This window comes from Enterococcus sp. LJL51, assembly GCF_049894025.1.
In the GTDB taxonomy this organism is placed as follows: Bacteria; Bacillota; Bacilli; order Lactobacillales; family Enterococcaceae; genus Enterococcus_L.
In genome coordinates this window covers 172,301-362,756 of the sequence record NZ_JBNEQE010000002.1, presented here as the reverse complement: position 1 = coordinate 362,756, position 190,456 = coordinate 172,301, and the positions used below count along the sequence as shown (strand labels likewise).

Below are 190,456 nucleotides of genomic sequence, written 5' to 3'. Positions count from 1 at the left end.
AATGTATATTATGTAAACTAGTAAATTAATGAAATACTGACACTATAGGCTTTATGTGTCACCTACGGTGTCAGCAATCAAAGTTAACCGAAGCTTTCTAGATAATCACGTTCATTAAATGCTTCACGTATCCTGTTTTTTTGATCTAGCTTGTCATTTTCAATAAAATCAAGTTTTCCCTGTTCATTTACTCTAAAGCTCTTTATCATTTGTTTGTGCTGTTTAGTCATTCTTTTTCGCCCGTCCTCAGCAATATTAGTTACGAACTGACTACCAAAACAATCCTCTAAAATTGCCATTGATACCGAGACTTGACTTTCAACCCAGCTTCTAGTGCGATAGACTGATTTTTCCAGCGGTTGCATTGTCAAACGTACGCCTTTAACTTCGCCTAAGAAGTTAGACCAAAAATCACACACTTTCCAGCGACTTTTATTTGAATCACTTTTATTTGGAATTAAGAACGCTAAGTATTCCGCCATAATCGATTTAGCTAGCTCACCTATTTCTAAGTTACCAGCAGCAACCATATTCATGACCACTTGCGCCCGTTCTTGTCTTAACTGGATTTCATAACGATTCCAGAAATCAATACTTTTGTCTAAATCAACACCCTGAGAATTTACGAGTTGTGCGAGTTTATCATAAAAACGAAATTCAACGTCACCTTTACCGATATACAAAGTTTGTCCTGAAATTTCAGATTTATGTTGCATATCTCCGTTTTCAATGTATCTCCATGAACGAGTGCCAGCACTGCTTCTGAAATGTTTTTGTCGCATTTTACGATGTAATGTGTTAATATTTAAACAATTCACATAATCGTCAATGGCTACGTCTAAACGTGTTATGTGATGAATTGTGAAAGCTGATTTGATTAGATTAAAGAAATCAATCCAAGTTAGACCTTTCCAATTATTCTCTAAAAACCGACAGCCCTGTCCTTTCACGTCCAAGTGTGTCAGGGCTTTTTTTGTGCCTTGCGGATTGTCATTTCTAATCATAACCGTTATAAAGTTCTCGAATTTATACATATATTCATATTCGTTAGAATCAGCAAGTTTTTTACATTCGAAATCGTCAACAGACAGGTGAAGCATATCGCATAAACCATTCGAAAAAATATTTCCCTTAAAAGTCACAGAAAACCAGTCAACGCAAGCCTCAAGAGGGTTCCTAGATGTAGAGTGTAGGGGGGTGTTACTAGACCCCCCACTTGCGAAAATTTCCTCGTAATTTTTCATTTTGTCCGCCCTTCCTATCTCCGTTTTAGTCGTCAAGCGCAACCGCTTTGACGAGGCAACAGCCCGACAAATTCGGAAGTCCCTTCCCAATTCGCCTGACCGTTGATTATTCATATAAATCGACAGCAATTATTTTCGTTTCTGCTCGTTTGTTTTTTCCTCGGTGAAAAAGGTCAACAGTCAAAACTAACTTTGCATTTTTCTTCAGTTCGGGCAGTTCGATTTTATGATTAAGAATGAAGCTCAATTTCATACTTGTTTTAGGTAGCCTAACGTGCAATATGCGGCCTTGTCTACCTTCCGAGTATCCACGTTCATTTCTCAACGCCTCATAGCTGTAAAGCCGTTCAAAATACACGAAATCATAAGGCGTAATCATGAATCTATCAACAACAAAACTTCATTATCGTCAATGAGTTTGCGTACTTTCACAGCTTCCTCAAAACGTTCCTCAATCGGCTGTTCCTGATGCCGAGATAAGTTGTCAATCACCGCATAGGAATCATACAACTCTCTCATATCGTCCGTTTGAATATAGTTATATTTTGACTTGACAGGTAGCTTCGAATCTTTATTCGCATTCGCTATATAATACTCATATTCGACAGGGTCATACCATTTCTGAAAGACCCAGCGCCCCAGCAATGTACGACATTGAACGACCTCAAAAGTCTGTTCCCTGATAGGCTTAGCAACTCTAGTGAATACCTGACTTGTCGCCAATATTTTAATTGCCTGTTTTCTCTGCTGGGTAATTGTTCGCAGTATCGTTACTGGAAATGTACGCACTGTATTGTCAAAATCATTTTGAATCTCGTCCCAGCCAATCACAAGACCGTTATACCCCTGTTCCCTGACCAGCTTCGGCAAGTCAACTAAATCGTCCAGCGTGCTTAAACTCATATCTTCGTATCGATAACCGAAGTTCGTCGCTATGAATATGTCTTTATATTGCGCTCTATAACGTTCGAGCTGCTCGACCATACTAGACGTTTTCCCGCTACCTTGACAGCCTGAGTACAAACGTAAGCCGTATTCCTGAAACGGTTTAATGCCTGCACGCATTAACTTGATTCGTTTAGCAGAATCGACAGCTTTATATTTTATGAATTGAAATATTTTCAAGGTCAATTTCTCCTTTCCTAAATTTTCTTATTCGTTAAAAATTCATTGTGAGTAAAGGATTCGCGAGCGAATCTCTTTACTTCACAAATGGAATTTTTCGAACGACAGCAAAGAAAATATTTTTGATTAACGTGAAGTTGTCTCTTAGAATATATAAGCCCAATATCGATAAAATTAATGAAACACTGACCGCATTATCTAAGAAAGCGAACAGGTCACGAAGCGGGTTCAACATGCCCATATCTATGCCAAAATCAAACGTAGGAATTAAAGAGATAACAATATCAACTAAACCAAAAATCAGCTTAAAAACTAATTCTAAAAGCATTATTCAACCACCGCGTTTCTTTCATGTATCCAGCGATACATGTCAATTAAAAACCATAATAATATCCCACCGTTGGCGAATGGCTTCACAACTGCAAGGAATTTATTCAAGTGGCTCATTGGCAATTTAACTGTCCCTATCGCAATCGTGTTACCAGCAAGCTGACTAGAGCCGAAATCGACGTCTAAGTCTTCAAATGACTTTTGAGAGCCTGAGAAAAGATTTTTAATACTTGAAACTGAATCAAAAATGAAACTGAATTTCAGTTGAATCTTATCAGAAACACCCGTCCACTCATGGTCAAGGAAATCAAGATTTTCGGGAACTATTAGAGCTATGATTTTATCTAATAAATTGTTTAGAAAATCAAGAATATCCTTAAGCGAAGAGCCTAATGTCCCTATCAATTCTTTAAGAAAATCCCAAATGTTTGAACCAGCTTCGTTTACGATATTTCCAAAGCTCAATTTTGATAACAATGCTTCTAGTCTGTCAAAATCAAATGTTTTATTCATGAGCTTTACGAGATACTGAAGAATTAGATCCAGACGACCTTTTAGCAAATCGACCAGCTTAGTTAGTGTTTCAGCGTAATCGATTAAAACATTTATTCCCCGCATAGTTGAAATTAACGCTTGAAAAATATCCAACAACATATCTAAACTTTCGCCGAATCCTTCAACAATTGAGTACCTAATGCCGTACAACAACGTATCAAGAAATTCTGAAAAAATTCCAGTTCCCTTTCCGTCCTCAGCAGAAAAGTAATCATTTATAATAGCTCTTATGTCATTGACTGTGTAAATCCTCAGCGACTTCAACAAATCTTTTAAGCCTTCAAACTGTCCTTTAAGGAGTTTCATAAATACCCCGTCCTCCTCAAAATACATTTTGAACTTGTCAATAGAATCCTTAACAGCGAGCAAAGCAGCAATAATACCAACGTCAGACCAACTTGTTCCACCGTTTGTCTTAATCGCGTCTATTTGACTTTGAAGGTCGCTATCTTTAGCGGATGAGATAACACCCAACGCATTAATATTGTTCTGCAAATTCGTTACAGAGCTGTGAATAAAAGAATCAATATTATCCATTCGTTGACTATTCGCACTAATGTTCTTTTGTAAATTCGTTACGGAGCTATGCATATAACTATCCATATTTTCGATTCTTTCACTGTTTGCGCTAATATTTTTCTGCAAGTTCGTTACAGAGCTATGCATGAAACTGTCCATATTATCCATTCGCTCGGAGGTCTTCGTATTTAAGGCATTAATATTATTCTGCAAACTCGTTACAGAGCTATGCATAAATTTATCCATATTATCCATACGTTCCGAGGTCTTCGTATTCAATGCATTAATGTTATTCTGTAAACTAGTTACAGAGCTATGCATGAATGTATCCATGTTTCCAATCCGTGTACTATTTGCGTTAATATTGTTCTGCAAGTTCTTAACCGCTGTTTGCCAGCCAGCGTCTATATTATCCATTCGACTAGTTACTTTCGTATTCAACGCATTAATATTATTCTGTAAACTCGTTACGGAGCTGTGTAAATAACTATCAATATTATTCATTCGGCTAGTCGCTTTTGAATTCACGTTATTAATATTTGTCTGTAAATTTTTTACTGCATTATTCCAGCCAGCGTCTATATTATTCATTCGACTAGTCGTCGAGTTTTTCACGTCGTCTATTCTCGCATTTGTCGCAAAGATACTATTTTTTGTCGCCCTCAACAGCAAATCAAAATTAATACTTTCAGCGTTTGGCATGTGCCAAGCATAGATGTTCCAACCGTCAAACGCGCCGTTGATATACGCAACGTTCGCAGGTCCTCCACGTGTCGTCGAAAAGAACGCATTCGTCCACGTTGCTCGTGCCAAGGCTACTCTAGAACGAATTGAAGGGGATTCCAAAGACGAGCCGTCCTCACTCGTTGCGAGCTCGTCAGCACCTTGAAAAAGCGCAGAATCGGCTAACCAAGGCGGACTTATCGGGACGACTTCGGGAGCATATTCTTGATTTTCTTCATATTCGGCAACGGGTTCTTGCCCTTGAATACCCAAATCAGGAGTATCCAGCATATTTTCAGGGAGACCGCTATCAGCGTTATATAAATCACTACCCACATCATTTCCAGACCGTAAATCGTCAGCAGAGACAGTAACGGCAGAAATGAAAACGCAATGACAGACAGTAACAAGAATAAAAAAACTATACCTATCCACTTACCTATTTTTTTTAGATCAATCATGTTTTTTTCTCCTTTCATAAAATAGAAAAGGGCTAGGCTTTCGCCTAGCCTCAAATGAGTACATTAACCTTTAATCGCAGATTTACCGAAGCGCTTAGCGATTTTAGGAGCCGCAAAAAGGGCTGCAATAACCAAACCAGCAGTAATGATAACAATTGCATTATCCGTAAAGATTGAAGAAGCAAAGTCAACAACCCATTGTACAGGCTCAGACAAATCAACTTTCGGAGCAGTTGGCATAGTAATAGCACCAATTAAACCAAACATACGCTTAACCTCCTTTTAATATAAAATTATTGAAATTACTTTACTGGCAATATAAGAACCGAGCTTATAAAGGGCATAACCTGAAACAGCAACTAGCCCAATTACCAGTAAAGAAGATAGCAACCAATCTTGATTGACATTTGTTTGTGCTTGTTCTTCCTGATACGCTATTAAGGTCTCGAGATTTTCATTGAGTTTATTCAATGATTCGTCAGAAGCTGAACTGTCCGCACTTTCTATTTTGCTTAGAGCTTCTAACACAGAAGCACGAAACGACTGTTCTTGTTCTTTCTCCGTTACCTTCTCCGTATTAGATATTTCAGACTGTTTAGAATCCTCAGTAGCTTGTGTAGTACGTTCAGAACTTTCACGTTGAAGCTCCTTTTCGTATAATTCTTTGAGTGCCTTCAAATCGTTTTCGAGTGCCTGGAGGTCTTCTTTTTTCAGTTCGCTCATAACTAAGCACTCATAGCACTAAGGCAAGTAAACGACATATTATAACCACGTTTTTCGCACTTAAGTTCGACCGTGCAAGGGTCTTCTACTTTCACAGTAGCAACAAATGAGTCGTCACAGAAAAATTCTAAAATCTGATAAGAAACTGGGTCAGCAAATCTTGCGATTTTATACGGATTCCCTGTTTTACTTGTTTTTTCCTCGACGCCTCGATAAATTAATTTTGATGTATTTTTAAACATAAGCATTCCCCTTTCTTAATTGATATATATATTAAACACTTAAAAGTGTGTAATAGACTGTCAAAAAACTCCCAGAAAACTTTTATGAGAAAGGAACAATATAAAAGCCGATACAATGCTCTTTATTCTGATGAAGCGATACAAGTTTTTTTCTAAATTCAATACATTTTTCAAATGAAAGCCCCTCAATACCAGTCCAGCAATTATCACGCATGCAGAAAACAACATTATACTTTTTCATTTTGTCATATCCTTTCTTGTTAAAAAGTAACGAGTTTGCGTTAACAAGTAAATTATAACACTATTGCGTTATATGTCAACGCTATAAAGCTAACTTTTTTAATCAATATTTGATATAGTTTAATAAGTTAATGAACACGAAAGGAGCGGTTTCCGTGTCAAATACAGAAAAAACAAATGAACATGAATTAATCAAAGATAGAATATATTACTATTTAGAAAAGAAAGACATAACGATAAATCGCTTAGCACAGCTTTCAAATATCAGACAATCTACTTTAAGCTCTATTATAAATAGACAAGGTGTGCCAAGGGTTGACACAATACACCAAATTTGCCGAGGACTAAATATAACAGTTAAAGAGTTTTTTGACTTTCCGCCTTACAATAAAATAGATTTAGATACGAATAGCGAAGAAGAACTAATGAACTATCTAGAAACCGTCAGTGAGGAATTGCGCACTATACAAGAACGTATCAAACAAAAAAAATAAGAGTAGGGTCTTCCCTGCTCTTATTTCAAATGTGCAATGTATATTATGTAAACTAGTAAATTAATGAAATACTGACACTATAGGCTTTATGTGTCACCTACGGTGTCAGCAATCAAAGTTAACCGAAGCTTTCTAGATAATCACGTTCATTAAATGCTTCACGTATCCTGTTTTTTTGATCTAGCTTGTCATTTTCAATAAAATCAAGTTTTCCCTGTTCATTTACTCTAAAGCTCTTTATCATTTGTTTGTGCTGTTTAGTCATTCTTTTTCGCCCGTCCTCAGCAATATTAGTTACGAACTGACTACCAAAACAATCCTCTAAAATTGCCATTGATACCGAGACTTGACTTTCAACCCAGCTTCTAGTGCGATAGACTGATTTTTCCAGCGGTTGCATTGTCAAACGTACGCCTTTAACTTCGCCTAAGAAGTTAGACCAAAAATCACACACTTTCCAGCGACTTTTATTTGAATCACTTTTATTTGGAATTAAGAACGCTAAGTATTCCGCCATAATCGATTTAGCTAGCTCACCTATTTCTAAGTTACCAGCAGCAACCATATTCATGACCACTTGCGCCCGTTCTTGTCTTAACTGGATTTCATAACGATTCCAGAAATCAATACTTTTGTCTAAATCAACACCCTGAGAATTTACGAGTTGTGCGAGTTTATCATAAAAACGAAATTCAACGTCACCTTTACCGATATACAAAGTTTGTCCTGAAATTTCAGATTTATGTTGCATATCTCCGTTTTCAATGTATCTCCATGAACGAGTGCCAGCACTGCTTCTGAAATGTTTTTGTCGCATTTTACGATGTAATGTGTTAATATTTAAACAATTCACATAATCGTCAATGGCTACGTCTAAACGTGTTATGTGATGAATTGTGAAAGCTGATTTGATTAGATTAAAGAAATCAATCCAAGTTAGACCTTTCCAATTATTCTCTAAAAACCGACAGCCCTGTCCTTTCACGTCCAAGTGTGTCAGGGCTTTTTTTGTGCCTTGCGGATTGTCATTTCTAATCATAACCGTTATAAAGTTCTCGAATTTATACATATATTCATATTCGTTAGAATCAGCAAGTTTTTTACATTCGAAATCGTCAACAGACAGGTGAAGCATATCGCATAAACCATTCGAAAAAATATTTCCCTTAAAAGTCACAGAAAACCAGTCAACGCAAGCCTCAAGAGGGTTCCTAGATGTAGAGTGTAGGGGGGTGTTACTAGACCCCCCACTTGCGAAAATTTCCTCGTAATTTTTCATTTTGTCCGCCCTTCCTATCTCCGTTTTAGTCGTCAAGCGCAACCGCTTTGACGAGGCAACAGCCCGACAAATTCGGAAGTCCCTTCCCAATTCGCCTGACCGTTGATTATTCATATAAATCGACAGCAATTATTTTCGTTTCTGCTCGTTTGTTTTTTCCTCGGTGAAAAAGGTCAACAGTCAAAACTAACTTTGCATTTTTCTTCAGTTCGGGCAGTTCGATTTTATGATTAAGAATGAAGCTCAATTTCATACTTGTTTTAGGTAGCCTAACGTGCAATATGCGGCCTTGTCTACCTTCCGAGTATCCACGTTCATTTCTCAACGCCTCATAGCTGTAAAGCCGTTCAAAATACACGAAATCATAAGGCGTAATCATGAATCTATCAACAACAAAACTTCATTATCGTCAATGAGTTTGCGTACTTTCACAGCTTCCTCAAAACGTTCCTCAATCGGCTGTTCCTGATGCCGAGATAAGTTGTCAATCACCGCATAGGAATCATACAACTCTCTCATATCGTCCGTTTGAATATAGTTATATTTTGACTTGACAGGTAGCTTCGAATCTTTATTCGCATTCGCTATATAATACTCATATTCGACAGGGTCATACCATTTCTGAAAGACCCAGCGCCCCAGCAATGTACGACATTGAACGACCTCAAAAGTCTGTTCCCTGATAGGCTTAGCAACTCTAGTGAATACCTGACTTGTCGCCAATATTTTAATTGCCTGTTTTCTCTGCTGGGTAATTGTTCGCAGTATCGTTACTGGAAATGTACGCACTGTATTGTCAAAATCATTTTGAATCTCGTCCCAGCCAATCACAAGACCGTTATACCCCTGTTCCCTGACCAGCTTCGGCAAGTCAACTAAATCGTCCAGCGTGCTTAAACTCATATCTTCGTATCGATAACCGAAGTTCGTCGCTATGAATATGTCTTTATATTGCGCTCTATAACGTTCGAGCTGCTCGACCATACTAGACGTTTTCCCGCTACCTTGACAGCCTGAGTACAAACGTAAGCCGTATTCCTGAAACGGTTTAATGCCTGCACGCATTAACTTGATTCGTTTAGCAGAATCGACAGCTTTATATTTTATGAATTGAAATATTTTCAAGGTCAATTTCTCCTTTCCTAAATTTTCTTATTCGTTAAAAATTCATTGTGAGTAAAGGATTCGCGAGCGAATCTCTTTACTTCACAAATGGAATTTTTCGAACGACAGCAAAGAAAATATTTTTGATTAACGTGAAGTTGTCTCTTAGAATATATAAGCCCAATATCGATAAAATTAATGAAACACTGACCGCATTATCTAAGAAAGCGAACAGGTCACGAAGCGGGTTCAACATGCCCATATCTATGCCAAAATCAAACGTAGGAATTAAAGAGATAACAATATCAACTAAACCAAAAATCAGCTTAAAAACTAATTCTAAAAGCATTATTCAACCACCGCGTTTCTTTCATGTATCCAGCGATACATGTCAATTAAAAACCATAATAATATCCCACCGTTGGCGAATGGCTTCACAACTGCAAGGAATTTATTCAAGTGGCTCATTGGCAATTTAACTGTCCCTATCGCAATCGTGTTACCAGCAAGCTGACTAGAGCCGAAATCGACGTCTAAGTCTTCAAATGACTTTTGAGAGCCTGAGAAAAGATTTTTAATACTTGAAACTGAATCAAAAATGAAACTGAATTTCAGTTGAATCTTATCAGAAACACCCGTCCACTCATGGTCAAGGAAATCAAGATTTTCGGGAACTATTAGAGCTATGATTTTATCTAATAAATTGTTTAGAAAATCAAGAATATCCTTAAGCGAAGAGCCTAATGTCCCTATCAATTCTTTAAGAAAATCCCAAATGTTTGAACCAGCTTCGTTTACGATATTTCCAAAGCTCAATTTTGATAACAATGCTTCTAGTCTGTCAAAATCAAATGTTTTATTCATGAGCTTTACGAGATACTGAAGAATTAGATCCAGACGACCTTTTAGCAAATCGACCAGCTTAGTTAGTGTTTCAGCGTAATCGATTAAAACATTTATTCCCCGCATAGTTGAAATTAACGCTTGAAAAATATCCAACAACATATCTAAACTTTCGCCGAATCCTTCAACAATTGAGTACCTAATGCCGTACAACAACGTATCAAGAAATTCTGAAAAAATTCCAGTTCCCTTTCCGTCCTCAGCAGAAAAGTAATCATTTATAATAGCTCTTATGTCATTGACTGTGTAAATCCTCAGCGACTTCAACAAATCTTTTAAGCCTTCAAACTGTCCTTTAAGGAGTTTCATAAATACCCCGTCCTCCTCAAAATACATTTTGAACTTGTCAATAGAATCCTTAACAGCGAGCAAAGCAGCAATAATACCAACGTCAGACCAACTTGTTCCACCGTTTGTCTTAATCGCGTCTATTTGACTTTGAAGGTCGCTATCTTTAGCGGATGAGATAACACCCAACGCATTAATATTGTTCTGCAAATTCGTTACAGAGCTGTGAATAAAAGAATCAATATTATCCATTCGTTGACTATTCGCACTAATGTTCTTTTGTAAATTCGTTACGGAGCTATGCATATAACTATCCATATTTTCGATTCTTTCACTGTTTGCGCTAATATTTTTCTGCAAGTTCGTTACAGAGCTATGCATGAAACTGTCCATATTATCCATTCGCTCGGAGGTCTTCGTATTTAAGGCATTAATATTATTCTGCAAACTCGTTACAGAGCTATGCATAAATTTATCCATATTATCCATACGTTCCGAGGTCTTCGTATTCAATGCATTAATGTTATTCTGTAAACTAGTTACAGAGCTATGCATGAATGTATCCATGTTTCCAATCCGTGTACTATTTGCGTTAATATTGTTCTGCAAGTTCTTAACCGCTGTTTGCCAGCCAGCGTCTATATTATCCATTCGACTAGTTACTTTCGTATTCAACGCATTAATATTATTCTGTAAACTCGTTACGGAGCTGTGTAAATAACTATCAATATTATTCATTCGGCTAGTCGCTTTTGAATTCACGTTATTAATATTTGTCTGTAAATTTTTTACTGCATTATTCCAGCCAGCGTCTATATTATTCATTCGACTAGTCGTCGAGTTTTTCACGTCGTCTATTCTCGCATTTGTCGCAAAGATACTATTTTTTGTCGCCCTCAACAGCAAATCAAAATTAATACTTTCAGCGTTTGGCATGTGCCAAGCATAGATGTTCCAACCGTCAAACGCGCCGTTGATATACGCAACGTTCGCAGGTCCTCCACGTGTCGTCGAAAAGAACGCATTCGTCCACGTTGCTCGTGCCAAGGCTACTCTAGAACGAATTGAAGGGGATTCCAAAGACGAGCCGTCCTCACTCGTTGCGAGCTCGTCAGCACCTTGAAAAAGCGCAGAATCGGCTAACCAAGGCGGACTTATCGGGACGACTTCGGGAGCATATTCTTGATTTTCTTCATATTCGGCAACGGGTTCTTGCCCTTGAATACCCAAATCAGGAGTATCCAGCATATTTTCAGGGAGACCGCTATCAGCGTTATATAAATCACTACCCACATCATTTCCAGACCGTAAATCGTCAGCAGAGACAGTAACGGCAGAAATGAAAACGCAATGACAGACAGTAACAAGAATAAAAAAACTATACCTATCCACTTACCTATTTTTTTTAGATCAATCATGTTTTTTTCTCCTTTCATAAAATAGAAAAGGGCTAGGCTTTCGCCTAGCCTCAAATGAGTACATTAACCTTTAATCGCAGATTTACCGAAGCGCTTAGCGATTTTAGGAGCCGCAAAAAGGGCTGCAATAACCAAACCAGCAGTAATGATAACAATTGCATTATCCGTAAAGATTGAAGAAGCAAAGTCAACAACCCATTGTACAGGCTCAGACAAATCAACTTTCGGAGCAGTTGGCATAGTAATAGCACCAATTAAACCAAACATACGCTTAACCTCCTTTTAATATAAAATTATTGAAATTACTTTACTGGCAATATAAGAACCGAGCTTATAAAGGGCATAACCTGAAACAGCAACTAGCCCAATTACCAGTAAAGAAGATAGCAACCAATCTTGATTGACATTTGTTTGTGCTTGTTCTTCCTGATACGCTATTAAGGTCTCGAGATTTTCATTGAGTTTATTCAATGATTCGTCAGAAGCTGAACTGTCCGCACTTTCTATTTTGCTTAGAGCTTCTAACACAGAAGCACGAAACGACTGTTCTTGTTCTTTCTCCGTTACCTTCTCCGTATTAGATATTTCAGACTGTTTAGAATCCTCAGTAGCTTGTGTAGTACGTTCAGAACTTTCACGTTGAAGCTCCTTTTCGTATAATTCTTTGAGTGCCTTCAAATCGTTTTCGAGTGCCTGGAGGTCTTCTTTTTTCAGTTCGCTCATAACTAAGCACTCATAGCACTAAGGCAAGTAAACGACATATTATAACCACGTTTTTCGCACTTAAGTTCGACCGTGCAAGGGTCTTCTACTTTCACAGTAGCAACAAATGAGTCGTCACAGAAAAATTCTAAAATCTGATAAGAAACTGGGTCAGCAAATCTTGCGATTTTATACGGATTCCCTGTTTTACTTGTTTTTTCCTCGACGCCTCGATAAATTAATTTTGATGTATTTTTAAACATAAGCATTCCCCTTTCTTAATTGATATATATATTAAACACTTAAAAGTGTGTAATAGACTGTCAAAAAACTCCCAGAAAACTTTTATGAGAAAGGAACAATATAAAAGCCGATACAATGCTCTTTATTCTGATGAAGCGATACAAGTTTTTTTCTAAATTCAATACATTTTTCAAATGAAAGCCCCTCAATACCAGTCCAGCAATTATCACGCATGCAGAAAACAACATTATACTTTTTCATTTTGTCATATCCTTTCTTGTTAAAAAGTAACGAGTTTGCGTTAACAAGTAAATTATAACACTATTGCGTTATATGTCAACGCTATAAAGCTAACTTTTTTAATCAATATTTGATATAGTTTAATAAGTTAATGAACACGAAAGGAGCGGTTTCCGTGTCAAATACAGAAAAAACAAATGAACATGAATTAATCAAAGATAGAATATATTACTATTTAGAAAAGAAAGACATAACGATAAATCGCTTAGCACAGCTTTCAAATATCAGACAATCTACTTTAAGCTCTATTATAAATAGACAAGGTGTGCCAAGGGTTGACACAATACACCAAATTTGCCGAGGACTAAATATAACAGTTAAAGAGTTTTTTGACTTTCCGCCTTACAATAAAATAGATTTAGATACGAATAGCGAAGAAGAACTAATGAACTATCTAGAAACCGTCAGTGAGGAATTGCGCACTATACAAGAACGTATCAAACAAAAAAAATAAGAGTAGGGTCTTCCCTGCTCTTATTTCAAATGTGCAATGTATATTATGTAAACTAGATAAAATATAATTAACGAATAATTCAAAACACAACCTCTCACTCTCTCCAAATTTTTAATTCAATCAAAATAAGCAGCACATATAAAGAAAGCTTCTTGTATGTGCTGCTCTACTTATGAATAAAAAACGATATTTTGTTTAAAGGTTGCTAATCAAGAAAAGAAAAATTTAAATCAATAATCATTCTTTCTAATAGCGTCTCTATTTCCACATGAATTTTATTTGTATATGTCTCTAACTCATCAAATGGATTATAGTTAAACCTATGGTTTTCTAAATAGAGCCATATTTCATCTTAATTCTTTTTGAGAACTAACTTTTTTGACAGTTTAATGTTGAACGGGTTTATTCAATGTTTGACATAAGCATCAAAAGATAACTTCTTTTTGTAAATTTTTGATATATCAGATATCTTTAACTCTCTTAGGTTATTTATACTAATTTTCTCATTTATATCTCCCAAAATATTATATGGTTTTACTTTTTCTATGTCATCATTTTTTGCTAGTAATTCAAAAAGCTTATCTCCAAAATCATTTTGAATGTTAACCACTTCTAAATTAGTACGAGCACCGTTCCGCACTTTATCATGTAAACTATTCAATTCTTCTTCCAACCCTTGATTCTTAAACGTTAATAAGTCAACCAATTTATTATTAATCTGAGGTTGAAAGCTAGATTCTTTGGCAATCAAGGTATTCCTAACAATACGTTTATTATGTTGCTCTTTGCCTAATTTATAGTGAAAATAATTCAAACAAGGATCATCTAATACTTGTGGAAGATTGTTTTTATCGAATTCTTGTCTTTCATCTACTATAAATACTAAATCACAGTAAAAATAATTTCCAACATAGGTTCCTTTTATGTTCTTGGGTCTTGGTTCAGGAATCACATAAAAAATAATGTCATTTGTATTTGCTTTCATCAAATGACTTTCTTTACAATTTGTAGCCCTGAATCGTTTGCTCCAAATATAAGGACACCAATTGCTTTTTTCATCTAGTTTATCTGAAACAATTGTTTTTTCATCAAAAACGTAAGCCTCTCTTTGACTTGCTTTATGAAAAAAAATCCAATAATTCATCATATTTCCTCCATATATTTATCAATATTATCCTTTTGAGAAATTCCAAATTTAAATTTTTTAGACCAAACCTTTACTTTTATAATAGTTGTACTTCATAACTCCTTGTTCCACTGTTATGATTGGCGATAAATCGACTGTAATCGTATCAAAATTAATCAATTTTGCTAAAAATGCTTTATGACTCCCTCCTGAAGTTATGTAATATTTATCTGAGTTTATATCATAACTAGCAATAGGAGTTTCTGTAGCTGGGTTTTTAAGTAGTTTAACGAAACTTTCGGAATCGTTTATATATAGATTAACTAACTTATCGAGTTTCTCTTCCACTTTCAGTGTCGGAGTAGTCTTTCCATCAAGGAAATCCAGAAAAATATCCCCCCAATTATTGTAGCCTTTAAACCTATTGATCCCCACTATTCTCTTTACAGGTATTTCCTTTCTCTCTACATCAAAAACATCAGTTGTATATTTTCTGACCTCCATAACTTCAACAGGTATTGTCATTAATTCATCCACTGAAAGCGAATTGAAATCCCCAAGCATTTGTTTCAAACGAATAACACGCTGTTCATTTTCTATAATTAGAGCTTCCCATGCTTTAAAAGAGGTTTGTTTCTGTTTTCCGTCTAAAAAAGGAGCTCTCTTTAGTTTAATATCATTTTCCAGATTTCTTTTAAACCTTTTTTTATTCAGTAGCCTAACAATATAATTGCGATATTCATAACTAATAATATCGTCGATTACCTTACTTTTATCCCCCAAAAATAGTCATCCTGGTATTTCCAAGCTTTCAATTTTCCCCCTCATTTCTTATAATGTTAATCTTCTTACCTAATACTTTGATTTCTGAACATGCAATCAATTTCTTTGAAACTCATTCCTCCACAGGTTCATTGTGCATTTCTAATCTAATTCATCAGCAGCTTCTTCCAACACTATCTGAGTTTCACTTAAACGGTTCCAGCTACTAATCGTTTTTGAGAACTAAATACCGGCTTTCTATAAATTATCAGCCAAGTCAGTTTTATTATATAAAACATCTTCTCGAAGAATGCGACACATTTTTTCTGGTTCTTCAAAACAGGGGCTATGTGCCGAATTTTCAAAAGTATAAAATCCAACAACTGGAGCTTTAATGTTCTTTACAAACTGCTTCGACAGACTGTAAGAAACTTGATAATCAAACTGACCATGTAGCACATAAATTGGAACTTCTAATCTAGGTACTTCCTTTTCAAGATTCTTTTGTAGTATTATATCCCACAGGCAGTTCAATGCGAAAGAATTTCCCTTCATGAAACGAACTTTGTCCATTAATTTATAGCCTTTAAAACGAATAAGTATCCCTCCGATAGACATCACAGATCTACATTGTCGCATCAGTCCTATACCTAGTTTCATCATTGCAGCATTTCTAACAGATAAATAAGCAATCTCCACTTTAGCCCCTTGATTGATTGGTACTTTCTCAAGCTTCTTTATCATTTTTTTATCACCTCTAGTACGGAATTCATTTAACATATACTTATAGGCCAACCTTTCTGACTCTATTTGTTGATTCATTTGGCCTATCCCAATGTATGCCTGAAAAAGTTCAGGACTTTTTTGAACAGTTAATATTCCAAGTAAGGTTCCCCAAGAATGTCCCATAATGAAGATTTTCTCTTTAGAAAATCTTTCACGCAAGTAGCTGACCACAAAAAGTGTATCAGCTATCATTTGATTAATCGTCATTGTCTCTCTACTAACATTCTTTCGGTACGAAATACCACTACCTCGCTGTTCCCACCAACAGACCGTAAACAAATCTTCTAAGCCGGTAGGATATTCTTGAGTAAACATTATTTCAGGGGAACCAGGGCCACCATGTAAAAACAGTAATACTGGATTTCCAATATTTTTACTCTGTATAAACATCCCTTGTTTATTCCCATTTACTTCTATGAATATTTTTTCATTCAATTGTTTCACTCTTTTTGTCCTCATTTCTAACTTTTTTTTGACTCTCTTACCTGAATCATCAATTTCTATCGTTTTTGAGAATCCCAATTATTTTCTAAAGCCACTTTTATTGCTTCATTTTCTTACCTAAAATTTTAGATATATTGTTTGAGTGTTTCATAATCAACAGGCTCATTTGTAAAGTCAACATCCAAATGTTCTACATGTTCTTTTCCAGCCAGCGAGAGTAGCGGAACAAATCCATAGTCAGTTGAATTTGAAGACAGCTTTACTTCAACATCGCCAAGTTGAGAAACAAAAGGTGTATATTCTTCTTCTAATATCTATATCCCGCCGTTACGCTTTTACTTTAGCGTTGTTTTGGGCGGGGGGTTCTGGTACAATGTTAATAATTTATTGGTTCGACTATTGCCGATAAGGTGAAGCGATTACATAGGATTATTTCGGAGGATAAAACATGAATTCAACAGTTACTTTCTATATTACTCGACATGGGGAAACATTACTTAACTATTTACATAAAGCACAAGGTTGGGCAGATTCCCCATTAACTGAAAGAGGAATCCAAACAGCCTCACAACTAGGACTGCAACTGAAAAATGTCCAATTTTCGGCTGCATTTTCCAGTGATACATCCAGAGCTTTACAGACTGGAAAAAACATATTAACTGCACAGGGGCAAAATGAACTGCAAGTTATTACTGATGAAAGGCTCCGTGAGTGGTGTTTGGGCTGCTGGGAAGCAGAAAATAATGATAAATTTATTTCCAGTATGATGAATGAATTACAGATACAAAATGATTTTGCAGAACTTAATTTCCGTCTGCCGGAAGTTCATGAGATTATTTATAAATCCGACACAACAGGTATGGTTGAACCGTTTCATATGATTACGGATAGATTGGAAAGTTTTCTCAAAGATACAGCTGATAATTTTATTCACTTGAATAATCCAAACGTCCTGATTGTTACTCACGCTTTTACTATTAAAACATTGTTGTATTTGTTTTCAAAAGAAATGTTGCGAAAAAGACCTAAAATCAAAAATGTCGATATTATTACTATTAAGTGGGATGGCAAAAATTTTTCTATCCTTACATAATAAGCATGATACACCTACTGCTAAGGAACACTATATACAAAAAATCTTTTCTAAATACTCATCTGGATATTTATTTATATACTCGCAGTGTCCATAACCATTAAAAAACTGGATATCTACATTTCCAGTTTTTTAATGGTACGGTTACTAAATCATGCGTTTTTTTACTTCCAAATAGAAAAGGTAATTTCCTACTTCCCTCTAACAATCGTTTTGTGAAAGACGGACTTTGCTTAAATTCGAAAAATCCAAATGATACCATCACAAGTCTTTAGCTTTCATCAAGTCAATTCTCTTTTGATTTTCTTTTTTAGAATTCAGATATCCTTTATACCACACACCAATAAATGCTATCGGAGCAACTAATACTGCTAACGAAAAATTAGTTGAATCAGCAAGATACATCCAACCAGATACTACTAGGAAAAGAATAGGTAAAAAAGAACCCACTATCTTTTTCTGATGTAAACCTAGTTGATATTGAACGGCAATCAATAAAAAAATAATAACAAAAACAACTAAAGTTCTCACACATTTTCCTCCTTGCTTTGCTTCTCATATTTTTCAATAATTATTTTTGCGATATTAAGGTCAATCTTTTCATCTACAGCTAATTCCTTAATAAAAGATCTGAATGGTTGCTCATCTCTCTTATCATTGATTTGAATTTTTTGGATCAGCCTATCTAACCTTAAACGAACGGTAGGGTATGATACATCATAGAATTTTGCTACCTCTTTGATATTGCCCGATTTTAAAATAAAGTTTTTCACAAATTCTGCATCTTCACTTTCTAAAGACGAGAACCAATTAGGTACATCTTCAATATTTATAATAATCACCTCAACAATGTATTTAATAATATTAATTATATCTTTAATATTATTAAAGTCAACAATAAAAAAGCCTTCTTAATTAGAGACAACCTTCCTACTTTTATTTAAAAAATAGACAACACCTCCGATTATTGTCATTTACCGTAGAAGCTATACTAAAATCAGATTCTTCATCAATACCAATGATAATGTATGCATCTCTGTCCTCTAGATTATTTGCCATGCACATAATATCATGTAGTAATGCCCCTTTATCATCATGCCATTTTTTTGAAATCCCAGTATGGCCCCTCTACTTTGGAATCTATTAAGTTCAAGATCTCGTGTTCAAACTTTTTAATAGTTTCCCCCTCCTCTTTTTAGTAACAACGATTTAGCTGGTTTACCTACTTTCTATTTTCAAAATCATGGCACTAAATCAGCTAATTACTGTCTATAATTCAAATAACTTCATTTTGATTGGTTCCAACTACTGATCCTTTTTGAGAACTAATTTTTCTAAAATTCTAGGTGTAAAGTTTTCATCTTGAACAATTGTATTTGCTGCCAAGCCAGAAACTAATGCTGAAACCAGGATTACCATTGCTGCCTTCATCATAATCAAAAACTTCACTATAATGTCAGTCTTTTTCTGATTGTAAGCTACCTGATAACTTATTTATTCTAAGAATATATTCTTTCTCACTAACTAGCATAGCAAAGAAATCTTCTAACCTTCCTGCTTTCTCAATCTCAGTAAAAAAAGATTCATGGTCAGTACTATATACAACAGGGTTTTTCATATCTTTATCAGCACAACATACAAAATAAAAATTTGGAAAGCTGTCTGTCTCACCAATTATTATAAATTCAAGAAATTCTTCATTAATAACCTTTCTTATCACGTTCTTGTCAAGATCACCAAATTCTCTATGGTCCTCTGTTCCATGTTTAAATGGCGTAAATAATTTTGTCTGATATTGTATACGAGGATATGGAATATCTGAATATGAAATATTTTTTCCTTCCTTTAATTTCTTATAAATGTCATCCTGTAAATAATATTCAAAATCACCAAAAAGATAAGATTCAGAAAAAACAATGTTCTCCAAATTGCTTATCATAGACTTATTATCAAAGTGACATTTTCCGCCTAATTCAATAACTCTTGCTTCAATATTCTCTTGTACATTTTTTATCAATTTTACTCTTCCTCTCAAATTTTCGTAAATACTAATATATGATATGAAGTTGTTTGTTGCTGTTCTGCTGTTTTTGGGTTTTAAACTTAACAGATATTTTGATCACAAAAGCCTCTCTTCCGTTTGAACTATTTGAATAGATCCTTTTTGAGAACTACCATCTCGTACTCAACGTAGCGTATATAGCCCATGCAATCACTACTACTAACCCAATGATAACCGGGCTGAAAATTAACATAACCATACCTATAATCATTTTACCAATTGGCAAATCTTCTTTCTTCTTATTATCTTTCACTCTTTACCTCTTTCAATCCTTTATACATTGATCCATTAGTATTTGACCTTAAGCAGCTACATAAACCTTTATCAGTTTGCATCCGTATATCTGCATTCCTAACTCCGACCAATTTTCCTTTATTAATCTCAGTTTTGAATACTCTTCTTGCTTAATATCCTTTTCACCACTAGTTCTTTCCACTCTATTATAACAATTGATAACAGAATTGAAACTAACAAAATGATTATCAATCCTAGTGTTAATATTATTAGACTATAGGCAAGTACTACACCGATTGTTACTTCCCATATGTTTAATCCCATAATCATACCTCCCTTCTGCTTTTTTATTTGTTAACTCAATTGCTTCAGAATCATTCATTTGGAAATCTTCTTTCTAATCCTTTTTGATAGTTCATTCAAATTCACGTTCACTGATTTCTGTACATCTACCTGCTCTTACGGCTGCCTTCCCGCCGACTGATTCCGTTATCCAACAAATCTATGGCAACAACAAATCTTTCCACATCCAAGCATCATATTCATCTACAAATGGTTCATATAGATATCCCTCTGGAATGTCATCTTTATACCTTCTAAAAAATTCTGTGTAAACATCAAAAACTCCTTTTCCATTTTTTTCATATTTCACCATAATCTCTTCTAGAGTTACCGCTGTTCGCATCTTTTCTGGAAGGAATGCTTCATACATAATAGAGATTCGCTTATATTTCTCTCTTTCAAGATCCAATTTCACATATTCTATTGAAAATTTAGCTATCATGGAGACTAATATTAAAAATATCATAAGTCCAATCCACTTTTTTTGTGTTTAATAAAAGCATTTTTCATGTTTAATCTACTCACTAATTTCATCTTCTTTCCTTTTTCCTCTTCACATTCATTCGTTATCTTTTTTGAGAACTGCACCAATAAGCTCCATTTTATTTTGTTCCGATATTTTTTCTAGCCCAGCGAGAAAGCCCCAATCAGCAACTGGTCGCTTACTTCCCCTCATGTTAAATAGAACCCGAGATCCAACCTTAAGTTCCGGATAGTAATAACTATCATTTGATAATACACCTCGATACATACCCTCTAAGACATCACTATCATGTTTCTCTTTAGTATCTTTTGTTACCAATACCCAGCAACCTTCTCCATTCCCATTAAAATAGTCTTCTTTGGAAAACGGAAAATTTACTTTTATATATTCTGTGTACTCTGTATTATCCACTAAAGTTCCTTCTTTCTGATCCTTTTTGAGAGGATACTTTACAGACATCAGTTGTTTACTTTCACTTTCAGAAATACTAAGTGTTCTTGTTATAGCATTACCATACTCATTTCCAATCCATCCGTACCAACCACTCTCCCCATCTTCTTTTTCCACTGGAATACAAAACATGCTCGACGAATATCCTATATCTAAAACTAAATAAAGAGCTGTCATTGTTTCAAATAGATAGTACAAATTCCCAAAAATAGGAATAGAATCAATAAAATCATGTCTTAAATTTTGATATGCGTTGTTCCAACCATAATTCATTTTTAAATTTCCATTCACAGCCACGTTAATATTACATTTTTCTTCATTTTTTCTAAATGGTATAAAAATCCTGTTGTCAAACTGATACAAATTCCAGTGAATATATATTGCTTTATCTTTTAGTTTCAATTTGGAAATCACTTTGGGATTATCGTAGTGTGTTGGTTTTTCCCCAGTTTTTTTCTCATAAAAATACTTTAAAGCAGATTCTAGCAAACCAGCAGCCCTTACAACTAAATCAGCAATTCTAGGAGAATAGACTTTCTTCTGTTTCTCACTTAGTGTAATTGAATAGGCTAATTCCCTTATTTCATTTTCTAAAGATATGTAAATTTGCTTGTACTCTTCCATGCGGTCCTCCTACTAATCATTTTTGAAATTACTATAAAAAGACTTCTAGTTCTGACTGTAAAAGTTTGTTCTCTTCCTCTAGTTCCTCAATTTCACTTTTAAAAAGAAGTTGATTGACTTTGTTCAGCCTTTTTTATTCTGTTCTTGTTACGTCTTATTCTTAAATAAATGTTATCATTTTTCGCTAAAAATAATTGTCTAATCTGTCTGCCTTCTATCCACTTTTTTATCATTTAAGGTCTCTCCACTTTCTATCCTTTTTGAGACACCTCATCCACTGATCTATCTACATGCTTTAAACCTCTGTTGTTAATTCAATATGGTTTCCTTCGCTGTCAACAAACTCCACTACCCAGTTATTTCCTATTTTAGTTAAAGGAAAACACAAGTCTAAATCTTTAATTTTGTTTTCTAATGTTTGAAGGTTCTCCACTTCAATACTTGGTAAACAATTACTGCCAAAGATATGCTTCTCATTCATTTTCTTATATGCAAATAAGCCTAATCGAAATCCATCTATCTCAAATACACTATAAATATCAGCACAAACAAGTACCTTTTTCTCGAAAAATTTTTCATAAAAATCACAAGAATCCATTCAGTTCTGCTATATGTTTTTCTCTATTAATATCAGCTCAAAAATGAGCTGTTACAAGTGTATTATAATCTACCTGCGTAATTGTATGCAGCGGCTCATTGAGCTGTCAGCTCTGGAGTAATTCCCTCCATAATGCTTACAGATAAACGCAGATACTAGCCCACAATGATTGGAAGCATCTATCGTCCGCATTGGTTCCTTCAGCGACTTATCTCTCACTTCTCCATCTTTTCTTTCAGAATGATACTGAATCAAGTAGGGTGCTACAATTGAAAAATGATTACTTTGAAAAGTGATTGTATGATTTTAGAAATAATCATTGGTCAATTACCTAAAAAAACTTCAGGATCACATTGATTCCTGAAGCTTTACTATTATTCATATTTTTAGTCTGTTTACCTGGTTGATCTCCGTCTGCAAAAGCCGACCAGTTTCCCCTAAAAACAAATTGATTATTCAACAGCTATAATATCGTCTGAATCCAAGTTGGTGTGAGAAAATGTCGGACTCCACTCAGTATAACTGAAGTCAAGGTAATGTTCTTTTGGATCAAACCATAAGCCACCATCCATACTTCCATTGCCACCACTTAAATCAAAATACTGTTCTTGTTTGTACAAACTATAGTTCCCTGTATAGTTATCCACGTAATGATTAACCGTTAGTGTTGTAGGTTCATATTTATTATGTTCATCTACAAAATTACTGAATGCTACATCTGCCTTGTAATAATAATTTATTACTTTTATTTCTGGATTATCCTGTAAATATATTATATCCTCTGAATCCAAATTAGTGTGAGAAAATGTCGGACTCCACTCAGTATAACCGAAGTCAAGGTAATGTTCTTTTGGATCAAACCATAAGCCACCATCCATACTTCCATTGCCACCACTTAAATCAAAATATTGTTCTTGTTTGTACAAATTATATTTCCCTGTATAGTTATCCACGTAATGATTAACCGTTAGTGTTGTAGGTTCATCTACAAAATTATTGAATGCTACATCTGCCTTGTAATAATAATTTACATTTTCACTTTTGATAGAGTTTTTTTTGTCTGCAGCTTGCACATTGCTACGTAAGCCAATTCCTCCAATCACGATCATTGCACTAAACAATACTCCAACAAACAATCTTTTTTTCATAATACTTCCCTCCAATTATTTATAACAATTTAATTTTAACAAAATATATGATAACTGACAAGTTAGTTTTTCGCTACCTTCCTATTGCTTAACTAAGCACCAACTCATTGATACAGTCCTTTAATTCTTGTTATCTCACTTTGTTTACTGTATCCGAATTATCAGCAACAAAATCATTTTTTAAAAGATACATTTATTTAGACTTCCTTCAACTATCATTTTTGGGAAAATCATTCCTTCTCGGATACACTATCACATTCCCAATCTAATTCAGCTACTTCAGCAGCTTCATCTAATGCTATTTCCATTGCCTCGTCTTCATCTTCAGCTTTAACTACAATCGTCTTCCTACAATTTAAAACTACTGAATACTCTTTTGGCATTACTCCACCACTTTCTGATCCTTTTTGAGAAGCTATTTTCAATTCCACTGATACTATGCTTCGCCTCAGATCTTCTTATCGCATAGAATAAATAACAAATAATATGTCTTACTTATTCAGATTTTTGGAGCGAATTTTAGTATTCAATATATTAAACATAGAATCAATCCATGAGTTTTGTTTTTCTAAATAATTTTCAAGTCCGGAAAGAGTGACCACATCGACAAGATATTGTTTCGATTGATAGTTTGGAGAAGCGTAATTGAAGCTATAAACGATATGCTCAGTTTCATCAATGGTTATCTCACCATCATCTTCTAAATGAGACTCGAATAGACGTGAATCTACAACGATCAAAGGAGAATAAAATATGATATCAAAAGAATTTTCGCTGGCCGCTTCTTTGTGGTCTGAATCACTTCTATGAACCTCTATACATGACTTTACAGATGATAAAAGAGAATCAAAAATTTGTGGACTCCCTTTCGTGAAAGGAATAAATTCACTGCGTCCTAGACGTTTAAAAGAACTCGACGGGTGTTCCTTCATTATATCCTCATAGGAAAGAAGCTCTCTATTAATATTATGCTTATGATTTAATAACCCATATCCACCAGTATCAAAACGTTTTTTATTTGATGTGAAAATGACCCAAGGCTTCTCACTCTTTTTTATTTCTACGGATAACTTTGACCAAACAGTTATTTTATCTGAATTTTTACTACTCTTACTCTTATGGGCTTCTAGATCAATTTCTCTTCCTTTATTTTCGTCTTGGTCAATATAATAAGAATTTTCTGTTGTTTGCCAATATTTTGATTGAAATTTTTTGTTTGTTCTTAGTTCAGTTGGATATCCAGATTTTTCAATTTCTTCTTTGATTTTTTTTAATAATTCATTCTTCACGAATACACCTCAATTTTAATCATATTTTTTAGTAAGAAATCATTATTCTGAGTTTCTAATAACAGTTGATCATCTTTCAGCATTACATTTTGAGTTATGCTTTTTCCGTAGAACCTTTCAAAAACTTCTAGTATATAAACAGATCATGTTGCCGGTCCTGACTACTGATCCTTTTTGAAAATTTATTTCACTACTCAAAATCGTAAACAAATTATAAAACGATTGTTATTGTTTGCTATAATTGAAAAGGGAGGTGATTACATGACAAAGATTAGCCTAACAAAATTGGTTGAAGCTAGCAATGCAAAAGAGTATCAAGAGCGGCTTAAAATCGCTATTGACGAATTACAGTCTTCCGATCTTAAAGTTGAAATTCAGCACTCTATGAGTCGTGCTCAAAAAGGTGTTGGATATATGTATTCGGCAATTGTGATAGGAAGATTGGCTTAAAATTTTATTTTGAAACACTAAAGTAGTAGAGTATGACACCTAATAATTTTTGTTAGGTGCTGTCTCTACTATCCTTTTTGAGACTCCTAGTTATTTTTCGACAAAGGTTACCATTCATTTTTCTGTTATCCTTAAAGAACCCTGCCAACTCTTCATTTTTACGTTCAATAACTTGTGTCTTTTCAGTTTCCATCTTAAGTAAACTTCTTAAATAATCAGCTTCTTCTTTTGTCATATCAATAGTAATCATCGGTACTTCCCCCCTACTGATCTTTTTGATTCTAAATTTAAAAATTAGTGATTTATTTTCTCAAATCTTCCTACTCTCAATTCATAAAGTGACCCACAATCCGGACATTTCATCTTTTTATCTTCAAGCTCCTTTACTGCTCGACCACCACAATCACACTCACAAGAATGAGGGGTTCCTAAATATCCACGATAATAATCTCGCTTGATCGGAACTCCCCAATGATCATACACTTGACGTTCCATTACTGTACCTCCTTATATAAGCTTCTCTCTTGATAACAAAGCTGAAACTTGCTTAGAATCGTCCTCTACTCACTTAATTTTCTCTTTTCGAGGTATCTGTATAGTGTTGCTGAACCAATACCTGTCATTTCTCTTATTTCTCTAAGTGAGTGTTGCTTCATATCATATAGCTTTATTGCTTGTTCTAATTTTTTTCCATCTACCGGCGGACGCCCCCCGACTCTTCCACGTGCCCTCGCACTCTTGAGCCCCTCTTTGGTTCGTTCGACAATCAAGTCTCTTTCAAATTGAGCAAATGCCTGGAACACAGTCAACATTAATCGCCCCTGTGGAGTCGTGGTATCAAAATTTTCTTTGTCGCTGATCAGTTTTACATTTTTAGAAGAAAAGTAATCAACCAGATCGATAAGATCCTTCGTACTTCTCCCCAGCCGGCTCCAACTCTCCACAACAACTGTGTCACCTTCTCGAACTACTTCTTTAAGTTTATTTAGTTCCGGACGGCTTGATTTTGTTCCTGATATTTTTTCGGTCAATATTTCATTGCAGTTATATTTTTCTAAAATGTCCAGCTGTCGATTTAATTCTTGTGACTGTGTACTGACACGTGCATAGCCATATGTGTAATTCATGCCCTCACCTCACAATAATTATACCATAAACGGAAGTTTTTGATACATAGTTTTTAATGTAAGTTTTGAGAAAGGAAAGATAAAAATTTGAAGAATAATTTGTCCTTATCCCTCCTCTCTCAAAAACACTCGTTTTTGGTAAACAAAGAGACTGGGACTATTGAAACTAGCTATTTTAATATCCGAAACTAAGCATATCTAAGGTTAAGATTTCCAATTATTATCATTTTATCAGCATATAAATTACTAATCTGTCTTTACAGTGTAACCGTATCATTCCAACAACTTCCTTTGTTTTGAATACTCAGCATACTTATAAACCTTATTGATTTTTTTGCTCTTTATTTCCATAACTTCTACTTCAGTAAGAGACTTTAAGATATTTTTGTGCTGCAGCTCTTCAATCATTGCAGTTAATTGGTAATACTCAGTTAAAATTTGGTCTTCATTTGTCTCGTCAGGTGTACTAGGCCGATAATCATCAAATCCAAACCGTAGAGCCTTTGATAGTGCCTGCTGTATCTCAGCACATTCCTCCATAGCGACCAAAACTAAATGTTCATTGATATTCACAAGTGCTCTCCCCTTTTTGCTTATCATATAGTCTGTTAAGTATACACTTCTCTTCTTTGCTGTTCAATTTTCTTTAAAAGAAAACAAAAACCTCACTGTTTATGAAGTGGAGCTTTGGCAATTCTTATTCAGCTATTTCAAGTAAATATCACTTACTTTTTTTATGCTTTTTTAACATGAAGGATCAGTAAACATCTGTAATCATAGGGTTTTCTTCTTCTAAAAAAATATTTTTCATCACAAATACTTTGACAATCAAAGTATTTTATTTAATAATAGATATACAGTCTTCAAATGATTGAAGAGACTTAGTTTAACTTTAGCAATTACATGATTGCTGATTAAGGAGCGTACAATTGAATGGGATTTTTAAATGGTAAAAAAATTGTAGTTATGGGTGTTGCGAATAAGCGCAGCATCGCTATGGGCTGTGCCTCAGCAATGATTGATCAAGGAGCAGAAATCATCTATACCTATCAAAATGAGCGGATGAAAAAATCACTAGAGCGCTTAGTTGACGGCTCCGCTCTACTAGTGGAATGCGATGTTTCAAATGACGATAGTCTAGCTGCTGCATTTCAGCTTATTGAAAAAGAAGCTGGAAAAATTGATGGCATTGTCCACTCAGTAGCTTACGCAAATAAAGAAGAGTTATCTGGAAACGTAACAGATATTAGCCGAGACGGTTATGCATTGGCACAGGACATAAGCAGTTACTCGCTGCTTGCAGTTGCTAAGTATGCCTTGCCTGTACTGAATGAAGGCAGCAGCATTGTCAGCTTGTCCTATCTAGGTGCGGTTCGCGCTATTCCTAATTACAATATGATGGGGATCGCTAAAGCAGCCCTGGAATCAGCTATCCGCTATTTAGCTGCTGAACTAGCAACTAAAGGCGTTCGTGTGAACGGGATTTCTGCTGGTGCTATTAAAACTTTGGCAGTGACTGGTGTCAAAGATTACCAAAAACTGATCCAGCTTTCTGATGATCGAACACCTGATAAGGTTGGCGTGACAATTGAAGAGGTGGGAAATACCTGTGCATTTTTAATTAGTCCTCTCTCCAGTGGTATTATTGGAGATATTGTTTATGTCGATAAAGGGGTTCATTTGACTTAAAACAAATTTTTAAATCCCTCTCAGTTGGCAGAAGTTCACTACTCTGCCAACTGAGAGGGATAATTTTTTCTAGTCAATCTTATTCGTTAGACTGGCCGATAGGATTCCAACAACCGGAAAGACTCGTCTTCTGTTTCATACTCATATTTCAAAATCAGGCAGTTTGGAACCCCCTTGTTCATTTCTTCAGTAATATCCTGCCAGACATCGAGAAAATAAACACAAGCGCCCGCATGAGAAACTGCAAGTACCGTTTGATGATCTTCATTTCTCATGATTTCTCGGCAAGTTCTAACCAGACGCTCCTGAACCATTGCCTTGGATTCCCCACCAAATTGAACAAAGAAATTCGCCTTCTCCTTATCCTCTGGGTTAAGCTCCTCACTTTCTCCTTCAAAAACGCCGAAATTCATTTCTTTTAGACCTTTTAATCGTTTATAAGGCATTTGATTTTTTGTAACAATTTCCAGAGTATCACTTGCTCTCTCAGCTGTTGAACTATATGCATGATCAAGTTCAATCGTTTCAAAGAATTTTCCTGCAATTTCAGCTTGTTGAATGCCGAGCTCAGTCAGCGGTGAATCACAAACCCCTTGTATTTTTCTTTTTAAATTAAATAGTGTCTGACCATGACGCATCATGTAAAAGGTCTTTTTCACTATATCCCCTCCCCTATTATTGTTCTTCTCCTATTAATTTTATACTGTCAAGTAAGGTACAGGTCAATGCTTTTTGAGAGATAATCAATATTTATCTGCAGAAAAAAGAGCTGCTTAACAGCTTAATAGAGGAAAAGCAATATTTATCTTTTCCATAGTCTATTAAACCGCTGCAGTCTCTTAATAATTTTATATCATTTACCTAATTCATTTTCATTTCGGCGCTCTTTCATTTCTTTATTTAGTTTTTTATGCGCCTTTTTCGATCCTCTAACTAAATCTCGTTTATATTTTCGTTCTGCAAAGGCTTCAAACAAACTATCCAGATCATAATCCTGAGGATAAAGCTCTGCTGCCGTACTAATTAATGTCAGACGCTTAAGCAGGACATCTTCCATTTCCTTTTCTACATAAACCTTTCCGTAATAGTCATCCACTGGTTCATAGAACAAGCCGATTTTTCCAGTATCGTTATTTCGTACCCGGTCTCCTTTGGAAAAGTTTTGAATTGGAGCAGCTGTTGTCTGTTCCACTGGTTTAGCAGCAAGTTCAAATGTTGTTCTGCCAAAATCATAAGAACGATGGTTTAGATAAGCCTCAGCATTTTTCAATACCAGAGGACTAATATGCATTTTCTCAGCAATCCAGAAGGCGTGGCTTTCTCCCGTTTCCCCTAACAATAATTTATATTTCGGTGTTAATGTTTCAGCATCAAAGGCCATACCCGCAGTCATAAAGTCTTCATGCTGTAAGGCAAATTCTTTTATCTCTCCAAAGTGCGTTGTAGCAATCAGCAAACTGCCTTTTTTATACATCTCTTCCATAAGAGCAATCGCTAATGCCGCACCCTCATTTGGCTCTGTGCCGCTTCCAATCTCATCCAGCAGCACTAAGGTATGCCGATTTGCTTTTCTTAGAATCTCGGATAAATTCTGCATGTGTCCAGAGAACGTACTAAGGGAATTTTCAAGGCTTTGTTGGTCTCCGATATCAATAAAAACGTTGTCAAAGACGGCAATGTCTGTACCAGGACCATTTGAGATTAAAAGACCAAACATCGTCATTAGCGACATCAATGCAACTGTTTTTAGCACAATCGTTTTACCGCCAGCGTTTGCTCCTGTAATTACAAGTGCCCGGTTATCAATTCCTAAATCCAGTGATAACGGAACAGGATCTTTCAGGAGTGGATGCTGAACCTTATTTAAAACAATCCGTTCTTCTTTATTAACTGAAGGCTTAGTACCGTTAATGGACCGGCTATATTTTCCTCTAGCAAAGATAACTTCGAGTTCAGTGATGACATCAATACAATATGTGAGTTCAGTCATTTTTTCCCCAATTAGCCCAGTCAGATAGGCTAGAATTTGATAAACCTCTCCTGTTTCTGCTGCTTTTTCCATAATTAGTAAATCATTGTACTTTCTCACTGTATCCGGCTCAATGAAAACAGTCGTTCCTTTAGAAGACTGATCAATAATCGTTCCTGCAACCTTTTGCTTGAACTCAGTCTTAATAGGAACTGTGTAACGTTCATCTTTTATAAGGACGAGACGATCCTGAAGCTTTTGCTGATTTTGACTGTTTGACATAAATTTGCGTAAACGCTGATCGATTTCTTTTTCCAGCTTACTGATTTGATTTCTGATTCGTTTTAGTTCCTTAGAGCTTTCACTTTTTACCCTGCCCCCTTGAACAGAGTCATAAATTGCTTCTGAGATCTCGGAGAAGTCTGCCAAATCATTAGTATAAGAATAAAGAATCGGTGTTTGGTACTGATTTTTCTCAAATAGCTTAGCGATTAATCGAAAGCTTCTCAAGAAGTCCGCGTATTCAATCAATTCACCAGGTTCTAAAACAAGACCTTTAGTAATTTGATTGGTTAGCTGTTCAATTCGAGTCAGCCCCATAAATGGAACGTGCTGACCACTGGCAAGAATAATCGTGGCTTCTTCTGTTTCATCCAGCCATCTTTGAACAGTAGCCAATGAAGAAGAAGGTTCTCGTTTTTCTATATTTTGCTTAGCAAAGCTGCTAAAGGCATATTTTTTAATTTCATCTTTAATTAAGTTAAATTGTAATGCGTTATATATTTTTTTATCCATGATATCCATCCCTTTCAGAAAAGATACCTGACGAATGACGAATAAAATTGCTCAAAAAAAGACGGCAAAAATCCCACCGTCTGAATAATCTACGTATATATTTCGACAGGCATCTCATAAGCATAACAAATAAGCGTACTTACTTGTTTATTAAATTGCTAGATTAGATACCTAAAACACTCATCAATAGTCCTCATTTCATTTTTGAACAATTTCATTTACAGACACTATTATACCGAACTGATTCAAAAAAGCAATACATTTATTTTACATACGCCACCATCTTAGCGATATCCTCTGCTGTCATTGCTGCTTTGGATTTTTCAATCAAGATTTTTTTCCGGTCATAATATAGGCAGGAAACAGTCTAATCTTATCGTAGTAAAGCTCACTGTTTCGTAAGCGATATGTGGATGTTGCAGGAACTGCATTCTTCCCTGTTTGCTGCTTTGTAATCATGTTAAATGCTTTTTAGCTATATCCCCTTGAAGGTTTGGAAACAAAGCAATTTCCTTCTCTAATAATGGGACAATTTCTTTAATCCGTGCTGTGCTAATCGTTGTTTCTTTTTTCGGAAGCTTTACAGCATTTGTGATATATATTCCTAAATCAAGAATATCATCGATGGTCTCCACCTCAATTCCCGCTTTTTTAAATAAAGGAATAGTCGTTGTCATGTAAAATGGCGTATCACTGCTTTTGCTGTAAAAATCATTCTCCGGAATATCTGCAGTCACCTCATTAATCATCAGAACCTTAATCTTATCTGCCTGAATAGACGAATCAGGATAATAAGATAGAATTTGTGCCTGTTCTTTTGGAAAAATTTCAGCTGCTGCTGCTTGTAATTCCTGTCTTATCTGTATTTATTACCTCCATTTTGCTATCATTATGCCTGAAATGCCATATATAAAAAACTAATCGCTGTTATGAAAGCTAACGGCGTCATTACCTGTCTTTCTTTGGAACTCTTTGAAGCCAGATTCATCAATACATTAAGTCCAAAATAAAAGCCGAACCCATAAGCCAAATATTTGGCTGCAATTTGGGGAAATCCAACAGAAAAAATCCCTCCTAATTGAAGCAAAACAAAAATACCAAGTAGCTGTATCAAAACAGAGACAGCACTGGTGATTCTCATTTTCTTTGGCATAATCTTATGGGCACCCCCCATTGCAAATTCTCCTAAAGGAGCACCTAATGCCAATAAAACATATAGAACGGCAACTCCTCCAAGCAAAATACTTCCAACAATTGCTAACATCTCATTCCCTCTTTCATCAATAACAGTATTTTATTATTTAAAGTAGTGTCCTCGATCGCTAAGTTTACACGAAATTGCTCAAATAGTAACTTTTGTAAAAACGAGCACATATGTTCCTTTTCTTATTATACCTTTTCTATTTTTTAACAACAAGAACAGATTGAAAAACTTTTCCCATTTTTCTTTAAATACGCCCATCTTTGTACTATAATGGCTAGATATGATGAATTGATTTGAAAGAAGGATAGCTATGATTGACTTAAAAATGTTGTTAATGATTTTTGTAATCAACTTTGCCTATATCACGCTGAATACGATTCGGTTCATGCTAACAATGAAGGGCTATCGTCTACTTGCTCCAATTGTCAGTATGGCTGAAATTACAATTTATGTTTTAGGACTGAGCATGGTGCTGAATCGACTTGATGATCCTTTAAATCTGCTTGTCTATGCTCTTGGCTATGCAGTTGGGATTAGTGTCGGCATAAAAATTGAGGATTATTTAGCTTTAGGCTATATCATGGTGACTGTAATCCTGCCTTCCACAACTAAACAGTTGAATCTTCCCGAACGGTTAAGAGAAAACGGTTATGGTGTTACGGAAAGTGTAGCAATGGGTAGAGATGGCGAACGAATCGTTTTGGAAATTCTTTCACCCAGAAAAAATGAACGCAAACTTTATCATTTGATTAATGAAATTGAACCAAGAGCTTTTATTATTTCCTATGAGCCAAAATACATTTCCGGCGGCTTTTGGACTAAAAAAATTAGAAAAAGAAATTAGAAGAAGAGTGGGACATTAATCAGAAAAAATCTGATCAATGCCCTACTTTTTTGTTTTAAGCAATCGAAATAGATAAATGCAAGTAAATAATAATTGGCGCTAAACTTAAGAAAATTGGTAAACTATATGTAGAGAAAGGTGTGCGGCATAGAAAAAATTAGACTAGTTTTCTGTTTAAGAATCCAGCATCTTTTCAAATCATCAATTATCTGTTAAACTAAATATGTAACGAGTTGGTGACAAGGATGGTGATTTTTATGTTTATATATGTAGGATGTGCAGGCGGAATGACCTCTAGTATGTTTTGCCAGCGAATTGTTCGAGCGATTGAGACTCTAAAATCCCCTTTGACAGCTGTTTTTGAGGATGTAGGGACAATCATTCGTAGAAAAAAAGAGTTTGAGGGGAATTATGACTTAGTCTTTGCTTATGGGGGAATCGACTTCATAAGTCCAGTGAATGCGTATGATTTTGGGACAACCTTTGACGTAGTCTTTGTTTCTCCTCAAGTAAGACATATGACTAAATACAAACGGGAAATTCTGGAGGATTATCCAACCATCGTTGAAGATATTGGAATGAAAACCTTTGGCACAATGAATGGTGAGGTTGCCTATGAAAATCTGTTGGAAGAGCTGATTGCTTTGGACTACCAGCGTTCTTCTACCTCAGGCAAACATCCTGAAACAAAAAATGGTGACAAAAATATCGAGCTGCTGGTTTTAGGTGCAGATAGAAATGATGCTTTTTTTAAGTCTTTCTTTTCAGTTTGGGAAGCTGCTGGTCTGCGTGTTTTAACAGGAAGTTATTCTTTAGAAGCACTCTTTGACTTTAAACCAGAAAAAGATTTTGATATTCGCGTTCTTTTTGGTAATACCAGTCAGCTTTCCAGCGATGAGTTTCCTAAGCTTTCTCGAAGAATTGATGGCGTCTTAGCCGTTCCTTTCGCTAACTCTTCTTTTGAGAAAATAAGACATTGGTTTGAAGACTATGCTATACCAGTCTATGTTTTTGACAGTAGCAATTTAGCAATAAAAAAAGGTGAGCCGGAAGCTCACCAGTATGCATCAATTTTTGATGAGATTGTCGCTAACTCAGAGTATACAAGAGAAAATAGTCCGCCGCAATGGGAAACCCCTCCGCCAAAAAAACAGCGGAAATCTACTTTGTTTGGTCTGGTGTCCTGGGAATAAATGATCGCTCTGCCAGTAATAGCCATTGTGACCACTCTTTTTTCGAGGAAAAGAGAAACAGTGTTATTTCTTTTCCAAAAAATCGTTCGAAAATTTGAAGCTGTCGTCCCTCTTTGAAGGCCGTTTCAGCTTCTTTTTCTATTTCAGAAAACTCAATCGAATCAGTTCCCTTGTGAAGGATAATGCTATAAAGAATAGATTGCTCAAATTTAAGAGGAGGATTATCTTTTTGCTCCGGCAAAGGACCAAACACTCTGCTCATTGCCTCGTAAGTTGTCAACCAAACTGTCCCGCTTTTTCGAATCTCATTTTCCTGAAAACGACCTCTGGAAACAGCTTGCCGCAGTGTATTACCGCTGGCTAACCCCCATCTTTCAGCAGCCTCGGTAAATGTCAGCACTTGATTCAAATCAATCATCCTACTTGCCTCCTCTCTCATTTATGTCTGAACAACAAACTAGTTTACATAATATAAATATCGTTAACTATATATAGAATATCTTAATTGTTGGCCAGTTTTTAAAAACCTAAGCAGACATTGCTGATAAAATACATGCTTCATAAATACACGTTCCTGCGCATCAGCCGCCTCTTGATAAACAGACAACTCCTCATAATGTACTGATGGTTTTAGATTCTCCTTATTTAAAACTGGATAGCTCAGCTCCCATTGATTATCCTCCTGAGATAAATCTCCTGTTAAAAGCAGTGCTTCTAAAAAGATGTTGCGTTTATCTGCTATTCTTCTTTTTTTAATAACAGAACGAAAGACACGAAAGGCCTGGCTAGCAAAATAATGGCTATCTACATCACCGATAAGCTGTTGAAGCGGCTGATAGCTGTTCGGTATACCACCTGTACCTAATGCTGCAATTGCTGTAAAATAGCTTGGCAAATCAAAAGGATAGCTGCTTTTAGGATGAATGGAAACAAAGGATAACTGCTCATTTCCAGCAGTGTTTTTCTCAAAAAAAACTGGAGCTGCTGAAGAAGCCACACCAAAGAAATAATCCTGTTCTTCTGTGAAAAGGCTATCCCAAAGCATTTCACCATAAAAGTTTACTTTCTCTATTTCAGTATAGCCATTAATGCGTTTCTCTACTTCATTTATTTTTTCCTCTGAAACTTTTGAAAAATCTTCCGCTGAAAAAAAAGAAATAGTTAAAAAATATCTACGTTCTTGACGAGAAATTAATCTAAAATCAATCATTTCCTCTAAAAACTGCTCAAAGCTTTTATCAGAAAAAACCTTTTTTAAATCCCGCAGAATAATCTCCTCTTGTTGATGCTTCTGAAAATAAGCAACGACTTCATTGAATAATGGATTATTAACTAATTTATTTAGCTTTGCTTGTTTTTTATGCTGAAAATAATAAGTTATTTCTGTCAATCACTTCACACTCATTTCTACTACCATTTAGATACATTTTGAAGCATTAGAATCAAACATTTTCATGACAGCTGGAGAAGCTTTCCTAGCCAACTCTCATTACCTATGTAATTTTTATGGAAGACAATAAAAAATTATCCTCTCTCTTAAATACGTACAGTAAACATTTTAACGGCTGAAGCAATCCGCTTCAGCCGTATATGTTGATTAACTAAACGCTTCTGTTAATTGAGGTACAATTTGCTTCTTACGGGAAACAACGCCCTTCAAGAATGCTCGGTTATTCTCCAGCTTAATATCAAAAGCTTTTTCAACTTCATTCATTGAATCGCCAACGATTAGAAGCTCTGAATCACTTGCAAGAATATCTGTAATAATCAATACAAAAAGATCGTAGTGATTTGCAGCGCGTTCAGCATTCATTGCCGCTTCCAACTCCACTTGACGATTTAGCACTTCGTTCAAATCAACAGTATTTACCTGAGCAATACGGACGCTTTTCGCTCCCATTGGAAAGCTCTTCGCATCAAGATCCAGCAATACTTCAGCAGGCTTACCACTAAGGTTTGTTCCTGCTTTCAGCATATCTAGTCCATAGCCTTCTAAACTGATTTCAGCGATGTCTGCTAAAGCATTAGCCGCCTGAATATCTTCCTCTGTACACGTAGGCGATTTAAACAGCAATGTATCAGAAATAACTGCAGAGACCATCATCCCAGCAATCTGCTTTGGAATGGTAACATTATTTTCCTTAAACATTTTATAGATAATTGTACTTGTACAACCAACGGGCTCCGCACGGTAGTACAATGGATCAGCCGTTTCAAAGTTAGCAATTCTGTGGTGGTCTACAACTGAAAGAATAGTTAAATCCTTAATATCAGCAACACTTTGCTGGAATTCATTATGATCGACCAGCATTACCTCTTGTGTTTCGTCACCAGCTTTTTCAATAATTCTCGGTGCATCTACATTAAAATAGTCCAGTGCGTATTGCGTTTCTTCGCTAGGTGTACCTAAAGCAACCGGCACTGTATTTTTACCTAATTCCTTTTGTAAGTATGCAAAGCTGATCGCAGCTCCAATTGCATCTGTATCGGGGTTTTGATGGCCAAAAACAAAAATTTCTGACATGTGTTTACTCACTCCTTCTATAATCATTCATTATTAATAATAACAAAAAATTGAAAAGAAACAACCGTTTTATCTATTCTTTATCATAAACTCCAGCTGCCTTCTCAAGACACGGAAAAATAACCAGCTGCATTCATATCAGCTGCAGCTGGTTAAGCTAGGCTATCAACGAGTGAGATAACCTTTGTAGTTAGTGACATGAAGAAGATTTTTAGCATTTGCTACCCGTTCCTCTGTTGGCGGGTTAATCCCCTCCAATGGATAATCAAGCCCTAAATCATCCCACTTATATTTCCCCATAGTATGATAAGGTAAGATTTCGACCTTATCAACGTTGTTTAACTTCTGTATGTATTCGTCCAAGCGAATCAAATACTCATCGTAATCACTACGTTCTGGTACTAGAACATGGCGAATCCAAACTGGCTGATTAATCTCAGAAAGGTATTCTGCCATTTCCAAAATATTTTCATTTCCTAAGGAAGTCAGTTTTTTATGCTGTTCATTATCAATATGTTTGATATCGAACAAAATCAAGTCCGTATATTTCATTAATTCCTGGAATTGGCTGAAAAATGGTTCTTCCCTAGTAAATGGTTTACCGCAAGTATCTAATGTCGTATTGATTCCTTGTTCCTTGGCTTTTCTAAATAAATCAATTAGAAAATCCATTTGCAGCAAAGGTTCTCCTCCACTTACAGTAATTCCGCCCTTATCACCCCAGTACGAACGATATTTCAGTGCTTCCTGCAATACTTCATCTGTAGTAACAACTTTACCGCCGGAACCAATTTTCCATGTGTCTGGATTATGACAAAATTGGCATCTCATACGGCATCCTTGAGTAAAAACAATAAAACGGACACCAGGCCCGTCAACGGTACCAAAATTTTCTGTAGAATGGATTCTTCCTGTAACTGCTTCAGTCATATTTCTTCTCTCATTTCTTTAAAAAGTCGAAACCACACAAGCATTCTTAATAATGCCGGTCGATTCGCCAGTTCATTTTAAAAACCCGGAACAAAATTAATTATAAAATTGTCCCGGGCGTTATCAATTAATTGTTTAAATTATAGTTTGTCATGTGAAGTTCTTGAAATAACATCTGCTTGTTGTTCAGGTGTCAAATCACGGAATTTCACGGCATATCCAGATACACGGATTGTAAGGTTAGGATATTTTTCTGGATTCTTTTGAGCATCCAATAATAGTTCGTTTGTGAATACGTTAACGTTCAAATGATATCCACCGTTGTCAAAGTATCCGTCCATTACGTTACGCAGGTTGTCAATTCTTGTAGAATCATCTTTACCTAGTCCGTTTGGATTGATTGTTTGTGTATTAGAGATTCCATCTAATGCACTTGTGTAGTCTAATCTTGCAGTTGAGTTAAGAGAAGCCAACAAGCCATTTTTCTCACCTAGGAATTTACCGTCGCGGTAGCTTGGGTTTGCTCCTGGAGCTAATGGTTTACCTGCACGGCGTCCATCAGGAGTATTACCAGTTGCTTTACCATAAACAACATTTGAAGTAATTGTTAACAATGAAGTTGTAGGTTTAGCATTGCGGTAAGTATGCTGACGCTTGATTTGAGTCATGAAGTACTCAAGAATCCAGTTTGCCATTGCATCTGCTTCTTCGTTGTCGTTACCGTAAGTTGGGAACTCATTTTGTGGAACATAATCCACAGCTAATCCATCTTCATCACGGATAACTTGAACATTACCATGTTTGATAGCCATTACTGAATCGGCAGCATGTGAGATTCCTGCGATACCTGTAGCAAAGGTACGTTGTAAATCACTTTCCATAAATGCTAATTGAGGTGCTTCATACGCATGTTTATCGTGCATGTAATGAATAACGTTCAATGTATTTACATATAATTCAGCTAACCAGTCCATGATATCTTTGAATTTATCCATGAAGTCATCAAATTCCAAAGTATCGCCAGTCATTGGACGGAATTTAGGAGCAACCTGCATTTTAGTCTTTTCATCTACCCCGCCGTTGATTGCGTAAAGAACTGCTTTTGCAAGGTTGGCACGTGCGCCAAAGAACTGCATATCTTTACCCATTACAGTTGCAGATACACAACATGCAATTGCGCAGTCATCAGAACCCCAGTTAGCACGTAGTAAATCATCATTTTCAAATTGGATTGAAGAACTTTGTTTTGCAATCTTAGATGCAAAGGTTCTGAATCCTTCTGGTAAATGAGAAGAATACAATACTGTTAAGTTTGGTTCTGGAGATGGTCCCATGTTTGTTAATGTATGCAGGATACGGAAATCACTCTTAGTAACTAATGAACGTCCGTCTAAGCCCATACCAGCAATCGATAATGTTGCCCAGATTGGATATCCTGAGAATAATTGGTTGTATTCAGGTGTACGAGCGAATTTAACCATACGCAATTTCATAATCAAATGATCAATCAATTCTTGTGCATCAAATTCAGTAATGACACCATTGTCTAAATCACGTTGGATATAAACATCAAGGAATGCAGAAACACGTCCGATAGACATAGCTGCACCATTTTGAGATTTAATAGCACCAAGATAACCAAAGTATAACCATTGGATTGCTTCTTGTGCATTTGCAGCTGGTTTAGAAATATCACAGCCGTAAGTAGCAGCCATTGTTTTCAAGTCAGCCATTGCTCTGATTTGTTCTGAAATTTCTTCTCTCAAACGGATAACATCGTCAGTCATAACTTTGTTACCAGTGTTGTTTAAGTCTTTTTTCTTTTCAGCAATCAGAAAATCCATACCATAAAGAGCGATACGACGGTAGTCGCCGATGATACGTCCGCGTCCATAAGCATCTGGAAGTCCAGTAATAATTTTATTTTTACGAGCAGCTCTCATTTCAGGAGTGTAAGCATCAAATACACCTTGGTTATGTGTTTTTCTCCACTCAGTAAAGATTTTTGTCATTTCATCATCAACTTCATAACCATTAGAAGTTAATGAATGATTAGCCATGTTGATCCCGCCGAAAGGCATGAATGCTTGTTTTAAAGGTACATCAGTTTGAAGACCAACGATTTTTTCTTCTTCTTCAATCAAGTAGCCTGGTGCATGTGACGTAATAGTTGCAGGAATATTGTTATCCATATCGTAAACGCCATTTTTCTCATGCTGTACTTCAAATAATTCCTGTAGTTTTGTCCACAATTTGTCAGTGCTCGGTGCGATTGGTTCTAAGAAACTGTCATCACCTGTATATTCTGTATAGTTTCTTTGGATAAAATCACGAGTGTCAACCGATGTTTTCCATTTTTCGCCTTTAAAGCCTTTCCATTGCTCCATGTTGTGCCTCCTTAGAATATGCTGTTAACAACTATAACAGCTTTATGTGACAAGTATAACACATCTCCTGATTTATGCAAGCCTTTACTTGTTATTATTTTATCTATTTATGGTATATTATAAAATAATTATGGATAACCCTTGATATATAAGGATTTTAATTTTGTGAACATTTTCACTTAATAGTTTTTTAATCATTTCTCATCTGTTTCTTTTGTTCTAAAAAACAGGCTCAACTGTACTAATACAGTCGAGCCTGTTTCTATTTTTTATAGAACAGTTTCATCTGGTATTTCCAGACTAACTAATTCATGAACTTCTATGATGCCTGTTTCCTCTTTTTCATTTATGAAAAATGAACCATTTGAAACTCGGTCATTAATTGGAGCATCTGCAGAGTTAATCGTCATACGGTTGCCTTTTTGAGTGAGAATCAACAGCTGCTGATTGGTCTCGGTTGTGCTTTCTCCCATATAAACTACTCTATGAGGATTGCTCTTCAACTCTCTAAGTACCATTAATCCACGTTTCGCACGACCTAGCTGATTTAACTCCTGTGCAAGCATCCGTTTCATACTGCCTCGCTGAGTTAAAATGGTGATAGGCGTATCTCCATTTTTATAAACAAGCAGGCCATTTACTACAAAATCATTTTCTTTCAGATTAATTGATTTCACTCCGGCAGCTTTTGCACCAACAACTGGTACCTCGGACAACGAGTAACGCAAACCAAAGCCGCGATGACTAACCAGGAAAACATCCCAGCCAGAGGGTTCAGCTACTTTGCATACATTCACCAGCTCATCATCTTCTGACTTCAGTTTCATACAGGAAACCGGACGGCTGCGATACGTGCGCCAAGGTTCAAACTCAGTCATTTTAGTCTGCTTAATCATGCCTTCTTTAGTAATGAAAACAAATGCGGCGTTTTCATCTAGTGTTTTATACGGATAAACAGCAATGATGGATTCATCAATTGCCATTCCCCCAATCGTTTGAGAAATATGTTCGCCGATGTCTTTCCAGCGCAAATCAGATAACTCGTGAATCGGACGGTAAATGACGTTAGCCTTATTCGTAATCAGCAGAATATGATCCAGCGTGTTGACCTCACCGACGAAGATTGGAAAATCACCTTCCTTCATCCCCAGCTCTTCTGGTTTAGAAGCAGCATACGAGCGTAAACTACTGCGTTTGATATACCCTTCCTGAGTTACTGAAACAACGACATCTTCTTGTGCAATCAGAACTTCTGTCTCAATCTTAATTTCTTCGATTTCATCTTCAATCTTAGTCAGGCGGTTGGAAGTATATTGTTTTTTCACTTCTCTCAGCTCTTTTTTCATGACAGATAACAAGGTTTTTTCATTATTCAGAATTTCATTTAAGCTCTGAATTTCCTCGTTTAATTCCTTTGCTTCTGCTTCCAGCTGTGTAATATCTGTGTTTGTTAAGCGATACAGCTGTAAGGTGACAATTGCTTCAGCCTGAGCTTCAGAAAATGCATAGGTCTCTACTAGATTATCTTTTGCATTTTTCTTATCTTTACTTCCTCTAATTGTAGCAATTACCTTATCCAGAATAGAAAGGGCTTTTATTAGACCGTCAACAATATGCTGGCGTTTCTTAGCCTTCTCAAGCTCAAAACGGCTGCGATTGGTAATCACTTGCTTTCTATGTGTGATGTAGCTTTCTAAAATACGCAGCAGACCTACCTGATGCGGCGTCATCTTATCGATTGCAACCATATTGAAGTTATAGTTAATCTGTAGCTCAGTATTTTTGAAAAGATAGTTAAGAATTCCTTCTGCATTTGCATCTTTTTTTAATTCAACTACCATTTGCAGCCCTGTCCGGTCAGTCTCATCTCTCACTTCAGCAATTCCATCGATTTTTTTACTTAAACGGATTTCATCGATTTTTTTCACCAAAACAGCCTTATTTACCTCATAAGGAATCTCAGAGATGATAATTTGCTGTTTACCACCCTTTATATCTTCAATTCTGGTTTGTGAACGGAGAATTACTTTGCCCTTGCCCGTTTCGTAAGCCTTTTTAATTTCTTCTTTTCCCTGCAAAATTCCCCCAGTAGGAAAATCTGGACCAGGGATATATTCCATAATTTTTGCCAGTGAAGCATTGGGATGGTCAATAAGGTATATTGTTCCATCGATGACTTCCATTAAATTGTGAGGTGGAATCTCAGTTGCATATCCTGCAGAAATCCCAGTTGAACCATTCACAAGCAGATTGGGAAACTTCGCCGGTAAAACAGTTGGTTCCTTTTCTGTATCATCAAAATTCCAAACGAAATCTACGGTTTCTTTCTCAATATCCCGCAGCATTTCTCCACTAAGCTTCGATAAGCGGGCTTCTGTATAACGCATTGCAGCAGGTGGATCGCCATCCATGCTCCCGTTATTCCCATGCATTTCGATAAGAACTTCTCTTAACTTCCAATCCTGGCTCAGGCGCACCATGGCTTCATAAATACTGCTGTCGCCATGAGGATGATAGTTCCCCATAATATTTCCTACTGACTTCGCTGATTTTCTAAAGCCTTTATCAAACGTATTGCCGTCCTTATTCATCGAATACAGGATTCTTCTTTGTACGGGCTTTAGCCCATCTCGAATATCCGGCAATGCACGTTCCTGAATAATATATTTGGAATAGCGGCCAAATCGGTCGCCCATTACTTCTTCAAGAGTCAGTTCCTGAATTTCCTGACGTTCTTCCAAAACCGTCACTCCTTTGCAAGGTTTGAGACTTGGGCATCATTCCTGTCTCTTTCTTTGTTCTATTTTCAACTAAACCAAATGTCAAACTGGTTTTTTTGATGCTAAACATTTTTGGTTCAATTCATTTAATCTGCTGTTAGTTCTTCTTTTACTTCACAGAAGCCATTAAGACAACAGCTCTTCTATCATCGCTGTAAGTACCCGTTTATCCTTATCTTTAAACAGAAAAACAATCGATTATAAATCTAGTGAAATTTCTTCAAAAACCGGTTCTTCTGATTTCGCTGCTGGCTCAGGCTGTGCTGCAATAGCTGTTTCATCCTCTTGCTTATCAAGGATGCTGCCTTCCTCCTCTAAGGTAAACTGAACATGTTTCTCAATCCACTCACGTCTTGGCGCTACTTTATCCCCCATCAGGGTAGTAACCCGACGTTCCGCTTTGTCATCTTCATCGATTTTCACTCGAATCAAGGTTCTTGTTTCAGGGTTCATCGTTGTTTCCCACAACTGGTCTGCATTCATTTCACCCAGCCCTTTATAACGCTGAAGCATATAGCCTTTTCCGATTTTCTTTGTTGCCAATTCTAATTCTTCATCTGTCCAGGCATATTCCATTATTTCTTTTTTTCCGGAACCTTTTGATACTTTATACAATGGCGGTAATGCAATATATACTTTACCGGCTTTAATCAACTGCTTCATATAACGGTAGAAAAATGTTAACAGCAGCACTTGAATATGGGCTCCGTCCGTATCCGCATCGGTCATTATGATTACCTTATCATAGTTGCAGTCTTCAACTGAAAATTCTGCTCCCACACCTGCACCGATGGTGTAAATCATTGTATTAATTTCTTCATTTTTTAGAATATCCTGCATCTTGGCTTTTTCAGTATTTAATACTTTTCCGCGTAGCGGCAGGATCGCCTGAAACTTCCGGTCACGTCCCTGTTTAGCGGAGCCTCCAGCAGAATCTCCCTCCACTAGATACAATTCATTTCTTTTAGGATTGCGGGATTGAGCAGGCGTTAGCTTACCAGAAAGTAGTGATTCTTTTTTCTTTTTCTTACCGTTCCGGCTTTCTTCTCTGGCTTTCCGGGCAGCTTCACGAGCCTCCCGAGCTTTAATTGCCTTACGAATCAACATCTGACTTAGATCGTTGTTCTCCTGAAGATAGAAGACCATCTGCTCGCCTACTGCTGTATCTACGGCATTTCTTGCTAATGGTGTTCCCAGCTTTTCTTTTGTCTGACCTTCAAACTGAAGCAGATTTTCAGGAACTCTGATAGATAAAACAGCTGCTAGACCTTCACGGAAATCACTACCTTCAAGATTTTTGTCCTTTTCTTTCAAAAGCCCCACCTTGCGGGCGTACTCGTTATACGCTTTCGTCATAGACGTCTTCATTCCCACCTCATGGGTTCCGCCGTCTTTTGTTCGAACATTATTTACAAAGGACAATACGTTCTCTGAAAAACCATCATTATATTGATATGCCAGCTCTACCTCAATACCATCTTTCTCTCCGGAAAAATAGACCACTGGAGTAAGGACATCCTTTTCTTCATTTAGATAGTCAACAAATTCCTTGATTCCTTCTTCATAATGAAAGACTTCTTCCTTTGTTTCCTCTTCTCTTAAATCCTTTAGAACGATTTTAACACCCTTCAAAAGAAACGCTGATTCCCGTAAGCGTCCAGCCAATGTTTCATAAGAGAACTTAATAGTCGAAAAAATCTTTTCATCTGGTAAAAATGTTACAGTCGTTCCATTCTTTTTTCGTGTTTTTCCAATTTTTTTCAAGGTGCCAACTGGCTTTCCGCCATTTTCAAAGCGTTCCATGTACTCGACACCGTCTCGAACAATACGAACCTCCAGCCATTTAGAAAGTGCATTAACCACACTCGCCCCTACGCCGTGAAGTCCGCCAGATGTTTTGTATCCTCCCTGGCCGAATTTTCCGCCGGCATGGAGCACTGTAAATATCACTTGAACAGTCGGGATACCAGATGCATGCATACCAACCGGCATACCACGTCCAGAATCTTCTACTGTCAAGCTATTATCTTTATTAATCGTTACTCTAATTTCATCACCATATCCGGATAATGCCTCATCTACCGCATTATCAACAATTTCATAGACTAAATGGTGTAGTCCTCTACTGTCAGTAGACCCGATGTACATTCCCGGGCGCTTACGAACAGCTTCCAGTCCTTCTAATACTTGGATGGAAGAATCGTTATATTCATTGTTTACTTTTTTCACCAAAGAAAAAACTCCTTATACTTGGATTTCTCGCAGCTTCAGCCACATCATTACAATGATACTCTAAAAGCTCTCAAAAAAAAAGAGCTTTCCTAGGTTGTGCTTAAAAATACCAGTGACGAATTTTTTTAGAAATTTTTCTGTCCCTCTGCTTCAGAAATACTCGCTTATTCCATTATAAGCTATGCTTTCTTTTTGGTTTCCACAAAAAATCTCAAAAATTCGGATTTCACTGTCTTTTTCAGCTACACCTAAATAGGCAGCTCTTTCTTAATAATATACGTAAAGTCATTAAGAAGACATTTTTGCTAGCTCTATTTTAATGCATCGATTCATGATAATATCATTTCGTCCAGCATTTTTCAATAGTTCAGCTGCTTCTTCACTTTCCAAGCCCAATTGTGCCCAGAAAACACCTGCATCTGTTTGCAGAAATTCTTCGGCGACCTCTGGCAGGAATTCACTTCTTCTGAAAACGTCTACGATATCAATTTTTCCCGGAACAGACTGTAAATCCTTATAAACCTTTTCGCCGAGAATCTCCTGACCTTCAAGAACAGGATTAACTGGAACTACTGTGTACCCTTTATCCTGAAGCAGTTTTGCGATTTGATAACTGGTCCGCTCTTCTTTATTGCTCAAGCCGACAACGGCAATTCGCTTAGCTTCTCTTAAATAAGAGAAAATTTGTTCATCTGACGGATTCTGAAATGTCATGATTGATCCACCTTTCCATTACTTCATCTTTCTCTATTCTATCATTAAATATCAAAAAAATCTGTTTTATACGTTAGATTGACTATGCCGCTACAATCGTCAGCCCTTCCAGTTTTCTGAAAGCCATTAAGAATTCATGATTGTTTGGAAAAATCTTTCATGATAAAATGAAGTCTAGTTTGAATAAAAGAAAGGGGCGTACACATGAAACTGGTACTATTACTGTTCATCGCCTATTTATTAGGATCTATTCCTTCCGGGGTATGGATCGGAAAATTATTTTTTAATAAAGACATTCGTGAATATGGTAGTGGAGGAACAGGAACAACCAATACCTTTAGGATTTTAGGAAAAAAAGCAGGAATCGTTGTTTTACTAATGGATATTTTAAAAGGAACACTAGCTACTAGTCTGCCAATGATATTTTCGATAGCTGTCAATCCATTAATATTTGGGGTAGCCGCTGTATTAGGACATACCTTTCCGATTTTTGCTAAATTTAAAGGAGGAAAAGCTGTTGCAACCAGTGCAGGGATGATACTAGCCTATAATCCTTTGTTTTTCCTTTATTCTGCGGCAATTTTTGTTATTTCTCTCTTCATTTCCAGTATGGTTAGCGTCACTAGTATGGTCAGTGCGGTATTGATTACCTTATCAACTATCTTTTTACCTTATATTTTTCCACAAATATTACCACAATTTGATTGGCTGCTGACAGCCATTGCTGCTGGCTTGACTATCTTCATTTTCATCCGCCATAAAGACAACATTGGCCGAATCAAGAATGGAACAGAAAACAGAGTGCCTTTCGGGCTTAACACAAAAAAAGAAAAATAATTATAAAAAAACCAGAGACAAGCTGCTAAAATAACTTGTTTCTGGTTTTTTGATACATTCAGCTGCTTATGTCTTATTTTACTGGTTCTAGAATATTTTGTGTTGGTGGAAATTCCTAAAGGAAAACCCATCAGCACTTTTCTGAGTGTTCAAACACAAAAACAGATAAAATGAAAGCGGCCAGAACCACAAATTGATGGTGTTACAGAAAGATTGAACAACAAAATGAAAGACATCCAGCGAGCGGCTTATGGGTATCGCAACTGCTATCCTTCTTGTTCACGTATTTACCTTGTTCAAGGTCTTTTTTTCTCAATATTAAAAGGAGACACGCAACCAATAGCTCTGCAGCTATAGAGGCAAAACATAATGAACTTATAGGCTTATCATTGGCAGCGGTCCTCCTAGTTCTAAAAAAGAACTTGAAACAAAACCAGAATGTCTCTGATTTTTATTTCAAGCTCTACAAGTTTATTCGGTTTTTGTCCTGCCAACACAATTGTCATGGAACCATTGTCATTGTACTCAGTTGCAAAGTTGCTTATTCAACGATTATTTTACACCAATCGTATAATCTGTTTTAAATAACTTGTTTGCTGCTAAACGATTGATGCCGAATTTATCAATTAGCTGTCCATTGCTTTCCACAGTATCTGCAATTCCGCACCATGGTTCAATACAGACAAACGGTGCTTCAGTAGCATACGGTGACCAAATCCCGACAAAAGGCATATTCGTATAGCTTAAAGAAATTCCTCGCTCGCCTTTGTCGCTTTGGATAATCACCTTGTTTGCTCCAGGTGTTTCAAAAATAAGCGCGTCGTTCACAAACAGTTCCCGACTTAAATCAAAAGCCGCACTTGTTTGTCCCAATGTTTTATTTTCTAAATCAAGATAAGGTCCAGAAAGCGGAATTTGAATACGGTCCTCATTTGGTTCCAAAGAAAAATAGTAGTCGGTTAAATCCAAATCCTTTTCTAAAGGCACATTAAATGCGGGATGTCCCCCGACAGAGAACAACATTTCTTCTTTCCCCGTGTTCTCTACCTGATAAGAAACCTTGATGCCCTTATCTTCAAGCTCGTAAGTGATAACTAGTTCGAAATCAAATGGATAGACCTTTCTTGTCTCGTCATTGCTTTTTAACGAAAGAGAAACCAGACCATCGCCTTGTTCAAGGACTTCAAAGTCTTTATCTCTTGCAAAACCATGCTGGCCCATCGGATAGACCTTATTCTGATAGGTATACCGATCATCCTTAAGTCGCCCGACAAATGGGAAAAGAACTGGTGCGTGTCTACCCCAGAAGGCAGGATCAGCCTGCCAGATATATTCTGTATTGGTTTCTTTGCTTTGTAAACTCACTAGCTCAGCACCCGCTTCAGCAATTGTCGCTTTCAATTTCTCATTTTCAATGACGATTGTCATATCTCATCCCTACTTCCGCTTTTTATCTAATTCTTTAATGAATTGCTTATTCAAAATCTTTAGGTATGTTCCTTTCATTCCCAGGGAACGTGATTCAATAATACCTGCTGATTCCAGTTTTCTCAGCGCGTTCACAATCACAGAACGAGTAATACCGATTTCATCGGCAATGCTGGATGCCGTCAAGCGGCCTTCTTCTCCATCAAGAGCTTTAAATATTGCCTGGACAGCCTTCAATTCGCTGTAAGACAACGTATTCACTGCCATTTGAACCGCAGTTGCACTGCGAACCTCAGCCTCAATACTACGGGACTGCTGATACAAAATCTGCATACCAACAACCGTTCCGCTGTATTCTGCTAATACTAGATCCTCATCTGTAAAAGAACCTTCCATCTTCGCCAGGATGATTGTTCCCAGCCGCTCGCCTGCACCAAAAATAGGGATGATTGTTGTTAGGCCATTGGGATATTCTGCCCGCAACTCAATAGGAAAGGCCGTCAGATCACTATTGATTTGAATATTTGATTCTGTTTTCTGCAAGACACCTACAGCATCTGTATAGCTTTGAGGAAATTGTTTTTCTTCAAACATATGCTTCACTCGGGCATTGTTCACATCTAGTTTTTCATTGTAGCCCAGCAATTCACCATTGCTGCTGATAATATAGGCGTTACTCACTAAGATATCTCCGAGAATTGTTGCCATTTTACCATAAGGTAAATCAGCCTCCAAATCAAACGTATTCTTCTGTTGAAGCAAGCGGTTAATCTGACGTGTCCGTTCCAATAAAGTTTCCATAATTCTACCCCTTTTCCTGCTTATACTTATAAGATGTAACGACTTAAATCTTCATTTTGCGCAATGTCATTTAGTTTTTCGTTTACGTATGCTTCTGTAATGGTTATTTCCCCCATCTGCATATCAGGAGCTTCAAACAACAGCTCTTCCAGTAAACGTTCTAAAATCGTGTGGAGTCTTCTGGCACCGATATTATCTGTTTCCCGATTTACTGTAAACGCAATATGAGCAATTCGCTCAATCGCCTCCTTAGTAAAGGTTACAGTAACATTCTCTGTGCCAATCAATGCAATATACTGCTTGATTAAAGCGTTGTTCGGTTCCGTTAGGATACGTACAAAATCCTCTGCTGTTAAGTCTTCCAGCTCTACTCTAATAGGAAAACGCCCTTGAAGCTCTGGAATCAAGTCACTCGGCTTCGCCAAATGGAAAGCGCCAGAAGCGATGAATAAAATATGGTCGGTTTGAATGACTCCGTATTTTGTATTCACCTGAGAACCTTCAACTATTGGTAAAATATCTCTTTGAACGCCTTCTCGTGATACTTCACCAGAATTTTGCTGATTCTTTGTTGTGATTTTATCAAACTCATCGATAAAAATAATCCCGCTGGATTCTGCCAGCTTAATCGCTGCACTATGAATATCAGCATCGTTAACAATTTTGGCAGACTCTTCCTTAACTAGAAGCTCCTGTGCTTCCTTAACTGTAACAGTGCGGTCCACTTTTTTCCTCGGAGACAGTGCACCTAAAGTTTCACCCAAATCAATCCCCATCTGTTCCATTCCAGAATTCATCATCGGCATTGTTTTCTTTGGTTCATCAATTTCAATCGTTACTTCACGCTGATCCAGAAGTCCGCGTTCCAACTGATCCAAAACGGTTTTTCGATTGACCTTGATTTCTTCAGTAACCTCTTCCTGTGTTTCTTCAGGCTGTTGTCCCGCGCTAAACATTTTCATCATTTGATCAAACTGATTGCCGCTTGCCTGCTTTTGTTCTTTTTTGATTCCAGGAACCAGCGCTTTAACCAAACGCTCATTGGCTTTTCGCAAAGCTTGTGCGTATACGTTACTATACTGTTGTTTTTCAACAATTTTAATTGCATTTTCGACTAAATCACGAACCATTGATTCCACATCGCGGCCCACATAACCAACCTCAGTGAATTTCGTTGCCTCAACCTTAATAAACGGCGCATTGACAATCGTCGCCAGTCGTCTGGCTATCTCCGTCTTACCTACACCAGTCGGTCCAATCATCAGCAGATTTTTGGGTGTGACATCCTGCTGCATTTTTTCATCCAGCTGCAGCCGACGATAACGGTTTCTAAGAGCTACTGCCACTGATTTTTTAGCATTTGTCTGCCCAACGATATACTCATCCAGCTCTTTCACGATTTCTCTTGGTGTTTTATTTAATTCTTTCATACTATTTATCCCTCATTTATATTTCTTCTACAATAATATTGTGGTTCGTAAATACGCAGATATCCGCAGCAATATTCAGTGCATTTTCTGCAATTTCCTTAGCTGACATCTCTTTGTCTCCATAATGCTTCATTGCTCGAGCAGCAGACAGCGCAAAATTTCCGCCCGAACCGATAGCCAAAATCCCATCATCTGGAGTAATAACTTCTCCTGTTCCGGAAACCAGCAGCATCTCTTTTTTGTTCATTACAATCAGCATTGCTTCCAGCTTTTGCATAGACTGCTGCGTCCGCCATTCCTGAGCCAGCTCAACTGCGGCTCTAGTTAGATTGCCGTTGTATTCATTTAGTTTTCCTTCAAATTTTTCTTCTAAAGTAAAGGCATCCGCCACACTACCGGCAAAACCAACAACAACCTCATCGTTGTAGATTCTACGCACTTTCTTTGCAGTACCTTTCATAACAACAGATTCGCCCATCGTTACCTGACCATCTCCGGCCATCGCAAATTTTCCATCTTTTTCAACAGCACATATGGTTGTTGAATGAAATTGTGATTCTACCATGCTACATCCTCCTGGTTATCGTTACTCATTCATAGTTTTTGATGATTTTATAATTTAATGAATGCAAGATTCTATTTATTCTAATATTGAAATTATCTGTCGCTCCAAGCTTTTCAAAGACAAATTATTCAGCTTGCTTATACTACAAACATCAAGTATAACAACGTACATGTTATTTTTATGACAACAAACCTTACGAACGCTTCCTTAGTTACTCTCCGCCTAGTGAACGGCAAAGTATATTTTCATACAAAGAACATATAATATTAAGATTTGCTCTACGCCCGCGGATGAAAATTTCGGTAGTTTTTTTGAAGACTTTCTCTGGTGACATGAGCATAAATTTGTGTAGTCGATAAATTAACATGCCCTAAAAGCTCTTGAACCGTCCGCATGTCCGCTCCATTATTTAACAGATGAGTAGCAAAGGTATGCCGCAGCATATGCGGGTGAATATCCATATTCAGACTACTCTTTTTTATCAGCTGGTTTAAAACATACTCAATCCCTGTTGGTGTAATAGGGTCTCCCCGATGATTTACAAAGATATAGCTGTGCTCCTTACCATATTTCTCCATCAAAGGTTTTCGGCCATTCTCCAGATAAACAGTCAGAGCATCTGCAGCAAAAGAACCAAAAGGAACATATCTGTCCTTATCTCCTTTTCCCGTGATAAACAACGTGCTCATAGGAAAATCCACTCTTTCCAACGTGAGTGACGCACATTCACTAAGTCGAAGCCCAGTACCATATAAAACTTCCAGCAATGCCAGATTTCTCAATTCCAGCGGCTTGTCTCCCTGTGCTGCTTCAAAAAGCTTGTCCATTTCCTTTTCATAAAAAAAACGAGGCAGCTTCTGCTGCTTTCTTTTCAAATGAACATAGGAAAACGGATTTTCAGTTATTTGTTCATTTTTCAGTAAAAATTGATAAAAGGTTCGTAGGCTGGCGACTTTACGCCCGACAGAATTTCTACTGTACTCTTCATCGTACAAAACACCTAAATAAGTACGTACATCCAAATGATCTATTGAAAGATAATCCTCATTTCCGGATTCCTTTAGAAATGCCAGAAAATGAGTTAAATCATTCTCATAAGCAATTTTTGTCTTATCAGAATATCCTTTCTCAACTAGTAAATAATTGAAAAATAATTCAATCCAATTCTTATCCATGAAACCCCCTCCAGCAATTACACTGTAACTTTAGCATAACCAAAATTAAAAGACAAATGAATTGTCAGAATTTAATCAATATTTCTAAATTTGTTCACAATTCATAATTTTTTCTAACGTTAGCAGGTTCTTCTTGCCAAAATAAAGAACCCGGAAACATTGTTCAGGGTTCTAAGGAAAGCTGTTTATTTATGATATTATAACAGCTATTCCTGATAGCTAATTTTTATTTGCCGTTCTTTTAAGTCTTCAAGGAATTGCTCTCGATTAACGGTTAGACGATCAATAGTAACCATCTTTTTTCCATTAGAGAAGAGACTAAGCTCATGTTTTAGTCCCATAGAAGCATAGTCAATATCTGCAAATGTCAGTCGGCGTTCCTTCTTTACAGAGTATCTTATCGTGATTTCTTCATTTTTCACATAGATGCGCCATCTTTTGGCTGCAAGCATACCAACAAAACCTATTAAGGCAAAAATTAAAAAGAAATACAGATGCCCATAGGTAGCACTTTGATTTCCAAATAGTTTAAATAGTAAGAAAAGGATAAAAAATCCTAATCCACAATAAATCATCATTTTCAATACAAGTATTAATCCATAAGGAATTGTCAATTCGTAAGAACGCATGCTTTCACTCCAATTTTTATGGTTTTTTCGAATTTAATCTGATTCATCTGTTAATTAAATTAGTCTCCGTATTGTTGCTTGTAACTATTAGGCAAATCTTTCCAAAGCTCAGCTGGTATACGATTACTATCGATTATTTCATCAGCAAAGTCATGCTTGGTCCAACTATCTCCTTCATTCGTCCAATAAAAAAGACCTAAATCACCACTGTACACCCAAATGATATCTTCATTATCTCCCCAAGAAAGAATAAAACGATCTCGCTTTCTAAAATAATCATTTGCTTCATAAATTGTTGTATTTTTGCTTCCCTTTTCCCACACATTAAACGAATAACCAGGCACTTCAGCCTCATCTTCTGTATTTACTTGAAGCAGCTCATATTTCCCGGAAGGAGAATCATTGGCAGAAAAGATTTCCTCACTTCTTGAATCTTGTGCCGGATTGAAAAGATACAAAACCAATAAAAAATAACCAGCTGCCAACAACCCAATAACACCTAAGGTCCCAAGAGCTATTTTAATTATAGTTTTCATTTGCGCTCCTTTTCCAGCTTCGATTTGCTTACTAATATCAATGTTAATATCGTTGAAGGAACGTCATCATCATAAAAATTGCTAAGAATATGGACATCTTCTACTCTATAATACATCTGAAATCAAAAGCTCAAATTGATAGTAGTTAATCAAAAACATTGTTTTCTAGTAAAAAGAAGAACAAACAATCTACTAATCTGTTCTTCTTTTAGTTCATCTTTACCTTTAGTCTTCAGAATTTTGATAAGCTCCTATATGAGAATTGGGATAATAATAGAGTTCTAAAAAATCCCCTTTATGAATTGTTTTATCTCCATAAAAGCTAACATGGATAATTTCTCCAGTTTTATCATCTTTAATTTTTATTGCACGTACTTTATTTGTCTCTTTTCCGGTGGATTGATTAACTGCTGGTCCTGAAATAGCGATGTATTTCTTTTCTAAAACATAAGGCAAATCCTTAATTAGATTCACACCACCAGAAAGAACAACTAAACATAAAACTAAAAAGACAAGATATACCCCTGTTGTCATTATTCGGCCATATTTACTGACAAAATCTTTCGTTGAAGAAACTGCCCTTTCAGGAGTAAATAACACCCCACCTCTAAAATATTTTACTGATAGAAAAATCAATACGATAAATGTTGCTATTGTAACCACAAAATTACGATAATATAGATAATTATTCATTATTTTTCCTTTTTTTATCCTAGGCACTTGATATATTCTTTTAATAGTTTGTATTTACCGAATATTTTTCGTATACCTTAGCAATCGAGAATTCTTATTCACTTTTTTTATGGGTTAATATTTTACCATAATAAGTATCTCCAGATTTTTGATAAGTAAGATGCTGAATTTTTACATAATCCCCCTTTTTCATGCGATTCGAATACAAAATAATCTTTATTTCCTCACCATTTACTGTTTTTACAACTATCTTCTTTCTTGAAGGAGAAGCACCATAATTTGCATCCTTTAATAGTCTGCCTTCTACTTCTGGCAAATTTCCTGTAACAATATTCGGAATATCTCGTGCTACAGGAATAATTAGCGTCCACCATATATATGGGGAAAGAAATAAAAGTGCTAATTTCAGAAAAATATTAAGTTTGTGCATATTCTTTTTCTGTTGTTCTGTTGCCTTTTTCGTTGGATATAGCAGTTCTTTTCTTTGAGCTATTTTAATGTATCCTGATATAAATAATATTGAGAAGAAAAGTGAACTTAGTACAGATAGAATTATCATTATTCACACTAGTCCTTGTACGTTTTAGTTTTACTTTATATGAACCCGATTAAACAAAAGACAATTGATTCTCTCGCTTTAGTTATAACTCTTTGAAGTAAAAGCTACTCTTTATACGTTTAACTGGATTCATATAATTAAAATTTTAAAAAGAAATTCCTTCCTTTTTTAAAGCGTTCAAAAAATTTTGTAAGCCATCACTTTGAGGTTCAATCGAAACAAATTTTTTACCATTGGTTCTTATAAGAACTACCGCACCAGACTCTTTTTTAATGATTTGCTTAATCTCCGAAAGTGAAACCTTTTTCTTCTTTCCAAGCATTGGTATCACTGTAACGGAGTCTCCTTCTATTTCAACTCTCCAACGATTAAACATAAAGTATAGGAGTGAAAGAATTAAAAATATAACTATCCCCAAAATAATATGTGAGATTCCACCATTCATTTTAAAGTAAGCATACAAAAAGAAGATGATTGTGAGCACTCCTAATATAACACCGAATCTAAATAACGAGATGACTATGGCAGGAAAAACGACAAGATTTTTTTTCACTTTTTTATCACCTTCTACTTTCCTATTGGATACACGTCTCATAATTATACGAATGATAACTAAAGAAGCACTAACCGCTACAACTCTAATAGCAATAGTCGCTAAGCCATTATCCCTAGTATCGTTAACAGTTTCATTATCAGAATTTGCTGTTTTGTTACTAATTGATTGTGGGAATGAAATAGATTCATAGTTGCCAACTTGTATATGGGAATAGTTACTAGCGAGACTAACCCATGAGCCTGCAATACCTAAGCCAATAAACGTATTTACAAGAAAAGTTATTTTTTTTGATTTCTTTTCATTGATTTTCTAGATTCTTTAGGTGCATTTTCCCATTTAATTAATCTAACTTTCTTATATACTATATAGATGAATACTCCTGTAAAAACTAACGTGAGAAAAAGTTGTTTATAAAAATTTGCCAATAATTCGTTCAAGGTGAATCCTCCTTAATTGACTTATCACTCATTGAGCACACACGTATCGTCAACAACTTCAAACCCTAAGTTTTGAAGCCAGTCTAGAATTACACCTAAGAAATCAAATATGCCTTCGAATACATCAACTACTGTTTGAGGAATTCCTCCAATCGTTTCCAATCCTAAAATTTTCCCCCACGTTCGTGAACTCAAACTCCCTAGTGTCCAGTGCCCCCTCTTAATATTTGTGTTAGCTCGCCTTGCAAGACTTTCCCAGCTATGCTGTCCAGTTAAACCCAATTTATTGCTTAATTTATCACCAGCCCAACCAGTAACAGCTCCGACACCTGCTCCAATTCCAGCATTAATAACCGTATCAAATGCTAAATTACCAACATTTTGCCAAGAAAGCTCCTTGTTGCCACCGAAAAACTCAAACTCAGCTACACCATTTATAAGTGTTGCCGTAGCAGCTCCTCCTACAGCCCCTCCTGCAATTGATGAAACATAGTTACTGACAGAGGATGGTTTTCCAGAAATAACATCAGAAGCGACTTGAGTTACCAGTCCAACTGCACCACCAACAACCGCACTAACAGCAATATGTAACCATAGTCCATTTGAATCAACTTAGGTTAACGGATTATTCATTGTATAAACATATGAATTTGTACTCTGCCCTATTGCTAATGGATCAGGAACAAATTTTTGTAAAGGATTGGGTATTTCGCTAAAAATTTGTTGTTCACCATAAATCATATTATCAGGATTCCAATGCATATCCTTACTAATAAACCGCCCTTGCTCTTGATCATAATACCTCGCCTGTCCATAGTTCAGTCCACTAATTTCGTTTTTTTGATAATCTATAGACGAACAATACTCCTCATGATTTCCCATGATTCCATAAGTTTTTCCATACCAATAGATGATTTCTACTGTAGATTAGTAAAGAGTGTAAGAAATAAACTAGTATTCTAGTTCTTTCTCCACCCTAAAAATAAATATTTCATAGTTTTTTTCTGTATATAAATTACTTTATCAGAAGTATTTTTTGATTGTCAATATTTAATATACTGGACTTTTTCATAATCTCTTTTTTGCATATAATTTGAATAAAGATTCGTCTTAGTATGTTAAAAAATGTTGCAAAAATCATATTCTTTTTCCTAGAAAAATTCCTAAAGTTTTTTTATTCTTGCTCCTGATACTCAATTTTTATTTTTCTTTCCTTTAAAACTTTAATAAAATCTCCTATGTTAACTACTAAACGATCAATTGTAACTATTTTCTTTTCTTTAGAATAAAGCCTCAACTCATCCTTTAATCCAATAGAAGCATAATCGATATCCTCAAACGTTAACATTCGCTCTTTTTTTAAAGAATATCTAATCGTTATTTGCTCGCCTTCTACACGAATTTGCCAGCGTTTAACTGCCACAATAATTAAAAAGCTCGTTAACATCATAAACAAACCCATCATAACATGACCAAAAGTTCCGCCTGTATGACCGAATAATTTAGGAAGCATCGAGAAAACAATCAATCCCATTCCAACATACATTAATAATTTCAGTACAAAAATCAATGCTTGAGGTATTTTTAAATTATATGAACGCATTATTTTCTTTCCAACTTTCTTAGTGAGATTCCAATTCCAATAGTGTACCTCTTTTCAGATGGGGCAAATACACAACTTTTAAAAAATCTCCCTTTTGAATTGATTTAGCCGAATAAAATCTTAGTCGAATTTGCTCATTTTTTTGTTTATCTTGTATTGTAACAATTTTTGGAACTCTCTGATTACTTGTCCCAGCCGAAGTTAATGCTGTTCCTTCAATTGTTTTATAGTCTCCATTTAAAACATTAGGTATATCTCGAATTCCAGGTACTACTAGACCCCACATCACTATACTCATCCAAAGTAAAAATAATACTTTTACAACTAAATTTACTTTTTTTTCATGCTTTTTCATCAATTTTTGCTTAGAAGGTGCTGCTTTTTTATAACTTATAAAATTTTCATTTTTAATTATTTTAATAGTACCAATCACTGACATTGCTGTAAAAGCAATTACTAACCCATACAATAATACAAGATAAGATTTGCTCATTTTGTAATCTCTGACTTTCAAAAATTTTAGACATAAATTATTATTCTAAACAAGCATCTTTATTTTCAATAAGATTTTTGAACATTTCACCAGTAAATGGCTCAATTATCATTTTTGGATTTGTTAATCCTTTAATCAATTCGTCTAAAATCATTCTAACGCTATTATTTCCTAATATACCTGTAAATATCGCACCATCATCTTTTATAACGCATTGTCTTAATTTAATCTGGAAGCTCTTATCGATTTAGCTGGTTTAATGCATTGCACTGATAGTTAGTTGTTCCATTTTCTTCTGTTTTAGCGATTCGATTGTCGAAAGCACACTAGGTGCATATTTTTTAAGAGAGTCACCTAACCAAACAAGTCTACTTAGAGCTATCAAATTATGAAACATAAAAACATGGAACAGCTAATCGATTTACACGAAAAGCTGCTCCATATTTTTATTTGAGAGCTACTTTTATGTTTTTAGCATCAAGTAGTATATGTTCGAAATACCAGATATAAAATATATTCTTTCCTTCATTATACTCAATAATCTCAGTAGGTAGCTGCCCATTAACTGTTAAATCGGCGATTTCCGCGTGGATACTTACACCATAATATGGTTGATGAGCAGGTTTTTCATCAAGATTTTTATATGAAGTAGCTAAAAGTGCTAAATGTTCTCTCACTGCCTTCTCAAGAGTTTCACCATTTTTTCCTTCTACGTTCTCACGAGCACTATAATCAAAATAATACTTTGCTTTTCTAGATAGAGATTTTTGGATTTCCATTTTCTTTCCATTTTTGACAAAAGAAGAAAACTCCATATTTTGCTTTTCTTTTATTATAATGTCTGTCCAATCTCTATCAGAAAATTCGGCTACGATTTCTCCATCAGTAACTCCATATGGATTATTAGTATTTTTTTGATTGTCAGTATTATAGAAAGATTTGAACAGAATTATACCTAGTAAAACTGTTCCAATTACTAGTAGTAAGATATTTCGATTTTTTTTAACCAAAAAATATCTCCTTTCTTTTTCTAACCGGGATAAGATCAAGCAGATTTCTATTTGTTAACAAAAAAATGAGTAGTTTATCTATTTTTTTAAAGATAATATAATTTTAGGATTTCCATTATTTACTTAGGCTATCTCTTTCTAATTATGAAACCAAACAACTTCAGATGCTTTTACATGTCTCATACATTAAAATCGAGTAATTTAATTGACTAGAAAAATAAACACTTTAACTTAAGCAAGCATTATTTGCTGCATTGGCGAATCCTGGATTACTTAATAAAGCAGCGACAAAAGTAGATAGAGTTCCTAATGCAGTTGCACCTGCTGTACCTAAGGCAGCAAGAACTGCCGGTCCAAACGCTATAGCCAATACAACTACCAAAGCTAGTCCAAGAGTATTAACCTTTATTCCAGTCTCTACATGAGTAGTTACTCCATTTTCATCTGTAAAATCATGAAATCCAAATAACTTTGTATCTCCCAATACACCAATATCTAGTCCTGCCCCCCATTTATTATCTTCATTATGAACACCAATATCTAGCCCTCCCCCTATACCATCTTCATTACCAATCACTACATTTGCATTTGCACTAACTCCATGAGAAAATGCTTCAACACTCGCTGAGGCATCCACCGATAGCCCATCTCCCCAGCTTAAGCCAACACTTGTCCCTTCGAAGCCAAAGCTTCCCCAAGGTGTATCTATAGAAGGTAAATTGATTGAAAATCCATCAACAGAACCATTTGTACTATTCAAAACAAAAATATTCCCTCCAGATTCTTCGGTCATTGATTGAGAAGACTCCGTATAAACTAATCCACCATCTATTTCTGGCCCTTGTACTTCAATAGTATTACTGGTTCCAAAGACATTTTCCCCTAACCAATTTCCTACATCACTCAAGCCTTGTCCGATATCATCCCAAGATGGCCAATTCCCATCTTTATCTACAAGATTTATCGGGTTATTCCAAACATAACTAAAAGCATTGAGTGTAGATGGCACAGTTAGTATTCCACTTATTTTATCCTCACTAATAAACCGCCCTTGCTCTTGATTATAATACCTCGCCTGTGCATAGTTCAGTCCGCTGATTTCATCCTGCTGATAACCAGTAAAACCAAAGACACCCGCTTGGCTTTGCTGCGCTACCCCAAACTCGTCATAGGCAAACAGCTCTTGGCTGCCACCAGCTGTCAATTGACGTAACGGACTGCCTAGCTCATCCAGCAGAAACTGCTCTTCCCCATCCATTGCCAATAATTGATTATCCCATAAATAGCTTTCTGTGTCTTCATTGACTTTTCGTTCCAATAGATTGTTGTAAGGCTTTGTCAAATCCAACACATACTGAATTTGCTTCAACGGCTCATCTGCTTTTACAATTGTCTGTCCTACACGATTCCGCAGTCCATTATAGTCATACGTGGCTTCTCCAACCGTTGGTTGAATGACCTTCGTCATCATATTTGTTGCATCGAACTCAAAAGATTTATGCAGGTGGTTATCTAATAATTCTTCCACTAGATTTCCCCGCTTATCATAACGCATAGTGCGACTTTGATTTGGCTGTTCTTGGTGTATCAATTGATTTAACGCATTGTACGTATAGTGTGTCGTTTGGTCTTTTTCACTTTTAGCAATGCGGTTGCCAAAGGCATCATACGTATATCTTCTGAGAGAATCTCCGTCTTTTTGAACCTCTGTCAATCGCTGTAAGGGGTCATAGTGATACAGGAACTGACCACTTTCCTCTAACAGTCCTTTTCTCTGCTTCTCAATGTGAGTTTTATTCCCTGCTTCATTGTAGTGATACTGATAATGCTCTAATACCTCGCCATGCTGCTGATGAACCAGCTCGGTCAATTGATACGCTGCATCATACTGATAAGAAGACGTAAGCCCAGCCGGCTGCTGCTTCTCAATCAGCTGACCACGTTCATTGTACCGATACGTATATTCTTGCTGGTCACTGCGTAATCTTGTTAGCTTACTTGAAGAATCATAGGTATAGGCGGCTTCTTTGCCGTCCGGATAGATAAGCTTGGTTCGATTCCCTAATGCGTCCCATTCATAGCGAAGCTGTTGGTCATCCGGGGTGGTCAGTTGTAAAATTCGGCCTAACGCATCCAGTTCCATCGTTGTTTTGCCCAGCCAGTCCTGCACTGCTACTAACTGCCGCAATTCATTGTATTGAAGCTGCACCTCTTTGCCGTCATCATAACGAATGGCGTTCATGCGTCCTGTCTCTGTGTAGGAAAGACGTGTATGGAACCCGTCCTTGTCAATCTTTTCAATTAAATGATTCTCTTCATCATAACGATAGCTTTCTTCGTTGCCGAGCGCATCAATAACTTGTGTCACATTCCCTAGAAGATCATAGTGATACATAGTTCTGCGATTCAATTGTTGAGCTTCTGTATAGTCTTTATCAATAGTCGGCTGTTCCATCTGAATCAGATTTCCTACTTCATCATAAGAATAGCTGGTAACATTTCCTAATGCATCCCTAACCTGTGCTAGCTCTCCCGTAGGAAGATAATCGTACTCAGTAATGGCTCCTGTCTCATCCTGAAACAGAACAACTCTGCCAGCTTCATCATAGCTGAATTTCTTCGTATGCCCAAGCGGGTTTGTAATAGCTGTTATTTGATTGAGTCGATCATAGCTGTAGTGGGTTGGACCTTGCATTCCTACTTGTTTTTCTATGACATTTTCATTGTTGTCATAGGTATACTGAATCGTCTCTCCCGCCGGGTACTGAACGGTTTTCAGCTTCCCACCTGGATAATAGTCGTAGGTCGTCACTCCACCGTTCGGATCCTCGACGGCTGCCACTTTTCCTAATGCGGTATACGTAAACCGCGTCTTGTGTCCTAATGGGTTCACTTGTTCCACTAGCTGTCCTATAGCATCATAACGAAAAGCGGTTGTCTGTCCTTTACTATCCATAATTGACGCGATTTTTCCAGAACGATCATACGTGTAGCGTGTTTCATGACCCGATGCATCGACTACTTTAGTTGGGCGATTTAATGCATCATAACGAAAGCTTCTTGTAGATTGACTAGGTCCAACAATTTCCAACGGGTTACCCACTGCATCATAAGTAACCATAGTACTATGCCCGAGAGCATTAGTTGTTTTCACCAACTGATTCAGTTGATTATATTGAAAAAGTGTCTCAGCCCCATTGGGCTGTCTAACCTTAGAAATGTTCCACATCAAATCATACTCAAGCTCCGTTATTCCGCCACGTGGGTTGACAACTTTTTCAATTTTTCCTAAATTATTATATTCCTGTATAGTGAGTGTACCGTCAAAATCTTTTATCTGTGTGATTTTGTTGATTCCATTATAGGTGTATTCTCTAGTGGCTCCTGCGGCATTAGTAATCGTTAACAGATTTCCTTGCTCATCATAGCTATACTGGCTGTCATTTCCGTTCGGATCAGTGGTTTGGATGACTTGATTGCGTTCATCGTACACATAATGTGCCAGACTGCCATTCGGTTGCCCAATGGTCTGGATATTCCCTCGTTCATCGTAGGTAAAGGTTAACTGACTGCCATCTGGCTGTCGTACTTCAATTGGTCGTTTCTGCCCATCGTAACGGATACTAGAAGTATGATTTAACGGATTTTTTACCTCGACCAGTTGGTTGTCTTCATAGCAGAAGCGGAATGTTCCGCCATTCGCTTGTCTGATCTGAATTGGATGATTCTGTTCATCGTACGTAAGGGTGACCGTTTCGCCCAAAGCGTTGGTGATATTCGTTTGATTGCCTCGTTCGTCATAGCTGTATTGCGTCTTGTTCCCCCGCTTATCCGTAAAGGCTACTAACTGATTCTGTCCGTTATAGACACTGACTTCTTCCCCATCTGCATAAACCGCTCGAGTATTTCGATACTGCTTATCCCGATAATAGGTGACTTGGTTGCCGTTTTGTTCTGTCACAGTAATGGTTTTCTGTTCATCCTCATACGCATACGTCATCACGCCCCCGTCAGGAAAGACCTGTCGAGTGGTTCGTCCCAGATAATCGTACGTATTTTGAACCAAGTCAATTCCCCGCGAGTTCGTCAGCGTGAGCAACTCCTTTTTATCATTGTACTGATAACGCAGGGTCTCTTTCGTCACACCGATTACTTTAATTAAACAGTCATTGGCATAGAAAAACTGGAGCTTTCGATTCGTTTGGTCCTTCACCATACTCAAATAGCCGTCTGGATGATAGCGAAAACGCAGATATCCTGACAAGCTGCTAACTTTTTTCAGTTGGTTTTGGCTATTGTAGGATAGAAGGATTTTCTGACCATTCTCCATCTCTTTTTGAATCCATTGTCCTTGTAGGTTAAACGAATAGACCGTTTGGTCTTCTAACGTTAACTGATAGCCTGTCGCTGTCTTCACTAATTGATGGGCAGGGAACAAGGGAGCGACGTAGTGATTTTCTTCCCGTTCCTCATAAAAGACCGCATTGCCGTCTTCCATCATGACTTTGAGCTGACCTTCTTTTTTTTTCGGATACAGCTGTACTTCGAAGCTATGTACCCAGTGTTCTCCTAACGCCCCACGATACTCATCCATGACATTATACGTGCGCTTGAATACTAAGGGTATTTCGCCGCGAACAGTCAGGTCTTCTTTATCTGCACTGAAATTACCCGTGGTTAAGTTTACTGGGTCTTTACTGTAATAAGCACTGACCACAGCCAACCCTTTCGATGTGTCTAATACGCGCTGCAGCGTCTTATCAATATCTGACATGCGCATGCCGTTTTGCATCCGCATTTTAGAGAGTGATTTTTTAAAAGAATCCACATCCTGAGCGGTAAAGCCGCCCTTGATAAAAGACTGGTATTCTTTAAATAGACTAGCCAGCTGATCTGCGGCACTTTGTAAATCATTCACATTGGCAGCTGCTGCCTGATCCAAAGCGGGCAGGTCATTCTGCAGTTTTTCTACATCACGCGTTAGCTTATCCAGCAGCTCCTGAAATTCGTCCTTTTCCAATTTCAATCCGGAGATACTTCCAGAGAGCTGACTGCTTTTTGCCTCAGAAGGAACTTGGCCAAGTAAAGACTGAAGGCTTTTAGCCTTACTTTCTGCTTCTGTACTAAATTCTTTGGCCGCCTGAAACAATTGTTCATAGGCCGTTTTTAACTCTGCGATAGCAGATAATAAAAATACGCGATCTTTTCCAACACTCATACTTGATTCTCCTACTCTTTTTATTTTTCGTCCTTTTACGACACAATCTGATCTCTACTCCGTGACAGTTTCTGGTCTTGTTCCTCGTACACATCGACTGCATTCAACAAGGATTGACACACCTCATAAAAAAAAGCTTCAGAAGCGGTTACAATCGCTTCTTCAGATTGAAATTGCTGTTTTAAAGCATCTACAAAGGCTCCTTCAGATTCTTGTAATATGCCGTTCATTTGGCTCATACTACTTTTAGCACTCTGTAAACTTCCACTTATCTGTGCCTGAATTCCTTGAATCTCACTTCTAGCTTGACTATGATTAATATTAATCTTACCCATTGATTGTTTGCCTCCTTTTAGCAGCTTGTATCTACATTGATAATTACGGTTTCATATTCCTGAATTACCGTTTTGGTTTGGGTAAATAGTTCCTTTAGTCGGGCAATCACATCCGAACTAACACCTTCCATTAATCCATCAATTTTTGGGGTTAATGCATCTGTATTTAATGCTCCTGCACTCAAACTCTTGGTAAGCTCAATAATTTTTTCATAGGCGTCAAGTAACTCTTGATGGCTTCGTTCTAAATCAGCTGCCACTTGTGTGAATTCCTGATCAATTACGGCAATTTTTCCACTCATTTTTTTCTCCTCCTTTGTTCTATAAGCTGGCCAGCTGACCCATGATACCTGATAAAATACCCTCTTGCGTCTGTTGGTAATTGGAAAGCTTACTGATCTGATCACTAATTCCTTCGATAACCTTTTCAACCTTTTTTATATTTTCTTCTAAGGTAGTCACTCCTTCTGGTAGTCTAGAGGCCTGCATCTCAGCAATCACTCCCTCAAATACTTTGGAGACACGTACCTCTTTCGCAATTTGACTAGATAAAGCACTATTTTTTTTCGCTGTTATTTGAGTCACTTCACTGGTTAGCTCGCTTTGTTTTGCTTGAAAGCTGGCTTTTAACTCAGATGCTTGATTAATTTTCTTACGTACTTTTACCGCCCGTTCATTCAACTCGCGCCGTTTTCGTTCCTTAGCAGCTCGTTTGGCTCTTTCCAACGCTTCCTTTTCTTTATCACTCATTTTCCGTGCTCCTTCCTCACTCCAATATTTCTTTTTATACAATATAGTTTACCACAACAAGCGAAAATTTTTTTTCAATTTTTTCTTAAAACTAAACATTTTTTGGTAAAAGTAACAATAACATGCTATTTGATTCTTTAAATTAATAACGAAAAAAAGACAAAGAATGCTTTTTATAACATTCTTTGTCTCTCGCTCTATTTTCTGTTTATCGTTTTAACTCTTCAATCATTTCTTTTTGCACAGATAAGGCTCTTTGAGCAAGAGCTTCATAGCGTTCCTTTTTATCTTTAATACGTGCAGGCAGCTCTGGAAACAGACCAAAGTTGGCGTTCATCGGTTGAAAGTGTTTACCTTCTGCATGGGTGATGTAATATGCCATACTCCCCATCGCTGTTTCTCTTGGAAAAATAACCGGCTCAGCTTCTTTCGCTAGACGCGCAGCATTGATGCCGGCAAGAAGACCACTGGCCGCACTCTCTACATAACCTTCTACTCCAGTCATTTGTCCTGCAAAGAACAAATCAGAACGTTTCTTTGTTTGATAGGTTGGCTCTAGTAATTCAGGAGAATTCATAAAACTATTTCGATGCATCACACCATAACGGACAAATTCAGCATTTTCCAACCCTGGAATCATTTGGAAAACCCGCTTTTGTTCGCCCCATTTTAGATGTGTCTGAAATCCAACGATATTATAAAGTGAAGCAGCGGCATTATCCTGTCTCAGCTGAATTACTGCATAAGGACGTTTCCCAGTTTTAGGATCTTCCAGCCCAACAGGCTTCATTGGACCAAAAAGCATCGTTTTAATCCCACGTTTAGCCATTACTTCAATTGGCATACAGCCTTCAAAAAACTTCTCTTTTTCAAAGGTTTTCAGCGGAACCACTTCTGCTTCAATTAATGCCTGATGGAACTGATTAAATTCTTCTTCAGTCATCGGACAATTTAAATAGGCCGCTTCTCCCTTGTCATACCGGGATTTTAAATAGACCTTATCCATATCAATTGTTGACTGATCAATAATTGGCGCCGCAGCATCGTAAAAATAAAAGCCTTCAGAACCATTAAATTCTTTAATTTTATCTGAAAGTCCTTCTGAAGTTAGCGGACCTGTTGCAATAATTGTAATCCCTTCAGGAATATCCGTAATTTCTTCATTTTTAACCGTAATCAGCGGATGATTCTTGATTCGCTCTGTGATTAACTTTGAAAAATTATCACGATCCACAGCTAGTGCTCCTCCTGCCGGCACAGCAGTTTCATCAGCTGAATGGATAATCACTGAGTTCAGCTGACGCATTTCTTCCTTCAAAACACCGACAGCATTTGTCAGGTTGTTCCCTCTCAAAGAATTAGAACATACTAGTTCGGCGAAGTCTTCTGTTTGATGGGCAGGAGTATTCTTTACAGGGCGCATCTCATAAAGCGTTACCGGAACGCCAGCCTGAGCGACTTGCCAAGCTGCCTCACTTCCTGCAAGACCTGCGCCAATCACCGTTACTGTTTTAGTCATTTATATCCTCTTTTCTTCAAAAATGAGTTTGGGACATAAGAAAATGCCCGAACTCTTCTTTCTCTAAAATCCGAATAAACGGCGTTCCAAAAGTAGCTCTCTCGGAAATAAGCCGAACTATCTCAAAAATATGAAAAGCTCCAGGTAGGTATCAATCAACATCTACTCGGTTCCCTTGTAGTGTTTCTTGACAATTTTCGGATAATTCGTCTTATTTCTCGGAGCTAAACACTTTTGTCTCGACCTCATTGATATATAGTTTATTTCTATCTTGAAACAACAGCTGAATCTGCTGCTAAGCGGCTATTTCTGAACATTTTCTTCATAATCGCCATTAATACAAACCACTTGCTTTCCGCCTTTAACCTTCTTCTCAACGAGATACTGATCACATTTTGGACAGTTTCTGCCAATTGGTTTATCCCATGATGTAAAGTCACAATCAGGATAGCGGCTGCAGCCATAGAACAGACGGTTCTTTTTCGATTTGCGTTCAATTACTTGACCTTCATGACAGACTGGACACACTACACCGATTTCCTTCACAATTGGCTTAGTATTTCGACAATCCGGAAAGTTGCTGCAGGCATAGAATTTTCCATAACGTCCTAACTTGATGACCATCGGATGACCACATACATCACAATCAAAACCAGCTGGTTCATCTTTGATTTGGATTTTTTCAATTTTTTCCTCTGCAGTTGCCAATTCTTTTTCAAAAGGTTTATAAAATTGATCAATTACCTTAATCCACTCTTCTTTTCCTTCTTCAATGTTATCCAAATCCTCTTCCATTGACGCAGTGAAATGAACGTCCACAATTTTAGGGAAGAACTCAACGATTAGCGAATTAACAATTTCACCAAGCTCTGTTGGTTCAAAGCGCTTATTCGTTAGCTTCACATAATAGCGCCGTTGAATCGTTTCCAGCGTTGGTGCATAAGTAGAAGGGCGACCTACACCGTTTTCCTCCAGCGTACGGATTAATGTCGCTTCGCTGAAACGTGCCGGCGGTTGCGTGAAGTGTTGTTTTGGTTCGATATCTACAGACTGGACTTTTTCTCCTGCTGTCATATCAGGAAGAATATTTTCTTTGTCTTCCTTCCCATCATCACGACCTTCAACGTACACCTGCATAAAACCTTTAAATTTCACCTTGGAACCATTTGCTATGAAAATCACGCCATTCTGCTCAAGGGTAACCTTCATAGTATCCAGGACAGCCGGCGTCATTTGACTGGCAACCATTCTTGACCAAATTAGCGTGTAGAGCTTCAGCTGATCCTTATCAAGATACTGTTTAATCTCATCAGGTGTTCTTAACACGCTGGATGGGCGAATTGCTTCATGGGCATCCTGTGCTCCCTGTGCATTTTTCGCTTTGCGTCCGCCGTGAGCAGAGTATTCTTTCCCATAAGTTTCTTCAATGTATGATGCAGCTTCAATTTTCGCTGAGTCCGCCAATCGAGTGGAGTCTGTACGCATGTACGTAATGAGACCCACAGTTCCTTGCTTGCCTAGTGCAATCCCTTCATACAGCTGTTGAGCAACCATCATGGTTTTTCTAGTACGAAAATTCAATTTTCTGGCAGCTTCTTGTTGTAGGCTACTAGTCGTAAACGGCAACGCAGGATTGCGTTTTCGCTCTTTCTTCTCAACCTTTGTAATATCATAATCTTTACCTTTGATACGACTGGTCACTTCTTTTACTGCTTCCGGATTCGGCAGTTTTTTCTTTTTGCCGTCTAATCCCCAAAAGTTCGCTTTAAACTTCTTTTTCCCTTTTTGGAAATTCCCGTCAATACTCCAGTATTCTTCTGGAACAAATTTTCTAATTTCCTGTTCCCGGTCTATAATAATTTTCAAAGCAACAGACTGTACTCGACCTGCGCTAAGTCCTTTTTTCACTTTACGCCAAAGAATCGGACTGATAGAATAGCCAACGATGCGATCCAATACGCGGCGTGCCTGCTGGGCATCCACTAAATCAACGTCAATTGCCCGTGGTTCTTTGAAGGCTGCCTTAACAGCTTCTTTAGTGATTTCGTTAAATACGACCCGGTTTTTATCATTAATATCCAAATTTAATAAGTGAGACAGATGCCAGGCAATAGCTTCTCCCTCTCTATCCGGATCGGCTGCAAGATAAACTTTATCTGCTTTTTTTGCGGCTGCTTTAAGTCCTTTAATCACATCGCCTTTTCCGCGAATTGAGATGTAATGCGGTTCATAATTATTTTCAAAATCGATACCCATTTTACTTTTTGGCAAATCACGAATATGCCCAACACTGGCAACGACTTTATAGTTTCTTCCTAAATATTTTTCAATCGTTTTGGCTTTTGCTGGTGATTCTACAATAACTAAGTATTTATACGCCATTAAACGTGCGGCTCCTTTCAGATTTCCTGTTCCTACTATTATATACAGTGAAAAACTTACAAATCGTAGTTCATCATATCGATTCATTTTGAGTTTGTCAAGGATTGATATAGCAATCTAACAAAAAAATCTCATTTCATTCAAAATATCTTCGGGAGAAAAAACACTATTTGCCCCTTCGTAAAGTAAGGTATGACAGCCTTCTGAATGAGGCAAAAAAATATTTCCCGGAACCACAAAAACCTCTCTGCCATATTCAAGGGCAGACTGCGCTGTAATGAGAGAACCACTGTTTTTACGTGCTTCAATCAGGCATGTGCCTCTGGCAAGCCCTGCAATAATTCGGTTTCGCATGGGAAAATGATGCTTCCGCGGCGGAGTGCCGTTGGGGTATTCACTAATAATCAGTTGTTCTTCCGCCATTCTTCTATGTAAAACAGCTGTTTCTCTAGGGTAGCAGCAGTCTAAGCCAGTGCCAACAACACCAATTGTTTTGCCTGCATTATTCATGGCAGCTTCATGACTTTTGCTATCAATTCCTTTAGCTAAGCCGCTGACAATGACCCAGCCGGCTGCAGCAATCGGCGGTATAAACTCTCTTACCACTTTTATTCCATAAGCAGAAGCATCGCGAGCACCAACAACTGCCAGTGCTTTTTCTTGAAGCAGGTTAATATTTCCTTTGTAAAAAAGAACTGCTGGACAATTGTATATTTCTTTTAAAAGAACCGGAAACTGAGCATCTAGAATAGTGAGAAACTGATGCTCTGATTGAAACTGTTTTACTTTCTCACCTAATTGATTTAACCGTTCCCAGGAGGCTAAAAACTGAGGTGCATATTTTTTTATTTCTGCAATTTGAAGCAATTCATTCTTGCTCAAATTTACATAATCATTTTCTATTATAAAGCTTAGAATCTTCAATATGCCTATGTTCCCGATTCCCTGACAGTTCACTAAACGAAATAATAATTCTCTCAACTCTTTATCCATAAAAAAAGCCTTCCTCTCAAATACTCAATCATTTATAAACCCTGTACCTTACAACGTTTTTTTCACAAGATTTACATAGATAGTATTTGCATAAGAAAGCTGTTTTCATTTTATTGGCATAAATCTTTAACTGGTGCAAATGTTCGCCGATGAATTGCACAAATCCCCTGTTTCTTCATTCCTTCAAGATGCTCTTTTGTCCCATATCCTGCATTTCTCTCAAAGCCGTATCCAGGAAAAACCTTAGAGTAATCCTCCATCAACCGATCTCGGCAAACCTTGGCAACAATACTGGCTGCAGCAATCGAAACTGAACGGGCATCCCCTTTAATCAGCTTTTTCTGCGGAATGGATAACTCTAGCTCCATTGCATCAATTAATAAGTAATCTGGTGTAAAATCAAGGTCCTTTACAGCCATTTTCATAGCTTTTTTGCTTGCCTGATAGATATTTATCTCATCGATTTCTTTATGATCAACCATTCCGATACCAATTGCAATTGCTTGACTTTGAATCTGATCATATAAGGCTTCTCTCTTCTTAATAGAAAGCTGTTTTGAATCATTCAGACCAAGCAGCTCACACTTTTCTGGTAAAATGACAGCTGCAGCCACTACTGGTCCAGCCAAAGGACCTCTGCCAACCTCATCGATGCCGGCAATTAAGCGGTGCCCTGCTTTTTTTGCTTCTTCTTCAAAAATAGAGAGCTGCTTAAATTGAGCAATTTCACTCTCCTGTTTGACCATACTTCTTTCCCATTGAGCTAAGGCCTGCTGTACACCAAGTCTCTCATCATCCTTCCAAAAAGTTAACCGTTGATCGTCTCGACGGTCAATCGTTTTTAGTTCTTCTTTGATGTCTTTGATAGATTCCTTATTCATCCAGCCCTGCTCCTAACTCTTCCCATCGGTCTAATGTATATGCACCCAGCTTGCCGCTGCGGATTTCCTGAACAATCATCTCGCTTGCACGATCATAGTCGTCCTTGAAGCCTCTTTTTTTAGTAATCAGCATCAATAGTTCCGGAGCAGGTAAAAATAAATCTTCTTCGGTAAGCTGATAGCGTTCAAGTAAGCGCTCAGGATAGAAACGAGCAAAAAAGGTTAGCCCATAAATAGCTAAATCATCAAAATGAAGCAGCTGATCTTTGATTGCACCTGTTAATGCCAATTTTTTTCCAATCGCTGCATCTTCAAATTTTGGCCATAAAATCCCTGGAGTATCAAGTAATTCTAAATCCTTACCCGATTTTAGCCATTGCTGACCTTTAGTGACTCCCGGTTTGTTCCCTGTCTGAGCAATTTTCTTACCTACGAGCCGATTCATTAATGTCGATTTGCCTACATTGGGGATGCCTATACACATTGCTCGAATAGCCCGCGGCTTCAACCCGCGGCTTCGGTCCCGTTCGATTTTATTCTTCAGTGCCTTTTTTGCTTCTGGAACAATCTTGTTGATTCCCTGATTCTGTTGAGAATTGATTATCAGTGTGTGAAATCCTTTTTCTCTAAAATAATCCTGCCATTTTCTATTCTGATCCGGATCTGCCAAATCCCCCTTGTTTAGTAGAACCAAGCGAGGCTTTTGCTGCACAATCTGATCCATCATTGGATTTCTTGAAGAGATTGGTAATCGAGCGTCCACTAGTTCAAAAATAATATCTACAAATTTTATCTTTTCCGACACTTCTCTCCGGGCTTTCGCCATATGACCTGGAAACCATTGTATTGTCATGTTTTCACCTATCTAACTAATAATTTTTATATGATTAAATGGATAATATACAAATCTTGCTTTACCTAAGATGTACTTGCTTTCAACAGCCCCAAATGATCGGCTATCCTTTGACATTCTTCGATTATCACCCAAAACAAAATAACTATCCCCGCTCAAATTCTCCTGATTCATTAAATCAGCAAGATTAAAGTTCGTAGTATATGGTTCTGTATCCGACTTTGTTTTCCTTCCTTTTTTCAAGAAAGGTTCAGCTACTTTTTCGCCATTAATATAAAGCTGATCTTTTTCGTAGCGAATTTCATCTCCCGGAAGACCAATTACTCGTTTTACATAAATTTCGCCATCCGGCAATTGAAAGACAATCACATCAAAGCGCTGAATAGCTGTGAATTTTTCCATCAGCACCATATCTCCCTGACTAAGATTCGGTTTCATAGAACTTCCGTCAATTGGCACAGGAATCAGGATAAAACCGCGAACAATAAATAAAAGAACAAGCGATGGTATCAGCAGTTTTATAAATGAAATGAGATACCCTATATAACTTTTCCTTTTCTCCATAGATTTCGGACCTTCTTCCATTGTAATATAGCAGAAACCTAATAGCTGTTCAATGAAAAATTTACTTTTGTAATTGCTCAATAGCTGTGTTATAGGCTCCGTCATTATTTTGAATTTTTACTTTCAGCAGCCCTTCAATTTGTTCTGCTGTGGTTTCATCCACTTCTCCAGAAACCGGCAGCGCTTGATCCGTCTGAATAGATTCAACTGCTTGCTTCGTTTTCTCGTTAAAATCAGCTGTTTCATCTACATCAAAATCAAGAGCTTTCAGCATTTTATTCAGATTTGCAACAATTTCTGACTGATCCCCTTGCCTCAAAATACTACTTCTGGAGATTGGAGCTAGATAAGCATACTCTGGAAAGTCTGCTTCAATAGTAGGGGCCAATCCCTTCTCATGAATCCAATTCCCCTCTGGTGTCAGCCATTTCAAAATAGACAGCTTGAGACTAGTCTCCTGTCCAACTCCTTTAACTGTTTGGACTGTCCCTTTACCAAAAGTCTTCGTTCCAATCACTTTCACCTTGCCCGATTCCTTCAGTGCTGCTGCAAAAATTTCCGATGCGCTTGCACTTCCGCCATCGACTAATACTACAACCGGTTCCTCCACTTTAAAACCATCGTCTAACTCAGAGGATGCTTTGCTTTCAATTATATTACCAGCTTTATCTTCAAACTGGACAATCGTCTGACCGTCCTTTAAAAACATACTTGACATTTTTTCCACTTGATCCAGTAAACCGCCCGGATTTTGTCGAAGATCAATAATGAATGATACGGCACCTTCTTTACGCAAATCCTTTACTGCGGTTTTCAACTCTTCAAATGTCTTGCCGCCAAAAGAAGAAATGCGAATGTTTCCTATTGTTTTATCCATTTCATCCAACGCTGCACTGACAGTGGTTAGAGGGATTGTATCTCTGGTAATCGTCAATTCAAAAGTCGCTTCCCCACGTAAAATTTCTAAGCGGACATCACTGCCTTTTTCTCCTCTAATTTTACTAACTGATTCAGACAATGTTGCTCCTTCTGTAGCATCCCCATCAATTTTCAGAATCTGATCCTCCATTTTCAAGCCGGCTTTCTCAGCAGGAGAGCCTTCAATCGGTGCCTGCATAACAGTAAGAATGTCATCTTCTAAACCAAGGGTTGCACCAATCCCTTCAAAGCTTCCGGAAACCTCTTCTTCCAAAGCAGTCGATTCCTCTTTTCCCAGATAGGAAGAGTAGGGATCATCTAAGGATTCCATCATTCCTTTTAATGCCCCTTCAACCAGCTCTTCTTTATCGACTTTTCCTACATAATCTTCCAGAATACTGTTATACAGCTGGCTTACTTCTCTTAGGTTTTCTTCTTCTGAGGGTTGATTAACTATGTAGCTCTGAAGAACACTTCTAAACAGAATAAAACTGCCCCCGCCGACAATAATTGCTGTACAAATAATTGAAATTATATATTGATAATAAGGCACCTGCCGTTGTTTTTTCATTGTCTCGCTCCCTTTTCCGGTTCTCTGTATACTGCTGACCGATTCTTATAGTTTACCATGAAAAAGCGAATGAAAAAAGGGCACAACACAGAACTTCCTGATAAAACAACCGGCTTTTTTCTTTCCCTCCCTACTCTAGCCCATCAAGCATTTTCATGAATAAGAAGTATTTAAGCGATGAAGTCCAACAAATGATACAACCTTTTCGCAATCAGGCTAGTCAAAAAGTAAATTTTCCCGAAACATAGGCAACACAGCAATGTTTACGTTGCATTTTTAGAATATAAAAAAGATGAAAAACTCCTATTTTTTAGAAGAGCTTTTCATCCTTTTTCTTTATTTATTATTTTCCAAATATTTTTCCCACAGCTCATCAAAAACTGTCATTGTCGGCAAATAATTTACCTCCATTTCCAAATAGGAGGAAATTTCATGATAATCCTCTGAATGCTTTGGAAAGCGAATATCTTTAGCAGCTGCATTGGCAAATTGAGTTTCATAATCTGCTGCTGGACCTTTTAGTGTAACCAAATAATGATAAAAGCTTCTTCTCATTCCAGTCCTCTTTTCCAATTTTCTTTTAAAAAGCTGCCGCGCCGTTCGTGGGAACGCTCATATCGCTCTGGTTCTTTTTTGTAAAAATCCTGATGATAATCTTCTGCAGGATAAAAAGTTTCAGCTGGTTCAATGGTTGTCACAATCGGTTTAGTAAAACGACCGCTGTTCTGCAGCCTTTCCTTGCTCTTTTCAGCAATCTGCCGTTGTTCTTCATTCCCGTAAAAAATCACCGGACGATAATTGTCGCCACGGTCTTCAAATTGACCCAGCGCATCTGTTGGATCTGTCTGCTGCCAGTAAATCTCAACCAGCTCAGCATACGAAATAATTTCTGGATCAAATAAAATCTCCACGGCTTCCGTATGACCAGTTGTGTGATTTTTTACCTGTTCATAGGTCGGATTAACTACATGTCCTCCTGTATAACCGGAAGTCACTGAATAAATCCCCGGCTGTTGATCAAAGGGCTGAATCATACACCAGAAACAACCGCCGGCAAAAATTGCTTTTTCGCTCATTTCTTTTCCTCCCCCTACTCTTCCAATGATGATGTGCTGGTTGTACTGTCTTCAGTACTTGTTTTATCTATTTCAGGAAGGTATACACTTATTTGAATATCATCATCAATTAAATTAATTTTATCCGCCCGAATAAATAGACCATTTTGCATTTGGAATTTATCAAGCCGAAGCAAAATCGTTTTTTCATCCGGATTGACTTCCACCCACTCCGGCAGCTTATAATCCCGCTGAACAAATTGCAGAATATCTTTAATCGGCAGACCTAAAGTACCTACAGATAGACTTTTGGCTTTCAATTGAACATTTCCATCATCCATAACGTAAGGATCAAAATACAGGTTAAACTGAATCGGGTAACCCAATACCTTAAACGTTCCCGTCAGCATAGCTTCATTCTCCAAATAAAAATCATAGCTAATATCTGAGTCCTTTTGGAAATCTTCTAAAAAGAATTCAATCAGCTGATTAATCTGTTCTTTATTTGACTGAATACTTAAAATTGGTGAACCTGATCTCTCAACAGTCTTTGAAGATTTATAATCCGGTTCTCTTACCTGTGTCATTCTGATGCCAATAAATAGAAGGCAGCCGACTATGATTCCAACAATCGATAGAAAGGCCACTTTCCATGGGTTAATCTGTTTCTGTTTATTTTTCTTGTTCGTGTCTCTTTTTCTTCTAACCTGTGGTTCTTTTTCCTCAGTCATCCTTAGTTGTCACTCTCCTTAGGCAGCCATTGATCCTTTGTGTTGATCATTTCTTCCCGAACTGCATTCGCCATCAGCTGATAGCCAAGATTGTTCGGATGAAAATGATCTTCTTCATAGATTGCATCATTCGTTATTTCTGTATCACTGGTGTCGCCCTCTACACCGGTTACACCTACATCGCCGTTTACGCCTTTATAAAGCAAATCATTAATTGGAATGAAATACATTTCTGAGTATCCGCTCACCGTTTCTTCTGTTCCAGCATTCCAGTTATTTACAATCTGCTGCATTTCGATAATCTCAGGGAAATATAGATAAAATGGATTATAAATCCCTAATACATAAATTGGTGCAGTCTCATTATATTTTCTGATTTCATCAAATAATGAGACCAGCTGATCCTGATATTTTTTCAGCGGTTTAGTAAAAGAATCCGTTGTTAGATTAAAAACATCTCCTTTGATAACCTTCATTAAATCATTACCGCCAACTGTTACTGTAATCATATCTGCGGCAGTCAACTGTTTTTGAATAGCCTCATTCTTTTTAATCCGTTTTAGAATTTGATCGCTGCGGTCACCGTTTTTACCAAAATTTTCCACCTCTACAGCATTTAATTTATAACGCTCCTCAATATCCCGCGCTACAATAGGTACAAAACCTCCTGAAGCAGTTGGATCACCAATCCCTTCAGTCAACGAGTCGCCAATTGCAACATATTTAACAAGTTCTTTGTTGTTCTTATTTGGATTCTCATTCGTTTTTTGATTAAAATACGGCTGGGCTTTTGGAACAAAAACTAAAAGCAGTATCAGCGTAAGAAAGGCCGCGCCGAACGGAAGTACCAGCAGCCCCCATTTTGTTTGAAAAAATCGCTTCATTTTATCCCTCTTTCATTGGAAAAAAGGGGCTGAGATCTAAAACAATCGCAGCCGCCTCATCAAACATTCATTTATAAAATTGTAGAACAAACTACTTTACTACGGATTGTTCAAAGGAACCGCTCTGATATAGAACCAATCGTTGTTCAATCCATAGTGTAACTGTTTAGCTTGTGTAATACATAATCGCAAAAGCACCTTTGCCTGTATGAGTAGCGATAACAGGATTAGTATGCAGAACAGGAATATCCATATCTGGAAACAGCTTTTGCAGTCCTTCTTTAAAATAATTAGCCAATTCTAATCCCTCAGCATGAGAAATACCAATCTGACGTACATTTGAAAGTTTTTCCAATTCCAGCTTCAACTCGTCAAACCACTTATTGAAAGTTTTAACTCCTCGTCCTTTAATGACAGGAATTAATTCTGTATGATCGAAATCCATGACTACCTTCATATTGAAAATATTTGACAACAACCCTGTCGCCCGGCTAATGCGGCCGCCTTTTACTAAATTATCCAGCGTTGATATTCCAATAAAAAGCTTTGTATTTTCCTTTACTCTTTCAATTTCAGCCAAAATTTCCGGTACACCAGCACCATTTGCGGCTAGTTTTGCGGCTTCAATTACTTGGAAAGATAATCCCTGATCAGTAAAATCACTGTCTATAACAGTTACCTTGCTTGATGTCAGATTGCCCGCCTGTCTTGCAGCTTCAACTGTTCCGCTCAATGCTTTGGTCATATGAATTGAAATTATTTCGCTTCCGTCACTTCCCAGCTCATCATAAAGCTCCACAAACTCTCCGATAGGCGGCTGACTGGTTTTTGGTAAAGCTTTTGCTTTATCCATCATAGTCATAAACTGGCTTCCTTCTAAATGATCATCATCTGGGTAGACAACACCATCTATCATTACAGATAGAGGAATCATATGGATATTCAAGGCTTCCCGGACTTCCTTTCTCATCGTACAGGAAGAATCAGTTACAATCTTTACATTTGTCATAAATTAACCACTCTTTCTTTAAAAACAACCTACATTCGTGTTAGAATGGATACAAGGTTTAGGTTATGGATATAGTATAACAGACCAAAAAAATTTTTTCATCAAATTAAAGTGAAGGAAGTTGATTTCTTGGAAAAAACTGAATTTTCTCGAAAGTATTTGATTTTGAACGAGGTGCTCAATGCAGTTACCCATGGTATCGGCTTTGGCTTAAGTATAGCAGGTTTAATCATTTTATTGGTTAAAGGAGCTCAGATGGGTTCCGCCCTTCGGGTCGTTTCATATGCCTTATACGGCTCTACATTGATTCTGCTATTTTTATCCTCCACATTGTTCCACAGTCTAATTTTCACAAAAGCGAAAAAAGTATTTCAGGTTTTTGATCACAGCTCTATTTTCCTGCTGATTGCTGGAAGCTATACACCTTTTTGCTTACTCAGCGTTCAAGGCTGGCTAGGCTGGACATTGTTTGGACTGATTTGGGCATTGGCAATTTTTGGTGTGGTCTACAAATCTGTTACACTGCATAAACAGGATACTGTAAAAAATGCATCAACGATTATCTATATTATCATGGGCTGGCTCTGTTTAATTGCCGCTAAACCGCTCTATGAAAGTCTGAGCTTCACTGGTCTGGCTCTTTTAGTTGCCGGCGGTGTTTCTTACACATTAGGCGCTCTCTTCTATAGCTTGAAAGGTGTTCGCTTTATGCATGTTGTTTGGCACCTTTTTGTCATGGCTGGTGCAGGCTTTATGTATTTCTCAATTTTATTTTTTACCTAGTTGTTGCGAATTTTCTATTTAAGGGATAGCAGCTGCTTTGGTATATCTTTTACTTTAAGTTAACTGACTGAGTTATAGTCCATTGGACTAATGACTCAGTTTTTTTGTTTCTGCCGCCTATATCCTCAGCCAGCCGCTCACCTATTTCCTAAATATACAGATGCTTGTTTGCCTTCGATTATTTCACTGCAAATCAATAACATCCGTTCTTTAAAAACACCAAAAATAATTTTAAATATTTGAGCGTTCCCTCTTTACAAACCGAACAAACATTCGTATAATATTCTTACGAACACTCGTTCGATTAATTTGTGAGGTGATGAAAATGAAAGCACTACGTCGTGGCGGCTTTATATTTTTTGTTTTATTGATTGGTATTTTTCTAGGTACATTGGGCTTACAGTCTGCGCTGCTTATCGTCAGCCCACTATTTATCATCTGGTTTATGCTTTGGGATGAGAAACGTTATGTTCAACATCGCAGAAGAGAAGAAGATCAGCACTATGTTTATCGAAAATATCATTAAGATAATTATATATAAATAACCTTAGGATTCTCCCCCCTTTTCCCAAAACTGTGACTAGTCCGTACTCCTGTTAATTGACTAGTCTCCATTAAGGGAAATAACCTTTAAATAGTTTTCTTTGGATACACCTATCGTAAAGCTAAAAAAGAAAGCAGCCTATATTTCAGCTGCTTTCTTTTTTAGCTTTATTTTTGTGTTGGCAGACAATTCTTAAAGAAAATTTTCCGGCATTTTTTAGCTAGTCAAATATTAAAACGGAACAGCTGACTGATACCATGCAGCAGGAAGGCTGCTCACCTAGATAATAATACCGAATTATATTTATAGATGAATCTCTTCCCCAAAAGAGGAATGAACGTGGTGTTTTTCATTTCTATAATATTTTGTTTTAGTAAAAAATCTACCAGCACTTTTTTGAGTGTTCAAGCACAAAAAAGAACACTCAGCAGATAAAATGAAAGCATCTAAAATCACAGATTAAAGGTAGCTCTGAGGGATTGAACAACAAAATGAAAGAACTTGAAACAGCAGCAGAGAGTTCCTGCATTTATTTCAAGCTCTTAGAGTTTATTCCGTTTTTGTCCTACCAACATGAATTTGAGGTAAAACTTTTTTATTAGTAATCCATTAATGTAACGATTTCATAGTTAGCAATTTTATCTCTACCATGTAGTTCTTTTAATTCAATCAGGAAGGCACAGCCGACAACGATTCCGCCTAAAGATTCAACTAAATCAGTTGTTGCTTTAATTGTTCCGCCAGTCGCTAGTAAATCATCACAAATCAGCACGCGCTGTCCTGGGGCAATCGCATCCTTATGAATGGTTAGTGTGTCTGTACCATATTCCAGATCGTAGGTTACTTCAATCGTTTCCCGAGGAAGTTTTCCTTTTTTTCTAACTGGAGCAAAGCCCACGCCTAATTCGTAGGCAACAGGACAGCCGACAATAAACCCACGGGCTTCCGGCCCTACAACCATATCAATTCTTTTTTCCTTTGCATAGTCAACGATTTGCTTTGTCGCTTCCCGATAAGCATCACCATTTGCCATCAGCGGAGATATGTCTCTGAAAACAATTCCTTTTTCCGGATAATCAGGTATGCTGGCAATATAATCTTTTAAATCCATGTTACTTTTCCTCCTCATTCAGCAGCCATTGAAGCAGCGTCTTACGATCACTGTATAGCAAGAATTCTTCCACCTTAATTTTTTTCAAGCGGTTTTGATAAACCTTGCTATCAGTCAATGGATGACTTTCAGGGTTATTTACGTTTCTCAAAACACCGTCTTCTATTGTAACAAATCCTAAATCAAAAAACACCTGAATCATAAAAATTAATAATTTTTCCTGAATATTTAAGTAGTTGGCGACTACTTGAAGCTTATAGCGAACATCAAGCGTTCCTTGCTTCTTAATTAGACTGTACAATCTAGAAAACTGTTCTCTAGTCCCAGTCCCGTTTAAGTAAGCTTCGTCACCAGACAATCCCATAATATATACACGGTTCACAGAGATTTGACGGATTAGCTGTTTAAGATCACCCATGTCATTAGGACAATCGACAATGACCAGCTGTTCAATCTTCATTGTCGCTGTCTCCACAGCAAACTGCTCAATAGATTCAAAAATAACTTTTGCTGCTACTTCTTTCTGAAGCAGCTTAACACTTTCTTTCTGGAAAAAGACATACAGAGTAGAAAGCTCTGGAATTTCTTGAAGTTGTTTTGATTTTCCGCGGAAATCAAACAGCTGAAGCTCATCAATCAGGTAGTCTTCTGCCATCAGCTGCGGTTTTTTATTCCCGTTCCATTCATTGATTGAGAGTTTTCCAGCAATCGTACAGCGGCTGTCAGAAAACTCTTTTGCTTCGTTGCCCATTTGAAAAGCAATCACATCTAACGGTGTATCACTATTGTTCGTAATCTGAAGCTTCAAATGATTTTTCTTTGCCCCGATTTGTCGTACCTGAACAGCCTCAACCTGTCGATAAAGAAAAGTAGGCATCGGATTATCTGTTCCAAAAGGCGCCAACAGCTTTAACTGATTAATAAACGGAATAGTCGTCTCTTCAATAGTCAGCGCTTCATCAATAATCAGTTCCTGCCCCTGCGAAAGATCCAGTCCTTTTTTATCAATATATTCGATTAAATGTGTACGAATACGATCAATATTTTCTACTAGTACAGTCATGCCAGCTGCCATATGATGACCGCCAAAATGAACAAAAAGCTCCCGTACCTCATTTAATGCCTCATACAAATTTAGTGTTGTCACACTGCGGCCAGAACCTTTTGCCCGTTCCCCAGCTTCATCAATTGTTAAAATAATCGTTGGCTTACCAGTCTCCTGCATAATACGTCCGGCAACAATCCCCAGCACACCTTCATGCCAGCCTTTTTTCGCTAAAAGATGAATCGGCATAGCTGGATCAATCATACTAAATGCTTCCTCAGTAATTGTATCCACAATCTTTTTACGTTCATTATTTGTTTCTTCAATGACAGCAGCAATGGACAACGCTTCTTCCTCATCAAAAGTTGTCAAAAGGGCTACACCCGGGGCTGCTTCTCCCAATCGTCCTAAAGCATTTAATCGGGGACCAATGGCAAAACCGACATTTTCTTCAGAAATTTCATCTTTCTTTAGTCCTGCTGACTGAATTAGTGCATCTAAACCAAGCCGATCACCAGTTTGAATCATCTTCAGCCCTAGCTGAACAAGCATACGGTTTTCTCCAGTTAATGAGACCAAATCCGCAATCGTTCCAATAGCAACTAAATCCAGAAATTCGGCTGGCACCTCATCAAGTAATGCAGTCGCAACTTTAAATGCTACACCCACTCCCGCTAAATCAGGGAAAGGATACATGCCTTCCGGATGTTTTGGATGGATAATAGCATAAGCAGCCGGCAGCTCCTCCGGCAATTCGTGGTGATCAGTCACAATCACATCTATTCCTTGTTCCTGAGCATAAGCCAAAGCTTCATGACCTGCTACTCCATTATCCACTGTGACAATTAACTGAATCCCTGCTTCAATTTTTTCTTTAAAAACCTCAAGGTTGGGACCATATCCGTGGACAAATCGATTAGGTAGAAAATATTCTACCTCGCCGCCAACCAGTTCAATCGCTTCCTTCATCACAGTTGTGCTGGTAATGCCATCCGCATCATAATCCCCGTAAACAAGAATTTGTTCCCCTGCTTCGATTGCCTGCTGAATACGTTCTACAGCTTTCGGCATATCGTGGATTAAAAAAGGATCGTGAAGGGCTTCAATTGAAGGCGTCAAAAAAGCTTCCAACTGTTCCGCACTTCGTATATTCCGCTGCCATAAAAGTTTTCCAACTAATGGACTGATAGACCGCTCTTCTAAAACTTTAGAAAACACTTCAGAAAAAGCCGGTTCTTCCGGATAACGCCATATGTACTTTGATTTTTTCACGTCGTCACTCCTAACCAAGTAATTATACCAAAATAGAAATGAAAACTAAAGTTTAGATGATTGAAAAAATTTCAGCTGGAATATGTAAAAAAACAGAATACAGTTCTTCTTATACACTGTATCCTGTCTTATCTTATTTAATTATTAATTTACAGAAATTTCTCCTTTACCAGAACGATAGGTTATCACTACTTTTCCCTCTAAGTTGTTTGGGTAAGCCACATCCACCAGTACAATATCACCCTCTGTTTCAGATTCTTTCCCCAGCTGGTTCATGACCATATCATCAACTACTTTGGTATCCAACGTCACTAAAAAGTCTTCATTTTCTCTAAGATAGCTGATATACTGCAATACCTCTTCTTTAGAAATACTGCCTGATTGGTAAGTAATTTCAGTTGTGCGTACACTATCTTTCACGCTGCTGTTTGTCCCAACAATTTTTTTCTCTCCCAGCACTTTATACACCGAAGGAATCTTATCTTTATTTACCTCAATCTCTTCTGCAGTACTTGAAGCACAACCAGTCAGCATAAAAATGCTCCCCAAAATAACAAGTTGAATTACCTTCTTCATCTGTTCTTCACTCCATTCTTGTTCATTTACTATAAAAGCCCTCTATAAAAGAAATTGCTGAATCTTGAAAGTTATACAGCAGCTGCTGTGCAGAAATCAATATCTTATGTTGCAAATGTTTTCAGCACATAGGATTGAACTATGACTAAATCCCTTTATTTGCTTGGTTTTATTCTGTCTCCTACATCAGTATAATAATGAATTGTTACCTCTCCAACCGTTTCTTTCAGATATAGAATATCCACATAGACTGTAGTTTTCTGCTCTTCAGATTCTTTAGTGAGGCGTTGTAAAATTCTATGATTATTTTCAGTTTCCTGCGGAAGCATAGTAAATTCCTCTTCCTTTTTTAAATAATTCATATACTCAATAATTTCAGCTTCTGATATTGTTCCTTCTTTATAAGTGACTATTGTATCTTTAATATCCTTTTGTCCAATCACTTTAAAAAATGAAGCAATTTTATGACCATTTACCTCAAATTCCTCTGTTGTACTGGATGAACAACCACCTAAAAAGAACAGTCCCGCTAACAGAACTGTAATGAGCATGTTTTTCATATATCCCTGAAGCCTCCCCAACAATTCCTTTACAATAACGATTATGGCATACCCTTCTTTAATTTAAAAGAGGAATTTATAAAAATAAATCTCTCTGCTGCCTCTTTTTTGAGACAGCAGAGAGATTCAGTTTATCTGGCTCTATAATATTTTGTATTGGCGGGTATTCTCCTTAAAGGGGGTTACTCCTCAAAACCATTCCAGGTCTTATTAAGAGGGGCATCACTTTCAGCAAAATCGCCCTTTTCTTCCAGAAGCTGCTGATATTTCTGCTGAAGTTCTGCCAGTTGGTTTTCATTGCTTCTTTGCGTCCGTTCAACGGCTTCTTGAATCAATTTGTCAGAGCCTTCTTTATAGGTTTCTTTCTCTGCAATAAGAGCCTTTATCTGCTTTTTCTGGTTCAATATTGTTGTAACAGAAGTAATTAGTCCGACTAGTACGCCAATTATTGCCGATCCTAAAATAATTAAAATTAACGGTCCGCTAATTTTAGCAATACCAAAATTGACTGGCACACTTTGATTATTTAAAACAGCAAATACAACAATAACCAGCACAAGTACCAGACCAACAATTACACGCCATTGATTTTTCATAGGCTTATCCCCCCGGACTATTTTTTATTAAAAATTGTTCCTGCCAATAAATCCCCTAAGTGAGGCATTACTGTATAAAATCTAGCTGCCGCTTCCATAATTCCGGGACGGTTTATTTCTCGCCGAGTTGTTCCCATTGTTCGTGCAACTTCTGTACCAAGCTTCTTAGGATCCAGCACAAACAGACCCATTGACTCCAGATATTCTCCTGATGGATCAGCTTTATCGAAAAATTCTGTCGCAATAGGACCAGGATTTACAGTTGTCACAGCAATACCTAACGGCTTTAATTCCAAACGTAATGCATTGGAGAAGCCCAATACAGCAAACTTTGTCGCTGAATAAATGGTACTCTTCGGTGTGGCCATTTTACCTGCCATGGAGGCAATATTAATGATATGACCACTGTTTGCTTCCGCCATCTGCAGCGCAATTTTTTGTGTAAAGACCATCATTCCCAGTACATTAACACGGAACATTTCATGAGCAATCGATAAATCTGTAGTTAGGAAGTCTTCAAAAATACCAAAGCCAGCATTATTGACTAATACATCAGGTCTGCCAACTTCTGATTGAATCCGCTCAATTACATGGTCAACATTTTCAGGATCAGATATGTCCAGTTGGAATGCAAAAGCTGGTTTCCCGCTCAGCTCTTCACAGGTTTCTTTCACCTTTCCAATGAGATTAATTCTTCGTGCACAGACAACTACTATAGCTCCTCTACGGGCGGCTCCATAACAAATTTGCTCACCTAAACCAGCAGATCCGCCTGTAACTACTACAATCTTATCGTTCAAATCCTGCCAAAATTTCATTTTTTGCCCCTCCTGCTTTTTCTTTAATTACCTTCTACAAATGGAATATCAATAACTTCCATGTCCTTAACTGCCTTCACAACAGGAAAAATTTCTTTTGCTTCATCTTCCAGCTGAATAATATCTTTGTTCAGATAGCGGGCACTGATATGGGTTAGTATCAGTTGCTTAACCTCCGCCATTTTGGCAGTTTCCGCCGCCTGATGACTCGTCGAATGATAATAAGAACGGGCCATTTGAGCTTCGTCCTTATTATAAGTGCTCTCATGCACGAGTACATCGGCTCCTCGAGCTAACGTGATGCTATTCTTGGTTTTCCTCGTATCACCCAAAATCGTCACAATTCTGCCGGCTTTCTTTTGCCCAACGAAGTCTTTGCCGTTAATTACCTGTCCATTTTCCAAAGTAACAGTTTCTCCCCGTTTTATCCGGCCATACATTGGTCCAGATGGGATACCCAGCTCCTTCAGTTTCTCAACCTGAAGTTCTCCTTCATGATCCGCTTCAGCAACTCGATAGCCATAGCTTAAAATACCATGATCCAACGGCAGATATTCCACCTTAAACTGTTTATCTTCAAAAGCTACACCACCATCAGATAATTCATGATAAACAATAGGATAAGAAACTCTTGTCTTTGACACACTAAAGGATGTTTCAATAAAGTTTTTAATTCCCTGAGGCCCATAAATATCCAGTTGCTCATTTCCCCCTTGAAAAGAACGGCTGCTTAATAGACCTGGTAATCCATAAATATGATCGCCATGAAGATGGGTAATGAATATCTTTTCAATTTTTCTGGGTCTGATATTACTTTTTAAAATTTGCAGTTGCGTGCCTTCTCCACAGTCAAATAGCCAGACGGCATTTCGCTCATCCAATAACTTTAATGCAATACTGCTTACATTGCGATGTTTGGCTGGTACTCCAGCTCCTGTACCTAAAAATTGTAATTCCATTGATTTCCTTACTTTCCATTAGATTTCTTCTTTATTTTAGAAGAAAGCTGCCTTATTAGCAAATAAAATTATTTTATGGGTAATACTACTGTAAAAGTTGTTCCCTTTGGCAAAGTATTTTCTACCGTTAATTTCCCATGATGAGCCTCTACAATCCATTTTCCAATAGCTAAGCCAATGCCATAACCACCAGTTTTACGATTACGTGACTGATCGCCTCTATAAAAGCGATCAAAAATTTCCTGCTTTTGTTCATCAGGAATACCTACGCCATGATCTATGACTTTGAAAATCCATTCATTTTTTTCAACTGTAGAAAAAATAACAATTTTTTCTTTCTCATGTGTATACTTTAATGCATTATCCAGCAAAATGATTAGCAATTGTTGTATTTTCTGACGATCAAACACAGCTTTTCCATCATTTTTCAATTCTAGCTGAACATCCTTATTTTCAGCTTCTCCAAGTTCAAGATATGGAGCAATAGCTTTTGAAAGAAACTCGTTAACAGCTATCGGCTCTTTATCAAGAACAACTGCATTGGAATCAGAACGGGCCAACAACAGGAGATCGCTAGTTAATTGACTAAGCCTCTGCACCTCTGTCAATGATGTCGCAATCGTTTCCGATTCTTCAAGGATCGTATGATTCGGCTTAGTAAAAAGCTTCTCCAGTTTTGCCTGAATAATTGTTAATGGCGTCCGCAGTTCATGGGAAGCATTTTCTACAAATTCCTGCTGTTTTTGCCATGAAACCATGATTGGTTTCATGGACCACTTCGACAGGAAGTAACTTAAAATTATAGACAACACACCAAAAATAACCATACATCCAATCAAAATTTGCTTAACGCGTTCTACCGTTCCTTTTATCGGATCAGTATTTGTCAAAATTTGAATATAGGCTACACTGCTGGATTGATCATCCATTACAGGAACCATAATCGAACGGAATTGAAGCTCGCGATTATTGCTGTCTGTCACCTGAACACTGGTCACTGTGTCTAAGTGTTCAGTAGAAAATGGGATATTCTGCAAATCAGTATATCTTGAGCCAAGACTCTCTTCATTTGCTATCTTTCCCTCTTCAGTCCAAAGAATGACCTGCTGCTGAAAGTTATTGGGCGGCGGCAGTTTATCTCCTTTGCCGCTGCCTGAAAATCCTTCAATCTGAGGGAGCTGTCCAAAACGATTGCTTTCTAACGCTTTAAGCTGATTTGATAAAAACTGTTCATGGCTGGCCAATCGAGTTAGTTCTGTATCAACACTTTGGTAAATAGAGGTCTGCAGTAGTTGAAATACAATAACACCTAGAATCAGGAAAATACTAGCGAAGGATAGCAAGTTAACAATAAAGTAGCGAATCCGTTGATTTCTATTTCTCTGTACCTTCATTTACTCTCTTCCTCTTCCGGCTGAAATAGGTAGCCGACATTCCGCAGTGTTTTAATCCATTTATCCACACCAAATGGCTTTAGATGCTTTCTCAGGTTACTCATATAAACCTCTACTACTGTCAAGGTCGTATCCGATTGAAAACCCCAAATACGGTCAAACAGCTGATCTTTTGTAATAATTCGCTCTTTGTTCTGCATTAAATAAAGAAGTAAGTCAAATTCCTTGCCCTGCAGCTGGATATCATGTTCCTTGTACCTTACTTGACGATTATCGATTTCCACGCAGAGATGGCTGACTGTCAGCTCATTCTTTGGATTCAAACCGAGTGATCTACGAATCAGCGCCTGAACCCGCATTAAAAGCTCTTCTCTATGGAATGGCTTTGTAAGATAATCATCTCCGCCGTTCTTAAACCCGTTGATTTTATCAGCCAGACCATCCTTCGCTGTTAATATCAACACAGGCGTGTAAATTTTCTTCTCTCTTAGCTTTGTTAACACTTGTTCACCTGGGAGACCTGGAAGCATCAAATCCAACACAATCAAATCATAGACTTCTCGTTCCCCTTCGTAAAGGGCTTCTTCTCCATCATATATCTGTTCTACCTCAGCAATTTCCGATAAAATATCAGAGATGCTGTCAGATAAAACTTCATCATCTTCAACCAAAAGTATTTTCAACATATCCTTTACCTTCATTCTTTCTAATGATTAGAAGGATGAGACAAAGCTCTATGCCAAATTGTCCCATCCTTAAAAATCAGTCTATTTTCTTATACCATTTTTCAGCCTGCAAGAAACTAAGAATCTGAAAATGATCGTTTACATTAAAATATATAAATCTTTCAAAAAGACCTAGATAGGCTTAACCTTGCAACTAGCAATTATTTTTTCTGAGCAAAGTTTTTTTATAGAATTAAGCTTATGCGTTTTTATTGTTCTGATTGTCTGTATCTTTATTGTCCACCCAAGCATCATTGGCTGTTTTCTGTACTTTCTTTTCTACAGCTTTGGCCTTTTCTATCTCTTGGCTTACATCTTCGTAATCCAAGCGCGTAATTTCGCCGCCAAGCTCATTCATAATTAGATGATTCAGCGGTCGATTATCTTCTTCTTCTGCAATGAGAATCAGTCCAGTCTGACCATCGGAGATTTTCTCTGTCATGTGTTCAAATACTGTCTGCGCTCCCTGAATTTCTCGCGCATCCTGTGTTGCGCCAATCAAGCTGCCAGCAAACCAGCCTAATAAAATACCTAAAGGTCCGCCTAATATACCAATGACCATGCCAATAAAACTATTTTTTGACGTGTGATCATTTCCTGTAAAATCAAGAAAATCATTAATTTTAAATTGGTGGGCACCTTCATTCGTATGTGTAACGACCGCCATTTGCTCGCCTTTAATCTCTCTAGCCGTATAAAGCTTTTTGATTTCTGAAAATGCCTGATATGCTTGACTTTCTATTTCAAAATTCATGATGATAACCCGCTTTGACATTTTGATCACCTCATTTTATTTTTAACCTTATTTTATCAGTAATCACTCTGTTTAAGCAATGAAAATCATTTTCTTTCTGTTACCAGCGTCCGCCTCCTAGACCACCACCCATTTGGTTTTCGGAAACGGCAGAACCATCCTGTGAAACAGATGTCATTTGACCGCTTAACGTCAGTGTTCCGATTTGTGTGCCGCCTTCATAAGTTCCATCCTGATAAAGCCCAAATTCAGAGGTTCCTGAACTTGTTCCACCAGAGTAAATTGTTAGTTCCTTACCAGAAGACAACTGAGGTGTACTTACAACTAGATGTGAAAATTCTTTGGTTGGCTGGAATGTTGCAAGCTGATTTCCTTCTGAATCCTGAAGATGAATAAGTGTATCTGCTGCTTGAGTTGTGTCAAAATAAATACTGACGGCCGCTTGTGAAGAGCTGTCGCTTGTTCCCAAAGCCATGCCTGAGCTTCCGCTAGCTAATAATGTCCCGCCTTCCATAGAAAACGTTCCTTCATAATCAAGGGCTCCGTTTCCGCCATTAACTGGACCGTTTACTAGTAATGTTCCGCCATTCATTCGAATATCACCATTACTATCCACCCCATCTCCTTCAGCTTCAACATAAATCGTTCCACCATTGATTTCAAGGTAGTAACTGCTGTCTCCTCCGCTGTTTGGATCGCCTCCGCCAAACTGATCACCGCCAAATGCTCCGGCGTCACCATCACTACCGCCAGCCGAGTTGATACCATCATCTGTCGCATGGACTTCAATTAGTCCGTCGTTGATCGTTAGAGTCGCTCCCTCCAAGCCCTCATAAGACTCTGCTACCTTAATCGTTCCGTTGTTGATCGTTAAATCCGTGTCTGCATGTATTCCGTCATCTCCGCTGGACAACTCAAAGCTGCCGTTATTAATTGTTACATCAGCGTTACTATGAATACTGTCATCAGCTGTTGTCAGCTTGTAGGTTCCTTCATCAATCACAATTATTCCAGAAGCTTTCAATCCCTTGTAGCTGGCAGTTTCATCAATTGTCTCTCCAGTGCCGGTCTGAATAGACATCGTGCTTGTCTTAATAGAAAGAGTCGTTTCTGCCTGAATACCGTCATTAGCGGCGTTAAGCTCAAAGTTTCCCCCGTCAATACCAACCCAGCCTTTTTCAGCTTCTGTGGCATTATCCGCTTGAATACCGTCACCCTCTGCTGTCTCTATAATAAACGTGCCGCCCGCAATTGAAACTGAGTCTTTTCCTTTTATGCCATTATTTTTGGCAGTTACCTGTATTGTTCCGTTTGTAATAACGAGATCATCCTTACTTTGGATGTCATTATTGTAGTTCCCTGAAACAGTCAGCGTACCTGAACCATTAATAGTTAAATCATCCTTACTGAAAAAAGCGGCATTCGGATCAGTTTCATCAGCTGTTCCATAAACATACTCAGATCCGTCAGTTAAACGATTTTGTGTACCTTCAGCAAGTGTTGTAATAACTTTTTCAGCCTGCTCTACATAGATTGCTGCAGAAGTATCATTAGTGATTGTTACACCATTTAATACTAATTTTACTGTTCCCTGATTGGCGGAAACTTTGATTTGACCAGTGTATTCGCCAGAAAGAATATACGTTCCGCCAGCGCTGATTGTGATAACCTGATTACTTTCAGAAGCCCCAGAGCCTGTAATTGTACTTTGTGTGCCTGTCATTTTAATCATCGTTGCATTTGCTTCACTGTAGCTTTCATCAAAATCTTCTTCACTGTATTTTCCATACTTTGTCTCACTAATTGTTGCATTAGTCATTTCAGTGATATCTGCGCTGTTTTGCGTGTTCTCTTGCTCGGTCTCTGACGAAATGGTATTGACTTGACTGATTGTCTGGCTTGTTTCTATTTCATTTTTCTGACAGCCAGCAAACAAGACCAGCAAGCCTGTCAGGACAGAGAGTTTTGTTGCTATTTTTTTCATAATTGTCACCTACAATTCATCTTTGTTTGTTGAAACTTTTCCAGAAGCGATTGTCAAATTGCCATTTCGAACTCTTAAAGCATCTAAAAGTGTTTTTTCTTCCTGCGCATCTTTTAGTGTCACATGATAACGTAATTCATAGAGACTGCCCATATTTGTTGTCTTCACTGAATCCAGATTAAAATTATGAGTAAACTGAGCAAACAGGTCATCAAAAAGTCCTGGATAATCAAGATCCTCAGGGATTGTAATTTTAATTTCCCGTTCTGCTACTTTATTTTTCTCACCAAAATGACTACCGTTTAGAAGAAACAGAACAACGGCAATAACTAATGAAAAGATAATGACGTAACTGATATAGCCCATACCTGTCGCTAAACCAATTCCCATTGACCAGAAAACACTAGTAATCTCTCTAGCCCCACCAGCAACTGAACGAAAACGAATCAGGCTAAAGGCTCCCATAATTGCTACTCCTGTACCTAAATTCCCATTCACCAGCATAATAACCAGCTGAACCAAAATTGGCAGAATTACCAAGGTAATAATAAAATTTTTAGAATAGCTGCTGCGGTACATATGAACCGCAGCCACTAAAAGTCCTAGGGCGACTGAGGTTCCCATACATAAAATCAAACTCAAAAGATCAAGCTCCACCGAGCTTTCGGCGAATAAACTAGACAACATAACTAAAGTCCTCCTTGATAAATAGATAACGCTGATAGGTTTGTGCGTATTTTGAGAAAGAAGCTGGATAAATCTTCAATTCTCCTAGTATTTCAGAAAACCAGATTGGGTATGCGCCTAACGCTTTAACTTCCATCAAAATATCAAGCTCCGGCGCCACCGGTTTTCCATAATCTCCTTTGGAAATATCCAGTTCTTCTGTCCGGTAACGAATATTAAAGTCAAAAGTAATGCGAAAATCTTCATCCTGCGGATTGTAATATGCCTGTCTGTCATAAGCAATCATCACTTTCGGCTTTAATGCTTTTCTTAAAACCAGCCAGTCAATTTCCTTTTTTATCTGCTGATCCTTTTGGCGTTCAAAACTGTGATTATCTTGACTTAGTTCAAAGAAACTTGTTGCTTGTTCATATGGAAGGTTCACCCGTCGTTTGTATACTACTCCCTTAACCTTTTTTTTGATTTCCATAAATACATCACTATCCTGCTGTGGTATACCATAGCTTCTCAAACGAAATTTTTCTTTATAAACCGGCTTATTAATAGAATGCCGAATCATTTCATAATCATTGGTGTCAAAATAAACAGATATAATAGTATGCAGTCCATATTCATCTTCATACATATGTTTTTCCAGCCTCTTCAACAGCTGCTCATATACCTCATAGGATAGCTTATATTTTTTCTCTCTCCGTTGAAAACAGTTCTTTAATTTCAACATAATCCCTCCCTTGCAAATTAAAGTATAGAATAACTAACATAAATTAAGCTTAAAAAAACACAACTGACAAACTGCTGCTAAATTTTACTTTCTATCATTAGATTATTGATGGAAAAATGTCATTTGGCTCTCGAGCAGTAAGGCGAGTCAGACACAGGATAAAGAGCATCTTGTATCTGACTCGCCTTGTTGTTAAAGATAACTTGTTCATAAAGCTAAACATTAGCCAGATGACACCCTCACTAGCCCTTTATCAATAAAAAAAGGGGCTGTGACATTAGTATGCCTCAGTCCCTTAAACCCGGATAAACGGTGTTTCAGAAGTAACTTCTTCGACAATAAGGCGGAAATTCGCAAAAATTTGTAGAACAATTTTCGGAATTTCCGCCTTATTGCTTGAAGCTGAACACTTCTGTCACAACCTCATTATTTTGCTAAATCTGCACAAAGATGTCATCATTAAAACTTACAGCGCCGTTCATAAGTGTTAGCAGCTATGAGAAAATTCTATAAACACTATTAATGAATAGCCATTAAATATTGACTACAAAGCGCCCGCTGTCTGAAATTAACTAGTTAATTATATTAGAAAAAAACTTTATTCAACAAACTCAAATTCAAAGCCGCCAATTCGGACAATGTCTCCATCCTTCGCGCCCCGTGCACGCAGCGCTTCATCAACACCCATTCCTCTTAATTGTCGAGCAAAACGCATCACTGTTTCATCGTGCTCGAAGTTCGTCATCTTAAACAGCTTCTCCAATGCTTCACCGGTTAATACCCAAGCTGCATCAGAATCACGCTCAATTGTGAACTGAGGACCCTCAGACTGGAAGCCGTAACGAACAGTTTCTTCTTCTACTTCTTCATTATATAGAGGGAACTCAGGAGTAACATCAAGTAAATCAGCTGTAGCATTCAATAGCGGCTCCAGCCCTTGCTTCGTAACTCCAGAGATTGGAAAAATAGGCAAGGCATCTGCATATTCGTCTGTCCGTTCCTTCTCAATCTTTTCTCTAAACTCTTTGAGGTTTTCTTCAGCTTCCGGCATATCCATCTTATTAGCAACAATAATTTGAGGCCGTTCCAGCAATCTCAGATTGTGAGAAGCCAATTCTTTATTGATAGCCAGATAGTCCTCATATGGATCTCTGCCTTCCATTCCGCTCATGTCAATTACATGAAGAATAACCCTTGTCCGTTCAATATGACGTAAAAATTGAGTACCCAGTCCCACGCCCTGAGAGGCACCCTCAATCAATCCAGGTAAGTCCGCTGCAGCAAAGCTGCGGCCATCTCCGGTTGTAACCATTCCAAGATTAGGCACTAGCGTTGTAAAATGATAAGCGCCAATTTTAGGTCTTGCTGCTGAAATAACAGAAAGCAATGTGGATTTTCCTACTGAAGGGAAGCCGACAAGTCCCACATCTGCTAAAACCTTCAATTCCAATTCAATTTTTCTTTCTTGACCCGGCTCGCCGTTTTCAGCTATTTCCGGTGCAGGATTTCTTGCAGAAGCAAATCGGGTATTTCCCCGACCGCCGCGACCGCCATGAGCAACAACCAGCTGCTGCCCATTCTCAACCAAATCACCAATTAGAGCACCAGTTTCTGCGTCGCGTACCGTTGTACCTGGTGGTACTTTTACCAGTAAATCTTCTGCTCCTCTGCCGTGCATCCCTTTGCTCATGCCATTTTCACCTAAAGGGGCTTTAAAATGACGGTTAAAACGGAAATCCATCAGTGTCCGCAGACCTTCTTCAACAACTAGAATTACATCCCCGCCATTTCCGCCATCCCCGCCAGCGGGTCCGCCGTCAGGCACATACTTTTCTCTTCTAAAAGCGACCATTCCGTCGCCGCCTTTACCAGCCTTGACATCGATCACTACTTGATCTAAAAACATGGACATTTTATCGTCCTCCTATTTTAGTAAATTATCTATATAAATCTGGTTAAAGTTTCTACTACACTTTACTTAAACTAGCAGTAAAAATAACAGCAACAGAACCATTTTCTTTAAACACGATTTACAACTAAACACTTGTCAATAAATTCTTAACGAATATAACCTTTAATAAGAAACACAGCTGTTTATACTAGCACGATTTTTTCGCCTCTGCAAGAATCAAATTATATTTTTCAATAATAACAGCTAGTGAATAAAGGACTATTCCAAAGGCTAGTGTTAGTATAGCACAAATAGCAGCGGATAAAAAACTACTTTTAACCTATGAATCATCTTCACAAAAACTCAACAGCTTTCTAGGTATTTTTCATAGAAGTAATTTTCCGTTTACTGTCGTAAAACAGCAGTCTTTTGTTTTTGCTACAGCGATGAATGGAATGACAAGTGTTTTGAAGCTCTATGAACTCATTAGACATTGTTCCGTTTTCTTTAGAAATTTCATCATGTGATTGTATATTACAGCAAAAATAGTTCAATTGTTTCTTGAAAAACTAGATTTTTCACTGTAATAAACGTCAGATTTTATTATTTATTCTACAATATCTAGCTTATATTTGCATGCAGAATTATATTTAAAAGAAGAATAATTTATATGAGAATCGCTTCGAATCTAAGCCTGAATTCAAAATATTTTTTTGATACTAAGCTTTTTCAGCTGAAATTAAAACTGTAGGTTCTGTCAGCCTAAGTACCATTTTAGCGATTTTAAGAGGTACATATTTCAACACTACTCTATGTTGAAGGATATATTTTTGTATTTTCCTTTGTTGAATTGAGTTTCACTGCTTTGACTATCCTACCAGCTAATTAATATTTTGCTTCAGTTAATTAAGTTGCTCTATCAAAACCAGATTGAATAGAGAACTCCCTACACGGATAGATTTCTCTGTTCTTTTGATTTTCCTCTAATTTTTAGTTTAAAGAACTGACTTTACCTTTTTATTTCGAGGTGTATCTTTTGACAAAAAATCCGTTCGGTTGCAAACTATGAAGTGTAAACATAAGTAGAAGAATCCATTCTGCTTAATTAATGAAGGGGGAATTAGCACTATGACAGTAAAAGTAGGTATTAATGGTTTTGGACGAATTGGTCGACTAGCTTTTCGACGTATAAAAGAAGTATCAGATGATATTGAAGTGGTAGCAATCAACGATTTAACCAGCCCAACAATGTTGGCGCAGTTATTACAATTCGACTCCACACATGGTACGTACCCAGGTACTGTTACCGCAACTGATAATGCCATTGTAGTGGATGGCGAAGAAACTCGTGTCTATGCAGAACCCGATGCTAGTAAAATTCCATGGGCAAAAGAAAACGGTGTAGACATCGTTTTGGAATGTACAGGTTTCTACACTTCAGAAGAAAAAGCACAAGCTCACTTAGACGCAGGTGTAAAACGAGTAGTTATTTCTGCTCCAGCAGGTGCCATGAAAACAATTGTATATAACGTGAATGATGATACATTAACCAGCGATGACAAAATCATTTCTGCAGGTTCTTGTACAACGAACTGTCTAGCTCCAATGGCCTACTTCCTAAATAATGAATTTGGGATTGAAGTTGGAACAATGACAACTGTTCACGCCTATACCTCAACACAAATGCTGCTGGATGGTCCAGTTAAAGGCGGTAATCTAAGAGCTGCACGTTCTGCTGCCGACAATACAATTCCACATTCAACAGGTGCTGCTAAAGCAATCGGCTTGGTAATTCCTGAACTAAACGGTAAATTACAAGGTCATGCACAACGTGTTCCTGTAGTTGATGGTTCTTTAACTGAGCTGGTTTCTATTCTTAAAAAGAAAGTAACAGCAGATGAAATCAACGAAGCGATTAAAAAACATACTGTTGATAATCCTTCTTTCGGTTATGATGACCGTGAAATCGTTTCTGGCGATGTGATTGGTACTACTGAAGGTTCTATTTTTGACCCAACACAAACAGAAGTAACAACTGCGGGAGACTTCCAGTTAGTTAAAACAGTCGCTTGGTATGACAACGAATATGGCTTTACTTGCCAAATGATTCGTTTGTTGGAAAAATTTGCCAACTTGTAATTTCTAAAGTAAAATACAAAACCGGACAGCTGCCTTCCTTTGAACGGCTGTCCGGTTTTTTTACTCAAAAAACATAAAACAAGAAGCATTTACCAATACTAAAAGAAGCAGTTTTAAGCTTTTTTATAATTGCTTCTTTATACTATAGACTACTCAACATCAGCAAGCTTTTGCTTATTTCGCTCACTCTTTTCAAGACGCAAATGAGTAAGATATAAATCACTATTTTTTGATACAATTCTAGAAAGTATGAATAGTCTAACTAGTACTGAGAGTATCTCAGCTTTACCAAAGGTAAGTAATTCCAGCACAGGAAAGACCAGTGTTAGAATAATTAACACCTTCGTCAAGTGATAGCCAATAATACTTCCTCTTATTAAAAAAATACCAGTTAATCCATTTACCACATTAAAGCTTAATACAATAACTAAATAAATCAGTAAGTCACTCACATACATAGCTATTTCAAAAACTTGAATCAACTGATAGAGCTGTATAACCGAACCAATACAAAGTAACCAACCTATCCACTTCCAACCTTTTGGAACACTCACAACAAATTTCCCCTTTTTATTAATATTTTAGAAATAAATGAACTATTCTCCTTTTTTCTCAGCAGCTTCTTTTTGCTGACATTCTTGACAAATACCATGAAATGTTAGACGGTGATCTTTTACAACAAAATGATACCGTTGCTCTACGATTTCTTCTACTTCACCTAAAAGATCCTCTTCAACCTCTTCTATGTTACCACATTCTAGACACAAAAGATGATGATGAAAGTGCTTAGCACCTTCTTTTCTAAGATCATAGCGAGCCAAACCATCATTAAAGCTGACCTTATCAATCACTTTAATATCCGTCAAAATTTCCAACGTCCGATAAACAGTTGCTAAGCCAATCTCCGGACTTTTTCTTTTAACTAAAAAATAGATTTCTTCAGCCGAAAGATGGTCCTTTTCATTCTCCAGCAATACAAGTAGTGTTGCTTCTCTTTGAGGCGTTAATTTGAATCCTGATTCATGTAATTGCTTCTTAATTTTTTTTAATGCTGCCATTGAGTTCATAAAGAAAACCCCTTATTTATAATAATTATAATCTGATAATCAAATTCTCACTTCCAAATTATAATAAGTATAAATTAACTCCAAAACAATTGCAAGTGATTCTCAATTAGAATCATTATTTTTTTAACACTTTCCCGGTATAAGTATTTTTCACGGTTTCACTGTAATCTAAACTACAATAAAATTGTGAAACCATCTTCCTGCTTTATCTTTTTGTCTTTCAACAGATGGCCGATTGCCCGTTTAAATTGACCTTTGCTAATGCCAAAGGCCTGCTTTATTTCTTCGGGAGCTGATTTATCTGTATACGGAATTCTTCCATCAGCAGAACGTTCAAGGAAGGTCAACAACATTGCTGCATCGTCATTAATTGCTTCGTGGGCTCTTGGCTTCAACGAAAGGTTTAATATACCGTCTGGCCTCACACCGATAACACGACCAGAAATCTTTTCACCTAAGCGGGGTTCCTGGTATCGTTCAGAAGGATGAATAAACCCAAGATGTAGTTCCTCAGTTAAAACATAAGTACCAGCCATTTTCAGACGAAACACTGTACCTGTAATATTCTTGTTTTTCATTGCTTCATCTGCCGGCTGTGCCATGGCCTGAAATTCTTTTTCATCCGCCAATTGTCCCCAAATACGGTTTTTATCATCGGTTTTCAATGATATCATCAGACGGTCCTCTTTTTTAGGCCAAAGCTCTTTCATAACAGGAAGCTCATCCATGGAAACCACAACGTCCTTATCTTTTAATCCGATATCTACAAAGACACCTAAATCTCTCCGTACACCTGTAACTACGCCGAAACCACACTTATCTAAACGAATACTTGGAATAACTGTTGTCATGGCAGGCTCCTGCTTTTGATTCACATATCCAAAGCCTTCTACAGCTTCTCCCAGCTGATGCTCTCCTTCTTCTTTTGATAAACGAAAAGTAACCCCGTTTTTTTGCAAAAAGTAGCTGCTGTCATTTTGATCAATAACTAGTGCTGTAAATATATTTCCTAATAATTCGTACATTGCCTTCTTCCTCTCTATGTGTTAAAAAATGAATCGCAGAATAGCGATAGTGATGATTCCGGTAATGACTGTCCGCATCAAATCTTTCGTTCGAACAGCAACCAGTAATGTAGGAATACAGCTGACTGCTTCCAGCAGCTTGAGTCCTGGAAATTCCCCTTCTCTATAAATTAAGATACTTTGGAATAAAAGTGCTGTTAATATGCAAATCGGAATATAGGATAGAAAATTTAATAGCCAATCAGGAAATGACAGCTTCTTTGTTAGAACAAAAGGAATAATCCGAGGCAGCCAGGTAACAATGGCACAGCCAACAATGGTGAGCAGTATATAACTATTCGTCATGAGAAACCGTCACCCCCACTCCACAGCCAATCAGAGTTGCAATAAGCACTGCAAGTTCTGATGAAAAAAATTTCATTGATATAAAGATAGAAATACAGACAGAAAAAATAACTAGCAGTGTCTGTTTTGTTTTCTTCTTGATTGCTGTATCTACCTGAAGTACAAAAAGCCCAGCGAACATTGCTACCAATGCAAAATCCAGCCCCAGCATATAAGGATCAGGAATCCAGTTCCCTAACAAGGCGCCGCCCACTGTGGAGAGAATCCAGGCAAGATATGCTGTAATATTTAAGCCGTGTGTCCAATTCGAACTGATTTTATGTTCATTTGAAATAGCTGTCATCAGTACGCCGTAGGATTCATCTGTTAAAAGGCTGCCAATACCAATATTTGTAATCAATGACTCTTTCTTGAAAAAGCTAGCTACTGACATGCTCATCAGAAAATGACGTAAATTAATCAAAAATGTTGTTAATATAATAGCTGAAACAGGTGCCTGAATTGCCAGCATCCCGCAAATAATAAATTGTGCACTGCCTGCATAAATCAGTATCGACATCATCGCCACATGAAAAACAGATAAGCCTACACTTTTACCAACAATTCCAGCTGCAATACCAATTCCTGCATACCCAAGTACAGTGGGCAGACAAGCCTGAACCCCTTCCCGAAATGTTTCGTACTTAACCTTCTCCATCCAAAGAATTCCTCCCTACTATAACTATATTTCATTTCTATCATCTATGCTATCTCATAAGCAGACGGAAAATAGACTGATTTCCCTTGGCTGATATATAATTAAGAACCCCAAGTGAGCTGCATAACAAGAGCTATAATAGAACAAGAGTCTGGAATACTGCATTCCAAACTCTTTGTTTGATAAATAAATACAATCATTCTTCACTGGCAGAATTTGGGACATAAGTAAATACCTGAACTCTTATTTCTCAGAGCTAAACACTTTTGTCTCGACCTCTTAATTTATCCTATTCTTTAATTAATCAGCCGTATCTGTATCAATTAACGTCCCGCATTTCTTGAAGCATTTCCTTTGAACCAGCCAGTCTGAGCGTTGATAGTTACAAGGTACGTACCATCGGTTTTATATAAATTGTAATATCCTTGACCATTAACAATTTGAGCTGGCTGCAGGTAATAGCCATCTGCTGTCATATAGCCTCGAGCAATACAGGTAGCAATTACTTTTTCCTGAATACCAGGTGCCCATATCCAGGCAGGGTTACTGCTATCAGCAACATCTGTTGGGTTTTCAGGGTAAACAGGGGCTGTGTAAACTCCATTGCTGTCTGGTGCAGAGAAGCCGTTAGCGTCTACTGCGCCAGCAGTAGCAGTTCCAGTGCTTCCAGCAGCTCCCGCAGAGCCATCTGCTGCCGCTTGATTATTCGCAGAACCTTCTACAGCAGCAGATTCCTGCGCTTGATTTTGTTCTGCAGTAATCGCCGCTAGCTGGGTATCTAACGCTGCCTTAGCCTTCTTCAAAGTAGCTGTTAATGGTTCTTTTAAAGTTGAATTTTTGATTTTATTCACTTCTGTTTCGGCTGTTGCATAGGTCTGCTGCGACAGCGCTTCTGTTGCTTTATCCTCTTTATAGATATTCGCAACAGCGGCTTTAGCCGTTTGCAGCTGATCGTACTGCCCTTTAGCATTATCAATTGCTTGATTTATCAGCTTTGAAAAACCGTCGTCGCCTGTTTCTTTTGATAATGAAACAGCTTTGTCAGCAACAATTGGCTGTTCTTTAAAGGTATCCCCAGCAATAACAGATGAAGTGTAAAGCTCATTGACTTTGTTAATTACGGTCTGCTTTTCCTTCACTTTATCCAACGATTCCGAAAGCGTCTGATACTCTTTTTCATCCTTGAGTTTTTCCAAATCTGCTTCTACAGAATCTGTACTCACATTGACCATTTCTGATTTAAGAAAAACTTGTTCATCATTAAGAAAATAACTATTAATTGAAGCTTTTGTCTTCTTCAACAGCTCTTTTTGTGCATTCGTGACAGCTGCTTCTTTTTCTTTTGCCTGATTTTGGCTGTGTACATAGTACCAGCCTCCACCCCCTAAAGCTAAAGCAGCCACTGCTGCTAAAATCAGCGGTGTTTTTTTTCTTTTTTTATTTCTTTCTGATGTTGACTGCTTAGGCGGCTGATTTGAATTGGTTTTTGGCCGTTCAGCCTGATCCAGATTGGCAAACTGAGAAGTTTTCTTCCTTGGGCCCAATTCAGACGGCAAAACATCCTTCTCTTTGAAAAAGATTGGTGCTGCATCCATTTCAATTTCTTCCGGTTTCTTACTCTTTGAATCAATGACCAGTGGTTCTTCCTTTGCCTCTGTTCCATCTGTATCATTTCCAACCGGCGGGACTGAATGAGTTTCTTCCAGCTGCTCGTTTGATTCCTCTGTTTCAGGAATAACGGGGGCTTCAGTTTTTTCCTGTTCCACTGTGTCTTCTTTTTGAATCGTTTGATTTGTGTCCACTTCAGATTCTTCTTCTATCTCTAAAGGTTCATTCACTGGATTAGATTCAGGAGACTTTGTTTTCGCGGTTTCCTTTTTATGTGCTTCAATATACTCTTTTAACGTTGCTTCACTATCATTTTCTTGTTCGGCATCCGCTTCATCTTGTTCCATTTCAGCAACTGGCTCTCCTACTATGGTTTCGTCAGGTGTATCCATTTCGGCAGCTTCGGATTCCTGAACCTGTTGTTCCTCTTGCTCAGCTACAGTCTCAGGTGCCTCTGCACTTTCAGACGGAGAAATTATTTCATCAGAATTAGTTGATGTACTTTCTGTCTCTTCTTCTTCAGTTAAAGGTTCTACTGATTCATTTTCTTCTTCCGCTGTCTTTTGCTGTTCATTAAACATATCCATCACATGTCCAATACTTAAATCCTTCAAGTCGGCCCATTCAATCGATTCATTTTCTTCATTACCGGAAAAATGAGAGGAAGATCCATCGGACTGCTCCTGTTTATTATCTTCAGAGGAATTGTTTTCATCCGCTTTATTCTTTTCATCATCTGAAAACACAAAACCGCATGCTGAACATATTTTTTCATTATCATCTCGTTCATTTCCACAATTAGGGCAATGCTTCGTCATTTTTTCGCCTCACATTCTACTCTACCAAGTAAATCTAATCTATCACAAAACTACTTTTGTTCCAATATGTACTAGGTAACTTTTATGTTACGATTCCGTAAAGAAATTTAAAAACAGCTCTCTTCGACTTGTTCGAAAAGAGCTGTTACATAGGAATGACCCTCCTAATAAAGGTTCAGGTCCAAACTTCTTTCAAAAATCGACTATTCCAGAAAATCCTTCAATTGTTTTGAACGTGACGGGTGTCTCAGCTTCCGTAAAGCTTTCGCTTCAATCTGACGGATACGCTCTCTTGTAACACCAAAAACTTTCCCAACCTCTTCCAGTGTCCGCGTACGTCCATCATCAAGGCCAAAACGCAGTCTTAAAACGTTCTCTTCCCTGTCAGTCAATGTATCCAGAACATCTTCCAGTTGCTCTTTAAGCAGCTCATAAGCAGCATGTTCTGCCGGACTTGTTGCATCCTGATCTTCAATGAAATCACCAAGATGAGAATCATCTTCTTCACCAATCGGTGTTTCCAGTGATACAGGCTCTTGAGCAATCTTCAGAATTTCCCGTACCTTTTCTGTAGGCAAGTCCATTTCAGCACCAATTTCTTCGGGCGTTGGTTCTCTGCCTAAATCTTGTAAGAGCTGGCGCTGAATACGAATTAATTTATTAATCGTTTCAACCATATGCACTGGGATACGAATTGTTCTAGCTTGATCGGCAATTGCTCTAGTAATCGCCTGACGAATCCACCAGGTTGCATAAGTTGAGAATTTAAATCCTTTGCGGTAATCAAATTTCTCTACGGCCTTCATCAGACCCATATTTCCTTCTTGAATTAAATCTAAAAACTGCATACCGCGGCCAACATACCGTTTTGCAATTGAAACAACCAGACGCAGGTTTGCTTCAGCCAGACGCTGTTTAGCTTCCTGATCGCCCTCTTCAATCTTCAACGCTAAGTCCACTTCTTCTTCCGCTGTCAAAAGCTGAACTCGACCAATTTCTTTCAAATACATACGTACTGGATCATTAATCTTAACACCAGTTGGGGCAGATAAATCTTCCATTTGAGCTTTAGTCGCTACTTTTTCATCTTTTTTCAGGCTGTGCTCACTTGGATCACCATTTTCATCGACAACACTGATTCCAGCGTCCTCAATTTTTTGAATCAGTTTTTCCATTTCGTCAGCATTTAGTGTAAAAGGTGTTGCCAGTTTATTTGCCAAATCATCATAGACAACTGTACCTTTCGGCTTATTCTCTTTGATAAAGCCTGCAACAGCCTCAGCATATTTCTTTTCTGTTTCTTTTTCCATGAAAGAAGGCCCCCTTCATATTTACATACCTATCTATTATATAACAACTGTTTATGTTTTGTTAATCTTTTTCTGCTGGAATTACCGAGTTTTTTGTCTTTTCTGCGCAAGTTTGATCAATTCCATAGAAAGTTCATCTACCCTAGGCTGATTTCCCAAGCGCTGCGCTTCTTGTTTTTCCCTATTTAATTCTTCAATCCGAGTTTCAATATCTGAATACATAACGACATTTAGTAAATCGTCCAGCTCTCTCTGAGAGCTTTCTTCAGACATTTCCTGATAAGAAATGGTAATCACCAATTCTTTTAGTTTTTCATCTTGCAAGTATTCTAAAAACTGAGCTAGATTGAAATCTGGATAGACAGATAAGAAATCGGCCAGACACATATAGAGCTCCTCGTACTTTGTATGAACAAATGAGAAATTCTGCTGCTGCAGTGCTGCCCGTACATTTCCTTCATTCATCAACCGATAAAGCAGCATACGCTCTGCTTTTTCCACACGGGACAATCGCTCTTGGCTTTCTCTTGGTGGTGCTGCTGTCTCTATTGGTTCTTCTTCCATATAGGGAGGAACATAAGAAGCTGCAGCATCTGAAGGATATTGTCTTTGGTCTCTGGTGTTCTGTCTCTTCTCTGTTTCAATCAAGCGTAGCTGTTCTTCTAAGCTATGCTGAGACATTAGGAACTCTTCTGAGAGTTGTCCTAGATAATGGTCTCTTTCCAACGGAGAATCAACCAAGACTAACTCTTGGAGCATCGTATTGACATAATCCAGCCGTTCCTTCTCATTATTCATGTTTCGAGAAAGACGATGATACCTCATTTTAAAGGTGAAAACTGTTTCTCTACCATGAAGTGCCAGTTCCTTAAAAGCTTCTTTTCCGTATTTTCGTAAATAATCATCTGGATCAAGCTTTTCAGGAATATTAACGATACTTAGGTTGAATCGGCTATGTTCGGTTAATAAGGAGATGGCTCGTTTGGTTGCTTCGATTCCGGCAGTGTCTCCGTCATAACATAAAACCAGCTCTTCCGCTGCCCGCTCAAGCTGTCGGATTTGTTCATTTGTCAAACTAGTTCCCATTGAAGCCACGCCACTTTTAATCCCTGACTGCCAGGCAGCAATCACATCCATGAAGCCTTCAAAAAGAAATACTGTATTCTCTTTTCGAATCTCTTTCCGTGCAAGATTAAAATTGAACAGCGTATCCCGCTTGTTGAACAAACTCGTCTCTGGGCTGTTTAAGTATTTAGGCATATCTTCTCCGGAAAAACTGTCTGTCTTTAATAGACGTCCGGAAAAAGCAATGATTTTTCCTTGTGCATCACTAATTGGAAACATAATTCTTTGATAAAAACGATCAAGAAATTCTCCACTATCCCTTTGAATAAATAAACCAGATTCCTGAAAAAAAGAATCATCAATTTTTTCATTGGCAAACACTTGGCTAAGGAAATCTCTTTTCTGAGGGGCAAACCCTATTTGAAATTCTTCGATGATTTCTCTGGTCAATCCTCGTTCCAACAGATAGTTTAGCGCTGTTTCGCCAATTTGAGTATTCATTAACACGTGGTGGTAAAGTTCCGATGCTTTTTTGTGCATCTCCAGAAGCTGTCTTCGCTTCGGATCGCCGGTATTGCTTTGGTCCATATGATTGGATAAATCAATCTGCAAAGGGATGTTTTCCATCTCTGCAATCTTCTGAACAGATTCTGGAAAGCTGATACCTTCGATTTCCTGTACAAAATTAAAAACAGTTCCACCTTTTCCACAACCAAAACAATGAAATATTTGCTTGTCTTCAGCCACTGAAAAGGACGGGGAACGTTCTTCATGAAACGGACATAACCCCATATAGTTCTTGCCTGATTTCTTTAGCTGAACATACTGACCAACAATCTCAACAATATTCGTCCGCTGACGCACCTCATCAATAACTTCCTGAGGGATTCTTTGTGCCACTATTCTCACCTCCAAAGAGCAAAATCACTGATTCATGTGAATGTGAACAGTCGGTAAAAAGACGCACTGATCTGCATTTGCTTTCAGTACGTCTTCAAATGACACAATTACACATAGTTATTGTACCACAAAATCGATTTAATTCAAGTTATCTACACTTTGAGAAACCCATTGTCATTTTTCGTGATAATCACATAGATGCGCTTGGATATTCCCAATGTGATTCGTTGCGTTCTTAATCCGTTTTACTTTATCAGCAAAATCGTCTTTCCATCACTTAGGAAAAACCAGCCATTATTCATCGCCATTGTGGTCTTAAAGTTTTCAGTATTCGGAATCGGCTCTTTAATAAGCACGCTTTCTTTCATATGATAGCGTGCCCAATTACTTTGAAAGTCTTGGGCAATAAAGTAATGATTATTTGCAGGTGTTGCTGTTTCATTAGGAATTTTCAAGGAATGATTACTATGCAAAAAAACCTCAGAATCATCAAAAAGAAAATATTCTTTTTGATTTGCTAAATCCAGAGCAGTTACTATCTCCAATGCATTTTCTTCGCCACTCATTTCATCACTATAATATTGATGGTTTTGCAATAAAATATTATCACCTAATCGTTGGCCAACATCTTTAGCATTTGTTTCAGTCAAAAGAGTTGCATCTCCTGTTTTCATGTCCCAAGAAAAAAGCCCTTCTCCTTTGATTGAATGGTAATATGAATAATCAAAACTGTAACCATTTTCCCAACTATTCATGCGCTGCTTGATTTCCTCAAATTGAGTATTTGATTTTTCATAACTGGTCCTTTTTTCCATGGTTAAGAAATCAAATTCTTGAATTTTCTCATCATTTTGTGATTCCAGTGTAAAAATTCTCTTGCCAATAATAACAAAATCTTCCCAATCACCCATTGGTAATTTTTCAACGATTTTATCTGTTTCTGTATTGAGCTCTACTAACCCCAAATGCATATCTGTTGAATCATATTTTCTAATATAGATTTTGCTATTTTCAACATACTCAAATGAGATACTAACATCCTCATCTTTTGATATTATCGTCTGATAGTTTTTAGTTTCTAGGTTATAACTAAATAATGTCATTGTTTCATAGCTTAAATTATCAGATAAATCTTTACCTGTGATAATATATAGCTTATTTCCAACACTCTTCACATCAATGTAATCATTTTTTGATATTTCAAAATCATTTGGTATCTCTAATTTTTCTGGGATAAGTTCCTCAGACGTTTCAGTATTTAACCGTTTCATTTCAAATGTTTTTAAAAATTCAGATGTCGTGACTTCTTCGTTCACACTAGTATTTGCTAAATTACATCCCGAAAGAGATATAATAGCTATCAATAAAATTAATAGATATCTTTGGTTTTTGCTCCATTTTTTACCATTTCCATTGATAATCATCTTATTTTTCAGTCGGCTTCATTCTCCTTACCTTTTCTATTCAGATTTCAATCAACATACTTTTTAACGTATAAAGGTTCGATTGTGGTTTGTGTTTGGTCTTTAGAAAAGCTTAGTCCTTTATCTTTTTTGATAGCTTGCTTAAATTCTTTTTCTGAAACATCTTTTGCTAAAAAGGCTGACGTTTCAAAGATTACATAGTCTATTTCAACTTCTCCATTGGTTGTAGTTGAACGAGTGATGTACCAGAAATCCTTTTTTTCACTTTTTTTCGTATAAATTTCCGTGTCATTGCCACTTTCGTTAATAGCTAAATAATACAAAAGGCTATAGTCTGTTGCACTCATAGAATAGCCATCCGTATTAGTATAGACACCATCTTCTTTTCTCAACAGGAAATCCGCTTCTTTTTTTGATAAATGTTCCCAAATCTTTTTTTCTTCATTGAAACTATAAAGAGAAAATAGAAATATTGCACCAATAATAATTGTGGAAGCTAAACTGCTTATAAGTACTATTTTTTTAACAGTCATATCTAATTTTCCTTTTCCATCAAGTTATACGCTCATTTTATCAGCAAAATCGTCTTTCCATCACTTAGGAAAAACCAGCCATTATTCATCGCCATGGTTGTAGCAAAGTTTTCTGTATCTGGAATCGACTCTTTAATTAGCACATTTTCTTCAATATGATATCGTGCCCAATCTCCTTTGAAGTCTTTAATTAAAAAATGGGTTTGGTTTGCTGGAGTTGTGTAGCTGTTCTGAAATTCCTTTGTTCTGTTTATATATAAATCGTCGTACAAAAGAACCTGCTCTTGTTCAGGCAAATTATACAAGGTTAAAAAATGCATCGGCGGATCCTCACCACTTCTACCTCCTGGGTAAAAATCGATTATTTCTAAAAACTTTTCATCAGCCAATCTTTGACCAGCTTCTAAACTATTTGCTTTAAACAATGTATTTTTCTCTCCTGATTCCATGGTCCAACTGGTGTAGTTTCCATCTTCTATGGCATTAAAGAAAGTATAATCATAAGAATAGCCCGCTTTGGATTTATCCATCATTGATTTTAGTTTGCTGAATTCCGAATCGCTTTTTTCAAATTCCTGTTCCATATTCATAGACTCAAAATCTGATTTTTGAATGATAGCTTCCTCATTCTTCTCATCGTTATAAAGTTGATAAATATCATTCCCGACAATAACAAAATCTTTAAGCTTGGAATTTAATTTTATTTTGTCGACTGTTTTGTTTGTTGCGGGATTTAATTCGAGAAGACCTAACTGTTCAGTATTTTCTTTATAGCTTCCGGATTGATAACGTAAATAAACAGTATCCTTAAGAATACATTCGAATGAAATAGTATTATCTGTATTACCGATTTGCACCTCTTCAAAAGACTGCTTCTGAAAGTCATAGGTCATCAACTTGGACTTTTGATAACGCTTCTCTGTAGAAATAGTCTCAGAATCCACTTTTTCACTCGCCAAAATAATATATAGCTGATTATTTATCACTTTAGCATCTACATATTCGTAGCTGAAATCTTTTTCATTGATAGGCAAATCAATTTTTTCAGGCAGCAACTTTTCGGCGTCTTCTGTTTTTAGTTGTTTCATTTGAAATGTTTTTAGAAAGTCATTTATCGCTGATTTATTTTCAGATTTCGACTTAATTGTACAGCCTGAAAACAATAAAACTGTTAAAACAAAAATTAACATCGTTATTCTTTTTTTATTGTTCATTGCCGACCCCTTGTATTCTTATTTTTTAAATTGTTTCCCATTTTCTGCTTGTTCTCTAATCTGTTTAAAATAATCATTCTTTTCAGGATATCTCCAATCATCCTTAAGCTCCTTCCGAACTTCAGTATCGAAAAAGGCCGGTGAATCTACATCTAATACTTGATGACTATCATTTTCTTCTGGTTTTGCCCCGTAATTAAATGACTCTCCGTTGACTATCCCCTTATTCTGATCATATTTATTATTATTGTTTCCCCATTGACTAACAAGATTCCCCTTCTCATCAATAATAAACTCACTGTGATAATCATCAGATAAAATTTTTCGATTAAAACCATTCGATTCAAGTAATTTATTAAAGCCATCTTTATTCAATAAATTTTTACTAGTCAAGTCGCCAAAATCGATATCTTCACCTACTAATCCTCTATTATGAAAACGAGAATCTCTGTACATCCAGCCATCTTCACCTAGAATTGCTTTGATTGCCTCTTCATCACTGCTTAATCCATGCTCTTTTTTATAGCGCTGAACATAAGCAATGTTATTCTGATCCAGAGTGTTTCTAAATTGATGGAGCATTGTTTCTAGCGAGTATTTTTTCTTTAGTTCAACTGAGCTTAATTTCTTATCCTCATCCTTAACAGTCAATCCCTCTGGGAAAGCATTTTGAACAGTTTTTGAAAACTTATCTAAGAAACTGCCGCCTGGCGGCATATTCGGATCAAATTTGAATCGGCAAGGTTCTTTAAAAGCCAAGTCGCCATTTTCATCTAAATAACCACCCATCTGCTTCAGCACCAATTCGATTTTCTTTTTATCAGGCAGCTCTGATCCATCAAACAATATTTCATAGACATCTGATCCTACTAAATAGGTTTCTTCAAGAATTCCATTTAGCTTCTGAATAAGCTCCTCCCCACTTAATCCCTTTGTTTTCTCGTTTAAATACTCTTTAAATTTCTCAATAGCTGGATCATCCCAGCCCTCTTTTTTTAATTGCCGGATAATTCTTGTTTCACTTGTACTCCATTTATTTTCCAGCTGTTTTTGCCACATACTATCCTTTGGCAATGAAAATCCACTACCAGTCCAGCTGTTGCCTAAAGCAGTCATTCCCTGCTGGGATAAGTCATACAGCGACATTGCCTCTCCATACAGCCCAGAAGTGGCACTTTCCATTTCGTACAGAGTTTCCAGTTTTTTCTGCAGCTTTTCAATCGCTTCTTTATTCAAGTCAATCAGCTTTTTTGTACTGCTGATTTGCTGACTATAGTAATTCTTTAAGCCCTCATTTAGTGTCCCCATACCAATTGACTGGTAAGACAAATTTCTTATTTTCTGCTGATAAGAAGCAATTGATGTACTGTAGGAAGCATTATTCTTCTCCAGCTTTTCTATCTCTTTTTGAAGCTTATCTTCATCCAGTTCTTCATCTCCAACAGCTCCTGCCAAAGATTCGCTATCGGACATCATACTTTCCATTGCTAAAATCAATCCCTGAATTACTGCGCAGTGGCCTGAAAGCTGCGCCTTCATCCCTTCCCAGGCACCACCGCCTAAAGCTGGATTTCCTGAAAATTCTTCTATAGACGGCAGCACCTGATCGATTGAATCAGCATCCTTTTGCAGAGCCGTAATCATGCTTGTCGTTTGCCGTTTGACTTCACTAGGTTTTACCAACAACCCCATTAGTTTTCCTCCTTTATTTCCCCTTGTCTTTCCTTGTAAAGCTTCTCTGTACAGTGGTCTTCTTGATCTGAAAGCTTTTGCTTATATGTCTTCATCTCTGTTACCCAGGTATCCATAAAGTCCTGACGGTTCTGTTGTACTTGCCGCAATAAATCAGCCTGTTCCTCAAATAGATACCCCATCATCGGGTCTTGTCCCCACTGTTCCTGGCTTTCATAAACACTATGAACACGCTGAGTCATGTCTTCAAAAAAATATTCTTCTTCTGAGAGCACTTCACTCTCCAGCTTTTCCGCCTGATAGCGTTCTTCCTCTATTTCCTGCAGCTCCTTTTTTAACAGTTGTTCACTATCCATTATAATTTCCTCCTAAAAAGACTAGTTCATTTTTCCAGCTAATGCCTGATCCAAACCAGCAAATTCCTGTCCTAAAGATGAAATTTTTTGTGCATCGCCAACTAACAACGTACGGTAGGAAGCAACTGCCTGTCCAGCCGATTCTCCGCGTTCTTTTCCTGTTCCGACAGCGGTTAAATTACTTTCTTCTGCATATTGAATGACCCCTTTATCGCTAATTGCTTTGCTGGCAAGTGCGCCGCCGATTGCTGCTGCAGCTCCTGCATCATTTTTAATCGTCATTGTATCTCCTCCATCTGTAATTTCCTGCCTTAGAAACAGAATTCTGTTTCTAAGGTTACCTATACTAAAAGGCAAACTGTTATAAACCCAGCTACTCATATTGCAGAGCGCATTTTCCTCTGTAACCAGTTTCGTTTTTCGCCAGCCATCATCATATTGTCTTCTAATCAGAACTTAGTAAATAAAACCGTCAAAAACAGTTTAATTTTGATTCGCTTATCCTTCTTTTACAATAGACTAAGCTAACTTCTTTATATGCAATCCCTATTTAAAAATAGCGCTTACTACTTAACTAACTGTGCTAACCTATGTTAGTTATCTCACCATTAAGGTACTGAATTTCAGTAAATTTAGTTAATTTTCGTTTCGCTTGCTCTATCACTTTACTGATACAGCGATAATAATTCGCTTTTTTTATCTAACAATTTAATTATATAGTATTAAATCTTTGAAAACTAGATGTCTTTAGCCACAGAAAGTAAAAAATAAGCGTATCCTTTCGTAAGTAAAGCAAAAAAGAACCCTGCAGAAGAATAGTTAATTCCTGCAGAGTTCTCTTTTTCTAGTTATTCTTTTAACAATTTTATAAATCTTTAATCGCTAAATTATTCTTCTTCATTGTATATACGCCGATTAATGCCCGAATAACAATATTTGCCAGCATCATCACAGCAAAAATTGGTAAGGTTGCACTTGTTAGGAAACCAACCTCCAAAATATGATGGAACAGCATAGCTGCTACATAAATTCCTCCAATAGTTGTTACAATCAGGAAGATGCGCAAAGGATTCAGAGGCAGGCAGGCACGTACAACAGCCATACAGCTAATACCAATCAAAAGATAGTACATTAATGTTGTCGTATCCAAATGATTAAAGCCTTGATTTTCCGCTATTAGATAGACTGCAACAATATTCACCACAACCAGTACTGCATTTACAGCTGCATTTTTCAGAGCTGTTGGTAAGAATTTACCTTTAATTCGTCTCTTATCTTCTTCAAAGGAAAGGAAGAACGCCGGATATCCCTCAATGGCCAAATCAATCAAAGTAATTTGAATTGGAATAAACGGAAAAGCAATTGCTGTAACTGCACAAATAAGCGATAAAATCAGCGAGTAAATCGTCTTAATGAAAAAGACACTGGCAACACGAGTGACATTATTCACTACCCGGCGTCCTTCGAATAGGACATCCGGCAATGTTGTGAAATCAGAATCCAGTAGTACCAAATTAGAAATCTGGCGGGTAGCGCCATCTCCTTCAGCCATAGCAATACTGCAATCGGCTTCCCGAAGAGCCAGCACATCATTTACACCATCCCCAGTCATTGCCACAACACGACCATTGTCTTTCAGTTCTCTGACAATTGTCCGCTTCTGCTGCGGCGAAACACGACCAAAGACTGTATACTCATGAACAGCCTGACGAACTTCCTCTTCTGTCTGTTTCGTAGACAAGTCAATATAAGATTCATATCCGTACAGTCCTGCGCGACGAGCAATATTAGAAACAGTTACGGGATTATCTCCGGAAATCACCTTGAGATCAACCCCTTCCTCACGCAGATAAGCAAGTGTTTCATTAGCGTTCTGACGAATCGGATCATCGATTTCAAACAATGCCAGCTGTTCCAGATATGGCAGCTGTTCGTTCTCATCCAGCACACCATGTTCAGAAATTCCCATCATTAAAACCCGGTATCCCTGTTCCTGCGCCTCAAATACTTCCTGGGGCAAACGGTCTTCACTAAACAGCTTTTCCGGCGCACCTAAAACGACTGTCCCAATTTCATTGAACTGAATTGCTCCCCATTTTCTTTCAGAAGAAAACGGCAGAACATTAACCGCACCATAGCGGTTGGATAATTCAAAATGATCTCTAATCGCCTGCATCGTAATATTATTGTCTGTACTCTCAGCCAAGTAACTGCCAATGATTAAAGGAAAATTCTCTTTAAACAGCGGATTTAAAATCGCTGTATGCTGTACTTTCATTTTTCCTTCTGTTATTGTCCCTGTTTTATCCAAGCATAATGTATTTACGTGAGCTAACGTTTCCATTGCATACATATCCTGTACAAGAATTCGTTTCTTCGCCAGTTTAATAACACCCGTAGTCAGGGCAATACTAATCAGAAGAACCAATCCTTTAGGGAGCATACCAAGCAAGGCAGCAGCAGATGCAACTACAGAACCCTTCATCCCAGATTCACGGATAAAATAGCCCTCTACAAATAGAATAATACCTAATGGAATAATGACAAAACTAGTGAATTTTGATACCTTCCGAATTGATTGAATCAGTTCAGAACGAATCGGCTTGTGCACTTTTGCTTCAGAGGTAATCTTTACCGCATAATTTTCCGCGCCCACATGAATAACCTGAGCATATACCTGACCGCTAGACAAAAAGCTTCCAGAAAGCAGTGTATCGCCTTCTGTTTTTTCAATTAAATCAGATTCTCCTGTCAATAGCGCTTCGTTTGCCTCAGCTTTACCATCAATTACCTGCATATCAGAAGGAACTTGCTCACCGGCAGAAATTACAACAATATCATCCATAACCAACTCTTTGGTATTAATGGACTGCTGTATACCATCCCGGATAACTGTAACTTCTTCTTTAGCGACAATAGAAAGCTTTTGAACTAAGTTCCGAGCATGAATTTCCTGATAAATCCCCATACTCATATTTACTAAAATAATTGCTAGAAAAGCCAGATTGGAGTATGCTCCTACTGCTAATAAACAAAGGGCTATTCCAAAGTTCAAAAAGTTAAACAGCGTCATGACATTATCATAGATAATATCCTTAGTTGATTTCGCTACGTTTTCCTCATAGTCATTTTGCAGCCCCTGCTGCATCCGACTGTTAACCTCCTGAGCAGTTAACCCTTTTTTCAGCTCTAATTTATTTAATGACACAGAATCCCTACTTTCCTCACTCAAGTTTAAAATCACACCTTCTCTAGTTTACTTGTTCAAGAAAAGAACTGCAAGAAATTATTAAAAAACAAGTGCATTCCTTAAACTTTCCTTTACGGTCTTGTCTAATTATTTAGCAATCCATCAGCTCAACTCTTCCTGCGATACTATGATATGATAATGTCTGATACTAACAAGGATACTTTAAGAGAGGCTGAAAATAACTATGAATAAATTTGAACAAATAGCAAATCACTACGACTCACCAGAACGATTACAGATTGCAGAACAAATCGCTGACAAAATTCGCCAAACAGTTAAAACCGGCGAATACGATACTGCATTAGACTTTGGCAGCGGAACAGGCTTGGTGGGACTACAGCTTATTGACTTATTCAGTCAAATGATTTTTGTTGATACATCCGGAAACATGCTGGAAATTGCCCGCAAGAAAATTGATCAGCAAAAAATCGACTCAATTACCCTGCTCCATCAGGATTTATTTTTAGATTCAAAAGGTATATCAGCCGACTTTGTATACTTATCTCAGGTATTGCTGCATATCCCTGATACAGCTGCTGTTTTTTCACTTCTAAAAAGCTTAATTAACCCAGGCGGCAAATTGGTTATCGTTGATTTTGACAAAGAGGAAAGCATTCAGCACCCAGATGTTCACAACGGCTTTTCTCATAGGGAATTGATTCACATTGCAGAGCAAGCTGGCTTCAAGAATATACAAATGGAAACATTCTATCATGGAAAAAATATGTTTATGAACAAGGATGCCTCGCTGTTTATTTTGCAGGCTGAAAACTAATCATTCTTAGACAACAGTTTCCGTTTTTGTACGCTCGATACTGTTCTGTGCTGCTGAAAATTCCTTAAAGAATTTTCGGCAGTATCTTTTAGTAGGTCTCATGTAGAGTTTTATACATATCAAAATGTCTAAATCACCAGGACGCTCATCCTCCAAAAAAAAGAACCTGAAACAAAACCAGAAATTCTCTGCTTTTGATTCCAAGCTCTAAGCGTTTATTTAGTTTTTATCTTGCCATTCCTTGCGTAGAAGCCGTTTGTAAAAAGACACTATTGTTGTCTAATGATACTATCCATTCAAATCTGTTCGACTAAAATTTGGCTTTTCTAACTTAGCTTGTTGTTGAGTACTTATCAAACTAGCTGCATATGCTTCCTGGTATTTCTCAGAAAAAACTACAACACTTCCCAAGCTTCTTCCTTTCACTAGCCAAACCATTTAATAAAATTCTGATTCATTTTTACAATTTCAGCATAAAACATATTACCGCCATTTTTATAAAGAAATCCACCATTGTGAAAAATTGATTGAAAGCGATAATAGCTATACGTTTCTCCGCTATCATTTCCAAGCAGTGGAGATAAAAAATCCTTTGAATATTCTTCTGAAAGAGCCACCGTATTCCTACCGCCGTTTTGGCTAACAAAACGAATATATTCCAAGCCAAAATTGTACGCCTGTACTGCTGTCCAAAGATCATTCCCAGCCTCTTTGTTCTGCTGAATTGCTTCTGCTAGAAACTTAACACCATACTTTATACTTTCGATTGGATCATCAATTACCTCCTGCTGACCATAGACGCTTTCACTGCTCTGCATTAAATCAGCTGAACGTCCTTTCGACTCTGTATAAATAATTGCCAGAATCAGATTTTTATATTCTGGTATGCCGTTCTCCTCGGCTGCTGCTTCTACCTGACTCTCATAGCGAATAACCTGCTGTACATTTCCCCGAATCTTGTAACCCATATATAATGAAATAATTACGATCAAACTAAGAATAACAATTGCTGCTCTTTTTAAGATTTTCATAATTGGTCAGTTGAATCCTCCAAACTACTGGAAATATTTACTATCATACTTTACCTATCAAAAAAAAGCTGAAAGAAGATCTATTCTTTAAAATTCTTTAACATTATCAAAACGATTCGGCTTATATCCATATTATTTCTCAAATAATGAAAAACTGACTATACTGTTACTGACAGGTGATGAATAAAATGACGAAAAAAAACACTGTAACAACCGCAGATGGAAGTCAAATCTTTTATGAAACAACAGGTACTGGCACACCGCTTTTTCTTCTTCATGGAAATGGGGGAAGCAGCGATTATTTCAGCTATCAGGTACCTGTTTTAAGCCGTTATTTCAAAGTCTATACAATTGATCTCCGCGGACACGGTCGTTCAACCAATACACAAGACAAGCTTTCTTTTGATTTGTTATCTGATGACCTTTATCTTATCACAGCCCAGGAGAATATTCACTCTCTAAATATTCTAGGCTTTAGCGACGGAGCTAATCTAGCAATCTACTTTGCTGCCAGCCATCCGGCAATGGTCAAACATTTAATTTTAAATGCTGGAAATACTGAATTTCAAGGATTAACTCCTTTTAGTCAAATCAGCGTCTATCTAGAATACTTTTGGTTTCGGCTACTAGGCATTTACTCCTCTAAATGGCGAAAACGAGCAGTTATTACGCATTTAATGCTAAGGGATATCGGTATCACGGAGCGCGACTTGGAACGCATCTCAGCTAAGACTTTGGTAATTGTTGGAAAAAAAGATGTCATTAAACTAACTCACTCGATGTATTTAGCAGAGAAGATTCCCAAGGCTTCTTTTGTTTTGATTCCTGGTCAAGGCCATCTATTCGCGCGAAAAGATCCCAACCTTTTTAACAAAAACGTACTTTCATTTCTATTAGAAAAGCAGGTGAATTTATGAAATCAATTATTCAATGGTTCAAGAAGCGTTTAGGTCTTATTAAAATGATTTTTATTATTTCTGTTTTATTTATTGTAGTCAGTGAGCTATTGGCTATTGGTAAAACCATATCTTTTGAGCAATTAGGAGCTATTTTTCAGACGCTGCCTTTTTGGAAGCTTCTATTGATGCTGGGGATTGGTTTACTCGCTGTTGTTCCGATGTTTGGGTATGATATTGTACTTAATCGGACACTGGAGCAAAAAGTTGCCCCCGCCTACCTATTGGAAACAAGCTGGATGATTAATTCAATCAACAATATTGCTGGCTTTGGCGGTTTGGTTAGTATCGGCCTGCGTTCCGAATTTTACGGCAAAGAAACAGATGGAAAAAAAGTAGTAAAGGCCTTATCAAAAATTTTGATTTTTCTTTTGGCAGGTTTATCAATTTACAGTTTGATTTCTTTTCTTTTAGTCACACTTGGCGGAAAAAATCCTTATTTAGAACAGTATAGTATTTGGCTAATTGGCGGGGGCTTATATTTTCCAATTGTGCTGCTGCTTACAATGGTTAGAAAAGATGAATACATTGGCGATATCCCTATGTCTTCCCGCCTTCAGTTGATTTTGACTTCATTTCTAGAATGGACAGGAGTGCTGCTAAGCTTTCTGCTCATTGGTTCACTTATGGGTATATCTTTCCACCCTTCACAAGTTATTCCATTATTTATCGCTGCTTCTGTTATCGGAATTGTCTCTATGATTCCTGGTGAACTAGGCAGCTTTGATATTATGATGATTCTCGGTCTGTCTTCATTAGGGATTCCCCGTGAGACAGTCATTGTTTGGCTCTTGTTGTTCCGTCTATTTTATTACATTATCCCATTTTTAATCGGCGTCGTGTTTTTCGTAAAAAATCTAAGTCACACGCTTAATCATCGCTATTCTGGTGTTCCCAGGGAGCTGGCTATTGAAGTAAGTCATAAGCTGCTGGTCGTTCTTGTCTATTTTTCCGGCATTATGATTGTTCTTTCAGCTACAATTCCGGAAGCATTTACACAATTTCACTGGCTCAAGCAGCTAAATCCTTGGTCTTTTCATTTATTAACACAATTTCCTGCCATTATATTAGGCTTTTCTCTACTGATTATTGGCCGTGGACTCGCTGCAAGAGTCAGTCGGGCGTATATTCCCGCAATTGCGTTAATTCTTATCACCTTGTTATATACTTTGTTTAAAGATTTAAGCTGGAGCGTGATTATCCTTTTATCTCTGTTGCTTATCTTTGTTATTTCCTCAAAAAAAGAACTTTACAGAAAACAATTTGTTTATTCTTGGGAAATGAGAACCTTTGACGGGATTCTCTTTGCTGTACTTGCCTTGCTCTATGCTGTGATTGGGGTATACAATCTACCGTCTTTTCCCCATCATCATCGGCGGTTTATTTCATTTTTCTTATTCCCATCAGAAAAAATCTGGTTTTCTGGTCTGCTAGGAATTTTGCTTATTACTTTTTTCATTTTCATCTTTATTCGTTATCTTCAAGGAAACAAGCACCAAATTGGTGAACCCTTGGATAAAAAGCGAGCCTTGGCTCTCCTGAATAATTATGGAGGAAATACGGACAGCCAGCTGGTTTTTCTGAATGACAAAAATATGTACATTTATTCAAATACTGCTGGTGAAGAAACCGTCCTACTTCAATTCAAAACCTACAATAATAAGTGTGTCGTAATGGGCGATCCTTCAGGTAACTCAGAGGATTTTCCTGAAGCAATTCAGCAGTTCATTCATGAGGCTGATTTGTGGGGCTATTTACCAGTATTCTACGAGGTATCTGAGTCATTAGTCATGCTGCTTCATGAATATGGCTATGACTTTATCAAAATGGGGGAAGAGGCTCACGTTGACTTAGTGTCCTTTAGTTTATCCGGGAAAAAAAGGCGAGCCGACCGAGCTGTAATGAATCGTTTTGAAAAAGAAATGTATCGCTTTGACATTCTATCTCCGCCTTTTCTTCCTGAAACAATAGCTGAATTACGCTCTGTTTCTGATGAGTGGCTGGGAAACCGAAAAGAGAAAGGATTTTCTCTAGGATTCTTTTCAGAGGAGTACCTGCAGTTGTCAGATATTGCTGTTGTTAAAAACCAAAAAGATGAGATCATCGCCTTTGCGAATATTATGCCGACATATACTAAAAAAGAAGGAACCATTGATTTAATGCGCTACAGACAAGATGCGCCTTCAGGCGTTATGGACTTTCTGTTCATTTCAATTTTCAACGATATGAAAAACAACGGTATTGAATATTTTAATATGGGGATGGCTCCCTTAGCCAATGTTGGTACGTCGAGAAAAAGCTTTATTCAGGAGCGCATCGCCTTTCTTGTCTATAATTTCGGCTCTACCTTCTACTCATTTCAAGGTCTACGTGCCTACAAAAATAAGTATGCCTCTGATTGGGTTCCACGCTATACTCTGTATTCACGGGATAGTTCCATCATCTATGTGATGATTGCTCTGCTAATTATTGATAATGCACCAATTGACGGAAATCAGAAAAAAATTCACGGAATTAAACGTATATTGAAAAACCGATATCAACGTTAAGTATTAACGACGGTCTGTATCGGTGAACATACGACTTATTTTCGCAGAAGCCAAAACACTTGTCCGCTACGTCTCAGTCCGGATAAGTGTTTTGGCTCTACTATTTATCCGAATTTTAGCAAAAATAAAAAGCAGACTGTGATTATTAACTGCCCTCTGCTTTTTCTTCCAGCTTTCCTTTGCTATAATCAAGGAAACCAAATGCTTATTAAGGTGGTTACTATGATACATATCAGACATGTACAAAAAGAAGATCAGCTTTTCTGGTTCAAATTAGATCAGCACTTGTCAGAAACTGAATTTGAAAGGAAAATCAGAGATAAACGAGGCTATGTTTTATTAGATAATAATCAACCGGTTGGATTGTTGCGCTATAATCTTTTTTGGGATGATACACCTTTTTGTACACTACTTTTTATTGATCAATCGTATCAGCGCAGCGGCTATGGAAAAATGCTGATGGACTACTGGGAAAGTGAAATGCAGCGATATGGCTATGCATTCATTATGACATCTACACGAGCAGATGAAGAAGCCCAGCATTTTTATCGAAGGCTAGGCTATTCCGATGCCGGCGGGTTACTTATTACAGTACCTGGTCATGAACAACCTACAGAATTATTTTTTATTAAAGAAATAACAAAAAAATAAGTAGTTAATCATCTTACTCAACTAAAAATACCCTATCTTATCTAACAACGATAGGGTATTTTAAATTCTATTTTCAGCAATTACAAGGAGATTGTCATTTCTTTATTTCGACAGGCAGTTCCAGTAATGGAAACATGATATACATTATCACCTTCTTGTTCAGCCAGGACCGTTAACTGTCCTTCTCGCCCCACATGCTTCCCTTGTACAACAGTAATCATCTGCTGCTTTTTAAGCGGTCGATCATACGCCAGCAAATACGCGCCCATCACCCCAGAAGCTGTTCCAGTCACAGAATCTTCAATCGTTCCGGAAAACGGTGAAGAGAAATGGCGGGCAACATAAGTCCCTTCATTTTTAGAAGCCGCAAATGGATGAATTGATGATTTTGGCATTTCTTTCAGAACAGTTGGAAATGCTGCGGTCTGCGGAATCATTTGATCTAAAACTGCGCCTTCCTTTACAGGAACAATCAATGTCCATGAACCTGTATTGCCATAGACAATCGGCAAATCTTCAACTAAGCTGTCACTACTTATCCCCATTACTCTACATAAGCTTTCTTTATCTCCGTTAAACGGTATAAACTGTGCATCAGCCTGCTGCATAGTCATCTCTTGTGTCGTAGTTTCATAATCAACCTGAATAACACCCGCCAGAGTTTCTACAGACCACTGATAATCTTCTTGTTTTTGTTCAGATAATAAAAACATGGCTCCCATAGTTGCATGACCACACAAGGGTGTTTCATGCCCAGGGGTGAAATAACGAAGCCGCACGTCTGCTTTGTCGCTGCTGCAGACAAATACACACTCATTAAACCCTACTTCCTTTGCGATTTTCTGCATCTCTTCTTCAGTATAGTCATCGCCGTTCAAAATCACACCAGCAGGATTACCCTGATCTGGTTTTCTGGTAAAGGCATCCACCTGTATCACTTTACATTCCATATGAACTCCTCCGCTACATTTTTTGAAATTATAGCATAGAAATTTAGTAAAAGACATTTACAATTTTCAAAATATATAACTTTATTGTAAAAACAGGAGTACCACTATACATTTTTTCAGCACTACAAATAATAAAAAACAGAGTAATCTATTCGTTTGTATTGCAGAAAAAAGCTTTGAAAAGCTAGAATATTTTTTTATTAAGAGAGAAAAATATTATATATATTTTTTTAATAGATGTTGAACATTGACAGCTACCTTTAAAAAAAATACAAGACTATCAGTACACAAGCTAAAAATTTGTTATACTGACTAAAAAGCTCGCGAGGTGATAGTTATTCAGTATGCAGCAAATATTCTAACTAGTTTAAGATTTTTCCTAACATTTTTTATTTTGTTTACTAATCCATTTTCAGTCTCATTTTTTATTTTATACGCAGCCTGCGGGATTAGTGATATGCTTGACGGCTATGTTGCAAGAGCAACAAATACAGCTACTTCAACCGGTGCACTGTTAGACAGTCTTGCCGATATTTTCTTTTTAGTCATTGTTTGCTTCAAGGTTATTCCTGCAGTAACCCTTCCACCTTACTTTCTTTACTGGGGGATTTTAATTATCATTATTCGAATGAGTGCCTATCTTGTCGGTTTTAAAAAGTATCGAAAATTTTCAAGTCTACATACTTGGCTCAATAAGCTTAGCGGATTATTGTTATTTTGTGCTCCTCTTCTTTATCTAACATTGGGCATAGAAAAGGTTGGGCTGTTATTGATAGGAGTTACCTTTATTTCGGCGCTGGAAGAACTGCTGCTGACGATTCGCTCAGAAAGCTTGGATAGGAATCAGAAAGGGTTATTTTTTTAAGACAAATACTTCGGTTTAAATACAGTAAAAGCTTAAAATGAGCTATTTCCTTTGACTAGCTTCCAAATCAAAATACAATAGAAAACATATGCATAGAAAATGCTTATTATTAAATAACAAAACCAAGCAAGTACTGAAATTAGTACCTGCTTGTTTTTTTATGAATTGAAGCTTCTGTTATAACCTTTTGCTTAAATTCGTTATTTTTCGATTTCAGTGACAATACCTGAACCGACAGTTCGGCCGCCTTCTCGAATAGAGAAGGTTGTTCCTTGTTCAACAGCGATAGGATGAATTAGTTCAACGTCAATCGTTACGTTGTCACCCGGCATAACCATCTCAACGGCTTCCGGAAGCTCTACAACCCCAGTTACATCTGTCGTGCGGAAGTAAAATTGTGGACGATAGTTTGTGAAGAACGGCGTATGACGACCACCTTCATCCTTCGTCAATACATACACTTCTGCTTTGAATTTGGTATGGGGAGTGATAGAGCCCGGTTTTGCAATAACTTGACCACGCTCAATTTCATCCCGAGTTATTCCGCGCAGGAGAATACCAACATTGTCCCCAGCTTCTCCGTAATCTAGTGTTTTACGAAACATTTCAATACCAGTAACTACAGCTTTTTGAGTTTCAGGCTTAATACCAACGATTTCGATTTCATCGCCAACCTTTACTTGACCACGGTCGATACGACCGGAAGCAACAGTTCCCCGGCCAGTAATAGAAAATACATCTTCAACCGGCAATAATAACGGCTTGTCTGTGTCTCTTTTCGGAGTCGGTATATAGCTGTCAACTGTATCCATCAATTCAAGAATTGCGGCTTCAGCAGCAGGATCTCCTTCAATTGCTTTCAAAGCAGAACCCTTAATAATCGGTGTATCATCACCTGGAAAATTATACTCATTTAATAACTCACGGACTTCCATCTCTACTAGATCTATCAACTCGTCGTCATCGACCAGGTCTGTTTTATTCAAAAATACGATTAAGTATTTTACGCCAACCTGACGTGAAAGTAGAATATGCTCTCTAGTCTGAGGCATTGGTCCATCTGTTGCAGAAACAACCAAAATCGCTCCATCCATTTGAGCAGCGCCAGTAATCATATTTTTCACATAATCTGCGTGCCCTGGTGCATCAATATGGGCATAATGCCGTTTTTCAGTTTCATATTCGACATGGGCAGTATTAATGGTAATACCACGTTCACGTTCTTCAGGAGCTGCATCAATACTTGCATAATCCTGGGGGTTTGCCAGGCCTTTTTTCCCTAATACTGTAGTGATTGCAGCGGTTAATGTTGTTTTCCCATGATCGACGTGACCAATAGTCCCGATATTTACATGGGGTTTACTTCTGTCATAATGTTCTTTTGCCATAATTACAAACCTCCTATATTCATTTGAAAGGCAGCTCCCTATCTTCTTTGACGTTCACTGACCTTTACGAAATAAATTATAAGCTTTTTTTATAAAATGACAACAAATATGCTTACTAATAATAAGCGTATTTATTTCTTAATTTAAAATGACTGCCATTACTGGATTCATACCAGCTATTGATTAAAAAAACAGGCTTGTAAAAATACAACGCCTGTTTTACCTAAGTTTTCAAGAGTTCGCTTTATTTTTCATATATTCATTCTTAAGCAAACCATACTCATAAGTATCCTGCCAAATAGGTTTTCCTTGTTCGTCCATGTTGAAAAACACATTCTGCTTCAATTCACCTTCTCTACGCATGCCTATCCGTTCCAGCAGCTGCCATGAAGGAGTATTTAGAGGATTACAGAGTGCAATTATCCGACGCACTCCCCACTCCTGAAATCCATAGTCAAAGATTGCATTTACCGCTTCAGTTGCATAGCCTTGTCCCCAATACTCATTATTGAAAACATAACCAATCATCCAAGTATCAAACTCACCTTTAGAAAAATAGAGATTTCCGATCAACGTTCCATCATTCAGACAAACAGCCCAAAAGCTTTTATCCTGCGCACGCCGCAGCGCTTCCTTATCCGACTGCTCTTTTGTAAAAGGGGGATAGGGTTCGAAATGAACCACCTCTTCTTTAGATAAATAGTTAAATAAGGATGGACCATCATTTTCGGTGAATCTTCTTATATTTAACCGCTCTGTAATTAATTCTTCCATGTTCTTTTCTCCTTTATACATTTAGCTTACTCATAGTTTACCAGTCTAAGCATTAAAAAAGTAGACTTCATTAATTTTTGACTCAATCGGCAGTATATTTTCATGTATCGCTATCATAATACTATTTTTGTAGATAAAAACAGTGGACGAAAGTAATTTACATTACTTTATCCACTGTTTTCAATTATAATCAAACTGCTAATGTTTTTATTTTTTTACAAGTCGCATTTCGATCGCTTCCACTTGTCTGGCTTCTCCAACCGTTCCCGCTGTCTGACCATCTTTCACCCAAGGCAACCACCCTTTGCTCTGTACATGAGCTCTGTATTCAATGCGATGTGTGTTGGCAATTGCTCCTGTTAACTTCACTTGAAAAGCTTCCAACCGTCGTGATTCACCAACGGTTCCCGCTGTCTGACCATTTGAAACCCAAGGTAGCCAGCCTTTGCTTTGAACGTGGGATCGATACTGAATCCCTCCTGAATAGCCACTTAGTTTGATTTGCAAAGCCTCAGCTTGTCTGCTCTGTTTTGTTGTCCCAGAAGTAGTGCCGTTAGCCACAAAGTTCATCCAGCCAAAGTTTTTAGTATGTGTCTGATAATTGACTCCAGTATATATTGTTCCATCAGAATTCTTGTCATGCGCCCATGCGACAACATTACTTTTAGCTTTTCCATTCATTCGAACAGCATAATCATAACTAGAATAGCCACCAGCATGTATTGCGACAATTTGTTTATTACTATTATACATTGGACTTCCACTAGATCCAGCCCATGCATCGAACTGATGAAGAATTTGTTCATTATTAGAACCAACGATACCACTGGTTTGAGTATACATTTTACCGTCCTTCTTATCTCCGTGATAACCTGTTAATGTCAAAGAGGATGGAATTGTGCTTGTTAATCCAAAATATCCAGTATTATTTCCAATCGCTTTATTCAACCTAATTACTGCATAATCATTTGTTGCACCATAAGAGGTACTTGAAATCGTTACTACTCTAGATTGGGCACTGCCAAAAGGTTCACTATTAGCATTTTTCCCAGGATATACAGTAATTGACTTAGGCCATCCTCTATCCTTACTGTAAACTACGTGAGCATTGGTTAGCACAGCATCTTTACCAATCATACTTCCTGTCCCGCTTGAGGGCAAACCAACGTTGTAGTGACAAACTACCTTAACAACAGCTGAATATGGAAATACTGTTGTGTTGCTAACTGGACGACGTTCATCTGGTCCCCAAATTTTCTTTGGTTCTATTTCACTAAACGAAAAATCTGGAATGTCAACTATCTTATCCTCAGCTACTTCTGGAAAAGTATAACTAACCCCTTCATCAGTCATACCATCAGCATAAACAGCCCCATCACTACCAATCACTCCTAAAAACACTAATCCAACAAAAAAAACAAACTTTAAACATTTTACCAAAACTTAACACTCCTTTCCTTTTAATGAATTATAACATACATATTATCGTTATTGAATATAATTTTAGATAAATACAACCTTTCTTTTTTGCCACTTCTAATTTGTCAGTCAGTTGGAAATAACATGAATTACTAACTAATCTAGTGAACAAAAAAAGCCGGAGCTACTTTTACGTAACTCTGGCTTTGTTATTAATTATACAGTTGTTTTCCCTACAATATCATTCGCTTTTACAGCTTGTCCTGCTTTAGCTAAATCATAGGATTTTACTACGTCCTGATTCGTAAATACCACAATCAAGTCAGATTTCTTATTCGCTCTTTCAAGAGCAGATAAATCAATTGTTGCAATTTTATCGCCTTGTTTCACAGTCTGTCCTTCTGAAACATGAAGTGTAAATGGTTCACCCTTCAATTCAACAGTATCCAATCCCATATGAAGCAATACTTCAATTCCTGAATCAGTCAGAATTCCCATAGCATGTTTTGTTGGGAAAATATTAGTAATTTTACCCGCAACAGGTGTAAACACTTCTCCAGAAGTTGGAACAACTGCATAGCCATCACCCATCATTTTTGCTGAGAACACATCATCTTGTACTTCAGAAATCGGAACAGTTTTTCCATCAGCTACTGCATAAAGTTCTGTTACGCCGCCGGAAACTTTAGGAGCTTCCGGTTTTGGCTCAGGCTTTTTTGCCGTATCACCTGTTGGTGCACCGCTGATGCCGCCAGAGTTATGAAGCTTCGTCATTTCATCTGCAACAAACTGAACTTCTGTACCAACAATTACTTGGATGTTCTTATCATCAATTACCTTAACTCCTGGAACGCCTGTTGCTTTAATTTTTCCTTGATCAACACTACCTGTATCCTTAACAGTTAAACGTAAACGAGTTGTACAATTATCAATTGAAGTCACATTCCCTTGAGCGCCTAATCCTTCGTAGATTCTGCGAGCCAATGAAGCAAACTTATTGTCACCATCTGCTACATCTGGAGTTTCTTCTCCATCGCCTTCTTCACGACCTGGTGTCATTAAATTGAATTTTTTAATTGCAAAACGGAAGCCGAAATAGTAAACTGCTGCAAGGAAAATCCCTTCAACAACTAACATAAGCGGGCTGTTAGCAACTGGGTTTTTCAAGCTTAGGAAATAGTCAACAAAACCGGCACTAAATGCGAAACCTGCTGTCCATTGGAAGAACGCAGCCACTGCTAGTGACAGACCAGTGAATACAGCATGAAGCACGTATAACGGCCATGCAACAAACATAAATGAGAATTCCAATGGTTCAGTTACACCAGTAAAGAATGAAGCAAAAGCAGCTGCCATCATTAATGAAGCTGTTGCTTTTTTCTTTTCTGGGCGAGCACTTTGATAAATTGCCAAAGCACCAGCAGGTAATCCAAACATCATCACTGGGAAGAATCCAGCTTGATACATTCCTGTTTTACCAACAATCGCCAAACCTTCTTCAATTGCCTTTTGACCACCTAAGAAATTACCAATATCATTGATTCCTGCAACATCAAACCAGAATACTGAGTTTAACGCATGGTGCAGCCCAGTTGGAATCAATAAACGGTTGAAGAATCCATATAAACCAGCTCCCATAAATCCTAAGCCGGAAATTGCTTCACCAAACGCTACTAATCCATCAAAGATAACCGGCCAGATAAAGTATAGTCCCGCTGAAATAACAACCATTGAAGCAGCTGCCATAATTGGAACTAGACGTTTTCCGCTAAAGAATGATAAGGCCATTGGCAGCTTAACATTAGAAAAACGATTGTACATAGCAGCCGCCACTAAACCAGCAATAATACCAATTAAAACGTTATTTTGAATTTTTGAAAATGCTGCGGCTACTTCACTAACATCGTCCAAACCTTGAATCATTTGAACTGAAGCAGGAGCTAATAATTTTTCAGGAATCAGATAAGCGACTAATCCGGCTAAAGCAGCTGAACCATCCTTATCTTTGGACATTCCTAAAGCTAAACCTACAGCGAACAATAGCGCTAGGTGACCAAGAATCGCATCACCAGCATTAAACATAAAGATTGTAAATACATTGACATTCGGATTACCATTTCCAACCCAGTTTGCAATCCCCATAAGAATCGCAGCAGCAGGAAGTACCGCAACTGGAAGCATTAAAGAGCGACCCATTCTTTGCATGTATTCTTTCATAATACATAACTCCTTCTCTATTTGTTTTTAATCATACGCAGCCGTTCAATATGAATTGCTAAATAGCCCAGCTCTTCATTCGGCACTTGATAGTGGAAGTTTTTCATCAGTAACACTTGAATCTTCTTGGCGATTTCATAGCTTTCCGCATATTTTTTACGAACAACATCCAAAATATCGTCGTCCAATACAGCGTAATGATTTTGTTCGAAGCGGTGAATAAACAAACGGAGGTGATTCGCCAGACGGGAATAACTCAAACTCATCTGTTCATCATAAATATTGATATCCAGCTCCTGCTCAATTAAACGTATAATTTCAGAAACAATCGTGACCTCACGAATACTTTTACTGTTGTCCGTGCGTCCGCTGCGAGCACTGTGAATATGAATAGCAATATAACCAGCTTCATCATAGCTAAAAGGCAAACCCAGTGTTTGAGTCAGATAATCAACTGCCCATTGAGCAATTGCAAACTCGTCACCGTACAATATTTCGATTTCATTCAATAGCTTATTCCGAACAATAATATTATTCTGAATATTTTCAGCTGCAAAAGCAATGTGGTCACTTAAACCAACATTAATATGTGCATTAAGCTTTTCGCCAAGAGTATTTTCAGCATACTTGATGATTTCTTCCGTAGCAAAAAAATATTTTTCATCGATTTGGGATAACAGGACTTGAAGCTTTTTCAGTCCTTCCGGCTCCATCACAAAAATCCGTTCAACCTGCTGCTGAGGCAGCACATCATTTTTCTTTTTGTTGAAGCCGACCCCTTTACCGACAGCGACTTTTTCTTGTCCTTCGTCAAGCACAAGAACTGCATTTTGATTTAGTACTTTTTTGATTTTCATAAACATTACCTCTTCTGCAGAGTTGGCAGTTTCATTTCCATGAACGCAACAAAAAAAGCATAGAACAACTCCATAATTGTATGACATTAACTGTCATAACCACATGAAATTCTTCCATGCCTAGTATTATCTAGTCACATGAAAACGTTATTCAACTTGTTAACACTCAATAGTTTACAAATTTCTTAAGATTTTGTCAATCTTTTTTTCTCAAGAATTTCTTTTTTTCTGATTGTGCCAGTATAAATCAGTCAAATTGAAAGACTCTTTACATCTGGTGGACAGGCGCTACTGCTTCTTTATTGAAAGAGATTCTCATTTACAAAACAGAAAAAAGAAGGTATTATAAACGATAGTTAATGATAAAGGAGTCGAGAGACAATGAGCGAAGAACAGAAACGGTCTGCTGAAGAAATCGAAGAGATTAAAGAAGAGATTTTGACTGCTCTTGAAACAGTTATTGACCCTGAATTAGGTATTGATATCGTAAATTTAGGTTTGATTTATGAAATAGAATTTGAAGAAAACGGCGACACCATCATCAAAATGACTTTAACCACTATGGGCTGTCCTCTTGCAGATATTCTAACAGAGCAGATTCATCAAGCAGTGGCTGATATTCCAGAAGTTAACAATGTAGAAGTGAAACTTGTATGGTATCCAGCTTGGACAACAGATAAGATGTCACGCTACGCTCGGATTGCATTAGGGATTCGCTAAAAATTTAAAGCACGTATCAGCTTTTTCTGCTGATGCATGCTTTTTTATATCACGAATGATTATTTTTACTAATCAGCAATGCAGCTTTGTCGTAATTTCCATCAACAATCGCTTCGTATAATTCATTATGCAGAATGGTATTATCCTGATAGTCCTTAAGTTTCAACATCTGACTACTCAAAAATAATTTTAAATCGGGCAACAGCTCATTGTACCATTTAATAAGAAATGGATTTTTTGAAAGTGAAACTATCTTCATATGAAAATTTAAATCGCTTGTTATATAGTCAGAAAACTGTCCCTCCTGAAGCAGACGATTTCTTTCGAACAATGCTTCTTTCAACTGAATCAGCTCTGCCACATCACATTCTTGTTTCGCAAGCTGTTCAACTGCCTGTTTTTCAAGCATTTCGCGAGCCGTCAAGAGCTGCTCTACTGAAGGACTTTGACTAAATGGCTCATTATTTATAAAGGTTCCAGCTCCCTGTCGAACATCTAAAACATTTGAGAATGACAATATTTTAACTGCTTCTCTCAATGTAGAACGACCAATTTCAAGCTCTTTTGCTAAATCAGTTTCTTTAGGAAGCTTTTGCCCAGCAGTTAGCTGATTTTCTTCTATATAGTTGATAAGAGCAGTGATTGTTTGGTTAACCAGTCCTCTACTATTCATGAGCAGTTACCCTTTGCTTTCCATCCTTCAGACCAGTCAGCAGCAGTAGGATTGTTCCAGCAGCAACAAACCAGAACAAAAAGGAATAGCTGCCGGATTGATCCACTAGTAACCCGATAATTGAGGGAATAATACCGCCGATGATATACCCAAACGCCTGCACTAAACTTGTCCAAATACTCGCTTCAACTGCATTACTACTAGACTGAAGCGGCAGCAGCATCGCTATTGGAAATAGCCCGCCTAGGCTTATAGCCGTTAAGATAGTACCAATCGTCATAAAAAATTCTCCATTACAAAACAGGAACAATAAAACCGCTCCGAACATGAATAGGCAACAGCCTGTCAGCCATTGTCCGAGACGTCCGAATCGATCCATCATCGTTGGAATGATGAAACTAAACGTCATTTGAACAGCAGTGAAAAGAGTCAGCTGTAGTGCTGAAGCAGTTGGTGTTAATCCTTTGTGGAGCAAGAAGTCTGGAATCCAAGTGGTAATGCTGTAAAAGATACCTGATTGAATGCCAAAGAAAAGAATCATTTGCCACAGTTTGGGATTTTTTAAATGCGTGCGAACCGTCTCGGATTGTTCTTTCTCCTTCAAGCTGTGTTCCTGCTGTGTCGGAACAAAAAATAACCAAAGTAAGGCGGTAATCACCGCAAAGATTCCCCATACCGCTAGCGAATACTGCCAGCTTCCGTCAAAAAAATTGGTTATCAGTATCATAAAGCTGGATGCACAAACCGCCCCAAGACCCATTCCTAAAGAATAGAACCCAATAAGCAGACCTGATTTATTGGGAAATTCTTCCTTAATAAATCCTGATAACAAAGGACCTATTATGGCAATAGCAAAACCAATTAAAAAGGCGGTCAAAATAAGCAGATAGTAATTAGCCGCAAAAGCCCTCCCGCTAATACTAAAACCCAATAGAATTAAGAAGATAAAAACGCCATATTTTCTACCCAACTTTTGTTGAATACTACTTACAAAAAAGGCCAGTACACCCATACAAACAACTGGAATACTTGTAAGCAAACTCGCCTCTAAATTTGTTAATTCCAGTGAATTCTTGATTTGAGCCAGAATCGGCGGAACACTGGCAATCCCCAATCGTAGATTAAATGATACTAGAAAAATCAAAAGAATGTACTTTATTTGTTTATTCATTTATTTCCTCCTACATAAAGGTCTGATGTATTTTAATACATCATATCATTTCTACATTATATTACCCAGTATTTTTATAAAATATCACTGATTTTCAGCTTTTGTTAGAGGAAAATAACTTCCAATTCTGCAATCCTTATCCACACGGTCAGTAAATGCATTCTAAGAACAATTGTCTAAGGAAAGTAACAGCTGTCAGAGAAGCGTCATCCAACTATGTAGCACTCACCTCAGCCAGTATTTCTTACCCACCATCTGTATTAGACAAGTAAATCGCTTTTTAAGTGTTCTGGAAAAATAACCGTAAACTGCTTCTTGCCATCTGCGAAGCAAATAACTACCTCTACAGAATCAGATAAATTAACCAATTCGAAATTGATTAAAGCATCGCCATCTCTGGTACCTGCATCAAGAGGTGTTTCAAATACTAACCCTTCCTCGTCAAAGATAAAGCCGGTAGCTTTCAGTTCTTCTCCAGCTTGAACAGCCGAAATAGATAACAGATACTCACTTAGTTTACAGGGCTCCTTGCTCGTGTTTAACCATTCCATTTCAATGCTTACTAGAGGTCTCTTATCTCCTGTCATCAACATAGCACCTATATAATCAATTTCAAATGGTCCTTCCTGAAAAAGCTCTGAGTTATCATAGATTTGATTAAACTCTCTTTCTCTAGCTAATTCTCCATTCCTCTTTGTCTGATCAATATATCCTTTTAATTTATCAAATATTCCCATGTTTATTTTCTCCTTTTAACAATTTTTTTCTATTATAAATAACAACCAGCCGTTCTTTGTCATCTGCTTTTTTACGGTAAAACCCTTTGTGCTTAAATATTCTTTAAAATGAGCTGATACACCTAATTCTTTTAGAAAATAGCGCTGCTTTGATTCTTCACAGGAGAGTAACACTGTCCCTTCTGGCGTGAGAATCCGAGCGATTTCTATAAAAGCCGTGTCCAGATTTTCCCAATGAAAATGTGTTTGAAAAGCGGTAATCAAATCAAAGGTCTGCTCATTAAATGTCGTCCGTTCAATTGATTCCTGTTTAAAACAAAGTCCTTTTTCTACTTTTTCATTTGCCAGACGAACAGCTGTTTCAGAAATGTCTATCCCCGTTATATCAGCGGCTGGATAATAGTTTTTCAGTAATTTACTGGATGCTCCATTTCCCATCCCAACATCAAGTATTCTTTTGGGCTGTTCGTTAATCCCATGTTTGACAGCCCATTTAACCATTGGTATATACGTTCCGTTCCAGATCCGCATCATTCTTTTGCCGATAAATCCGGAAGGATTTTTTGACTGAGCAAGTAAATATCTATAGAGAAATACCAAGATAAACATACAAAAAATAATCGTCAACACCAGTTTCAAGTTTCCACCTCTCCTTTTTTAATTTCTTAAAATAACCATATCATAAATGTTTGCCAATGACTATTTGTTCCTTTCTTTCAAACGAAAAAGCATCAGACCCATTCCTCGTCTGATGCTTCAAAATTGATATTTGCATTCTTTTTTCGATCCAAGAACTTTAGTCCTAATAAAAACCTTAAGCTTCTCGTTTTTTGAAAACAGCTTTCAGAAGAAGAATTCCTGATACGATCGTAATTACTGCCTTCAATAGTTGAATCTTATCAATTTTCTGACCTTTACTCTTGTTCATTGTCATCCCTCCGAAATTTTCTATACCTTTATTTTATCGTCAGCATACAGGGAATTCCAATAATACAACTTAATTCTATAAAAAATTAAGATTTTATATAAAACTAGTTTCTCTCATACTACTTAACCGACTAGACTGCCAACAGTCACACAATGCTCCTGATTGCTCCAGACCTCTATCGCATGACCTGCAAAATAATCAGGACTACATTCGATATATAGCGTCAAATCATACTTAGTTAAATCCTCACTCATTTCGAAACTTACCCCATTAAAATACAAGCTCTCTTCAAAAACCTGTTTAGTTATTGGCAGCTGCACCTCTTGTCCATCGATTTTATAACAACCTGCTTTTCCTTCTACCTCTTCTGCAGCACAGGTCCAGTCCTCTGCAAGAGCTAGAATTCCTTCTTCAAGCATTAAACCGCAAAACTCTGTTTTACTCTTCTCAATCCACTGAATTTCCTTAGTTAAAAGCTTAATCAATTGAGCCTTTTCTTGAACATTCAGGTCTTCTTTAGCCTTTTTAAGAGAAACATTAATATATGCATCTTTTCCCCACAAATTAGCTTGAAAGGTATAATAATTTACCAGCTGCTTTTCTGCCTGCCAATCATTAATTGAAGCAATCATTTTTAATCTCCTATTTTCTTTCTTCTTGGATAACTTACTTTTTTCTTATTATTTCCAAAAAAATCCTACAATCAGTTTTTAAATCTGGGAGAAGTATTTACAAAGATAAGCAGAAATGCCAGCGGAATCAGTATCAACACAAATGAATAGTCACTCGTTGCTGGAAATAAAATCGACAATATTAAAACTAAATCGATATATAATAAAAAAGTTCCGACTGCTTTTCCTAAAGCTGGACCATTAGTCTCTTTTCGCTTTTCCGGTTCCATTGTATTGTAGCCGGCAATAAGCATCAGCCATTTCCCACGAATAAGTTGAATACTGATTACAATCGTAGTAATCAACAACAAATACTGGATTATTTCATCACTAAATTGCATTTCTTCACCTTCTGATTTATTTTTTACTTACTTATTTCTACTAACTTCATTGACCATCAGGATTGATTATTTAAAAGATTTATTTTTTCTTTTTCTGAAGTTCATCATAAGCAGCACCAATTGCCAAGCCCAAGCAAAGTCCTAAGGCCAGCTGATTCAGCAACAATCCAAATAACAGTCCAAATGACAAACCTAGCGCAAGTCCATTTTCAGATTTCTCTTTTTGACTCATCCTCAACCTCCAAATCATAAAAAATACTTTTAATTTTCAAGACTACAGGAAAAGGGCTGTCACATTTATCAAACTGACAATGCTACATCCCTAATCATCAAATACACAGCTCGCTTTCCTTGCCCTACTGTTAAGAAGTTCCTTTAAAATCCACTTAGTCTTCACAATCCAAAGAAATCAAATCTTCATAGGTTTCTCTGCGGATGACTAATTTTGCTTCACCGTTTTCAACAAAAACAACCGCTGGTCTAGGATTACGATTATAGTTACTGGCCATTGAGTAACCATACGCACCTGTACTGGTCATAGCAAATAAATCCCCAGCGACTACTTCTGGTAAATCAATTTCCTTTATTAGGACATCTCCCGATTCACAATATTTCCCAACGACAGCTACTTTACTTGTCGTTTCTCTGCTGACTCGGTTTGCCAACATCCCGGTATATTCAGCTTCATAAAGAGCAGGACGAATATTATCCCCCATCCCGCCGTCCACTGCGACGTAATGACGAACATCTGGGATTACTTTTTGAGCACCAACCTTATACAACGTAGTGCCCGCTTCTGCCGCCAGACTCCGTCCTGGTTCCAGCCACAGTTCAGGTAATGGATAGTCAAGCCGTGCACACTGTCCTTTAACGCTTTCTACGATTGCTTTTACAAACTGCTCAGGTTTAAGCGGTTCATCCGCTTCAGTATACTGAATACCAAAACCGCCGCCCATGTTCAAAATCTCAGCAGTATAGCCAAAAGCTTCTTTCCACTCATGTAGAATTGTCAGCATCTTTTCCACGGCCACTAAAAAGCCGTCAGAAGAAAAAATTTGTGAGCCAATATGACAATGAATGCCTTTCACTAGTAAACCGTCTATCTCTAATGCACGCTGCATAGCTTGTTCGGCCTGTCCACTGTTGACATCAAACCCGAATTTAGAATCAACCTGCCCTGTCAAAATGTAGTCATGTGTCTCTGCGTTCACACCTGGTGTAATCCGCAGCATCACTGCCTGCTGGACTCCTTTTGCAGCGGTTAGTTCCTTCAGCAGTTCCAGTTCATAAAAATTATCAACAATGATAGTACCCACCTTGCTGTCCAACGCAAATTCCAATTCTTCTTTCAATTTATTATTTCCATGAAACTCTATATTTTCAGGAGACATGCCGCCTTTAACGGCTGTATATAATTCACCGCCGGATACTACATCGCATCCAAGATTTTCTTCTTCCAGCAGCTTATACATTGCCAGACAGGCAAACGCCTTACTTGCATAAATAACCTTATTTTTTATTCCCAATTCATCAAGTGTCTTCTTAAAGCCTCTGGCTTTCTCTCTGATATGAGCAACATCATAGATAAATAATGGTGTCCCGTATGTTTCGGCTAACTCAGTTGTGTCACATCCGCCAATGACTAAATGTTGATTTTCGTTAAACTCTGCTGTGCCAAATAATAGCGACATTTCTTCACCTTCTTCATTTTAGTTATTACCGATAATAGCACAAAAATGATAAACTTCCTATTTATTTTTCATTTTTTTTTAAGCTGGTTTTTCTAGCCTACTTTCTGCTTTTATTATTTTCTCTTCTTGTAGATACCACTCAAATCCATTGCTGCTCATATGACTATCCAAGACCTGTCCGAAAGCTATAGAAGAAGCACATTTCCCAGAAATTTTGGCAGTGAGCTAAGATAAAATGGGCATTGTGATTCTTATATGGGTACACTTTTTAAAACTAAATTAACAGTGTTTCAAAAGTCCTTCATTTCTCGAGAACCATTAGTCTCATAGAGACAAAGCTGACTTCACTCTGATTTCAGACAAATTCTAAGTTTTCCGATTCCTTATAGTAATCTTTAATCCATCACTTTATTGACAAAAAAGCTGTCCAACCTTGAAAATTCAACGTTGAACAGCTTTACATTCAAAATATTTATATCAAAATAATAAAATTTTAAAAAACACCAGTCAGAAGCAAGGCGTGTGTGAGTTCCTGTTTTCTAACTTCTCTAGGTAAAAATACTCGAATTTCATCTTCGTTAAAACCAACTTGCATTCTATAATCATCAATGATGATTGGTCGGCGGAGTAAGCTGGTATTTTCCTGAATCAAATCCAGCAACTCGCTGATGCTCAGTTCGTCCAAATTTACTGAAAGCTTTTGATAAACCATTGACCGTTGTGAAATAAGTTCACTAGTTCCGGTCTCTGTGTACCGCAACATGTTTAAAAGCTCATCTCTTGTTAATGGTACTTTGAAAAAGTTTTTTTCCACATAGGGAATATCATGGTCTTCCAACCATTTCTTTGCTTTACGACAAGATGTGCAGCTTGGGGAAGTGTACACTGTAATCATAACTATCTCTCCTCATATATATGTTTTTACTATTAAATTCTATTATTTAAATTTATTTTTTGCAAATATTTTGCTTTTCACGTCATTATGCGAAATATTTAATCAATTTTTTTGTTTAGATTGATTATTAAATAAAATTTTATTTTGAAAATTGATTTTTTTGACAACAATAGAGGATTAATTGCTTAATATTACAGATTCTGATTTACACTTCTTTTATCAATTTATTCAAAATTTTAAGCTTTCCAGCCTGTTCCTTTATTTCTTCCTGAGCAATGGTTAGAATGGCTGCCGGTATTCTGAATGGTGAACAAGAAACATATGAAATTGGCAGCTTTCTCAGGAAACGAATAGACTGCGGATCTCCTCCAGCTTCACCACAAACACCTATCTGTGCAGCTCCTTTACTTGCTGTAATACCATCAACCGCCTGCTGAATTAACTGACCAACTCCTTTTTCATCCAAATGCTGGAATGGGTCACTTGGTAAAAGCTTCAAATTAAGATACTCATTAAGAAATTTCGCGGAGTCATCCCGAGAAAAGCCATAAGTCAGCTGCGTCAAATCGTTAGTACCAAAGCTGAAAAAGTCAGAACTTTGACTAATCTCTGCCGCTGTCAGACAAGCCCGCGGTGTCTCAATCATCGTTCCAATCTTATAAGAAATCCGATGACCATAAAGCTCAAAAATCACTTCGATTGTTTCTTCCAGTTGTTTTCGTAGTAAGCTCATTTCTTTATCCGTACTAACTAAAGGAATCATGATTTCCGGCACCACAGAGAAACCGCTCGACTGACTGACTTCAATAGCCGCTTCGATAATTGCAGCAGTCTGCATTTGATAAATTTGAGGAATACTCACTGCAAGCCGACAGCCCCTATGCCCTAACATAGGATTTTGTTCCGCTAATTCTGATATGCGCTTGCGAATCTGGGCTGGGGTTCGATTGGTCGCTATCGCAAGATCCTCTATTTCCCGTTCTGCTTTTGGCAAAAATTCATGCAGCGGCGGATCAAGCAGTCGTACGGTACATGGACGTTCCTCCATCAATTGAAAAATTTCTTTAAAATCATTTTTCTGATACTTTTTCAACTGTTCCAACGGTTTACGGAGTCCTTTCTGATCCACTGCAAGTATCATTTTACGAACTTCACTGATTCGCTCTTCACCAAAGAACATATGCTCTGTTCTGGCAAGCCCAATTCCTTTTGCCCCAAGCTTAAGGGCAGTCTGAATGTCTTCGGGCGTTTCCGCATTCCCATAAACTTCTAGTGTACTAAGCTCTTGTGCCCAATCCAGCACTTTATTTAATAGCTCCTGCTCCTCTCCTTCTTTCTTAGGGATACTCCCCTGATACAGCAAACCGGATGTTCCATCCACTGAAATAACATCTCCTGTCCCAAAGGTCACGTCACCACAGCTCGCCTGTTCTAAAAATTCATCTACCTGCAGCTCTTCACAGCCTGCTACACAGCAAACCCCCATCCCTCTGGCGACAACTGCGGCATGGGAGGTCATTCCACCTCTTGAAGTAACAATCCCTTCACTGACAACCATTCCTTCAATATCTTCTGGAGAAGTTTCCTGTCGAACTAAAATCACTTTTTCCCCTCTGTCACTGGCCGCTTTTGCCGCTTCAGCAGTGAAGTAAACCTGACCACTAGCTGCTCCCGGGCTTGCCGGCAGTCCTTTGACAAAGGGTACAGCAGCCTTTAGCGCCTCTTCTTCAAAGACTGGGTGAAGCAATTGAGTAATCATAGTTGGCGTAATTCGCTGTAGTCCTGCTTCTTTAGAAATAACTCCTTCTTCAACTAAATTTATACAGATTTTAAAAGAAGCCTTTGCTGTTCGCTTACCATTTCTGGTTTGAAGAATATATAACTTTTTATTTTCTATGGTAAATTCAATGTCCTGCATATCCTGATAATGTTGCTCCAGCTGCTCACTTATCTCACAAAATTCTGCGTAAATCTCCGGCATAGACTTTTTCAAAGCAGCAATTGGCTGCGGTGTCCTAATACCGGCTACAACATCTTCTCCCTGAGCATTTATAAGAAATTCACCGAAAATACCTTTTTCACCAGTTGAAGGATTTCTAGTAAAAGCAACACCCGTTCCACTGTCCAAACCAGAATTTCCAAAAACCATTTCCTGGATATTTACTGCTGTTCCCAAATCATCAGAAATATCATGAAGCCGCCTATAGGTTTTCGCTCTCTTATTATTCCACGAGCGAAACACAGCTTCGACAGAGTGGAACAGCTGCTCCATCGGATTTTGAGGAAAATGTTTGTGAAGGGTTTCCATATAAATTCCTTTGTAGACATCAACTAGATACTGCCAGTCTTCAGCCGTCATTTCTGTATCAATCGTATAGCCCTTTTGACTTTTATAAAAACTAAGCTGATCTTCAAACTTATTCTTGTCAATTCCCCAGACCACATCTCCGAACATTTGCAAAAGACGACGATAACAATCATAGGCGAACCGGCTGTTTCCTGTTTTTTCAGCCAGCCCAACTACCGTTTCATCATTTAAACCAAGATTCAAAATTGTATCCATCATCCCCGGCATAGAAAACTTTGAGCCGCTTCGAACAGAAATGAGCAAGGGATCCTCTGCATCTCCCAGTACTTTCATGGTCTGTTGCTCCAGTGATTGAATGTGCTGTCTAATCTCATTGATTAATTTTTCATTTAATCCGCTGCTCTCTTTTAAATAGTCCTTACAAGCTTCTGTTGTTATGGTAAACCCATTTGGTACAGGTAAATGAAGAGCTGTCATTTCAGCCAGATTTGCTCCTTTGCCGCCTAACAAATCCGACCATTCTTTTGCACCTTCTGAAAAATCATAGATATACGTCATTCTTTTTCCTCCGATAATTAGTATGTCATATTTGAATTAATTCGAATTATATAGTGTATCACATTTAGTGTCAACCTCTATTTTTACACATTATATTTTAACTTGCTTTTATATGTGACCATATATATAATTAATAGTATGTCACATTAAAAAGGTGGTTTGAAGGAATGAAATTAACTTCCAGACAACTGGAAATCATTAAAATCGTCAAGGAAAATCAGCCTATCAGCGGCGAAGAAATAGCTAAAGCTTTAGGGTTTAGCCGGGCTACATTACGCAGCGACCTCTCTATTTTAACCATGACTGGTCTACTTGATGCACGGCCAAAGGTTGGTTATTTTTACACAGGCCAGAAAGTCGAGCCGCTTCTATATGAAAAATTGTATAAGAGCAAGGTCAAAGATATTATGATTCCCCCACTGCTAATCTCTCAATCAACAACTATTTATGATGCAGTAACCAACTTGTTCATGTATGATGTGGGCTCGCTCTATGTAAAAAATGAACAAGAAGAGTTGATTGGGGTTTTATCACGAAAGGATTTGCTTAGAGCGGCTATCAGCAATCCCCATACTGAAAAAACACCGGTGGCTGTTATCATGACTCGAATGCCGAATATCATTACAGTCACTGGGGAGCACACGATTTTAGATGCTGGAGATCTGATTCTACTGCACAGTGTGGATACCCTGCCGGTAGTGTCTGAAACAGAACCTCTAAAGGTCATCGGAAAGCTGACAAAAACAAAATTAATGGAATACTTTATTCTGGCAGGAAAAGATATCGAAAATGAAAACTATTAGGAGTGTTAAAAAATCATGAAAAAAAGCAATGTGAAAATCTATTTAATCTCAGACTCAGTAGGTGAAACAGCACAGAAAATTATCTCAGCCGTCTCCGCTCAATACCCTGATATTGATATGAGCGATATTCAGCGTTTTTCTTTTATCACTGATGCAGAGCTGCTGCAGCCTATTTTAAAAGATGCTTTGCATGACAAAGCAGTTGTTGTTACTACTCTAGTTAACAAAGAATTAGTTGAGCTGGTTCGAAGCTTTGCCAGACGGACAGGTTTACTGTACGTTGACTACATGAGCCCTCTTAGTGAAATTATCGAATCAACTTTTGGCATCGCTCCCTTGCAGGAGCCTGGTGCTCTTCACAAGCTTAACGAGCAGTATTTCAACCGGGTAGCTGCTATTGAGTTTGCGGTCCGTTATGATGACGGCAAAGACCCGCGTGGTTTTCTGGATGCTGACTATGTCCTTCTAGGGGTTTCAAGAACGTCGAAAACACCTCTAAGTATGTATATGGCTAATAAAAACCATAAAGTTGCTAACCTTCCTCTTATTCCGGAAGTTCCCCTTCCAGAAGAACTGAATCAGATTGACCCAAGTAAAATTATTGGTTTAACAACATCGATGGACAGCCTTAGAGAAATACGGAAGTCACGTCTTCATTCTCTTGGTTTGAAAGAGGATTCAGCATATACTGACTGCGACAGAATTAAAGCAGAGCTGGCTTATGCAAATGATGTATTTGAAAAATATGGATCCTTAGTCATTAATGTGGAGAAAAAATCAATCGAAGAAACTGCTTCGATTATTGAAAGTGTCAACGAAGCGTAAGTTTTTGAGGAGGAAGCGATTTGACTGAACAATCAAGAGATGAACTTATAGCAGAAATTGTTAATTTAGAAGCCATTTTAAACCTGCCCAAGGGAACGGAGCATTTCGTAAGCGACCTTCATGGAGAATTTGAAGCATTCGATCATATTTTGCGTAATGGCTCCGGTAGTATCAAAGAAAAGGTGAGAATGATTTTTGCCAAAGAGCTTTCAGATGACGAAATCGCTTCCTTATGCTTTTTAATCTATTATCCAGAAGAAAAGCTAATCCGCCTAAAGCAAAAACAGCTTCTGACCTTTGATTTTTCAAAAAGAACCATTCAGCAGCTGCTGGACCTTGTCCGTTTTTGTTCTTGTAAATATACACGTTCCAAGGTCAGAAAAGCATTGCCGAAAAACTATGCCTATATCCTGGAGGAACTTATTTATCCCTATGATCAGAATGCCGATAAACAAGACTATTATGAACAAATTATCGACAAAATAATTTCTCTGCGCGAAGCGGAGGTGTTTATTACTTCTTTATGTTATCTCATTCAGCGTCTGGTTATCGATCATCTTCATGTTATCGGTGACATCTATGATCGTGGTCCAGAACCAGATAAAATCATGGATAAGCTGATAGCTTACCATTCTGTTGATATTCAATTCGGTAATCACGACATTATTTGGCTAGGTGCATTTTGCGGGTCTAAAGCCTGCTTGGCAAATGTGCTAAGAATCTGTGCCCGTTACGGCAATCTGGATTTGCTTGAAGAATCATATGGCATCAATTTGACTGGACTTCGGAAATTCAGCCGCAAATACTATAAAGATAATCTGCAGTTTCAACCAAAAAAAAATCCTTACCGGCATTTGACTGAAGAAGAGAAAATCGACAGCATGTTGATTCAGCAAGCCATAACAATTATTCAGCAAAAACTAGAAGGTCAAATTATTCTGCGGCGGCCGGATTTTGCTATGACTGACCGCTTGCTTTTGGATAAAATTGATGGAAATTCTCTTATTTTGGATAGTACAGCCTATTCCTTGGTTAACAGCTGCTTTCAAACAGTCGATCCCCATTCTCCCTTCTCTCTCTCTGAAGAAGAGGATGCATTGATTTCAGAGCTTATGTCACAATTTCAGCACTCTGAGCGGCTGGCTAAGCATATGTCCTTTCTGATGAAAAAGGGCTCTCTTTATCATGTTTATAACCAGAACCTCCTGATTCACGGCTGTATTCCGTTAAATACTGATGGCAGTTTTCAAAAGGTCAGCTTCAAAGGGCAGTCTTATTCCGGAAAAAAATTATTAGATTATTTTGATCACGCTATCACTGCGGCTTTTACGAATCGCTTCAGGCAGGTAGAAGAACTTACAGATATTATTTGGTACTTATGGTGCGGCGAAGGCTCCTCTCTTTTTGGCAAGAAAGCGATGAAAACTTTTGAACGCTACTTCTGTAGTGAAAGTGAACTGCACGTTGAAGAAAAAAATGCCTACTATTATTTACGGGAACAAAAAGAAACCTGTATGAAGCTGCTGGAAGAATTTGACATCAATCCGGTAATAGGCTGCATTATAAACGGTCATACGCCGATTAAGCTTAAGAAAGGTGAAACACCAATTAAAGCTGAAGGAAAAATGCTGGTAATAGATGGCGGTTTCTCAAAATCTTATCAAAAAGTCACAGGGATTGGCGGCTATACACTAATCTACAATTCCTACGGCATGCATTTAGCAGCACATAAGCCTTTTACAGAGAAAAACTCTGCTATTGCCAATAATGACGACATCGTATCTAGTAGACAAATTATCGATCGAAGAAACAACCGTATTAAAGTATTAGATACGTCTATCGGTGCTCGATTAAAATTGGAAGCCTATCAGCTACAGCAATACCTGTCAAAAATGGCAGATACTACCCTAATTCAAAAACAAGAATAATTAAAGACTTCTACGCCGAACAATTTTGATAGAACAAAAACTGAATGAAATCATAGAGCTTGAAACGAAAAGACAGAGATTTGCAGCGACCCCTAAAAGTTGGACCTGAAAATCTAACTTTTGAGGATTGGTATAGATTCTTTGATTTTATTTCAAGTTCTTTTTATACTGCGAAAAAATAAGTCCTTGAATCCTATAAATACGTGAACGAAAAGGATAAAAATTGCGCAAACCATAGGCAGCATGCTTGATTCCCTTGCTTTCATTTATTATTCTGTCTGTCAAACCATTGGAGAAAGAATATTGAAAAGTATTAATGATTCCTTGTTGGCATTTGAACGCTTAAATAAGTGCTGGTGTTTTTTTCTTTACGATTTTGAATTTCCACTAACACAATATTACAGAGCAAAAAGGAGCTGACAACTGCATCAGCTCCTGTGTTTGCTATATTTTTGTAAATTGACGGTTCTTCAGCTCATAAACTGTATCACATGCATTCGCCACGTCCTGTTCATGTGTCACAATGATGATACATTTATGCTCTTCATGAGCCACTTTTTGAAACAGTTTCACAATATCTTCAGAGGTCTTTTCATCTAAATTCCCAGTTGGTTCATCAGCGACAATTAATTCATGGTTACAACAAAGAGCTCTAACGATTGCCACACGCTGCTGCTGCCCGCCGGAAAGCTGTGTCACACTTTTTTTGGCTAAAGCTTCATCAATTCCTACTACTTGCAGCTGCTCCAAAGCATATGCTTTTTTATCCAGCTTTTTTAAGCCTGAAATGGCCATTGCTGTCAGTACATTGTCAAGCGCTGACATGTAAGGAAGTAGATTATATGCCTGAAAAATAATTGAGACATCATTTTTTCGGTAATTTCTTAAACCAATATTTTTTAAAGACTCGCCATTATATTGAATGGTTCCGGCTTTAGGCACATCTAACCCGGAAATTAAGGATAGAAAAGTCGTTTTACCTGAACCGCTAGCCCCTAATATGGCATACATATTTCCTTTATGAAATTCCAAATCTACATCTTTGTATAGATAGTCTTCTTCTTGCTTATACCAGTAGCCAACATTTTTTGTTTCAAGCATATTTGATTTCCTCCTATGTTGTTAAAATTTTTCTAGGCTGCAGACGAATGATTCCTATGGATGAGAGCAAGATTGAACCAAAGCTGATTAATATACCTAATCCTGCCAGCATTGCAATCTGGTCAGCAGTCACTTTGATATCCATATTTTCAATTTCAGCTGCTGCTTCCTGAGAGCTCGCACCCATACTTGCGAAGTTTCCAGGGCCTCTTCCTCTATTCCCTTGCTGTCCGCCGGAACCGCCTTCTGTCATTCCATTGTTTGCTGTCGTCTGGCTGCTTTCTGTTTGTTGCTGAATCAGCTGCTCGCCAACCACATTGCCGACAACATTTCCGCTGAAGGATGCAATAGCCAAAGCAACAAGCATACAGACAATAATCTCTGAAAAGAATTGGAGAATTACTTTCACTCTTGCTTCTCCCATAGACAAAAGCACACCAATTTCATACCGTCTTTCACGAATAGTCATCATCACAATCAAGGTTAGGATAATAACACCTGCAACCGCTACGAGAATCACAATATTCTTAGCAAAGCTAGCTACATTGTTCAAAGGCTGAAGCATCTGCTGGTACATTAGGTCATTTGTTTGAATACTGAATGTATCTGTATCAATCAGTGCTTCTGATGCCTCAACAAATTGGTCCATTTTTTCCGGATCAGTTAACGTGTAAACAGCTGAATCGATTGTTCCTTCTGAGTCGTCTCCTTTTAAGGCATTTGCAAACGTATATGAACCATAAATCGTATTAGCTGGATTTAGGAAATTGAACATCATGCCCATGCTACTGCTGCTTTCAGTGGTTTCATAAATTCCTTTAACCGTCACTTCGTATGTTGTTTCTTCATCCTCCGGACTAGTGATTGTGAAAGTATCCCCTACACTTAATTCATTCGCATCAGCTAACGTCTGCTCAATTACTACGTTATTTGTTCCTTCGTCTTCACTAGTAACCGCTTGACCATCGACAATTACTGCACTGCCTTCTGAAAAGCTGGAATACATGGAAAGATCTTTTACTCCTGTAACTTGAAAATCGCTTTGCATCATCTGAGCGCCGCCATTTTCACCGCCGCCCATCATTCCTGCTCCACCTGGTCCGCCACCCATCATTCCTGCTTGTGCCGTATCAGAACTGGAAGAACTAGCTGTATCTGTCTCCTCTGTTTCATCTTCTGTTGAAATAGGTGTAATTCCATCTCCGGCACCTGCTGAAGAAGAAGAAATAAACGAATAGGTTTTAACATTATCCAACGCTGTTATTTTTTCAGCATCTTCCAGATTGACTGGTGTTACACTGAAGCTTCCAGGATCCGGCTTTTCTTCGCCTTCCTCTGTTTCAGAGCGTTTCATTCCATTTTCACGATTCGTTGTCAAAGTAACTGTAGCTCCTACGCTTTTCTTTGCATTCTCAGTAGCTGTCAAGGCAGCGCTGCGGATTGTTAATCCTGCCAAGACAAATATTAAAATTGCTGAGAACACCGCACTCAACAACAGGGTTCTCCCTTTCTTCGCTTTCATACTTAGTAATGCCCGTCTTATAAAATCCATATAATAGCCTCCTAGCCAAATAATCATATCGGAACAATCATTACTTTAGCCCAGTCAACTTAAATAGAACTTAAAAAGACTAGGCAGCCTTTGGATAATTTTATTGATACTGCTCATTTAACCTTTCTCTTCAATGAACTCCATATTCGTCTTGCAAAAGAAACATAAAAATGATTAAATGGAACTGTCTCAAATTATTTTAGAGAGGATAACTATATTTTGGAAAAGAAGAAAATGACCCTCTATGGAATGATTTTCTTTATTTGTCTGTTTTTAATTGTTACGTTCTTTTTTTCTACGAATACAGTCAATTATGCTGTAGAACAACAAACAGCTGAAACCCCTGAACCTGAATTAGCTATTAAAACAGGTCTAGAGTCTCCCCTCGTTGAACTGGAAAAGGATTCTGCTCAGGAAACAATTGAACTAATTGAGACTGAACAGCTGGATACTTATTTCGAACAGATTCAGACGATGATTGATAAAGCAGCGGCGGATTTCAACGGAGAACTGGCTGTCACCTATGTTGACACGACTACTGGAAAACAGCTGTCAGTTAATGGAAAAAAAGAATTTTATACGGCAAGCACTATCAAAGTCCCTTTGGCAATGATGGTCGCTGACCGGGTAAGCGAAGGCGTTTTCCAATGGGATGATCAAGTGGTCTATTCCGAAGAAAACGACTACGAAGAAGGTACTGGTAAATTGTTGAACGATATCCAGCCTTCCTATTCCCTTCAAACTTTACAGGAATACAACATTACCTATTCAGATAATATCGCTAAAAATATGCTTTATGGTCTTTTTGGCGGTGATAAACAGGCTAAACGCCAGCTTTACCGATACTTCTTCCAACGTGAGGCGAATGTTGAAGATACTCAATTTACTTCTCAGGATGGCGCAAAAATCCTTTTGAAGCTTTATCGGGAAAAAGCAGACAATAAAGAATATCAAAAAATTTATGATTATATGAAAAATACTGTTTTCCATGAGCGCATGGAGACATCTCTTACTAAAGGCAAAGTAGCTCACAAGATAGGATCCTATGACAGCTTTATTCATGATATAGGTATTCTTGAGACCTCTCATCCTTTCGTTCTGTCTATTTTTACAAACGGCAAAGATGGCTCAGAAGCAATTTCAGCGCTTACCGATCAACTTTGGAAAATGCAATCAGAACAATATCCAGCTACACAGGCAACTCCTCAACAATTAATTGATAAAACCGGCGCGTGAAATCACGCACCGGTTTTATTTGTATAGATACAGCAAAGCTACAATGATAATGATTATCATTACAGATTAGAAATAATACAGAGTTAAATATCAAAAACATTGATTTTAAGCCAAATGATAATCACTATCGTTCTCAATTAGCTATTTTCATTATCAATTAGACTTTTATTGTGCTATGCTATAGATGAAGGAGGGATTTGTCATGAAACTATCAAAAGAAAAACAAGCTTTAGTAGCTACTGTACTCTGCTTAACCTTGATGGCTACTGGTTTTATTCTTGAAAAAACGGCTATTTCATTTTATCCGCTGATATTTATTCTTGCCATTTTTATTGGAGGATTCAAACAAACAAAAGAAGGTCTCATCGATACCATTGAAAATAAACATTTAAATGTCGACTTGTTAATGGCTCTTGCCGCAATTGGCGCCTGTATTATCGGAAACTGGTTTGAAGGAGCTATGCTCACCTTCATCTTCTGTCTTAGTGGTGCATTAGAGGAGTACGCGACAAATAAAAGCAAAAAAGAAATATCCAATTTAATTAATATGCAGCCTGAAACTGCTTTAAAAATCAACAATGATGGAAAGACAGCTGAAACGCCAGTAGCTGAGCTAGCCATCGACGACTTAGTGCTTGTACCAAAAGGCTCCAGTATTCCTATTGACGGCTTTTTAATTAGCGGGGAAAGTACAGTTGATGAAGCTGCTATTAGCGGTGAGTCTGTCCCAGTAGATAAATCAGTTGGAGACGAGCTTTTTGGCGGAACGATTAATTCAGGGGAAGCCTTTACGATGAAGGTAGCGAAAAAAAGCGAAGATACACTTTTTGCTAAAATCATTCGTCTAGTAGACGAAGCTCAAAATACGCCCTCACAAACTGCCAGCTTTATTGATAAAATTGAAAATATTTATGTAAAAGCAGTACTAATCATTGTCCCTTTGATGATTCTAATCCCTTTCCTATTTCTTGGCTGGAGTTGGAATGAAAGCTTTTATAGAGGAATGGTTCTTTTGGTTGTCGCTTCGCCCTGTGCCTTAGTTGCTTCTGCTACACCAGCAACATTGGCGGCTATTTCCAACGGGGCAAAAAACGGCGTATTATTCAAAGGGGGAATTTACCTTGAAAATCTTGCTGATTTAAAAGCAATCGCCTTTGATAAAACAGGAACATTAACCAGAGGAATTCCTGCAGTTACAGATGCTGTTTTTCTAACAAAAGACAGCGATGCGCTGGACATTCTCTTAGCAATGGAGCAACGATCCAGCCATCCCTTAGCTCAGGCAATCGTCCGTTTCTATAGTGAGCATCAGATTCAAAATGATTATGGGCAGCTCGACGTCCAAAATGTTGTTGGTTCTGGAATGGAAACTACAGTCAATGGAACAACCTGGCGTATCGGAAAAGCAGCATTTGGTACAGATACGTCTTCTGATAATCATTTACATCAGCAAACTGAACAGCTGTATTCAGAAGGGAAAACAGTAATTTATCTTTTTAAAGAAAATACAGTTGTTGCTTATTTCGGCTTATTGGATTTACCAAAGCCAGAAGCTGCTGGTGTACTTGCCTATTTTAAAGAACAGGGCGTGCATACAACGATGATTACCGGCGACCATTTACAAACAGCCCAGGCAGTTGCTCGTGAATTAGCTATTGATGAAATCCACGCCGGCTGTCTGCCAGAAGATAAAACAACATTAATCAAAGAGCAAAAAGCGGCTTACGGTGTCAATGCTATGGTTGGAGACGGCATCAATGATGCCCCAGCATTAGCCAATGCTGCAATTGGTGTAGCAATGGGCGAAGGAACAGATGTGGCGATGGATGTAGCCGATATGGTGTTAATGAAAAATGATTTGAGTAAGCTGCAGATGAGCCATCTGTTATCAAAAAAACTGAAGAAAATTGTTGTTCAAAATATGATTTTCTCAGTTGCTGTCATTATGCTGCTGATTTTTTCTAATTTGTTTCAAGTGATATCTTTACCTCTCGGGGTAATTGGTCATGAAGGAAGTACTATTTTAGTTATTCTTAATGGCTTAAGAATGCTAAAAACTATTCCGACGACACCAGCAAAACCAGCTGCGGGAAATTCCAGACGTCAGCTTGCACATTATGAAGGATGAGCAATCAGCACAGAAGCTTTACTTTTATTAATAAAAACCGTGATAAAAAAATATAATCGAACTAATTAGTTACTAAAGGTATGAAGGTATGCTGGATACAAAAAAACTGTCGATGAAACAATCTCATAAGTTAATTTTTCACTTAAACTTATGGAATTGCTGCAAATCGGCAGTCTTTTATTATTTTAAAGATATTTTTCTAGACAGTCAGCAATTCGCTGAGAGGCAAAACCGTCTCCATAGGGATTACTGGCATGACTCATTTTTTCATAAGCTGCTTTATCTTCTAACAACAGCTTGAAATTTTTATAGATGCTTTCTTCACTGGTTCCCACCAGCTTCAAAGTACCGGCCTCAATTCCTTCCGGCCGTTCTGTTGTATCCCGCATAACAAGCACTGGCTTCCCTAATGAAGGCGCTTCTTCCTGAATTCCGCCGCTGTCTGTTAGCACCAAGTAGCTTCTCGCAAGAAAATTATGAAAATCAATAACCTCCAGCGGTTCAATCAAACGAATCCGGTCATCTCCAGCCAAATATTTATTTGCTGTCTCCCGAACCTTGGGATTCAAATGAATAGGATAAATTGCTTTAACATCCTCATGCTCATCAATGATTCTGCGAATAGCCCGAAACATATGTGCCATAGGCTCTCCAAGGTTTTCTCTGCGATGGGCAGTAATCAATATCAGTTTGCTTTTTCCAACCCAATCCAACTGTTCATGCTGATAGGAAGCTTTCACTGTTGTCTTTAGCGCATCAATTGCGGTATTTCCCGTAATGAAAATACTGCTTTCTGCTTTCCCTTCCTTTAGTAAATGGTCAGCAGCTTTTTGAGTAGGTGCAAAATTAAACGTGCTGATTAATCCCACTGCCTGACGATTAAATTCTTCTGGAAATGGTGAATAGATGTTGTAGGTTCTAAGTCCTGCTTCCACATGTCCGAATGGAATGTGAAGATAAAAGCAAGCTAGGCCAGTGGCGAAAGTTGTAGTAGTATCTCCGTGAACCAGAACAATATCCGGATGTTCTGCTTCCAAAACAGTTTTGATACCTGTAAGAATTGCAGACGTTACATCGAATAATGTCTGATTCGCCTTCATAATTGATAAATCAAAATCCGGTGTGACACCGAATACATGGAGCACTTGGTCCAGCATTTCCCGATGCTGTCCAGTTACACACACCTTAACAGAAAAATCCGGATGTTTTTTTAGCTCATTGACCAAGGGACACATCTTAATGGCTTCCGGACGTGTACCAAATACTAATAATATTTTCTTCACTTCATCTACCCCTCCTACTTCTAAAAAAACAGTTTAATCATCTAAAAAATGTTGCCTGTCGATTGCCAGAAACTGCTCATTTTTACAAGTTAGACTTAAACGTCGTATTGAAGCTCTTTAATAGCAGCTGACAATAAATCTGTTGATGTTTTCATTTCTCCTTCTTCATAACTGACAATTGAAATGATTAATTCTGCATGAATGTCTGTCAGCACTTCAGTAGTTTTCATTTTCTTTTGGAATCCTTCCTTGATAAGCAGGCGAATCGTTTTTAACTGAGCGGCTTCTTCAAAATTCAATATCCCCCAAGTTGGCACACTGTGATCAATGATATATTTGAAATTTTCCCGGCCAAAATTCTGTTTGATTTCATCAGATATCAAACCAATCATTTCTTTTATCTGATCATTTGTAATCATCGATTTCATACTATCCCAATAGCGAATACGAATAACCATGAGGCTAAGCATAGCTGGTGCGTTCTTCGATGCTTTGGACAGCACACAAAAGTCTTCGTCAAACATATTCAGTGTGCGCAGATTTGTTTCCTGATCCAATGCATTTAACCGAGCGTTATTTCTGCGCAACTGGACGTTTTCTGCCACTTGCTCTCTGATTCGAATTGTCACTCCATAGACTAGCAAGCAAAGAATCGGCGGAACGATTAGCCAGTAAATAAAGCCTAGGGTAAAGCCGTCTTTATACATACTGACATAAAACACATAAACTAGCTGACCAAAGAAAAACAATAGATTGAAAATCAAACCTGTGATGATATTCGTAAAGTAAGTAATTATCACTAAAATCAGTGAAATCATCAAGCAGATCAAATTAAAGAAAAAGTTATTCGGTCCGACTGCCATAAAAATGGCGGTTAACAATACAACTGTAACAAACCCCAGCAAACTGGCATCCATAAGAATTCCCTGTTTGTTGCTTTTATTCATCTAAGCCGCCCCCCTTCTTGAATCCGTCATCGTAATACCGTTTGATAATGAAATACAAGGTCAATCCAACAGTTACTACAGCCAAGATAAAGACGATTCCGTAAAGCAATGCATCCTTACGACCAATAATCCTTGAAATAACTGACTGCTCTTCTTCTGAAGATGCTTCTTTCTTGAAGCGATAATCATATCGCCGATAGTTGGAATCGACAACAATCGCATCTCCTTGATAAATAGAGGTATTAGCCTGTGACTTCAATTGAGTAGAGGCTAAATAGACATTCTCTGAATCTGTTCCTGTCAGGACTAGTGAAACTGCATCCTTATTATATGGAGAAAATAACAACTGAGCAGTTCCTATTGTTTTCCCATAATCAGATTCCACACTTAGCTTTTCGTTAGACGTAATCGTGCTAAAATCCTCGACATATTGGAAATAAAGCTGATTATTCATTTTTTTGATTAACGAATTATCTGAGGGCGTTCCTAAAATAATCAGATTATGTGCTTCAAGCTCTTTTTTAGATGGTTCTTCATTATAGAATGTAATATCACCAGTGTTACTCTGAACATAATTTCCTAACAAATTTAAGAGATTAGTCAATGTTTTAAAATAGTTAGCATCCAGTTTTTTAGGAGTAACAATCGCTAAATCAGCGTATGTCTGATTTTGAATCAACACATTGGGATAATTAGAAAAAAGAACATCCTTTGATTCTTCTGTCTTTATAAAAACATTTGAATTATTTTCAATCAAAGCCCAAGGCGTCGCACTATTTCTTAATACCTCTGGATTGTCAACATTCAAATCAAAGGCTACTTTGATAACAAATGCATCCGATACTTCCAAATTATCGGGAAAATTCAGCTGAAGACGGTCGCCGTTTGCTTTTGCTGCACTTAGCTTTTGACTGCCGATTGGCAAATCATTGACATATACGGTTGCTAATGAATTTTCAAAATCCAGATTGTCTGAATATTTCATATGAATATCGAGTGAGCTGCCGTTTACATTATTGCGGTCTACAGGTAAATCAACAAAGTAGACCTGCTCTTGGTGGTAGCTGCCTGTTAGCTTATCTCCACTTGACGTTAACGGAATATTGCCGTCAAATTCCAGTGAGGAGGTGAATGTTTTCGTATTCTCATCTACAATTTTTTCAGATTTTTCAGTTTGAGTCATCAGCTCCTGATTTGCAATATAACGTCCGGCATTCATCAACTGCGTTGTATCCTGTGACGTAACAATTAAAACGTGTTTTTCTTCACTGTTAAAAAAGCGAAGGACGGCCTTGTCAGCTGTATCGTCTTTTTTGATGTCCTTCTTATATTCTTCCGGCAGCTGATCGTATAGACCAATTATCAGCTGATATGGCAGCTGAAGAGCCTTTTCATCAGCCAAAGAACGAATCGGCAGATAGTTTTCACTCGTTGTGATAATCCGTGAAATCCCTGTGAGCGCATAGCTGGCTGCAGTTAACTCTTCCGCTTTTGCAGCTTCCGGCACAATAACTGCACTTTGTTGGTTAGCAATAGTATCAGCTCCTACAAAATGATTATAAAAAGAGTGAATTGTATTTTCAGGCAGAATTAAGTCATATTGAAAATTAACATTTGATCCATCATAAATCGTTAACCAGTTAGCTGGTGTTTGTACCAGCTTATAATTATCAGAGCCTTCTGCATTAACAATCTGACCTTCAATCGTCAATGTATTCGTGTTGCTGAGCAGCTCTAAAGGGATATCAACTGTCTGCGTTTGAATTCCTTCAGACTTCTCTGGGCGCCATGAATAGAATTTCACGCCGTTGACAGCAACCGTAATATCAGAGACCTCCGAAGACTCAAGCTGAGTAATCTGATAATTTAGATTAAACGTGGCTTTTTTTACATCCCAGTAGTCAATTTTGCTGAAGTACATGGTTGCTTTGACCGAAGTACCTGTCAGCGAACTGGTAACATTTTGAAAAGGCTGTGTATACGTATGATTACTCTGTTCCTCCGTTTCTGCATGAACAGCTGTTGGCACTGCTGAAAGCAGCAGTAGACATAACATTAAAACAAGTTTTTTCATTCCTATCCCCTCACTTCATTTCAGGCGTTTATACTCACGTTAGTGATTGACACCTCTACGTTCCAAAGTAGTTTATTGCACAATAAAAATAGCAAAAGCCACTACTATCAATCGCTTATCTCTTCTATTTGAACCGTTCAGTTTTATACCATTTTGTTGCTGTTTGTTTATGGAAAACATTCTCTTTGATATACATGAACATTCCATAAGCCGCGACCACTAGCCACATCTGACTATAAGTGACATACATCAAGCCAATCACACCGATGTTTCGCAGATTCATTTCCCCTTTTTCCGTACTGATGCTAAGATACGTACTGAAAATAAATAGAAGGACTGCTAATCCCCACAAGCTGTTACTAAATCCTTGAAGATTTGTATGAGCATAGCCGGAAACGGAAAGAACCAGAAAGACATCCGATAAAACCAGCGAAGTCATCAGTAGAAAATAGATGGATAGAAAATAAAGAATGTCAAACCGAATTTTTCGAGCTCGTTTGTCAAATAACAGTTTTGCATTCTTGACAATGACATAGATGTTTCCCTTTACCCATCGTGTCCGCTGTCTAAACCAAACGGGCAGCGTTTGCGGCTCCTGCTCCCAAGTTACAGCTTTCGGCTGAAACTTAATCTTATAACCCATCATATATATTCTAAAACTGATTTCTGTATCCTCAGCCAATGCTTTGTCATCCCAGCCGCCGATCTCCTCAATAATCGAACGCCGCACAATAAAGTTTGTTCCTGGAATAGTGCATAGCTTAAAGAGCTGAAAACGGCCGGCTTGAGCCATCCATTGAAAGGCAAGGGTTTCAATATTAATAAAATTAGTCAATATATTGGTGTTCTTATTACGCGTTCTGAACTTCCCTACAACTGCTCCATATTCTCCTCCTGCAGCCAACTCTGCTGCAAGATACCTCAAGGCATTAGGTTCTGGTGTATTGTCTGCATCATAGATGGCAATCAGTTCCCCCTGCGCTTGTTTGAAGCCAATATTCAAAGCATTGGATTTACCCTTTCCGCCAGTTACTGCATCCGTATTGATTACATGTAAATTTCGCTCAGGATATTCTAGTCCCAACCTCGCTAAAAGCTCGGCACTGTCATCACTGGAATTATCATTGATAACTATTACCTCATATTTATCTCGCGGGTAGTTAAAATTTAATAGCGCCTCTACTGTTTTCACAATCACAATTCCTTCATTATGTGCGGGAACCATGATACTGACAAACGGCGCCTTTTTTTCATCCAGCTGGGGCGGCTCTCGAGGATCGGTCCGTAAGTAATAAATATAACCAGCAATTACTAAAATCATATTTACAATTAGCAGCGACCAGATAATCAATGTGGCGCCTAGCATGATGCCGTCTGTAATTGTCATTTTCTTTTTCCTCCTCGACTAACATATTTCGAACGATAGTTTCGGTTTCCTCTAACAAATAAAATGACTAGCAGAATGAGCACTGAACCAATAAAAATAATCAATCCGGTATTAATTCTCCGAAAGAATCCAGCAAACAGTCCTTGATACTGATTGCTTAATGGTCGAACCTGCTCAGAATCTGCAAACTGACTAACACCTTGACCGTTTAGAGTAAAACGACCATCTGTATAAGCAATACGTTGTGTCTGAGTATTCAACTCAAATGTATACTGACTATCCAGCGACTGACTAAAATCAAATTTCAACTCATTTATCTTTGCCAAAACTGATTTTTCTTCAGTTTCATCCTTTGGAAAGTTAAAAGCCAGACTGACCGGCATTGGAAACAGATAGGATAAATAAGTTTGTTCTTCTTTCCACTGTACCCTGTCAAGTGCAGACTCTTCAAGTGAGTAAAAGCTTGTTGCATAAGTAGGGGCTCTATCGTCTTGAGCCCGGTAATGCATATCATCCACTGCAGGATTCTCCTCTAAAATAACCGTTTTGCCAAAGCTTAAGCCATCCAGCCGGTACTGACTATCCTGATTCCAATATCCTGGAGCGCTCAAACCGATTGGATAGATATTGTGAGAAACTAGTAGGCTAATTTGCTCAGTCATTATTGTTTGAAGCACTCGGCCGTCATTTAAATCTGCACTGTTTACAGCAGGAACAGCTAAAAAAATTACAGCGGATTCCTGTGCTTTCGCAAGGATATCTGTAAATATTTCATAGGTTAGCAAATCATTATTTCTGTTGATACTTGTTGTACTCAATGTATAATACAAAGCCATCTTATTGATTTTACTTAAAAAATCATTCGCAACCTCCATATCATTAAGGGGAGAAAAACCTTTGAATGTCAGCAGCGGCTGATAATTACTGCTCTTCCCTAGCCATTGCTGAATCAGCTCTGCACTCTGTAGAAAAACTGCTCCTTTGGTATCATACATTGGTAAAAACGCATTTTTACCCTGAATCACGCCAAATGGGTATTTCTTCTCTTCCAGTTCCTGACTAATCAACTGTCCGTAAAGCTGCCCATCCTCAGTTTCCAGTACCATGCTCTGGTCTTGATAATCCAGCAGCTGTTGAAAAGCTTCGTCATTGTGAACCAGTGTATACTGACGATGACTTAACTGCCTAAAACTGCCAGCGAATCCTGCCTGTTCAGTTTGGTCAAGTCCCATGCCAATATGCAGCTTTTTTCCTTCGAAGTTTTTGCGGTCTCTTCTAAAGTAATCCGACTGAAGCCCTTTTTCCGACCAGTTAACAAATGAAATAACTCCTGTGTATACATCATCCCTCAATGTATTTTCCAGATAAGCATTATCTTGTACAGTGTCTACTTTTACACCCAAGCTTGTTAGAAGCCTCTGCAGTGAATCAACATTTTTTTCCCCGGCATTTGCCAAGTTCAGGCTGTCATAAACTAAAAGTACCCGTTCTTGTTCAGTTGCCTCACCTTTTTGTGAAAAAGAAATCAGCGGAAATAGAACCATAATAATGAGTAAGAAGATTTTCTTCATAGCATAAATCTCCTTTCATCTGCCCATAAGCGGCCGCCTAATAAATCCGCGATAAAAATGAGCAGTAAAATATCAAAATAAACAGATGCTAAAAACAGATGGCGGGTAAAATCTGCATCTCCTTCATAAATAACAGCTAGTATAAAGGTAAGGAAAAAGTTTACAATTAATCCTAAAATAAAGAAAAACCGAAAACATAACCACTCCTGTTTCTGCTTCAGTCCCTGGTAAAAACCAATCCCATATACAACGAGCAGGACAAAAGAAAATAAGAAAAAGAAACGAAAATCTTTAGGAAAGACAGCTGCTTTAATTCGATTAAACAAGGTATAAAATAATGTTTGTTGTCCCGGTTGACTACTATCTTTCTGTAGATAATTACCTAGCTCTGTCGGCTTTACTAAATACATGTCCTGTACACCTATTTTTAACAGTGCTGGCAGTTCATCAAAATTCGCTAAATAAGAAGCTGTAACCCATATATACGTACTTTTTTTAATTAAATTTTCTTTAAGTGCCTCAGAATTTAACGGGATGGGCGAATATTCATCGTAATAGCTAGAGCCTTTGAGTAATCCGTACTGAGGATTTATCTCCCCTCCTGCTAAAATTTCTCCTGGCTTTTCTGCATTCAAAATCAAGCCTCTATTTACACTATGGTAAGCATCCCTTTGATGGGTCATATCAGGTGTTGCAGCATAGATTGATACCGTTAGACCAACTAGCCCGATTAAGGTGGCCAGTAACGTCAAACGTTGAGTAGCGCTTAACGAATAGAAGAGCAGCCCTAAAGCTGTTACTACAACTCCGATGACCAAAAAGAAATACTGCTGATAGGCTCCTGCAAAAAGAATAATTGCTAATAAGATAGTAACGAAAAAGCCATATGGACTAACCTTGACCCGAAAATAATAATAAAGGAAGCCGCAAAAATAAAGAAGACCAATATACGCAGCCGCTTCTGGATAAAACGAATTGAAATAAATAATATATGAGCCATCTCCTAACGTAAGAGCGATGATGACTGCTAAAAAATAACCACGCTTTTTATTCATGCCAAAAGAAAAAGAATGTGTAATCAAATAGATTGCAGGAAGCAAGGCCACTAAGTAGATCGCTCCTAAAAAACGAAGGTCAAACAGCCTTGTACTAAAAAACAACTGATTTAACCAAAGGGCGGCAGTAATAAATAATTGATTCGTTGAAAAAAAACCAGTATCTGTTTGATTAAAGTACTGACGAATACCATAAATATTTTGAAAATAATCATTGTATGGATAGGTTTCCGGGTTTTGAATGTATAAATTATTTTTATTCAGCATCATGAAGTAGTCGCCATTATCGGCTAAACCATTAATAGGCGGAATAAAGAGCAGCAGAATAGCAGGGATTGCCACTAAAAGTACAGCGAGACCTGCCGGAGAGATATAATGACTAACTATTTTTATAGATTTTTCAATTCTTTCTTTCATAAGGTTCACTCCTTTTATCATATTCCATACGCAAGGAGTGCCATTAGATTATTAAACGAATACACTTCTTTCGTTATCGTATCACCAAAGCCGCCATAAAGAATACTCGTTGGATCCATTGTCTGAAAATTTTTCAAAATCTCTATTGCCTGCGTATATAATTCCTGATCATCAACAAAGTAACCAATCAAAGCGGCAATTGCATAGCTGGCTGCCGATTGATTTTTATCAATTGCATTTCCATTTAAATCATAAGAATTGAACAATGTTCCTTTTGCTACCCGATCTTTAACAAAGGCAATACTCGTTGGTTGTACTTCACCAATCTCTGCCAAGTAGCGAATAGTTAGTAGGGACTCGATGATATTAACCCCATTCCCATCCTGATATTCTTCCTCTTTATAGCTGTATTTTTGATGATATAGCGGAAAATCATCTGAAATATAACCGTTTTTAGCAATATTCACTTGGTACTGCAGATAATCTTTACTAATCCCGTGCATTTGATAAAGGTAGGCAAGTGTTTTGTAATCTAGATAAAATAAAGAAATATCTTGAGATTTTTCTTTATTTTCTTCATCATAAAAGTCAATCAATAGACCATTGTTGGTTGACTGCTTTAAAAAATGAGTACTGATAGCTTTCACTTCTTTTTCGTAATTAAATGCATCATTGCCGAACTTAGCTTCTGCAATAATCAAGGCACGCATAATACGCAAATCATCCAAACTAGCATTCACTGGATAGCGTTTCCCCTTCTCACTAACACGATAACTGAACTGTGTCCCGTCATAAAACATTTCCTTCATTTTTTTGTAGAAAACATCAAATCGTCCCTGCGTATCTAAAGCCGCTAAGTCCAATAAATAGATCCCTGCTGATTCACTCAAAAGATCATGGCCTGTTGCTTCATTTTTCTGGGCTCCATCCGGGAGGTAATTAGTGATGATCTGTCCATCAGGCATCAGCTTTTGCTGAATAAAGTTTTTCAGTAAACTCCGACGGTTTTTCGTATCTTCATCTGATCTTTCTAAATTTAATACAAAATCAGACGGTCCAACAGTCATCATTTCCTGAACACTTTCATCAACTGAGGCAACATTTACATCCGTATTTTCACGATTTTTCAAAAATAAAAAACCTCCAATTACCAACAGAGCAACAGCTGCAATCATTAGTCCTATCTTTTTCATAACCTATCAAACTCTCCATTATATTTGCTTCCATTTTACATTCTTAACTAATTTTTTACCAACAATACACATAACACTTACTTATGTATTTTTTTAAGAAGAATCCAAGCTAAAAGCTTGACTTTTTAAAGAATCGATTTCCTAAAAAATATCTATTTCATAACATTTTAGAGTTAATTCTTGGTTAGAGCCGAAGTTATTAGATAAATTAAGCTTTTCAAAATTATTTTTGCTGTTAAGGAAAAAAACTTGTCATCTTTTATTGCAATGCCTGATTGGATTCGGTATAATGATTACTGTTGAATTACATTTTAGACTTTCTAGAATGTAAGACCTTATTTTATCGGAGGTGAAATAAATGCCAAATATTGAATCTGCAATCAAACGTGTGCGTACAAGCGCGGACGCTAATGCAAAAAATTCATCTCAAACAAATGCGATGCGTACAGCTATCAAGAAATTTGATGAAGCTGTTGTTGCTGGTGCTGACAATGTAGATGTCTTATATAAAGATGCTGTTAAAGCTATTGATATGGCTGAAACTAAAGGTTTGATCCATAAAAATAAAGCAAACCGCGATAAATCTCGTTTAAGCAAAAAAATTGCAAAATAATCGATGATTAAGAAGTTGACTTTGGTTAACTTCTTTTTTTGTAAAAAAAGCTAAGCCTTTTAAATCTAATCAACAAGTCGTTGTTAGCATTTTAAGGCTTAGCTTATATTTTATTATTTTATTTTGGCGGCTAGTAAAATGGCATTAGCGGTATTTTATTAAAGAACCTGCGTTGATATCTTTAATATAAACAGCTCAAATAACAATTCCTTAGCCATTTTTCCAGTTTTCACTGCAAAATCATTTTCAATTAATTCATCATAAATTTTTTCAAGCCTAGTGAGTTCAAACCGTTTGCTTTGCTGCATGCCAAGTTTAATTCTGTACGGATGGATTTTTAAAGCCTCTGCTATATTTGCCTGCTGATAGCCTAATTGAGCTAGTATCTTAATTTGCAGAAGCAGCCGAATTTGACTTAGTAAGATTGCAGTTAGCTTAATTGTTTCCTCTCCTTGTAAAAGTAAATCCTGATACGTTTGAAGCGCCTTTTCACTGTTTCCGGAAAGAATTTCCCCAGTCAAGTCGAAAACATTATGTTCTAATGACTTCGGCACTAACTCCTCCACTATATCTACAGAGATTTTCTTGTCTTCTGAGGCAAACAGAAATAGCTTTTGAAGTTCGCTAATAATCTTGGTTAATTGAAAATCAGATAAATATAAGAGTAAATCAAAAGCCTTTGGCTGAATGTCATAGCCTTCATTTTGAATGGTCTGCTGCACGTAATTCCGAAGAGTTTTTTCATCCATCGGCGATACATCTACCACCACTGCTTTTTTCTTAAGAAGTTTTGTAACCTTTTTTCGTTCATCCAGCTTCTCAACATTTGCTAAAAATACAAGAATCGCTGTATCTGAAGGCTGTTCCAAGTAGTCCATTAGTTCTTTTAAATCATGTTCTGGACCGCCGGCCTTCTTTTCACTTGTTAGAAAATAAGGATCATCCACAAAAACTAATCGATGGTCGCCAAAAAACGGCAAGGTTTCAGCTTCTGCTAACGCCATTGAAAGAGTGGTTTCCGACATATCATAGGATGTTACATTGAACTCCTCGTCTTCCGGCTGAAACAACTGTCTTAGAAGCTCTGTTTTGAACAGCTCGCTTAAATAGGTTTCCGTTCCTAAAACTAAATAAACCGGAGCAATTTTATTCTCCCTTATCTCCTTTAAAACTGTTTGTAAACTCATCAGATCCCTCTTTTCTCTTATTCATCCTACCATTACTATCTACGAAAATCTAGTCAGAATCTAAAACCGTATTTCCTTTAGAAAGAGCTGTAAAAAGGTGCCAAGTATAATAAACCATGCCCTGTTGATCTGTTCGATAGATTTGAATATTATTCTCCTTCAATCTACTAAGAATTTCTTCATGAGGATGTCCAAACCTGTTCTCCCTGCCACAGGAAATAACAGCATCTGTCGGAGCAATGAGCTCCAGAAATTTAGAGCTGGTCGATGTGCGGCTGCCATGATGCCCAACCTTTAGAAGATCTGTTTTAAGTGTGGGAAAATTGGTTATCAGCTGTTGTTCCCCTGCTTCTTCTAAGTCACCAGTAAATAGCAGACGACGGCCTTTAATCTGCATTTGAATAACTACAGAGTCATCGTTGCTTCCTTTCCCAACTTCAATGGGAGCCAGCACCTTTAAGTCAAAGGAGCTTTGTAAAACTGTTTCTCCAGCTAGCAACGGGTAACAACGTGTTCCTTTACTACGTAAAGCTCTAAGCACTGCCTGAAAAGATTTTTTTTGCTCTGCCCCAGCCCCAAAATATACGGCATGGATCGGTATAGCATGATTTATTTCCAGCAAGTCTCCCATATGATCTGTATCGCTATGAGTAATAATCACTTTATCCAGCTTCTTTACACCGCGGCTTTTAAGAAACGGCACAACCGTGTATGCTGCATTGCTTTTTTGATGTCTGAGCTGCCAAGGTTCCTTGGGAAAGGCTAGACGTCCGCCAGTATCAATCAGAATTGACTCTCCTGCTAACGGCTTCTGAATAAAAATACTGTCTCCCTGGCCTACATCAATAAACGCAACAATCCCATTCTGAAAAAAGTATTTTTGGTTTAACAATAGCAGTAGCAGTCCAGCAGCCAAAAGTGCATACGAAAACTTCTTTCCTAAATAATATAAAAGCGTCATAATCAGCCCAATTTCAATAAAAAATAACCATAGAGGTATACTACCGATAACAACTGTAAATATATTGTGTGTGCCAACCCATTCAAAAAAACGATTTAGATGCACCAATGCTGCTTCTAAAGCTTGGCTGACTATTGGCGGCTGATAGATTGTCGATGCGATAAATACAGCCGTTAATATTGGCAAAAGCAGCCACTCAAACACAGGCATCAACAGAAAGCTTAGCAAAACTCCTATCGGCTGCCATTCGTAGACTGATAGACCGAGAATTGGCAAAGTATATAAAGACAGAAGACCAGAGAATAAAAGCTGCTTGATTAGATAGTTTCCTTTGTTGCTTTTTTTCAGCGCCTCAGTAGTAAAGAGAATACCAAAAGAAAGGAAATAGCTGAATTGACCAGCTAGTGTGAATAATAAAAACGGATCAAATAAGACACCCAGCAGCAATGTTATACTCCAAATATCAAGAGCGGAAAGATGCAGCTGATACCGCTGATTTCCTTCCATAAGATTTTTCTGAATCAATGCTCGAGATACACTGATAGAAAAACCGGCAAGACCTGCGTAGAAAAAGGAGACAAGTAACTGTAGCCAAAAGAAGGACTCAATTGTTAGCCCTGTTCGCAACGCTGCTGATTTAAAAACTTTTGTATAAAATGACACGTGCATACCCGAAAGACTAAAAAGATGAAGAATTCCTATGGATTGAAGCTGTTCACTTTGTTCCGACTGGGCGCTTTTTTCACCGAACAGCAACAGCTTTAAATAATTGGCAGCTGTCTCAGGAAATTCTTTTTCACAATATAATAATGCTTTTTTTCTAACTATGGTCAAATAGGCAAAAATATGATAAAACGGCGGCTTTTCTACGGTAATCCTCTGAATTTCTTTAATCGTGAATACTTGGTTGATTCCACGATAACGAAGCATTTTCTGATAATCAAAACCATTTAAGTTGGTAGCTGAAGCAGGACTTTCCAGCGTGCCGGATAGATGCAGCTTTAACTTTTTATCCATCCTGAGCCAAAATTTCTGTTCTTTTTCATTAGATAGATAATAGGATGCACGAATAGCAAGTTTTTTTTCATCTTTAATCAGGGTTCCGTCTATTTGAAGCAAATCACCTCTAAGGTTAATTTTATCTGGTTGAACAAATAAAACAGAAACTGTATCTCCCAGAATTGCTTTTTGTTCAGCGCGCTCCTGCAATCTGGTATTTATTGAAAAAAAAAGAACAAAAAAACTGCACAAAAAACCCGCTGTAATGATCGGACGGTTTCTTGTGCATAAAAGTCTGAGTAGGACCAGCAGACAAATGCCTACAGTCAGAAAGCTTCTTTGTAAAGACAAACAATAAACGGAAACAGCTAGAGCTACTGGAAAAATCCAGTAGTTATTCAGCTGTTTAACTGTCGCTGTCAATGACTGTACTATCTTCTTCTCCTAATTGAAGTTCAGCAAAATACTTTTTGGATAGTGTTACTTTTTCGGCAGTTGCTCCTGCTTTGGTAATTAGTTCAACTGCATATGGATCATTGCGATAATCTTTCAAATAGTGAATTTTTTTAATACCTGCCTGTAAAATCATTTTTGTACATTGGAGGCAAGGAAAATGAGTCACATATATTTCAGCATGCTCCGTTGGTATTCCAAACTTAGCACACTGTAGAATTGCATTCATTTCAGCATGAATTGTTCTAACACAATGGCCGTCTACAATATAGCAGCCGTCATCAATACAATGAACATCTCCGCTGACAGAACCATTATAGCCGCCGGCAATAATCCGCTTATCCCTTACAACTGTTGCACCAACTTCTAATCGTGTACACGTGCTTCTCAAAGCTAGTAATACGCTTTGCGCCATAAAATATTGATCCCAAGGTATTCTTTCTAAAGTCATAGCTTCTCCCTTCTATATAAATCGAAACAAGATAAATCTTCATTTCTTTATCTGTAACAGGTACTAGTCAATCGTAAAAGTACTGTGAAACAAAGAAATGAATAAATCGGACCTAGCTATTTACAAATATTTTGCTGAAAAAATAACTATTATAAATCCCATTGAATTCTTAGAAAGTATTTTTTCAATAAGAGTCAGGCTATCCATTTTCTTTTTAAAAGAAACAAAATAGATTATTAATGGAATTTATATAGTTAAATAGTACGTGAATAAAAAAACGCCGTCAATAGTCTTTACAATTTATTTTTATGAAACAAAAATATCGTCTTTAAGTTTTTCAATTGTTTTCTCGCCGATTCCTGTAATATTTGTTAATTCGTTAATAGATTTAAATTTACCATGTGCTTCTCTGTAGTTAATGATTTCCTGCGCTTTCTTTTGACCAATACCGCTAAGCGTCATCAGTTCCTGTTCACTTGCCGTATTCAAATTTACTTTTCCTTCTGCTGCCTCTTCACCAGCCTGTTCAAAGAATGCAGGGGAATCAGAGATTTCGCCCATTTTAGGAACATAAATGACCATCTGATCAGAAACACGCTGTGAAAGATTAATCTGATTCTCGTCCGCCTCTTCTTTCAAGCCCCCTGCCATTTGAAGTACATCCCAAACACGCATTCCCTCCTCTACCTCATAAATTCCCGGCTTCGCCACAGCTCCCTTTACATCTACGAAGAACTCATGAGATGTAACCGGCAGTTCAGAAGAGATAGTTTCGTTAGCACTGAAAGAAGTCTCTGTCCATGAAAGCTCTTCATCGATTAACGTAGTATTTTCCTGATTTAGTACGAATATACCTATGATGAACAAGATAAGCGCTGCACTACCTCCAATAAATTGATAGCGGTGGTTTAAAATAAATTCTTGCATATTCCTCCCTCCTAAAATAATTTACGCAATTTTTTCTAGTATTGATAAAAAATCAAGATCTCAACCATATAATAAAGTAAGAAGGGGTGAAAAGTATGGATGAGATGATTGTTAAGCTGATAAAAAATCAGGATTTTAAAGGACTTGAATTGTTAATAGACCATCTTGGCAAAGATATCTTGAAAACAATCTATTCTATACTAGACCGTCCTGAAGAACGTGATTATCGTAGAGAAGCAGAAAATGAGGTTTTTTATAAACTATAAAAAAAATGAATCATTATAATGCAACAAAAAGAAGTTTGAAAACCTGGGTCTTAACGATTACAAAAAATACCTGTATTGATAAAAAACGCAGTTTTAAAATCCAAGAGCCATATGTGCCCACTCCGCTTCACAATAGCTATATATCAGTGTTTTCATAAAGTTTAAATATCATTCGAGTTCACTATACTTCAAAAAAGTGTAGTCAAAACTAACTAGTTTTTCAGGTAAAATATCTCATGCCACTAGAATGTATAATTTAAGTGCAACACTAAAATTTGAAGGTAGAAAAGCCTGTTATAATGGTGTTGACGAATCATATCGACTAGGAGGTATTCAGCTATGACTTCATATACACACCTTACGATACGTGAGAGGGAAATGATCTTTCTCTATCATGATTTTGGATTCACTATTCGTAGAATTGGACGTTTAATCAAAAGAAATCCGTCAACTGTTATTAGGGAGCTTAAAAGGAATACTACAAAATTTAGAACATACTCGCCTTCTCTAACGCAAAAATCGTACTAAAATGCATAATTTAAGTGCAATAATTTTTTATACCTACGTTGATGTTATTCAGCATGTCAAAAGCCTTGTTTTCCTAAATAGTACTTGGTAAATATCATAGGTATTCTTTAAACAATTATAGGAACGGAGGTAAGTAGCTTGGAAGAAGACTGGGTTTTAAGACAAATTAAACAGGCAGTTGATGGCCTCGGATACCTCTTGAAGAGGAACATTGAGACTATAGAGCTGGGAGAAAATATGAGTGAAGATGGAAAAACAATCCCAACATATGATTTAATTTTGCAGTATCTAGAAAGCAAGAGGTTTCATGATGCATTCTTAATAGTTGATTCTTTAAAATATAAGTTGTCCACATATGATTTTAACACAGTTTCTAGTTGGTTTATTGAGTACTTGAAAGCTATTAACAATGGAAATACTAGTTGGATTGATATAAGTGAAATTGAAAAGTATCGAGAGCTTTTAACACAATTAATATAAATAAAAATGAATACTACAATAACAAAGAGGGCTGATAATCAGTCCTCTTTTTAATATCTATAAGTAACATGTCCGCCGTGGTGTGCTTCTCCTATAAATTTCGTTCTGTCTTCCCTTCTCAGCCAAGCTTCACGGAACAAAAAAGCCACTCCAAGAAGTGGCTAAGTTCACGAATTAAGCTATTATCTTTTCTAACTCTTCTATAGAGCCCGCAAATTCTTCTATTTTTTTCAAGTCGTTGACAAATAATTCTTTACCCTCATCACTAAATATATTTCTCGAAGATACTCTTTCATCTTTAGATTCTAAATATTCAATCATATGCTTCAACGTACCATCATGATTGCTTTCACTGTTAGAATCATATAATAGAATAATATGATCTGAATTATCGAAATTATCAGTAATAAAATTCATTCTTTCTAACCAATCATAAGCTGTTGACAATTTATCTGGAGTAGCGTGAATCAAGTTAACGTTATTTTTTAATAAATAGCCAAAATCTATAGTGTAAGTTTTCGACAAATTCTTAATCGGTTTGATTCGAATATTACTTTTCACTATTTTTTCAAGTTTCTTTCGTCCCTGAATAATAGAAGCAGCTTTTCTCTTAACAATCATAGAATTACTACCATATTCCTCATTTAGAAAGTTCTCTCCAATATAAGTATTATTCAATTGCTCTATAAACGATTCAACACTTGAGACTTTAGCATACTTTGGATTTGATAAATTGAATCCAGTTGGAAGTTCAAAAGATTTTACAATTGATATAAAATCAGGAGAAACAGGGCTTACTGAAAACGACAAATCGTTATTATTGATTGAATCAAATAGATATTTTAAATAGGAAAGACCACTTTTATAAACCAACCTATCATGTTTGTTAATTACAATTGATTTCAATTTACTATTATTTTCAGATAGAAAATTCACATAGAATTCTCCCTTATCGGGTACATTGACAAGTAAGCCAACATTAAGTTGTTCCCCACGAATCACATTAGAATAGTAGTTAATTATACTGTACCAGAGGACTCTCCTTTTGTTGTCCATTGTAACACACCTCCTGTATGGTTGGTAAAAGCATCTCGAAGTGCCAGTTGATCTATTATATGCCTGACTAACAGCTTTTGTCTACTCAGGAAATTTAGATAATCATTTTTTTGTGAATCTCCTAAAGATACCCATTCTTCCGGAATGTCTTTTAACATTTCTACAATCTCATAATCATTTATATTTTCTATATCATATATTATATCTTTAAAAGGGTTACTTTCAAAGTGGATATTTTGTTCCAAACCAGAAAAAATAGGACCTAAGTTGAGCTGATTTTGACCAGTATCTAATAGTAATTTTAAATGGAATGGAATAAAATTATTAGGATCGTTATTAGAACTAAGAAGTTTTTTTTTCTCAATTAATTGATTCTTGTAAAAAGGACCAAAAAAAGCATGCCCATGATCAATCGCATATATGTGGCGCTCCTCATTTTCATTTTTTGCTACCAAAATATTCCCTTCATTTCCATATCTATCATAATTAGATATTAACATATCAAAAGTAATAATTCTGGGGATTGCTATCTCATTCTTAATATTTTTAAAAAACTTATTCCATGAATACATTATTCTTGGTTGTCCGTTTTGCTTTGCTAATACAAAGTTTTTTAATAGATTGTTCTCGACGTTTGGGATTATTTTAGTAGCAAAGTAGCAGCCTTCTTTTATCTTATGCTGAAATCTCAATTCAGGATTATTGTCTAAAAAGTCTTTATCTATCTGAAGCACTACAAATTCTGGAGTAGGTATATCTAGTTTAAGTGCTAAAAAACTACATAATAATTCTTGAAAGAAACAAGCATCTAAAACTGTAGCGTGCTCTTCACTATATTGATTTTTCATGATAAATTGCTCGTTATTTGCATATATAACTACCGGGCAACTGCTTCCGAGTTCAGGATTAGCACTTTGAATGTATGCTTCGGCAGGAAATTTACTAATATCCACAATACAAGCTCCTTTCCTTTAACTAACTGCTTGTACATTAATTAAAACAGATGACTAAACAAATTTCAACTACAAGTTTGATTATTCCTGCTTTTAGATATTATTCAAAGTTCCTATATATTATATCAAAAATAATAATAATATCCTCTCAAAATTTTCCCAAAAAGCTTTCACTCTATGTATTCCTTGCCTCAAAAGAAGCAGGGTTTCTTATTATCCTTTTAGCAAATGCTCCCTATTCCAACCACTAAGTCATTCCTTCATGCTGTCACTTTTCTTGTTGTCTCTATTAATATTTAGAAATTTTGATATATATATAAATCGTCTCATGAATTAATTAACAACATTTATTCATGTATTACAGACTAAATATAACATTTGAGCTTGACTTAATTTGATACTTCAATTACTATAAAACGACATAGTGTGTGATTTATTTTATATCAAGGAGGACTTATTAAAAAGTTATTAATAACAATGTTTGTTGCTATGCTATTACTATTTGCTTTTCCAGTAAAAGGGGAAGCATATGCATTATGGAACTATTGGTTAGGGGGATCCAATAAAATTTTAAGGTATAATCAGCCAGGCACTAAACATAGTTTACAAGTTGCTCATGCTGATATTCACTGGAACAATCAAGCTCCAGGAACTATTCAACGAATGGATAATGCCGCTAATGTAAGACTTTATGATGTTAATAAGGGCGCTAATAAAGTTGGAGGGGTTACATCAGCAACTAGTAGAACGATAGAATTTAACGATTATTATATGATTCGAAGTAATCACCCTTATACAGAGGAATTTAGCTTTATGATTGCGACTCATGAGTTTGGGCATGCGCTAGGAATTTGGCATTCAAGTGGTCCTAAAAATGTTATGTATGGCAGTTTTGGATCTGGTATAGTGAATAATGTACCAACCGCGGACGATAAAGCAGGCTTAATTGCTTCTAAAAAAAGATGGTAGAGGTGAAATAATGAGAATAACTAAATTAAATTCATTTATAATTTTAAGTTTAGTTGTCTTCTCTCTTTCTGCATGTGGAAATGAGAAAAAAGAAGGAGCTCCAACAACGGATGAAAGTACGACAACTGACACTTCAGAGAAAAAAGATATTTTGGCATCTCTGGGATTGGAAAACCAAAATGATGTAAACACTCGAGACGAATCACTTTCAATCAGTGTTCTAGAAAGTTCTTATATGGGAGCACCTACTTATGAAGGAAAAGTTTTAGAAGCTGACAATGTTTTTGTTGCAACAGTAGAAAATATGGAAACAGTTTATCCTGATCCACTATACGATGAAAAAGGTGAACTAATTGCCAGTACACCGAAAACTATTTTTGAACTGAAAGTGCTAGAAAATCTGAGAGGAGAACTTCCAATAAACGAAACGATTAAAGCATCTAGAGATTTCTTCGGATTTGGTGATGGACCAGAAAAAGGTAAATTTATCACACTCATTGAAGATGATATCATTCCTGAAAATGGAAAAACCTATGTTTTTCTTACTTTTGTTTTGGATGGAGAACTTGCTATCTTGCCAGGAGGAGAAACTCCTAGTAATCTACCACTTGAAAATGCACCTATGGATTTAGATACTCAGTCAGAAGAAGTGATTCAAGAAATCGTTGACTCTTCATCAAAAATCCATGAAGTTGAAGAACAAATTGAAAACGAAGAAGCTGTTTTAGCTGAAATAGGAGACACACTCCTAAGCAAACCAGAAATCGAATCACGGATTGCAGGCCAAGGAAATGAACCTGACTTAGACAAGGTTGTAGTGGAATAAAATCTATTTTCCCAAAAATTTTTATAGCGTAAGAAACCCCTATCTCAATATAGGGGGGATAAATCATGGGAAATATATTTATAAAATCGGTCAGAAATCTTAACAGTCACTCACTTGATACTAATTCATTTTCAAAGAAAAGAAAAAAAGAGCTGTACAAACAAACACGTATGTACATTTTTTTACGTGAGCTAACAGAATCTTTAAGCAGCACCTACTTTAAAAAAGACGAGACTCTACAAACACTTCTCCCTTTGACAACAGACGGTGCTAATACTTCCTTTATGAGTCTAGGCATTATAGGTGCCTACCATCCGAAAAGTGAAAAAGCAAAGAAATATGTACGAGAATTCCATGATCTTAGAGGTAATCGTTTATTGATACTTACGAATCAGCGAATCATTTTCATGACAATTATTGAATATTTGGACGAAGAACTATTTTACAGCTATCCCTACGAAGAAATCAAAAAAATAACTTTGAAGAAAAATACTCTTAGTTATTTCGATTGGGGAACGTCTTTTCCACCAAAAAAAACACCCTTACACACCTATTTTTTTGACTTTGAATGTAGTAATCACATTTTTTCAGAACTATTGGATGAAACGGATGCTAAAATATTACTAAATCAATTTGAAAAGACAACTACTTTGCACCCTATTCCAATTGTAGAAAACACTTATAGAAAAAGAAGATTTGATTTTTTTGTAAACAATTTTCAGCTTGGTTACCAGCTGTTACACACTTTATCCATGTTGCCATTCTGATAGTCATTTTCCTAATCCTTGGTATTTTTTTAAACTTTGGTCCTTTTAAGTTTTATTATTTTAAAAATTTTGCGCTAAACACCCTATTTCTTCTTGTCTACTCCTAGTAAATACTTCAACAAAAGAGGCTTTATACTATTTTGTGCTGGCAGAAATTTCAAATGGAGAATCTGCCAGCACTTTTTTGAGTATTGAAACACAAACAAAGAATCACGAATGCTTTTCATTATTCTTCCTCCAATTGTGTGACAAACGGGCCAAACAACAAGAGTAAGGAAAGCAAGCGTTTTGCCTTTGGTTATCGTATTTTTTATCATTTGCGTTCACGTATTTATAGTATTCAAAATCTTATTTTTTCAAAAAAGCACTTGAAACAAAATCAGTTTTTCCTGTTTTGTTCCAAGTGCTACAATTTTATTCAGTTTTTATCCAGTCAACACTCAATGATCTTGAAATACAAAAGAAGTGATCAGGATATTCACCTTTATTTTTCTTTTAAAGTGGCTAGATAATCCAAGGCATCCTGAACTGTTTTCACCGGTACAATTTTCATTTTTGTGTCCAGCTTTTTAGCGGCTGCCACTGCTTCTTCATAGTTTGTCTTTATATCCGGATTCTCTTTTTTAACCTCATCAGATATTTCATCATCAGGAGCAAAGAAGATTTCAGCGCCACTAGCACTAGCAGTAGCAATCTTTTTATCGATACCGCCGATGCGCCCAACTATACCTTCCGAATTAATCGTACCTGTTCCGGCAATCTGGTGTCCTTTTCGTATCCCCTGCTGTGTCAACAGCTCGTAGATTTCTAAAGTAAACATTAGTCCAGCAGATGGTCCTCCGATACTCCCTGCATCAATTTTTACAGGTACTGAAGCATCTATTTCTGTATGATCAATCAAGCTGATGCCGATTCCCGGCTTTTTATCAGTTGAAAGCTCCATTAGCTTTCCTTCTGCTTCTTGTTCTTTCCCGTCATGTAAAAAGCTTACATTCACAGTTTGTCCAACCTTTTGACTCTTAATATACTCAACTAAATCCTCACTGTTTTCAAATGTTTTGCCATCTACACCTGTGACAATATCGCCAATATCAATCTTTCCATAAAAATCCGATTCTTTTTCAATAGTCATAACATATACACCATCAAATTTCAGTTCATACTCTTTCCCTGCTAGACTCAGTGCTTGAGCAACCGCCGCATTTTGAGAAGATTCCATATAGTATTTTTGAATTTGCTGATACTCTTTGCTGGAGCTGGTACCCATCAGTTCTTCTTTACTAATCAGTTCGCTAAAATCGGAAAATTGTGAAAAGAGTGCCGAAACTAAGGTTGCTTTTCTAACACTAACCGTCGTTAGATAAAAACCACCATCCTCCTTGTCCTTCTTTCCATCAACTGTCACAAAATCCTTTAAATTTTCTGTTGAGCCGGGACCTTCGATATAATAAGGAATCGGTACAATTAATATCAAAGCAAGCAGCACTAGAAAAATATACGGAATAAATCGTTTAAATGAAGGTTTTTTCTTCGTATCAGTATCGTTCATCGCTCATCGCTCATTTCTCTATGGATCGGTTGACAGCCTCCGGTAGGTATTCAGAAACATCTCCGCCAAATGTTATAATTTCTTTTAATATACTTGAACTAATATGGGCGTACTTCTCATCGGAAAGTAGAAAAACTGTCTCTATGTCCGTCTGTAAGTGCCTGTTCATCAAAGCAATATTCTTTTCATATTCAAAATCCTGAATATTTCGAATCCCCCGTATTAAAAAACCAGCACCTAACTCTTTAGCTGTTTCAACAGTTAATTTGTTTTCTTGGCGAAAAACGCGAACGTTAGCCAAATGACTTACCGCTTCTTTAATCATTCGTTCCTTTTCTTCCGGACCGAACAGTGATTTCTTTGTTGTATTCGTAAACACACCAATAATAACCTCATCGAAAATCAGTGCAGCACGCTCAACTGTATTTAAGTGTCCCATAGTAAATGGATCAAAGCTCCCTGGAAAAAGTCCGATTTTACTCATCTCTCTCTTCCTTTCTATAGATTGTTATTTTTGTAATACCATAAACAGCTTCTCTGGATTTAAACAAACAATCAATCTGTTCGGGCAGTTCAACGGCTTTATCCGTTTCACATACAGCAATACAATGGTCATTCAACAATTTTTTTTCAGCCATAAACTGCAGCTGTTCTGCAATTTTCTGTTGGGCGTATGGAGGATCCAGCAAAATGATATCGAATTTCCGCTGTTCGCTCTCAAAGGTTTCCAATGCTCTGTCCGCATCCATTTTCATCACAATGTATTTTTCCGGTTCTTTAGTCACAGCGATGTTCTCTTTGATTACCTTGAGGGCTGCAAAATTTTTCTCAATGCAAAATGCTTGAGCAGCTCCTCTCGACACTGCTTCAATGGCCAATCCGCCACTCCCTGAATATAAATCTAAAACAGTCTCTTCATCAAAATAAGGACCAATCATATTAAAGATTGATTCCTTCACCTTATCTGTCGTTGGTCTAGTATTTTCTCCATCCAGCGCTTTCAACCTTCTGCCCCGATATTCTCCTGCAACTACTCGCATTTTTTCTTCCTCTCCTATGCCAGTCTCCTTCTAAAAGGCTACAGGCTCATCCTTTACAAACTATCTTTTCTTGTCAGTTTAGCCTTGATTAATGGAAAAAAGATGAAAAATGTTTGAAGTTCCTACACATTTTTCATCTCTTCAAATTTAAACATTTTCTGCTAAACGAATCTGCGTGTTGATTTCTTCTACTTCGAAGCCTTCTTCTACCTGATAAGCAGCCTTCGTACCAATTTTTTCTGCAAAATTCATTTCTACATCTGGACGATAAGAACGCTCAACCTTGCGGACGAAGTGCAGACTATTTACTTTTTCTTCTGCTGCTTCGATATTTTCTTCATTCAAATAAAGAACGACGTACTTCATCCTGCGTGATACATATTGAACGAATCCATGCCTTCTCAAAGCCTTCAATTGTTTTAGTGAATATACCCAAACAATTAACCCTCTGCGTTTCTGAATTGCCAACTCTTTTTCTTCATTAACTTGCATGACAGCTTCCTCCACATCCATGATTACTACCTTTGGTGAAGAAAGGATTGCCGGCATCAACTTTAATATCATCAGAAATTGTTTTTGCGATTGCCGAGCTAAGACTATCCAGTACTGTCTGAACTTCCGTTTCAGAAAAGCGGAACTCAGCTACTTCTTCACACATATCCAACTGACGTTTTGCCTGACGCAGCGCCCGCTGTTTGCTTCTAAAATCCGGTGCATGTGCACCATAGTTTTCAATTCGCTCAAAATCAGCTCTGGCTGCTAAAAAGCCTGTTAGCTTCTCTTGAACTTCATCAGAGCCGGTCATGTCATTTCTATTTTTTCTATAACTGACCATCATGTCACTATTTAAAACAGACTGTACCAATACCGCAGTCTGGTCTTCTATATCAAAAAGCGATTCATTTACTATCATAATTATCCACTTTCCTCTGTTTCATCAGTATTCTTTTCAATAGTCTGTAATAAGACTAACACATCTTCTTTAGAAAAAGCAATGCCGATGTCTTCATTTTTATCACTGGCAAAACGCAGATAGTATGCACCATCAGAAAACCAAAAAAGTGCAGTGAATGATGGATCATAAACTGGGGTCATGAATGCCCCTGCTGGTTTCTGAATCGTCAAGCTGCTTTTAGCGATCATGGTTTCATACTCTTTTTTTGTAAAAGCAAAAGAAGAAGAAATAGCACCTAAGCTTTCACTTTTTACTTGAGATAGAGCTTCTAGCCGCTCTACTGTTAGTATATCGGCAATATATTCTTCATAAGAAGCATATAAATACTCCGCATTTCGTTCAACTGCAGGATTAATTGCATAAGCAGGTAATTCTTCTTTGATTCTCAGGAAATTAATTGTTCTGGTCATCGTTTTTTGCTTCTCATCAATACTCTCTGCACTGGTTTCCCCAATAGGAATAGCTAAGCTCTGACCATAAGCAAGCTGATAAGGCATAACCGTTAGTAAGTACTCTTTTGACAAATAGACAACCCCTGATAAAACATCTTTTCCATGAGTAAAAAACAGAATGGCGAAAGTATCGTTATCAAAGGCAATCATTGGCCGATAATTCATATCTTCTTCCATTAGTTCTATAGAAAAGGTTTCCTGATTATACTCAATATCAAAATTTGAATAGATAGTTGTCAATTCTGATATATCTGAAAGATTCATTCCCATATCAAATGGTGCTGTATTCTCAGTATCATTAAATGCTTTAACAGCAGCTATTTTACCATTTGAAACGCTGAGCTCCATGTACTCAGAATCTTCTTCACCAAATGTCCACAGTTCATAGCCTAAGCCAGTGTCATACTTAGTCAGCGGCTCACCAAATTCTTTAACAAAATCCGTACTGTTTTTTCCTATGTATAATGAAAAACCGGAAGCCGGCAGTTCTTCGTGAGGCAAAGCCGTATGGGAGACATTTTGTCTCCCATTTTGATTTACAGTGACTTCGGCTTTTTCAGAAGGAAAAAATACAGGTTCTAGATAGCCAATAACAAATACTGAAAAGAGTACTGCGAAAAAAGCTAAATATCGTCTCATTTAATCCTCCTATTATTTAAATCCAAATAACTATCTTTTATTTCTCTGAAAGTTCCATCAGTAAATCACCAGAGCTGATTGCTTCACCTTCGGTAACATAGACATGCTCTACCACGCCATCAAAATGTGCTTCAAGACTTGTCTCCATCTTCATTGCTTCTGTAATCATTAATGGATCGCCTTTTTTAACCTTGTCGCCCTTTTTAACCAATGTCTGTAAAACAGAACCTGACATCGTAGCAGCGACATGACCTTTATTTGTCGGCTCAGCTTTTCTTTTGGTTTGAACATTTGATTTAATGGAGTTGTCTTTAATAACCATTTCTCTTCGCTGTCCATTCAGATTAAAGAACAGCGTACGATTTCCTTCAATATCTGGCTCGCCAATCTCATCCAGACGGATAATCAGGGTCTTGCCGCGTTCAATTTGCACCTCAACTGTTTCTCCAAGACGGATGCCATTGAAGAACGTCGGCGTATCAAGAAGTGTAACATCTCCAAAGGTCTGATAGGAAGTCTGATAATCCAAGAAGACCTGCGGATACATCAAATAGCTTAAAACCTCTTCATGTTTTGGTTCAAATCCAATTTTTTCAGCTAATTCCTGACGAACCTTGTCAAAATCAACTGGTTCTGCCAAACTGCCGGGACGTTCGGTAAAGGCAGGTCTTCCTTTGAGAATCACCCGCTGCAGCTCTTTAGGGAAACCGCCCGCTGGTTGACCCAAGTCTCCTTGGAAGAATGTCACAACGGATTCAGGGAAGCTCAATTCAGCTCCTTTAGCATAAACATCTTCTTCCGTTAAATCGTTTTGAACCATGAATAACGCCATATCTCCTACGACTTTAGAAGAAGGAGTGACTTTTACAATATCACCGAACATCAGATTTACAGTACGGTACATTTTCTTAATTTCATCCCAGCGGTCGCCTAAACCAATTGCTTTCGCCTGCTGCTGTAAATTGGAGTATTGTCCGCCAGGCATTTCATGCATATAGACCTCTGTCTGAGGTGCGTTCAGTCCATTTTCAAATGGTGCATAGTACATCCGGACATCTTCCCAGTAATGGTTAATTTTTTGTGCATTATCCACATCAATATCTGGTGTTCGCGCTCCATTAACCAATGCATAATAGAGACTCGTCATACTTGGCTGACTTGTCGCTCCGCTCATCGCACTTGCTGCTACGTCCACAATATCTACACCAGCCTTAGTTGCTGCTGAGTAAGTAATAATTCCGTTACCGCTGGTATCATGAGTATGAAGATGAATAGGTACATTAACTGTATCCTTCAGCTCACTGATTAACCGATAAGCAGCCTGAGGCTTCAGCAGTCCTGCCATATCTTTGATAGCAATGATATGACTGCCAAGCTGTTCAAGTTCCTTTGCCATATCTTTATAATATTGAACATTGTATTTTGCACGTGACGGATCATTTATATCCCCAGTGTAGCAAATCGCCGCTTCGGCAATTTTCCCGGTATCTCTTACAGCCTGAATACTCTTTTCCATCTGAGGAATCCAGTTCAAACTGTCAAAAATTCTGAACACATCAATTCCCTGACTAGCCGATTCCTTGATAAACTCTGCAATAACATTATCAGGATAGTTCTGATAACCAACAGCATTAGAACCTCTGAACAGCATCTGGAACAAGGTATTCGGCATCAGCTTTCTCAATTTTCTCAAACGCTGCCATGGATTCTCATTCAAGAAACGGTAGGCAACATCGAAGGTTGCTCCGCCCCACATTTCAGCAGAAAACAGCTCTGGCAGCCCTTCACCAGTCAGCTGTGCAATATCTTTAAAATCTTGTGTCCGGACTCTAGTAGCCAATAAACTTTGATGGGCATCTCTGAAGGTAGTATCTGTCAGTAAAACATTCTCCTGATTTTTTACCCACTCTACCACCTGATCCGCACCTTGTTCGTCCAAAATATTCTTCGCAGTTACAAAGTCTTTTTTGATATTCATATCTTCAGGTATTCTAGGGGATTCATAGAATTTTTTAGCTGTTTTTTCTACTCCGGGGAACCCATTAACTGTTACTTCCCCAATGAACTTCATCGTTTTATTACCGCGGTCGCGGACTCTTGGAAACTCAAATAATTCCGGAGTATTATCTATAAATGTTGTATGAGCTTCACCTGATTGAAAAACAGGATGACTAACTACATTTTGCAGGAAAGGAATATTGGTTTTAACTCCTCTGACACGAAACTCCTTCAAACAGCGCTGCATTTTCTGAACAGCCTTCTCAAATGAAATCCCATGTGTACACACTTTAACTAAAAGCGAGTCAAAATAAGGTGTGACTGCATACCCTGAATAAGCATTTCCTACGTCTAAACGAACACCAAAACCACCTGGTGAACGATACGTGTCAATTTTTCCTGTATCAGGCATGAAATTGTTCAAGGGATCTTCAGTTGTAATCCGGCACTGAATCGCAGCACCATTTAAACGCAAATTCTCTTGTTTAGGAATACCAATTTCTGTATGAATATCTAATCCCTGAGCAATTAGCAGCTGTGAAACAACTATATCTATATCAGTAACCATTTCTGTAATCGTATGTTCTACCTGAACCCGGGGATTTACTTCGATAAAGTAAAACTGGTCATTCTCCACCAAAAATTCTACGGTTCCAGCATTTACATAGCCTACATGCTTCATCAGCTGAACAGCAGCGTCACAAATTGCTTTTCGCTGCACATCATCCATAGAAACACATGGCGCTACTTCAACAACTTTTTGGTGACGTCTTTGAACAGAACAATCTCTTTCAAATAAATGGACAACATTCCCGTGATGATCGCCCAAAATTTGAACTTCAATATGCTTTGGATTAGAAATATATTTTTCGACATACACCTCATCAGAACCAAAAGCAGCTTTTGCTTCACTTTTCGCCCGATCATAACCTTCTTTTGCTTCCTTTTCATTATAAGCTACCCGCATGCCGCGGCCTCCGCCGCCTAATGCAGCTTTAATCATGACTGGAAATCCATGTGTTTTCCCAAAATCAATGACTTCATCTACAGTTGCCACAGGTCCATCAGAACCGGGAATAGAGGCGATACCAGCTGCTACGGCAGCTTCCTTCGCTTTAATCTTATCTCCGAAAATATCCAAATGATGGGTTTTCGGTCCAATAAAAATAATTCCCTCTTCTTCACAGCGTTGAGCAAATTCTAAGTTTTCTGATAAAAATCCGTATCCCGGATGAATAGCATCCGCTCCGGATTTCTTAGCAATTTTTAGCAGTCCCTCAATATCCAAATAAGCTTCAATTGGTTTTTTCCCGCGACCAATTAAATACGCCTCATCTGCCTTAAAGCGATGAACAGAATATTCATCCTCTTCAGCATAGACTGCCACCGTCTTGATTTTTAACTCCGTACAGGCTCGAAAAATTCGAATGGCAATTTCTCCACGATTTGCTACTAAAACTTTTTTCATTCTTTCACTCCTACCTTCATCAAAATTTACCTTCAATTATTTATATATCAGTCTCACTTAGACGATATTCTTCAATTAGCTTCTGACGTTTCTCATCTGCACTGATGTTCAGTACAAAGGCAATAGCGATAGAAATAATCAGCAGACTATTTCCTCCATGACTTAGAAACGGGAACGTAATCCCTGTTAATGGAATAACACCAGTGATTCCGCCTAAATTGATAAATACCTGAATCAGCAGCATTGCCCCAATCCCAATACACATCAATGAATTAAACGGTTTTCTGGAACGTACCCCCACCAGAATGATGCGGACAATCATAAAAAATAGAACAGCCAATATCAACATTGAAACAACCAGTCCTAATTCCTCAATCGTAATTGAAAAAATGAAATCAGAATGAGCTTCAGGTAGAAATCCTTTTTTCTGGATACTATTACCCAAGCCTCGGCCAAACCAGCCGCCGTTGCTCATTGCGTAATAAGAATTTACCAGCTGGTGCCCCGTATCTCTTTCATCTTTGAACGGATTCAGGAAAATTTCAAAACGCTGATAAACATATTGATAATTTTTAGGAATAAAGCTTCCCTTGGTAAGCAGCAAAAGCTCAATAATTCCGATACTGCCCAAGATTCCAGCGCCGCCAATGACATAGGTATACATATAATTAATTCCACTGGCTAAAAGCATAACAATTGCCAGTAAGGTTAAGATTGCTGCATTTCCTAAATCGGGCTGAATAACAACAAGTAAAATCAGAAAGCCAATTAACAGCATCGGACGTAGAACAGCTTTTTTAAATTCCTTGTCAATATACTGCTGACGTCGAGCTAAAATGTAGGCCAGATACCAGACAACCATAATTTTCAAGTATTCAGCCGGCTGCATTGAAAAAGGCCCGATTTTGAGCCAGCCACGGGCTCCGTTCAGCGTGACCCCTAGGTTCGTAAAACGAACAGCCAGAAGCAGCACGGAAATAACCGCAATAGCTAACATAATAAAGCCTTTGTTCTGATAAACAGTTGTTTTCATTTTATAAATAAAAAACATTGCTACTAAACTTATAATCCAAAATTGCAGCTGGTTCATCACCAGCCCTGTTGCCGGCAACCCTTTACTCATCTGTTGAGCAGATGTTGAGCTGTAAACCATAATCAGCCCGACACAGCTTAGTATCAGATAAGGAATCAGTATACTGTAATCCAGCAGGTGCCTTTTTTTTATCTTTTTTGGCAAAGTTTAAACCTCCCTGCCAATCTCTTTTTTATCCTGTGTTTCTTCATAAACCTCAGTATATAAACGATTTAATTCTTTTTCTAAATTGCTCAAAAGCTGATTTCCCTCTTTAGAGCTGAGAATGCCTAAACGAATAGCATATGTGATTTGTCGTGAAAAGCCGTACATTTGTGTATCTACTACTTCTTCAAATGCTTTACATTGAGAAATACAAAGGCTGTTCTTTTGATTGCGGATTAGCATCATGATTCTATTAGAATCTTCTTTTAGCAATTCTAGTGCAAATTCTTTAGAAATAGGCTCCATCTGCGTTCAACCTCCTGTCTTAATTATGTCATTATAGCATATTTTCCGGTTTTATTAATAGCGATTTTCTGAAAATCACTACTCTAAGACAAAACTTAATTTTCAAGAATTCTGTGTCAATCAGTCCAGCAAACGGATTCATCCCTTAAATAGCTTAGAACTAGCACTAGTTTAATAGTAACTAAGCGAAATTGTTCAATTAGCATACAAATAGTTGTAATCCTTTAGAAAAATAGCTGCTGCGCCAGAATGCTTCAATCACTATCCAACGATTTAACGCTACATCCGCTGCTGTCTGTTCAGGCTAATTCAAAATTTCTTGTTGTACACGGTCTTTTCTTTATGTCTATTACAGGAAAATATCCTATTCATAGTATCAGAAAACAAAAAAAACTGCTAACATCAACTCATACCATTACTATTCTTTTATTCAGCACTTTGATACTCCTTAAGCGCTTGGATGAATACTTCCCCATATTTATCCAGTTTATTCTGTCCTACACCTTTAACCTGCAAAAATTCAATCGGGTTCTTCGGCAGCTTTTCACAAAATTCCTTCAAGGTACTATCGGAAAAGATTAAGTATGGCGGAACATTTTCCTGTTGAGCTAAATCTGAACGTAAAGCGCGCAAAGCTTCAAACAAGCCATCATCCACAGTCACTGTACGTATCTTCTGATTCTCTTTTCTAAAGACCTGCTTTTCGCCTTTCAAAACCAGAACACCGCTATTGGAAACTGATAACAAAGGGAATTGTCCATCAGAAGGAGTAAGATAGCGCTCTGCTGTTAAATAATCAATCAGCTGACTGATTTCTTTTTGTGTCCGCTCCTTCAGCAAGCCATAGGTCGGCAGCTTTTCAAAGCCCCATTGGTCAATTTTTTGATCCTTCGACCCCGCCAGCACCTTAGCCACCAGCCCTTTGCCAAAGCGCTCGCCCATTCTTTTCACACAGGATAGAACCTTCTGGGTATCCACAGTAATGTCTACCAGTTCCCGCTCATCCAGACAGTTGCTGCATTTCATACAGTCTTCGCCCTTCTCGCCAAAATAGCGCAGAATAAACTTTTGCAGACAAATTTGTGCATTGCCGTATTGAGACATCTCCCTCAACTTCATGTATTCCTTCTGCTTGTACTCAATTGAAGACTCAGATTGATCAATAAAATATTGCTGAATCTGTAAATCCTGCGGCGCATAAAACAGGACTGCATCACTAGGAAGACCATCTCTTCCTGCCCGCCCAGCCTCCTGATAATAGGATTCAATATTTCCCGGAATCTGGGCGTGGATTACAAAGCGGACATTGCTCTTGTTAATTCCCATTCCAAAGGCATTAGTAGCAACCATTACCTGAAGCTCATCGAAGAGAAATTTCTCCTGATTTTCATTGCGCAAAAGCTCATTCATTCCGCCATGATACATTCCTGCAGAAACATGCTTGCTTTTTAGTAAATGATAAATCCGTTCCACTTCTTTCCTCGTACTGGCATAAATAATTCCAGACTGATTTTTGTTCATTTTTAAGTATTCTAAAAGGAAAACATCTTTATTTTGATCCTTAATCACCTGAAAGGACAAATTTTCCCGAGCAAAACCGGTTGAAATCTGATTCTCCTTTGGAATATGCAGCTGCTCAAGAATGTCCTGAGCCACTTGAGGTGTTGCTGTCGCAGTTAGAGCAATAATCGAAGGCTCTTGCTGAAATTGTTGAATTGTTTCCGCCATTTTCAAATAACTGGGACGAAAGTCATGGCCCCACTGGGAGATACAATGGGCTTCATCTACTGCCAGCAAATCGATTTCAACATGAGTCAACAGCTGTTGAAACTCAACTGATTCCAGCCTTTCAGGCGCAACATATAATAGTTTAATTTTTTTATCTACAGCCAGCTGAATTCGCTGATTAATCTCTTGAAAGGATAATGTACTATTTATAAATGCCGCAGGAACTCCCATCAGATTTAAAGCATCCACCTGATCCTTCATTAACGAAATAAGGGGGGAAACAACCAGTGTTAAATTATCCATCAAAAGAGCCGGCAGCTGATAGCAAACTGATTTCCCACCCCCAGTAGGCATGATTCCCAAGACATTTTCTTTATTCAGCACACGATCAATGATTTCTTTTTGTCCTACTCTAAATTCATCGTAGCCAAAAACTTCCTTTAATACATTCAGACTATCCGTCATCTTTTTGTCTCCTATCCGTTTTCACTGTTAGCCATTTTAACATGAGAAGAATACTGTCTTCAAGCAAACATCTAATTAGACTAGTATATGATAGAATCAAACTAATTCTATCAATTCTTATTTCCAGCCGTTTGGTTCAAAAGAGTGTGTTGTAGGGACAAAATATAATTAATTTACGCTGCTGGTTCACCTTTTTATTATTTAACTAATTTCCAACTGTTCTTCAATCTCTCAAAAAATTATGTATTTGTTTAATATAACGAAGAGAACTACACGAATAATACCTTTAGACAACTACGTTTATACTGCTTCTATTTCGCCTGTCTAGCCACATTTAGGCAAAATAAAAGCTCGGGACTTCAGTCAAATCCCGAACTTTCTGCCGCCTTTTCCACTAGTCAACAGCTATTTCCTCTGGCTCTTCTTCAAAGAAGAGCAGTAAATCCTTCATGGTTAAATTTGCTTTTTCCTGCTCGCTTAAATCCTGTACAATCTTGCCTTTCTGCATAACAATCAGCCGATTGCCGTAACGCAGAGCATCTTCCATACGATGGGTAATCATCAAACAGGTAAGTCCACCATCTTTAATCCTTTGGTCGGTCAGCTTCATCAGCTGTTTAGAGGTTTTAGGATCCAGTGCTGCTGTATGCTCATCCAACAACAATAGCTGGGGTTTCGTCAGAGTTGCCATTAATAAGCTCAACGCCTGACGCTGCCCGCCCGACAACTGTCCAGTAGGTGTGTCCAGATGTTCTTCCAGACCATTCCCCACTTCTCCACAGATTTCAACAAACAGCTGCCGCTGTTCATTCAGTTTTCTATTTCTAAACGGACGTTTTTTTCCTCTGTACAAAGCCAGCAACAGGTTTTCCGCTACGGTCATCCGCGGAGCCGTACCTTGTTTTGGGTCCTGAAAGACGCGGGAAAAAAATTCGGCTCTTTTTTCCTCTGAAGCAGAGGTAATGTTTTGCCCGCTGATTTCAATTTTCCCACTTGTAAGGCTGAGTGTTCCGGCAAGACTATTGAACAACGTGCTCTTACCAGCTCCGTTACCGCCAAGCACTGTAATAAAATCACCCGCATTAATCGTAAGAGAAACATCATTTAGGATTATTTTTTGTTCATGCATACCATTATTGATTATTTTCTTTGCGTGTTCGATTTTTAGGATTGCACTCATCTTTTCTCCTCCTTTTCAGAACCAATTTGCAGATTCAAGGCTTTTCTCAGCTGAGGAATCATCAAACATACTGCTAAAATTCCTGCAGAGAAGATTTTTAAATACGTCGTGTCAAAGCCTAGTTTTATAACTGCAAGAATCAACAACTGATAAATGATACTGCCCACAATAATTGCCATTAAACGTTCAGCGAAGGTCAATTCACCGAAAAGCACCTCACCGATGATAATGGAGGCCAAGCCGATAACAATTACACCGATTCCTTTGTTTACATCAGCGTACCCATCATTTTGAGCAATCAATGCACCTGATAAAGCGATAATGCCATTGGAAAGCGTTAAACCTAGAATTTTCATTTTATCCGTTTTGATTCCAATGGACCGAGCCATTTCTTCATTATCTCCTGTAGCAATGTAGGCCTGACCTAGAACAGTATTAAAGAAAAATAACAGAAAGCCAATAATTATTGCTAGTACAAAGATTCCAAGGAATACAATATCAAAATAATTTGGAAGCTTCAATGAAGCAAATATATCTTGAATTTTCGGTTGGTTTAGCAATGACAGATTTGGCGTCTGCATGACGTACAAAATCACTGAGTTTAACCCTGACATTACTAAAATCCCGGATAAAATCACTGGAATTTTTCCTTTAGTAAATAACAGCCCAGTTACCAGCCCAGCACACATTCCTGCTGCCACACCTAATAATGTGGCAAAAACTGGAGAAATACCATTTGTAATAGCAGTCACGCAAACTGCTCCTCCTAAGGGGAAGGACCCCTCTGTTGTCATATCTGGAAAATTCAATATACGATAAGTCATAAATATTCCTAATCCTAAAATAGCCCATAACATCCCTTGACCAATTGCTGATACAATCATTTATCCCACTCCATTCTTCAATTTGTCAGTTACTGTGAGGCTGTGACATAAGTTTGTCTCGGTCCCTTAAAACTGAATAAACGGTGCTCCAAAAGCAGCTCTTTCGGAAATAAGCAGAATAATCTCAAAAATATGAGGAGCCATTTTCGGATTATCCTTCTTATTTCTCGGAGTTAAACACTTTTATCACAACCTCTTTATGCTTCACTCACAGAAAAATACTAGTCAGTTTCGTCATCTGTCTTTTTTGCTTGTTCCAGAATATTTTGAGGAATTGTCACCCCTAATTTTTCTGCCTGCGCTTCATTGATAATAATATCTCCAGTCGTAAATGTATAAATCGGCGTTGTTGCCGGATCAGATTTCCCTGACAGAATATCGGCTGCCATCTTCCCTGTTTGAACCCCAAGCTCAAATTGGTTGATGCCAACTGTTGCCAAACCGCCCTCCGTCACCATTGTATCAACAGATGGAATAATCGGTGTCTTTGTTTTATCAGCTTCACTAACTACCGTCTGCATGGCATTCGCAATCGTGTTATCCGTTGGAATATAAATGAAATCAACCTCATCAGCCATCACCTGAACAGTTTGAGCAATCTCATTACTGGAAGGAACTACATAAGATTTTGAGGTTAGCCCGACAGCTTGAGCCGCTTTTTCTGCTTCTGCCGCCTGATACTTGGAATTTTCCTCAGCAGATGAATAGAGTATCCCTACTTTTTTTGCCTTTGGCAGCAGTGAAACAGCCAGCTCAAATTGTGAAGCAACAGGAGACTTATCACTTACTCCAGTAATGTTCCGTCCCGGCTTCTCATTGCTCTCTACTAAGCCTGCACTTACAGGGTCGGTAATCGCCCCTAAAACAATCGGCAGGTCTTCTGTGCTGTTCGCCAGAGCCTGAGCTGCTGGTGTGGCAATGCCAATCAATAAATCAGAGTTTTTCTGAATCAATTGTTGACTCATTGTTGTCAGCTTACTCTGATCCGCCTGACCATTTTGAAAAACAATCTTGACTGTTTTTCCATCCTCGTATCCTTCGTCCTTTAATCCCTCTTGAATCCCCCGATAGATTTCATCCAATGCAGGGTGACTGACAAACTGCAGCACGCCCACTGTAGGAATATCCTCTACCTTTTCTTCTTTTTTCTCAGTAAAAAATGAACCAGCTAAAAACAAAAGAATCCCGCCTATTACAATCATTAATCGTTTTGATTTCATACTTTTTTCCTCCTCATTAGAATATCCCCGCATATTTATACACAAAAACTCTTATTTTTTAATAAAAAAAGAGCAGCGACAAACCCTAAATGGTGCGGTCGCTGCTTATACACAAAAACCACATAGATATCGACCTATGTGGTTTATTATTTAGTCATCTTAAATAAAAGCCAGCATAGATACAAAATTTAGAATTTGTCTTCTAAAGTTGTATCTATGAAAGAATCACACATACAACTCATCTACGCCAGTTTTGCCATGAATAGTTCATTTGGATAGATAATTGATTCATGTTTGATTCCTCCTAGTTTTTTGATACTCGTAGTTTATCCTATTTCAACAGGAGTTGTCAATAAGATTTTACATTTTTTTCAAAGGCTGTAAAAACAGCGGACTGATGAAAGAGTCTGGGACATAACTTAATTTCCAAGCTTCTAGGATGCTCAAATCCAAATAAACGGTGGAACAGTAACACATAACATCTCTAAACTACAACGAGTAAACGCAGATGGCACTTACATGACCTAGACTGTGTCGAGTAACCGCAGACAACAATGAAATGGCGGTCCTTTGCCCAGTCCCTTCCGGCCAGCTGTCCAAATCGTTCGCTTTATCTTCCCTTTTTCAAAAAAAACTTGAGACAGCATCAGGAAGTTCCTGCATGTGCTTCAAGCTCTATGATGTTATTCAAATTTTTCCTACTAAAATAACTGTCTACAAGGTCCATTACTCTCGTTTGTCTGATAGTGATGTCAATTTCTTTCGATAACTCCAGCTATTCTTATATTCCTTAAAAGGGTAGAATTTCAAGCTTGTAAACATTTTCTGAGAAGCCTTATTCCAATTAAAAATTTCTCTTACAATCATGGTTTCTCTGCCCATTTTCTTTGATTTATAGATAAAATACTTTGTTACCAGTCGGCCAATATGCCGGTTTCTATACGCTTCATCTATCACTATTGCATAATCATCTTTTGAAAGCCAGACATCCCCTACTGTTCGGAACTGTCCTTCTTCCAAACATTCTATATAATAAAGCAAGCCGTTTTTATTTTGCCAGTCGTACATTTGGCTGATTTTATTTTGATCATAAGCTGTTGCTACTCCAACTATATTTCTCATACTCTCTGTATCCTGATACCAGCCAAGAGATTCTGAACGTACCGTATCATAAGGGACTAAGCGGACACGCTTGCTTAAGTACACCTTTCTTTTTTCGGACTGCTTAAAAGAGGGCTCCTTTGGTTTCAGAACCCTCTTTTGCTTTAATAAAACTGCGGCTTTCTGCTTCCACTCAGTAACGATCACGTGAACCACTTCTTACGTATACAGGTACAGCTTTCTTTTGAGTGTTCATTAAAAAGAAAATACCTAAAGCGAATAAAATTAGAAATCTCATCTTAATCCCCTCTTTCTGTTTACTGTATTGACTGTAGTTTTTCCTGCTCCAATTGCTCTTGGTTTTGAACAGGTTCTGCTGTTTCAGACGATGCAGCTGGATTCGTTTGTTCTTCCGTCTGAGCCTCAGGCTGTGCTTGTGTCTGATCATTTGTATCAACACTCGCCAGGGGCAGCTGATTTAACTCCGGAATCAAAGCTGTCTTCACGTCCATGTTTTCATTTACAGAAAAACGATTTTTCTCTTTACCATTTTCAAAGAAGATGGCTGTTGTCTCTTCTTTCTTTACATTATACTTCTTTTCAATCTTAGATGCATCATATACGATTGGATAGATAGTCAAACTGCGGCTAAAGGTCTTCATCGTCTCTTCATCTTTAAAAAGAGAAATCATCTGGTCATAGGTTCTTCCGCTGGGAAGTGTGAACACAACCGTCATTGCCCGGCTTTCTTTTATCTCTTTATCAATCGTTTTTGTATCAGCAAAGCTAGCCTTTTTTCCCGGCAAATCAATCTTAACCAAAGATTCAACCTGGGAAGAACGAATATTTGCCTGAACTCGGGGAACAATAAAAATCAAACCTACTACACAAAGAACTAAAGCAATGCCCAATCTAATATACAGCTGTTGATTTTTATTGGTTAAGTTCACTTTATCTTTAATCGTATCAAACTTTTTTTCCAACTTATTCTCTCCTTTATTACTTCTTTCTCCATTATACTAATAGTTTGTTTTTTTGCCTAGCAAAACTAAACAATTCTATCCAAGAAAACGCATACACTCTAAAAGGAAATGTGATACACTATAAATAAAACTGAGAGAAGGGGTGTTATTTATGAGTTCTATTAATCAACTCTCTATTACAGATATTCGTAAGGAAAATCCTTTGTTTTCAAAAATAAGAAACACCATTGAAACCTGTTTTTACGGGAACAATGTGACGCCAGTCACAACACTGAATCAGGCTTATACTCTTGCCTATCATGCTTCGGGAACAATCGTAACGGATCTACCAGTTTTCCAGCCGGAATCGCTTGAGCTGCCGTCAAATTGTCGTGTACTAGTGACCAACGACGGTCAGGTAGTTGGCCGAACCGCTATCGCTCGCAGAATAATTGGACAGCCGGGGATTGATGAGGACTATTATAGCGCTATTTTAAGAGAAGCTGGCTATACTATCGGGAAAAAGAGCTGCTATCATGCTTCTGCTATCGTAGGTCTCGACAGCAGCTTTATGATTCGCAGTCACTTACTGCTTCCAGAAGGATTTGAAGGAAATCTATACAGCTGGCTGCTAAACTTCCAAATAGCTAATACGCAGTATAAAAATAAGTATGCCGATTCCACTTCTTATGATGAAGGAGATATTTATTTATTAGCTGATCCAGAGTGGACTCACCCTGATTTTCCTCATGGATTGGTACTTTTTGATTCGCTTCACAACACTGCAGCAGTTCTTGGACTGCGTTACTTTGGTGAGCTGAAAAAAGCAATTTTAACTCTCGCCTGGGGAATTGCTCATCGGAACGGCTATATCGCCTGTCACGGTGGAATGAAGCAGTACCGTTTAGAAGAAAACAGTTATACAATGGCGGCCTTCGGTTTATCAGGTTCAGGTAAATCAACAATTACACTGGCAAAATACAACGACCAGCTGCCTGCAACGGTTCTTCACGATGATGCTTTTATTATTTCAAAAACCGACGGATCATCTACAGCACTTGAACCTGCCTATTTTGATAAAACACAGGATTATCCGATGGCTGATCCAGCCGTTTCCTACTTTCTAACCTGTCAAAATATCGGCGTGACCTTAGATGACTCCGGCAGAAAAGTATTAGTCACCGAAGATATCCGTAACGGAAATGGGCGAACGGTCAAATCAAGACATGCAACACCTAACCGAAAAAATCACTTCACAGAAAAAATCGATGCCGTCTATTGGATTATGAAGGATGACAGTCTTCCGCCTATTTTAAAAATAAATGACCCAGTGCTGGCTGCTTTGTTTGGTGCAACATTAGCGACCAAACGATCTAGTGCAGAAAACCTTGCCTCGGGTATTGATCACGAACAGCTGGTAATTGAGCCGTTTGCCAACCCGTTCAGATGCTATCCTCTAGCTGAAGATTATCAGGATTTCCAGCAATTATTCCAACTGGGAACTGATTGCTATATCCTTAATACTGGCTATTTTAATGGAAATAAAGTGACGCCTCAGCAAACTTTGCATTGTATCAATCAGATTGTGGAAAATAATGCTGTATTCAAACCGTTTCTGCCGCTTTCAGATATATCTTATCTTCAATTGGAAGAACATCTCCCGGATTTTGGCAGCTCAGACTATCTTAAGAAACTCAAAACTCGTCTATGTGACCGCTTATCTTTTATTCAATCAAAAGAACTGCAGTCTGAAGGCTACGATGCATTGCCAAAAGAAGCAGCACAACGTCTGGAAAAGCTGATTATCAGTTTGTCTGATTTTCAAGCTGCTCTATAAAAAACTAAAAATGTCTGGTGTTTGAAAACCTGCACCAGACATTTTTTATTTACTTGTTATTCAAGTTTCTTGTATCCGTTTCGCCTCCTGATAGGTGATAATCCCGCCAGCTATACTGGCAGCACCTAAAAGAATCGCCCATTTATGCGGTGTACACAAGCCGAATACCGTTAAGCCTACACCAAGTGCACTGTTCGTTACTGTACTAATCTCTAGCGAACGCTTGCCGGGCTTCGGCAGCCTGATTTTCATGCCAGTCGAAGCATTGACTATTTTTTCCGTATCTTCCAGTACACGAAACATTGATTTTGTTTTTTTCTTCTCCATTTCTTATCCCCGCCTTCTATTATTTAAATAGGTGGTCTATTACACTGTTCAATAAGAGCTCAAATATTTCTTCTGACGCAAAATCTGTTTGTTTTTTCAATTCCACGGTGTAAAGAAGAGTGCTGACAGCAGCATATACCTTCTCTTCATCTATTTTCATATCCAACCCGCACTGCTCAACGATTTCAAAAAAGAACGCTTTTCCATCTACCTGCATTTCTGCAATTTTATCTTTTGACAATTTATTTAAAAATGCCAAATAATCGGGTGAACCAAAATCATAAAGAAATGGTGCACGTTCATATTCTTTAAAATGCCAGATAAGCGCCTTTAAAAAACCAGACTTTCCTTGTTCTTCCTTAATAATTGATAGAATTTTCTGCTTGAGTCTATTCTGAACGGTTAAAAGTGTTTCAAAGAAAAACTCTTCCTTTGAAGAAAAAAGTAGATAGAATGCTCCTGCAGAAATTCCCACAGCTGCAGTCAGTTCACCAATGCTGGTTTTTTTATAGCCAAACCTAGCCCAACGTTGCTCGCATTCCTGACACAATTTTTCTTTCAGCACCTGCTTCTCTTCATCAGAAAATCCTTTAGGCCCTCTACTCAAAATTTCCCTCCTATAATTAATGAACCAAATTATTTTTTTATTCACAATTAATGATATTCCAATTTCATCGATCTGTCAAACACGATTTGAAGAATAGGAACAGATTCTAATCAGCTAAAAGAGCTAAAAATTCTAACTAAAAAAAACTTATCCAGAACACTTTAATAATCAAGTGTTCTGGATAAGGGACATATGTCGTATCTGCTTCAATCCGCTTTAACGGTTAATTGAACGGGCAATCCGATTAAGGGTATGCCGCATTCCGCGAATTGTCACAGACATTTCATAAATATTTTCAGCTGGTGCTAATCCGCCATAGCCGGCATCGCCAATATGTTGAATATCCACTCCGCATATTTTATTCGTCAATGCAATTTGACGAATCGTTTCTTTACTGGCACTTTCCTGACTCGTACCAATAGCAGACATGGTCAATAAGTCATATTTTTTAGCAATAGCTACCGCTTCCTTCAGGTTTTCTTCAGTAAAGCCTTGAATGGTCCCAACCGCTGGTAATAATAAAATATCGGCTCCAGCTTTTGCATAGTCCTCCACAGCTTCAAGAGAAACAACCGGCTCATCTGAACCCGCACTGTGCATTTTTCCGGCAATAATTAAGCCTGAAAAATTCTCTTTTGCCACAGCTACAGCCTTGGCAATTTCTTTATTTGTTACACCAGTACCTGGATTACCAGTCAGACAGATAAAGTCCATTCCCAGCTCTTCTGCACGCTGAATCGCCTCTTTAGAGCTAATTCTACCTTTGGAAATATCCAGCTTCTCACTGAACATCGGAGAGTTTTCATCCACAGGCTCCAAGTTGACTCCTACTGGACGTCCTACCAGTTTTTTCAACTCAGCTACTGGATTTTCATTATTATGCTCCGGATGTTGTAAATAATCCATTAGCTTTTCCTGTGTCATTCCAGGCAAGCCTTGAATAATTGGATTAAAACAGTCAAAAACATTTAATAAAATTAGATCAGCACCAAACGAAGCAGCTACCTCAGCATTTGTAATATCTCCCGCCTGAGGAGAAGCCATTACCACGTTCTCAGATAAGATCGTCCTTCCCTCGCTGGCTTTAATTGATTGCTTCAGCTCTTTTGCTGACATTTTTACAACCTCACTGTAGCTTGCACTAATTAATCGTTTTACCATTAGTCATCCTCCTAAAATCAGTCTATACCTATTATAACTGATTCTTTTTTAAAAAGAAAACGCACACAATCAGTTCAAATTTTTTTATAATACTATTTGCTGCTTCTTTCTATTCTCTTTCAACTGAAGCTTGTTTAGGCAACTTCTTTATTAATCAGGAAGTATTCGTTATAATAGGAGTATTACGGACTATAGAAAAGAGGAAATAACATGTCCTTCGATGGCGTTTTTACACATACAATTGTTCAAGAACTATCAGAAACACTTCTATCTGGAAGAATTTCTAAGATTCACCAGCCTTATGAAAATGAGGTTGTTCTGGTTATTCGTTCACATGGAAAAAATCATAAGCTTTTGCTTTCTGCCCATCCCAG

The 190,456-nt window shown here is 37.6% G+C and carries 189 protein-coding genes and 2 pseudogenes (1 of these 191 only partly in view); 33 read left to right on the top strand and 158 right to left on the bottom strand.

Translation table 11 applies throughout. The features are described from left to right. Window positions 1-83 precede the first annotated feature (83 nt). The 8 genes from ACPWSO_RS03965 to ACPWSO_RS03930 form a co-directional block, all read right to left on the bottom strand. On the bottom strand, window positions 84-1,244 hold the full coding sequence (locus ACPWSO_RS03965) for a replication initiation factor domain-containing protein (protein ID WP_426081509.1): 1,161 nt from the start codon (window positions 1,242-1,244) through the stop codon (window positions 84-86). A gap of 106 nt (window positions 1,245-1,350) precedes the next feature. Then, on the bottom strand, window positions 1,351-1,623 hold the full coding sequence (locus ACPWSO_RS03960) for a hypothetical protein (protein WP_426081507.1): 273 nt from the start codon (window positions 1,621-1,623) through the stop codon (window positions 1,351-1,353). Then, the gene (locus tag ACPWSO_RS03955) at window positions 1,620-2,369 is read right to left on the bottom strand and encodes an ATPase (protein ID WP_426081506.1); all 750 of its coding nucleotides are present in this window, start codon (window positions 2,367-2,369) and stop codon (window positions 1,620-1,622) included. The genes ACPWSO_RS03960 and ACPWSO_RS03955 overlap by 4 nt, the downstream gene beginning before the upstream one ends. 76 nt (window positions 2,370-2,445) lie before the next feature. Further along, a complete protein-coding gene (locus tag ACPWSO_RS03950) occupies window positions 2,446-2,697 on the bottom strand; it encodes a hypothetical protein (protein ID WP_426081505.1) in 252 nt (83 codons plus the stop codon). Continuing rightward, window positions 2,697-4,931 (bottom strand): hypothetical protein, encoded by a 2,235-nt coding sequence (locus ACPWSO_RS03945; RefSeq protein ID WP_426081504.1) that lies wholly within the window; start codon window positions 4,929-4,931, stop codon window positions 2,697-2,699. The genes ACPWSO_RS03950 and ACPWSO_RS03945 overlap by 1 nt, the downstream gene beginning before the upstream one ends. 89 nt (window positions 4,932-5,020) lie before the next feature. After that, complete coding sequence (locus ACPWSO_RS03940; protein ID WP_426081503.1) at window positions 5,021-5,224, bottom strand: hypothetical protein; 204 nt, start codon at window positions 5,222-5,224, stop codon at window positions 5,021-5,023. Between the two features lie 15 nt (window positions 5,225-5,239). Further along, entirely contained in the window at window positions 5,240-5,680 is a 441-nt protein-coding gene (locus tag ACPWSO_RS03935; RefSeq protein WP_426081502.1) for a hypothetical protein, read from the bottom strand. Between the two features lie 2 nt (window positions 5,681-5,682). Further along, entirely contained in the window at window positions 5,683-5,922 is a 240-nt protein-coding gene (locus ACPWSO_RS03930) for a hypothetical protein (protein WP_426081501.1), read from the bottom strand. Between the two features lie 395 nt (window positions 5,923-6,317). On the opposite strand from ACPWSO_RS03930, the gene ACPWSO_RS03925 reads away from it, so the two are divergent. Beyond that, the gene (locus ACPWSO_RS03925; protein ID WP_426081500.1) at window positions 6,318-6,656 is read left to right on the top strand and encodes a helix-turn-helix domain-containing protein; all 339 of its coding nucleotides are present in this window, start codon (window positions 6,318-6,320) and stop codon (window positions 6,654-6,656) included. A gap of 118 nt (window positions 6,657-6,774) precedes the next feature. Here ACPWSO_RS03925 and ACPWSO_RS03920 read toward each other — a convergent pair whose 3' ends face one another. The 8 genes from ACPWSO_RS03920 to ACPWSO_RS03885 all read right to left on the bottom strand — a co-directional run bounded on the left by ACPWSO_RS03920 (window position 6,775) and on the right by ACPWSO_RS03885 (window position 12,613). Next, the gene (locus ACPWSO_RS03920; protein WP_426081509.1) at window positions 6,775-7,935 is read right to left on the bottom strand and encodes a replication initiation factor domain-containing protein; all 1,161 of its coding nucleotides are present in this window, start codon (window positions 7,933-7,935) and stop codon (window positions 6,775-6,777) included. Between the two features lie 106 nt (window positions 7,936-8,041). Then, window positions 8,042-8,314, bottom strand: coding sequence for a hypothetical protein (locus tag ACPWSO_RS03915; protein WP_426081507.1), 273 nt, complete (start codon window positions 8,312-8,314; stop codon window positions 8,042-8,044). Continuing rightward, the gene (locus tag ACPWSO_RS03910; RefSeq protein ID WP_426081506.1) at window positions 8,311-9,060 is read right to left on the bottom strand and encodes an ATPase; all 750 of its coding nucleotides are present in this window, start codon (window positions 9,058-9,060) and stop codon (window positions 8,311-8,313) included. The genes ACPWSO_RS03915 and ACPWSO_RS03910 overlap by 4 nt, the downstream gene beginning before the upstream one ends. Window positions 9,061-9,136: 76 nt before the next feature. Then, window positions 9,137-9,388, bottom strand: coding sequence for a hypothetical protein (locus ACPWSO_RS03905; protein ID WP_426081505.1), 252 nt, complete (start codon window positions 9,386-9,388; stop codon window positions 9,137-9,139). Then, window positions 9,388-11,622, bottom strand: a complete 2,235-nt coding sequence (locus ACPWSO_RS03900; protein WP_426081504.1) for a hypothetical protein — start codon at window positions 11,620-11,622, stop codon at window positions 9,388-9,390. Before ACPWSO_RS03900 ends, ACPWSO_RS03905 begins: the two co-directional genes overlap by 1 nt. Window positions 11,623-11,711: 89 nt before the next feature. Further along, entirely contained in the window at window positions 11,712-11,915 is a 204-nt protein-coding gene (locus ACPWSO_RS03895) for a hypothetical protein (RefSeq protein WP_426081503.1), read from the bottom strand. 15 nt (window positions 11,916-11,930) lie between these two features. Then, a complete protein-coding gene (locus ACPWSO_RS03890; protein ID WP_426081502.1) occupies window positions 11,931-12,371 on the bottom strand; it encodes a hypothetical protein in 441 nt (146 codons plus the stop codon). A 2-nt stretch (window positions 12,372-12,373) separates the two neighbouring features. After that, window positions 12,374-12,613, bottom strand: coding sequence for a hypothetical protein (locus ACPWSO_RS03885; protein WP_426081501.1), 240 nt, complete (start codon window positions 12,611-12,613; stop codon window positions 12,374-12,376). A gap of 395 nt (window positions 12,614-13,008) precedes the next feature. On the opposite strand from ACPWSO_RS03885, the gene ACPWSO_RS03880 reads away from it, so the two are divergent. After that, window positions 13,009-13,347 carry a helix-turn-helix domain-containing protein gene (locus ACPWSO_RS03880; protein ID WP_426081500.1) on the top strand — a complete coding sequence of 113 codons (339 nt, stop codon included), beginning with the start codon at window positions 13,009-13,011 and terminating at the stop codon, window positions 13,345-13,347. 406 nt (window positions 13,348-13,753) lie between these two features. Here the strand turns inward: ACPWSO_RS03880 and ACPWSO_RS03875 are convergent, their stop codons facing one another. The 3 genes from ACPWSO_RS03875 to ACPWSO_RS03865 all read right to left on the bottom strand — a co-directional run bounded on the left by ACPWSO_RS03875 (window position 13,754) and on the right by ACPWSO_RS03865 (window position 16,465). Then, window positions 13,754-14,491, bottom strand: a complete 738-nt coding sequence (locus tag ACPWSO_RS03875) for a hypothetical protein (protein WP_426081499.1) — start codon at window positions 14,489-14,491, stop codon at window positions 13,754-13,756. 60 nt (window positions 14,492-14,551) lie between these two features. Further along, window positions 14,552-15,256, bottom strand: coding sequence for a hypothetical protein (locus tag ACPWSO_RS03870; protein WP_426081497.1), 705 nt, complete (start codon window positions 15,254-15,256; stop codon window positions 14,552-14,554). 237 nt (window positions 15,257-15,493) lie between these two features. Further along, window positions 15,494-16,465, bottom strand: coding sequence for an alpha/beta fold hydrolase (locus ACPWSO_RS03865; protein ID WP_426081496.1), 972 nt, complete (start codon window positions 16,463-16,465; stop codon window positions 15,494-15,496). A 448-nt stretch (window positions 16,466-16,913) separates the two neighbouring features. Between ACPWSO_RS03865 and ACPWSO_RS03860 the strand changes: the two genes are divergently transcribed. Continuing rightward, window positions 16,914-17,558: a histidine phosphatase family protein gene (locus tag ACPWSO_RS03860; protein WP_426081495.1), complete on the top strand. Its 645-nt coding sequence runs from the start codon at window positions 16,914-16,916 to the stop codon at window positions 17,556-17,558. A 261-nt stretch (window positions 17,559-17,819) separates the two neighbouring features. Here ACPWSO_RS03860 and ACPWSO_RS03855 read toward each other — a convergent pair whose 3' ends face one another. The 11 genes from ACPWSO_RS03855 to ACPWSO_RS03805 all read right to left on the bottom strand — a co-directional run bounded on the left by ACPWSO_RS03855 (window position 17,820) and on the right by ACPWSO_RS03805 (window position 24,789). Continuing rightward, entirely contained in the window at window positions 17,820-18,089 is a 270-nt protein-coding gene (locus ACPWSO_RS03855; RefSeq protein ID WP_426081493.1) for a hypothetical protein, read from the bottom strand. Next, entirely contained in the window at window positions 18,086-18,400 is a 315-nt protein-coding gene (locus ACPWSO_RS03850; RefSeq protein ID WP_426081492.1) for a DUF2089 family protein, read from the bottom strand. Before ACPWSO_RS03850 ends, ACPWSO_RS03855 begins: the two co-directional genes overlap by 4 nt. Before the next feature lie 463 nt (window positions 18,401-18,863). Beyond that, window positions 18,864-18,992 carry a hypothetical protein gene (locus tag ACPWSO_RS03845; protein WP_426081491.1) on the bottom strand — a complete coding sequence of 43 codons (129 nt, stop codon included), beginning with the start codon at window positions 18,990-18,992 and terminating at the stop codon, window positions 18,864-18,866. Between the two features lie 22 nt (window positions 18,993-19,014). Next, window positions 19,015-19,575, bottom strand: a complete 561-nt coding sequence (locus ACPWSO_RS03840; protein ID WP_426081490.1) for a hypothetical protein — start codon at window positions 19,573-19,575, stop codon at window positions 19,015-19,017. A 781-nt stretch (window positions 19,576-20,356) separates the two neighbouring features. Next, window positions 20,357-20,662 carry a hypothetical protein gene (locus tag ACPWSO_RS03835; protein ID WP_426081489.1) on the bottom strand — a complete coding sequence of 102 codons (306 nt, stop codon included), beginning with the start codon at window positions 20,660-20,662 and terminating at the stop codon, window positions 20,357-20,359. Between the two features lie 93 nt (window positions 20,663-20,755). Further along, complete coding sequence (locus ACPWSO_RS03830) at window positions 20,756-21,754, bottom strand: hypothetical protein (RefSeq protein ID WP_426081487.1); 999 nt, start codon at window positions 21,752-21,754, stop codon at window positions 20,756-20,758. Window positions 21,755-21,852: 98 nt separating this feature from the next. Then, complete coding sequence (locus tag ACPWSO_RS03825) at window positions 21,853-21,987, bottom strand: hypothetical protein (RefSeq protein ID WP_426081485.1); 135 nt, start codon at window positions 21,985-21,987, stop codon at window positions 21,853-21,855. Window positions 21,988-22,049: 62 nt separating this feature from the next. Next, the gene (locus ACPWSO_RS03820) at window positions 22,050-22,352 is read right to left on the bottom strand and encodes a VOC family protein (RefSeq protein WP_426081484.1); all 303 of its coding nucleotides are present in this window, start codon (window positions 22,350-22,352) and stop codon (window positions 22,050-22,052) included. A gap of 452 nt (window positions 22,353-22,804) precedes the next feature. After that, window positions 22,805-23,500: a hypothetical protein gene (locus tag ACPWSO_RS03815; protein WP_426081483.1), complete on the bottom strand. Its 696-nt coding sequence runs from the start codon at window positions 23,498-23,500 to the stop codon at window positions 22,805-22,807. Window positions 23,501-23,730: 230 nt separating this feature from the next. Then, complete coding sequence (locus tag ACPWSO_RS03810; protein ID WP_426081482.1) at window positions 23,731-23,931, bottom strand: hypothetical protein; 201 nt, start codon at window positions 23,929-23,931, stop codon at window positions 23,731-23,733. Window positions 23,932-23,991: 60 nt separating this feature from the next. Continuing rightward, window positions 23,992-24,789, bottom strand: a complete 798-nt coding sequence (locus tag ACPWSO_RS03805) for a hypothetical protein (protein WP_426081481.1) — start codon at window positions 24,787-24,789, stop codon at window positions 23,992-23,994. 261 nt (window positions 24,790-25,050) lie between these two features. On the opposite strand from ACPWSO_RS03805, the gene ACPWSO_RS03800 reads away from it, so the two are divergent. Beyond that, window positions 25,051-25,239 (top strand): hypothetical protein, encoded by a 189-nt coding sequence (locus ACPWSO_RS03800; protein ID WP_426081480.1) that lies wholly within the window; start codon window positions 25,051-25,053, stop codon window positions 25,237-25,239. A gap of 52 nt (window positions 25,240-25,291) precedes the next feature. Here the strand turns inward: ACPWSO_RS03800 and ACPWSO_RS03795 are convergent, their stop codons facing one another. The 4 genes from ACPWSO_RS03795 to ACPWSO_RS03780 all read right to left on the bottom strand — a co-directional run bounded on the left by ACPWSO_RS03795 (window position 25,292) and on the right by ACPWSO_RS03780 (window position 26,939). Next, window positions 25,292-25,489, bottom strand: coding sequence for a hypothetical protein (locus ACPWSO_RS03795; RefSeq protein WP_426081479.1), 198 nt, complete (start codon window positions 25,487-25,489; stop codon window positions 25,292-25,294). 44 nt (window positions 25,490-25,533) lie between these two features. After that, window positions 25,534-25,734 (bottom strand): hypothetical protein, encoded by a 201-nt coding sequence (locus ACPWSO_RS03790; RefSeq protein WP_426081478.1) that lies wholly within the window; start codon window positions 25,732-25,734, stop codon window positions 25,534-25,536. A gap of 65 nt (window positions 25,735-25,799) precedes the next feature. Beyond that, complete coding sequence (locus ACPWSO_RS03785; RefSeq protein ID WP_426081477.1) at window positions 25,800-26,366, bottom strand: recombinase family protein; 567 nt, start codon at window positions 26,364-26,366, stop codon at window positions 25,800-25,802. 273 nt (window positions 26,367-26,639) lie between these two features. After that, on the bottom strand, window positions 26,640-26,939 hold the full coding sequence (locus ACPWSO_RS03780; RefSeq protein WP_426081476.1) for a hypothetical protein: 300 nt from the start codon (window positions 26,937-26,939) through the stop codon (window positions 26,640-26,642). 360 nt (window positions 26,940-27,299) lie between these two features. Here ACPWSO_RS03780 and fabI point away from each other — a divergent pair, with 360 nt between their 5' ends. Continuing rightward, window positions 27,300-28,055 carry an enoyl-ACP reductase FabI gene (fabI, locus tag ACPWSO_RS03775; RefSeq protein ID WP_426081474.1) on the top strand — a complete coding sequence of 252 codons (756 nt, stop codon included), beginning with the start codon at window positions 27,300-27,302 and terminating at the stop codon, window positions 28,053-28,055. A gap of 86 nt (window positions 28,056-28,141) precedes the next feature. Here fabI and ACPWSO_RS03770 read toward each other — a convergent pair whose 3' ends face one another. The 4 genes from ACPWSO_RS03770 to ACPWSO_RS03755 form a co-directional block, all read right to left on the bottom strand. Beyond that, the gene (locus ACPWSO_RS03770) at window positions 28,142-28,717 is read right to left on the bottom strand and encodes a histidine phosphatase family protein (protein ID WP_426081522.1); all 576 of its coding nucleotides are present in this window, start codon (window positions 28,715-28,717) and stop codon (window positions 28,142-28,144) included. A gap of 191 nt (window positions 28,718-28,908) precedes the next feature. After that, on the bottom strand, window positions 28,909-30,819 hold the full coding sequence (locus ACPWSO_RS03765; protein ID WP_426081473.1) for an endonuclease MutS2: 1,911 nt from the start codon (window positions 30,817-30,819) through the stop codon (window positions 28,909-28,911). Window positions 30,820-31,274: 455 nt separating this feature from the next. Further along, a complete protein-coding gene (locus ACPWSO_RS03760) occupies window positions 31,275-31,568 on the bottom strand; it encodes a hypothetical protein (protein WP_426081472.1) in 294 nt (97 codons plus the stop codon). Between the two features lie 140 nt (window positions 31,569-31,708). After that, entirely contained in the window at window positions 31,709-32,083 is a 375-nt protein-coding gene (locus ACPWSO_RS03755) for a hypothetical protein (RefSeq protein ID WP_426081471.1), read from the bottom strand. 250 nt (window positions 32,084-32,333) lie between these two features. On the opposite strand from ACPWSO_RS03755, the gene ACPWSO_RS03750 reads away from it, so the two are divergent. Together ACPWSO_RS03750 and ACPWSO_RS03745 are read left to right on the top strand one after the other, a co-directional pair. After that, on the top strand, window positions 32,334-32,867 hold the full coding sequence (locus ACPWSO_RS03750; RefSeq protein ID WP_426081470.1) for a DUF2179 domain-containing protein: 534 nt from the start codon (window positions 32,334-32,336) through the stop codon (window positions 32,865-32,867). A 257-nt stretch (window positions 32,868-33,124) separates the two neighbouring features. Next, entirely contained in the window at window positions 33,125-34,060 is a 936-nt protein-coding gene (locus tag ACPWSO_RS03745) for a PTS sugar transporter subunit IIB (RefSeq protein WP_426081469.1), read from the top strand. Here the strand turns inward: ACPWSO_RS03745 and ACPWSO_RS03740 are convergent. From ACPWSO_RS03740 to ACPWSO_RS03705, 8 genes are all read right to left on the bottom strand, one after another. Continuing rightward, window positions 34,029-34,478, bottom strand: a complete 450-nt coding sequence (locus ACPWSO_RS03740; RefSeq protein ID WP_426081468.1) for a helix-turn-helix domain-containing protein — start codon at window positions 34,476-34,478, stop codon at window positions 34,029-34,031. The two genes, ACPWSO_RS03745 and ACPWSO_RS03740, sit on opposite strands and share 32 nt — an antisense overlap. 63 nt (window positions 34,479-34,541) lie before the next feature. Continuing rightward, window positions 34,542-35,450: a DUF1803 domain-containing protein gene (locus ACPWSO_RS03735; RefSeq protein ID WP_426081467.1), complete on the bottom strand. Its 909-nt coding sequence runs from the start codon at window positions 35,448-35,450 to the stop codon at window positions 34,542-34,544. A gap of 207 nt (window positions 35,451-35,657) precedes the next feature. Further along, window positions 35,658-36,584 carry a manganese-dependent inorganic pyrophosphatase gene (locus tag ACPWSO_RS03730; RefSeq protein ID WP_426081466.1) on the bottom strand — a complete coding sequence of 309 codons (927 nt, stop codon included), beginning with the start codon at window positions 36,582-36,584 and terminating at the stop codon, window positions 35,658-35,660. Window positions 36,585-36,749: 165 nt separating this feature from the next. Then, window positions 36,750-37,514 carry a pyruvate formate-lyase-activating protein gene (gene pflA / locus ACPWSO_RS03725; RefSeq protein ID WP_426081465.1) on the bottom strand — a complete coding sequence of 255 codons (765 nt, stop codon included), beginning with the start codon at window positions 37,512-37,514 and terminating at the stop codon, window positions 36,750-36,752. Between the two features lie 140 nt (window positions 37,515-37,654). After that, a complete protein-coding gene (gene pflB, locus ACPWSO_RS03720) occupies window positions 37,655-39,901 on the bottom strand; it encodes a formate C-acetyltransferase (protein WP_426081464.1) in 2,247 nt (748 codons plus the stop codon). A 269-nt stretch (window positions 39,902-40,170) separates the two neighbouring features. After that, window positions 40,171-42,642, bottom strand: a complete 2,472-nt coding sequence (gene parC / locus ACPWSO_RS03715) for a DNA topoisomerase IV subunit A (protein ID WP_426081463.1) — start codon at window positions 42,640-42,642, stop codon at window positions 40,171-40,173. Window positions 42,643-42,879: 237 nt separating this feature from the next. Continuing rightward, complete coding sequence (gene parE, locus ACPWSO_RS03710; protein ID WP_426081462.1) at window positions 42,880-44,913, bottom strand: DNA topoisomerase IV subunit B; 2,034 nt, start codon at window positions 44,911-44,913, stop codon at window positions 42,880-42,882. 288 nt (window positions 44,914-45,201) lie between these two features. After that, entirely contained in the window at window positions 45,202-45,627 is a 426-nt protein-coding gene (locus ACPWSO_RS03705; RefSeq protein ID WP_426081460.1) for a CoA-binding protein, read from the bottom strand. A 204-nt stretch (window positions 45,628-45,831) separates the two neighbouring features. Between ACPWSO_RS03705 and plsY the strand changes: the two genes are divergently transcribed. Beyond that, window positions 45,832-46,464 (top strand): glycerol-3-phosphate 1-O-acyltransferase PlsY, encoded by a 633-nt coding sequence (gene plsY / locus ACPWSO_RS03700; protein WP_426081459.1) that lies wholly within the window; start codon window positions 45,832-45,834, stop codon window positions 46,462-46,464. 195 nt (window positions 46,465-46,659) lie between these two features. Then, a pseudogene (locus ACPWSO_RS03695) lies at window positions 46,660-46,821 on the top strand (transposase); the annotation flags it as partial. Between the two features lie 195 nt (window positions 46,822-47,016). Here ACPWSO_RS03695 and ACPWSO_RS03690 read toward each other — a convergent pair. The 32 genes from ACPWSO_RS03690 to ACPWSO_RS03535 form a co-directional block, all read right to left on the bottom strand. Continuing rightward, window positions 47,017-47,892, bottom strand: coding sequence for an aldose 1-epimerase family protein (locus ACPWSO_RS03690; protein WP_426081458.1), 876 nt, complete (start codon window positions 47,890-47,892; stop codon window positions 47,017-47,019). Between the two features lie 9 nt (window positions 47,893-47,901). Further along, a complete protein-coding gene (gene codY, locus ACPWSO_RS03685; protein WP_426081456.1) occupies window positions 47,902-48,693 on the bottom strand; it encodes a GTP-sensing pleiotropic transcriptional regulator CodY in 792 nt (263 codons plus the stop codon). 26 nt (window positions 48,694-48,719) lie between these two features. After that, window positions 48,720-50,123 carry an ATP-dependent protease ATPase subunit HslU gene (gene hslU, locus ACPWSO_RS03680; protein ID WP_426081454.1) on the bottom strand — a complete coding sequence of 468 codons (1,404 nt, stop codon included), beginning with the start codon at window positions 50,121-50,123 and terminating at the stop codon, window positions 48,720-48,722. A gap of 16 nt (window positions 50,124-50,139) precedes the next feature. Then, window positions 50,140-50,688: an HslVU peptidase proteolytic subunit gene (gene hslV / locus ACPWSO_RS03675; protein ID WP_426081453.1), complete on the bottom strand. Its 549-nt coding sequence runs from the start codon at window positions 50,686-50,688 to the stop codon at window positions 50,140-50,142. Window positions 50,689-50,966: 278 nt separating this feature from the next. After that, entirely contained in the window at window positions 50,967-51,863 is an 897-nt protein-coding gene (gene xerC / locus ACPWSO_RS03670) for a tyrosine recombinase XerC (protein ID WP_426081452.1), read from the bottom strand. Window positions 51,864-52,069: 206 nt separating this feature from the next. Next, on the bottom strand, window positions 52,070-52,492 hold the full coding sequence (locus tag ACPWSO_RS03665) for a DUF6560 family protein (protein WP_426081451.1): 423 nt from the start codon (window positions 52,490-52,492) through the stop codon (window positions 52,070-52,072). A 59-nt stretch (window positions 52,493-52,551) separates the two neighbouring features. Continuing rightward, window positions 52,552-53,028: a hypothetical protein gene (locus tag ACPWSO_RS03660; RefSeq protein WP_426081450.1), complete on the bottom strand. Its 477-nt coding sequence runs from the start codon at window positions 53,026-53,028 to the stop codon at window positions 52,552-52,554. 225 nt (window positions 53,029-53,253) lie between these two features. Further along, entirely contained in the window at window positions 53,254-53,721 is a 468-nt protein-coding gene (locus ACPWSO_RS03655; protein WP_426081449.1) for a hypothetical protein, read from the bottom strand. A gap of 94 nt (window positions 53,722-53,815) precedes the next feature. Continuing rightward, a complete protein-coding gene (locus ACPWSO_RS03650; RefSeq protein WP_426081447.1) occupies window positions 53,816-54,280 on the bottom strand; it encodes a hypothetical protein in 465 nt (154 codons plus the stop codon). Between the two features lie 145 nt (window positions 54,281-54,425). After that, window positions 54,426-54,923 (bottom strand): DUF6560 family protein, encoded by a 498-nt coding sequence (locus ACPWSO_RS03645; protein ID WP_426081521.1) that lies wholly within the window; start codon window positions 54,921-54,923, stop codon window positions 54,426-54,428. A 191-nt stretch (window positions 54,924-55,114) separates the two neighbouring features. Continuing rightward, a complete protein-coding gene (locus ACPWSO_RS03640; protein WP_426081446.1) occupies window positions 55,115-55,273 on the bottom strand; it encodes a hypothetical protein in 159 nt (52 codons plus the stop codon). A 24-nt stretch (window positions 55,274-55,297) separates the two neighbouring features. Next, the gene (locus ACPWSO_RS03635) at window positions 55,298-55,468 is read right to left on the bottom strand and encodes a hypothetical protein (protein WP_426081445.1); all 171 of its coding nucleotides are present in this window, start codon (window positions 55,466-55,468) and stop codon (window positions 55,298-55,300) included. A gap of 417 nt (window positions 55,469-55,885) precedes the next feature. Continuing rightward, entirely contained in the window at window positions 55,886-56,155 is a 270-nt protein-coding gene (locus tag ACPWSO_RS03630; protein WP_426081444.1) for a hypothetical protein, read from the bottom strand. Between the two features lie 292 nt (window positions 56,156-56,447). Continuing rightward, entirely contained in the window at window positions 56,448-56,876 is a 429-nt protein-coding gene (locus ACPWSO_RS03625) for a DUF6560 family protein (RefSeq protein WP_426081443.1), read from the bottom strand. Window positions 56,877-56,895: 19 nt separating this feature from the next. Beyond that, window positions 56,896-57,369 (bottom strand): hypothetical protein, encoded by a 474-nt coding sequence (locus ACPWSO_RS03620; RefSeq protein WP_426081442.1) that lies wholly within the window; start codon window positions 57,367-57,369, stop codon window positions 56,896-56,898. 446 nt (window positions 57,370-57,815) lie between these two features. After that, the gene (locus ACPWSO_RS03615) at window positions 57,816-58,379 is read right to left on the bottom strand and encodes a hypothetical protein (RefSeq protein WP_426081441.1); all 564 of its coding nucleotides are present in this window, start codon (window positions 58,377-58,379) and stop codon (window positions 57,816-57,818) included. Window positions 58,380-58,605: 226 nt separating this feature from the next. Beyond that, window positions 58,606-63,597, bottom strand: a complete 4,992-nt coding sequence (locus tag ACPWSO_RS03610) for a DUF6531 domain-containing protein (RefSeq protein ID WP_426081440.1) — start codon at window positions 63,595-63,597, stop codon at window positions 58,606-58,608. A 35-nt stretch (window positions 63,598-63,632) separates the two neighbouring features. Beyond that, window positions 63,633-63,932 carry a hypothetical protein gene (locus tag ACPWSO_RS03605; RefSeq protein WP_426081439.1) on the bottom strand — a complete coding sequence of 100 codons (300 nt, stop codon included), beginning with the start codon at window positions 63,930-63,932 and terminating at the stop codon, window positions 63,633-63,635. A gap of 17 nt (window positions 63,933-63,949) precedes the next feature. After that, window positions 63,950-64,234, bottom strand: a complete 285-nt coding sequence (locus ACPWSO_RS03600) for a hypothetical protein (protein WP_426081438.1) — start codon at window positions 64,232-64,234, stop codon at window positions 63,950-63,952. Between the two features lie 19 nt (window positions 64,235-64,253). Beyond that, window positions 64,254-64,682 (bottom strand): hypothetical protein, encoded by a 429-nt coding sequence (locus tag ACPWSO_RS03595; RefSeq protein WP_426081437.1) that lies wholly within the window; start codon window positions 64,680-64,682, stop codon window positions 64,254-64,256. A gap of 208 nt (window positions 64,683-64,890) precedes the next feature. Further along, complete coding sequence (gene trmFO / locus ACPWSO_RS03590; RefSeq protein ID WP_426081436.1) at window positions 64,891-66,201, bottom strand: FADH(2)-oxidizing methylenetetrahydrofolate--tRNA-(uracil(54)-C(5))-methyltransferase TrmFO; 1,311 nt, start codon at window positions 66,199-66,201, stop codon at window positions 64,891-64,893. A 303-nt stretch (window positions 66,202-66,504) separates the two neighbouring features. After that, window positions 66,505-68,583, bottom strand: coding sequence for a type I DNA topoisomerase (gene topA / locus ACPWSO_RS03585; RefSeq protein WP_426081434.1), 2,079 nt, complete (start codon window positions 68,581-68,583; stop codon window positions 66,505-66,507). Between the two features lie 117 nt (window positions 68,584-68,700). Beyond that, on the bottom strand, window positions 68,701-69,576 hold the full coding sequence (gene dprA, locus ACPWSO_RS03580; RefSeq protein WP_426081432.1) for a DNA-processing protein DprA: 876 nt from the start codon (window positions 69,574-69,576) through the stop codon (window positions 68,701-68,703). A gap of 110 nt (window positions 69,577-69,686) precedes the next feature. Beyond that, a complete protein-coding gene (locus ACPWSO_RS03575; RefSeq protein WP_426081431.1) occupies window positions 69,687-70,457 on the bottom strand; it encodes a ribonuclease HII in 771 nt (256 codons plus the stop codon). Continuing rightward, window positions 70,450-71,310: a ribosome biogenesis GTPase YlqF gene (gene ylqF, locus ACPWSO_RS03570; RefSeq protein ID WP_426081430.1), complete on the bottom strand. Its 861-nt coding sequence runs from the start codon at window positions 71,308-71,310 to the stop codon at window positions 70,450-70,452. Before ylqF ends, ACPWSO_RS03575 begins: the two co-directional genes overlap by 8 nt. Window positions 71,311-71,322: 12 nt before the next feature. After that, the gene (gene lepB, locus ACPWSO_RS03565; RefSeq protein WP_426081429.1) at window positions 71,323-71,874 is read right to left on the bottom strand and encodes a signal peptidase I; all 552 of its coding nucleotides are present in this window, start codon (window positions 71,872-71,874) and stop codon (window positions 71,323-71,325) included. Window positions 71,875-71,935: 61 nt separating this feature from the next. Continuing rightward, complete coding sequence (locus tag ACPWSO_RS03560) at window positions 71,936-73,363, bottom strand: S41 family peptidase (protein ID WP_426081428.1); 1,428 nt, start codon at window positions 73,361-73,363, stop codon at window positions 71,936-71,938. A gap of 336 nt (window positions 73,364-73,699) precedes the next feature. After that, window positions 73,700-73,918: a YozE family protein gene (locus tag ACPWSO_RS03555; protein ID WP_426081427.1), complete on the bottom strand. Its 219-nt coding sequence runs from the start codon at window positions 73,916-73,918 to the stop codon at window positions 73,700-73,702. Beyond that, a complete protein-coding gene (gene msrA / locus ACPWSO_RS03550; protein ID WP_426081426.1) occupies window positions 73,915-74,439 on the bottom strand; it encodes a peptide-methionine (S)-S-oxide reductase MsrA in 525 nt (174 codons plus the stop codon). Before msrA ends, ACPWSO_RS03555 begins: the two co-directional genes overlap by 4 nt. Before the next feature lie 14 nt (window positions 74,440-74,453). Then, window positions 74,454-75,149, bottom strand: a complete 696-nt coding sequence (locus tag ACPWSO_RS03545; protein ID WP_426081425.1) for a YpmS family protein — start codon at window positions 75,147-75,149, stop codon at window positions 74,454-74,456. Between the two features lie 2 nt (window positions 75,150-75,151). Continuing rightward, complete coding sequence (locus tag ACPWSO_RS03540; protein ID WP_426081424.1) at window positions 75,152-76,033, bottom strand: SGNH/GDSL hydrolase family protein; 882 nt, start codon at window positions 76,031-76,033, stop codon at window positions 75,152-75,154. 166 nt (window positions 76,034-76,199) lie between these two features. Beyond that, window positions 76,200-77,042 carry a DegV family protein gene (locus ACPWSO_RS03535; RefSeq protein WP_426081423.1) on the bottom strand — a complete coding sequence of 281 codons (843 nt, stop codon included), beginning with the start codon at window positions 77,040-77,042 and terminating at the stop codon, window positions 76,200-76,202. 129 nt (window positions 77,043-77,171) lie between these two features. Here ACPWSO_RS03535 and trhA point away from each other — a divergent pair, with 129 nt between their 5' ends. Further along, the gene (gene trhA / locus ACPWSO_RS03530) at window positions 77,172-77,825 is read left to right on the top strand and encodes a PAQR family membrane homeostasis protein TrhA (RefSeq protein ID WP_426081422.1); all 654 of its coding nucleotides are present in this window, start codon (window positions 77,172-77,174) and stop codon (window positions 77,823-77,825) included. A 325-nt stretch (window positions 77,826-78,150) separates the two neighbouring features. Continuing rightward, on the top strand, window positions 78,151-78,351 hold the full coding sequence (locus tag ACPWSO_RS03525) for a hypothetical protein (protein ID WP_426081421.1): 201 nt from the start codon (window positions 78,151-78,153) through the stop codon (window positions 78,349-78,351). 616 nt (window positions 78,352-78,967) lie between these two features. Here the strand turns inward: ACPWSO_RS03525 and ACPWSO_RS03520 are convergent. From ACPWSO_RS03520 to obgE, 14 genes are all read right to left on the bottom strand, one after another. Further along, on the bottom strand, window positions 78,968-79,480 hold the full coding sequence (locus ACPWSO_RS03520; RefSeq protein ID WP_426081420.1) for an adenine phosphoribosyltransferase: 513 nt from the start codon (window positions 79,478-79,480) through the stop codon (window positions 78,968-78,970). 1 nt (window position 79,481) lies between these two features. Beyond that, a complete protein-coding gene (gene recJ / locus ACPWSO_RS03515; RefSeq protein WP_426081419.1) occupies window positions 79,482-81,797 on the bottom strand; it encodes a single-stranded-DNA-specific exonuclease RecJ in 2,316 nt (771 codons plus the stop codon). Between the two features lie 144 nt (window positions 81,798-81,941). Then, window positions 81,942-82,373, bottom strand: coding sequence for a hypothetical protein (locus ACPWSO_RS03510; RefSeq protein ID WP_426081417.1), 432 nt, complete (start codon window positions 82,371-82,373; stop codon window positions 81,942-81,944). Window positions 82,374-82,528: 155 nt separating this feature from the next. Beyond that, window positions 82,529-82,933 carry a hypothetical protein gene (locus tag ACPWSO_RS03505; RefSeq protein ID WP_426081416.1) on the bottom strand — a complete coding sequence of 135 codons (405 nt, stop codon included), beginning with the start codon at window positions 82,931-82,933 and terminating at the stop codon, window positions 82,529-82,531. A gap of 182 nt (window positions 82,934-83,115) precedes the next feature. Then, on the bottom strand, window positions 83,116-83,529 hold the full coding sequence (locus ACPWSO_RS03500; RefSeq protein ID WP_426081415.1) for a LapA family protein: 414 nt from the start codon (window positions 83,527-83,529) through the stop codon (window positions 83,116-83,118). A gap of 17 nt (window positions 83,530-83,546) precedes the next feature. Continuing rightward, a complete protein-coding gene (locus tag ACPWSO_RS03495; RefSeq protein ID WP_426081414.1) occupies window positions 83,547-84,347 on the bottom strand; it encodes an SDR family NAD(P)-dependent oxidoreductase in 801 nt (266 codons plus the stop codon). A gap of 23 nt (window positions 84,348-84,370) precedes the next feature. Continuing rightward, window positions 84,371-85,306, bottom strand: a complete 936-nt coding sequence (rnz, locus tag ACPWSO_RS03490) for a ribonuclease Z (RefSeq protein WP_426081413.1) — start codon at window positions 85,304-85,306, stop codon at window positions 84,371-84,373. A gap of 68 nt (window positions 85,307-85,374) precedes the next feature. Continuing rightward, window positions 85,375-86,700 carry a sensor histidine kinase gene (locus ACPWSO_RS03485; RefSeq protein ID WP_426081412.1) on the bottom strand — a complete coding sequence of 442 codons (1,326 nt, stop codon included), beginning with the start codon at window positions 86,698-86,700 and terminating at the stop codon, window positions 85,375-85,377. Continuing rightward, window positions 86,697-87,386, bottom strand: coding sequence for a response regulator transcription factor (locus tag ACPWSO_RS03480; protein ID WP_426081411.1), 690 nt, complete (start codon window positions 87,384-87,386; stop codon window positions 86,697-86,699). The genes ACPWSO_RS03485 and ACPWSO_RS03480 overlap by 4 nt, the downstream gene beginning before the upstream one ends. Before the next feature lie 238 nt (window positions 87,387-87,624). Beyond that, window positions 87,625-88,200: a DUF1269 domain-containing protein gene (locus ACPWSO_RS03475; protein WP_426081410.1), complete on the bottom strand. Its 576-nt coding sequence runs from the start codon at window positions 88,198-88,200 to the stop codon at window positions 87,625-87,627. Between the two features lie 79 nt (window positions 88,201-88,279). Continuing rightward, window positions 88,280-90,163: a carbohydrate-binding domain-containing protein gene (locus tag ACPWSO_RS03470; protein WP_426081409.1), complete on the bottom strand. Its 1,884-nt coding sequence runs from the start codon at window positions 90,161-90,163 to the stop codon at window positions 88,280-88,282. Window positions 90,164-90,172: 9 nt separating this feature from the next. Beyond that, window positions 90,173-90,850, bottom strand: coding sequence for a DUF4956 domain-containing protein (locus ACPWSO_RS03465; protein ID WP_426081408.1), 678 nt, complete (start codon window positions 90,848-90,850; stop codon window positions 90,173-90,175). After that, complete coding sequence (locus ACPWSO_RS03460) at window positions 90,840-91,571, bottom strand: VTC domain-containing protein (RefSeq protein WP_426081407.1); 732 nt, start codon at window positions 91,569-91,571, stop codon at window positions 90,840-90,842. The genes ACPWSO_RS03465 and ACPWSO_RS03460 overlap by 11 nt, the downstream gene beginning before the upstream one ends. A gap of 598 nt (window positions 91,572-92,169) precedes the next feature. Beyond that, window positions 92,170-93,483, bottom strand: coding sequence for a GTPase ObgE (gene obgE / locus ACPWSO_RS03455; RefSeq protein WP_426081406.1), 1,314 nt, complete (start codon window positions 93,481-93,483; stop codon window positions 92,170-92,172). A gap of 1,107 nt (window positions 93,484-94,590) precedes the next feature. Here obgE and gap point away from each other — a divergent pair. After that, window positions 94,591-95,601, top strand: a complete 1,011-nt coding sequence (gap, locus tag ACPWSO_RS03450; RefSeq protein ID WP_426081405.1) for a type I glyceraldehyde-3-phosphate dehydrogenase — start codon at window positions 94,591-94,593, stop codon at window positions 95,599-95,601. A gap of 149 nt (window positions 95,602-95,750) precedes the next feature. Here gap and ACPWSO_RS03445 read toward each other — a convergent pair whose 3' ends face one another. From ACPWSO_RS03445 to ACPWSO_RS03375, 15 genes are all read right to left on the bottom strand, one after another. Further along, window positions 95,751-96,155: a hypothetical protein gene (locus ACPWSO_RS03445; RefSeq protein WP_426081404.1), complete on the bottom strand. Its 405-nt coding sequence runs from the start codon at window positions 96,153-96,155 to the stop codon at window positions 95,751-95,753. Between the two features lie 42 nt (window positions 96,156-96,197). Further along, window positions 96,198-96,668 (bottom strand): Fur family transcriptional regulator, encoded by a 471-nt coding sequence (locus tag ACPWSO_RS03440; RefSeq protein ID WP_426081403.1) that lies wholly within the window; start codon window positions 96,666-96,668, stop codon window positions 96,198-96,200. A gap of 173 nt (window positions 96,669-96,841) precedes the next feature. Continuing rightward, a complete protein-coding gene (locus tag ACPWSO_RS03435) occupies window positions 96,842-97,693 on the bottom strand; it encodes a CvfB family protein (RefSeq protein WP_426081402.1) in 852 nt (283 codons plus the stop codon). Window positions 97,694-97,714: 21 nt separating this feature from the next. Then, complete coding sequence (locus ACPWSO_RS03430; RefSeq protein ID WP_426081401.1) at window positions 97,715-98,038, bottom strand: AzlD domain-containing protein; 324 nt, start codon at window positions 98,036-98,038, stop codon at window positions 97,715-97,717. Next, the gene (locus ACPWSO_RS03425) at window positions 98,028-98,735 is read right to left on the bottom strand and encodes an AzlC family ABC transporter permease (protein WP_426081400.1); all 708 of its coding nucleotides are present in this window, start codon (window positions 98,733-98,735) and stop codon (window positions 98,028-98,030) included. Before ACPWSO_RS03425 ends, ACPWSO_RS03430 begins: the two co-directional genes overlap by 11 nt. A 323-nt stretch (window positions 98,736-99,058) precedes the next feature. Further along, window positions 99,059-101,161 (bottom strand): cell division site-positioning protein MapZ family protein, encoded by a 2,103-nt coding sequence (locus ACPWSO_RS03420; protein ID WP_426081399.1) that lies wholly within the window; start codon window positions 101,159-101,161, stop codon window positions 99,059-99,061. 203 nt (window positions 101,162-101,364) lie between these two features. Beyond that, the gene (gene rpoD / locus ACPWSO_RS03415; protein WP_426081398.1) at window positions 101,365-102,471 is read right to left on the bottom strand and encodes an RNA polymerase sigma factor RpoD; all 1,107 of its coding nucleotides are present in this window, start codon (window positions 102,469-102,471) and stop codon (window positions 101,365-101,367) included. Between the two features lie 81 nt (window positions 102,472-102,552). After that, complete coding sequence (gene dnaG, locus ACPWSO_RS03410; protein ID WP_426081397.1) at window positions 102,553-104,436, bottom strand: DNA primase; 1,884 nt, start codon at window positions 104,434-104,436, stop codon at window positions 102,553-102,555. Window positions 104,437-104,681: 245 nt separating this feature from the next. Further along, a complete protein-coding gene (locus tag ACPWSO_RS03405) occupies window positions 104,682-105,860 on the bottom strand; it encodes a hypothetical protein (RefSeq protein ID WP_426081396.1) in 1,179 nt (392 codons plus the stop codon). Between the two features lie 47 nt (window positions 105,861-105,907). Next, window positions 105,908-106,393: a hypothetical protein gene (locus ACPWSO_RS03400; protein WP_426081395.1), complete on the bottom strand. Its 486-nt coding sequence runs from the start codon at window positions 106,391-106,393 to the stop codon at window positions 105,908-105,910. 32 nt (window positions 106,394-106,425) lie between these two features. Beyond that, entirely contained in the window at window positions 106,426-107,607 is a 1,182-nt protein-coding gene (locus tag ACPWSO_RS03395; protein WP_426081394.1) for a hypothetical protein, read from the bottom strand. An 18-nt stretch (window positions 107,608-107,625) separates the two neighbouring features. Then, complete coding sequence (locus ACPWSO_RS03390) at window positions 107,626-109,299, bottom strand: DUF3114 domain-containing protein (protein ID WP_426081393.1); 1,674 nt, start codon at window positions 109,297-109,299, stop codon at window positions 107,626-107,628. Continuing rightward, window positions 109,299-109,655, bottom strand: coding sequence for a hypothetical protein (locus ACPWSO_RS03385; protein WP_426081392.1), 357 nt, complete (start codon window positions 109,653-109,655; stop codon window positions 109,299-109,301). Before ACPWSO_RS03385 ends, ACPWSO_RS03390 begins: the two co-directional genes overlap by 1 nt. Before the next feature lie 21 nt (window positions 109,656-109,676). After that, window positions 109,677-109,937, bottom strand: coding sequence for a TIGR04197 family type VII secretion effector (locus tag ACPWSO_RS03380; RefSeq protein ID WP_426081391.1), 261 nt, complete (start codon window positions 109,935-109,937; stop codon window positions 109,677-109,679). A 583-nt stretch (window positions 109,938-110,520) separates the two neighbouring features. Continuing rightward, entirely contained in the window at window positions 110,521-112,803 is a 2,283-nt protein-coding gene (locus tag ACPWSO_RS03375; RefSeq protein ID WP_426081520.1) for a cation-translocating P-type ATPase, read from the bottom strand. A 286-nt stretch (window positions 112,804-113,089) separates the two neighbouring features. Between ACPWSO_RS03375 and ACPWSO_RS03370 the strand changes: the two genes are divergently transcribed. After that, window positions 113,090-113,680: a class I SAM-dependent DNA methyltransferase gene (locus ACPWSO_RS03370; RefSeq protein ID WP_426081390.1), complete on the top strand. Its 591-nt coding sequence runs from the start codon at window positions 113,090-113,092 to the stop codon at window positions 113,678-113,680. A gap of 425 nt (window positions 113,681-114,105) precedes the next feature. Here ACPWSO_RS03370 and ACPWSO_RS03365 read toward each other — a convergent pair whose 3' ends face one another. Continuing rightward, window positions 114,106-114,711: a lysozyme family protein gene (locus tag ACPWSO_RS03365; protein WP_426081388.1), complete on the bottom strand. Its 606-nt coding sequence runs from the start codon at window positions 114,709-114,711 to the stop codon at window positions 114,106-114,108. 188 nt (window positions 114,712-114,899) lie between these two features. Between ACPWSO_RS03365 and ACPWSO_RS03360 the strand changes: the two genes are divergently transcribed. The 3 genes from ACPWSO_RS03360 to ACPWSO_RS03350 all read left to right on the top strand — a co-directional run bounded on the left by ACPWSO_RS03360 (window position 114,900) and on the right by ACPWSO_RS03350 (window position 118,867). Continuing rightward, window positions 114,900-115,628 carry an alpha/beta fold hydrolase gene (locus tag ACPWSO_RS03360; RefSeq protein ID WP_426081387.1) on the top strand — a complete coding sequence of 243 codons (729 nt, stop codon included), beginning with the start codon at window positions 114,900-114,902 and terminating at the stop codon, window positions 115,626-115,628. Beyond that, entirely contained in the window at window positions 115,625-118,216 is a 2,592-nt protein-coding gene (gene mprF, locus ACPWSO_RS03355; protein ID WP_426081386.1) for a bifunctional lysylphosphatidylglycerol flippase/synthetase MprF, read from the top strand. Before ACPWSO_RS03360 ends, mprF begins: the two co-directional genes overlap by 4 nt. A 222-nt stretch (window positions 118,217-118,438) precedes the next feature. Next, window positions 118,439-118,867, top strand: a complete 429-nt coding sequence (locus ACPWSO_RS03350) for a GNAT family N-acetyltransferase (RefSeq protein WP_426081385.1) — start codon at window positions 118,439-118,441, stop codon at window positions 118,865-118,867. Between the two features lie 80 nt (window positions 118,868-118,947). Here the strand turns inward: ACPWSO_RS03350 and ACPWSO_RS03345 are convergent, their stop codons facing one another. Next, window positions 118,948-119,817 (bottom strand): PhzF family phenazine biosynthesis isomerase, encoded by an 870-nt coding sequence (locus tag ACPWSO_RS03345; protein ID WP_426081384.1) that lies wholly within the window; start codon window positions 119,815-119,817, stop codon window positions 118,948-118,950. Window positions 119,818-120,145: 328 nt separating this feature from the next. Between ACPWSO_RS03345 and ACPWSO_RS03340 the strand changes: the two genes are divergently transcribed. After that, the gene (locus tag ACPWSO_RS03340) at window positions 120,146-120,682 is read left to right on the top strand and encodes a CDP-alcohol phosphatidyltransferase family protein (RefSeq protein WP_426081383.1); all 537 of its coding nucleotides are present in this window, start codon (window positions 120,146-120,148) and stop codon (window positions 120,680-120,682) included. A gap of 200 nt (window positions 120,683-120,882) precedes the next feature. Here ACPWSO_RS03340 and tuf read toward each other — a convergent pair whose 3' ends face one another. From tuf to ACPWSO_RS03315, 5 genes are all read right to left on the bottom strand, one after another. Beyond that, entirely contained in the window at window positions 120,883-122,070 is a 1,188-nt protein-coding gene (gene tuf / locus ACPWSO_RS03335; RefSeq protein WP_426081382.1) for an elongation factor Tu, read from the bottom strand. Between the two features lie 231 nt (window positions 122,071-122,301). Beyond that, window positions 122,302-122,844 carry a GNAT family N-acetyltransferase gene (locus ACPWSO_RS03330; RefSeq protein ID WP_426081381.1) on the bottom strand — a complete coding sequence of 181 codons (543 nt, stop codon included), beginning with the start codon at window positions 122,842-122,844 and terminating at the stop codon, window positions 122,302-122,304. Between the two features lie 207 nt (window positions 122,845-123,051). Then, window positions 123,052-124,284 (bottom strand): trypsin-like serine protease, encoded by a 1,233-nt coding sequence (locus ACPWSO_RS03325; protein ID WP_426081380.1) that lies wholly within the window; start codon window positions 124,282-124,284, stop codon window positions 123,052-123,054. A gap of 195 nt (window positions 124,285-124,479) precedes the next feature. Then, the gene (gene nagE / locus ACPWSO_RS03320) at window positions 124,480-126,480 is read right to left on the bottom strand and encodes an N-acetylglucosamine-specific PTS transporter subunit IIBC (RefSeq protein WP_426081379.1); all 2,001 of its coding nucleotides are present in this window, start codon (window positions 126,478-126,480) and stop codon (window positions 124,480-124,482) included. Between the two features lie 17 nt (window positions 126,481-126,497). Beyond that, entirely contained in the window at window positions 126,498-127,337 is an 840-nt protein-coding gene (locus ACPWSO_RS03315; RefSeq protein WP_426081378.1) for a PRD domain-containing protein, read from the bottom strand. 381 nt (window positions 127,338-127,718) lie between these two features. Here ACPWSO_RS03315 and ACPWSO_RS03310 point away from each other — a divergent pair, with 381 nt between their 5' ends. Beyond that, window positions 127,719-128,057, top strand: coding sequence for a metal-sulfur cluster assembly factor (locus ACPWSO_RS03310; protein WP_426081377.1), 339 nt, complete (start codon window positions 127,719-127,721; stop codon window positions 128,055-128,057). A gap of 49 nt (window positions 128,058-128,106) precedes the next feature. On the opposite strand, the gene ACPWSO_RS03305 is transcribed toward ACPWSO_RS03310, so the two are convergent. From ACPWSO_RS03305 to ppdK, 10 genes are all read right to left on the bottom strand, one after another. Further along, a complete protein-coding gene (locus tag ACPWSO_RS03305) occupies window positions 128,107-128,730 on the bottom strand; it encodes a FadR/GntR family transcriptional regulator (protein ID WP_426081376.1) in 624 nt (207 codons plus the stop codon). Then, window positions 128,723-129,901, bottom strand: coding sequence for a CynX/NimT family MFS transporter (locus ACPWSO_RS03300; RefSeq protein ID WP_426081375.1), 1,179 nt, complete (start codon window positions 129,899-129,901; stop codon window positions 128,723-128,725). Before ACPWSO_RS03300 ends, ACPWSO_RS03305 begins: the two co-directional genes overlap by 8 nt. Before the next feature lie 260 nt (window positions 129,902-130,161). Beyond that, window positions 130,162-130,638, bottom strand: coding sequence for a hypothetical protein (locus ACPWSO_RS03295; RefSeq protein WP_426081374.1), 477 nt, complete (start codon window positions 130,636-130,638; stop codon window positions 130,162-130,164). A 15-nt stretch (window positions 130,639-130,653) separates the two neighbouring features. After that, window positions 130,654-131,268, bottom strand: coding sequence for a class I SAM-dependent methyltransferase (locus ACPWSO_RS03290; protein ID WP_426081519.1), 615 nt, complete (start codon window positions 131,266-131,268; stop codon window positions 130,654-130,656). 420 nt (window positions 131,269-131,688) lie between these two features. After that, entirely contained in the window at window positions 131,689-132,198 is a 510-nt protein-coding gene (locus tag ACPWSO_RS03285) for a DUF2262 domain-containing protein (RefSeq protein WP_426081373.1), read from the bottom strand. Between the two features lie 71 nt (window positions 132,199-132,269). Beyond that, a complete protein-coding gene (locus tag ACPWSO_RS03280) occupies window positions 132,270-132,578 on the bottom strand; it encodes a DUF3784 domain-containing protein (RefSeq protein WP_426081372.1) in 309 nt (102 codons plus the stop codon). A gap of 79 nt (window positions 132,579-132,657) precedes the next feature. Then, the gene (locus tag ACPWSO_RS03275) at window positions 132,658-132,810 is read right to left on the bottom strand and encodes a hypothetical protein (RefSeq protein WP_426081371.1); all 153 of its coding nucleotides are present in this window, start codon (window positions 132,808-132,810) and stop codon (window positions 132,658-132,660) included. Window positions 132,811-132,964: 154 nt separating this feature from the next. Further along, a complete protein-coding gene (gene lysA, locus ACPWSO_RS03270) occupies window positions 132,965-134,269 on the bottom strand; it encodes a diaminopimelate decarboxylase (protein ID WP_426081370.1) in 1,305 nt (434 codons plus the stop codon). A 493-nt stretch (window positions 134,270-134,762) separates the two neighbouring features. Further along, entirely contained in the window at window positions 134,763-135,164 is a 402-nt protein-coding gene (spx, locus tag ACPWSO_RS03265) for a transcriptional regulator Spx (RefSeq protein WP_426081369.1), read from the bottom strand. Between the two features lie 205 nt (window positions 135,165-135,369). Next, window positions 135,370-138,030 (bottom strand): pyruvate, phosphate dikinase, encoded by a 2,661-nt coding sequence (gene ppdK / locus ACPWSO_RS03260; RefSeq protein ID WP_426081368.1) that lies wholly within the window; start codon window positions 138,028-138,030, stop codon window positions 135,370-135,372. Between the two features lie 167 nt (window positions 138,031-138,197). Between ppdK and ACPWSO_RS03255 the strand changes: the two genes are divergently transcribed. The 3 genes from ACPWSO_RS03255 to ACPWSO_RS03245 are packed head-to-tail and all read left to right on the top strand — an operon-like array spanning window position 138,198 to window position 141,586. Beyond that, the gene (locus tag ACPWSO_RS03255; protein WP_426081367.1) at window positions 138,198-138,833 is read left to right on the top strand and encodes a helix-turn-helix transcriptional regulator; all 636 of its coding nucleotides are present in this window, start codon (window positions 138,198-138,200) and stop codon (window positions 138,831-138,833) included. Window positions 138,834-138,848: 15 nt separating this feature from the next. Then, window positions 138,849-139,658: a pyruvate, water dikinase regulatory protein gene (locus ACPWSO_RS03250; protein ID WP_426081366.1), complete on the top strand. Its 810-nt coding sequence runs from the start codon at window positions 138,849-138,851 to the stop codon at window positions 139,656-139,658. A gap of 20 nt (window positions 139,659-139,678) precedes the next feature. Beyond that, window positions 139,679-141,586, top strand: coding sequence for a fructose-1,6-bisphosphatase (locus ACPWSO_RS03245; protein WP_426081365.1), 1,908 nt, complete (start codon window positions 139,679-139,681; stop codon window positions 141,584-141,586). Window positions 141,587-141,733: 147 nt separating this feature from the next. Here the strand turns inward: ACPWSO_RS03245 and ACPWSO_RS03240 are convergent, their stop codons facing one another. The 3 genes from ACPWSO_RS03240 to ACPWSO_RS03230 form a co-directional block, all read right to left on the bottom strand. Then, window positions 141,734-141,904 carry a hypothetical protein gene (locus ACPWSO_RS03240; protein WP_426081518.1) on the bottom strand — a complete coding sequence of 57 codons (171 nt, stop codon included), beginning with the start codon at window positions 141,902-141,904 and terminating at the stop codon, window positions 141,734-141,736. Between the two features lie 126 nt (window positions 141,905-142,030). Further along, a complete protein-coding gene (locus ACPWSO_RS03235; RefSeq protein WP_426081364.1) occupies window positions 142,031-142,687 on the bottom strand; it encodes an ABC transporter ATP-binding protein in 657 nt (218 codons plus the stop codon). 13 nt (window positions 142,688-142,700) lie between these two features. After that, window positions 142,701-144,239: an ABC transporter permease gene (locus ACPWSO_RS03230; RefSeq protein WP_426081363.1), complete on the bottom strand. Its 1,539-nt coding sequence runs from the start codon at window positions 144,237-144,239 to the stop codon at window positions 142,701-142,703. Between the two features lie 219 nt (window positions 144,240-144,458). On the opposite strand from ACPWSO_RS03230, the gene ACPWSO_RS03225 reads away from it, so the two are divergent. Beyond that, on the top strand, window positions 144,459-145,475 hold the full coding sequence (locus ACPWSO_RS03225) for a serine hydrolase (RefSeq protein ID WP_426081362.1): 1,017 nt from the start codon (window positions 144,459-144,461) through the stop codon (window positions 145,473-145,475). A 202-nt stretch (window positions 145,476-145,677) separates the two neighbouring features. Continuing rightward, the gene (locus tag ACPWSO_RS03220; protein WP_426081361.1) at window positions 145,678-147,603 is read left to right on the top strand and encodes a heavy metal translocating P-type ATPase; all 1,926 of its coding nucleotides are present in this window, start codon (window positions 145,678-145,680) and stop codon (window positions 147,601-147,603) included. Between the two features lie 185 nt (window positions 147,604-147,788). Here ACPWSO_RS03220 and wecB read toward each other — a convergent pair whose 3' ends face one another. The 7 genes from wecB to ACPWSO_RS03185 all read right to left on the bottom strand — a co-directional run bounded on the left by wecB (window position 147,789) and on the right by ACPWSO_RS03185 (window position 157,530). Further along, window positions 147,789-148,886, bottom strand: a complete 1,098-nt coding sequence (gene wecB, locus ACPWSO_RS03215) for a non-hydrolyzing UDP-N-acetylglucosamine 2-epimerase (RefSeq protein ID WP_426081360.1) — start codon at window positions 148,884-148,886, stop codon at window positions 147,789-147,791. Between the two features lie 95 nt (window positions 148,887-148,981). After that, the gene (locus ACPWSO_RS03210) at window positions 148,982-149,833 is read right to left on the bottom strand and encodes a diguanylate cyclase (RefSeq protein ID WP_426081359.1); all 852 of its coding nucleotides are present in this window, start codon (window positions 149,831-149,833) and stop codon (window positions 148,982-148,984) included. Then, window positions 149,826-151,907, bottom strand: a complete 2,082-nt coding sequence (locus ACPWSO_RS03205; RefSeq protein WP_426081358.1) for a cellulose biosynthesis cyclic di-GMP-binding regulatory protein BcsB — start codon at window positions 151,905-151,907, stop codon at window positions 149,826-149,828. The genes ACPWSO_RS03210 and ACPWSO_RS03205 overlap by 8 nt, the downstream gene beginning before the upstream one ends. A gap of 124 nt (window positions 151,908-152,031) precedes the next feature. Continuing rightward, a complete protein-coding gene (locus tag ACPWSO_RS03200; RefSeq protein WP_426081356.1) occupies window positions 152,032-153,294 on the bottom strand; it encodes a glycosyltransferase in 1,263 nt (420 codons plus the stop codon). After that, window positions 153,291-154,865, bottom strand: coding sequence for a hypothetical protein (locus ACPWSO_RS03195; RefSeq protein ID WP_426081355.1), 1,575 nt, complete (start codon window positions 154,863-154,865; stop codon window positions 153,291-153,293). Before ACPWSO_RS03195 ends, ACPWSO_RS03200 begins: the two co-directional genes overlap by 4 nt. Beyond that, the gene (locus ACPWSO_RS03190) at window positions 154,862-156,337 is read right to left on the bottom strand and encodes a hypothetical protein (RefSeq protein WP_426081353.1); all 1,476 of its coding nucleotides are present in this window, start codon (window positions 156,335-156,337) and stop codon (window positions 154,862-154,864) included. Before ACPWSO_RS03190 ends, ACPWSO_RS03195 begins: the two co-directional genes overlap by 4 nt. Window positions 156,338-156,354: 17 nt before the next feature. Further along, a complete protein-coding gene (locus ACPWSO_RS03185; RefSeq protein WP_426081352.1) occupies window positions 156,355-157,530 on the bottom strand; it encodes a hypothetical protein in 1,176 nt (391 codons plus the stop codon). A 358-nt stretch (window positions 157,531-157,888) separates the two neighbouring features. Here ACPWSO_RS03185 and rpsT point away from each other — a divergent pair, with 358 nt between their 5' ends. Continuing rightward, window positions 157,889-158,143 carry a 30S ribosomal protein S20 gene (rpsT, locus tag ACPWSO_RS03180; protein ID WP_426081351.1) on the top strand — a complete coding sequence of 85 codons (255 nt, stop codon included), beginning with the start codon at window positions 157,889-157,891 and terminating at the stop codon, window positions 158,141-158,143. A 158-nt stretch (window positions 158,144-158,301) separates the two neighbouring features. Here the strand turns inward: rpsT and holA are convergent, their stop codons facing one another. The 4 genes from holA to ACPWSO_RS03160 form a co-directional block, all read right to left on the bottom strand. Next, on the bottom strand, window positions 158,302-159,330 hold the full coding sequence (gene holA, locus ACPWSO_RS03175) for a DNA polymerase III subunit delta (RefSeq protein WP_426081350.1): 1,029 nt from the start codon (window positions 159,328-159,330) through the stop codon (window positions 158,302-158,304). A gap of 49 nt (window positions 159,331-159,379) precedes the next feature. Then, window positions 159,380-161,641 (bottom strand): DNA internalization-related competence protein ComEC/Rec2, encoded by a 2,262-nt coding sequence (locus tag ACPWSO_RS03170; protein ID WP_426081517.1) that lies wholly within the window; start codon window positions 161,639-161,641, stop codon window positions 159,380-159,382. Between the two features lie 55 nt (window positions 161,642-161,696). Then, window positions 161,697-162,194, bottom strand: coding sequence for a ComE operon protein 2 (locus ACPWSO_RS03165; protein WP_426081349.1), 498 nt, complete (start codon window positions 162,192-162,194; stop codon window positions 161,697-161,699). Window positions 162,195-162,500: 306 nt separating this feature from the next. After that, window positions 162,501-163,121 (bottom strand): helix-hairpin-helix domain-containing protein, encoded by a 621-nt coding sequence (locus ACPWSO_RS03160; protein ID WP_426081348.1) that lies wholly within the window; start codon window positions 163,119-163,121, stop codon window positions 162,501-162,503. 95 nt (window positions 163,122-163,216) lie between these two features. Between ACPWSO_RS03160 and ACPWSO_RS03155 the strand changes: the two genes are divergently transcribed. The 3 genes and pseudogenes from ACPWSO_RS03155 (at window position 163,217) to ACPWSO_RS03145 (ending at window position 164,395) form a co-directional block, all read left to right on the top strand. Then, window positions 163,217-163,387, top strand: a complete 171-nt coding sequence (locus ACPWSO_RS03155; RefSeq protein ID WP_426081347.1) for a hypothetical protein — start codon at window positions 163,217-163,219, stop codon at window positions 163,385-163,387. 339 nt (window positions 163,388-163,726) lie between these two features. After that, window positions 163,727-163,912: pseudogene (locus ACPWSO_RS03150) on the top strand (helix-turn-helix domain-containing protein); the annotation flags it as partial. Window positions 163,913-164,053: 141 nt separating this feature from the next. Further along, window positions 164,054-164,395, top strand: coding sequence for a hypothetical protein (locus tag ACPWSO_RS03145; protein ID WP_426081346.1), 342 nt, complete (start codon window positions 164,054-164,056; stop codon window positions 164,393-164,395). Window positions 164,396-164,569: 174 nt separating this feature from the next. Here the strand turns inward: ACPWSO_RS03145 and ACPWSO_RS03140 are convergent, their stop codons facing one another. Beyond that, a complete protein-coding gene (locus tag ACPWSO_RS03140; protein ID WP_426081345.1) occupies window positions 164,570-165,451 on the bottom strand; it encodes a hypothetical protein in 882 nt (293 codons plus the stop codon). After that, window positions 165,415-166,404, bottom strand: coding sequence for a HipA family kinase (locus tag ACPWSO_RS03135; protein ID WP_426081344.1), 990 nt, complete (start codon window positions 166,402-166,404; stop codon window positions 165,415-165,417). Before ACPWSO_RS03135 ends, ACPWSO_RS03140 begins: the two co-directional genes overlap by 37 nt. A 477-nt stretch (window positions 166,405-166,881) precedes the next feature. On the opposite strand from ACPWSO_RS03135, the gene ACPWSO_RS03130 reads away from it, so the two are divergent. From ACPWSO_RS03130 to ACPWSO_RS03115, 4 genes are all read left to right on the top strand, one after another. Further along, the gene (locus ACPWSO_RS03130; RefSeq protein WP_426081343.1) at window positions 166,882-167,373 is read left to right on the top strand and encodes a matrixin family metalloprotease; all 492 of its coding nucleotides are present in this window, start codon (window positions 166,882-166,884) and stop codon (window positions 167,371-167,373) included. A gap of 10 nt (window positions 167,374-167,383) precedes the next feature. Then, window positions 167,384-168,199 carry a hypothetical protein gene (locus ACPWSO_RS03125; RefSeq protein ID WP_426081342.1) on the top strand — a complete coding sequence of 272 codons (816 nt, stop codon included), beginning with the start codon at window positions 167,384-167,386 and terminating at the stop codon, window positions 168,197-168,199. Window positions 168,200-168,264: 65 nt separating this feature from the next. Beyond that, window positions 168,265-168,966, top strand: a complete 702-nt coding sequence (locus ACPWSO_RS03120; RefSeq protein ID WP_426081341.1) for a PH domain-containing protein — start codon at window positions 168,265-168,267, stop codon at window positions 168,964-168,966. 191 nt (window positions 168,967-169,157) lie between these two features. Next, a complete protein-coding gene (locus ACPWSO_RS03115; protein WP_426081340.1) occupies window positions 169,158-169,478 on the top strand; it encodes a transposase in 321 nt (106 codons plus the stop codon). Here ACPWSO_RS03115 and ACPWSO_RS03110 read toward each other — a convergent pair. The 15 genes from ACPWSO_RS03110 to ACPWSO_RS03040 all read right to left on the bottom strand — a co-directional run bounded on the left by ACPWSO_RS03110 (window position 169,451) and on the right by ACPWSO_RS03040 (window position 186,171). Further along, window positions 169,451-170,515, bottom strand: coding sequence for a SepM family pheromone-processing serine protease (locus ACPWSO_RS03110; RefSeq protein WP_426081339.1), 1,065 nt, complete (start codon window positions 170,513-170,515; stop codon window positions 169,451-169,453). The two genes, ACPWSO_RS03115 and ACPWSO_RS03110, sit on opposite strands and share 28 nt — an antisense overlap. A 10-nt stretch (window positions 170,516-170,525) precedes the next feature. After that, window positions 170,526-170,999 (bottom strand): pantetheine-phosphate adenylyltransferase, encoded by a 474-nt coding sequence (gene coaD, locus ACPWSO_RS03105; protein ID WP_426081338.1) that lies wholly within the window; start codon window positions 170,997-170,999, stop codon window positions 170,526-170,528. After that, a complete protein-coding gene (gene rsmD / locus ACPWSO_RS03100; RefSeq protein WP_426081337.1) occupies window positions 170,992-171,555 on the bottom strand; it encodes a 16S rRNA (guanine(966)-N(2))-methyltransferase RsmD in 564 nt (187 codons plus the stop codon). Before rsmD ends, coaD begins: the two co-directional genes overlap by 8 nt. 147 nt (window positions 171,556-171,702) lie before the next feature. After that, on the bottom strand, window positions 171,703-172,047 hold the full coding sequence (locus ACPWSO_RS03095; RefSeq protein WP_426081336.1) for a YlbG family protein: 345 nt from the start codon (window positions 172,045-172,047) through the stop codon (window positions 171,703-171,705). Next, window positions 172,037-172,468 (bottom strand): YlbF family regulator, encoded by a 432-nt coding sequence (locus ACPWSO_RS03090; protein ID WP_426081335.1) that lies wholly within the window; start codon window positions 172,466-172,468, stop codon window positions 172,037-172,039. Before ACPWSO_RS03090 ends, ACPWSO_RS03095 begins: the two co-directional genes overlap by 11 nt. A 2-nt stretch (window positions 172,469-172,470) precedes the next feature. Then, window positions 172,471-173,601, bottom strand: a complete 1,131-nt coding sequence (locus ACPWSO_RS03085) for a CAP-associated domain-containing protein (RefSeq protein WP_426081334.1) — start codon at window positions 173,599-173,601, stop codon at window positions 172,471-172,473. Between the two features lie 37 nt (window positions 173,602-173,638). Next, window positions 173,639-177,067, bottom strand: coding sequence for a pyruvate carboxylase (locus tag ACPWSO_RS03080; protein ID WP_426081333.1), 3,429 nt, complete (start codon window positions 177,065-177,067; stop codon window positions 173,639-173,641). Window positions 177,068-177,107: 40 nt separating this feature from the next. Then, window positions 177,108-178,304 carry an FtsW/RodA/SpoVE family cell cycle protein gene (locus ACPWSO_RS03075; protein ID WP_426081332.1) on the bottom strand — a complete coding sequence of 399 codons (1,197 nt, stop codon included), beginning with the start codon at window positions 178,302-178,304 and terminating at the stop codon, window positions 177,108-177,110. Between the two features lie 3 nt (window positions 178,305-178,307). After that, complete coding sequence (locus tag ACPWSO_RS03070; protein WP_426081331.1) at window positions 178,308-178,610, bottom strand: YlaN family protein; 303 nt, start codon at window positions 178,608-178,610, stop codon at window positions 178,308-178,310. A 426-nt stretch (window positions 178,611-179,036) separates the two neighbouring features. Continuing rightward, window positions 179,037-180,803 (bottom strand): DNA helicase RecQ, encoded by a 1,767-nt coding sequence (gene recQ / locus ACPWSO_RS03065; RefSeq protein WP_426081330.1) that lies wholly within the window; start codon window positions 180,801-180,803, stop codon window positions 179,037-179,039. A gap of 394 nt (window positions 180,804-181,197) precedes the next feature. Next, entirely contained in the window at window positions 181,198-181,983 is a 786-nt protein-coding gene (locus tag ACPWSO_RS03060; RefSeq protein ID WP_426081329.1) for an ABC transporter ATP-binding protein, read from the bottom strand. Next, window positions 181,980-182,867 carry an ABC transporter permease gene (locus ACPWSO_RS03055; RefSeq protein WP_426081328.1) on the bottom strand — a complete coding sequence of 296 codons (888 nt, stop codon included), beginning with the start codon at window positions 182,865-182,867 and terminating at the stop codon, window positions 181,980-181,982. The genes ACPWSO_RS03060 and ACPWSO_RS03055 overlap by 4 nt, the downstream gene beginning before the upstream one ends. A 221-nt stretch (window positions 182,868-183,088) precedes the next feature. Next, the gene (gene trpX, locus ACPWSO_RS03050) at window positions 183,089-184,087 is read right to left on the bottom strand and encodes a tryptophan ABC transporter substrate-binding protein (protein WP_426081327.1); all 999 of its coding nucleotides are present in this window, start codon (window positions 184,085-184,087) and stop codon (window positions 183,089-183,091) included. 726 nt (window positions 184,088-184,813) lie between these two features. After that, window positions 184,814-185,395, bottom strand: coding sequence for a GNAT family N-acetyltransferase (locus ACPWSO_RS03045; protein WP_426081326.1), 582 nt, complete (start codon window positions 185,393-185,395; stop codon window positions 184,814-184,816). Window positions 185,396-185,505: 110 nt separating this feature from the next. After that, window positions 185,506-186,171, bottom strand: a complete 666-nt coding sequence (locus ACPWSO_RS03040; RefSeq protein ID WP_426081325.1) for a hypothetical protein — start codon at window positions 186,169-186,171, stop codon at window positions 185,506-185,508. Window positions 186,172-186,322: 151 nt separating this feature from the next. Between ACPWSO_RS03040 and ACPWSO_RS03035 the strand changes: the two genes are divergently transcribed. Next, window positions 186,323-187,987, top strand: coding sequence for a phosphoenolpyruvate carboxykinase (ATP) (locus ACPWSO_RS03035; protein WP_426081324.1), 1,665 nt, complete (start codon window positions 186,323-186,325; stop codon window positions 187,985-187,987). 60 nt (window positions 187,988-188,047) lie between these two features. Here the strand turns inward: ACPWSO_RS03035 and ACPWSO_RS03030 are convergent, their stop codons facing one another. From ACPWSO_RS03030 to ACPWSO_RS03020, 3 genes are all read right to left on the bottom strand, one after another. Further along, complete coding sequence (locus tag ACPWSO_RS03030) at window positions 188,048-188,314, bottom strand: hypothetical protein (protein WP_426081323.1); 267 nt, start codon at window positions 188,312-188,314, stop codon at window positions 188,048-188,050. A gap of 19 nt (window positions 188,315-188,333) precedes the next feature. Further along, window positions 188,334-188,921, bottom strand: a complete 588-nt coding sequence (locus ACPWSO_RS03025; RefSeq protein WP_426081322.1) for a TetR/AcrR family transcriptional regulator — start codon at window positions 188,919-188,921, stop codon at window positions 188,334-188,336. A 216-nt stretch (window positions 188,922-189,137) separates the two neighbouring features. Beyond that, the gene (locus tag ACPWSO_RS03020) at window positions 189,138-190,082 is read right to left on the bottom strand and encodes a haloacid dehalogenase-like hydrolase (protein ID WP_426081321.1); all 945 of its coding nucleotides are present in this window, start codon (window positions 190,080-190,082) and stop codon (window positions 189,138-189,140) included. 210 nt (window positions 190,083-190,292) lie between these two features. Here ACPWSO_RS03020 and efbA point away from each other — a divergent pair, with 210 nt between their 5' ends. Next, window positions 190,293-190,456: the beginning of a fibronectin-binding protein EfbA gene (gene efbA / locus ACPWSO_RS03015; RefSeq protein WP_426081320.1), read on the top strand. The gene runs 1,540 nt beyond the window's last position; 164 of the gene's 1,704 nt are visible here — the first part of the coding sequence; its start codon is at window positions 190,293-190,295; its stop codon lies beyond the right edge, outside the window.

Excerpts from the sequence above, each read along its gene's own strand:
- ACPWSO_RS03965 (WP_426081509.1), bottom strand. The coding sequence starts at position 1,244 with ATGAAAAATTACGAGGAAATTTTCGCAAGTGGGGGGTCTAGTAACACC.
- ACPWSO_RS03960 (WP_426081507.1), bottom strand. The coding sequence starts at position 1,623 with ATGATTACGCCTTATGATTTCGTGTATTTTGAACGGCTTTACAGCTAT.
- ACPWSO_RS03950 (WP_426081505.1), bottom strand. The coding sequence starts at position 2,697 with ATGCTTTTAGAATTAGTTTTTAAGCTGATTTTTGGTTTAGTTGATATT.
- ACPWSO_RS03940 (WP_426081503.1), bottom strand. The coding sequence starts at position 5,224 with ATGTTTGGTTTAATTGGTGCTATTACTATGCCAACTGCTCCGAAAGTT.
- ACPWSO_RS03935 (WP_426081502.1), bottom strand. The coding sequence starts at position 5,680 with ATGAGCGAACTGAAAAAAGAAGACCTCCAGGCACTCGAAAACGATTTG.
- ACPWSO_RS03930 (WP_426081501.1), bottom strand. The coding sequence starts at position 5,922 with ATGTTTAAAAATACATCAAAATTAATTTATCGAGGCGTCGAGGAAAAA.
- ACPWSO_RS03920 (WP_426081509.1), bottom strand. The coding sequence starts at position 7,935 with ATGAAAAATTACGAGGAAATTTTCGCAAGTGGGGGGTCTAGTAACACC.
- ACPWSO_RS03915 (WP_426081507.1), bottom strand. The coding sequence starts at position 8,314 with ATGATTACGCCTTATGATTTCGTGTATTTTGAACGGCTTTACAGCTAT.
- ACPWSO_RS03905 (WP_426081505.1), bottom strand. The coding sequence starts at position 9,388 with ATGCTTTTAGAATTAGTTTTTAAGCTGATTTTTGGTTTAGTTGATATT.
- ACPWSO_RS03895 (WP_426081503.1), bottom strand. The coding sequence starts at position 11,915 with ATGTTTGGTTTAATTGGTGCTATTACTATGCCAACTGCTCCGAAAGTT.
- ACPWSO_RS03890 (WP_426081502.1), bottom strand. The coding sequence starts at position 12,371 with ATGAGCGAACTGAAAAAAGAAGACCTCCAGGCACTCGAAAACGATTTG.
- ACPWSO_RS03885 (WP_426081501.1), bottom strand. The coding sequence starts at position 12,613 with ATGTTTAAAAATACATCAAAATTAATTTATCGAGGCGTCGAGGAAAAA.
- ACPWSO_RS03875 (WP_426081499.1), bottom strand. The coding sequence starts at position 14,491 with ATGAATTATTGGATTTTTTTTCATAAAGCAAGTCAAAGAGAGGCTTAC.
- ACPWSO_RS03860 (WP_426081495.1), top strand. The coding sequence starts at position 16,914 with ATGAATTCAACAGTTACTTTCTATATTACTCGACATGGGGAAACATTA.
- ACPWSO_RS03845 (WP_426081491.1), bottom strand. The coding sequence starts at position 18,992 with ATGATGAAGGCAGCAATGGTAATCCTGGTTTCAGCATTAGTTTCTGGC.
- ACPWSO_RS03835 (WP_426081489.1), bottom strand. The coding sequence starts at position 20,662 with ATGATATTTTTAATATTAGTCTCCATGATAGCTAAATTTTCAATAGAA.
- ACPWSO_RS03830 (WP_426081487.1), bottom strand. The coding sequence starts at position 21,754 with ATGGAAGAGTACAAGCAAATTTACATATCTTTAGAAAATGAAATAAGG.
- ACPWSO_RS03825 (WP_426081485.1), bottom strand. The coding sequence starts at position 21,987 with ATGATAAAAAAGTGGATAGAAGGCAGACAGATTAGACAATTATTTTTA.
- ACPWSO_RS03820 (WP_426081484.1), bottom strand. The coding sequence starts at position 22,352 with ATGGATTCTTGTGATTTTTATGAAAAATTTTTCGAGAAAAAGGTACTT.
- ACPWSO_RS03815 (WP_426081483.1), bottom strand. The coding sequence starts at position 23,500 with ATGAAAAAAAGATTGTTTGTTGGAGTATTGTTTAGTGCAATGATCGTG.
- ACPWSO_RS03800 (WP_426081480.1), top strand. The coding sequence starts at position 25,051 with ATGACAAAGATTAGCCTAACAAAATTGGTTGAAGCTAGCAATGCAAAA.
- ACPWSO_RS03795 (WP_426081479.1), bottom strand. The coding sequence starts at position 25,489 with ATGATTACTATTGATATGACAAAAGAAGAAGCTGATTATTTAAGAAGT.
- ACPWSO_RS03790 (WP_426081478.1), bottom strand. The coding sequence starts at position 25,734 with ATGGAACGTCAAGTGTATGATCATTGGGGAGTTCCGATCAAGCGAGAT.
- ACPWSO_RS03785 (WP_426081477.1), bottom strand. The coding sequence starts at position 26,366 with ATGAATTACACATATGGCTATGCACGTGTCAGTACACAGTCACAAGAA.
- fabI (WP_426081474.1), top strand. The coding sequence starts at position 27,300 with ATGGGATTTTTAAATGGTAAAAAAATTGTAGTTATGGGTGTTGCGAAT.
- ACPWSO_RS03765 (WP_426081473.1), bottom strand. The coding sequence starts at position 30,819 with ATGGATAAAAAAATATATAACGCATTACAATTTAACTTAATTAAAGAT.
- ACPWSO_RS03760 (WP_426081472.1), bottom strand. The coding sequence starts at position 31,568 with ATGATTAATGAGGTGACTGCAGATATTCCGGAGAATGATTTTTACAGC.
- ACPWSO_RS03755 (WP_426081471.1), bottom strand. The coding sequence starts at position 32,083 with ATGTTAGCAATTGTTGGAAGTATTTTGCTTGGAGGAGTTGCCGTTCTA.
- ACPWSO_RS03750 (WP_426081470.1), top strand. The coding sequence starts at position 32,334 with ATGATTGACTTAAAAATGTTGTTAATGATTTTTGTAATCAACTTTGCC.
- ACPWSO_RS03745 (WP_426081469.1), top strand. The coding sequence starts at position 33,125 with ATGTTTATATATGTAGGATGTGCAGGCGGAATGACCTCTAGTATGTTT.
- ACPWSO_RS03740 (WP_426081468.1), bottom strand. The coding sequence starts at position 34,478 with ATGATTGATTTGAATCAAGTGCTGACATTTACCGAGGCTGCTGAAAGA.
- ACPWSO_RS03730 (WP_426081466.1), bottom strand. The coding sequence starts at position 36,584 with ATGTCAGAAATTTTTGTTTTTGGCCATCAAAACCCCGATACAGATGCA.
- pflA (WP_426081465.1), bottom strand. The coding sequence starts at position 37,514 with ATGACTGAAGCAGTTACAGGAAGAATCCATTCTACAGAAAATTTTGGT.
- pflB (WP_426081464.1), bottom strand. The coding sequence starts at position 39,901 with ATGGAGCAATGGAAAGGCTTTAAAGGCGAAAAATGGAAAACATCGGTT.
- ACPWSO_RS03705 (WP_426081460.1), bottom strand. The coding sequence starts at position 45,627 with ATGACATTTCAGAATCCGTCAGATGAACAAATTTTCTCTTATTTAAGA.
- plsY (WP_426081459.1), top strand. The coding sequence starts at position 45,832 with ATGAAACTGGTACTATTACTGTTCATCGCCTATTTATTAGGATCTATT.
- ACPWSO_RS03690 (WP_426081458.1), bottom strand. The coding sequence starts at position 47,892 with ATGACAATCGTCATTGAAAATGAGAAATTGAAAGCGACAATTGCTGAA.
- codY (WP_426081456.1), bottom strand. The coding sequence starts at position 48,693 with ATGGAAACTTTATTGGAACGGACACGTCAGATTAACCGCTTGCTTCAA.
- hslU (WP_426081454.1), bottom strand. The coding sequence starts at position 50,123 with ATGAAAGAATTAAATAAAACACCAAGAGAAATCGTGAAAGAGCTGGAT.
- hslV (WP_426081453.1), bottom strand. The coding sequence starts at position 50,688 with ATGGTAGAATCACAATTTCATTCAACAACCATATGTGCTGTTGAAAAA.
- xerC (WP_426081452.1), bottom strand. The coding sequence starts at position 51,863 with ATGGATAAGAATTGGATTGAATTATTTTTCAATTATTTACTAGTTGAG.
- ACPWSO_RS03665 (WP_426081451.1), bottom strand. The coding sequence starts at position 52,492 with ATGCGTTCTTACGAATTGACAATTCCTTATGGATTAATACTTGTATTG.
- ACPWSO_RS03660 (WP_426081450.1), bottom strand. The coding sequence starts at position 53,028 with ATGAAAACTATAATTAAAATAGCTCTTGGGACCTTAGGTGTTATTGGG.
- ACPWSO_RS03655 (WP_426081449.1), bottom strand. The coding sequence starts at position 53,721 with ATGAATAATTATCTATATTATCGTAATTTTGTGGTTACAATAGCAACA.
- ACPWSO_RS03650 (WP_426081447.1), bottom strand. The coding sequence starts at position 54,280 with ATGATAATTCTATCTGTACTAAGTTCACTTTTCTTCTCAATATTATTT.
- ACPWSO_RS03630 (WP_426081444.1), bottom strand. The coding sequence starts at position 56,155 with ATGGGAAATCATGAGGAGTATTGTTCGTCTATAGATTATCAAAAAAAC.
- ACPWSO_RS03625 (WP_426081443.1), bottom strand. The coding sequence starts at position 56,876 with ATGCGTTCATATAATTTAAAAATACCTCAAGCATTGATTTTTGTACTG.
- ACPWSO_RS03620 (WP_426081442.1), bottom strand. The coding sequence starts at position 57,369 with ATGAGCAAATCTTATCTTGTATTATTGTATGGGTTAGTAATTGCTTTT.
- ACPWSO_RS03610 (WP_426081440.1), bottom strand. The coding sequence starts at position 63,597 with ATGAGTGTTGGAAAAGATCGCGTATTTTTATTATCTGCTATCGCAGAG.
- ACPWSO_RS03605 (WP_426081439.1), bottom strand. The coding sequence starts at position 63,932 with ATGGGTAAGATTAATATTAATCATAGTCAAGCTAGAAGTGAGATTCAA.
- ACPWSO_RS03600 (WP_426081438.1), bottom strand. The coding sequence starts at position 64,234 with ATGAGTGGAAAAATTGCCGTAATTGATCAGGAATTCACACAAGTGGCA.
- ACPWSO_RS03595 (WP_426081437.1), bottom strand. The coding sequence starts at position 64,682 with ATGAGTGATAAAGAAAAGGAAGCGTTGGAAAGAGCCAAACGAGCTGCT.
- trmFO (WP_426081436.1), bottom strand. The coding sequence starts at position 66,201 with ATGACTAAAACAGTAACGGTGATTGGCGCAGGTCTTGCAGGAAGTGAG.
- topA (WP_426081434.1), bottom strand. The coding sequence starts at position 68,583 with ATGGCGTATAAATACTTAGTTATTGTAGAATCACCAGCAAAAGCCAAA.
- dprA (WP_426081432.1), bottom strand. The coding sequence starts at position 69,576 with ATGGATAAAGAGTTGAGAGAATTATTATTTCGTTTAGTGAACTGTCAG.
- ACPWSO_RS03575 (WP_426081431.1), bottom strand. The coding sequence starts at position 70,457 with ATGAATAAGGAATCTATCAAAGACATCAAAGAAGAACTAAAAACGATT.
- ylqF (WP_426081430.1), bottom strand. The coding sequence starts at position 71,310 with ATGACAATACAATGGTTTCCAGGTCATATGGCGAAAGCCCGGAGAGAA.
- lepB (WP_426081429.1), bottom strand. The coding sequence starts at position 71,874 with ATGGAGAAAAGGAAAAGTTATATAGGGTATCTCATTTCATTTATAAAA.
- ACPWSO_RS03560 (WP_426081428.1), bottom strand. The coding sequence starts at position 73,363 with ATGAAAAAACAACGGCAGGTGCCTTATTATCAATATATAATTTCAATT.
- ACPWSO_RS03555 (WP_426081427.1), bottom strand. The coding sequence starts at position 73,918 with ATGAGAAGAAGCTTTTATCATTATTTGGTTACACTAAAAGGTCCAGCA.
- msrA (WP_426081426.1), bottom strand. The coding sequence starts at position 74,439 with ATGAGCGAAAAAGCAATTTTTGCCGGCGGTTGTTTCTGGTGTATGATT.
- ACPWSO_RS03545 (WP_426081425.1), bottom strand. The coding sequence starts at position 75,149 with ATGACTGAGGAAAAAGAACCACAGGTTAGAAGAAAAAGAGACACGAAC.
- ACPWSO_RS03540 (WP_426081424.1), bottom strand. The coding sequence starts at position 76,033 with ATGAAGCGATTTTTTCAAACAAAATGGGGGCTGCTGGTACTTCCGTTC.
- ACPWSO_RS03535 (WP_426081423.1), bottom strand. The coding sequence starts at position 77,042 with ATGACAAATGTAAAGATTGTAACTGATTCTTCCTGTACGATGAGAAAG.
- ACPWSO_RS03525 (WP_426081421.1), top strand. The coding sequence starts at position 78,151 with ATGAAAGCACTACGTCGTGGCGGCTTTATATTTTTTGTTTTATTGATT.
- ACPWSO_RS03520 (WP_426081420.1), bottom strand. The coding sequence starts at position 79,480 with ATGGATTTAAAAGATTATATTGCCAGCATACCTGATTATCCGGAAAAA.
- ACPWSO_RS03510 (WP_426081417.1), bottom strand. The coding sequence starts at position 82,373 with ATGAAGAAGGTAATTCAACTTGTTATTTTGGGGAGCATTTTTATGCTG.
- ACPWSO_RS03505 (WP_426081416.1), bottom strand. The coding sequence starts at position 82,933 with ATGAAAAACATGCTCATTACAGTTCTGTTAGCGGGACTGTTCTTTTTA.
- ACPWSO_RS03500 (WP_426081415.1), bottom strand. The coding sequence starts at position 83,529 with ATGAAAAATCAATGGCGTGTAATTGTTGGTCTGGTACTTGTGCTGGTT.
- ACPWSO_RS03495 (WP_426081414.1), bottom strand. The coding sequence starts at position 84,347 with ATGAAATTTTGGCAGGATTTGAACGATAAGATTGTAGTAGTTACAGGC.
- rnz (WP_426081413.1), bottom strand. The coding sequence starts at position 85,306 with ATGGAATTACAATTTTTAGGTACAGGAGCTGGAGTACCAGCCAAACAT.
- ACPWSO_RS03485 (WP_426081412.1), bottom strand. The coding sequence starts at position 86,700 with ATGAAGGTACAGAGAAATAGAAATCAACGGATTCGCTACTTTATTGTT.
- ACPWSO_RS03480 (WP_426081411.1), bottom strand. The coding sequence starts at position 87,386 with ATGTTGAAAATACTTTTGGTTGAAGATGATGAAGTTTTATCTGACAGC.
- ACPWSO_RS03475 (WP_426081410.1), bottom strand. The coding sequence starts at position 88,200 with ATGTCAAAGCGGGTTATCATCATGAATTTTGAAATAGAAAGTCAAGCA.
- ACPWSO_RS03470 (WP_426081409.1), bottom strand. The coding sequence starts at position 90,163 with ATGAAAAAAATAGCAACAAAACTCTCTGTCCTGACAGGCTTGCTGGTC.
- ACPWSO_RS03465 (WP_426081408.1), bottom strand. The coding sequence starts at position 90,850 with ATGTTGTCTAGTTTATTCGCCGAAAGCTCGGTGGAGCTTGATCTTTTG.
- ACPWSO_RS03460 (WP_426081407.1), bottom strand. The coding sequence starts at position 91,571 with ATGTTGAAATTAAAGAACTGTTTTCAACGGAGAGAGAAAAAATATAAG.
- obgE (WP_426081406.1), bottom strand. The coding sequence starts at position 93,483 with ATGTCCATGTTTTTAGATCAAGTAGTGATCGATGTCAAGGCTGGTAAA.
- gap (WP_426081405.1), top strand. The coding sequence starts at position 94,591 with ATGACAGTAAAAGTAGGTATTAATGGTTTTGGACGAATTGGTCGACTA.
- ACPWSO_RS03440 (WP_426081403.1), bottom strand. The coding sequence starts at position 96,668 with ATGAACTCAATGGCAGCATTAAAAAAAATTAAGAAGCAATTACATGAA.
- ACPWSO_RS03435 (WP_426081402.1), bottom strand. The coding sequence starts at position 97,693 with ATGTACGAATTATTAGGAAATATATTTACAGCACTAGTTATTGATCAA.
- ACPWSO_RS03430 (WP_426081401.1), bottom strand. The coding sequence starts at position 98,038 with ATGACGAATAGTTATATACTGCTCACCATTGTTGGCTGTGCCATTGTT.
- ACPWSO_RS03425 (WP_426081400.1), bottom strand. The coding sequence starts at position 98,735 with ATGGAGAAGGTTAAGTACGAAACATTTCGGGAAGGGGTTCAGGCTTGT.
- ACPWSO_RS03420 (WP_426081399.1), bottom strand. The coding sequence starts at position 101,161 with ATGACGAAGCATTGCCCTAATTGTGGAAATGAACGAGATGATAATGAA.
- rpoD (WP_426081398.1), bottom strand. The coding sequence starts at position 102,471 with ATGGAAAAAGAAACAGAAAAGAAATATGCTGAGGCTGTTGCAGGCTTT.
- ACPWSO_RS03405 (WP_426081396.1), bottom strand. The coding sequence starts at position 105,860 with ATGATTATCAATGGAAATGGTAAAAAATGGAGCAAAAACCAAAGATAT.
- ACPWSO_RS03400 (WP_426081395.1), bottom strand. The coding sequence starts at position 106,393 with ATGACTGTTAAAAAAATAGTACTTATAAGCAGTTTAGCTTCCACAATT.
- ACPWSO_RS03395 (WP_426081394.1), bottom strand. The coding sequence starts at position 107,607 with ATGAACAATAAAAAAAGAATAACGATGTTAATTTTTGTTTTAACAGTT.
- ACPWSO_RS03390 (WP_426081393.1), bottom strand. The coding sequence starts at position 109,299 with ATGGGGTTGTTGGTAAAACCTAGTGAAGTCAAACGGCAAACGACAAGC.
- ACPWSO_RS03385 (WP_426081392.1), bottom strand. The coding sequence starts at position 109,655 with ATGGATAGTGAACAACTGTTAAAAAAGGAGCTGCAGGAAATAGAGGAA.
- ACPWSO_RS03380 (WP_426081391.1), bottom strand. The coding sequence starts at position 109,937 with ATGACGATTAAAAATGATGCAGGAGCTGCAGCAGCAATCGGCGGCGCA.
- ACPWSO_RS03375 (WP_426081520.1), bottom strand. The coding sequence starts at position 112,803 with ATGCAGCAGGGGCTGCAAAATGACTATGAGGAAAACGTAGCGAAATCA.
- ACPWSO_RS03370 (WP_426081390.1), top strand. The coding sequence starts at position 113,090 with ATGAATAAATTTGAACAAATAGCAAATCACTACGACTCACCAGAACGA.
- ACPWSO_RS03365 (WP_426081388.1), bottom strand. The coding sequence starts at position 114,711 with ATGAAAATCTTAAAAAGAGCAGCAATTGTTATTCTTAGTTTGATCGTA.
- ACPWSO_RS03360 (WP_426081387.1), top strand. The coding sequence starts at position 114,900 with ATGACGAAAAAAAACACTGTAACAACCGCAGATGGAAGTCAAATCTTT.
- mprF (WP_426081386.1), top strand. The coding sequence starts at position 115,625 with ATGAAATCAATTATTCAATGGTTCAAGAAGCGTTTAGGTCTTATTAAA.
- ACPWSO_RS03350 (WP_426081385.1), top strand. The coding sequence starts at position 118,439 with ATGATACATATCAGACATGTACAAAAAGAAGATCAGCTTTTCTGGTTC.
- ACPWSO_RS03345 (WP_426081384.1), bottom strand. The coding sequence starts at position 119,817 with ATGGAATGTAAAGTGATACAGGTGGATGCCTTTACCAGAAAACCAGAT.
- tuf (WP_426081382.1), bottom strand. The coding sequence starts at position 122,070 with ATGGCAAAAGAACATTATGACAGAAGTAAACCCCATGTAAATATCGGG.
- ACPWSO_RS03330 (WP_426081381.1), bottom strand. The coding sequence starts at position 122,844 with ATGGAAGAATTAATTACAGAGCGGTTAAATATAAGAAGATTCACCGAA.
- nagE (WP_426081379.1), bottom strand. The coding sequence starts at position 126,480 with ATGAAAGAATACATGCAAAGAATGGGTCGCTCTTTAATGCTTCCAGTT.
- ACPWSO_RS03315 (WP_426081378.1), bottom strand. The coding sequence starts at position 127,337 with ATGAAAATCAAAAAAGTACTAAATCAAAATGCAGTTCTTGTGCTTGAC.
- ACPWSO_RS03310 (WP_426081377.1), top strand. The coding sequence starts at position 127,719 with ATGAGCGAAGAACAGAAACGGTCTGCTGAAGAAATCGAAGAGATTAAA.
- ACPWSO_RS03305 (WP_426081376.1), bottom strand. The coding sequence starts at position 128,730 with ATGAATAGTAGAGGACTGGTTAACCAAACAATCACTGCTCTTATCAAC.
- ACPWSO_RS03300 (WP_426081375.1), bottom strand. The coding sequence starts at position 129,901 with ATGAATAAACAAATAAAGTACATTCTTTTGATTTTTCTAGTATCATTT.
- ACPWSO_RS03295 (WP_426081374.1), bottom strand. The coding sequence starts at position 130,638 with ATGGGAATATTTGATAAATTAAAAGGATATATTGATCAGACAAAGAGG.
- ACPWSO_RS03285 (WP_426081373.1), bottom strand. The coding sequence starts at position 132,198 with ATGATTGCTTCAATTAATGATTGGCAGGCAGAAAAGCAGCTGGTAAAT.
- ACPWSO_RS03280 (WP_426081372.1), bottom strand. The coding sequence starts at position 132,578 with ATGCAATTTAGTGATGAAATAATCCAGTATTTGTTGTTGATTACTACG.
- ACPWSO_RS03275 (WP_426081371.1), bottom strand. The coding sequence starts at position 132,810 with ATGAGTCAAAAAGAGAAATCTGAAAATGGACTTGCGCTAGGTTTGTCA.
- lysA (WP_426081370.1), bottom strand. The coding sequence starts at position 134,269 with ATGTCGCTATTATTTGGCACAGCAGAGTTTAACGAAAATCAACATTTA.
- spx (WP_426081369.1), bottom strand. The coding sequence starts at position 135,164 with ATGATTACAGTGTACACTTCCCCAAGCTGCACATCTTGTCGTAAAGCA.
- ppdK (WP_426081368.1), bottom strand. The coding sequence starts at position 138,030 with ATGACGTATATCTATGATTTTTCAGAAGGTGCAAAAGAATGGTCGGAT.
- ACPWSO_RS03255 (WP_426081367.1), top strand. The coding sequence starts at position 138,198 with ATGAAATTAACTTCCAGACAACTGGAAATCATTAAAATCGTCAAGGAA.
- ACPWSO_RS03250 (WP_426081366.1), top strand. The coding sequence starts at position 138,849 with ATGAAAAAAAGCAATGTGAAAATCTATTTAATCTCAGACTCAGTAGGT.
- ACPWSO_RS03235 (WP_426081364.1), bottom strand. The coding sequence starts at position 142,687 with ATGCTTGAAACAAAAAATGTTGGCTACTGGTATAAGCAAGAAGAAGAC.
- ACPWSO_RS03230 (WP_426081363.1), bottom strand. The coding sequence starts at position 144,239 with ATGGATTTTATAAGACGGGCATTACTAAGTATGAAAGCGAAGAAAGGG.
- ACPWSO_RS03220 (WP_426081361.1), top strand. The coding sequence starts at position 145,678 with ATGAAACTATCAAAAGAAAAACAAGCTTTAGTAGCTACTGTACTCTGC.
- ACPWSO_RS03210 (WP_426081359.1), bottom strand. The coding sequence starts at position 149,833 with ATGAATAAAAGCAACAAACAGGGAATTCTTATGGATGCCAGTTTGCTG.
- ACPWSO_RS03205 (WP_426081358.1), bottom strand. The coding sequence starts at position 151,907 with ATGAAAAAACTTGTTTTAATGTTATGTCTACTGCTGCTTTCAGCAGTG.
- ACPWSO_RS03200 (WP_426081356.1), bottom strand. The coding sequence starts at position 153,294 with ATGACAATTACAGACGGCATCATGCTAGGCGCCACATTGATTATCTGG.
- ACPWSO_RS03195 (WP_426081355.1), bottom strand. The coding sequence starts at position 154,865 with ATGAAGAAAATCTTCTTACTCATTATTATGGTTCTATTTCCGCTGATT.
- ACPWSO_RS03190 (WP_426081353.1), bottom strand. The coding sequence starts at position 156,337 with ATGAAAGAAAGAATTGAAAAATCTATAAAAATAGTTAGTCATTATATC.
- ACPWSO_RS03185 (WP_426081352.1), bottom strand. The coding sequence starts at position 157,530 with ATGAAAAAGATAGGACTAATGATTGCAGCTGTTGCTCTGTTGGTAATT.
- rpsT (WP_426081351.1), top strand. The coding sequence starts at position 157,889 with ATGCCAAATATTGAATCTGCAATCAAACGTGTGCGTACAAGCGCGGAC.
- holA (WP_426081350.1), bottom strand. The coding sequence starts at position 159,330 with ATGAGTTTACAAACAGTTTTAAAGGAGATAAGGGAGAATAAAATTGCT.
- ACPWSO_RS03165 (WP_426081349.1), bottom strand. The coding sequence starts at position 162,194 with ATGACTTTAGAAAGAATACCTTGGGATCAATATTTTATGGCGCAAAGC.
- ACPWSO_RS03160 (WP_426081348.1), bottom strand. The coding sequence starts at position 163,121 with ATGCAAGAATTTATTTTAAACCACCGCTATCAATTTATTGGAGGTAGT.
- ACPWSO_RS03155 (WP_426081347.1), top strand. The coding sequence starts at position 163,217 with ATGGATGAGATGATTGTTAAGCTGATAAAAAATCAGGATTTTAAAGGA.
- ACPWSO_RS03140 (WP_426081345.1), bottom strand. The coding sequence starts at position 165,451 with ATGGACAACAAAAGGAGAGTCCTCTGGTACAGTATAATTAACTACTAT.
- ACPWSO_RS03130 (WP_426081343.1), top strand. The coding sequence starts at position 166,882 with ATGTTTGTTGCTATGCTATTACTATTTGCTTTTCCAGTAAAAGGGGAA.
- ACPWSO_RS03125 (WP_426081342.1), top strand. The coding sequence starts at position 167,384 with ATGAGAATAACTAAATTAAATTCATTTATAATTTTAAGTTTAGTTGTC.
- ACPWSO_RS03120 (WP_426081341.1), top strand. The coding sequence starts at position 168,265 with ATGGGAAATATATTTATAAAATCGGTCAGAAATCTTAACAGTCACTCA.
- ACPWSO_RS03110 (WP_426081339.1), bottom strand. The coding sequence starts at position 170,515 with ATGAACGATACTGATACGAAGAAAAAACCTTCATTTAAACGATTTATT.
- coaD (WP_426081338.1), bottom strand. The coding sequence starts at position 170,999 with ATGAGTAAAATCGGACTTTTTCCAGGGAGCTTTGATCCATTTACTATG.
- rsmD (WP_426081337.1), bottom strand. The coding sequence starts at position 171,555 with ATGCGAGTAGTTGCAGGAGAATATCGGGGCAGAAGGTTGAAAGCGCTG.
- ACPWSO_RS03095 (WP_426081336.1), bottom strand. The coding sequence starts at position 172,047 with ATGCAAGTTAATGAAGAAAAAGAGTTGGCAATTCAGAAACGCAGAGGG.
- ACPWSO_RS03090 (WP_426081335.1), bottom strand. The coding sequence starts at position 172,468 with ATGATAGTAAATGAATCGCTTTTTGATATAGAAGACCAGACTGCGGTA.
- ACPWSO_RS03085 (WP_426081334.1), bottom strand. The coding sequence starts at position 173,601 with ATGAGACGATATTTAGCTTTTTTCGCAGTACTCTTTTCAGTATTTGTT.
- ACPWSO_RS03080 (WP_426081333.1), bottom strand. The coding sequence starts at position 177,067 with ATGAAAAAAGTTTTAGTAGCAAATCGTGGAGAAATTGCCATTCGAATT.
- ACPWSO_RS03070 (WP_426081331.1), bottom strand. The coding sequence starts at position 178,610 with ATGGAGCCTATTTCTAAAGAATTTGCACTAGAATTGCTAAAAGAAGAT.
- recQ (WP_426081330.1), bottom strand. The coding sequence starts at position 180,803 with ATGACGGATAGTCTGAATGTATTAAAGGAAGTTTTTGGCTACGATGAA.
- ACPWSO_RS03060 (WP_426081329.1), bottom strand. The coding sequence starts at position 181,983 with ATGAGTGCAATCCTAAAAATCGAACACGCAAAGAAAATAATCAATAAT.
- ACPWSO_RS03055 (WP_426081328.1), bottom strand. The coding sequence starts at position 182,867 with ATGATTGTATCAGCAATTGGTCAAGGGATGTTATGGGCTATTTTAGGA.
- trpX (WP_426081327.1), bottom strand. The coding sequence starts at position 184,087 with ATGAAATCAAAACGATTAATGATTGTAATAGGCGGGATTCTTTTGTTT.
- ACPWSO_RS03035 (WP_426081324.1), top strand. The coding sequence starts at position 186,323 with ATGAGTTCTATTAATCAACTCTCTATTACAGATATTCGTAAGGAAAAT.
- ACPWSO_RS03030 (WP_426081323.1), bottom strand. The coding sequence starts at position 188,314 with ATGGAGAAGAAAAAAACAAAATCAATGTTTCGTGTACTGGAAGATACG.
- ACPWSO_RS03020 (WP_426081321.1), bottom strand. The coding sequence starts at position 190,082 with ATGGTAAAACGATTAATTAGTGCAAGCTACAGTGAGGTTGTAAAAATG.